206 protein-coding genes, 2 tRNA genes, 3 pseudogenes and 1 riboswitch (1 of these 212 cut by a window edge) are annotated in these 226,446 nt (G+C 68.5%); of the genes and pseudogenes, 96 read left to right on the top strand and 115 right to left on the bottom strand.

Going from position 1 to position 226,446, the window contains the following annotated elements; genetic code table 11:
- Window positions 1–151: 151 nt before the first annotated feature.
- The gene (locus ACH34W_RS30485) at window positions 152–439 is read left to right on the top strand and encodes a hypothetical protein (RefSeq protein ID WP_395964563.1); all 288 of its coding nucleotides are present in this window, start codon (window positions 152–154) and stop codon (window positions 437–439) included.
- A 62-nt stretch (window positions 440–501) separates the two neighbouring features.
- Here the strand turns inward: ACH34W_RS30485 and ACH34W_RS30480 are convergent, their stop codons facing one another.
- From ACH34W_RS30480 to ACH34W_RS30380, 21 genes are all read right to left on the bottom strand, one after another.
- Window positions 502–735 carry a hypothetical protein gene (locus tag ACH34W_RS30480; protein WP_395964561.1) on the bottom strand — a complete coding sequence of 78 codons (234 nt, stop codon included), beginning with the start codon at window positions 733–735 and terminating at the stop codon, window positions 502–504.
- A 57-nt stretch (window positions 736–792) separates the two neighbouring features.
- Complete coding sequence (locus ACH34W_RS30475; protein ID WP_395964560.1) at window positions 793–1,278, bottom strand: hypothetical protein; 486 nt, start codon at window positions 1,276–1,278, stop codon at window positions 793–795.
- A gap of 238 nt (window positions 1,279–1,516) precedes the next feature.
- Window positions 1,517–2,347 (bottom strand): maleylpyruvate isomerase family mycothiol-dependent enzyme, encoded by an 831-nt coding sequence (locus tag ACH34W_RS30470; protein WP_395964559.1) that lies wholly within the window; start codon window positions 2,345–2,347, stop codon window positions 1,517–1,519.
- 521 nt (window positions 2,348–2,868) lie between these two features.
- Complete coding sequence (locus ACH34W_RS30465; RefSeq protein ID WP_395964558.1) at window positions 2,869–3,636, bottom strand: phosphotransferase; 768 nt, start codon at window positions 3,634–3,636, stop codon at window positions 2,869–2,871.
- Window positions 3,637–3,979: 343 nt separating this feature from the next.
- Entirely contained in the window at window positions 3,980–4,519 is a 540-nt protein-coding gene (locus tag ACH34W_RS30460; RefSeq protein ID WP_395964557.1) for a hypothetical protein, read from the bottom strand.
- Between the two features lie 76 nt (window positions 4,520–4,595).
- Entirely contained in the window at window positions 4,596–4,826 is a 231-nt protein-coding gene (locus ACH34W_RS30455; RefSeq protein ID WP_395964556.1) for a hypothetical protein, read from the bottom strand.
- 132 nt (window positions 4,827–4,958) lie between these two features.
- Window positions 4,959–5,150, bottom strand: a complete 192-nt coding sequence (locus ACH34W_RS30450; RefSeq protein ID WP_395964555.1) for a hypothetical protein — start codon at window positions 5,148–5,150, stop codon at window positions 4,959–4,961.
- 179 nt (window positions 5,151–5,329) lie between these two features.
- On the bottom strand, window positions 5,330–5,725 hold the full coding sequence (locus ACH34W_RS30445) for a peptidase inhibitor family I36 protein (protein WP_395964554.1): 396 nt from the start codon (window positions 5,723–5,725) through the stop codon (window positions 5,330–5,332).
- Window positions 5,726–5,936: 211 nt separating this feature from the next.
- Window positions 5,937–6,605: a response regulator gene (locus ACH34W_RS30440; RefSeq protein WP_395964553.1), complete on the bottom strand. Its 669-nt coding sequence runs from the start codon at window positions 6,603–6,605 to the stop codon at window positions 5,937–5,939.
- A gap of 7 nt (window positions 6,606–6,612) precedes the next feature.
- Complete coding sequence (locus tag ACH34W_RS30435; protein ID WP_395964552.1) at window positions 6,613–7,728, bottom strand: sensor histidine kinase; 1,116 nt, start codon at window positions 7,726–7,728, stop codon at window positions 6,613–6,615.
- Window positions 7,725–8,444, bottom strand: coding sequence for a hypothetical protein (locus tag ACH34W_RS30430; RefSeq protein ID WP_395964551.1), 720 nt, complete (start codon window positions 8,442–8,444; stop codon window positions 7,725–7,727). The genes ACH34W_RS30435 and ACH34W_RS30430 overlap by 4 nt, the downstream gene beginning before the upstream one ends.
- The gene (locus tag ACH34W_RS30425; protein ID WP_395964550.1) at window positions 8,441–9,343 is read right to left on the bottom strand and encodes an ABC transporter ATP-binding protein; all 903 of its coding nucleotides are present in this window, start codon (window positions 9,341–9,343) and stop codon (window positions 8,441–8,443) included. Before ACH34W_RS30425 ends, ACH34W_RS30430 begins: the two co-directional genes overlap by 4 nt.
- 223 nt (window positions 9,344–9,566) lie before the next feature.
- The gene (locus ACH34W_RS30420) at window positions 9,567–9,698 is read right to left on the bottom strand and encodes a hypothetical protein (protein ID WP_395964549.1); all 132 of its coding nucleotides are present in this window, start codon (window positions 9,696–9,698) and stop codon (window positions 9,567–9,569) included.
- A 7-nt stretch (window positions 9,699–9,705) separates the two neighbouring features.
- Complete coding sequence (locus ACH34W_RS30415) at window positions 9,706–10,149, bottom strand: tyrosine-type recombinase/integrase (RefSeq protein ID WP_395964601.1); 444 nt, start codon at window positions 10,147–10,149, stop codon at window positions 9,706–9,708.
- Window positions 10,150–10,154: 5 nt separating this feature from the next.
- Window positions 10,155–10,313, bottom strand: a complete 159-nt coding sequence (locus tag ACH34W_RS30410; RefSeq protein WP_395964548.1) for a hypothetical protein — start codon at window positions 10,311–10,313, stop codon at window positions 10,155–10,157.
- A 248-nt stretch (window positions 10,314–10,561) separates the two neighbouring features.
- Window positions 10,562–10,816, bottom strand: coding sequence for a hypothetical protein (locus tag ACH34W_RS30405; protein WP_395964547.1), 255 nt, complete (start codon window positions 10,814–10,816; stop codon window positions 10,562–10,564).
- A gap of 419 nt (window positions 10,817–11,235) precedes the next feature.
- The gene (locus ACH34W_RS30400; RefSeq protein WP_395964546.1) at window positions 11,236–12,120 is read right to left on the bottom strand and encodes a hypothetical protein; all 885 of its coding nucleotides are present in this window, start codon (window positions 12,118–12,120) and stop codon (window positions 11,236–11,238) included.
- 313 nt (window positions 12,121–12,433) lie between these two features.
- Entirely contained in the window at window positions 12,434–13,042 is a 609-nt protein-coding gene (locus tag ACH34W_RS30395) for a hypothetical protein (RefSeq protein ID WP_395964545.1), read from the bottom strand.
- 52 nt (window positions 13,043–13,094) lie between these two features.
- Window positions 13,095–13,727 (bottom strand): hypothetical protein, encoded by a 633-nt coding sequence (locus ACH34W_RS30390; RefSeq protein ID WP_395964544.1) that lies wholly within the window; start codon window positions 13,725–13,727, stop codon window positions 13,095–13,097.
- A 2-nt stretch (window positions 13,728–13,729) separates the two neighbouring features.
- Window positions 13,730–14,290 (bottom strand): RNA polymerase sigma factor, encoded by a 561-nt coding sequence (locus ACH34W_RS30385; protein ID WP_395964543.1) that lies wholly within the window; start codon window positions 14,288–14,290, stop codon window positions 13,730–13,732.
- A 561-nt stretch (window positions 14,291–14,851) separates the two neighbouring features.
- On the bottom strand, window positions 14,852–15,046 hold the full coding sequence (locus ACH34W_RS30380; protein WP_395964542.1) for a hypothetical protein: 195 nt from the start codon (window positions 15,044–15,046) through the stop codon (window positions 14,852–14,854).
- 105 nt (window positions 15,047–15,151) lie between these two features.
- On the opposite strand from ACH34W_RS30380, the gene ACH34W_RS30375 reads away from it, so the two are divergent.
- A complete protein-coding gene (locus tag ACH34W_RS30375; protein WP_395964541.1) occupies window positions 15,152–15,430 on the top strand; it encodes a DUF6924 domain-containing protein in 279 nt (92 codons plus the stop codon).
- 24 nt (window positions 15,431–15,454) lie between these two features.
- Entirely contained in the window at window positions 15,455–16,273 is an 819-nt protein-coding gene (locus ACH34W_RS30370; RefSeq protein WP_395964540.1) for an alpha/beta fold hydrolase, read from the top strand.
- A gap of 47 nt (window positions 16,274–16,320) precedes the next feature.
- Here the strand turns inward: ACH34W_RS30370 and ACH34W_RS30365 are convergent, their stop codons facing one another.
- Window positions 16,321–16,899, bottom strand: a complete 579-nt coding sequence (locus ACH34W_RS30365) for a YceI family protein (protein ID WP_395964539.1) — start codon at window positions 16,897–16,899, stop codon at window positions 16,321–16,323.
- 140 nt (window positions 16,900–17,039) lie between these two features.
- Between ACH34W_RS30365 and ACH34W_RS30360 the strand changes: the two genes are divergently transcribed.
- Both ACH34W_RS30360 and ACH34W_RS30355 read left to right on the top strand, forming a co-directional pair.
- Window positions 17,040–17,411 (top strand): winged helix-turn-helix transcriptional regulator, encoded by a 372-nt coding sequence (locus ACH34W_RS30360; RefSeq protein ID WP_395964538.1) that lies wholly within the window; start codon window positions 17,040–17,042, stop codon window positions 17,409–17,411.
- Between the two features lie 54 nt (window positions 17,412–17,465).
- The gene (locus ACH34W_RS30355; protein WP_395964537.1) at window positions 17,466–17,966 is read left to right on the top strand and encodes a hypothetical protein; all 501 of its coding nucleotides are present in this window, start codon (window positions 17,466–17,468) and stop codon (window positions 17,964–17,966) included.
- Here ACH34W_RS30355 and ACH34W_RS30350 read toward each other — a convergent pair.
- Both ACH34W_RS30350 and ACH34W_RS30345 read right to left on the bottom strand, forming a co-directional pair.
- Window positions 17,963–18,715 carry a tRNA(His) guanylyltransferase Thg1 family protein gene (locus tag ACH34W_RS30350; protein WP_395964536.1) on the bottom strand — a complete coding sequence of 251 codons (753 nt, stop codon included), beginning with the start codon at window positions 18,713–18,715 and terminating at the stop codon, window positions 17,963–17,965. The genes ACH34W_RS30355 and ACH34W_RS30350 overlap by 4 nt on opposite strands.
- Window positions 18,696–19,166 (bottom strand): AAA family ATPase, encoded by a 471-nt coding sequence (locus tag ACH34W_RS30345; RefSeq protein WP_395964535.1) that lies wholly within the window; start codon window positions 19,164–19,166, stop codon window positions 18,696–18,698. The genes ACH34W_RS30350 and ACH34W_RS30345 overlap by 20 nt, the downstream gene beginning before the upstream one ends.
- A gap of 127 nt (window positions 19,167–19,293) precedes the next feature.
- Here ACH34W_RS30345 and ACH34W_RS30340 point away from each other — a divergent pair, with 127 nt between their 5' ends.
- Both ACH34W_RS30340 and alaS read left to right on the top strand, forming a co-directional pair.
- Complete coding sequence (locus tag ACH34W_RS30340) at window positions 19,294–19,425, top strand: hypothetical protein (protein ID WP_264159552.1); 132 nt, start codon at window positions 19,294–19,296, stop codon at window positions 19,423–19,425.
- Complete coding sequence (gene alaS / locus ACH34W_RS30335) at window positions 19,412–22,087, top strand: alanine--tRNA ligase (RefSeq protein ID WP_395964534.1); 2,676 nt, start codon at window positions 19,412–19,414, stop codon at window positions 22,085–22,087. The genes ACH34W_RS30340 and alaS overlap by 14 nt, the downstream gene beginning before the upstream one ends.
- Window positions 22,088–22,121: 34 nt before the next feature.
- Here alaS and ACH34W_RS30330 read toward each other — a convergent pair whose 3' ends face one another.
- Entirely contained in the window at window positions 22,122–23,348 is a 1,227-nt protein-coding gene (locus ACH34W_RS30330) for an MFS transporter (protein ID WP_395964533.1), read from the bottom strand.
- 67 nt (window positions 23,349–23,415) lie between these two features.
- On the opposite strand from ACH34W_RS30330, the gene ACH34W_RS30325 reads away from it, so the two are divergent.
- Entirely contained in the window at window positions 23,416–24,579 is a 1,164-nt protein-coding gene (locus tag ACH34W_RS30325) for an ROK family protein (protein WP_395964599.1), read from the top strand.
- 102 nt (window positions 24,580–24,681) lie between these two features.
- Window positions 24,682–24,756 (top strand) — tRNA-Pro (locus tag ACH34W_RS30320).
- Between the two features lie 93 nt (window positions 24,757–24,849).
- Here the strand turns inward: ACH34W_RS30320 and ACH34W_RS30315 are convergent.
- Window positions 24,850–26,025 carry an NAD(P)/FAD-dependent oxidoreductase gene (locus ACH34W_RS30315; protein WP_395964532.1) on the bottom strand — a complete coding sequence of 392 codons (1,176 nt, stop codon included), beginning with the start codon at window positions 26,023–26,025 and terminating at the stop codon, window positions 24,850–24,852.
- Window positions 26,026–26,205: 180 nt separating this feature from the next.
- Between ACH34W_RS30315 and ACH34W_RS30310 the strand changes: the two genes are divergently transcribed.
- Window positions 26,206–27,114: an AraC family transcriptional regulator gene (locus tag ACH34W_RS30310; RefSeq protein ID WP_395964531.1), complete on the top strand. Its 909-nt coding sequence runs from the start codon at window positions 26,206–26,208 to the stop codon at window positions 27,112–27,114.
- 191 nt (window positions 27,115–27,305) lie between these two features.
- Here the strand turns inward: ACH34W_RS30310 and ACH34W_RS30305 are convergent, their stop codons facing one another.
- Window positions 27,306–28,739: an MFS transporter gene (locus ACH34W_RS30305; protein WP_395964530.1), complete on the bottom strand. Its 1,434-nt coding sequence runs from the start codon at window positions 28,737–28,739 to the stop codon at window positions 27,306–27,308.
- Between the two features lie 75 nt (window positions 28,740–28,814).
- On the opposite strand from ACH34W_RS30305, the gene ACH34W_RS30300 reads away from it, so the two are divergent.
- Window positions 28,815–29,384: a winged helix-turn-helix transcriptional regulator gene (locus ACH34W_RS30300; protein WP_395964529.1), complete on the top strand. Its 570-nt coding sequence runs from the start codon at window positions 28,815–28,817 to the stop codon at window positions 29,382–29,384.
- Window positions 29,385–29,527: 143 nt separating this feature from the next.
- Here the strand turns inward: ACH34W_RS30300 and ACH34W_RS30295 are convergent, their stop codons facing one another.
- The 13 genes from ACH34W_RS30295 to ACH34W_RS30235 form a co-directional block, all read right to left on the bottom strand.
- On the bottom strand, window positions 29,528–30,196 hold the full coding sequence (locus ACH34W_RS30295; RefSeq protein ID WP_395964528.1) for a GTP-binding protein: 669 nt from the start codon (window positions 30,194–30,196) through the stop codon (window positions 29,528–29,530).
- On the bottom strand, window positions 30,177–30,578 hold the full coding sequence (locus ACH34W_RS30290) for a DUF742 domain-containing protein (RefSeq protein WP_395964527.1): 402 nt from the start codon (window positions 30,576–30,578) through the stop codon (window positions 30,177–30,179). Before ACH34W_RS30290 ends, ACH34W_RS30295 begins: the two co-directional genes overlap by 20 nt.
- A gap of 6 nt (window positions 30,579–30,584) precedes the next feature.
- Complete coding sequence (locus tag ACH34W_RS30285) at window positions 30,585–31,004, bottom strand: roadblock/LC7 domain-containing protein (protein WP_395964526.1); 420 nt, start codon at window positions 31,002–31,004, stop codon at window positions 30,585–30,587.
- A complete protein-coding gene (locus ACH34W_RS30280; RefSeq protein WP_395964525.1) occupies window positions 31,001–33,850 on the bottom strand; it encodes a nitrate- and nitrite sensing domain-containing protein in 2,850 nt (949 codons plus the stop codon). Before ACH34W_RS30280 ends, ACH34W_RS30285 begins: the two co-directional genes overlap by 4 nt.
- Window positions 33,851–34,068: 218 nt before the next feature.
- On the bottom strand, window positions 34,069–34,467 hold the full coding sequence (locus tag ACH34W_RS30275; protein ID WP_395964524.1) for a hypothetical protein: 399 nt from the start codon (window positions 34,465–34,467) through the stop codon (window positions 34,069–34,071).
- 171 nt (window positions 34,468–34,638) lie between these two features.
- On the bottom strand, window positions 34,639–35,262 hold the full coding sequence (locus ACH34W_RS30270; RefSeq protein WP_395964523.1) for an ATP-binding protein: 624 nt from the start codon (window positions 35,260–35,262) through the stop codon (window positions 34,639–34,641).
- Between the two features lie 63 nt (window positions 35,263–35,325).
- Entirely contained in the window at window positions 35,326–35,907 is a 582-nt protein-coding gene (locus ACH34W_RS30265; RefSeq protein WP_395964522.1) for a PadR family transcriptional regulator, read from the bottom strand.
- 62 nt (window positions 35,908–35,969) lie between these two features.
- Window positions 35,970–37,991 carry an AMP-binding protein gene (locus ACH34W_RS30260; protein WP_395964521.1) on the bottom strand — a complete coding sequence of 674 codons (2,022 nt, stop codon included), beginning with the start codon at window positions 37,989–37,991 and terminating at the stop codon, window positions 35,970–35,972.
- 6 nt (window positions 37,992–37,997) lie between these two features.
- Window positions 37,998–39,782 carry an acyl-CoA dehydrogenase family protein gene (locus ACH34W_RS30255; protein WP_395964520.1) on the bottom strand — a complete coding sequence of 595 codons (1,785 nt, stop codon included), beginning with the start codon at window positions 39,780–39,782 and terminating at the stop codon, window positions 37,998–38,000.
- Window positions 39,783–39,827: 45 nt separating this feature from the next.
- Window positions 39,828–40,247, bottom strand: a complete 420-nt coding sequence (locus ACH34W_RS30250; RefSeq protein WP_395964519.1) for a nuclear transport factor 2 family protein — start codon at window positions 40,245–40,247, stop codon at window positions 39,828–39,830.
- A gap of 279 nt (window positions 40,248–40,526) precedes the next feature.
- Complete coding sequence (locus ACH34W_RS30245) at window positions 40,527–41,402, bottom strand: SGNH/GDSL hydrolase family protein (protein ID WP_395964518.1); 876 nt, start codon at window positions 41,400–41,402, stop codon at window positions 40,527–40,529.
- Between the two features lie 166 nt (window positions 41,403–41,568).
- A complete protein-coding gene (locus ACH34W_RS30240; protein WP_395964517.1) occupies window positions 41,569–42,201 on the bottom strand; it encodes an SGNH/GDSL hydrolase family protein in 633 nt (210 codons plus the stop codon).
- Window positions 42,198–42,458, bottom strand: a complete 261-nt coding sequence (locus ACH34W_RS30235) for an acyl carrier protein (protein ID WP_395964516.1) — start codon at window positions 42,456–42,458, stop codon at window positions 42,198–42,200. The genes ACH34W_RS30240 and ACH34W_RS30235 overlap by 4 nt, the downstream gene beginning before the upstream one ends.
- Window positions 42,459–43,017: 559 nt before the next feature.
- On the opposite strand from ACH34W_RS30235, the gene ACH34W_RS30230 reads away from it, so the two are divergent.
- Window positions 43,018–44,136, top strand: coding sequence for a glycoside hydrolase family 113 (locus ACH34W_RS30230; protein ID WP_395964515.1), 1,119 nt, complete (start codon window positions 43,018–43,020; stop codon window positions 44,134–44,136).
- A gap of 87 nt (window positions 44,137–44,223) precedes the next feature.
- On the opposite strand, the gene ACH34W_RS30225 is transcribed toward ACH34W_RS30230, so the two are convergent.
- On the bottom strand, window positions 44,224–46,068 hold the full coding sequence (locus ACH34W_RS30225; RefSeq protein ID WP_395964514.1) for a DUF2334 domain-containing protein: 1,845 nt from the start codon (window positions 46,066–46,068) through the stop codon (window positions 44,224–44,226).
- A 295-nt stretch (window positions 46,069–46,363) separates the two neighbouring features.
- On the opposite strand from ACH34W_RS30225, the gene ACH34W_RS30220 reads away from it, so the two are divergent.
- From ACH34W_RS30220 to ACH34W_RS30200, 5 genes are all read left to right on the top strand, one after another.
- Complete coding sequence (locus ACH34W_RS30220; protein WP_395964513.1) at window positions 46,364–46,609, top strand: hypothetical protein; 246 nt, start codon at window positions 46,364–46,366, stop codon at window positions 46,607–46,609.
- Complete coding sequence (locus tag ACH34W_RS30215) at window positions 46,606–47,901, top strand: glycosyltransferase family 2 protein (protein ID WP_395964512.1); 1,296 nt, start codon at window positions 46,606–46,608, stop codon at window positions 47,899–47,901. Before ACH34W_RS30220 ends, ACH34W_RS30215 begins: the two co-directional genes overlap by 4 nt.
- A 94-nt stretch (window positions 47,902–47,995) precedes the next feature.
- The gene (gene wecB / locus ACH34W_RS30210) at window positions 47,996–49,162 is read left to right on the top strand and encodes a non-hydrolyzing UDP-N-acetylglucosamine 2-epimerase (RefSeq protein ID WP_395964511.1); all 1,167 of its coding nucleotides are present in this window, start codon (window positions 47,996–47,998) and stop codon (window positions 49,160–49,162) included.
- Window positions 49,163–49,165: 3 nt separating this feature from the next.
- Window positions 49,166–49,813 (top strand): family 16 glycoside hydrolase, encoded by a 648-nt coding sequence (locus ACH34W_RS30205; RefSeq protein WP_395964510.1) that lies wholly within the window; start codon window positions 49,166–49,168, stop codon window positions 49,811–49,813.
- A 65-nt stretch (window positions 49,814–49,878) separates the two neighbouring features.
- Window positions 49,879–49,952 (top strand) — tRNA-Gly (locus tag ACH34W_RS30200).
- Window positions 49,953–50,630: 678 nt separating this feature from the next.
- Here the strand turns inward: ACH34W_RS30200 and ACH34W_RS30195 are convergent.
- On the bottom strand, window positions 50,631–51,530 hold the full coding sequence (locus ACH34W_RS30195; RefSeq protein ID WP_395964509.1) for a helix-turn-helix domain-containing protein: 900 nt from the start codon (window positions 51,528–51,530) through the stop codon (window positions 50,631–50,633).
- Window positions 51,531–51,888: 358 nt separating this feature from the next.
- On the opposite strand from ACH34W_RS30195, the gene ACH34W_RS30190 reads away from it, so the two are divergent.
- The 3 genes from ACH34W_RS30190 to ACH34W_RS30180 are packed head-to-tail and all read left to right on the top strand — an operon-like array spanning window position 51,889 to window position 55,702.
- Window positions 51,889–52,539: a (2Fe-2S)-binding protein gene (locus ACH34W_RS30190; protein WP_395964508.1), complete on the top strand. Its 651-nt coding sequence runs from the start codon at window positions 51,889–51,891 to the stop codon at window positions 52,537–52,539.
- Window positions 52,539–53,519 carry an FAD binding domain-containing protein gene (locus ACH34W_RS30185; RefSeq protein ID WP_395964507.1) on the top strand — a complete coding sequence of 327 codons (981 nt, stop codon included), beginning with the start codon at window positions 52,539–52,541 and terminating at the stop codon, window positions 53,517–53,519. Before ACH34W_RS30190 ends, ACH34W_RS30185 begins: the two co-directional genes overlap by 1 nt.
- Window positions 53,516–55,702, top strand: a complete 2,187-nt coding sequence (locus ACH34W_RS30180; protein WP_395964506.1) for a xanthine dehydrogenase family protein molybdopterin-binding subunit — start codon at window positions 53,516–53,518, stop codon at window positions 55,700–55,702. The genes ACH34W_RS30185 and ACH34W_RS30180 overlap by 4 nt, the downstream gene beginning before the upstream one ends.
- Window positions 55,703–56,120: 418 nt before the next feature.
- Here the strand turns inward: ACH34W_RS30180 and ACH34W_RS30175 are convergent, their stop codons facing one another.
- The 3 genes and pseudogenes from ACH34W_RS30175 to ACH34W_RS30165 form a co-directional block, all read right to left on the bottom strand.
- The gene (locus ACH34W_RS30175) at window positions 56,121–56,450 is read right to left on the bottom strand and encodes a flavin monoamine oxidase family protein (RefSeq protein ID WP_395964598.1); all 330 of its coding nucleotides are present in this window, start codon (window positions 56,448–56,450) and stop codon (window positions 56,121–56,123) included.
- Window positions 56,451–56,523: 73 nt separating this feature from the next.
- Window positions 56,524–57,381: pseudogene (locus ACH34W_RS30170) on the bottom strand (FAD-dependent oxidoreductase); the annotation flags it as partial.
- Between the two features lie 5 nt (window positions 57,382–57,386).
- A pseudogene (locus ACH34W_RS30165) lies at window positions 57,387–57,485 on the bottom strand (IS5/IS1182 family transposase); the annotation flags it as partial.
- 183 nt (window positions 57,486–57,668) lie between these two features.
- Here ACH34W_RS30165 and ACH34W_RS30160 point away from each other — a divergent pair.
- Together ACH34W_RS30160 and ACH34W_RS30155 are read left to right on the top strand one after the other, a co-directional pair.
- Complete coding sequence (locus tag ACH34W_RS30160) at window positions 57,669–58,580, top strand: alpha/beta hydrolase (RefSeq protein ID WP_395964505.1); 912 nt, start codon at window positions 57,669–57,671, stop codon at window positions 58,578–58,580.
- 552 nt (window positions 58,581–59,132) lie between these two features.
- Complete coding sequence (locus ACH34W_RS30155) at window positions 59,133–59,984, top strand: helix-turn-helix domain-containing protein (protein ID WP_395964504.1); 852 nt, start codon at window positions 59,133–59,135, stop codon at window positions 59,982–59,984.
- On the opposite strand, the gene ACH34W_RS30150 is transcribed toward ACH34W_RS30155, so the two are convergent.
- The 3 genes from ACH34W_RS30150 to ACH34W_RS30140 are packed head-to-tail and all read right to left on the bottom strand — an operon-like array spanning window position 59,977 to window position 61,660.
- A complete protein-coding gene (locus tag ACH34W_RS30150) occupies window positions 59,977–60,120 on the bottom strand; it encodes a hypothetical protein (RefSeq protein WP_395964503.1) in 144 nt (47 codons plus the stop codon). The genes ACH34W_RS30155 and ACH34W_RS30150 overlap by 8 nt on opposite strands.
- A 39-nt stretch (window positions 60,121–60,159) precedes the next feature.
- On the bottom strand, window positions 60,160–61,278 hold the full coding sequence (locus ACH34W_RS30145; RefSeq protein WP_395964502.1) for a low temperature requirement protein A: 1,119 nt from the start codon (window positions 61,276–61,278) through the stop codon (window positions 60,160–60,162).
- Complete coding sequence (locus tag ACH34W_RS30140) at window positions 61,271–61,660, bottom strand: nuclear transport factor 2 family protein (protein WP_395964501.1); 390 nt, start codon at window positions 61,658–61,660, stop codon at window positions 61,271–61,273. Before ACH34W_RS30140 ends, ACH34W_RS30145 begins: the two co-directional genes overlap by 8 nt.
- Window positions 61,661–62,006: 346 nt before the next feature.
- Between ACH34W_RS30140 and ACH34W_RS30135 the strand changes: the two genes are divergently transcribed.
- Window positions 62,007–62,702 carry a type 1 glutamine amidotransferase domain-containing protein gene (locus ACH34W_RS30135; protein WP_395964597.1) on the top strand — a complete coding sequence of 232 codons (696 nt, stop codon included), beginning with the start codon at window positions 62,007–62,009 and terminating at the stop codon, window positions 62,700–62,702.
- Between the two features lie 419 nt (window positions 62,703–63,121).
- Here the strand turns inward: ACH34W_RS30135 and ACH34W_RS30130 are convergent, their stop codons facing one another.
- On the bottom strand, window positions 63,122–63,895 hold the full coding sequence (locus ACH34W_RS30130) for a TetR/AcrR family transcriptional regulator (RefSeq protein WP_395964500.1): 774 nt from the start codon (window positions 63,893–63,895) through the stop codon (window positions 63,122–63,124).
- A 193-nt stretch (window positions 63,896–64,088) separates the two neighbouring features.
- On the opposite strand from ACH34W_RS30130, the gene ACH34W_RS30125 reads away from it, so the two are divergent.
- Window positions 64,089–65,672, top strand: a complete 1,584-nt coding sequence (locus ACH34W_RS30125; RefSeq protein ID WP_395964499.1) for a carboxylesterase/lipase family protein — start codon at window positions 64,089–64,091, stop codon at window positions 65,670–65,672.
- 354 nt (window positions 65,673–66,026) lie between these two features.
- Here ACH34W_RS30125 and ACH34W_RS30120 read toward each other — a convergent pair whose 3' ends face one another.
- Both ACH34W_RS30120 and ACH34W_RS30115 read right to left on the bottom strand, forming a co-directional pair.
- Window positions 66,027–67,457: an MFS transporter gene (locus tag ACH34W_RS30120; RefSeq protein ID WP_395964498.1), complete on the bottom strand. Its 1,431-nt coding sequence runs from the start codon at window positions 67,455–67,457 to the stop codon at window positions 66,027–66,029.
- A gap of 2 nt (window positions 67,458–67,459) precedes the next feature.
- Complete coding sequence (locus ACH34W_RS30115; protein WP_395964497.1) at window positions 67,460–67,846, bottom strand: ester cyclase; 387 nt, start codon at window positions 67,844–67,846, stop codon at window positions 67,460–67,462.
- A 71-nt stretch (window positions 67,847–67,917) separates the two neighbouring features.
- On the opposite strand from ACH34W_RS30115, the gene ACH34W_RS30110 reads away from it, so the two are divergent.
- Window positions 67,918–68,541: a TetR/AcrR family transcriptional regulator gene (locus tag ACH34W_RS30110; protein ID WP_395964496.1), complete on the top strand. Its 624-nt coding sequence runs from the start codon at window positions 67,918–67,920 to the stop codon at window positions 68,539–68,541.
- Between the two features lie 239 nt (window positions 68,542–68,780).
- Here the strand turns inward: ACH34W_RS30110 and ACH34W_RS30105 are convergent, their stop codons facing one another.
- Entirely contained in the window at window positions 68,781–69,302 is a 522-nt protein-coding gene (locus ACH34W_RS30105; RefSeq protein WP_395964495.1) for a TetR-like C-terminal domain-containing protein, read from the bottom strand.
- A 37-nt stretch (window positions 69,303–69,339) separates the two neighbouring features.
- On the opposite strand from ACH34W_RS30105, the gene ACH34W_RS30100 reads away from it, so the two are divergent.
- From ACH34W_RS30100 to ACH34W_RS30085, 4 genes are all read left to right on the top strand, one after another.
- Complete coding sequence (locus tag ACH34W_RS30100; protein ID WP_395964494.1) at window positions 69,340–69,537, top strand: hypothetical protein; 198 nt, start codon at window positions 69,340–69,342, stop codon at window positions 69,535–69,537.
- A 434-nt stretch (window positions 69,538–69,971) separates the two neighbouring features.
- On the top strand, window positions 69,972–70,760 hold the full coding sequence (locus ACH34W_RS30095) for an NYN domain-containing protein (protein WP_395964493.1): 789 nt from the start codon (window positions 69,972–69,974) through the stop codon (window positions 70,758–70,760).
- Between the two features lie 370 nt (window positions 70,761–71,130).
- Window positions 71,131–71,469, top strand: coding sequence for a chorismate mutase (locus ACH34W_RS30090; protein ID WP_395964492.1), 339 nt, complete (start codon window positions 71,131–71,133; stop codon window positions 71,467–71,469).
- Window positions 71,470–71,866: 397 nt separating this feature from the next.
- Window positions 71,867–72,064 (top strand): hypothetical protein, encoded by a 198-nt coding sequence (locus ACH34W_RS30085; protein ID WP_395964491.1) that lies wholly within the window; start codon window positions 71,867–71,869, stop codon window positions 72,062–72,064.
- Between the two features lie 242 nt (window positions 72,065–72,306).
- Here the strand turns inward: ACH34W_RS30085 and ACH34W_RS30080 are convergent, their stop codons facing one another.
- The gene (locus ACH34W_RS30080) at window positions 72,307–73,275 is read right to left on the bottom strand and encodes a bacteriocin fulvocin C-related protein (protein WP_395964490.1); all 969 of its coding nucleotides are present in this window, start codon (window positions 73,273–73,275) and stop codon (window positions 72,307–72,309) included.
- 496 nt (window positions 73,276–73,771) lie between these two features.
- Between ACH34W_RS30080 and ACH34W_RS30075 the strand changes: the two genes are divergently transcribed.
- The 4 genes from ACH34W_RS30075 to ACH34W_RS30060 are packed head-to-tail and all read left to right on the top strand — an operon-like array spanning window position 73,772 to window position 77,077.
- Window positions 73,772–74,305, top strand: coding sequence for a 2,4'-dihydroxyacetophenone dioxygenase family protein (locus tag ACH34W_RS30075; protein WP_395964489.1), 534 nt, complete (start codon window positions 73,772–73,774; stop codon window positions 74,303–74,305).
- A gap of 2 nt (window positions 74,306–74,307) precedes the next feature.
- Window positions 74,308–75,330, top strand: a complete 1,023-nt coding sequence (locus ACH34W_RS30070) for a 2,3-butanediol dehydrogenase (protein ID WP_395964488.1) — start codon at window positions 74,308–74,310, stop codon at window positions 75,328–75,330.
- The gene (locus tag ACH34W_RS30065) at window positions 75,327–76,073 is read left to right on the top strand and encodes an SDR family NAD(P)-dependent oxidoreductase (protein ID WP_395964487.1); all 747 of its coding nucleotides are present in this window, start codon (window positions 75,327–75,329) and stop codon (window positions 76,071–76,073) included. The genes ACH34W_RS30070 and ACH34W_RS30065 overlap by 4 nt, the downstream gene beginning before the upstream one ends.
- A gap of 56 nt (window positions 76,074–76,129) precedes the next feature.
- Window positions 76,130–77,077 carry a helix-turn-helix domain-containing protein gene (locus ACH34W_RS30060; RefSeq protein ID WP_395964486.1) on the top strand — a complete coding sequence of 316 codons (948 nt, stop codon included), beginning with the start codon at window positions 76,130–76,132 and terminating at the stop codon, window positions 77,075–77,077.
- A 70-nt stretch (window positions 77,078–77,147) separates the two neighbouring features.
- On the opposite strand, the gene ACH34W_RS30055 is transcribed toward ACH34W_RS30060, so the two are convergent.
- The 3 genes from ACH34W_RS30055 to ACH34W_RS30045 are packed head-to-tail and all read right to left on the bottom strand — an operon-like array spanning window position 77,148 to window position 80,722.
- Entirely contained in the window at window positions 77,148–78,191 is a 1,044-nt protein-coding gene (locus ACH34W_RS30055) for an ABC transporter ATP-binding protein (protein ID WP_395964485.1), read from the bottom strand.
- Window positions 78,188–79,696 carry an ABC transporter permease gene (locus ACH34W_RS30050; protein ID WP_395964484.1) on the bottom strand — a complete coding sequence of 503 codons (1,509 nt, stop codon included), beginning with the start codon at window positions 79,694–79,696 and terminating at the stop codon, window positions 78,188–78,190. The genes ACH34W_RS30055 and ACH34W_RS30050 overlap by 4 nt, the downstream gene beginning before the upstream one ends.
- 6 nt (window positions 79,697–79,702) lie before the next feature.
- Window positions 79,703–80,722 carry an iron ABC transporter substrate-binding protein gene (locus ACH34W_RS30045; protein WP_395964483.1) on the bottom strand — a complete coding sequence of 340 codons (1,020 nt, stop codon included), beginning with the start codon at window positions 80,720–80,722 and terminating at the stop codon, window positions 79,703–79,705.
- Window positions 80,723–80,789: 67 nt separating this feature from the next.
- Here ACH34W_RS30045 and ACH34W_RS30040 point away from each other — a divergent pair, with 67 nt between their 5' ends.
- Entirely contained in the window at window positions 80,790–83,327 is a 2,538-nt protein-coding gene (locus tag ACH34W_RS30040; RefSeq protein ID WP_395964482.1) for an AMP-binding protein, read from the top strand.
- Here ACH34W_RS30040 and ACH34W_RS30035 read toward each other — a convergent pair.
- On the bottom strand, window positions 83,263–83,811 hold the full coding sequence (locus ACH34W_RS30035; protein WP_395964481.1) for a MarR family winged helix-turn-helix transcriptional regulator: 549 nt from the start codon (window positions 83,809–83,811) through the stop codon (window positions 83,263–83,265). The two genes, ACH34W_RS30040 and ACH34W_RS30035, sit on opposite strands and share 65 nt — an antisense overlap.
- A 213-nt stretch (window positions 83,812–84,024) precedes the next feature.
- On the opposite strand from ACH34W_RS30035, the gene ACH34W_RS30030 reads away from it, so the two are divergent.
- On the top strand, window positions 84,025–85,560 hold the full coding sequence (locus ACH34W_RS30030; RefSeq protein WP_395964480.1) for a GMC family oxidoreductase: 1,536 nt from the start codon (window positions 84,025–84,027) through the stop codon (window positions 85,558–85,560).
- 72 nt (window positions 85,561–85,632) lie between these two features.
- Here ACH34W_RS30030 and ACH34W_RS30025 read toward each other — a convergent pair whose 3' ends face one another.
- The 5 genes from ACH34W_RS30025 to ACH34W_RS30005 form a co-directional block, all read right to left on the bottom strand.
- Window positions 85,633–86,607 carry a helix-turn-helix domain-containing protein gene (locus tag ACH34W_RS30025; RefSeq protein WP_395964479.1) on the bottom strand — a complete coding sequence of 325 codons (975 nt, stop codon included), beginning with the start codon at window positions 86,605–86,607 and terminating at the stop codon, window positions 85,633–85,635.
- A gap of 201 nt (window positions 86,608–86,808) precedes the next feature.
- On the bottom strand, window positions 86,809–87,507 hold the full coding sequence (locus tag ACH34W_RS30020; protein ID WP_395964478.1) for an ABC transporter ATP-binding protein: 699 nt from the start codon (window positions 87,505–87,507) through the stop codon (window positions 86,809–86,811).
- The gene (locus ACH34W_RS30015) at window positions 87,504–89,432 is read right to left on the bottom strand and encodes an ATP-binding cassette domain-containing protein (protein ID WP_395964477.1); all 1,929 of its coding nucleotides are present in this window, start codon (window positions 89,430–89,432) and stop codon (window positions 87,504–87,506) included. The genes ACH34W_RS30020 and ACH34W_RS30015 overlap by 4 nt, the downstream gene beginning before the upstream one ends.
- Window positions 89,419–90,276: a branched-chain amino acid ABC transporter permease gene (locus ACH34W_RS30010; protein WP_395964476.1), complete on the bottom strand. Its 858-nt coding sequence runs from the start codon at window positions 90,274–90,276 to the stop codon at window positions 89,419–89,421. The genes ACH34W_RS30015 and ACH34W_RS30010 overlap by 14 nt, the downstream gene beginning before the upstream one ends.
- Before the next feature lie 12 nt (window positions 90,277–90,288).
- Window positions 90,289–91,464 carry an ABC transporter substrate-binding protein gene (locus ACH34W_RS30005; protein WP_395964475.1) on the bottom strand — a complete coding sequence of 392 codons (1,176 nt, stop codon included), beginning with the start codon at window positions 91,462–91,464 and terminating at the stop codon, window positions 90,289–90,291.
- 247 nt (window positions 91,465–91,711) lie between these two features.
- On the opposite strand from ACH34W_RS30005, the gene ACH34W_RS30000 reads away from it, so the two are divergent.
- The 3 genes from ACH34W_RS30000 to ACH34W_RS29990 all read left to right on the top strand — a co-directional run bounded on the left by ACH34W_RS30000 (window position 91,712) and on the right by ACH34W_RS29990 (window position 95,860).
- Window positions 91,712–92,674 (top strand): MBL fold metallo-hydrolase, encoded by a 963-nt coding sequence (locus ACH34W_RS30000; RefSeq protein WP_395964474.1) that lies wholly within the window; start codon window positions 91,712–91,714, stop codon window positions 92,672–92,674.
- 13 nt (window positions 92,675–92,687) lie between these two features.
- Entirely contained in the window at window positions 92,688–94,286 is a 1,599-nt protein-coding gene (locus tag ACH34W_RS29995) for an FAD-dependent monooxygenase (protein ID WP_395964473.1), read from the top strand.
- 128 nt (window positions 94,287–94,414) lie between these two features.
- Window positions 94,415–95,860, top strand: a complete 1,446-nt coding sequence (locus tag ACH34W_RS29990; protein WP_395964472.1) for an aldehyde dehydrogenase family protein — start codon at window positions 94,415–94,417, stop codon at window positions 95,858–95,860.
- A 76-nt stretch (window positions 95,861–95,936) separates the two neighbouring features.
- Here the strand turns inward: ACH34W_RS29990 and ACH34W_RS29985 are convergent, their stop codons facing one another.
- Together ACH34W_RS29985 and ACH34W_RS29980 are read right to left on the bottom strand one after the other, a co-directional pair.
- Window positions 95,937–96,236, bottom strand: coding sequence for an alpha/beta hydrolase domain-containing protein (locus tag ACH34W_RS29985; protein ID WP_395964471.1), 300 nt, complete (start codon window positions 96,234–96,236; stop codon window positions 95,937–95,939).
- 72 nt (window positions 96,237–96,308) lie between these two features.
- Window positions 96,309–97,049 carry a MerR family transcriptional regulator gene (locus ACH34W_RS29980; RefSeq protein WP_395964470.1) on the bottom strand — a complete coding sequence of 247 codons (741 nt, stop codon included), beginning with the start codon at window positions 97,047–97,049 and terminating at the stop codon, window positions 96,309–96,311.
- Between the two features lie 280 nt (window positions 97,050–97,329).
- On the opposite strand from ACH34W_RS29980, the gene ACH34W_RS29975 reads away from it, so the two are divergent.
- On the top strand, window positions 97,330–98,700 hold the full coding sequence (locus ACH34W_RS29975; protein WP_395964469.1) for a YibE/F family protein: 1,371 nt from the start codon (window positions 97,330–97,332) through the stop codon (window positions 98,698–98,700).
- Window positions 98,701–99,044: 344 nt separating this feature from the next.
- Here ACH34W_RS29975 and chrA read toward each other — a convergent pair whose 3' ends face one another.
- The 5 genes from chrA to ACH34W_RS29950 all read right to left on the bottom strand — a co-directional run bounded on the left by chrA (window position 99,045) and on the right by ACH34W_RS29950 (window position 105,195).
- Entirely contained in the window at window positions 99,045–100,448 is a 1,404-nt protein-coding gene (gene chrA, locus ACH34W_RS29970; protein ID WP_395964468.1) for a chromate efflux transporter, read from the bottom strand.
- Window positions 100,445–100,876 carry a chromate resistance protein ChrB domain-containing protein gene (locus tag ACH34W_RS29965; RefSeq protein ID WP_395964467.1) on the bottom strand — a complete coding sequence of 144 codons (432 nt, stop codon included), beginning with the start codon at window positions 100,874–100,876 and terminating at the stop codon, window positions 100,445–100,447. The genes chrA and ACH34W_RS29965 overlap by 4 nt, the downstream gene beginning before the upstream one ends.
- Window positions 100,873–101,418: a Chromate resistance protein ChrB gene (locus ACH34W_RS29960; RefSeq protein WP_395964466.1), complete on the bottom strand. Its 546-nt coding sequence runs from the start codon at window positions 101,416–101,418 to the stop codon at window positions 100,873–100,875. Before ACH34W_RS29960 ends, ACH34W_RS29965 begins: the two co-directional genes overlap by 4 nt.
- A gap of 229 nt (window positions 101,419–101,647) precedes the next feature.
- Window positions 101,648–104,113 (bottom strand): family 16 glycoside hydrolase, encoded by a 2,466-nt coding sequence (locus ACH34W_RS29955; RefSeq protein WP_395964465.1) that lies wholly within the window; start codon window positions 104,111–104,113, stop codon window positions 101,648–101,650.
- 149 nt (window positions 104,114–104,262) lie between these two features.
- Window positions 104,263–105,195 (bottom strand): alpha/beta fold hydrolase, encoded by a 933-nt coding sequence (locus tag ACH34W_RS29950; RefSeq protein WP_395964464.1) that lies wholly within the window; start codon window positions 105,193–105,195, stop codon window positions 104,263–104,265.
- Window positions 105,196–105,511: 316 nt separating this feature from the next.
- Between ACH34W_RS29950 and ACH34W_RS29945 the strand changes: the two genes are divergently transcribed.
- The 5 genes from ACH34W_RS29945 (at window position 105,512) to ACH34W_RS29925 (ending at window position 109,496) form a co-directional block, all read left to right on the top strand.
- Entirely contained in the window at window positions 105,512–106,066 is a 555-nt protein-coding gene (locus ACH34W_RS29945) for a DUF6153 family protein (RefSeq protein ID WP_395964463.1), read from the top strand.
- Between the two features lie 172 nt (window positions 106,067–106,238).
- Window positions 106,239–106,751 carry a DUF305 domain-containing protein gene (locus ACH34W_RS29940; protein ID WP_395964462.1) on the top strand — a complete coding sequence of 171 codons (513 nt, stop codon included), beginning with the start codon at window positions 106,239–106,241 and terminating at the stop codon, window positions 106,749–106,751.
- Window positions 106,752–107,140: 389 nt separating this feature from the next.
- Complete coding sequence (locus ACH34W_RS29935; protein ID WP_395964461.1) at window positions 107,141–108,064, top strand: F510_1955 family glycosylhydrolase; 924 nt, start codon at window positions 107,141–107,143, stop codon at window positions 108,062–108,064.
- Window positions 108,065–108,174: 110 nt separating this feature from the next.
- Window positions 108,175–108,549: a BlaI/MecI/CopY family transcriptional regulator gene (locus tag ACH34W_RS29930; protein ID WP_395964460.1), complete on the top strand. Its 375-nt coding sequence runs from the start codon at window positions 108,175–108,177 to the stop codon at window positions 108,547–108,549.
- Complete coding sequence (locus ACH34W_RS29925) at window positions 108,546–109,496, top strand: M56 family metallopeptidase (protein ID WP_395964459.1); 951 nt, start codon at window positions 108,546–108,548, stop codon at window positions 109,494–109,496. The genes ACH34W_RS29930 and ACH34W_RS29925 overlap by 4 nt, the downstream gene beginning before the upstream one ends.
- 224 nt (window positions 109,497–109,720) lie before the next feature.
- Here the strand turns inward: ACH34W_RS29925 and ACH34W_RS29920 are convergent, their stop codons facing one another.
- The 3 genes from ACH34W_RS29920 to ACH34W_RS29910 form a co-directional block, all read right to left on the bottom strand.
- Window positions 109,721–110,698 carry a hypothetical protein gene (locus tag ACH34W_RS29920; RefSeq protein ID WP_395964458.1) on the bottom strand — a complete coding sequence of 326 codons (978 nt, stop codon included), beginning with the start codon at window positions 110,696–110,698 and terminating at the stop codon, window positions 109,721–109,723.
- The gene (locus tag ACH34W_RS29915; protein WP_395964457.1) at window positions 110,695–111,414 is read right to left on the bottom strand and encodes a GNAT family N-acetyltransferase; all 720 of its coding nucleotides are present in this window, start codon (window positions 111,412–111,414) and stop codon (window positions 110,695–110,697) included. The genes ACH34W_RS29920 and ACH34W_RS29915 overlap by 4 nt, the downstream gene beginning before the upstream one ends.
- A 173-nt stretch (window positions 111,415–111,587) precedes the next feature.
- The gene (locus ACH34W_RS29910; protein ID WP_395964596.1) at window positions 111,588–111,908 is read right to left on the bottom strand and encodes a BlaI/MecI/CopY family transcriptional regulator; all 321 of its coding nucleotides are present in this window, start codon (window positions 111,906–111,908) and stop codon (window positions 111,588–111,590) included.
- A gap of 197 nt (window positions 111,909–112,105) precedes the next feature.
- Here ACH34W_RS29910 and ACH34W_RS29905 point away from each other — a divergent pair, with 197 nt between their 5' ends.
- The 6 genes from ACH34W_RS29905 (at window position 112,106) to ACH34W_RS29880 (ending at window position 117,239) form a co-directional block, all read left to right on the top strand.
- The gene (locus ACH34W_RS29905) at window positions 112,106–112,408 is read left to right on the top strand and encodes a hypothetical protein (RefSeq protein WP_395964456.1); all 303 of its coding nucleotides are present in this window, start codon (window positions 112,106–112,108) and stop codon (window positions 112,406–112,408) included.
- A gap of 36 nt (window positions 112,409–112,444) precedes the next feature.
- Window positions 112,445–113,035, top strand: a complete 591-nt coding sequence (locus ACH34W_RS29900; RefSeq protein ID WP_395964455.1) for a class I SAM-dependent methyltransferase — start codon at window positions 112,445–112,447, stop codon at window positions 113,033–113,035.
- A 137-nt stretch (window positions 113,036–113,172) separates the two neighbouring features.
- Entirely contained in the window at window positions 113,173–114,153 is a 981-nt protein-coding gene (locus tag ACH34W_RS29895; RefSeq protein ID WP_395964454.1) for a hypothetical protein, read from the top strand.
- A 97-nt stretch (window positions 114,154–114,250) separates the two neighbouring features.
- Window positions 114,251–114,703: a hypothetical protein gene (locus ACH34W_RS29890; RefSeq protein WP_395964453.1), complete on the top strand. Its 453-nt coding sequence runs from the start codon at window positions 114,251–114,253 to the stop codon at window positions 114,701–114,703.
- 113 nt (window positions 114,704–114,816) lie between these two features.
- Entirely contained in the window at window positions 114,817–115,950 is a 1,134-nt protein-coding gene (locus tag ACH34W_RS29885) for a PLP-dependent cysteine synthase family protein (RefSeq protein ID WP_395964452.1), read from the top strand.
- Complete coding sequence (locus ACH34W_RS29880; protein ID WP_395964451.1) at window positions 115,947–117,239, top strand: MFS transporter; 1,293 nt, start codon at window positions 115,947–115,949, stop codon at window positions 117,237–117,239. Before ACH34W_RS29885 ends, ACH34W_RS29880 begins: the two co-directional genes overlap by 4 nt.
- A 72-nt stretch (window positions 117,240–117,311) precedes the next feature.
- On the opposite strand, the gene ACH34W_RS29875 is transcribed toward ACH34W_RS29880, so the two are convergent.
- A complete protein-coding gene (locus ACH34W_RS29875) occupies window positions 117,312–118,298 on the bottom strand; it encodes a CHAP domain-containing protein (protein WP_395964450.1) in 987 nt (328 codons plus the stop codon).
- A riboswitch (cyclic di-AMP (ydaO/yuaA leader) is annotated at window positions 118,299–118,433 on the bottom strand.
- A gap of 293 nt (window positions 118,434–118,726) precedes the next feature.
- Between ACH34W_RS29875 and ACH34W_RS29870 the strand changes: the two genes are divergently transcribed.
- Both ACH34W_RS29870 and ACH34W_RS29865 read left to right on the top strand, forming a co-directional pair.
- Window positions 118,727–119,158 carry a hypothetical protein gene (locus tag ACH34W_RS29870; RefSeq protein WP_395964449.1) on the top strand — a complete coding sequence of 144 codons (432 nt, stop codon included), beginning with the start codon at window positions 118,727–118,729 and terminating at the stop codon, window positions 119,156–119,158.
- Between the two features lie 90 nt (window positions 119,159–119,248).
- A complete protein-coding gene (locus ACH34W_RS29865) occupies window positions 119,249–120,841 on the top strand; it encodes a multicopper oxidase family protein (protein ID WP_395964448.1) in 1,593 nt (530 codons plus the stop codon).
- 58 nt (window positions 120,842–120,899) lie between these two features.
- On the opposite strand, the gene ACH34W_RS29860 is transcribed toward ACH34W_RS29865, so the two are convergent.
- Window positions 120,900–121,694: a M56 family metallopeptidase gene (locus ACH34W_RS29860; RefSeq protein ID WP_395964447.1), complete on the bottom strand. Its 795-nt coding sequence runs from the start codon at window positions 121,692–121,694 to the stop codon at window positions 120,900–120,902.
- Window positions 121,691–122,077: a BlaI/MecI/CopY family transcriptional regulator gene (locus ACH34W_RS29855; RefSeq protein ID WP_395964446.1), complete on the bottom strand. Its 387-nt coding sequence runs from the start codon at window positions 122,075–122,077 to the stop codon at window positions 121,691–121,693. The genes ACH34W_RS29860 and ACH34W_RS29855 overlap by 4 nt, the downstream gene beginning before the upstream one ends.
- Window positions 122,078–122,238: 161 nt before the next feature.
- Here ACH34W_RS29855 and ACH34W_RS29850 point away from each other — a divergent pair, with 161 nt between their 5' ends.
- From ACH34W_RS29850 to ACH34W_RS29840, 3 genes are all read left to right on the top strand, one after another.
- Window positions 122,239–122,880 carry a class I SAM-dependent methyltransferase gene (locus ACH34W_RS29850; RefSeq protein WP_395964445.1) on the top strand — a complete coding sequence of 214 codons (642 nt, stop codon included), beginning with the start codon at window positions 122,239–122,241 and terminating at the stop codon, window positions 122,878–122,880.
- A gap of 359 nt (window positions 122,881–123,239) precedes the next feature.
- Window positions 123,240–124,430, top strand: a complete 1,191-nt coding sequence (locus ACH34W_RS29845) for an NAD(P)/FAD-dependent oxidoreductase (protein WP_395964444.1) — start codon at window positions 123,240–123,242, stop codon at window positions 124,428–124,430.
- Window positions 124,431–124,591: 161 nt separating this feature from the next.
- A complete protein-coding gene (locus tag ACH34W_RS29840) occupies window positions 124,592–125,131 on the top strand; it encodes a DUF4396 domain-containing protein (RefSeq protein WP_395964443.1) in 540 nt (179 codons plus the stop codon).
- A gap of 141 nt (window positions 125,132–125,272) precedes the next feature.
- Here ACH34W_RS29840 and ACH34W_RS29835 read toward each other — a convergent pair whose 3' ends face one another.
- Window positions 125,273–126,274, bottom strand: a complete 1,002-nt coding sequence (locus ACH34W_RS29835; RefSeq protein WP_395964442.1) for a tyrosinase family protein — start codon at window positions 126,272–126,274, stop codon at window positions 125,273–125,275.
- Between the two features lie 5 nt (window positions 126,275–126,279).
- The gene (locus ACH34W_RS29830) at window positions 126,280–126,546 is read right to left on the bottom strand and encodes a hypothetical protein (protein ID WP_395964441.1); all 267 of its coding nucleotides are present in this window, start codon (window positions 126,544–126,546) and stop codon (window positions 126,280–126,282) included.
- A gap of 508 nt (window positions 126,547–127,054) precedes the next feature.
- On the opposite strand from ACH34W_RS29830, the gene ACH34W_RS29825 reads away from it, so the two are divergent.
- The 3 genes from ACH34W_RS29825 to ACH34W_RS29815 all read left to right on the top strand — a co-directional run bounded on the left by ACH34W_RS29825 (window position 127,055) and on the right by ACH34W_RS29815 (window position 129,257).
- A complete protein-coding gene (locus ACH34W_RS29825) occupies window positions 127,055–128,500 on the top strand; it encodes an LVIVD repeat-containing protein (RefSeq protein ID WP_395964440.1) in 1,446 nt (481 codons plus the stop codon).
- Window positions 128,501–128,637: 137 nt separating this feature from the next.
- Window positions 128,638–129,012, top strand: a complete 375-nt coding sequence (locus tag ACH34W_RS29820) for a BlaI/MecI/CopY family transcriptional regulator (RefSeq protein ID WP_395964439.1) — start codon at window positions 128,638–128,640, stop codon at window positions 129,010–129,012.
- Complete coding sequence (locus ACH34W_RS29815) at window positions 129,009–129,257, top strand: hypothetical protein (RefSeq protein WP_395964437.1); 249 nt, start codon at window positions 129,009–129,011, stop codon at window positions 129,255–129,257. Before ACH34W_RS29820 ends, ACH34W_RS29815 begins: the two co-directional genes overlap by 4 nt.
- Window positions 129,258–129,424: 167 nt before the next feature.
- Here the strand turns inward: ACH34W_RS29815 and ACH34W_RS29810 are convergent, their stop codons facing one another.
- A complete protein-coding gene (locus tag ACH34W_RS29810) occupies window positions 129,425–131,095 on the bottom strand; it encodes a VanW family protein (protein ID WP_395964436.1) in 1,671 nt (556 codons plus the stop codon).
- Window positions 131,096–131,201: 106 nt separating this feature from the next.
- Entirely contained in the window at window positions 131,202–131,621 is a 420-nt protein-coding gene (locus tag ACH34W_RS29805; RefSeq protein ID WP_395964435.1) for a hypothetical protein, read from the bottom strand.
- 631 nt (window positions 131,622–132,252) lie between these two features.
- Between ACH34W_RS29805 and ACH34W_RS29800 the strand changes: the two genes are divergently transcribed.
- Window positions 132,253–133,305 carry an Ig-like domain-containing protein gene (locus ACH34W_RS29800; RefSeq protein ID WP_395964434.1) on the top strand — a complete coding sequence of 351 codons (1,053 nt, stop codon included), beginning with the start codon at window positions 132,253–132,255 and terminating at the stop codon, window positions 133,303–133,305.
- Window positions 133,306–133,348: 43 nt separating this feature from the next.
- Here the strand turns inward: ACH34W_RS29800 and ACH34W_RS29795 are convergent, their stop codons facing one another.
- A complete protein-coding gene (locus tag ACH34W_RS29795) occupies window positions 133,349–135,166 on the bottom strand; it encodes an NAD(P)-binding domain-containing protein (protein ID WP_395964433.1) in 1,818 nt (605 codons plus the stop codon).
- 200 nt (window positions 135,167–135,366) lie between these two features.
- Between ACH34W_RS29795 and ACH34W_RS29790 the strand changes: the two genes are divergently transcribed.
- From ACH34W_RS29790 to ACH34W_RS29775, 4 genes are all read left to right on the top strand, one after another.
- A complete protein-coding gene (locus tag ACH34W_RS29790) occupies window positions 135,367–136,656 on the top strand; it encodes a transcriptional regulator (protein ID WP_395964432.1) in 1,290 nt (429 codons plus the stop codon).
- On the top strand, window positions 136,634–137,863 hold the full coding sequence (locus tag ACH34W_RS29785) for a GAF domain-containing protein (protein ID WP_395964431.1): 1,230 nt from the start codon (window positions 136,634–136,636) through the stop codon (window positions 137,861–137,863). Before ACH34W_RS29790 ends, ACH34W_RS29785 begins: the two co-directional genes overlap by 23 nt.
- Window positions 137,864–138,011: 148 nt before the next feature.
- The gene (gene adh, locus ACH34W_RS29780) at window positions 138,012–139,529 is read left to right on the top strand and encodes an aldehyde dehydrogenase (RefSeq protein WP_395964430.1); all 1,518 of its coding nucleotides are present in this window, start codon (window positions 138,012–138,014) and stop codon (window positions 139,527–139,529) included.
- Window positions 139,529–139,924, top strand: coding sequence for a DUF779 domain-containing protein (locus ACH34W_RS29775; RefSeq protein WP_395964429.1), 396 nt, complete (start codon window positions 139,529–139,531; stop codon window positions 139,922–139,924). Before adh ends, ACH34W_RS29775 begins: the two co-directional genes overlap by 1 nt.
- Before the next feature lie 187 nt (window positions 139,925–140,111).
- Here ACH34W_RS29775 and ACH34W_RS29770 read toward each other — a convergent pair whose 3' ends face one another.
- The 6 genes from ACH34W_RS29770 to ACH34W_RS29745 all read right to left on the bottom strand — a co-directional run bounded on the left by ACH34W_RS29770 (window position 140,112) and on the right by ACH34W_RS29745 (window position 145,139).
- A complete protein-coding gene (locus tag ACH34W_RS29770; protein ID WP_395964428.1) occupies window positions 140,112–140,249 on the bottom strand; it encodes a hypothetical protein in 138 nt (45 codons plus the stop codon).
- Window positions 140,250–140,303: 54 nt separating this feature from the next.
- The gene (locus ACH34W_RS29765) at window positions 140,304–140,729 is read right to left on the bottom strand and encodes an RNA polymerase sigma factor (protein WP_395964427.1); all 426 of its coding nucleotides are present in this window, start codon (window positions 140,727–140,729) and stop codon (window positions 140,304–140,306) included.
- Between the two features lie 548 nt (window positions 140,730–141,277).
- The gene (locus ACH34W_RS29760; RefSeq protein ID WP_395964426.1) at window positions 141,278–142,480 is read right to left on the bottom strand and encodes a S1 family peptidase; all 1,203 of its coding nucleotides are present in this window, start codon (window positions 142,478–142,480) and stop codon (window positions 141,278–141,280) included.
- Window positions 142,481–142,610: 130 nt separating this feature from the next.
- Window positions 142,611–143,786 carry a hypothetical protein gene (locus ACH34W_RS29755; RefSeq protein ID WP_395964425.1) on the bottom strand — a complete coding sequence of 392 codons (1,176 nt, stop codon included), beginning with the start codon at window positions 143,784–143,786 and terminating at the stop codon, window positions 142,611–142,613.
- Window positions 143,783–144,301: a SigE family RNA polymerase sigma factor gene (locus ACH34W_RS29750; RefSeq protein ID WP_395964423.1), complete on the bottom strand. Its 519-nt coding sequence runs from the start codon at window positions 144,299–144,301 to the stop codon at window positions 143,783–143,785. Before ACH34W_RS29750 ends, ACH34W_RS29755 begins: the two co-directional genes overlap by 4 nt.
- Window positions 144,302–144,401: 100 nt before the next feature.
- Complete coding sequence (locus ACH34W_RS29745) at window positions 144,402–145,139, bottom strand: SDR family oxidoreductase (RefSeq protein WP_395964422.1); 738 nt, start codon at window positions 145,137–145,139, stop codon at window positions 144,402–144,404.
- A gap of 131 nt (window positions 145,140–145,270) precedes the next feature.
- Between ACH34W_RS29745 and ACH34W_RS29740 the strand changes: the two genes are divergently transcribed.
- The gene (locus ACH34W_RS29740; RefSeq protein WP_395964421.1) at window positions 145,271–145,621 is read left to right on the top strand and encodes a winged helix-turn-helix transcriptional regulator; all 351 of its coding nucleotides are present in this window, start codon (window positions 145,271–145,273) and stop codon (window positions 145,619–145,621) included.
- Window positions 145,622–145,669: 48 nt separating this feature from the next.
- On the opposite strand, the gene ACH34W_RS29735 is transcribed toward ACH34W_RS29740, so the two are convergent.
- Window positions 145,670–146,617 (bottom strand): S1C family serine protease, encoded by a 948-nt coding sequence (locus ACH34W_RS29735; RefSeq protein ID WP_395964419.1) that lies wholly within the window; start codon window positions 146,615–146,617, stop codon window positions 145,670–145,672.
- 285 nt (window positions 146,618–146,902) lie between these two features.
- On the opposite strand from ACH34W_RS29735, the gene ACH34W_RS29730 reads away from it, so the two are divergent.
- From ACH34W_RS29730 to ACH34W_RS29715, 4 genes are all read left to right on the top strand, one after another.
- Window positions 146,903–148,024 (top strand): sensor histidine kinase, encoded by a 1,122-nt coding sequence (locus ACH34W_RS29730; protein ID WP_395964418.1) that lies wholly within the window; start codon window positions 146,903–146,905, stop codon window positions 148,022–148,024.
- Between the two features lie 16 nt (window positions 148,025–148,040).
- Complete coding sequence (locus ACH34W_RS29725) at window positions 148,041–148,712, top strand: response regulator (protein ID WP_395964417.1); 672 nt, start codon at window positions 148,041–148,043, stop codon at window positions 148,710–148,712.
- A gap of 154 nt (window positions 148,713–148,866) precedes the next feature.
- The gene (locus tag ACH34W_RS29720) at window positions 148,867–149,643 is read left to right on the top strand and encodes an ABC transporter ATP-binding protein (RefSeq protein WP_395964416.1); all 777 of its coding nucleotides are present in this window, start codon (window positions 148,867–148,869) and stop codon (window positions 149,641–149,643) included.
- Window positions 149,613–152,066, top strand: coding sequence for an FtsX-like permease family protein (locus tag ACH34W_RS29715; protein ID WP_395964415.1), 2,454 nt, complete (start codon window positions 149,613–149,615; stop codon window positions 152,064–152,066). Before ACH34W_RS29720 ends, ACH34W_RS29715 begins: the two co-directional genes overlap by 31 nt.
- A gap of 16 nt (window positions 152,067–152,082) precedes the next feature.
- Here the strand turns inward: ACH34W_RS29715 and ACH34W_RS29710 are convergent, their stop codons facing one another.
- Together ACH34W_RS29710 and ACH34W_RS29705 are read right to left on the bottom strand one after the other, a co-directional pair.
- On the bottom strand, window positions 152,083–152,631 hold the full coding sequence (locus tag ACH34W_RS29710; RefSeq protein ID WP_395964414.1) for an SMI1/KNR4 family protein: 549 nt from the start codon (window positions 152,629–152,631) through the stop codon (window positions 152,083–152,085).
- 9 nt (window positions 152,632–152,640) lie between these two features.
- On the bottom strand, window positions 152,641–153,450 hold the full coding sequence (locus ACH34W_RS29705; protein ID WP_395964413.1) for a hypothetical protein: 810 nt from the start codon (window positions 153,448–153,450) through the stop codon (window positions 152,641–152,643).
- A gap of 476 nt (window positions 153,451–153,926) precedes the next feature.
- On the opposite strand from ACH34W_RS29705, the gene ACH34W_RS29700 reads away from it, so the two are divergent.
- On the top strand, window positions 153,927–155,273 hold the full coding sequence (locus tag ACH34W_RS29700; RefSeq protein WP_395964412.1) for a GDSL-type esterase/lipase family protein: 1,347 nt from the start codon (window positions 153,927–153,929) through the stop codon (window positions 155,271–155,273).
- Between the two features lie 46 nt (window positions 155,274–155,319).
- On the opposite strand, the gene ACH34W_RS29695 is transcribed toward ACH34W_RS29700, so the two are convergent.
- The 6 genes from ACH34W_RS29695 to ACH34W_RS29670 form a co-directional block, all read right to left on the bottom strand.
- Window positions 155,320–156,369, bottom strand: coding sequence for a zinc-binding dehydrogenase (locus tag ACH34W_RS29695; RefSeq protein WP_395964411.1), 1,050 nt, complete (start codon window positions 156,367–156,369; stop codon window positions 155,320–155,322).
- Between the two features lie 70 nt (window positions 156,370–156,439).
- A complete protein-coding gene (locus ACH34W_RS29690; protein WP_395964410.1) occupies window positions 156,440–157,225 on the bottom strand; it encodes an ATP-binding cassette domain-containing protein in 786 nt (261 codons plus the stop codon).
- Window positions 157,222–158,259: an ABC transporter permease gene (locus ACH34W_RS29685; RefSeq protein WP_395964409.1), complete on the bottom strand. Its 1,038-nt coding sequence runs from the start codon at window positions 158,257–158,259 to the stop codon at window positions 157,222–157,224. Before ACH34W_RS29685 ends, ACH34W_RS29690 begins: the two co-directional genes overlap by 4 nt.
- A gap of 7 nt (window positions 158,260–158,266) precedes the next feature.
- Window positions 158,267–159,409, bottom strand: a complete 1,143-nt coding sequence (locus ACH34W_RS29680; protein ID WP_395964408.1) for a sugar ABC transporter substrate-binding protein — start codon at window positions 159,407–159,409, stop codon at window positions 158,267–158,269.
- Window positions 159,409–160,635 (bottom strand): aldose epimerase family protein, encoded by a 1,227-nt coding sequence (locus ACH34W_RS29675; protein WP_395964407.1) that lies wholly within the window; start codon window positions 160,633–160,635, stop codon window positions 159,409–159,411. Before ACH34W_RS29675 ends, ACH34W_RS29680 begins: the two co-directional genes overlap by 1 nt.
- A 462-nt stretch (window positions 160,636–161,097) precedes the next feature.
- Window positions 161,098–161,994 (bottom strand): U32 family peptidase, encoded by an 897-nt coding sequence (locus ACH34W_RS29670; protein WP_395964406.1) that lies wholly within the window; start codon window positions 161,992–161,994, stop codon window positions 161,098–161,100.
- A 189-nt stretch (window positions 161,995–162,183) separates the two neighbouring features.
- Here ACH34W_RS29670 and ACH34W_RS29665 point away from each other — a divergent pair, with 189 nt between their 5' ends.
- The 8 genes from ACH34W_RS29665 (at window position 162,184) to ACH34W_RS29630 (ending at window position 170,785) form a co-directional block, all read left to right on the top strand.
- Window positions 162,184–163,014, top strand: a complete 831-nt coding sequence (locus ACH34W_RS29665) for an IclR family transcriptional regulator (protein ID WP_395964405.1) — start codon at window positions 162,184–162,186, stop codon at window positions 163,012–163,014.
- A 214-nt stretch (window positions 163,015–163,228) separates the two neighbouring features.
- Entirely contained in the window at window positions 163,229–165,019 is a 1,791-nt protein-coding gene (locus ACH34W_RS29660) for a sensor histidine kinase (RefSeq protein WP_395964404.1), read from the top strand.
- On the top strand, window positions 165,010–165,654 hold the full coding sequence (locus ACH34W_RS29655; protein ID WP_395964403.1) for a response regulator: 645 nt from the start codon (window positions 165,010–165,012) through the stop codon (window positions 165,652–165,654). Before ACH34W_RS29660 ends, ACH34W_RS29655 begins: the two co-directional genes overlap by 10 nt.
- Window positions 165,655–165,796: 142 nt before the next feature.
- Window positions 165,797–166,723, top strand: coding sequence for an ABC transporter ATP-binding protein (locus tag ACH34W_RS29650; protein WP_395964402.1), 927 nt, complete (start codon window positions 165,797–165,799; stop codon window positions 166,721–166,723).
- The gene (locus tag ACH34W_RS29645) at window positions 166,720–167,445 is read left to right on the top strand and encodes a hypothetical protein (protein WP_395964401.1); all 726 of its coding nucleotides are present in this window, start codon (window positions 166,720–166,722) and stop codon (window positions 167,443–167,445) included. Before ACH34W_RS29650 ends, ACH34W_RS29645 begins: the two co-directional genes overlap by 4 nt.
- 33 nt (window positions 167,446–167,478) lie before the next feature.
- Window positions 167,479–168,297: a CPBP family intramembrane glutamic endopeptidase gene (locus tag ACH34W_RS29640; protein WP_395964400.1), complete on the top strand. Its 819-nt coding sequence runs from the start codon at window positions 167,479–167,481 to the stop codon at window positions 168,295–168,297.
- Between the two features lie 64 nt (window positions 168,298–168,361).
- On the top strand, window positions 168,362–170,560 hold the full coding sequence (locus tag ACH34W_RS29635) for an MMPL family transporter (protein ID WP_395964399.1): 2,199 nt from the start codon (window positions 168,362–168,364) through the stop codon (window positions 170,558–170,560).
- 66 nt (window positions 170,561–170,626) lie between these two features.
- Window positions 170,627–170,785, top strand: a complete 159-nt coding sequence (locus ACH34W_RS29630) for a hypothetical protein (protein ID WP_395964398.1) — start codon at window positions 170,627–170,629, stop codon at window positions 170,783–170,785.
- A gap of 417 nt (window positions 170,786–171,202) precedes the next feature.
- Here the strand turns inward: ACH34W_RS29630 and ACH34W_RS29625 are convergent, their stop codons facing one another.
- The 4 genes and pseudogenes from ACH34W_RS29625 to ACH34W_RS29610 form a co-directional block, all read right to left on the bottom strand.
- The gene (locus ACH34W_RS29625; RefSeq protein WP_395964397.1) at window positions 171,203–171,631 is read right to left on the bottom strand and encodes a hypothetical protein; all 429 of its coding nucleotides are present in this window, start codon (window positions 171,629–171,631) and stop codon (window positions 171,203–171,205) included.
- A 16-nt stretch (window positions 171,632–171,647) separates the two neighbouring features.
- Window positions 171,648–171,830: pseudogene (locus tag ACH34W_RS29620) on the bottom strand (NucA/NucB deoxyribonuclease domain-containing protein); the annotation flags it as partial.
- 127 nt (window positions 171,831–171,957) lie between these two features.
- Window positions 171,958–172,227 carry a hypothetical protein gene (locus ACH34W_RS29615; protein ID WP_395964396.1) on the bottom strand — a complete coding sequence of 90 codons (270 nt, stop codon included), beginning with the start codon at window positions 172,225–172,227 and terminating at the stop codon, window positions 171,958–171,960.
- Entirely contained in the window at window positions 172,227–178,559 is a 6,333-nt protein-coding gene (locus tag ACH34W_RS29610; RefSeq protein WP_395964395.1) for a polymorphic toxin-type HINT domain-containing protein, read from the bottom strand. The genes ACH34W_RS29615 and ACH34W_RS29610 overlap by 1 nt, the downstream gene beginning before the upstream one ends.
- Window positions 178,560–179,171: 612 nt before the next feature.
- Between ACH34W_RS29610 and ACH34W_RS29605 the strand changes: the two genes are divergently transcribed.
- Entirely contained in the window at window positions 179,172–179,315 is a 144-nt protein-coding gene (locus tag ACH34W_RS29605) for a hypothetical protein (RefSeq protein ID WP_395964394.1), read from the top strand.
- 169 nt (window positions 179,316–179,484) lie between these two features.
- On the opposite strand, the gene ACH34W_RS29600 is transcribed toward ACH34W_RS29605, so the two are convergent.
- A complete protein-coding gene (locus tag ACH34W_RS29600; RefSeq protein WP_395964393.1) occupies window positions 179,485–183,033 on the bottom strand; it encodes a LamG-like jellyroll fold domain-containing protein in 3,549 nt (1,182 codons plus the stop codon).
- Window positions 183,034–183,365: 332 nt separating this feature from the next.
- On the opposite strand from ACH34W_RS29600, the gene ACH34W_RS29595 reads away from it, so the two are divergent.
- The gene (locus ACH34W_RS29595; RefSeq protein WP_395964392.1) at window positions 183,366–185,099 is read left to right on the top strand and encodes an alpha/beta hydrolase; all 1,734 of its coding nucleotides are present in this window, start codon (window positions 183,366–183,368) and stop codon (window positions 185,097–185,099) included.
- 269 nt (window positions 185,100–185,368) lie between these two features.
- Here ACH34W_RS29595 and ACH34W_RS29590 read toward each other — a convergent pair whose 3' ends face one another.
- Both ACH34W_RS29590 and ACH34W_RS29585 read right to left on the bottom strand, forming a co-directional pair.
- Window positions 185,369–185,953 carry a hypothetical protein gene (locus ACH34W_RS29590; protein WP_395964391.1) on the bottom strand — a complete coding sequence of 195 codons (585 nt, stop codon included), beginning with the start codon at window positions 185,951–185,953 and terminating at the stop codon, window positions 185,369–185,371.
- A gap of 43 nt (window positions 185,954–185,996) precedes the next feature.
- Window positions 185,997–186,764 carry an SGNH/GDSL hydrolase family protein gene (locus ACH34W_RS29585; protein WP_395964390.1) on the bottom strand — a complete coding sequence of 256 codons (768 nt, stop codon included), beginning with the start codon at window positions 186,762–186,764 and terminating at the stop codon, window positions 185,997–185,999.
- A gap of 59 nt (window positions 186,765–186,823) precedes the next feature.
- Between ACH34W_RS29585 and ACH34W_RS29580 the strand changes: the two genes are divergently transcribed.
- Window positions 186,824–187,414, top strand: a complete 591-nt coding sequence (locus ACH34W_RS29580) for a TetR/AcrR family transcriptional regulator (RefSeq protein WP_395964389.1) — start codon at window positions 186,824–186,826, stop codon at window positions 187,412–187,414.
- Between the two features lie 38 nt (window positions 187,415–187,452).
- On the opposite strand, the gene ACH34W_RS29575 is transcribed toward ACH34W_RS29580, so the two are convergent.
- Complete coding sequence (locus tag ACH34W_RS29575; RefSeq protein ID WP_395964388.1) at window positions 187,453–187,857, bottom strand: hypothetical protein; 405 nt, start codon at window positions 187,855–187,857, stop codon at window positions 187,453–187,455.
- Between the two features lie 99 nt (window positions 187,858–187,956).
- Here ACH34W_RS29575 and ACH34W_RS29570 point away from each other — a divergent pair, with 99 nt between their 5' ends.
- Together ACH34W_RS29570 and ACH34W_RS29565 are read left to right on the top strand one after the other, a co-directional pair.
- Window positions 187,957–188,934: a GlxA family transcriptional regulator gene (locus tag ACH34W_RS29570; RefSeq protein WP_395964387.1), complete on the top strand. Its 978-nt coding sequence runs from the start codon at window positions 187,957–187,959 to the stop codon at window positions 188,932–188,934.
- Window positions 188,935–189,074: 140 nt separating this feature from the next.
- On the top strand, window positions 189,075–189,458 hold the full coding sequence (locus tag ACH34W_RS29565) for a nitroreductase family deazaflavin-dependent oxidoreductase (RefSeq protein WP_395964386.1): 384 nt from the start codon (window positions 189,075–189,077) through the stop codon (window positions 189,456–189,458).
- Between the two features lie 4 nt (window positions 189,459–189,462).
- Here the strand turns inward: ACH34W_RS29565 and ACH34W_RS29560 are convergent, their stop codons facing one another.
- Window positions 189,463–190,716 carry an erythromycin esterase family protein gene (locus ACH34W_RS29560; protein WP_395964385.1) on the bottom strand — a complete coding sequence of 418 codons (1,254 nt, stop codon included), beginning with the start codon at window positions 190,714–190,716 and terminating at the stop codon, window positions 189,463–189,465.
- A gap of 200 nt (window positions 190,717–190,916) precedes the next feature.
- Here ACH34W_RS29560 and ACH34W_RS29555 point away from each other — a divergent pair, with 200 nt between their 5' ends.
- The 4 genes from ACH34W_RS29555 (at window position 190,917) to ACH34W_RS29540 (ending at window position 198,553) form a co-directional block, all read left to right on the top strand.
- Window positions 190,917–193,625 (top strand): MGH1-like glycoside hydrolase domain-containing protein, encoded by a 2,709-nt coding sequence (locus tag ACH34W_RS29555; RefSeq protein ID WP_395964384.1) that lies wholly within the window; start codon window positions 190,917–190,919, stop codon window positions 193,623–193,625.
- Window positions 193,622–195,160 carry a hypothetical protein gene (locus tag ACH34W_RS29550; RefSeq protein WP_395964383.1) on the top strand — a complete coding sequence of 513 codons (1,539 nt, stop codon included), beginning with the start codon at window positions 193,622–193,624 and terminating at the stop codon, window positions 195,158–195,160. The genes ACH34W_RS29555 and ACH34W_RS29550 overlap by 4 nt, the downstream gene beginning before the upstream one ends.
- Before the next feature lie 104 nt (window positions 195,161–195,264).
- Window positions 195,265–198,120, top strand: a complete 2,856-nt coding sequence (locus ACH34W_RS29545) for an AAA family ATPase (RefSeq protein ID WP_395964382.1) — start codon at window positions 195,265–195,267, stop codon at window positions 198,118–198,120.
- Between the two features lie 70 nt (window positions 198,121–198,190).
- Window positions 198,191–198,553 carry a phage holin family protein gene (locus ACH34W_RS29540; protein ID WP_395964381.1) on the top strand — a complete coding sequence of 121 codons (363 nt, stop codon included), beginning with the start codon at window positions 198,191–198,193 and terminating at the stop codon, window positions 198,551–198,553.
- Here the strand turns inward: ACH34W_RS29540 and ACH34W_RS29535 are convergent.
- Window positions 198,531–201,302, bottom strand: a complete 2,772-nt coding sequence (locus ACH34W_RS29535; RefSeq protein WP_395964380.1) for a hypothetical protein — start codon at window positions 201,300–201,302, stop codon at window positions 198,531–198,533. The genes ACH34W_RS29540 and ACH34W_RS29535 overlap by 23 nt on opposite strands.
- A gap of 147 nt (window positions 201,303–201,449) precedes the next feature.
- On the opposite strand from ACH34W_RS29535, the gene ACH34W_RS29530 reads away from it, so the two are divergent.
- Window positions 201,450–202,154 carry a ferritin-like domain-containing protein gene (locus ACH34W_RS29530; protein ID WP_395964379.1) on the top strand — a complete coding sequence of 235 codons (705 nt, stop codon included), beginning with the start codon at window positions 201,450–201,452 and terminating at the stop codon, window positions 202,152–202,154.
- Here the strand turns inward: ACH34W_RS29530 and ACH34W_RS29525 are convergent.
- Window positions 202,108–205,209: a BTAD domain-containing putative transcriptional regulator gene (locus ACH34W_RS29525; protein WP_395964378.1), complete on the bottom strand. Its 3,102-nt coding sequence runs from the start codon at window positions 205,207–205,209 to the stop codon at window positions 202,108–202,110. The two genes, ACH34W_RS29530 and ACH34W_RS29525, sit on opposite strands and share 47 nt — an antisense overlap.
- A gap of 109 nt (window positions 205,210–205,318) precedes the next feature.
- On the opposite strand from ACH34W_RS29525, the gene ACH34W_RS29520 reads away from it, so the two are divergent.
- Window positions 205,319–206,188, top strand: coding sequence for an NAD(P)-dependent oxidoreductase (locus ACH34W_RS29520; RefSeq protein WP_395964377.1), 870 nt, complete (start codon window positions 205,319–205,321; stop codon window positions 206,186–206,188).
- A 32-nt stretch (window positions 206,189–206,220) separates the two neighbouring features.
- Here ACH34W_RS29520 and ACH34W_RS29515 read toward each other — a convergent pair whose 3' ends face one another.
- Entirely contained in the window at window positions 206,221–207,039 is an 819-nt protein-coding gene (locus ACH34W_RS29515; protein ID WP_395964376.1) for a hypothetical protein, read from the bottom strand.
- A 250-nt stretch (window positions 207,040–207,289) separates the two neighbouring features.
- On the opposite strand from ACH34W_RS29515, the gene ACH34W_RS29510 reads away from it, so the two are divergent.
- Entirely contained in the window at window positions 207,290–208,780 is a 1,491-nt protein-coding gene (locus ACH34W_RS29510) for a hypothetical protein (protein ID WP_395964374.1), read from the top strand.
- A gap of 57 nt (window positions 208,781–208,837) precedes the next feature.
- Here ACH34W_RS29510 and ACH34W_RS29505 read toward each other — a convergent pair whose 3' ends face one another.
- On the bottom strand, window positions 208,838–209,623 hold the full coding sequence (locus tag ACH34W_RS29505) for an IPT/TIG domain-containing protein (RefSeq protein ID WP_395964373.1): 786 nt from the start codon (window positions 209,621–209,623) through the stop codon (window positions 208,838–208,840).
- Between the two features lie 169 nt (window positions 209,624–209,792).
- Here ACH34W_RS29505 and ACH34W_RS29500 point away from each other — a divergent pair, with 169 nt between their 5' ends.
- The 5 genes from ACH34W_RS29500 (at window position 209,793) to ACH34W_RS29480 (ending at window position 215,866) form a co-directional block, all read left to right on the top strand.
- On the top strand, window positions 209,793–211,487 hold the full coding sequence (locus tag ACH34W_RS29500) for an ExeM/NucH family extracellular endonuclease (RefSeq protein WP_395964372.1): 1,695 nt from the start codon (window positions 209,793–209,795) through the stop codon (window positions 211,485–211,487).
- Between the two features lie 172 nt (window positions 211,488–211,659).
- Window positions 211,660–211,965 (top strand): hypothetical protein, encoded by a 306-nt coding sequence (locus ACH34W_RS29495; protein WP_395964371.1) that lies wholly within the window; start codon window positions 211,660–211,662, stop codon window positions 211,963–211,965.
- Between the two features lie 125 nt (window positions 211,966–212,090).
- A complete protein-coding gene (locus ACH34W_RS29490) occupies window positions 212,091–213,653 on the top strand; it encodes a protein kinase (RefSeq protein WP_395964370.1) in 1,563 nt (520 codons plus the stop codon).
- Window positions 213,654–213,724: 71 nt separating this feature from the next.
- Entirely contained in the window at window positions 213,725–214,732 is a 1,008-nt protein-coding gene (locus tag ACH34W_RS29485) for an LLM class flavin-dependent oxidoreductase (protein WP_395964369.1), read from the top strand.
- Window positions 214,733–214,759: 27 nt separating this feature from the next.
- A complete protein-coding gene (locus ACH34W_RS29480; RefSeq protein ID WP_395964368.1) occupies window positions 214,760–215,866 on the top strand; it encodes a DNA alkylation repair protein in 1,107 nt (368 codons plus the stop codon).
- Between the two features lie 43 nt (window positions 215,867–215,909).
- Here ACH34W_RS29480 and ACH34W_RS29475 read toward each other — a convergent pair whose 3' ends face one another.
- Both ACH34W_RS29475 and gabT read right to left on the bottom strand, forming a co-directional pair.
- On the bottom strand, window positions 215,910–218,165 hold the full coding sequence (locus tag ACH34W_RS29475) for a DUF4132 domain-containing protein (protein WP_395964367.1): 2,256 nt from the start codon (window positions 218,163–218,165) through the stop codon (window positions 215,910–215,912).
- A 93-nt stretch (window positions 218,166–218,258) separates the two neighbouring features.
- Window positions 218,259–219,611 carry a 4-aminobutyrate--2-oxoglutarate transaminase gene (gene gabT, locus ACH34W_RS29470; protein WP_395964366.1) on the bottom strand — a complete coding sequence of 451 codons (1,353 nt, stop codon included), beginning with the start codon at window positions 219,609–219,611 and terminating at the stop codon, window positions 218,259–218,261.
- Window positions 219,612–219,716: 105 nt separating this feature from the next.
- On the opposite strand from gabT, the gene ACH34W_RS29465 reads away from it, so the two are divergent.
- Both ACH34W_RS29465 and ACH34W_RS29460 read left to right on the top strand, forming a co-directional pair.
- On the top strand, window positions 219,717–221,252 hold the full coding sequence (locus ACH34W_RS29465) for a PucR family transcriptional regulator (RefSeq protein WP_395964365.1): 1,536 nt from the start codon (window positions 219,717–219,719) through the stop codon (window positions 221,250–221,252).
- Window positions 221,253–221,256: 4 nt separating this feature from the next.
- The gene (locus ACH34W_RS29460; protein WP_395964364.1) at window positions 221,257–222,684 is read left to right on the top strand and encodes an aldehyde dehydrogenase family protein; all 1,428 of its coding nucleotides are present in this window, start codon (window positions 221,257–221,259) and stop codon (window positions 222,682–222,684) included.
- A 66-nt stretch (window positions 222,685–222,750) separates the two neighbouring features.
- Here the strand turns inward: ACH34W_RS29460 and ACH34W_RS29455 are convergent, their stop codons facing one another.
- The 5 genes in view from ACH34W_RS29455 to ACH34W_RS29435 are tightly spaced (at most 53 nt apart) and all read right to left on the bottom strand, a layout consistent with a single transcriptional unit that may run on beyond the window.
- Complete coding sequence (locus tag ACH34W_RS29455) at window positions 222,751–223,803, bottom strand: alpha/beta hydrolase (RefSeq protein WP_395964363.1); 1,053 nt, start codon at window positions 223,801–223,803, stop codon at window positions 222,751–222,753.
- 53 nt (window positions 223,804–223,856) lie between these two features.
- Entirely contained in the window at window positions 223,857–224,318 is a 462-nt protein-coding gene (locus ACH34W_RS29450; protein WP_395964362.1) for an SRPBCC domain-containing protein, read from the bottom strand.
- Window positions 224,315–224,557: a hypothetical protein gene (locus ACH34W_RS29445; protein ID WP_395964361.1), complete on the bottom strand. Its 243-nt coding sequence runs from the start codon at window positions 224,555–224,557 to the stop codon at window positions 224,315–224,317. The genes ACH34W_RS29450 and ACH34W_RS29445 overlap by 4 nt, the downstream gene beginning before the upstream one ends.
- 39 nt (window positions 224,558–224,596) lie before the next feature.
- Window positions 224,597–225,919, bottom strand: coding sequence for an ABC transporter substrate-binding protein (locus ACH34W_RS29440; RefSeq protein WP_395964360.1), 1,323 nt, complete (start codon window positions 225,917–225,919; stop codon window positions 224,597–224,599).
- On the bottom strand, window positions 225,916–226,446 hold the end of the coding sequence (locus ACH34W_RS29435; RefSeq protein ID WP_395964359.1) for a branched-chain amino acid ABC transporter permease. The gene runs 615 nt beyond the window's last position; only the last 531 of its 1,146 coding nucleotides appear in the window; its start codon lies off the right edge, out of view; the stop codon is at window positions 225,916–225,918. The genes ACH34W_RS29440 and ACH34W_RS29435 overlap by 4 nt, the downstream gene beginning before the upstream one ends.

Raw genomic sequence — 226,446 nt, 5'->3', positions numbered from 1 at the left:
GTGACGGTCGCGGAGCGAGGTCGGTTAACGGTGTGATCGTCATCGTTCCGCTGCGCGTCGGTTCAGGCGTTGATATTTGGCCGGTCCGGGTGAGCGCCGGCGGCCACCGGATAGAACACACGTTCGAGGTCGAGGGCATAGGGTGTCGGCTGTGAGCAGCGACGATATCCCCGACGACCTTCTTGATCTGAAAGTGGCGAACCTTCAGGCCGAGGTGGCCCTCAGCGGGCTGGCCGCGCGGATGCCGCGGGCTGTGGACATCGTGGCCGGCACGGCCGAGGCCGACCCCAAGGACATCCAGGGCTGGGACCAGGCCATGGCCACCGCGCGGGACACCGCCGTGAAAATCAGCCTTCACGCCTGGATGCGGGACGGCGGCGACAAGGCCAAGGCTCACCAGGCGTTGCTGGCGGCGGCGAAAGAACGCATGCAGAACTGAACGACGACACTGCCCGCCCTCGCGACGAGGAAAGGGTGGGCCTTCTGCCGCACATCGAAGATCTAGTTGCGGCGGCGGGTGGTGGCCCAGTCGAGGTTTGGCGCTTGGAACGCGGGGCTGGTGGCGATGCCCCAGGCGGCCAGGTCGCGGCTGCGCCGCAGGAATGAGGAGTCGGGCGCGGGTGAGCCGGCCGCGGTCGCGTCGTGCCGCACGAAACCGCCGCTGCCGCCGCCGCTCAGCGCCTCCGAGCCTGGGGACCAGCGGTCATCGCTATTGCGGCGGTAACAGCGCAACATGCCCTTGACCTGGCCCCGGTGGGTGACCAGCCAGATCTGGCGTCGGCGTCGCCATGGTTAGCTGAGGGTTGCCTCGGTCAGCTCCACGTTCGCGGCTTGAGCCCACCTCTGCAGAGCGTCATTGTGGCCGTGCTTCCAGTACCGGATGCGGATCTGTCCCGCGCGGCTCAGCTGAATGATCTCCGGACGACCGAAGGGTTGGACGAGGCCGGTTGCCAGTTCGGAGGCGGCTGCTATGAGTCCGGGGCCGTCCTCGGCGAGCTCGTCCACGTCGAACACTCCGGTGGACTCGGGAGGTTCGGCCAGTACCTGATCCCCCAATCGGTCGCCTTCTCCCCAGCCGCGGTAGTGGCACAGCGCAGCGGGCTTGTCTGGGGACGCAGGCTGGATCGTAGCCCGGACGGTCGCGGTACCGCCGGTGGCAGCGCGGTCCCGTGCATGCCTTGCCAGGAACCGCAGGCCGCTCCACAGGCCGTTGACGACATGCTCATCGTTGATGTCGGATTCAGCGCTGTCTTGCCGCCGTTGGGCAACGATGGACACAAACGACCCGGCGCCGTTCTCGTGCAACTCACAGGCCAGCCACTTTGCCAGGCCAGCATCCGGGCTAGCTCGCTGGCCCAGTTGTTGCCGCTGATTCTCATCGATATGTCTGGTCTGAGGTCGCCACAAGTGCTGTCCAGACCGACCGACGAACGCTGTTCCTCGACATCGTCAAAATCAGCCGCATTCGGCTCACCCCTGCAGGCCGCAGCCTGGCACACGGCCCCTACGGGGCCGGCTAGGCGACGACCGCGAGCAGGGCTGTGATGGCTGTGGTGAGCTCCGGGTCGCCGCTCGCCGTCGATCGCTGACGAGCCTGCTCCACGGTGATGCCTCTGGTCGCCAGCCGCCAGAAGGTGTCCTGGTCCATCGAGACGCGTGCGGCCGGCTCCCCCTGTGGTTGGGCCATCCGCCATCGTCCGTCCTGCCGGACCACGCCCCATATTCCGCCCGCCGGGCCGAGTACTTCCAGGTGAGCCGTGCTTCCTTCGGGTCGGTCGTGCATCCGCAAGGCGTGCAGCAGGCCGCGCGCGAAGATGTCCAGCACTGGAGCCATGAGGTCTGGTTCGGTGGCGCCTGGAACGAAGGTGGCGTCGCGCACCTGCTGCTGGTGGACCCAGAACTCGGTGTAGTCGCGGCCGATGTCCAGCCAGGCGGGACTGTCGATGTCGGTGGCGGCCCAGGAGACATTAAGGTCGGCGGTGGCTTCGAGGTCTCTTGCTGCCCATACGGCGTCGAGCCGCGGCCCCAGATGATCCAGCAGTTCGATCATCAGTTGCGGGCTGAGCTGCCGGGACGCCCAGACGAACTCCTCGTTGGTGCGCGCCAGATAGGCGGGAAGCGTCTCATCATCGGCGAATATCGCGCCGCCGTACCCGTCGCGGCTGCCCGACAAGCGCCGCATGTAGTCGTTGAGCACATGACCGACGACGTCGTGCACGTCCCAGCCGGGGCACACCGTCGGCGTGGCCCACTCTGCGGGGCTCAGGGCGCTGAGCAGGTCGAGCATGGCCTGCCGTTCGCGCGGGAACAGGGGACGAACGTCGATGGCCGGGCCAAAGATCACCATGACGTGACCCTACCGACCGTCCTTTTGTCCTCCACAGGTTTTCCGGCCGGGCAAGCGGACCTCGACGGCGAAGGGGGTTGTGATGTCCGATCGCCATTTCGAGCTGCCGGCGACGCCGCCATCACCCGGTGTGGCGCAACGAGCTCGGCGTCCTGACCTTCCGCCTCCACGACCGGGGCCGACGGCACCAGATACGTGCGGGCTACGGCCGCTGAACCTCGCGCCGTGACGCTCGTCATCAACCGCGCCGCCACGCGACTAGGGCGTGTCTCAAAGTCGGCGCCCGTAGCGAGCGCCCTGTGCATTTACGCCGCCCGAACCCACCTCGTGCGTGCATCGCGGGGGCGGAGGAGGGAGTCGGCCCGGGTTTGGCCGTCGACCGACGCTTGCCCGGGGTCCCCGCCGAAATTCGGAGCTCTGCGGAGCGTTTTGGTGGGGTGGGGCGACAACTCCGCGAGGTGCGTGCCTGGGCGTCGCGCAGTAGGGCAGCTGACTTTGAGACACGCCCAACTCGTGGCCTGTCAGCGGGTGGCTGTGCGGGTGAGGAGTTCGCGGTGTTCCAAGGTCCACAGTGCGGCGCGGGACTGCCAGGCCAGGGTCCACAGTCCCTCGGTGTGGGCGTGCTGCTGGGTGAAGCCCTGGATGCGTGAGTACCAGCCGTTGTCTTTGATCACGAAGTGCAGGATCCGGTCGATCAGGTCGGTGCGCTGGTGGCGGGGCAGCCCGTAGCCGTCCAGGGAGGCCGCGAACCACTGTGCGCGGGTGGCGGCGTCGGGCAGTCCGATCTGTTCGGCGACGTCATCGTCGAACAGCTGCCCGCAGTAGAAGGCGGTGACGGCGACCTCGTCGATCGAGTCGACCGGCCCGGTGTACTCCCAGCCGATCAGCCCTGTCGGGCGATCGTGGTGGAAGACCACGTGCCAGGGCGCGATGTTGCCGTGGCTGATCAATGCACCTGAGGCGTCGGTGTGCAGAGTCCAAGGCATCCACTGCGCGTCCGGCGGCGGGGTGAAGGTACGGCTGAGCTGATGGAGCCGTCGCAGCAACGCGCCGACCTCGTACATGCTGCGCTCGGCATCGGGCCACACGGATCGGGCGAAGATCGTCCCCTCCAGCCAGGTCAGCGTCTCATCGCCTGCCTTGTCGAATCCCGACCCCGCCACGCGCGGTGCGGCCTCGAAGCCCTCGGCCTCCAGGTGCCGCAGGAAAGCGTGCACGGTGGGTGTCCACGGCTGCGCCGGGATGGGTGACCAGCGCGCCGTGACGCCGCGTGGGATTGGTGTGGTCAAGGTCGGTAACGCGGTCATAGTCGTGTCCCATGAGGCGAACCTAGAGCTGCCTCGCTGCGGCGGCCAAGCGCTTTTCCTCCGTCATCGACCCAGGTCAACGGGGGTTATCGCCCGGGGTGCCCAGCCAGCTGGTGGCCTCGGCGAGAGGCAGAAGGCGCGGCGCACGTTCTCGGTCGTTGCCTGCCCATACGAGAGTCGGGTGCACCTGGTATCGGGGCACACATCTGAGTCAGGTGACCGGCAGGCGCGGGTGGGCACGTTTCGTTTTTACGCTGGTCAGATGCGCGACGTTACTGTTGCAGATGCGAGGCCATCTCTCGTACCACTGCCAGGAAGTTTCCGGTTAGCGGATTGTGGGTCTGTCGATCCCAGACCATCCCGGTTCGCCAGGTCGCGGCGCTCCTCCGCCAGAACTGCCATCGGCCATGAGGCGGCGGCTCCCCACGGTGGCGCGCTTCCAATACAACCCCAGAGGGAGGATCAGCGGTTCCCGGCCCACGGTGGCCGACTCGAAGCCGCGCAAAGTATCGGTGTCGACCCTGAACTCCCCGGCGACATCGGGCACGAGTGTCACCACCACAAAGGCCTGCTCATCGCTGTCCAGCCGACCGGCAAGCTGCTGCTCGTACCGCACCAGGCTGTCGAACCTGTTCGCCAGTGCCGCGAACCGGTTCTGGTAGGCGGCCGCCACCTCGGGCTCGGACAGATAGGTGGTGGTGGCCCCGTTACGGCGGGGAAACCGCAGACCTTCGTTCACGCGCACAGCATGCGGAGCCGCAGCACTGTGAGCCACCGCGATCAGCATGAAGCCATGATCGGGCCGCTGAGGGTCTTCGACCTGCCGCACGTCCAAGGCAGGCAACGGAGCGACCAGATCGGCCACGATCTGGCGCATCCGGCCGACCTCGCCATCACTGAGCGCCACCCCAGGCGCGGCGCAGGCGCGAGCCTGGTCGTCCTCACCAATACCCAGAAACAATCACACCGCCAGCGGTGTTGGCGAGCGCCGCGACATCGCCCGCGAGAGCTCGTCGGTCCTTGTCCGCGCGGCCGTACAACTCGACCTTGAAGTCAAGATCGAAATCCTCGGTTACGGCGTTGGTGACGAGGTCGGCGACTTGGGCGTGCGACACCGCATCCATTCGGGCGCCGAACAGACGCTCAAGCCGGCGGGAACGAAACGTGACCATGGCAACTCATTGTGGTCATCCGCGATCGCCGTGTCGCCTTCATTACCCATCCGGCCGTTGCTGCCGACCGCGCTGCCCCACTGCATGTCAAGGAGATCCTGGACAGCACTGTCCTGAACCTGTGCTGCTGTGTCAGGAGAGCCCTGGGCTGCTGAGCCGCATCCATGCGATCAGGTCGGTCTCCTTGACCTTGGCGCGCACCTGGCGGTAGTCGCCCAAATCCATGTTTTGGATCACGTTTTCGTAGACGAAGGTCGACGCGAGTACCCCCAGCAGCGCGTCGGACTCGGTCATCGCGCGCCGGAGCACGTCCGCGTCCAGCAATCGGGCCGAGTAGATCAGCGGATCGCCGGAGGGTTCGCCGGCGAACGTAGTCAGCGGGCCGACGTGGACGGCGGCGCGTGCCCGGATGCTGACGGGAGGCGCGGCACGACGGTTGTGGGACTTAAGCTTGGTGACGAGCGCATTGAGGGCCTCGATGACTCGGCGTCCTCATCCGTCGCCTAGTTGTTGACGCGGCACGATACGCATGCGTGCTTGAAGCTGTACGCATTGAATCCGAGGTTGCCCTCATGGCCCGCGGTGACGGCCCGCGCCGATCCGGTGCAGTTGTTGTTCGAGTAGAAGTAGCCCTCGAAATTGTCGTAGTTGGCGAACGACCGGTATGGCGGGGCGAGGAATCGGTAGCAGCTTCCGTGCGGGCGATCGCTCAGCACCGCGCGGCCACCTTGGAATCCGGTGTTGACCCAGATGCAGAAGTCTCCCCGATTGCAGGGAGCGGCCATGGATCCGGCCGCGTCCGAGGGCGCCGCGCTGGTGCCGGCATACGCCGGCGCCCCCACCGACATGATGGCCGCCGCGGAAAGAGCGGTGATCGCCGGCCTGACGACAGATTTCATGATTCCTCCAGAAGACGCGGTCGAGGCCCGTGGCGCCCAGTTAAGCGATGAGCGGCTTCAGATCGGCTTCATCGCTCGTATGGCACGGCGATGCGAGGCCCACCGAGCCAGAACGGTGTGGGACCGAAGGCCTTCCGGACCTCGTCGTCCAGCCGAATTATCGGCACGTAACGATCATTTTTCGCGAACGGCGTCGCACGCCCGGCCGAATTCAGCGGGTGCCGGGGGTGACCAGGCCGTGTTCGTATGCGAAGACGACGGCCTGGGCGCGGTCGCGGAGATGGAGCTTGGCGAAGACGCTGCCGACGTGGCTCTTGACCGTCGCCTCGGTGACGACCAGGTGGGCGGCGATCTCGGTGTTGGACAGGCCTCGGGCGACGAGGACAAGGGCCTCGCGTTCGCGGGGGGTGAGAGCCGTCAGGAGGGTTTCCGGGGGGCGGAGCGGGGACGTACGGGAGGCGAAGTCCTCGATGAGTCGGCGGGTGATGGACGGGGACAGCAGGGCGTCGCCCGCGTGGACCACCCGGATGGCCTCGACGAGCCGTTCACGCGAGGCGTCCTTGAGCAGGAAGCCCGCGGCGCCCGCCCGCAGCGCGCCGAAGACGTACTCGTCCAGGTCGAACGTGGTCAGGACCAGCACGCGCGGCGGGGGGTCGAGCGGGGCCGAGGTCAGCCGGGCGGTGGCCTCGACGCCGTCGACGCGAGGCATCCGGACGTCCATGAGGATCACGTCGGGGCGGGTGGCGGCGGCGACGTCCAGGGCCTCGTCGCCGTCGGCCGCTTCGCCGACGACCTCCAGCCCGTCCTGGGTGCCGAGGAACAGCCGCAGGCCGGTACGGATGAGTTCCTGGTCATCAACGAGCAGCAGCCGGATGGTCATGAGCAGGTCACCGATCGTCTCCGACCGGAAGGCGGGCGGTCACGGTGAAGCCGCCGCCCGGCTGCGGTCCGGCGGTCAGGTCGCCGCCGAGGACCGTGACGCGTTCGCGCATGCCGGTCAGCCCGTGACCACCGGAACCGGCCGCCGTACGTGGCGGGCGGCCGTCGTCGTGAACGGTCACGGTCAGCCGGTCGGCGGCGAACGCGAGCAGCACCTCCACCCGCGTCGGCTCGGCATGTTTCAGCACGTTGGTCAGTGCCTCCTCGATGATCCGGTAGACCGACAGCTCGACGCCCCCAGGCAGCGGACGCCGTTCGCCCGACTCGGCCAGGGTCACGGGCATCCCGGCGTCACGGTAGCCGCCGACCAGGCCGTCGAGCTGGGACAGGGACGGCTGGGGCCGCAGGTGGGGCGTCCCGCCGGGGTCGCGCAGCAGCGTGAGCATACGGCGCAGCTCGGCGAGGCTGTCCTCGGCGGTCTCCTCGACGCGCCCCAGCGTGTCGGCCGCGACGTCCGGGGCGGTGGGCAGGACGTCCCGTGCGCCGCGTACGCCCAGCAGCATGACCGTGACGGAGTGGGCGACGATGTCGTGGAGTTCCCGGGCGATGACCGTGCGCTCGTTCTGCGCGGCGATCCGGTCGAGCTGTTCGCGCTCGCGTTCCAGCTGCGCCGCCCGTTCCTCCAGGGCCGCCAGGTACTGCCGGCGGGTCCGTACGTACGCGCCGACCGCCCATGCCCCGACGGTGAGCGGCGGCGAGCAGATGCTGGCCAGCTGCAGGAAGAACGCCGTCGGGATGCCGACCGCCACCGACACGCGCCTGTCCCGTGTCTCGGCGACGGAGGCGAGGGCGACCAGGACGGGTGCGCCGCCCGGGTATTCGCCGACGGCCGCCACGCCCCACACCAGAACGGCTGTGACCACCAGGACCTGCGTCGGGAAGCGCCTGCGCGCCAGCAGTACGGCACCCGCCGCGAACGTGAGGGCGATCGGCAGGATCCGCCGCGTGTCGACCCGGTCGAGCTCCACGGTCGTGGTGACCACGGCCAGCGCGACGTCGAACAGGACGGTGCGGCGTGCCACCACCAGGCGGCGCGCCGAACCGAACGCTTCGGGGATTCTCACGCCAGGTCGCGCCGCTTTTCGCAGACGAGCGCCACCGCCACCAGCAGCGCCGTCCAGGCCAGCAGCACCCAGCCCGCCGAGGCGACCGACAGGGTCGTGTTGTGCGACATGCGGGCCAGCACTCCGGCCGCGCCGAACGGCGTCAGGTTGGTCAGCTCCTCATGCGAGCCCGCGACCAACGGAATCACGGCGAAGTTCACGATCAACAGCAGTACCACCCCCAGCACCGGACTGCGCAACAGGGCCCCGATCGCCGCACCCATGACCGCCGAAAGGACGAAGGCGACGAAATTCCCCGCCGCGACCGCGGTGACATCGGCCGCCCCCAGATCCGGGCCGGGGTGCCCGGCGAGGAGCGGGAGCCCCAGGCCGAGCGACACCGCGACCATCAGCCCGCCCAGGACCAGCGCGGTCAGCGCGTAGGCGACGATCCTCGCGAGCAACGTCACCGCCCTGCCGTGCCCGCCGACCAGCGCCGCCGGCGCGGCCGTACGGTGCTTGTACTCCCCCGCCGCGCCGACCAGCCCCCAAAGCAGCAGCAGGATCGGCAGAGCCGACAGGGCCTCCTCCTTCTCGGGCAGCTCGTCGAGCGATCCCGACGCCTTCGCGACGATCAGCACGTTGAGCACAGTGAACGCGATCCCGCCAAGCGCGAAGCCGTACACCGTACGCGTCGTCATCGTCTTGATGAGCTCACCTTTGAGCAGCCCAATCATGCCCGGCTCCCTTCGGTAAGGTCGAGGAACACGTCCTCCAGCGAAGCCGTACAGGGCGTGAGGCGATGCACCGGGATACGGTCGCGGCCGGCCAGATCGGCGATCCGAGCCTCGTCCAAACCCTCGACGAGCAAGGTCCCATCGGCCTGCCGTTCACTTGTGCCACCCGCCGCGTCGAGCACGGCGGCCAACCGGTCGGGCTCGGGCGACAACACCGACACCCCGCGCCCGGCCGCCCGTTCCAGCTCGTCCAACGGACCGGAGTGTACGAGCCGTCCCCGGTCGATCACCACGACATCGTCCACAGTGCTCGCGGCCTCGCTCAGCAGATGGCTGGACAGCAGGACCGTACGGCCGGACGCGGCCCGTTCCCGTACGAGCGTCCGCAGCCAGCGGATGCCCTGCGGGTCCAAGCCGTTCACCGGTTCGTCCAGGACCAGGATGTCGGGATCGCCGAGCAACGCGGCGGCCAGGCCGAGGCGCTGCCGCATCCCCATCGAGTACGCGCCGACGCGCCGCCGGGCGGCCCCCTCCAACCCCACGATCTCCAGCACCTCCGCGACCCGCCGCATCGGCAGCCCGGCGAGCGCCGCGAGGGACCGCAGATGCGCCCGCCCACTGCGGCCCGGGTGCGCCCCGCACGGTTCGATGGCCACCCCGACCGTCCGCGCGTCGAGACGTCCGGGCGGTGCTCCATTGATCAGTACGCCGCCCGCGTCCGCCCGGGCCAGCCCGACGACCACCTTCAGCGCGGTCGTCTTGCCCGCGCCATTGGGCCCGAAGAACCCCGTCACCGCGCCCGCCCTGGCCGTGAACGACAAGTCGTCGACCACGACCGTCCGTCCGTACCCCTTCGTCATCTTCTCGACCGCGATCGCGGTCGTCACACGTTTCGGCATACCGAAAGCATCAGCCGCCGCCTTCTCTCAGTCCTCAGCCCCCAGTCGAATCCCAACTTCACCCCCCAGTAGGACCCACCCAAGGAGGAGAGGTGCAAATACTGCAACGGCCTCTTGTGACTACTGGATGGTGGGACCATCGACGGCCTCGACCGCGAACCCGATCCGGCCAAGGCGACAGTGCCGCCGCATCTGGTGGTGAGGTCCACCGCCGCGATCACGATCACCGCCTCTGGTCGGGCTCGGGACGGCCCGCGTCGCAGAGCACGTCGTCGACGATCTGGTCGGTCATCGTCTGAAGTTTGGGGTAGTCCTCGACGCGCTTTCCCGCCACGACGCTGATGGACAGGGCCACGCTGCGCCTACCGTCGGCGGAGAAGCCCTCGCGGCTGATGTAGCCGTTGCCCCCGTGAGCCCAGTACACACCGCCGCACGACAGCTTGTTCTTGGTAGATGAGTTCGATCGGGACGCCGGCGTCGATGAGCAGGGTGATGCCGGTGGCGCGCAGGCTGTGCGGGGAGATGCCGTGGACGCCGGCGGTGCGGGCGGCCTGGCGGATGAGTTTGAACACCTGGGAGGCGGCCATCGGCTTGCCGGTCGCGGTGGCGAACAGCGGGCCGGGTTCGGTGCCGCGCTCGGCCAGGTAGGCGTCCAGTGCGGCCTTGGCCCACGGCGGCAGCGGCACCCGGACCGTGCGGCCGCCCTTGACGGTCAGGTCGATGGTGTCGTGCCCGGCGTCGGCGCCCAGGTCCTCCAGGCGCAGCGCCCGCAGGCCGGAGGAGCGCGCCAGCGTCACGATCGCCATCACGATCAACGCCGTGGCTCGGGTGCGGGTGCGGTGGTGCCCGTACCGGGCGGCCGCGCCAGCAGCTGCTCCACCTGCTCGCGCGACAGCGACCGGGCGCCGCCGTCGTCGGCGTCGACGGCGGGCCGGTCCTGTGGTGAGCTTCTCGGCGTCAGGCACGCCACATGGACGCCAGCCCAAAGCCTCGCGCACCGACGTACTGGGCCTGCTTGCCGGTACGCGCCGCCCACGCCTCGGCGACCAGGTGTTGCCCAGCCACAGCGCTAGGTCGGGGTCGTCGGGGCTGTCGTGCAGGAGCGCCAGGATGTCCCCGGACTGGCCGATCGCCGCCTGCGCCAGCGCCGCTGCGCAAGGCCTCCCGGCGCAAAGGGTGCGTCCGCCCCAGGGTCGGTCCTGTCCCGAACGCGGTGCTTCAGCGATCCTGCGCGAGCGTGTCCGCGGCGTGGAGCAGGTCCCCCAGCGCGATCTCCTCGTCCTGGTAGCGGCCGAACACCTCATCGGCAACTCCGCTGCCCAGCATGTAATCGAGCACCAGGATGCTCGCCTCGATACGGCGCCGCTTAGAGGTGTTCAACGCCCGGACGGCCGTGACCGCGTCCTGGACTTCCTGCGACGGCTCTCTGGGGGAGATCGGATATGTGCGCCCTTTGATCTCGATCTGCCGCATGACGCGACCGTATCGCTTCATCACAACCTGGTCTTTGACGAGTTCATCCAGGTCGATGAGAACCGGGAACGGTTCAGATTCGGCCAGGAAGCAGATGGCAGCGCCGCCGCCAGGTGGCGCTGGGAGGACCTGGAGTGATCACAACTGGTCCGGGGACTGCGGGGATGTAGGTCAGCTTGATGGACCGGCCCGAGCGCCGGGCAACGCGCGCCGCCGTGGACGCCCAGCGCAAAGGGTTGGACACGCTGTTGGTGGTGGACGGTTGGAGCGATCATGCACTGTACGAGCCCGGGCAGCCGCTGAGCCACCGTCACCAACCTGGAGAACAGCGCAGGGCGGCAGGCGACAGCCTCCTCCCCGCCTGGTTGAACGCCGCCCGGCGCCGCGGCCGTCAACTTAGGGCCGCGGCGCGGCATCGATCAGCCGGTACCCCGCGCGGCCCGGCGGATCCGTACGAACGCGGCCGGAGGCTCGGACGGTAGCTCGGGCAGCTGGCGACGGCCTGCCAGCAGATCGCCCAGCCGGGGGTAGCGGTTGTGCAACTGGCGCAGGTCTGTCCGTTCTTCACCCAGGGCCCGCATCACGTGCAGACACTCGTACGCCAGGGCCAGAGTGGCGTACGGCATGGCCTCGCCGATATCGCCGAACAGCGCCGGCATCAACGCCTCGTTCCAGTCCGGGAGCAGCATCCACGTGATCAGGTACGGCCCCTTGGCAGTCGATATTGTCGGCATCGACAGCAGCTGTTCCCTGCTGGCCACCGGCAGGATGGTGGGCAGCGTGAACTGGACATCGGTGCGCGCGGCCTCCATCAGCATGGGCGCCTGCGCGATCGTCGGGTCTACCAGCCGGCGGAACGAGTTCGCCCACAACACCACATGGCCATCGGTGGTGCCATCCGGCCGGACGATCGGCGGCCGGTCCCACACCCCGATGTCGGCGTACGTGACGTCCTGGCGGTCACGGTCGCCCACCTGCGCGCACGCCGTCATCACCTCGGCGTCGAACCCCAGGTGCGCCAGTGCCCCGGCGAGCTGGTGGCAGATCGGCACGCACGCGTTGGCGTGGGCACCGCTCATGTCGTCGTGTACCACCGCCAGCGCGGTGTACAGCGGCACGAGCTCCACCGACACCTTCGCCAGCATCCCGAACATCACCGGCTCGAACGCGGGCATGCGCGGCATGCTCTCCGGCTGAGGTGTGGCCGTGGCGCGTTCAGCCGTCGCGGACACCTCACGCACCTTGATGGAGTGCCGGACCGGCGGCCGGCGGTTCCGCCGGGAACTGCGCTTGCGATCGCTCATCGGCGCCCGCCTCTTCCAGTCGGGGGAACTCCCGCGCCCCCGGGTGCTGCCCACCGTAAGCCGTGGCACCGACAATCCGTGGCGCGCCCGCCAGGCGCCGGGCCGAGTTGCGCAGCAGCCGATCGGCGGACGGCGCCGGCGCTTTGCATCCCCGCCCGTTTTCGAAAGTCTGGCGCCGTCAACTAGTCCGATGCCTGCGGCCCACCGCTCGCGCTGGGCGTCGGCATCCGCGCGCGTGAGTCACGGAACCTTGACGAGCCGACCGCGACACAGCTCGATGATCGCGATCGCGAACTGGAGGACGGACTCGGCCTCACTCTGGGTGGGCGTCCTTCTCGCCGCGCCACCATGGCGGTCGGGGTTCGGCCAAATGTGGCGGATCATGCCTTCCAGCGTTTCGCCGTTGCTGCGGGCGCCGTTCGCGGGCAGCCCGAACGACCATTTCGAAGGGGTTCGCCTTGAGCTCGCCCGCAACTCCTCCGAGGTTGGCCTTTTGCTGGTTCAGCACGACGATCGGGATGAGGAGTTCCTCGACCGCCTTGATCGCGTGGTCCCAGCCATCTGATGGGTCGGGGTTGCGTCCGTACACCGCCGCCCACGCTGCGGCGATCTCCGCGCTCGCCATGTCGGCAGGTGCTATAGCACGCAAGAACGCGTCCGTTGTCGTCTCGTCCACCCTGCGTTCGAGGCCCTTGCCTGCGCTGTTCACCGTCCACACCGATCCACCCCTGCTTGCCGAGTCAGTATCGCGGGCGGTGATCGGGTTCGCGTCTTGAAACTCTGCGGGTGGACCAACATCGCCCGGGCCGACCGGCGGCATCTCCAAGATGCCCGCCGCTGCCTCGCCAGCCTCGGCCTCACAACCGGACAGCAAGCCCCATAACGCGAGAATGCCGCAGCCGTGCCCATCCCCTCGAACCACGGTGACGCCCCGCCCGCCCTCGTCGACGTGAGGGCGGGCGGGGCGTCGGAGTTCAGCCGCCTACGCCGTCGGGGCCGTTGGTGGGGCCGCCCGGCACCCGCTGGCAGGGCGGGAAGCCGTCGGTCTTCTTGACCAGCGGGCTGAAGGCGATCGCCGAATCCCGACCGGCGGACGGGTCGTACCAGACGCTCAGCAGGACCTGCTCGCCCGGCCTGAGCTTGTTCGGGTGGACGCGTGCGATGACCGAGCCCCTCATGTCCTGGTCGGCGTGGGGATCGGTGGCGGGGTCGCCGCCGAAGACCCCGTTGTCCGGCCCGTCGAGGTTCCAGAAATCGCTGTCGTGCTCACGGCCTCTGCACTGCGTGCCGAACGGCAAGAAGTCCACCTTGGCGGGGACGCCGAACGAGCGCAGTTTCGCCTCCACGCGCTCGGGATGGGAGAAATCCACAAGGGTGAGCTTGATGGAGCCGTCAGGCTCGCGTACCACCGTGTTGGCCCCGTAGGCACGTTCGCCGTTGAAGGCGGGAATGGCGACCACGCCGGCCGCCGCGGCGGTCACGGCACAGGCCGCCAGCCCCAGGCGGAGCCCCTTCTCCTTCATCTTCGTGCGGCGGGCCGGTACCGGGGTGCGTTCGGCGACGATGGTCCTCAGTTCCGCCAGAAGCCGGTCTTCAAAGGTGCGCATGATTACTCCTTCGCGTAGGCCAGGGCGGGGGCGGGGCTGATCTCTTTAATGAGCTTGCGGGCCCGGTGCAGGCGGACCCGGGCGGTGACGGGTCGGATGCCCAGCGCGGCGGCCGCCTCGGTGACGGTGAGCCCGTCCACCGCGATGAGCTCTAGCACCGCCTGGGTGCCCTTGGGCAGGGCGGAGAGGGCCTCGTAGGTGCGTCGTCCCGCGCTCTCCGCGTCGATGCGTTCTTCGAGGCGCGCGATGTCGTCGGCGTCCAGCAGCCGGCGCCCCGCGACACGCCCCGTCGTGTGGTGCTCGCGGGCGGCGCGGCGGCGTTCGCCGGCCAGGACGTTCCGCGCGACGCCGTAGAGCCAGCCGATCTCGGTGCCCGCGGACGGGCTGTAGGTGTGCGCCGAGTCGATGACCGCCAGGAAGACGTCCGCGGTGAGGTCCGCCGCCGTGTGCGGATCGGCCACGCGCCGCGCCACGAAGCGGCTGACGGCCTCGACGTGCCGTCGATAGAAGTCTTCGAAGGCGTCGGGCTCGTGCCCGATTCGGGCCAGGCCATTCTTGGCCACGCGATCACTCCTTTCGCTGTTCACCTCCTCTTGGCCCCGCGGGCGAAAGACGTTACCGGCGCTGGACATCGCTCCCGGCAAGATCGCCCGGGCCAACCGGCGGCATCTCCAAGATGCCCGCCGCTGCCTCGCCCCCCTCGGCCTCACAACCGGACATCAAGCCACATAACGCGAGAACGCCGGAGCCGTGGTCTACACCGGGCCCGGCGGCCCGGGCATCTGGACACAGGTCAACACAGAATCCGCTGGGTTCACTTCGGCACCGGTTTACCTGACCCCATTGGCCGGAGCCTCAACGCACTGGCAGACCACCGGGACCGGCTGAGCCGTCGCCGACCTAGTCGCGCTCATCGCCCACAGGCCCGAGCAATGCGACCGCACCCGTGCCATCGACCAGCGAAGGGTCCAGACGCTTTGCGCCGGGATCTCCTGTCCGGCCAGCCAACCCGACTCGGCGCGAGCGGATGAGCGCGCGGCGTTCACCTCGGAGATGAGCTGGACCGCGAGGAGGTTGCGTGGGGCCGTTTCGGGTGTCCCTACGTGGGAGGGGTGCCAGTTCGCTCATTTGAGGCGGGCGATGACCTGACCGGGGCGAGGCTTGCCGCCGTTGGTGCCTGCCAGGTTGGTCAGGTTCCACTTGGCGCCGTCCCACTCGTAGGGGCCCGGCTCGTGCGGCTGCTTGACCAGCTGGCTGAGCGCCCAGGCGGCCCTGGGGTCAGTGGTGGGCCAGCAGATGGCCTCTGGCACGTTCTGCATCCACCGGCGGCTCCGTTTGACTTTGTCGAACCGGTGATCGAGTGACCTGTATTCGGCGAGGGCTGTCACGGTCTGCGACCTTCGCTGAGTGGAATGATCGTGTTCATGAGCCTGCCCCAGCCGGATGATCTGACGTCGCTCGTCTTGCGGACCGATTTCAGCGACGACGCTCGGTGGGAGGCGCTGCGGTCGGCGCTTGACGGTCAGAGCGAGTTCGACGCGACGTTCGTCAGCGACCCCAACTTCGCTGATGCGACTGTCCAGGCTCTCGTTGAGGATGCGGCAGCAGCGGAGGAAGAGCAGGTGACTTACCTGTTCCTCGCCGATCTCCTTCTGTGGGAATGTTCGCCGTCCGCGACGGGCTGTTACAGGAAGGACTGGTGATCACGATGAGCGGGCGGCAGATCAGTGGCGGACTGGAAACTCAGCGAGACCTATCAGAGCGCCTCCGGAGAGGTCCGGTGGGATGCCTTCGGTGACGGCGAACCGGTCGTCCTGCTGCACGGCACGCCGTTCTCGTCGTATGTGTGGCGGGCCATAGCAAAGGCCCTCGCCGATGGACGACGGGTGTACGTCTGGGACATGCCGGGCTACGGGGCTTCGGAGATGGCCGCCGGCCAGGACGTCTCACTGGGTGCTCAGGGGCGCGTGTTCGCCGAGCTCCTCGCCCACTGGGGACTCGACGAGCCGCAGGTCGTGGCCCATGACTTCGGCGGTGCCGTGGCGTTGCGCGCGCATCTGCTCCACGGCGCCCGCTACCGCAGGCTCGCGATGATCGACCCGGTGGCCCTGGCGCCGTGGGGTTCGCCGTTCTTCCGGCTCGTCGGAGACAACGCCGCGGTGTTCGAGCAGGTCCCGTCCCATTTGCACCGTGCGCTCGTCCGGGAGTACGTGACGTCGGCGAGCGGTCCGGGATTGCACCCGGCGACGCTCGACGCACTCGTCCAGCCGTGGCTGGGGGAGGGCGGGCAGCCCGCGTTCTACCGCCAGATCGCCCAGGCGGACCAGCGTTTCACGGACGAGGTTCAGGGGCGGTACGGGGAGCTCGACCTGCCGGTGCTCATCTGCTGGGGCACGGACGACTCATGGATCCCCGTCGCCAAGGCCCACGAACTGGCCGCCGCGATCCCAGGCGCCCGGCTCCGCCTCATCGAGGGGGCCGGGCACCTGGTCCAGGAGGACGCGCCGGCCGAGCTCACCGCCGCGCTGCTCGACTTCCTGTCGTGACCGGGGGGCACGGTTCGTGCTTCCGGTCGTGCTTAGTCGGGTCGTGCTCAATCGGTCTGCAGGGCGGCCTGGATCTCCAGGATGAGCTGCAGCTTCAGGCCGAGGCCCAGCCCGCCGCCGGGGATGGTGGCAGTGTCCCCGACACCGAAGTCCGTGCGGTCGAGCTCGCCGGTGGCCGTGAAGCCCGCCCGGGCGCCCTTGAACGGGTCGTCCTGCCGGAACGGGTCGGGCCCGAAACCGTCGATCTCCAGCCGCAGCGGCACCTCCTTGGTGATGCCGCGCAGCGTGAGCTCGCCGTTCAACAGGAACGCGTCGCCGTCCGGGCGCAGGCCCGTGGAACGGTAGGTCATCGTCGGGTACGTCGCGACGTCCAGGAAGTCGGCCGAGCGCACGTGCTCGTCGCGCTGGGTGTTGCCGGTGTCGATCGTGGCCAGGTCGATGGTCGCGGTCACGGTCGACTCCAGTGGGTTCTCCGCGGTCACGATGCGGCCCTCGACGCCGGTGAACTGGCCGCGGACCTTGTTGAGCATCAAGTGCCGGATCTTGAAGCCCACATCCGTGTGGGCCGGATCGATGATCCAGTCACCGGCGACATAACCGGGAATCTCGACAATCTCGACCGTCATGGTGTCTCCTTAGGGCATGAGAAGGAAGAGAGTTCCCTTTGGTGTGTCACTCTCAAAGAGGAACCGTCTTCATCCTGCAGAGATCCCTCACGGGGACACAAGAAGGCACTTGTTTCTGCCATGGGCACACGGAGGGAACCTTGGACGTCAGCGCGTTCCGGCAGCATGAACCCGCTCTCTGCGAGACGCACCGGGTCCTCGACCGCATCGGCGACAAATGGTCGCTCTACACGATCACCGTGCTCGGCACCGGCACCAAGCGCTTCACCGAGCTCAAGCGCGAGGTCGAGGGCGTCAGCCAGCGCATGCTCACCGCCACACTTCGCGGGCTGGAACGCGACGGCATCGTCACCCGCACCGTCTATCCGGTGATCCCGCCCCGCGTCGAATACACGCTCACGCCCCTCGGACACACCCTGGTCGACGCGGTGCACACCCTGCTGACCTGGGCAGAGTCACATATGGAAGAGATCGCGCTCGCCCGTAAGAGCTACGACTCCCGCGAGGGCTGACGTCCGCCCGTCCGCCCCGTATCGTCCGAAGCACGACGGCGGAAGGAGCACACCGTGTTGCGCGTGTTCTGTTTCGGCAGCCTCGGGCTGACGGTCGAGGACGTCTACCTCGTCGATCCCGACCCCGACCGTGGCGGCCACGAACGAGGCGTCCGCGTCGAGCTCCGCGTGGTCGAACCCCAACCCTGGCGGGGCACGGGCAACGCCTCCCAGCGGATCGTCGTCGACCAGGCGCTGTGGCGCGCCGACTTCCTGGAATCGGTCGAGGGCGGCCCCGGCACCAAGGACCGCATGCACCACCACCCCGGCATGCACGACAACGAGCCGGGCCGTCGAGTTTTCGCCCCCGACCTCACCGACGACCCGACGGCGTGGCTGGAGAAGATGCTCCGCGACCTCACGCCGCTCCTGGAGGCAGCAGGGATGCCGGACTCCCCCGAGCACCAGCGCGCCGCGAGCATCCTCCGTGACAACCTGCCCGAGGTCGTCGGCACCGTCACGACCGTCCTCAACGAGGTCAGAGCCGGCACCCTCGCCCAGTCCCCCACGGCCTAAATGTCGCAGATCAGACTGCCGACAAGCTCCCGGTACTCCGCCTTCATCGGCAATTCGCGGTCGACCCGGATCCGCCGCCGCGTGGCGGTGACGTCCACGCCCCGCACGGGATCACGTCCCGCCTTCTCGTACGTCTCCCACCAGAGCCCGACGCCACGGCGCTGCCATGCCGGGACCTCGTTGAAGTTGACGCCGCGGGCGTACAACATCTCGTTCTTGGCCGAAACCCGCGTGCCTTCGAGGGCCCGTGTGGCCTGACGGTGCGACTTGCCCTCCTTGCGGAGCGTCCAGTAACACCAGCCGTTGAGTGGGCAGCGTGCCGCGTCGGCCTGCCGCCAGGACAGGTAGTCGATCACGTCCTCGGCGCCGGTCCCGATCCAGACGCGGCTGTCGAAGCAGGCCGGTTCACCGGCGGCGTGGGTGAACGCGGCGGTCGCGATGCTCGCTGAGAGCGAGACGAGCTTCTCGACCTCGCGCCCGAAGAGGTCGAACGCGGGATCCAGCACGACCGAGATCTCGTCGCTCTCGGTGTAGGCGTAACGCCCGCCGAGCTCGGTCAGCAGCACCTCGGCGGCGCCGACCATGAGATCGGAGAACCGCCGGTCGAACGGCTTCTCGAAACGTTCGGCGGTGTAGGAGGAGAAGCCCCGGCCGTCGACCCGCACGACCGTCCACGCGCCCGGCACGAGGGCGAGCGAGTGGAACCACTCGCGGGCCCGCATCCGGGTCTCAAGATCCTTCAATCGCATCCGTCACCTCGAAACCGCCGGCGCCGTCGAAGCGCACGGCCCAGACCTGGTCGAACCCGTGGGACGGGTCCGGCCGCCGCATGCGACCGAGAGTCGCATAGATCCCGACGTCCGGCACCCGGATATCGGGAGGGCGGAGGGCGTTGCGGGCCATGGAGCCTTCGACGTCCAGCGGGAACCAGTACGCGACGACCCGGGCGCCCTGGGCACGCGCAAGATCGATCAGTGGTGTCCAGTCTTCGGGTGAGGGATTGGTGTTGTCGACGGCCACGCTCCGGCCGGCATCGAGGGCCTCGGCGATCAGCCTGAGCTGGCGGGCCTGCTTGCGGCGGGAGCCCTTCCCGAAGTTGTCCTTGCTGACGTGAACGTGGGTGCCGGCGAGCCGCTGCCGGTAGAAGGTCGTCTTTCCCGACGCCTGCAGGCCGATGAGAATCGCCAGCTCGGTGGTCATGCTGGATGGTACGAGGAAACGGGAAGAAATCCTGGACGGGGGCGCGTTACCGTGGATCTAGGCGGGCCGTGAGGTCCGCGTTCACGAGCGGGAAACGTTCACGAGCGGGAGATCTGGCAGGAATCCGATGGCCTTCCACGAGGTGGGGCGGCGAGCTATCCGCGCCGAGCTGGGGAACGAGCAGTCGTTCTCGGCCCGGCTCGGCGGTGTGCGCCGTCATCCCATCGACCTCGTGAGGCCGTTCCATGCGATCACCTGATATCCGTTCGACCTTTCTCGACTTCTTCTCCGCGCGCGACCACCGGGTCGTGCCGTCCAGCCCGCTGATCCCGAACGATCCGACGCTGCTGCTCACGGCGGCGGGCATGAACCAGTTCAAGCCCTCCATGCTCGGCGAGAGCGTGCCCGAGCACAGGCGGGCGACGTCCGTGCAGAAGTGCGCGCGGATGTCGGACATCGACAACGTCGGCCGGACGACCCGGCACGCGACGTTCTTCGAGATGCTGGGCAACTTCTCGTTCGGCGACTACTTCAAGGAGGAGGCAACCGGTTGGGCCTGGGAGCTGCTCACCGGGCACTTCGGCCTGGATCCCGATCGCCTCTGGATCACCGTCTATCTGGACGATGACGAGGCGGAACGGATGTGGCGGCGCCTGGGCGTGCCAGGCGAGCGCATCCAGCGGCTCGGCATGGCGGACAACTACTGGTCCATGGGCGTTCCCGGGCCGTGCGGGCCTTCGTCGGAGCTGCACTATGACCGGGGGCCGTCGTTCGGGCGGGAGGGCGGGCCCGCGGTGGACGGCGAGCGTTACCAGGAGATCTGGAATCTCGTCTTCATGCAGAACCTGCGCGGCGAGGGCCCGGCGAAGGAGGGCTATCCCATCGTGGGCGAGCTGCCCGCCAAGAACATCGACACCGGGCTGGGCATGGACCGGCTCGCGGCGATCCTGCAGGACGTCGACACCGTGTGCGAGACGGATCTCGTCGCGCCGACGTTCCGGCTGGTGCAGGAGCTGGCGGGACGCGAGTACCCGGGCCGTGACGGGAGCGAGGAGTCGGTCTCGTTCCGGGTCGTCGCGGAGCACGCGCGGTCGGTGGCGTTCCTCATCGCGGACGGGGTGCTGCCCGGCAAGGACGGCCGTGGGTACGTGCTGCGCCGGCTGATGCGGCGCGCGATCCGGCACGCGCGGGTGCTGGGGATCGAGGAGCCGGCGCTGGCGGCGCTGACCTGCAGCGTGATCGACAACCTGGGGCCGGCGTGGCCCGAGCTGGAACGGCGGCGCGATCTGATCGGGCAGGTCGTGGCGGCGGAAGAGGAGGGTTTCGACCGGACGCTGCGGCAGGGTTCGCGGCTGCTGGACGGCGCGATCGAACGTGCGCGGACGAGCGGGTCGGGCCTCTCGGGGCGGACCGCGTTCGAGCTGCACGACACGTACGGCTTCCCGATCGACCTCACCGTGGACGCGGCACGGTCGGCGGGGCTGACCGTGGACGAGGACGCGTTCGGCGAGCTCCTCGAACGGCAGCAGCGCCAGGCGAAGAACGCGGAACGCGACCGCAAGGGCGGCGCGGTGGCCCGCCAGGACGCGTACCGCCGGATCGTCGCGCGGCACGGGCTCACCGATTTCGTCGGGTATGACGCCACGCGGGCGGACGCGCGGGTGCTCGGGCTGCTGGACGGCTCCGACCTGGTGGACGAGGCGGTCGAGGGTCAGGAGGTCGAGCTGATCCTGGACCGGAGCCCGTTCTATGCGGAGGCGGGCGGCCAAGTCGGCGACACCGGCCGCGTCACGACGCCGGCGGGGACGCTGGAGATCCTCGACACCCGGCCCGGTCTCGACGGCCTGCACGTCCACCGTGCGCGGGTGACCGGCGGCGAGGTCCGGACGGGCGTGGAGGCGGAGGCGGTCGTGGACGCGGAACGGCGGGCGGCGACCGCGCGCTCGCACAGCGCGACGCATGTGCTGCACGCGATGTTGCGCCGCGTTCTGGGCGATCATGCGGCGCAGCAGGGTTCGCGGGTCGAGCCTGGGCGGCTGCGGTTCGACTTCGCGCACTTCGGGGCGGTCGGACCGGGCGAGCTCGCCACCGTGCAGACGCTGGTCAACGACTACCTGCTCGACGATCCGGACGTACGGGTCTGGGAGGCGAGCCGGGACGAGGCGGAGGCGGCGGGCGCGATCGCGCTCTTCGGCGAGAAGTACGGCGACCATGTGCGGATCGTCGACATCGGCGACGCGTCCCGGGAGCTGTGCGGCGGCACCCATGTCGGCCACGGTTCACAGGCGGGCCCGGTGCACGTCGTCGGCGAGTCCTCGATCGGGGTCGGCCTGCGCCGGATCGAGGCGCTCACCGGCGCCGACGCGCTGCGCCACCACGATCGGCAGCAGGAGGTGCTGACCGAGCTCGCCGGGCTGCTGAACGTGCCACCGGATCAGGCACCCGAACGCCTGCGCCAGCGGCTGTCGGCGCTGGCGGAGACGCAGCGCGAGCTCGACCGGCTGCGGCAGGCGGAGCGGACGGCGACCGCCGAACGTCTGGCGAGCCGTTCCGAGCGGGTGAACTCCGAACAGATGGACGGCGCGTGGCTCGTCGCCGAGCTCCTCGACGACGTCCCCGCGGAGGAACTGCGACCGCTGGCGATCGAGCTCGCGCGCCGGCCCGGACCGGGGGCGGTGGTCCTCGGCACGGCGAGCGGCGGCACGGCGACGCTGGTCGGCGCGTTCACCCGCGACCTCGCCGACGACGGCCAGCGCGCCCGCGATCTGCTCGCGGGTGCGGCGCAGATCGTGGGCGGCGGCGCGGGCGGCAAGGGCGCGCTCGCGCAGGCGGGCGGCCGGCGGCCGGAGCGGCTGCCCGAGGCGCTCACGCTGGCGGCGGACGCGGCCCGCACTGCGCTACGCGGACCATCCGGCCGGTAGGCGGATCGTCCAGTCGATCGGGTGGGTCGTCCGGTCAGGAGTAGCGCGACACGGTGATGGGCTCGGCGCGGGGCGTCCACCGGTGCCGGGTCAGGGCGGTGAGGGCGCCCGGCCCGGCGAGGGCGACGAAGATCGCCAGGCCGACGGGCAGCACGAGTGCCGTACGCAGCGAGGTGACTTCGGCCAGGTGGCCGATGACGGCCGGGCCTGCGAGCAGACCGCAGTAGCCGAACGTGGTCACCAGGGCCAGCGCGCGCCCGGCCGCCGCCTGGGAGGCGCCGACCGCGCTGAACGCGATGGGCACAACGGTCGCGAGGCCGGTGCCGACCAGTGCCCAGCCCGTCCAGGCGAACACCATCGCGGCCCCGCCCAGCGCGGGTGCCAGCAGGACGACGGCGTACCCTGCGGCGGCCAGGCTTCCGGCCAGCCGCAGGGTGCGGGCGCCGCCCAGCCTGCCGCGCAGCCGGTCGCCGAGAAAGCGCATCGTGGTCATGGCGACCGAGTAGACCGTGAACGCGAGCGCCGCGAGCTCGGGTCCCGCGTCGAGGACCCGGCGGGCGTGCATGGCGGCCCAGTCCACCGCCGCGCCCTCGCTGACCGAGCCGGCGAAGACCACGATGCCCAGCAAGGCGATGGCTCCCTTGATCGGCGGCCGTCGATCAGCCTGCTCGTCGGCCGCGGCCTCCGGCTCTCCGGGCTCGGGCGTGAGGCGGTCGCTCAGGAGAAAACGTCCCGGCAGGAGGAACAGGACAGAGGCCACGAGGGCCGTCGCCGTCAGCAGGGCGGCGACGCCGAGGCCGCCCCGGAGGGCCGCTGCGGTGATCAGGCCGCCGACCGCGCCGCCGAGGCTCCACATGCCGTGGAACGCCGACATGATCGGCCTGACGTAACGTTCCTCCACCTCGACGGCGTGCGTGTTCATGCCGATTTCGAGGAGCCCGAACCCGAGTCCGAAGGCGAACGCCCACACCAGCAGCGCCTCGTACGACCCCGCCAGCGCCGGACCGAGCAGGAGCAGCGCGTGCAGCGGGCCGGAGATCAGGCAGAGTCGGCGGCTCGAAAAGCGGTCGGCCACGCGGCCCGCGCCCTGCATGGAGACCAGGGCCCCGAGTGAGACCAGCAAGAGCACCGTGCCGGTGCGGCCGGTGCCGAGGTCCAGCCGTTCGTCCAGGGCCGGCAGGCTCGCCGCCCACACGCCGATGACCAGGCCGCAGAGCCCGAAGTAGCCGAAAACACCCAACCGGGCACGCTTAATCACCATTCCTCCTAATTTGCTCGCGGCTAAAACATAATCGATGACCCGGGGCTGGCACAATCGCCTCGTGCGGATGACGGGAGCGACGACGAGCGGCGAGCTGCGGCTGCACAACCTGGTGCGGCTGCTCCGCGCGGTGCACGAAGGGGGCGCCGAGGCCACCCGTTCCGAGCTCACCCGGGATCTCGGGTTGTCCCGCGGGACCGCCGCAGTCCTGATGGGCGAGCTGATCAACGGCCGTCTTCTCCGCGAAGAGATCACCCGCCAGGGCACCCGTGGCCGCCCGACCGGCATCCCCGGCCCGCATCCGGACGGCCCGCTGGCACTGGCCGTCGATCTCCGCGAGGACGTGTGGACGATCGCCGCGACGGAGCTGGGCGGGCGGCTGACCGTTCTCGAGCAACAACCGCATCCCGGTACTCCCGCCCCCGACGTGCTCAACGGGCTCGCCACCGCGATCCACCGGCACCGGCAGGTGCTCGCGTCCCGCCCGGTCGGTGTGGCGGTCGCCGCCCCAGGGCCGGTCCGTGACGGCCACCTGCTCGACATCCCGCACCTGGGCTGGCGCGAAGTGGACGTCGTGGAGGCGCTCCAGCCCGCCCTTCTGGACAACGACGCCACCCTCGCGGGCCTGGCCGAGGCGCGGCGCGGCGCGCTCCGCACCCGTGGGCTCGGCCTGCACCTGCACATCGAGTTCGACCTGGGCGGAACGCTCATCCTCAACGGAAACCCCATCCCGGGGTCACGCGGAGCCGCCGGGGAGTTCGGCCACATGCCGTTGATCGGCAGCGACCGGCCCTGCCCCTGCGGCGCGACCGGCTGCTGGGGCCTGGAGGTCGGCGCGAACGCCCTCCTCCGGGCTACCGGCCGCCCGCCCCAGGATCGTCCTCGCGCGCTGGAGATCCTCGGCGACCCCGCCCAGCAGGCCGTCATCGACCAGGCCGCGAGCATCCTCGGCGTCGGCATCAGCGCCCTGGTCAACGCCCTCGACCCGGAGACCGTCACCCTCTCCGGCCTGGGCGTCGACATCCTCGCCCGCTCCGCCGAGGCCCTGGAGACGTCCTACAAGGCCGGGCTGATGGACTTCCGCCGCGAGCAGCCCGCCGCCATCCTCCCCTCCACCCTCGGCGCCGAGGCCACCCTGATCGGCGCCTCTGAGCTGGCATTCGACGCCTTCCTCACCCCGGCAGGCATCGGCGCCTGGCTGTCGGCCCACGAAAAGGGCCCAGCGAACTAACGGCGAACTAACGTCGGACCAACGTTCAAGCGGCTCGAAGATCTCTAGCAGGGTTAACGGACTGCAAGTCGTACTCCGAAGCGGCTAGACTGACGGCCGCTACGGGCTGTAGCGCAGTTTGGCTAGCGCACCGCCTTTGGGTGGCGGGGGTCGCCGGTTCGAATCCGGCCAGCCCGACGCATCCCGGCTAAAAGGCGGAGCCGGTCGAGACAGCAGTCTCGACCGGCTCCGCCTTCGGGTCTCGTCGGCGGCTATCGGTTGCGCCGGTGGCTATCGGTGGCGCTGGTGGAGGCCGAAGATCTCGGCGTACACGTCGGTCATCAGATCCGCTCCCTTGAACTGTGAGGTCGCTTCGGCGTCCAGGATGTCCAGGTGGAGCAGGGAGTTCGGCCGGGCCGCGCTGCGTTGCCTGATCTGCGACACCGCGTCAGCGTCCAGGTAGCCGTGCCAGCCTGGGGCGTAGGTTGCTCCACCCTTCGGGCCGAGAGGGAGGACGATTCCCGCGGGCCCGGGTTGATATGTGGTGAGTTCATCTCCGCCATGCAGGAGTGTGCGGATGTTGGAGGCGACAACGGCGGCGTGTTGTTCGGCCGCGCCGGCCTGCTTGGCTTCTGGGATCGCAGTGATGTCGCCGATGGCGAACACGTTCTGCTGGCCGGCTAGACGCAGGTCGGCGGTGACCTTGAGGTGGCCGTTCTCTTGCCGGGCGGACGCCAGATCGTCGGCCAGATAGCCGGTGACCGGAGCGACACCGAAGCAGCGGAACCAGATATCGACGGTGAGCTGTTGGCCTGAATGCAGGGTGGCGGTGAAGGTCTTGGCCTCACCGGCGTCGGACGGTGGTTGCTCGCGCAGGGATGTACCGAGGATGAGCCTGACGCCCAGCGCGTCGAGCTGGCGGCGCAGCTCCGCTCTGAACTCGTCCGGGTAGTCGCCGGCGACGATGTCGCGGCCCGGGTCGACGATGGTCACTGCCTTGTCCGCCCACGCCGCCTTGATTTCTCCGGCCAGCTCAAGTCCCACAGGTCCCGCACCGAGCAGCAGAACGTTGTCGGCATTGGCCAGGGCGTTGTGGGTGGCGCGGTATTTGTTCTTGGCCGCAGCGCTGTCGTCGACGTCGACCTTTGCCGGGAATGGGAAGGTGGAACCGGTCGCCAGGACGATGTAGTCGGCGGCGATCCGCATCCCTGAGGCAAGCGTGATGGATCTGGTATCCACGCGCACAGCCCGATCCTGGATTACCTGGCCACGGCTCAGGAGGCGATCGTAGGGCAGGAAAAGCCGTTGCTCTGTCCACTGCGGATCGATGAGGCCGCGGAGTGCGGCGGTGTTATGGACGAAGGTGTCTCGCGGCTCGATGAGGACGACATCAGTCACCTCATCCAGTGCCTTGGCGACGGTGATACCGCCGTAACCGCCACCGACGATGGCCACAGTCGTACGCATGAATTCCTCCTTCTACAGCAGGGCGGTCGGGGTCTATGCGGAGCAGCCTAGGAAGGGTCGGAGCGATGATGAATGCGTGAGGGTCGCTGTTTTCTGCGCGATCGTCTCAGGTAGGAGTAGAATGTAGACTCTTGCTTTGGCCGATACGCAGGCCGAGAAGGGGAAGCAGGAGCGTCACCGATGGACATCCTGAGCGACGTGATTTGTGCCCTACGGACCGGCCGACCCGGTGGCGCGCGAGTCGACTGGTACGCGCCGTGGGCGCGACGTTTCCCGGATCAGCCCGGCACCGCGGGAATCCTCGTGGTGCTTCAGGGCTCGAGTTGGCTGATCGATGAGAGTGCCGAGCCCGTTCAACTGGGGCCGGGCGACATACTGTTCTCCCCGCATGGCAGCGGATACGCCATGGCCGACGACCCGGCCACGCCGCTGGCCGCGTGCCGTGAGGCCACCACGGAGGAGGCGGATTCGCAGCCCACGGCTACCAACCCCGCCACCGTGACCCTGTGCGGCGGCTATGAGCTCGATCCGAGCTGGACGCATCCTCTGCTGCGAGAACTCCCCGACGTGATCCATGTGCCCGCGCGCCGGGGACGCCATCCGGAGCTGAGGGCGGCCGTGGACATCCTGGGTGCCGAGATGGAGAGCCCCCACCTGGGCGCGGACGCTCTCATCCCGATCGTTCTCGACATGCTGCTCCTCTACATCCTGCGCTCCTGGTTCGAAGAGCACCCGCGCCGGGCGACGACCACCGGATGGGCGGCGGCGCTTGCGGACGACGCCGTCAGCACCGCCCTCAACGCCATCCACAACGAGCCGGCCCGCCCATGGACGGTGCAGGAACTGGCCGATGAGGCACGGCTGTCACGAGCTGCCTTCTTCCGCCGCTTCGGCGCCCTCACGGGTCAGCCGCCGCTGGCATATCTGACCTGGTGGCGGATGACCATCGCCGCAGGAATGCTGCGCGACTCCGCATCCTCCATCGACACCGTGGCGTCTCGCGTGGGCTATACATCGGAATCCGCCTTCGCCAACGCTTTCAAGCGCCACTTCGGCATCGCTCCCGGAAAGTTCCGCCGCCAGCCCTAGGTGTCTGCCCAGACAGGTTAGGTACGCGGCTGGCAGGTGGGTGGCCGCCGAGTGCGGTGTGGCCGCGGTGATGGTTGTAGGTGTGCAGCCAGGGCCCTGGGGCGTGTCTCAATCTTCCGCCGTGGACGGGAGCGTGTGGGGGGCGGGCTGGACGCCTGCGGGCCAGGGGCTTCACCCGCAGGCGCCTCGGCTCAGGTCAGCTTCGTGGGGCTGGTGACGACGGCCGGTCCTCGGTCGGGCACCCGGTGCCCTCGGGCGACCCGGCGCGGGGTCATGCCGAGGGCGGCGAACGCTGCGACGATCATGAACGCCCCGATGACGAGCCAGGCGTCGACGAAGGACTCGTGCGCGTCCAGGTAGCCGTAGGGGGTGCCGAGCACCGCCACCGCCAGGCTCACGCCCATGACGCTGCCGATCTGCCGGCTCATGTTGACCACCGCGCTGCCGGTCGCGAAGCGGTGCGACGGCAGGTCGGCCGCCGCGGACGACAGGATGGTGGGAAGGGCCACGCCGACGCCCGCCCCGCCGACGAGCCAGCCCGGAAGCAGGTCTGACGCGTACGCCGGGGTCGGGCCGAGACTCGTCACCATGATGCCGATGCCGGCTGCGCAGAGCGCGCAGCCGATGGCCGTGACCACGCCGACCGGGATCCTCGCGCCGATCATCCGACCGGCCACCAGTGCGAAGATCGGTACCATCAGCGGCCCGGGAGCCACGCCGAGCCCGGTCTGGATCGCCGAGTAGTTCCAGACCTCTTGCATCCAGAGGACACCGATCAGCAGGTTGCCGGCGAACGCGACGCAGAAGAGCAGGATCGCCGCGTTCGACGAGGCGAAGGTGCGCACCGCGAGCAACGACGGCTCGATCACCGGTGTGGCGTGCCGCGACGAACGCAGCCAGAACGCACCAAGGGTCAGCATGGACACGGCCAACACGATCGCGGTCCGCTCCCCCGGCCAGTCATTGATCTTCACGAGCCCCAGCGCGAGCAACGCTATGGAGGCCGTCAAGATCACGGCACCCGTGAGGTCGGGGATGCGAGCGGACGCGCCGTCCCGGGAGTCGGGCACGTAGCGCAGCGCGAGCAACGCCGCGACGATCCCGATCGGGACGTTCACCTCGAAGATCCAACGCCACGAGGCTTCAACCAGCACGCCGCCCGCAGCCGGACCCGCCGCGGCCGCCAATGCCGAGGAGGCGGACCAGATCCGTACTGCGGCGGCGCGCCGCTGTGGGGGGAACACGGACAACAACAGCCCGAGGCTGGTGGGGATCAAAGCGGCGGCACCGATGGCCTGCAGGACGCGGAACGCGACCAGCCACCACAGGGAGGGCGCGAGCGCGCAGGCCTGGGAGGCCGCGACGAAGACGAGGAGGCCGATCAGCAGCCCGGCCTTGCGGCTGTAGCGGTCGGCGAGCCTGCCAAGGGGAACCAGCAACGCGGCGAAGACGATCGTGTAGCCGTTGAGGACCCACGAGAGATCGGCCAGGGATTCGCCCGGGTAGTCACGGCCGATGTCGTTGAACGCCACGTTGACGATGAACAGGTCAAGTCCGGCCATGAAGCTGGCCACGGAGAGTACCGCGAGGGCGATTCGCGGACGCACCTGACTTTGATCAGCCATAGTTAGGTAGCGTAGCGATTTCTGCTGACTGCGGTCAATACAAGTCAGCATGTTCTTCGGCGTATAATCGCGTAGGTGACCATCGCACTTCAGGGACACTTCGCCGACCGCACCACCTGGTCGATGCAGAACTGCCCCGTATCCAGGACACTTGCGGCGATCGGCCCGCCGTCGGCCGTGCTGGTGCTGAGCGAGGCGTACCTCGGTACGAGCCGTTTCGGCGACTTCGTACGGAACCTCGGCATGACCGAATCCGCCGTCACCGACCGGCTGCGGCATCTGGTCAACTTCGGCCTGCTCAGCAAGGAGCCGTACCAGGAGCCCGGCCAGCGGACCCGCTACGAGTACCACCTCACCAAGGCGGGCCTCGCCCTGGCACCCACCCTGATCAGCCTCATGGAATGGGGCGACATCTACCTCGAGAGCGAGGAGGGGCGGATGGTCGCCCTCGTCCACGCCGACTGCGGCGAGACGGTCATGGCGGAGGTCCGCTGCGAGGCCGGCCACGACGTCGGCGTGCACGAGGTCATCATGCGTCCGCCGATGGAGCCGCCGGAAGAGAACCAGCAGCTCCCGGGCGTGATCCCGGACCTTCCCGCGATCGATCCGACGGCCGGATCCCCGGTCTCGGAGCCGACCGCCTGACTCTCCGGACGTCCGCCTGACCCGCCGGAAGGGCCGGCACCTGGCCGCGACCTCCACTCGCGCCCAGGCGCTGGCCACAACCGGGCAATTTCGCCAGGTCCCTCGCTCCGCACTCGAACGGATTCGAAAACGAAAGCTGGCCTCTACCGGCCAGCGGGGGCAGCGCTCGCCAGTCGCAGTGCGTGTTCGACCAAACCGACGAGCACCCGCTTGGCCGAGTCGGTCCGCCGCGCGTCGCAGAGGATGACGGGGACGTGCGGATCGATGTCGAGGGCGCCGCGGATCTCGTTCGACTCGTACCGGTCGGCGTCGTCGAAGCAGTTCACCGCGACCACGAACGGCGTGCCCTTCTCCTCGAAATAGTCGATCGAGGCGAAGCTGGCCGTGAGCCGCCGGGTGTCGGCCAGCACCACGGCGCCGAGCGCCCCGCGCGACAGCTCGTTCCACATGAACCAGAAGCGCTCCTGGCCCGGCGTCCCGAACAGGTAGATCGCGACGCCGTCCCGCAGCGTGATGCGGCCGAAGTCCATCGCCACGGTCGTCGTCCGTTTGGCCGCCACGCCCTCGAGGTCGTCGATGCCGACGCTCACATCGGTGAGGGCCTCCTCGGTGCGCAGCGGGCGGATCTCGCTGACCGCGCCGACCATGGTCGTCTTGCCGACCCCGAAGCCGCCGGCCACGAGGATCTTGAGCGCGACACGCGGGCCGTCGTGCTCGTCGCCGGGCTGGCCGTCGTGCTCGTCGCCCGGCCGTCCATCGCCCGGCCGTCCATCGGCCGGATCGTGCAGTTCGTCAGAGCGCGCGGAGTTCATCGAGAACCCTCCTCAGCAGGTTCTGATCGGTCTGGGCGGCCGGTGAGGTCCAGCGCTGGATGCCCACCAGGCCCGAGTCGAGGAGGTCTCCGGCCAGCACCCGGAGAACTCCGAACGGCAGTTCCAGGTCGGAGGCCAGGTCCGCGATCGTGTGCGGGCGGCGGCAGAGCCACAGGATCCGTCGCTGCTCCCGGGTGAGACGGCCGGGCTCGGCGGGGGCACGGCCGATCGCGACGAGGATGGTGACGAGGTCGAGCGGCTCGCCCCGGGGCCGGGTCCGGCCCCGGGTCATCGCGTACGGCCGGACCACGGGCCCGGCGGCCTCGTCGATCCACCGCTCCCTTCCCGGGCCCCGGATGCCACCAGAGACGCTCGGGTCCATCCCGGCTCACCCGGATTCCGTTCCCGGGCCGCGCGATCTCAGCCCCGTGGAGAGCTGCCGGCCGACACGTTTGACCAGCATCGTCATCTCGTACGCGACGAGACCCGCGTTCGCGCCGACGTCGCTCAGCAACGCCAGGCAGCTGTTGGCGCCGGCCGGGACCACGAAGAACAGTCCCTTGTCCATCTCGATGATGGTCTGCCGGATCTCACCGGCGTCCAGCTGCGGCTTGGCGCCGATCGCCAGGCTGTGGAAGCCGGCCGCCAGCGCGGCCAGATATTCGGAGTCCTCGCGGCCGACGTCCCGCGACGATCCCATCACCAGGCCGTCCCGCGACAGCACGACGACCTTGCGCACCTGGGGCACGCGGTCGACGAGGTCGTTGAGCAGCCAATTCAGTTCGGTCCCCACTCCCTGCTGGGTCATGATGTCGGTCCTCCCCTTCCCTCTGCGTAATCGGACGGTCCCTCGTCCTCGTCCCGGCCGCGCATCCAGCCCGCCTGGAGATCGGCGAACAGGTCCCGGGACGCCTCGGCCGAACGTTCCTCCCAGGCGACGAGCGTGTCGTCCGGCTGGTACGCGGCTGACGGCTCGTCGCTGCGCAGTTGCGGCGCCAGGCTGGCTCTCCTGGTCCGCCGCGGCAGCGGGGCACGCGAGCCGGAACCGGGCTGCGCGTGCGGGGTGGCCATCGGTTCACCGAACGACATCGGCGAGGTGAAGGAGGACTCCGGGTCCGCGGGCCCGGCCGCCCACGTCGGTGCCTCAACGCCCCATCTGGGCGTGTCGGGCGCCGACCACGTCGGCGTCTCGGTGCCCCACGCCGGCCTCTCGGTGCCCCACGTAGGCGTGTCGGAGGCCCAGGTCGGGACCTCGGGCGACACGGGTGAACGCGGTTGCGCGGGTGGCACGGACGACGCAGAAGGCGTGGACTGTGCGGGCGGCACGGACGGCGTGGACGGCGCGGACGGATCCGGCGAGGCGGGCGGCCCGGGGGTCCCGAACGACGGTGGTGCGTCCGCCCCCGTCCCCTGAACGGGGGACGCGGGCACGTCGAACGGCGTCGGCGCGTTCAGCATCGCCTTGGACTTGAGAAATGCCTGCCGCTGGCCGTTGCCCTGGTCCGCGGTCGGTTGGGTCGCGGTCGGTTGGGTATGGCCGGAGCCGTTCGGCATCGCGTCCGGCGCCTGCCTCGGGGCGGGCACGCTGTCGCCGGCGGCGCCGACGCCGTTGGAGCCGTTGGTCCCCTTGGTGCCGTTGGCGACGTTGGCGCCGGACTCGCGTTCGTCCTCGGGCTGGTCGATGTCGACCATGAGCTCACGCGGGATCAGCACGACCGCCGAGACTCCGCCGTACACCGACGGCTGCAGCGCGACCCGGATCCCGTGCCGCCCCGCGAGGCGGGCGACGACGAACAGGCCGAGCCGGTCGGTGACGGCCAGGTCGAACTCGGGCGCCCGCGACAACCGCAGGTTGAGGGCGTTCATCTCGGCTTGGTCGAGCCCGATGCCGCGGTCCACGATGTCGACCGCGAAGCCGTTCGCCCCCATCTCGCCGCGGACCAGGACCTCGGTCGGCGCCGGTGAGAACACCGTGGCGTTCTCGATGAGCTCGGCGAGCAGGTGGACGACGTCCGCCACGGCCTCCCCGATCAGCGCGGCCTCGGCGGACAGCACGACGACCTCCACGCGCGTGTAGTCCTCCACCTCGGAGATGGCGGCGCGCATGACGTCCTCGACCGGCACGGGCCTGCTCCAGCCCCGGCCGGGTGAGGCGCCGGAGAGAATGACCAGGCCTTCCGCATGGCGGCGCATACGGGTGGTGAGGTGGTCCAGCCGGAACAGGTCCGCCATCACGTCCGGGTCGGTGGCGCGGCGTTCCATCTCGTCCAGCATGCGCAGCTGCCGGTGGAGCAGGGACTGGCTGCGCCAGGCGACGTTGAGGAAGACGCGGCTGATGCCCTCGCGCAGGTACGACTCGCGTACCGCCGTCTCGATCGCGGTGTGCTGGACGCGGGTGAACGCGTCGCCCACGCGGGAGACCTCCCTGGTCTTGCCGATGATGAGCGGCGGCGCCTCGGCCTCGACGTCCACCTCCTCACCGCGGCGCAACCTGGCGACGACGCTGGGAAGCCGGTCCTCGGCGAGCTGGAGGGCGGCGCGCTGCAACCCGCGAAGCTCACGGGACAGGCTGCGGGCGGCGAAGACCGACAGGAGAACGGACGCCACCACCGCGAACAGCCCGAAGCCGCCCACCAGGACCAGCCGCCGGACGACCCGCTCGCCGATCGGCTTGGCCAACTCGTTCAGCGCGAGGCTGGCCTGGGTGACCTTCTGCTCCCATGCCTGGGACAGCGGCGCGACGGTCGCCGACCACTCGGCGACCTCGGGCGGCAGACGGTCGCCGCGCGAGTTGACCACTGTCTCCTCGATGGCCCGGTAACGCTGGAAGTTCGGGGTCGCGGCGAGCTGCTGCAGGGGGCGTCTGAGGCCGTCGTTCATGTCCACGAGCCCGACCTGGAACTCGCGCCTGCCGATGGCGGACCACTCCGCGAAGGCGAGTTTCTCCTCGTCGCTCAGCCTGCCGCCCTTCGCGAGCGCGGCGGAGATCAGCGCGTCCTGGCGCAGCATGTAGGCGCGCGCGTTGCCCACGCTGATGAGCGCGCGGCCCTGTTCGAAGATGTCGAGGTCATTGACGATGACCAGACCGCTGAAGACCAGGATGACGCGGTCGAGGATGTTGCCATAGGAGTCGATGAGGTCCAGCGTCCCGATCTGCCCCGTGTCGACCTTGGCCCGCAGCGCGGGCAGCCGGTCCAGGGCCTTCATCGCCTCGGCCAGCCGCTGGCCGGTGTCGGCCTTCGCCGCGTCCGTGGCCTCGGGCGAGAACGCCGACTTGCGGAACGCGGCCTGCACGGCGCTCGCGCGGGCACGTTGCGCACCGAGTTTCTGCCGGTCCGCCGGCTTCCGGGTGCTCACCGCGACCACGCTCAGCGAACGTTCCTGCTGGAGCTGGTTGACGAGGAAGAGGCCGGGCAGGCCGACCTTCTCGTATGTGGTGGAGAAGTCGTACTTGTCGATCGCCGGGCCCAGCGTGATGTTGGCGGCGAATCCCCAGAGGGCGACCAGGGACATCAGCGGCACGAGCAGCAGCACCGTGATCCGCAGGCGAATCGGCAGGCCTCGCCTCCTCGTGCCCCCGGGGTTCTCCGGTGCCCTCTGCCTGGCGGCCGCCCCGGGCGGGCCTGGCGGCCGGCTCTTGCTCTTGGTGCCCATCAGATCTCACCCTCATGTCGGATCGGGCCGCAGGGCTCGGCCCGCCCTTCGTCTCGATGTCGGGTATTCGAGGTCGGGTCGTACGTCTTTCAAGCCGGGTCGTACGTCGTCGTACGTCGTTCAAGCCGGGTCGTACGTCGTTCGAGTCGGGTCGTACGTCGTTCGAGTCGGGTCGGGCCGGGTCGTGCGAGGCTGAGCGGTCTCGCCGCCCGGGCGGGTCAGCCGGTGGCGGACCAGCCCTCGTGCCCGCCCGACCAGCCCTCATGCCCGCCCGACCAGGTCTCGCCCGCGTTGGCGCGCGCCACCAGCCGGCGGAGCCGGTCAGTGATCATCACGACCGCCTCCGCGTGCCCGCGGGCCGCCTTCTCCCGCGTCGTGTACTGGCCGATGTCGGCGTGCATCGTGAGATCGGAGGCGATGGTCTGCCACAACAGCGGCCGCCCGTTCGCCGCGAATCCTTGGTCGATCACGGTGAACCAGGTCGACACGACCACCACGACCGGGCCGACGCGGATGACGTCCTGCGCGAGCAGGCGTGATCTCACATCGAGCAGCAGTCGCTGTGCCTCGTCCGATGTCGCGGGTCTTCCATCTGCTCGGTACCAGTCCACAGACATCGCATCCACACCCCTATCGCGGACGGTCAGTGCGTCTGCGGGGGCTTTCGGATGCGGCGTACATCGCCATGTAAACGCGCATGATGCTCTTCCGCTCCAGAACCTGGGCTCCCGTTCAACCGGCAGGGCGGGACCGCTAGCCGGCTTGCGGTGAAGGGCTGACGCGGAGCCTTACGGCCACGCGGGCACTTCACACCAGACCGACTTGCCGGCTGAGGTCTGCTCGATGCCGTGCCGTTCCGTGATGATCGCCACCAGGAACCATCCCCTGCCGGTCTCTTCCAGCAGGTTGATGTGGACGGAGCGCGGAAGGACAGGGCTCGGGTCGTGGACCTCGATCCGGAGCCGGGTGCCGACGCGAAGCATGCGCAGGCACAACGTGGCACCGGACGCCGCGGCGTGCTGCACGGCGTTGGTGACCAGTTCGGAGACGAGCACCTCGGCGTCGTCCCGGACATCCGGGATCTGGCAGCCGGTGGTGATCGAACGGCTGAATCCGCGGGCCAGTGGCACGGACGCGTGCGCCGGCGGCAGGTTCAGCTCGCCCAAGAGCACTTGCTGCGGTTCGAGCAGTTCCATTGGCTGGAGCTCCGGGGGCTCCGCCACCGCGAGCACGGCAGGCGGGGCGGCCGCCGTGACCGTGGGGGACGTGGAGGAAGAGAGGGCCCTGACCGCGGCCGCGGACGGCGCGGTGGGCAGGTGCGCCACGTGGGGCGCAATGGGCGCGGCTTGCGCCTCGGCGGGTCGCTCGGCTGTGTCGCTAGGTCGCTCTATCGTGCGGTGTTCGCCCGTCATGAACGCCTCCTCGGCTGGGGCGTGGCGACCGGTTCCCGCGCGGGCGTGGCGTGGGGCCGGGGGTCACGATGGCTTGCCTTCCTCGGCGTGCGCGATTGCTCGGTCGCGCAGCAGTTGGGCAGTGCTCTCGAACCACTCGCGGTTCTCCTGCTCGAATCGGAGCCCACGCAGACACGTCAGGTAGGGCCCGATTGGAGAACCGGTACGCAGATAGGATTCCTCGTCGAGATCACCACGAAGGTGCTCGAGAGTGCGCTCGAAAATTGCGATCTTGGCGGCGGAGGCCAGAGCGCGGTCTTCGAGCTGGGTGATCACGGCGGACATGGAGATGTGATCCACGGCCTGAACCATGACCAGGAGGTTTTCGCGGATGATCCCCGGCTTGGCCGGTACCGCGGCGAAACGTTCCAACTCGTCGATCCCAGCTTGGGTGACGGTGAACACCCGCTTGTTGGGCCGGTCGTGCTGGATGATCCGCCGTCCGATGATCAATCCCTCGGACTCCAGTTTGGTCAGCTCGGCGTAGAGCTGCTGGGGAACAGCGTGCCAGTAGTTGGAGACGGACAGGTCAAAGATCTTGGCCAGCTGGTAACCGCTGTACTCGCCGTCCAGCAGGGCTGCGAGAACCGCGTGACGTAGCGCCATGGCCCGTCTTCTCTCCACTCTGTGCACCGGGTGATCCGTGACTTTATCAGGCAAAGACATACCTAGTCTCGTTTTTGACTAATTTGTTTTGACACATCCGGTTGAAGATCAGTTGCGAGCGTGTTGATCTTCCCGTCCAGCAGGGCCTGCCGAGTGAGCCCACGCTGGATCTTTCCGCTGGTCGTACGGCGAACCGCGCCTCGTCCGGCGAGCACGACGCTGAGCGCCGGCAGGTCGAACGCGCGGGCGACACGGGCCTTGGTCCGGGCCGCCAACTCGCACAGTGGAGTCTCCCCGCCCGGTGCGGTGCTCACCTCCTGCACGATGACGACCTGCTCCATGCCGGTGTCGATCGAGAACGCGGCGCTGTTGCGCGCCTTCGGATTGGCTGCCTGGGCTGCCTCCTCCAGGTCGTGGGCGTGGATGTTGCGCCCGTTGACGATGATCAGATCCTTGATGCGCCCGGTCACGTACAGCTCCCCGTCCACGACGAAGCCGAGGTCGCCCGTACGGAGGTACGGCCCGGCCCCATCCGCGGTGAACGCGTGGAATGTCTCGCTGGTCTGCGCGGGCCTGTTCCAGTAGCCCTTGGCAACGCTGCCGCCGCGCACCCAGATCTCCCCCACACGCCCCGGCGGCCGCACGACCCCGCTCTCCGGCCCGACGATCTGCACGTCCAGCGTGACCGCGCTCCCGTTGCCGACCAGCCGCCGAACGCCTCGTTCAGCGGGGCTGTCCGCGGTGGGCGGGGCGTCGATCGGACGCCGGACGTCTCGTTCTGGCGCGTCGTCCACAGCGGGCGGGTCGTCCACAGCGGGCGGGTCGTCCGCGCCGGGCGGGGCGTCCGCGCCGGGCGGGGCGTCCGCGCCGGGCGGGGCGTCCGCGCCGGGCGGGGCGTCCGCGCCGGGCGGGGCGTCGATCGGGATCGCCTGGTCGTGGGTCAGGGCGTCGGCGTCGAAGTCGCGGACGACGGCGCCGTTGCCGAACGAGGCGCCGGTGATGAGGAGCGTCGTTTCGGCCATGCCGTAGCAGGGCATCCAGACGTCCGGCCGGAACCCGACGGGGCCGAAGCGTTCGACCATCCGCTGCAGCGTCGCGGCGCGGACCGGCTCAGCGCCGTTCTTGGCCGTCCGCAGCGAGCTCAATTCGAGCCCCTCCAGCTGCCGGTCGGTGATCCGCCGCAGGCACAGCTCGTACCCGAAGTTGGGCGCCAGCATGATCGTCGCGCGGTGGCGGGTGACGAGCTCCAGCCACAGGACGGGCCGCTTGATGAACGTGATCGGCGACGTGAACACGTACCGGCACCCGAGGTAGAGCGGCTGCAGGAACTGACCGACCAGGCCCATGTCGTGGTAGTGCGGCACCCAGCCGGTACCGATCGTGTCGGGACAGCCCCGGATGCGGCGCTTGATCTCTTCGGCGTTGTAGAGCAGGTTGCCGTGGGAGACCATCACGCCCTTGGGTTCGCTGGTCGAGCCCGACGTGTACTGCAGGAACGCCAGCGTGTCGGGGCCGATGTCCGGCGTCGACCAGTCGTCGGGGTGGGCACCCACGTCGGTCTCGGTGTCCAGGCATCCGACGTCGCCCGCCAGGCCCGCCTCCGCGAGCCACTTTTCGAGCGGGCCGCGATGCGCACGGTCGGTGAGGACCCAGTGGATGTCGGCGTCCGCGATGATCCGCCGCGTACGGCCCAAGCGGCCGGCGTCGAGCTCGGGCAGCGGAGCCGGTACGGCGAGGACACGGGCGTACAGGCAGCCCAGGAACGCCGTCACGAACTCCAGGCCCTCCGGATAGAGCAACATGACGGCCTTGTCCTGGAGGTTGTACGCCTGCAGGCGCGCGGCCAGCGCACGGGCGCGGCGGTCGAGCTCGGCGAAACCCAGCTCGGTCTCCCGGTACGTCCGGCCGGGTCCGCGTTCTTCGCTGACGAACGTGAAGCAGCGCCGGTCACCGTAGGACGCCGCGTTCTCCTGGACGACGGACACGAATCCGCCGCTGAAGCCCGCATTGAAGCTCGCGCCGAATCTCCCGCTGAATCCCGCGCTGAATCCCGCGCCCCCGGCGAAGCCGTCGCGTGACCGCACGGCGGATCACACCCCGGCCCGCGGGTCGGGCGCGTCTTCGGCGGCGAGGGAGAGCAGCGAGAACCAGCGGCCCTCACCGAACCCCTTGAACATCGCCGACTCGATCACGGGCAGATGGCCCTCGGTCAGCTCGGTATCGGGCTGGACGCGTTGCAGGAGACGCTGCAGGCAGAGCACGAGCCATCCCCCGTCGGCGAACGCTCCGCCGAAGTCGTCCCGGTTGTGCAGCCAGGTCAGCATGCACGAGACCATCGCGTGGATCTCGCAGTATCGCCGCGCCCTTCCCAGCGCCCCGACCGAGGTGGTGTCGCCCTGGGCTGCCAGGACGCCCTCGTGCATGTCTGCGCGCAGGTCGGCGATGCGGGACACGAGGTCGGCGAGCTCTTCCGCCACTCCCGGTGCCGCGTGCACCTTGGCCTCGGTGAGGACTTCGTACGCAGTCGCCTCGAATCGCTGCCCGATCTCGTCCAGGCCCTCGTTCGTGAGCTGGAGCTGCCGGCCGTCGGGGCGCCACGCGGGCGGTATGCGCGTCCAGCGGAACAAGTCCGCGAGCAGCTCGTCCTCGTCGCCCGTGACCTCGGGTGAGGTGACGAGGTACGGCAGCTGCCCGGCGACGTTCGACAGGTTGACGTGCGTGGTGCCCTCGAAGATGCTCGCGATCGCGTGGTCGCGCTGGAGCTTCTGGAAGACCCCATGGGCGACGCCTTCCCGGAGGTAGCCGCGCGCCGCTAGGACCGTGCCAATACTGGCAACGACCTCTTCTCCCAGGACGGGAACGAAGTACTTGACGATGGACGACCACAGGCTGAGGCGTGCGGGGGCGACGGTCAGACTGCGGGTCACCGGGATCGCGACGCACTCGGCGATGAGCAGATCGAGATGCGCCTTGATCAGATGATCGCGGATCACGGGGATCTGGTAGATGTCGGCGCCGTAGAGCGTGCGCTGGCGCGCGTACTCCATCCCGATCCGTACCACCGCGTCGATGGTGCCGACCGACAGCGCCGCGATCGCCGTCCGCGTGATCTGCAGCGTCTTCAGCGTCTGGACGAGGCCGGAACCCTGCCGCCCGATGACCTGGTCGGCCGAAAGCCGCGCACCCGTGAACACGATGCCGCTGAGGTCGTGCCCGCGCAGACCCACCGTCCTGACCGGCGGGAGCACGAACCAGGTCTCGGGATCGAGCTGGTCCTTGTCGACCAGGATGAGGGAGAAGTCCCGGGAGCCCGTGCGTGCGTACGTGGTGACGAAGCGGCCCCGGGTGGCGTTGCCGACCGGCCATTTGGTGCCGGACAGGATCAGCTCACCCTCCTGCCGCTCGGCCTCCGCCTCGCACGCCATGACATCGCTGCCATGGTCGGCCTCGGAGACGCCGAAGCAGGCGAGGGCGCCGCCGAGGACACCCTCGGCGACGGTCCGCTGCTGGTGTTCGTTGCCCCACAACCACACGGGGTTCACGGCCAGCAGCCCGGACCCGTACATCACCGCGAGCGTGACGCTGCGCCGCGAGATGCCCCGGGTGACGAAGAAGAGCTCCTCCAGCGTCGCCAGGCGCCCGCCGAGATGGCACGGCACCAGGTATGCGGGGAACCCCCAGTCTCGTACCGCCGCGACCGCTCCGGACGGCAGTTCGTCGTGCTCTTCGGCTTCCACGATGGCCTGATATGAGAACGGGGCGGCACCATCGTCCATGGGATCACCGAGGTAGGCGTCCAGATCGGCGGCGATCCGGTGCGCCGGACTCAGCGCCGCACGACCCGATCTCGCGCGGACGGGGACCTGGCTTTCCATCTTTCGACTCCCTCTTGCTGGTCTGAGTCAGGCGGATTCGTGCCGTCAGGCGGATTCGTGTCGCTCCATCCGCCGTCCGACGAGCCGCGCGAGTGTCATCGCCGCGGGCAGCGGCCGGACCATGACGGTCAGGCCGGTGACGAGCCCGGCATCGTTGAACCTGATCAGGTCGAGTCCCTGCACGTGCTTGCCCATGACCCGGGCGCTGAAGATCAGCGCCTGCGCCGGCGGGCCGCCGAACCGGCCCGGCCGGCCGGCCGGGGTGGAACCCACCAGTTCGTCGGTGTAGTGGAAGTCCTCGAAGACCTCGAGGAGAACCTGGATCAGCCCGGTGACCGAGTCCCGGCCCTGGTAGGGCTTCACCATCACGGGACTGTGGAACTCGATGGCGGGGTCCAGCGTCCCGGTGATCGCGGCGAGGTCCTTGGACTCCACCGCAGTACGGAATGTTCCAGGAACGGTCACGTTCGCTGCTCCTTTTGCGTGAAGCGACGCCGTTCGGGTGTGCCGGCACCTCCGTGCCGTGCCGGCACTCGCCAGAGTTCGGACGCCGGCCCCTCCGAGGCACCCGCGCCCTTTCGAGCGCCGGCACTTTCGGGACGCCCGCGTCGTGTGGGCGTGCTGCATCGTTGGGAGACCTGCACATTTGTCGGGGAGCGTCGACGCCGCGGGAAGGCGTCGGCAGTTTGGGGACGTCGGGCAGTTTGAGGAACGTCGGCGCGCCGTTGGGAGCGCCGATGCCTTTCAGCTCGCCGAACGCACTGGATGGACGTGACGTGGAGGCCAAGTGGAACGTTGAGGCCATGGGGCTGGCGGCCATGGAGGGTAGGCCGCGGGCGAGGAAACGGCCAGGGCCAAGTCGCGCGCCCAGACCCGGTAGCCGGCCGGTGACGGATGAAACCCGTCGGAGGCGAAGAGCCGGCGGTCGCGCGCCATTCCTTCGTCCATGGGCACGTGGTAGGCACCGTGCGCGTGCGTGACCTCCCGCATGATCCTGTCCATGGCCCGCGCCTGGGCGCCCAGCATCATGCGCAGCGGTTGCGGGATCGCGGGAAACCGGTGAACGGGCGGCATCCCCGCGACGACCACGCTGGCATGGTGATATCTGCCGCGCAGGGCGGTGATGAGCTCGGACAGGTCGGCGGCCCAGCGTTCCAGGGGGCGGCGCCGGATCAGGTCGTTGATCCCGACGGTGACCACCACAAGGTCCGGACCAAAGCCGTTCGAACCGTTCGAGGCGGAGCCGTTCGAGGAGAAGCCGTTCGAAGTCGGAACCAGATCGGTGATGACCCTGCGGACCGTGGCGCCGTTCTTGCCGTTGACCGACCAGGCGACACTGCGGTGGAGATGATGGCACAGGGCGTCGGCGAGGAAGCCCGGCAACGCTTCGGCATGCGCTGAGGCGCCCACTCCCGCGGCCGTGGACTCACCGATCACGAGAAGGCGGAACGCGGGTGCGGAGCCGGTGGTGACGCCGGTCTCGGCGCCGGTCGCCGGGTCGAGCCGCGGCGTGTTACGGGCCGTCCGGCGAGCCTGCACGAGCAGGATCGGCGCGAGCAGCAGGAACATCATCGACTGCGTGATGCGGGTGACGTGGGCGAAGGAGAATGGTCTCTTCATCTCTAACCCCAGACGGTGACTGTCCCCCGAGGATCAGGTCGTCCGCTCAGCTCGCCGCGCGAAAAGGATCGTGAACACTGATCGTTCGCTCGGATCGTTGTTGAAGATCGGCCAGGCCGGTCATCGATATCGATCGTTCGCGTGGATCGTCGGGTCGATCATCGGTTCAGATCGTTCGCGCGCTGAGCAGGTCTCTGGCGATGTCCGCGATCACCTCCGCGACATAGGCGTGCCCATCAGAATTAAGGTGGATTCCATCTGGACTCCAGAGCGACGGGTGGTCAACTCTGGGCACCGCTTCCGGCGGGAGAAATGTCATCCCGCAGGCCTTCGCACTCCGGCTGAGTGCGTCGTTGAACTCGTGAATTCGTTGCTGCACACGTTTCTTTCTGAAGTCGGACATCAGGCCGCGGTAGAGCAGCGGGGGGTGCGGTACGGGGGCGGCGATGGCCGCTGCGCCCATGCGCGCGGACCAGTCGAAGACCTCCTCGAGGCGGTCCGCGACGTCGGCGTTCTGGAACCCGTTGAGCGCGTCGTTCATGCCGCAGTTGATCACCACCAGGCCGGGCCGGAGGTGCGCGACCGCGGGCAGTTGGTCCCGGACCACATCCGCGATGACCGCGCCCACCCGCGCCGCGTTCGCGATGTGTCCGCGCGGCATGTCCAGGTGAGCCGCGAGGCGGCCGGCCCACCCGATCCAGCCTCCGGACGGGTCTGGGTCGTTCTGCCCCACGGCGACGCTGTCACCGAAGACCACCAGGTGGCGGCGTGCGGTGTAGTCGTCGGGCCAGCCGTTCATCGGCCGATGAGGTCGAGCAGGTAGCCGGTCAGCGAGTCGACCGTCTCCCGGCGGCGCGCCTCGTCCAGATCGACCTCCACCTGGAGGTGGTCTTCGATGTCGCTGATGATGCTGATTGCGTAGACCGAGTCGACGCCGTAGCGGGCCAGCTCGACCGCGGGGTCGATGCTTTCGGCCGGCTTGTCGAGGTAGAAAGCGATCCTGTCAATGAGCCACGTTTGAAGCTCACCGTTGGAAATTGTTGTCGCGTTGCCCACAGCGTTCCTCCTTTACCCGGTACGGGCTTTGAATCGATCGCGGTGGCCACCGGAGGACGAGCACAACGCAACATACAGCCAAACCAATGCCCCGTACACACCCCCAAAGTTAACTACGTGAAACAGCTGTTCTGCCGTCTTGTAAATCGATCCGTCACCGTCGGAATAAAGGGCAGTGGAATATTCCGGGCTCACAGTTCCAATACCTGGCTTGGATCGACCACAGTCAGCTACGAAGCTGGCTAGGCTCGACCACAGTCAGCTACGGACCTCCCGAACGCCACAGAGATCCGGTTGCACACCGGCAGGCCACGTCACCCCACGGACCAGCGATAACCCTCGAATCAAGCGTCCCGATAGATCGGCTCGGAGGGATCTGTAGGCCCCCAAACGGCGTGCCCCACTGGGGGTATTTGGGACACGGTCGACCACGCAAGTGACGGCTACTCCCCGTACCACCGACTGTCTCCACAGTCACAGTCGCCTCGGGCCCTTGGCCGGATCGGGTCGTGTAAGTCTTACGCCTAGGCCATATACGGATGCTGCAATGGGGCGGGTGATGGGGAGAGAACGCGGCCGGGCGGCCGGCCTGTTGATCATCCTGGGGATCGTCGCCGCGTGCTCGACCTCCGGCACCGGATCCGGTAAAAAATCACCGCAACCCGGTCAGCCGGGCGCCGGGAGTCCAGGTGCGTCCAACTCGGGCACGTCCAACTCGGGCGCGGCCGGTGCCGGCGAGGGAGTTGAGGAGCGGCGCGGCATCGTCCTCCCCTCGTGGAACACCGACGACTACGCGAGCCCCGCCGCGCGTTCCTACGTCCAGGCGATCGCGGCGACCGGCGCACGCTGGATCCAGCTCAATCCGACCTGGTATCAGGACTCACCGCAGGCGGCCGACCTGCACACGACGGAGGAGACGGCGAGCGACGCCAGCCTCCGGCACATCATCGGCCTCGCACGGCGAGCCGGGCTCAAGGTGCTGCTGAAGCCGCACGTCAACCTGCCCGGCGACCAAGACCGCTCGGCGATCCGGCCGCGGAAGGGTGACCGCGCCCGCTGGTACGCCGCGTACACCCGGTTCGTCGTGCGCTACGCCGACCTGGCGCGCGAGACCGGCGTCGCCGAGCTGGCGGTGGGGACCGAGCTGGCCGGGATGTCGGGCGACCGTGCCGGCTGGCTCGCGCTGGTGCGGTCGGTGCGGGCGCACTTCCGCGGACCACTGGTGTACGCGGCGAACTACGACGAGTTTGAGAACGTCGCGTTCTGGGACGCCGTCGACCTGATCGGCATCGACGCGTACTGGCCGCTGGCCCCGCGCGCCACCACCGACGTCGCCGCGCTGCGCCGCGCCTGGCGGCCGATCCTCGACAAGGTCGGGCGCTTCGCAGCCGAACGGCGGCGGCCCGTCCTGTTCACCGAGGCGGGGTACGTGAGCCAGCGCGGCACGACGACCGAGCCGTACGCGTGGGATCTGAGCAAGACGAACGGCAACGCCGAGCAGGCGGCGGCCTACGAGGCCCTGCTCGCGAGCTGCGCGGGACGGCCGTGGTGGGCGGGCGTTCATTGGTGGATGTGGGACGACTGGCCGGACGCCGCCGAAACTCCGCCAGACCTCGCGTACAGCCCACATGGAAAGCCCGCCGAACACGTCCTACGCCGCTGGTGGCAGCGCAGTTGAGGTTTGGCGCTTGCTGGTGGCGCGCCAGGTTGTGTTGGTGCGCCACCAGCGGTTGGGCGAGTGGGGTTTACCGGCTCTCGGGTGCGGTCACGGAATCAGGGTTGCGGGATCGACGAATGTGTAGCCGAGGTTGCGGATCCCGCGGACGATCTCGCGTAGCGGTGCCACCGGGTAGTACGGGTGGTAGAAGGTGCTGGCGAAGCCGTCGCGGACGGCCAGGTTGTAGCGGGCCGCGCGGATGATGTCGGCGGGGAATCGGGCCGGATGGTTGTTCTGCGACTCGGGCTCGTAGTTGCCGAGGTTCTCTGGCAGCACGGTCGCGCCGTTGATGTCACGGACGGGGTACGGGAAGAACTGGCCGATGTAGCGCTGACCGTCGATCGGCCCGCCGGAGAGCTGGCCCGAGAAGAAGAGGCTGCGTTCCAGGCGTGCGGCGTAGTGCTGCTTGATGACGCCGTAGTCCAGTGCCGACGCGGCATAGTGCGGAGTCGTCCAGATTGTCGGCACCGGCAGCCCGACCGGCCCGTACTCCGCCTTGCCCGCCGCTAGCCGGCCGTCCACCCAGGTCTCGGAGTCCTCCGGCGCCGGACCGTCGAAGATCACGTAGCCGTCGGCGTTGACGTGCGCCCGGAAGAACTCGAAGTCGTCGCCGCTGACGCCGTTGTAGGGATTGGCCACGTCCTTGTACTGGTGCGTGTAGCCGTGGGCGACGATGCGGCCGCCGTTGGCGAGCATGTATTTCAGCGCGTTCACGACCAGCGGACGTTGCGCCAGCGTGACGGTCTCCGGCACCCCGTCGTTGTACTCGCCGTTCGGGTCGGTGTAGACGGGGATCACCTGGAAGGCGTACGGGATGCGCTGGCCGGCCAGGTAGCGGGCGATGTTCATCAGCTGGTTGGGATCGCTGTTCGGGCTGATGTCCTCCAGCCGGAGGATCGCGCGGTGCCGGGTGGGCGTGCTCGGCGCGAGCGCGTCGAACAGCAGGTCGTGCCAGGCGATGATCCGGTCGGTCTCGTTGACGTAGGAGTACGGGATCTCGCCGAGGTAGGTGAGGTTGGACGACCGCAGCGCCCACGGGAACGTCGTGGCCGGCGTGGTGCTGATGTCGTTGGCGATAGCGAGCGGCGTCACGAGGGACGGGTTGGTGACGTACGGCCGCAGGACGCCGTTGTCGCCGCCGTCCGGAACGGTCCGGGTCAGCGGCTGGGTCTTGTAGTCGACCCGCGTGATGTCTCCGATCGGGTCGAAGTAGGAGTTGGTCGGGTCCCATCCGTACTTGGCCGTGAAATTGGCGGTACCAATCTTGTTGGCCAGCGTCCAGATGTTGTCGTTGATCCAGATGATGGGCTTGGCCGTGGTGGCGACGTCGCTGTAGAAGGCGTCCGGGATGGCGTCGGGGATGGCGCCGCCGTAGTAGGTCGAGCCGATGTAGATCGTCGCGGTGTGCTGTTCGACCTGGCCGGCGGAGTACTGCGAGACCGGCTTGGCGGTGACCTCTCCGAAACGCCCGGCCAGGTTGGCCGTGGCCATCCCGTACAGCTCGCCCAGGAACCCGTACGGCCCGGCCGTGTCGTAAAGGATCAGCGCTGAGGTCGCGTCGGCGGCACGCGCGGTCGGGCTGGCGGCGCGCGCGGTCGGGCTAGCGGCGCGCGCGGTCGGGCCGGCCGCCTTCGAGGTGATCTTCAGACCGGGGATCGGCTTGATCGCCCGGGGATTCCTGCGCCGTTGCTTGTCGGCGCTGATCTGCTGCTTGGCCCAGTCCTTGAGCTTGAGCGCGGGCGACGGCGTCCGCAGCATCTTCTCGCCGTGGCCCCGCTCCCCCCGACGGTCCGCCGCCCCGGCGCCGGAACCGGCCACGATCCCGAACGCGAAGATCATCACCAGGGCCGTCAGCAGCGCCGCTGCTCTCCGGCTTCGCCATCGCATCCTCATGAAGTGCCCCTCCACCCTTGCTGGAACGAGGTAATGAGAAATGTGGTCGGCGGTCCCAACAAGGCATGAAGTTCGGGTTAAACAAAACTCGATCTTGGCTTGCCGAGCCACGCCACCATGTGTTCACTCTCCCCCGACTTTGCACGGACTTTACTTCGGGATACGGTGCCTTCGGAACAGCCAAGAAGCCCCGATTCGGAGCGTAACGGGGAAGTCCTGCATTGGACGTAGACGACCTACGTATTCTGCGGGATTCCAGCTCGATGAAGGGCAGAGGGACCGGGGGAACCGTGCGGTGTACGTCAAGTTGTCGGTCAGTACATTTCTCATCTTCGCGGGAATCGTCGCGCCGCCGGGCGCCACGCCTGCGGCCAAGGTCGCGCGCGTTCTTCTGCAGGTGACCGGGATGGGATTCGGCATCTACTGTGTGGCCGCTATCGGCCTTTTTCTCGCCGGGGTCTGCGTTCGCGTGCGGGGACGGATGACCGGGGATCCGGCGGGGCGCGCGGGCCATGACCGGGCCACGGGGGACCATCCATGACCGGATCCTTGACCCTTACCATCGACAGCCTGACCAGTGTCTTCGAGCCAGTGACGAGCGGGCGGATCGCGGTGGGGGGCAGTCTGGCGATCATCGTCCTCGCCGTCTCGTACAACAGCGGAATGTTTGCGCTGTCGCGCCGCCGCACTGGAAAACCCCTCACCTCGACCGGCTCGCGCACCTATGTTTTCCTGCTCGCCTGCCTGAACGAGGAAAAGGTGATCACCGAAAGTCTGGCACGGATTATCCGTCTTCCGCTGGACGACTGGCTGGTGCTCGTGGTGGACGACGCGTCCGATGACGGAACGGCGGCGGCCGTCCGGGACATGGCGTCACCACACGTACATCTCTACACACGTGAATTTCCGGACGCCCGCAAGGGAAAAGGTGCCGCACTCAATGCGGGTCTGCGCTGGCTCCGTAAATCGGACCTGCTAGACGGCAAAGATCCGAACGATATCATCGTCTGCGTCGTGGACGCGGACGGCCGCCTCGACGGCCATGCGGTGGAACAGGTCGACCCGTTCTTCGACGATCCGAAAATCGGCGCGGTCCAGGTCGGCGTACGCATGTACAACCGTCGCCAGCGCCTGCTGGCCCGCCTCCAGGACATGGAATTCGTCGTCTACGGCGAGATATTCCAGAACGCGCGACGCCATCTCGGCAGCGTCGGGATGGGCGGGAACGGCCAGTTCATGCGGCTCGCCGCGCTGGAGTCGCTGCCGGGCAAGCCGTGGAGCGACTGCCTCACCGAGGATCTCGACCTGGGTGTGCGTCTGCTCGCCGCAGGCTGGGTCAACGGCTTCTGCCCCACGGCAGCCGTTCACCAGCAGGCCGTGCTCACGCTCGGCCGGTTGCTCCGGCAGCGGTCCCGGTGGTTCCAGGGACATCTCCAGGCGTTCCGGCTGGTCCCTTTGATCCTGCGGCGGCTCCCCGCCCGGTCCGCGATCGACCTGATCTACCACCTGTCCAGCCCGGCGCTGCTGCTGCTCACCTCGTTGTTGCCGATCGCATTCATGATCATGCTCGGGGACACGGTCGTCGCGTCGTTCCAGGCAGGGCACAGCCTGCTCTCGCCCTGGTGGCTCCCCTGGTTCTACCTGATGACGTTCAGCATGGCCGCCGCCTATGCGTTCGTCTATCGCAAGCGCGAGCCCGTGAGCTGGGCCTTCGCCCTCATGCTCGGGCACATCTACGTGATCTACGGCTACATCTGGTTCGTCTCCGGCTGGTGGGCCCTGGCACGCGCCCTCACCGGCAAGCACACCTGGCTCAAGACCGCTCGAACGTGAGCGGCCCCTCCCCGGCGCGGCCTCGACCGGCGCCGCGCCCTGACCCCTGCGGTCTTCGCGCTCCCCGCCGCCCTTGTCGAAGAGGAGCCACCTCATGTCCATGATCGAACCTGACCTGAACGTGATCTCCGACGGCCCGATCCGGGCGATGGTCGTCCTCGGCACCCGGCCCGAGGCGATCAAGCTGGCCCCGGTCGTGCGCGCGATGAACGCCTCGTCCGCGTTCGACCCGATCATCGTGAACAGCGGCCAGCACCGCGAGATGCTCCTGCCGATGTTGCGCATCCTCGGCATCGAGGCGGGCACCGACCTCGCCGTCATGCGGGACCGGCAGCGGCTGTCCGAGCTGACCGGCCGCCTGGTGAACGCGCTCGACGCGGCCATCGCCGACCGGCGGCCCGACCTGGTGATCGTGCAGGGCGACACCACCACGGCGCTGTGCGGCGCGCTGGCCGCCGCGTACGAGCGCATCCCCGTCGCGCACGTCGAGGCGGGGCTCCGCACCGGCAACCTCGCCAATCCCTTCCCCGAAGAACTCAACCGCCAGCTGATCGGCCGCATCGCCCGCTGGCATTTCACCCCCACGGCCCGCGCCGCCGGGCATCTGCACGCCGAGGGCATCCCCGAACGCCACGTGATCACAACGGGCAACACGGTCATCGACAACCTGCACTGGATGCTCGCTCAGGACGAGGGCAAGCCCGCCTTCCGCACCGATGGCCTCCGCATCCTCGTCACGCTGCACCGCCGCGAGAGCCAGGGCGCCGGCATGCGCGAACTCGCCGGGGTCCTCCGCAGCCTCGCCGACCGCGGCGACTGCGAGGTGCTCCTGCCGCTCCACAAGAGCCCCGCCGTCCGCGAATCGCTCCTCCCCACCCTCAAAGACCACCCCGGCGTCACCATCTGCGAGCCCCTCGACTATCCCGACTTCGCCGCGACCCTAGCGGCGTGCGATCTGGTTTTGACAGACTCGGGCGGTGTCCAAGAGGAGGCTCCCAGTCTGGGCAAGCCCGTCCTTGTCCTGCGCGCCACCACCGAACGCCCCGAGGCGATCGAAGCGGGAGTCGCCCGCCTCGTCGGCACTGAATCGACCCGCGTCCTGGCCGCCGCCACCCGTCTCCTTGACGACCCCGCCGAACGAGCCGGCATGGCCAGGGCCGTCAACCCGTTCGGCGACGGCAAGGCCTCAAACCGCATCGTCACGACCCTCATCCGCGACTGCCTGCGCCCGGACACCCTTGTCGTCCCGGCCCTCGACTGAGGCATGACGAACCGCCGCTGGCCCCTAGCCCTGGCGCTGACGGCTGCCCTCACCGCCGTGGCCGTCGTCGTCGTGCCCGACTACGGCGACACCGACTTCGTGCAGTGGCGCGACGACACGGTCCACGGTTCCTGGCGAGCCGTCTACGACGGCCACGGCCGCAACGGCATCCGCGACGGCGTGATCACCCTGCGCCCCCAGCCATCGACAACCCCCACCGAGACCCACGCAGGCTTGATCGTCTCCCTGAACTCCTACGAAAACCCCAGCTTCCGCCTCCGCGTCCGCACCGTCGCCCAACTCCGCAACGTCCGCCCCAACCCGTGGGAATCAGCCTGGGTGATCTGGCACTACACCGACGATCACCACTTCTACTACCTGGCCCTCAAGCCCAACGGCTGGGAACTGGGCAAACGCGACCCCGCCTACCCCGGCGGCCAACGCTTCCTGGCCACCGGCCTTCCACCGTTCGCCCTCAAACGCTGGTACGACATCCGCGTAGACCAGAAGAACACGACCATGACCGCCCGCGCCAACGGCCGCACCCTCACAACCTTCACCGACACCGAACGCCCCTACACCAAGGGCTCGGTAGGCCTCTACACCGAAGACGCCGAGGTCGAGTTCCGCAACATCAGGGCCCGCGGCTGACGACACAACCGCCCCGGAAACCCGGTACGCTACGGCATGGTGATCGGGCCCAACACCCGACCCACGCGGGCGTAGCTCAATGGTAGAGCCCCAGTCTTCCAAACTGGCTACGCGGGTTCGATTCCCGTCGCCCGCTCCAGACTCTCTCCAGGTCAGACGCATGATCAGAGCATGAGCGATCTTGCTTCAAGATCAGGAGTCTCGATACCGAGCACGCGGAGCACTCGGGCTCAGGTGGCGGCGTTTGATGGCGCTCGCAACCTGGGCCAACAACTGATTCAGGGAATGCCAGTCTGATTGGCATCCGGTGCACCCGACCTCAGAATCCAGTGTTGGGCAAGCGCGTGTACGCCTCCCCGCCTGCCGACGGCCAGCCGGCGCTGTTTGTGCGGCTCATGGATTGCAACCTGACCTGCGGCCGGGTGACGGCTAATGCAGCTCTTGGACGAGCCGGCGAGGGCGGGAAAGCTGGCCGCGCGCCTGGATCGACTCTTCGATCTTCATTGCGCACGAGGGCAAACCGACAAAGACCGCCCCCTGGACCGCCCCAAGCGCCTTCACCTTCGCCGTCCCGCAAGTCACCACGGCGGACACATCTTCAACGTCGACACTCTGTGAAGTTGCGCCGAACGGCGTGTGCCCTTCTACGGCCGCGCCGTCCGCCGTGCCGCGGTCGGGTAGTCGCGCAGTTCGATGCCGTTGGCCGCTTCCCGGATCGGCCTCGTCGTGGCCTCCATCGTCCGCGCCTGCCCGGCATGTGCGGCGCCATCCGCAGCATGAGGCCTTGGAGGAAGCCACGCCCCTGCCCAGGTCCGGTTCAGCCGACCGGTGTCGTCGCGTCTGTTCCCCAGCTGGCAAGCAGGCGCAGGGCCGCGGCGGACTCTGAGCCCGGTTCCGCGTGGTAAGTGACCAACGTCTGCTCGGGGTTGTCGGCTAGGCGGAACGTCTCGTACGCCAGGGTGAGTTCACCCACCAGCGGATGGTTCAGTCGCAGCACGGCATAGCGCTTGCGACGTACCTCATGGGCGGCCCACAACCGGCGGAACTCCTCGCTCCGCATCGACAGTTCGCCCACCAGCGAGGCGAGCCCTGGATCTTCGGGATGGCTACTGGCGTGCATACGCAGGACCCCGACGATACTGCCCGCCTTGGTCTCCCAGTCGATGAACAGATCACGCATGGTGGGCGAGAGGAAGATCAGCCGTCCCCAGTTGCGCTCCTCGGGCGGCAGCTCTGCCCAGTTGCCGAACAGCGCGGCGGCCATCGCGTTCCAGCCCAGGATGTCCATGCGGAAGCCGTTCACGCACGCGGGCACGTCCGTCATCGTGTCGATAAGCTGCTGAATGGCGGGGCGCAACCGCTGGGGCCGCAGTGACGGCCTGCTCTCCCGCTGCCGTGTGGGCTTTGCCAGGTGCGTCAGGTAGGCATGCTCGGTGTCGGTCAGCCGCAGGGCACGGGCGATGGAGTCCAGCACCTCCACCGACACGTTCGCGCTGTTGCCCTGCTCGAGCTGGGTGTAATACGAGACCGACACGTCGGCTATCTGTGCCAGCTCCTCCCGGCGCAGCCCGGGCACCCGCCGTCGCCGTCCGTAGTCAGCCAAGCCGACGTCGGCGGGCTTGAGCCGGGCCCGGCGGCTGCGCAGGAATTCGCTGAGCTCGGCACGCCGATCGAGGCCGGCCACCGACCGATCGTCGGAGGCACTGAAGCTGGCCATGCCGTTCAGTGTGCCCTACCCGCAACCGCCGTGCCTACCACTGTCAGCAGTAGGAAAACGGGAGGTACCCAAAGCAGCGGATGGCTGATCCCGGGCACGAACGGCAGGCTTGGCGATGTCCCAGCCGGAACGGGAACCGGCGCCGATCAGCGCTGTGCCCGGGTGACCCCAGTCGCGGCCGCATCAGGTCGCCGTCCGCTTGCTTCCGATCAGTGCATCGGGCAGAGCCGCTGTCATGGCCTGTCCGGCCACGCGCCCTTCAGGAGCCTTTCTCGCCGAGCCGGCCCAACGGGCCTCCGTAGAACGGAACAGGCCCTGACACCTGCCCGTGACGTACACCGATCTGAGAGAGCGAATCATGGAAGAACACATACCGGCTGAACTTCCGGACGCGGCCCCCGTACCCACCGCACTACCGCCCGGGCCGACTCGGCGCACGGTCATCGCCGCCATGACCACCGTCGGCGGCGCCGTGGCGGCGGGCGGCTCCGCTGTCGTGACGCCCCTGCTCGGAGCCGAGGAAGCGGTCGCCGCCTCGGCACCGTCGAATGGTCACCTCTCACTGACGGTCAACGGCAAGCGGCACACCGTCATGGTAGACAACCGCACCTCGTTGCTGGACCTGCTGCGTGAACGTCTGGGCCTGACCGGCTCCAAGAAGGGCTGTAACGCCGGTGCCTGCGGGGCGTGCACGGTCCTCGTCGACGGCCGCCGGGTCAACTCCTGCCTGACGCTGGCGGTGCGGCTGGAGGGCGCCGAAGTCACCACCATCGAGGGTCTGGCCGACGGCGACGAACTGCACCCGCTGCAGGAGGCGTTCATCGAGCAGGATGCCTTCCAGTGCGGCTTCTGCACCCCCGGGCAGATCATGTCCGGCGTCGGCTGCATCCAGGAGGGCCACACCGGCTCCAAGGCGGAGATCCAGGAGTGGATGAGCGGCAACCTCTGCCGCTGCGGCTGCTATGTGAAGATCGTGCGCGCGGTCGAGCAGAGCGCGGGGAGGGGCTGATGTATCCCTTCTCCTTCACCAAGGCCACCAGCACCCGTGAGGCGCTCGACGCCGGACTGCGCGGCGGGCGTTACATCGCCGGCGGCACGACGCTCGTCGACCTGATGCGCGAGACCGTCGAACGCCCCGAAACGCTGGTCGACATCAGCGCCCTGCCCCTGCGCCAGGTCTCCGCCACCAAGAGCGGGGGCCTGCGCATCGGCGCCCTGGTGCGAATGGCCGAGGCCGCCGCACACCGCGCGGTCCGTACCGCCTACCCGGTCATCTCGCAGGCGCTGGAGCTGAGCGCGTCGGCCCAGCTGCGGAACATGGCCACCATCGGCGGCAACATCATGCAGCGCACCCGCTGCACATATTTCCGTGACGTGACCGCCGCCTGCAACAAGCGCGAGCCCGGCTCGGGCTGCGCCGCCCTGCACGGCTACAACCGCGGCCACGCGATCCTCGGGACCTCCGACCAGTGCGTGGCCACGCATCCCTCCGATCTCGCGGTCGCCCTCGCCGCCTTGGAGGCCACCGTCCACCTGCTGGGCCCGGACGGCGAACGCACCGTGCCCTTCGCCGGCTTCCTGCTCCAGCCGGGCAGCACCCCCAACCGCGAACAGGCCATCCGCCCGGGCGAATTGATCACTGCCGTGGAGATCCCGGCCCACCCGCGTCCGCTGCGATCCGGCTACCTGAAGGTACGCGACCGGCAGTCCTACGAGTTCGCCCTCACCTCGGCCGCAGTTGCGCTGCACATCCGTGGCGGCGTGATCCGCGGGGCGAAGGTCGCCGCCGGTGGTGTGGGCACCGTGCCGTGGAAGCTGCCCGCCGTCGAGCGCCACCTCATCGGCGAGCGCCCCTCGGACCGTCTGTGGGCCGAGGCTGCCGAGCACGCGGCGGACGGCGCCCGCCCCCTCAGGCACAACGGCTTCAAGGTCGAGCTGCTCAAACGCACCGTCGAACGCCAGCTGAGCACCGTAGGAGGCACCAAATGAGCCGGACACAGGCAGCAGTCGGTGCGGCGGTGCCCCGGGTCGACGCACGGCTGAGGGTGACCGGGAGAGCGAAGTACGCCGCCGACAACAGCCCCGACGGGGTCGTGCACGCGGTCATCGTCGACAGCAGCGTCGGCCGCGGCCGTATCACCGGCATCGACGCCCGCGCCGCCGAAGCCCAGACCGGCGTCCTGAAGGTGATCAGCCACCTCAACGCGCCCAAGCTGCCGCCCATCGGTGGGGGATTCCCGCCGGGTCAACGGCTGCGCCCCTTCCAGGACGACCGGATCCGGTTCTTCGGACAGCCCGTCGCGGTCGTGGTGGCGACCACACTGGAGATCGCACAGCACGCCACGAGCCTGGTGGAGGTCTCCTACGACACCGAGCCCGTCTCGACCGACCTGAGCGTCGCCGACCCCGCCGGCGAACCCGAGACCTATGCGCGCGGCGACGCCGACAGGGTCCTGGACTCCGCCCCTGTCCGGCTGGACTTGACGTTCCGGACGGCCCGCAACCACCACAACCCGATAGAACCGGCTGGCATCGTCGCCCGCTGGGACGGTGACCAGCTGACCGTCTGGGAGAAGACCCAGTTCGTGCGAGGCGCCGTGTTCACCCTGTCCGGCGAGTTCGGCATCCCGCCGAACCGTGTCCGCGTCATCTCGCCATTTGTCGGCGGCGCCTTCGGCAGCGCCGCCCGCACCTGGGTGCACTCCGTCATCGCGGCCCTGGCCGCCCGCGAAGTGAAACGCCCAGTGAAACTCGTTCTCACCCGCAGGCAGTTGTACTTCGGCGTGGGATACCGGCCCGCATACGAGTACGTACTGCGGCTGGGCAGCGACCGGCAGGGCCGTCTGACCGCGTCGGCGCACGACGCCCGCACCGAGGCCTCCCGCTACGAAACGCACCACGAAGAGGTTCTCGATCCCGGCCGGATGCTCTACAGCACGCCCAACGTCCGCCAGGCGTATCGTCACGTCCGGCTGGACGTGAGCACGCCGTGGTTCATGCGCGGCCCCGGTTACTCCAACGGAACCTACTGCGTCGAGTCGGCAATGGACGAACTCGCCCACGAACTGGGCCTGGACCCGATCGAGCTGCGGCTGCGCAACGAACCGGCCGGCGACGAGTCCACCGGGCTGCCGTTCTCCACCCGCCGCCTGCGCGACTGCTATCGTGCGGGCGCCCGCGAGTTCGGCTGGCACCGGCGCAACCCCAAGCCTCGCTCGATGCGTGACGGCGACTGGCTCATCGGTATGGGAATGGCCGCCGGTGTGTACGACACCCAGCGCAGCGAGGCCCAGGCCTCGGTCAGGCTCGATGCCGGCGGCACCGCCGTGGTGCAGTCCTCGACCAGCGACATGGGTCCCGGCACGGCCACGTCCATGACCCAGGTCGCCGCCGACGCTCTCGGCCTGACCATGCGCCAGGTGACCTTCCGGCTCGGCGACTCCCTCATGCCCCCAGCCCCCGTCCACGCCGGCTCGCAGACCATGGCCAGTGTCGGATCCGCCGTCCAGGACGGCTGCGACAAGCTGCGCAAGCAGACGATCACGCTCGCGGTCAACGACGAGGGATCACCGCTGTACGGCGCCGACGCCGCCGACATCCTCGTACGAGGCGGTCGGCTGTATGTGAAGGACGACCCCACACGCGGGGAGACGTACCAGCGGCTCCTGGCCCGCAACGACCGGACCCATGTTGAAGCGCTCGGCTCGTACGCCGGGGCGTCGGAAACGGAGAAGTTCTCTTTCTACGCCTACGCCGCGACGTTCGCCGAGGTGGCCGTCGACGCCCGCCTCGGCCTGGTACGGGTCCGGCGTATGGTCGGCGTGTACGATGCCGCCCGGATCATCAACCCGAGACTCGCCGACAGCCAGGCCATCGGGGCCATGACCGGCGGTATCGGTCAGGCCCTCCTCGAGCACACGGTCACCGACCACCGCGACGGCAGGATCGTCAACGCCAACCTCGCCGACTACCTCGTGCCGACCCACGCCGACATGCCGGAGATGAAGGCGATCTTCATTGACGGGGAGGACTTCGAGGCCGACCCGATCGGGGTCAAGGGACTGGGTGAGATCGTCATCGTCGGCGTGGCGCCCGCCATCGCCAACGCGGTCTTCAACGCCACCGGCCGCCGCGTCCGCGAGTTGCCGATCAAACCCGAAGCCCTGCTCTGAGCTTCCCGGTGATCGGTACGCGGGCCGATCGCCGGGCGCTCCCCAAACGTCCCGGGCTGGGCAGGCCCCTTATCCAGCCCTTTGCGCCCGGCCCTTACCCCGACGCCATGAGACGCGCCGGGCACCGCTCCGCCGACGACCTCTTCACCGCCATCCTGGACAACCGCTCCGGCGTCACCTTCACCCTCGGCCTCGACCTGCCCACCCAACCAGCCACAACACGACCCGATCGCGAACCGCTCAACCGAACAGGCGTGGCGCTCAACGAACTCACCGACTCCCAACGACGCGACCCCTTCTCCGCCACTCCCTGGCACAAACACCTGCCAACGCGCATCGAACGGCTCGACCAGCCCCCACCGCCGCCCAAACACCCACCTAGGACGGGCAGCGGGTGCCGCGCTGATCGTTGGGACGGTCAGGGTGCGACGACCGCGGCTGCGGCTGCTTCGCCTGATCTGATGGCGCCTTCGATATAGCCGTACCAGGCGGTGGCGGTCTCGGCTCCGGCCCAGTGGATGCGGCCGACCGGGGGACGGAGCGCCTGGCCGTACTGGGTCCATGCGCCGGGTGGGAAGACGGCGGAGTAGGCGCCGCGGCTGAAGGGTTCGGCGCCCCAGTCCTGCTCGATGTAGGCGGCCGGGCAGGCGGCCTTCGGGCCGAACAGGCGGTTCAGCTGGGCGATGACCCTCGTCCGGCGGTCCTGGGACGGCAGGGCGGCCATGGTCCGGCAGGCGGCGCCCTCGATGAAGCCGAGCAGGATGCCCCGCTCGTCCGAGCGCGGGCTGGCTGTCGAAAACCGCGCTGATCGGGCCGGCCAGGCTGGTGGCCTGGCCGCTGAGCCCGTCCGGGCGCCAGAACGGCCCCGGATACACGGCCATGCACTTGATCACACTGCCCATCGGCAGCCGCTGCGTCAGGCCGTCGCGGGTCACCGGCAGCGGCGGGTCATACTCGATACGCCCCGCCAGGGTGGGCGGGATCGCCACGACACCGTGTGCCGCCCGCCAGGTACGTTCGCCTTCGGCGGTGACCCGCACGTCGCGGTGGTCGTGGATGATGCGGTGGACCGGCGTGTTGAGGTGCACACCGTCGCCGAGCCGGTGCGCGAGGCGGACGGCCAGCTCGTGGGCTCCGCCGTCAAGGCGGTCCTGCTGCGCGCCGCCGTCGACGGCGATCACGGCCTGCAGGCTCCCTGCGGCGCGGGCGTAGAACAGCGCGTGCAGCAGCGACAGCTCGCTCGGCTGGCAGGACCAGATCGCTTCGCACGCCATGGTGAACAGCCGCCGCCCGGCCCGGGTCCGCGTGGTGCGGCGGTAGTCGCGGGCCAGGCGGCGGTGCAGCATCAGCCAGCCGAAGGTGCGCTCCACCACCCAACGTTGCGGTAGCGGGACGAACCCCTTGGTGGCCGGGTCGCGGCGGATGGTCTCCAGGTCGATGTCCAAGGTGGCTGCATGGTCGACGGCCTTGGTGCGGTAGGCGGTGTCGCCCCAGGCCTTGGTGATGGTCGGGTGCCTGGCGGCTACGTCGGTGAGCAGCTGGCGGCCGACGGCGCCGTCGGACACGCTCGCCGCAGTGACCAGGACGGCCAGCAGCAGCCCGAGCGAGTCAGTGACGATGTTGCGCTTGCGGCCCACGATCTTCTTGCCGACATCGGTGCCCTGGCTGGCCAGCGGCACATCGACCGAGGTCTTGACGCTCTGGGAGTCGATGATGCAGGCGGCACCACCCGCTGAAACAACTCCCACAACTCATCCGGCACCAAACGTTCAACCATCTCCACGACCAGCAGGCTACCGCCGCCCCGCCAAATGAGATGGCGTCTAAAAGCGACCAGACCAGCCTTAAGCAAGATTCAGGCTAGAAAGGGGGGAGAGTTTCCTCCCTGGATAGGTTTCATCCGGCATGAAACCCTTACCTTTATGTGCCCCAGCGGACCGAGGGCCCAGAAAAAGGGAAAGAAGCCATGCTCAGGACCGTTTCATTCAAGAACAGAGAAGTGCAGATTGCGGCACACCTGCACCTGCCGGACAATTTCACAGAAGACAAACAGTACCCGGCTCTCGTTGGCGTTCACCCGGCTGGAGGAGTAAAGGAACAGACCATCGGCCTCTACGCCGAGAGGCTCGCTGCGCATGGATTCGTCACCGTGGTCTATGACTCCTCCTACCAAGGAGAAAGCGGCGGCGAACCTCGGCTCCTGGAAGACCCGCCGACCAGAGTGGAAGACGCCCGCTGCGCGGTGGACTTTCTTACCACTCTTCCGTTCGTCGCCCCCGAGCGCATGGGAGTCTTCGGGATCTGCGCCGGGGGCGGCTACGCCATCAGCGTGGCGCAGACCGAGCATCGCTTCAAGGCGGTGGCCACCGTCAGCGCAGCCCCGATGGGCGAGAGCTCCAGGGCCTTCCTGGGGCATGAAGTCCCGGTGGCCGAGCACATCGCAACGCTGGACATGGTTGCCAAGCAGCGCACGGCGGAAGCATGCGGAGGAGAGCGTCTCTACGCCCCATTTGTCCCGGAAAAATTCGAAGACATCGACGAGAACACACCGGACCTCCTGCGCGAAGGATACGACTACTACAGGACCCCCCGAGGCGGGCATCCCAATTCGAAGGGCCGCTTCCTGCTGACCGGCCTGGACAGAATGCTCGCCTTCTCGGCGTTCGACCGAATTCCAGAGTTCCTGACCCAGCCGATGCTCCTCATTGCCGGGAGCAAGGCGGACACCAAGTTGTGGAGCGACCGAGCCTACGAGTTGTCCAACGCACCGAAAAAGTTGTTCGTCGTTGACGGTGCGACTCATATCGCAATGTACGATGTGCCTGAGTACGTAGATCAAGCGATCGCACAGATGGTGAAGTTCTTCGCCGTCCTTTAGCGGCTCTTCGAACCTGCACCATCGCGCGAACCCGGAAAGGGAAGAACTCCATCCTGGGAAGGACTTATCCGGGGATAAATTCCTCCCCCTCGCGAACACTGAGCCTTCATCCCTTGTTCTGATAACGGGCGCTTCCTCCGGCCTCGGCGCCACGTACGCCCGTCTCCTCGCAGGCAACTCGGACTTTGTCCTGGTAACCCGCCGCGCAGACCGGTTGCAGAACCCGGCCGACGAACTCCCAATAGGAGGTGCCGCCATGGAGGCCCTTCCCGCCGACCTCGCCAGGGCATTGCCACGACGACGGCACGATCGTCGCCGTCGCCTAGCTGCTCGCTCTCTGATCGGCGCTTGCAGCCGCCTCAACGCCGTGACTTCCTCCGCGTCCCTACCGTGGTCCGCCGGCGGCTGGTCAGCCGCCATCACGGCGGGGATCGACCTCAGCTGCTTCGCCCCGGCTGTCTGGGACCTGCGGGGATTAGACTGGGAGGTATCTCTCCCCCTGACGGCGCCGAAATTCATTGCGAGGCTGGGGATATGACCGGAAATCCAAGAATGAACGAACTGGGGGAGTTTCTCAAGGCCCGCCGCGCAGACCTGACCCCTGCGGCAGTGGGTCTGCCGGACCTCGGCCGGCAGCGGCGGGTCCCGGGCCTGCGGCGGGAGGAGGTCGCCCAGCTGGTCGCGATCAGCACCGACTACTACGTGCGGCTGGAGCAAGGCCGCATGCAGGCTTCGGCCGCGGTCCTGGACGAGATCGCCCGGGTGCTCCGCCTGGACGATGATCAGCGCGCCTATCTGTTCGTACTCGCGGGGAAGGAGAGCCCGACGCCCCGCAAGCCGCCTCGGCAGAAGGTGCAGCCGCAGCTGCAGCGGCTGCTGGACGAGCTCGCCACAGCCCCGGCCTTCGTCATCGGACGCCGCACCGACATCCTGGCCTGGAACGCTATGGGCGCCGCCCTGATCACTGATTTTGGCCGTATTCCTGAAAAGGAGCGGATGTTCATCCGGCTGCTGTTCACCGACCCGGCGATGCGTACCCTGTACGCCGACTGGGAAGGGGTCACCCGCGCAGCCCTCGCGCAGCTGCGCATGGAGAGCTCACGCTATCCCGACGACGCGCGGCTGGCGGCGCTCGTCGGCGAGTTGTCGGTGACCGACGCCCAGTTCCGGCAGTGGTGGGCGGCTCACGACGTCGCCACCCGGGGAACAGGCGTCAAGAAGCTCCACCACCCCGTCGTCGGCGATCTCACCCTCGACTGGTCCGCCTTCGCCTGCCCCACCGATCCCGACCAGCAGATCATCATCTGGACCGCCCCGGCGGGCAGCCCCACCCACGACGGCCTGCGGCTGCTGTCGTCCTGGGCCGCAGACGCCCACCACCAGGCGCCCAACAGCGTCACCTGACCGGCGCAACCCCCGCGTACGCGACGCGGACGAGGACCTCGTTGGCCGCCAGCGCCTCAGTCGTGAGCGGCTTCTGCTCGACCGGTTCGAGGACTTCCAGCCCGCCGAACCGTGTCTGGACGATCTTCGTGCTCAATGGGTATGCCTTCCCTGTTCGGTAGAGCTGCGGGGGCCTTTACTGCGCTGTTCGGACCGGTTGCACGACCCGGGCCTCCCACACGTTGAGAGCGACCAGCACGGCGGCGAGCGTCGCCATCGCGGCGAGGGCAGGCGCTAGGCCGGCCAGCGGCAGCAGTGCCAGGCACAGGACGGCGGCGCTCAGCCGGGAAGTGGCGATGGTGCGGAACATCCGCCACCTGGTGTAGCCGAACGTGGCCAGGTAGAGCGCGGCACCGCCGAACAGGAGGGCCGCGACGTCGGTGTGCAGGTGCGCGAGCGGGTGCAGGATCACCTCGCCGGTGGCGGCCGCGATCGCGATGATGCTGCCGATGAACGCGAGATGCCCGTACGGGAGGACCGGCCGGATCACTTCGATGGCGACCTCGGCGGTGCGCACCGCATGCCGGATGGCGTCGGCGGCGAACACGAAGTACACCCACCAGAGCGCGCAGACCAGTGCGAAGGCCATGGCGACCACGGCGAGCCGGGCCGGGGTCGCTGGTTGACCGCCGGCCACCACGCCTATCTCTGCGACGGACTCGCCGAGCGCGATGATGAGGAACAGCCCGAACCGCTCGGGCAGGTGTGACGGCTCGTAGGCGATGCGGGCCATACGCCGACGCGCCAGGAACGGGACGAACAGGTCCACACCGGCTGCGAGTGCCCACAGCGCGACCCGTGCTGTGCCATGCGTCAGGCCGCCGAGCGCGAGAAGCGGACCGCTGACGAAGGCGGCCGTGGAGAAGGGGTTGAACCCGATGCCGCGGTAGCTGCGCCACATCAGCGCGTACAGCACCAGGCGTGCGGCCCAGTAGCTGGCCCCGAACAACAGGCCGAGTGAGCCGTACGCGTCAGGCAGGGCCATGGCCATGAACAGGCCGCACAACCCGACGGTGAACACGCCCAAACGGGTGCGGGTCTGGTCGACGTCGTGCAGGTTGGCGTGCATCGTCATGCCCACCCACGCCCAGTAGATCGGAATGAACACCACCAGCGCCTGCGCGGCACCCGACCAGGAGTGGTCGGCGTGCAAGAGGCCGGTCACCTGCGTGACCGCGACGACGAACACCAGGTCGAAGAACAGTTCGACCCAGGAGACGCGTTTCTCCTGTCCGGGCATCGGGTTGTCAACCATTGAGCGCGCGGTCGACGACAAGGCTGTCGGCGGCCTGTTGCATCCGGGCGAGCTTTCCCTCACGGACGGTCCAGAGATGGATGAACCGCACCTGAACGTTCTTGCCCGTTTTGGTCGATCCCTGGTAGTCCCCGAGGGCGATGACATGGTCGCCGTCGGCGTAGAACTCCTCGGCCACCGGGTAGAAGGTATCGAACCGCCCGAAGAGCGGCCCGAAGAAGTCATTCACGACGCTGTCGAAGCCGTGGTACACGCCGCCATTCGGAAAGCCAGGAGTGATGTCCCAGACAATATCCGGGGCCATGATCTCCTGGCTGACAGCCGGGTCGCCCTTGGAGTCGTACAAGCGGCGGACGACCGCGACACTCGGTGAGTCGGACATCTCATGCTCCTTGACACATTGCGTTGACGTCCCAGCAGCATGGCACCCGAAATCGGTGTTGTGAGGAGGAGAGTTTCCTCCCAGGATGGATCGCTCCCATTTACCGGTTCACTCGGAACACGGAAGGTCGAACGATGCGACTGTTCACGCTCTTGGCTGGGGAGTTCCTTCCCAGGAGAAAACTGTCCCCTTTTAACCTCACGGTCGGCCTGGCAGCGTGGAAAGCGCCGACAACGTCGGTACATCAATGAATCCGGCAGCTCGGTCGATGAGCATCTCCGCATCAAATGATATTCAACAGGTGCGAGGGCTGGCCGGAGAATGCACACCCACCAAAGGAAAAGCGATGCCGAATATTCTGTTCGTGATCACCGCTGCCGACCATTGGACCCTGACCGACGGCACCAAACATCCGGCCGGCTTCTGGGCCGAGGAGGCGATCGGCCCGTATGAGGTGTTCAAGGCGGCCGGCTACGAGATCGCAGCGGCGACCCCGGGCGGCGTGCCGCCCACGCCCGACGCGTTGAGCCTCACCCCCGACTTCAACGGCGGCCACGAAGGCGCGGAGCGGATGAAGACCGCACTGCGCGAGGCCACCGAACTGGCGAACCCGATGCGCATCGAACAGGCTGAACTCGACGACTACGACGCCGTCTTCTACCCGGGCGGCTGGGGGCCCATGGAGGACCTGCCCGACAATGCCGAGTCCGGAAAGCTGCTCACCGAACGGCTCGCCTCCGGCAAGCTGTTGGCCCTGGTCTGCCACGGACCCGCGGCTCTCCTGGCAACAGTCGACGCCGACGGCAGGTCCCCTTTCGCCGGCTACCGCCTGACCGGTCTCTCCAACGCTGAGGAGATCCAGAACGGCCTCGCCGACCGGGCGAAGTGGCTGCTCCAGGACCGGCTGGTCGAACTGGGCGTGGACTACCGTGAGGGCGAGCCGTACCAGCCGCACGTCGAGATCGACCGCACCCTGTTCACCGGCCAGAACCCTGCCTCTGCCGTTCCCCTGGCCCAGGAAATCGTCAAAGCCCTGAGCTGAGACACAGGGACATTGACGCCTCGGCGGCCGTGGGCATATGCCCCCGCGCCGCCGAGCCACTCTCAAGGGCGCGAGAACGTAGTGTGCGGGGCGGCGCAATGCGCCGTTCAACGCGGGCGCACGCCCGACCCTGAGCGCGGCCACCGACCCGCCGGCCAGTACTACGGCCCGGACCGGATGGGAGGGTACCGAGGACACCCGCAGGTCGTCACGTCCAGCCCTGAGTTTTGCGACGTGACAGTCCAGCAACGACTGTGGGCAGTCTCCGAGAACCTCACCCGGCGTGTGGTGCCTAGACCCGGCCGCGGTCTTAGCGCGGAATTGCTGGTGGGTGTTGGGAGGACTAGAGGATCGCCGCCGGTTCACATCCGAAGATCGACTCACCCTCACCGGCGTGGGGGGAAGGGCACCGGCGCTGCTTATACGACGTCAGGTTTGGATGTGGCGGTGTGGTGGTGTTCGTTCTCCGACAGGAGGCCCTCGATGCCATCCAGGATCCGGGTTAGGCCGAAAGTCACATCAGTGTCTTCGATATCGTCTGAATAATCATTGCCCACCATCAAGGCCGCCACAATGGGATATCCGTGCTCGTGCAGCAATGGCAGCAGGAAATCCTGCACAGCGGTCGATTTAACGGAGCCTGCGCTGCTCTGCCTGAGGTCGCGGCGCATGCCGGCGATCCGGCGCGCATACACATCGAGCAGCAACGCGCACTGAATTGCCTCCTTGGGGCTGAGCCCGGCGCCGGTAAAGGATTCCAGAATGACCTCGGTCCAGCGCAGCAGGTTCGGCGTCATCGGCGCACCCCGGACGGGAAGGTCCACCAGCCAGGGATGGACATCGCACCGGTCGATCATCGCCTGGGTCCAGGTTGTCGCTGCGGTTCGCCAGCGGTCGGCGCCGGACACCAGATCCGGTGCGGGACCCCACCCGGTCTCGGCGACCAGCACCAGCAACTCATCCCTGGATCTGACATATCGGTAGATCGCGTTGGCCGTGAGGCCGAGTTTCCTGGCGAGCTTCGGCATCGACAAGGCCGCGAAGCCATCCGCGTCGGCTAGGTCGATAGCCGCCTCGACGACCTGCTCGACGCTTTGAGATGGCGTCCGCCCGAGCTTGCTGGTCTTGGTGGGCAGGCCCCAGGCAAGGGCCAACCCCGGTGGCAGCTCCTGCGGATCAACGCCAGTCGACATCAGTGGATCTTCCTCACACGTCTCGCCGAACGCTTGACTTTGTGCGTCCCTTACACTTTTATTCGTGTGTACCTTACACAAAGAGGATCGGGGATGTGAACACTTGAGACAGCTCGTGCAGGACCCAACATTAGGGCGCGACCGGTCACGGCCCACCATGCCAGGTCACCTGCGGACACTACTCGCCGCAGCGGTGCTCTTCGGCGCCTCGGCATGCGCCGGCGCGGCCGGTGCCGCGTCGGCGAACCATGCCGAGACGAGCCACGATTACTCCACGGTGATTTCAACTGAAGCCGGCGCCGTACGCGGCACGCTCGCCGCGAGCACGCGGCTGTTCCAGGGAGTCCCGTACGCGGCCCCGCCGACCGGGCCGCTGCGCTGGGCATCCCCCCGGCGTACCGCATCATGGTCGGGAATCAGGGACGCGACCAAGCCCGGCAACCGGTGCGCGCAGGCGGAGGGGTTGATCGACAAGGCCAGCAATACTGAGGACTGCCTCTACCTCAACGTCACAACGCCCCGCCACAGCAGCGCTCGCAAACTACCGGTGATGGTGTGGATCCACGGTAACGGCTTCATCAACGGCGCCGGCAGCCTCTATGACGCACAGCGCCTGGCGAGCACGGGCAACGTGATCGTGGTGACACCCAATTACCGTCTGGGCATCTTCGGGTTCCTTGCACATCCCGCCCTCGATCACGGTGCGGCCCGGCATCGTTCGGGCAACTTCGGGCTCGAGGACCAGCAGGCTGCGCTGCGATGGGTCCAGCGTAACGCCTCGGCATTCGGTGGTGATCGGGCAAACGTCACCATATTCGGCGAGTCAGCCGGAGGTACAAGTGCCTGCTCCCATCTGGCGGCCCCCGGCTCGGCAGGGCTCTTCCATAAGGCGATCCTGCAGAGCGCGGAATGCACCGGGAGGAAATGGTCACCGGGTCCGCCGACGTGGTTCCCGCTACCGCGCACGGAGCGTGAACAGCACGGACTTGACGTCGCCTCCAAACTCGGCTGTTCCAATGTCCGTACAGCCGCAGCCTGCCTGCGCGCCAAACCAGTGGAGGAACTCGCCAAGTGGTCCGACGTCGGCCTCGGATCCGGGCCTACAACGGGTGGCGGCGTGCTTCCCCTCAGCCCGCAAAAGGCATTCGCCACAGGCCGTTTCAATCGCGTGCCGATCATCCAAGGAACCACGCGCGATGAACATCGCCTCTTCACCGCCGCCATCGAGGTCGCGACCGGCAAACAGACGACCGATGCCGGCTACCAGGATGAAATGCACACGCTCTTTGGGCCGACCGACGCCGCGCAGATCCTGGCTCGATACCCCAGCGATCATTTTCACTCCGCTGGTGAGGCGTTGTCCACCGTCGTGACGGACTGGGCATGGGCCTGCCCCGTTCTTGATCGAGACCGCGCACTGTCCGCGCGGGTGCCCGTCTACGCTTATGAATTCAGCGATGAGAACGCCCCATGGTTCACCACCCTGCCGAAGCCGAATTTTCCCACCGGCGCATTTCACGGTGGCGAACTGCAGTACCTCTTCGACGACGAACAGCTTCCCGGCCCGGCAACAACAGCGCAACTCCGGCTCGCCAATCAGATGATGCGTTACTGGACCCAATTTGCACATACGAGCAACCCGAATGGTCACAATTTGCCGAAATGGTCGCCATTCAAAGCGGGCGAGCACGTTCAATCGCTGGCGCCGAACGCAATCGGGTCAGCAGATCTCGCCCAGGAACACCGGTGCACATTCTGGGCGTCAATCGGTAACTGATCGCGTGATGCGACCCGCGCACGCCGCAACCGCGACCCGCGCACCGGAAAGTACCGGCCCTTCACGCCCAGCGGCGTGCGGCGGGCGCGCTCCAGGCGGGACAAGATCCGACGCGATCCGGAGCTGAACCCCCAGTGGCACTCTCCCCGGCGCGCCGAGCACTAACCGCGCCCAGCCCATCGCGGGCCGACACAACGCAGCGGCACCTGGCTGGTGCAGTTGAGGCGACACCGACGCCGACCTCACCACCACCCCGGGCCCCGCAACCGAGGGGGCGACCACCGCCGAGCTTGACCTCGAAGCCGCTTTTGAAGCAGGTAGTCGCGGGTTCCTCGCGGGCCGACCGGAAGCGGGCTAGGGCTGTGGCCTGCCCGGACCGGTGATGACGAAGACCGCGAGGGCGGCCAGGCACAGGAACCCGGCCGCCCCCAGGCCGGCCACGTTGAAGCCATGGACGGTGGCCTCGGCGGGCAGGTGATGGTGCCGGGCAGCGGCCGTCGCGGCGATCGTGCTGAGCAGCGCGGTGCCCAGGGAGGCGCCGACCTGCTGCGAGGTCATGACCATGGCTCCGGCTACGGAGCTGTCGGCGCCCGCGCCGAGGGTGGCGGTGCTGTTGGCGGTGACCAGCACCCACCCCGTACCGAGCCCCACCAGCAGGAATACCGGCAGGACGTGCAGCCAGTAGTCGCTGTCGACCCGCAGGAGACCGAGCAGGGCGAGCCCGGCCGCGATCGTCAGGAGCCCGGGGCTCAGCAGCGACCGGACCGGGGCGCGGGCCAGCAGCGGGCTGACCGCTCGCACGCCGACCATGAGGCCGGCGGTGAGGGGAAGGAAGCCCAGGCCCGTCTGGATCGGTGTGTAGCCGAGCACGTTCTGCATGTAGAACGTGAGGAAGAACAGCGCGGCGAACATGCCCGTCGCCAGGCTGAGAACCGCCAGGTACGAGCCGCCGCGGCGGCGGTCCAGGACGACCCGCAGCGGCAGCAGAGGGTTCTTGGCGCGGGTCTGGACCCAGACGAACGCGGCCAGTGCCACCAGTCCGGCGATCAGCGGGCCGAACGTGATCGGCGCGTCCCACCCGTCGGGTTCGGAGCGGGCGAACCCGAAGACCAAGGCCATCAGTCCGGCGGTGGCGAGGACGGCCCCGGTGATGTCGATGCGGACGCCGGCGGTGCGGGGCGCGGGGCGTACGGCGTAGAGCACCCCGGCCGCGGCCAGGGCCGCGACGGGCAGGTTCACGTACATGGACCAGCGCCAGTCGAGGTAGTCGGTGAGCACCCCGCCCAGCAGCACGCCCAGACCGGAGGAACTGCCCATGACGGTGCCGTAGACGCCGAACGCCTTGCCGCGCTCGGCGGGCGAGGGGAAGGCGGCGGCGAGGGTCGCCAGCACGGCCGGGGTGAGCAGCGCGCCGCACACGCCCTGCAGGGCACGGCCGGTGAGCAGCATCGCTGGGCCGGTGGCGGCGCCGCCGAGCGCCGAGGCGGCGGCGAACCCGATCAGCCCGGCGAGCAGGACGCGCCTGCGGCCGATCAGGTCCGACAGCCGCCCGCCGAGCAGCAGCAGGCCGCCGTAGCACAGGGCGAAGAGCGTGATCACCCACTGGCGGTCCGGGTCGGACAGCTGGAGGGAGCGCTGCACGGAGGGCAGCGCGATGTTCATGATCGTCAAGTCGATGCCGACCATGAGCTGGGCGGTGGCGACCGTGGCCAGCGCCCACCAGCGCCGGGGGTCGGGTGGGGCGGCACTGGCGGAGGGGCGCGTGGGGCCGGTTGCGGTGGTCACGGCTAGAACATCCCGTTCTGGTTCTCGGCGGTCTCCGGGATCGGCTGCATGACGTCCCAGTGCTCGACGAGCTTGCTGTGCTCGTCGAGCCGGAAGATGTCGACGATCGCCGTGCCGAGCTGTCCGGGCACGCGTACGCCGTGCACGTGCGCGATGACGAAGTCGCCGTCGGCGAAGAGCTTCTTGACCTCGGCGCGCAGTGCGGGGAAATCCGTCCGCAACTGGCCGAGGAAGGCTTCGAGGCCCTCGATCCCGTCCGCGATGCGGGGGTTGTGTTGGACGTACCGGTCGCCGATGAGCTTGGCGGCGGCGGCGAAGTCCTTCTGGTTCAGGCCTGCCTCGTAGAAGTCCAGGACGGTCCGCTTGTTGCTCTCCAGCCTCGAATCCATGAGATCTCCCTAAGTGAACAGCTGTAGGGCTACGACTGTAGGGCAACGTTTGTTGTCCTACAATACGGATCATGGATTCGACTTCCTCGCCCTCGCCGACGCGGGACCGCAACCCGCGCGGCAAGGGCGAACGGCTTCGCCGCGACATCATCGACGCCACTGTGCGGATGCTGGACGAGCTGAGGGACGATGAGGCGCTGTCCCTGCGCGCCGTCGCGCGCGAGGTCGGCATAGCAGCGACCTCGGTCTACATCCACTTCGCCGACCGGGACGCCCTGGTCTTCGCCGCCCTGGAGCAGTGCACCCGCGACCTCGTACGGGACCTGGACCGGGCCGAGTCGGCCGAGGGCGACCCGGTGGCCCGGCTACGCGCGCGCCTGCTGTTCCTCGGCGCATGGGTCCGCGACCACCCGGGCCTGTACAAGGTGCTGCACGAAAGCACCCTGAACCAGCGGACGCATCTGGCGTTCAAAGAGGGACTGGCGGCGGGCACCACCGCCGCCGTACAGCGGTGCATGGACGCCGGCCTCGCGCCCGCCGATGATGCCGCCACGGTCGCGCTCGACCTGCGTGCGGCCGTGCACGGAGCCGTGTCCATCCGGGTGAACGAACCGGGCCTGGCGCTACCGCCACTGGACGATCAGATCGACCGGTTTCTCGTCAAGCTCGTCGGCGTGCACCTCACCAACAAGTAGAGACACAGCCCCCGGAGCGCGGTAACGATCATGATCGTCCGGCCGGACCGGGATGGCTGCACCGACGGAAGCCGCGCCGCGCGGTCTTCGGGCTCGACCCCAAGACCGCGATCCGCTAGGTCGATAACGCCCGAATCCTCCTGACCACCGCCGAGGAACAGGCCCTGGCCGTTGATCGACGATGCGGCTCGATGACGGCGGCATGCCCGGCCGATCCGCGTCTCTGCCAAAGGCAGAGATCAGGCCTGCCCCAGCAACCGGTCGACCAGCCCGGCGATGTAGTCCGGGGTGAGCGGGCCCGCGCCGAACAGGACGCGGATGTACATCGGGGCCATGATGTGGTCGAGCACGCCCAGCACGTCGGGTGGATGCTCGCCGCGTTCGCCGGCGCGGTCGAGCATGGCCTGCACGAACCGGGTGCGCTCGGCGAGAAAGTCGTCACGCGCCCGCAGACCCCGTTCGCCCCTGTTCGACAGGGCGACGGTCAGGCGCAGCACCGCCAGGCCGTCGGGTCCCGTGATCTCGCGCGCCACCTGGGCCGCGTAGGCGTGCAGGTCACCAGCCAGGCTCCCGGTGTCGGGCATCGGCGACTGCGCGTTCAGGCGCGTGAGCGCCACGTCGGTGAGCAGGGCCTCCAGGGTGCCCCACCGGCGGTAGACGCTGGTATCGGCCACGCCCGCGCGGGCCGCGACGTCACCGACCGTGAATTCGAACCCCGAGTACAGGTTCACTCCCGAGGAACTGCGGACATGGATCGCCAACTATGGATCCTGGGAGGCTGATCCGAACGGTCGACTCATGCGGGTCACGTCCCCTGACACGGCCGATGGCCAGCGTCCCGGAATCGCAGAGATCTTGCGCGACGACGACATGCTCCCGCACGTCGAGTTCGATCTGCCTCTCAACGGAACATGGAGCGACCTGACCGCCATATTCGACATCGGCGAAGACACAGGCCGCTGGGTGCTCATTCTCGATCAAGTACGAGTCATGTAGATGGCGGCTTAGGCCAGCCCCGGGAGCCATGAGGGTCCCCATGACAAAGTCACCAACGGCAGTGCGGTCACTCGCCGACGCGCAACCGCAGGCCCGGAGTCCTCGCGGAACGAGCGATCCCGGTCATGCAGTGTGGGGACGCCCGTTCGCAGGTCAGAGGCTCAAGTCGCTCCCAGGAGTCTTCTGCTGCACGTGGCCTGGGCGATGTTGAGCCTGTACCTGCATCGCTGGCGCCCACACTGGCCTTCACGTCGACTACCAGGGCGCCGGCTCCTGCGTCTGCTGGCCACTCGGATGAGAAGCGCTGATAATGCTGCACGACCACGACGCCAAGGCGTCCCGGGATTTCAACCGAGCGGAGATCGGCTCTGTGGACAGCCGCCGGTGCCGTCCCTGCCAGATCCTGCTGTGACATCCACCTGGAGCGATAGCGCATGACCGCAGAAAGCGCCGGAGAGAACACCGCGAAACTGGCGGTGCTGATCGACGCCGACAACGCCAAGCCGACGGCGGTGGAGGAGCTGCTGGCGGAGGTCGCCAAGTACGGGACCGCCCACGTCAAGCGCGCCTACGGCGATTGGACCGGCACGCAGCTGAAGGGCTGGAAGGACCAGCTGCTCTCCCAGTCGATCCAGCCGATCCAGCAGTTCGCCTACACCATCGGCAAGAACGCCACCGACGCCGCCATGGTCATCGACGCGATGGACCTGCTGTACTCAGAGCGCTTCGACGGGTTCTGCATCGTCTCCAGCGACAGCGACTTCACCCGCCTGGCGGCCCGCATCCGCGAGTCCGGCCTGACCGTGTACGGGTTCGGTGAACGCAAAACCCCCAAGCCGTTCGTCGCGGCGTGCGACAAGTTCATCTACATCGAGAACCTGCAGAGCGCCACCGCCCCCGTGGAGGCCAAGCCCGCCCCGCAGACCTCTACGGCCAAGCTGAAGAGCGACACCGCCCTGGTCAACCTGCTCCGCCACGCCGTCGAGGCGGCCTCCGACGACGACGGCTGGGCCCGCCTGGCATCGGTGGGCCACATCATCACCAAGCAACGCCCCGACTTCGACTCCCGCACCTACGGCCACACCAAGCTCAGCGACCTGTTCGCCGCCACCACCCTGTTCGAACTGGACCGACGCACCCCCGGTGACGGGAAAGCGGCCATCATCTACGCCCGCGACAAGCGCCACGCCGACAGCCCCAAGCAGGCAACGACCAGAGCCTGAAACAGTCGGCGCCGACCGATACCGCTCAGCCGTGCACACCTGCACGGGACATCTTGTGCAGGCGACTTCGGGAAATCGACACAAGGATCCCCCCATGTCAGTGCCCACCAAATAGATCGAGCACTGGGAGTACGAGGTCGTCGACGTCGCCAAGCTGCCGCTACCTCCCGACAGATTGAACTGGGCCGGCGGTTCAGCGCCGGATACGTCGACGGTTTCCCCTCAGCTGCTGTCTTGGGGTGTCACGGTCCGGCTTGAGCAGCCCGCCTGGCCCGGTAGCCAGTGGGGTGACCACTCACGTTCACCGGGTTGAGACAAGCTGGGGGCAGGTACGAGCAGGATCGGCCGGGCGCGATGGAATGATCAGGACATGGCTGATCCGGAATCGCTCTCAGAAGTCCGTGCTCGCATCGACGACATCGATGCCGACCTGATCCGCCTGCTGGCCGACCGGCAGTCCCTGGTACGAGCGGCCGCAGCGTTCAAGGCTGATGAGCAGGCGGTTCGCGCCCCCGCTCGGGTGGAGAAGGTGATCGCGATGGCACGTCAGCGCGCCGTGTCGGCAGGGCTGACCCCCGCGGTCGCCGAGGCGGTATGGCGGGCGATGATCGACGCCTTCATCGAACTGGAAATTGCCGAGCACTCCGGACGTGGCAGCCATGTGGCAGAGGGCGACCGACCCGGTGAACGTTCATGGTCACCCCACTAGCGAGACTGAGGGTTACGCCATGCAGGCAGAAGCCCCGCTGCCTTCCGCCCCTGATAGGAGGGCTGCCTCTGCCGTGCGCAGCGACCACTGTGCCATGTCGGAGGCAACTCGTGATTCCTTCTGGCGTCGGCCTCGCCTCCAGGCAGGAACGGCTGGTGGATGTCGGGCGCGGACCTCTAGGGGCCGCGCAGGCGGCGGAATCAGTCGATCACGCGTTCCAGCATGCAGCGGCGGACGCCCAGATTGGCGTTGTTGCTGGATTCCTCACCGGAACGGGCCGCGGCCCGCCACCTGGAAACCCGCGACGTCCCCGTCATAGCCGCCGCGCTACGTCCTGCCGAGGTGGTCATCCATCACTACGACGCCGCCTACTCCACGTTCGAGGACCGCATCGCCCATGCCGTCTGGCTGGCAACGCGACCTCGACCGCCGCAACCTGCCCACCCGAGTCCTGCCTTCGGCCAACGGCATGCGCCTGGCCCTGACCGATGGTCGCCTTACCGGCCACCACATCGACATCGCCACTGACGCCGGCGCAGCCGTCGCCGACCACCTGCACCGCACTCCCGTCAGGCGCCAGACCGACCACGGGTGAATCCGATCGTGTGCCGACGTACGGCAAAGCGGCATCAACCGTGAGACCGGCAAGGCCAAAGGACCGTCGCGGGACGAGTCACCGACGGCTGGACGAGACTGGTCGGACCGCTTTCGTCGTAGGAGATCCCGCACACCGGAGCTGAAACGCAACCTGCTCGCCTACTCCACCACCCTGGGCATACCTGGCCATGCCACCGACATACGCCCACACCACCAGCTCGTCCCCCCACCCAACCGCCATCACCCGCAGTATCCGTCACATGGCTTAAGCCAAAATGAACCGCAGCCTCTTTCTGAGTATGCGCAGCCCGTCCAGTTTTTGCATCGGTACGGAAATTCGCAATAGTCATCTGTCATGTTGCAGTGGCAATCAGCGGCCGAACTTTTTGCGTTGGAGAGTTTGGCGTTCGGTCCCAGGTCGTCCAGCAGGAGTGCCGCCTCGGTCTCACTGAAGGCGTCGGTGACAGTCTTGCGCAGGTCCGAGGTGTCAGGTTCGGGGCCGGTCAGGTCGAAGACCGAGTCGTGGGCGATGAAGCGCTCGACGTGCTTGAGCGCCTGGTCCTGGGCACCCGTCAGTGACCTGTGCGTGTCGCGGTAGTTTTTGATGTGTTCGCGCCACAGGCTGGCCCGAGTGGGTGCCGGCAGAGCGCGGAAGATCTCGCGTCGGAAATGGATCTGGTATTCCCCGAACGCTTGGTATGTCTGCGGCAGGCGGTCCCTGTTGGCCGTGACCCATGCCTTGGCGGAGGTCTGGCTTTCCTGTGCGAACGCGGGCGTCTTCCCGAGCAGTACACCACCGGCGACCGCTACACCCAGACCGAGAAACTGCTTACGGTTCATTCCCGGGCGTGGCGACTGCGCGCCGGCGACCTTGGGCTGGCCGGCTTGTGCTCGCAGGCGGCCCAGTGCGGTGAGCACGCGCACGGTCGTCCGCAGGCCCAGGTGGCGGATCAGCGGGACGGCCATGCGGTGTGAGGCCCATGCCCGCACGTCGCGCGCCTCGTCGCGGATCCGCAGAAGGGTCGGAGCGAGCGCCGGGTTGTCACCGAAGACGTGTGTGCGCCATTGATGCACGTCCTGGTGGGTCAGGGGGAGGATTTCCAGCCGACCGGCGCAGGCTTCACCCACCGCGTGGGAGATGTCCCGACACGTGCCGCACGACGCGTCGAAAGCGAGCACCCACCGTTCCGTACCGTCCTTTTTCGACATGCTTCACCTTTCCCGATGAATGGACTGTGACGTCTGTTAGGCGTTCGGATTCGTTTCGGTTGTGCGCGCGGGCAAGCGGGCATACGCACCCGTCGCCCATCTGGCATTGCGTCGGCGGCGAGCGTGTGGTGGGCGACCCGACTGACGGACTGTCCTGATCATCACGGATCTGGCATAGCGATACCATCCGATTGGCCGCCACATTTCATCTGATTACTGCCAACGCCGATGCTGAACTCCATGCGCCATGAGGCGGATGGAGTAGGCCTCATAGTGTGATTAGTTTTACTAAAAGTGACGGCGACTCTGGCTGGGTTGGAGCGCCCGTCCCGCACCGCAGACAGGCTGATCAGCCTCCGCGCCGCCAGGCCTCGGACCGCCATGTCCGGAATCTGCAAACCAGAAGGTCTCTCACGGGAAAGACAGCCGTGACCAGGCGAGGTTCACTCTCCGAAACGCGTTCGTGAGGAGAACGCGTTCGTGAGGAGAAGGACACATGCCTGAAGAACCCGGCTCGGAGTTCTGGAAGGACCTCAAGCCGATTGAGAACTCGGCCAAGCCCGACGCGCTGCCCGAGGTGTATCTGTCCAAGGTCGCCACCGACGACGACCGCTACTACGTGCCGTTCACCGAGACGGTCGGGTCCCGGCCGTTGTGGATCAACGTCAAGGACAACAGCTGGTCCGACATCTTGCGGTCAAAGGAGGCCGGGCTCGTCAACCGGCACTACCACCCGCACGAGGTGTTCGCCTACACGATCTCTGGCAAGTGGGGCTACCTGGAGCGGCCGTGGACGGCGACCGCGGGCGACTTCGTCTACGAGGCGCCCGGCGAGGGCCACACCCTGGTCGCCTACGAGAGCGACGAGCCGATGAAAACGCTGTTCATCGTCAAGGGCCCGCTCATCTGGCTCGACGAGGACGGCGACGTCACCGGCTACTTCGACGTCCACGACTACATCGCGATGTGCCGCGAGCACTACGAGAACGTCGGGCTCGGCGCGGACTACGTCGACTCCCTCTTCCGCTGACGATGAGGGCGGCGATCTGGCACGGCGCGCGGGACGTGCGTGTTTCGGACGTTCCGCCGGGCGAGCCGGGCCCCGGGGAGGCGGCGATCGCCGTCGCGTATTGCGGGATCTGCGGGAGCGACCTGCACGAATACGCCGACGGCCCGCACGCGATCCCGGTGGGCGCGCCGCACCCCGAGTCGGGCCGGACGGCGCCGCTGATCCTCGGCCACGAGTTCTGCGGCACGGTCATCGAGGTCGCCCCGGACGTCACCGGCGTCGGGCCCGGCGATCGCGTGGCGGTCGAGCCGCATTACCGTTGCGGCACATGCCCGCGCTGCCTTGCGGGCGAGTACAACCTGTGCCGCCACTTCGGTTTCGCCGGGCTGATGGGCGACGGTGGCCTGGCCGAACGCGCCGTGGTGCCCGCGTACATGCTGCACCGGCTTCCGCCCGAGGTCTCGCTGGAGCAGGCCGCCGTTTTCGAGCCCGCCGCGGTCGCGCTGCACGCGCTGCGCCGGTCCGGGCTCGCGGAGGGCGACACGGTCGCGGTCGCCGGTCTCGGGCCGATCGGGCTGCTCGTCGTCCGGCTCGCCGTCCGGTACGGCGCGCGCCGCGTCGTCGCCGCCGACCCGTCCCCGGCGCGCCGTGAGGTGGCCCTGCGGCTCGGCGCCGACCGCGTGGTGGACGACTCCGCTCTGCTGCGCGAAGGGGAGGGCGCGGACATCGTGTTCGAGGCCGTCGGCGCGGAGCGGACGCTGCACGACAGCCTGGCGGCCACCCGGCGCGGCGGCGGGGTCGTCCTGCTGGGCCTCGGCGGCACTGCCGCGATCGACACCTTCGCGCTGGTCAACGACGAGAAGTCGATCATCGCGAGCGTTGGGTATCGCGACGTGTACCCCGAGCTGATCAGGCTCGTGGCCGAGGAGGGCCTGGACCTCACCGCCATCGTGACCTCGACCATTCCACTTGCCGACGTCGTCCACGACGGCTTCCAGGCGCTGCTGAACGCCAAGAAGGAGATCAAGGTGCTGGTGCGTCCATGACCATGCCTATGAGCGAGGGTTTCGCCGACCGGCTGTTCGAGGGCAGGGCGGTGTTCGTCACCGGCGGCACGTCCGGGATCGGCGCCGCCACTGCGACGCTGTTCGCCGAGCTTGGCGCCGAGGTGACCGCGCTGGGCTTGCGCCCGTCCGACCAAGCCGAACTTCCGGACCACCCGCGGGTGGCGGTCGTCGAGCACGACGTGCTGGACGGCGCCGGCCTCACCCGGCTGATCAACGCCGCCGGCCGGCTGGACGCCCTGGTGAACTGCGCCGGAATCAGCCACGACCGCGACGAGTACGACCTGGACCCTTGGCGGCGGGTCCTGGAGGTCAACCTCACCGCCACCATGGTCGCCTGCCAGGCCGCGCGGCCCGCGCTCGTCCGGGACGGCGGCGCGATCGTGAACGTGTCGTCGATGTTCGCGTTCACCGGCAGCCGGGACCGGCCTGCCTACAGCGCGAGCAAGGGCGGGATCTCCCAGCTCACCCGGTCGCTGGCGGCCGAATACGCCGGGGACGGGATCAGGGTGAACGCGGTCGCCCCCGGCTTCATCGTGACCCCGCTGGCGCGCGGCCTGCTCGACGACCCGCACGCCGCCGCGGCGGTCCTGGCGCGCATCCCGGCCCGCCGCTACGGCAAGCCGCGAGAGATCGCCGCCGTGGTGGCGTTCCTGTGCTCGCCCGCCGCGTCGTACGTGACCGGGGCCGTGCTGCCAGTGGACGGAGGCTATCTGACGGTGTGATCAGCGTCACTGGGCACTAGGCTTCAGGGAATCGCCCAGAACGGGAGGAGCAGCCCATGTCAGCACCCGCTCTGCCCGTGATCTCCCAGGCCTCCACCGAGGCCGTCGACCCCCGCGACCGCATCGACTACTGGGAGGAGTACAACCGCAAGGCCCTGGTCGGCCTGTCGTGCACCTCCTATTCGGAGCGGGGCCTGCTGGCCCGGGAGACCAACTTCCAGCTCGACGATGTGCGCCTCGCTGACATCAGCGGCAACGCGCACGCCATAGAGCGGTCGCCGAAGGTCGCCAGGTCCGCTCCCAAGGACTCGGTGTTCGCCACCCTCCTGCTCAAAGGCGACGCGGTCTTCCTGCACGAGCACGGCTGCCTGGCGGCCACCGCAGGCGACCTCGTCCTGTACGAGACCCGGCTGCCGTACCTGTTCGGCTTCTCGTCGTCGATGCGGCAGTTCCTGGTCGACATACCCCGGGATCTGTTCGTCCGGGAGTGCGTGACCGGCGGCGTTCCCGCGCCGATGCTGTTCGGCCGTGCCACCGCCCACGAGGGCGAGCTGGTCGGGGCGCTCCGTTCCCTGCTGACCGGGGGAAACGGCACCGGGCGGGACGTTCTCGACGTGCTGGGGCTGCTGGCCGCGGAACGGTCCGGCGGCCGTCCCGCGCCGCCCGCCTACCAGACCCAACTGATCATCGCCACGGACCACATCGAGCGGCACCTGCACGACCCGAACCTCACCGTCGGGCAGGTCGCAGGCGTCATGAGCGTCTCGGTCCGGCATCTGGGCCGGATCTTCGAATCGTCCGGCACCACGCCGTCCAAGCACATCCTCGAACGCCGCCTCCAGCGCGCCTATGACGATCTGACCGCTCCCGCCGCCACCGGAACCACCATCGCCGACATCGCCTACCGATGGGGTTTCTCCAGCCAGGCGCATTTCGCCCGCCTCTTCCGCGCCCGGTTCGGCCACACGCCCACGGAGGCGCGCGACCGTACGGATCAGGCGTAGGCGATGAGGCCGCCGCAACGACTGCGGCGACAGGCTGGCCGCGTTCAAGGAGATGGCGGGGTGCGGTGGGTCAGGGGTGGAGGGTGGCCTGGCCGGTGGCGCGAACACCGATGCGGTCGCCGAGGTGCGGGGCGACGTGGTCGGTGATCCGGATGTTGACGGGGACGTCCAGACCGTCGACGGTGACGGTCACCATGGCGTCGTGGCCGAAGTAGCGGACGTCGGTCACCTTGCCGGAGGGCGTGCTCTCGCCGGGATCGGTGAGGCGGAGTTGTTCGGGCCGGAGCAAGACGGTGCCCTGGCGCGGGGTTTCGGCGGTCGCGCCGGTGGGCGTGCGGATCTCCACGGTGCCGAGGGCCGTGGTGGCCGTGCCGTTCACGACGGTGGCGGGGAGCAGGACGGCGTCGCCGACGAAGCCGGCTGTCCAAGGGTCGGCCGGATGGTTGTAGACGTCCTGGGGGGTGCCGCACTGGGCGATGCGTCCGTCGCGGACGACGGCGACGAGGTCGGCGGTGGAGAGGGCTTCCTGCTGGTCGTGGGTGACCAGGAGGGCGGTGGCCCCGATGGCGTGGAGGGCGGCGCGGACGTCGGCGCGCACCCCGGCCCGCAGTGCGCTGTCGAGGGCGTTGAACGGTTCGTCGAGCAGGACCAGTGCAGGTTCGGGGGCCAGAGCGCGGGCCAGGGCAACGCGCTGCTGCTGCCCACCGGACAGTTCGTGGGGCATCCGGTCGCCGTAGCCGGCCAGGCCCACGAGTTCGAGCATCTCCTCGGTGCGCCGACGGCGGGTGGTTCGGTCGGTGACGCCGAACGCCACGTTGGCGGCCACGCTCAGGTGTGGGAAGAGCGCGCCCTCCTGGGGGACGATGCCGATGCGACGGCGTTCGGGGGGAACGTGCGTTCCGGGGCCGGTGAGAGTGCGTCCGCCGACGGTGACGGTCCCGGCGCGGGCGCGCAGGAACCCGGCGATGACGCGGAGCAGGGTGGTCTTGCCGCAGCCCGAGGGGCCGAGCACGGCTGCCAGTGACCCGCTGGGGACGGTGAGGTCGATCCCGTGCAGCACGGTCGTGTCCGGACCGTATCCCATGGTCAGGCCCTCGATCCGCAGGTCGGTCATGTGCGCCTTCCAAGGAGGTACGAGGGGACGGCGGCGAGCAGGATCAGCACGGCGGCGTACGGTGCGGCGTCGGCGTAGGATCCGACGCCGGTCTCCGTCCACAGCCGGGTGGCGAGGGTGTCCATGCCGGTGGGACGCAGCAGCAAGGTCGCCGGCAGTTCCTTCATGCAGACCACGAAGGTCAAGGCGGCACCGCCCGCCACACCGGGGGCGGCCAGCGGCACGGTCACCTCTCGCAGGACCCTCAGCGGACTCCGGCCAAGGGATCGGGCGACGTCCTCCAACACGGGTGGGGCTTGGAGGACGGCGGCGCGGGTGGCGGCCACCGCGACCGGCAGGAACAGCACCGCATAGGCGCACACCAGCAGCGGTAGCTCCTGGTAGAGAGGGTAGGCGTAGCGAACGGCGAAGAAGACCATCGCGAGGGCCACCGTGATCCCAGGGAGGGCGTGCCCGGCATAGGCGGCATGTTCCAGCAGGTCGGCGGTCCGTCCTCGGTAGCGGGCGGCGACCACACCGACGGGCAGCGCGAGCACGGTGGTGAGGGCCGCGCCGAGAGCGGCCACGGTGAGCGTTACGCCCGCTGTGTTCAGCAACCCAGCGGGATCCCAGGTGTCGGAATTCCCGACCGTGAGCCAGTAGCCGAGCGTGGCCAGAGGGAAAACGACCGCGGCGGTGATGACGGCGGCACACCAGGCCAGCGCGGGGATCGCCATTCGCCCGAGCGTCGCGGGGACGATCGGGCGAGCCGTGCCGGTTCCCGTCCTGGAGTGCCCGCGACGCCCTCGGGTGCGCGTCTCCAGGGCGACGAGGACGACGGTCATCACCACCAGGACGATGCTCAGTGCGGCGGCCGGAGTGCGGTCGAAGCTGGCCCGGTAGGAGGTGTAGATGCCACGGGTGAACGTGTCGTAGCGCATCAGCGACACCGCGCCGAAGTCCGACAGTACGTACAGCGCCACCAGCAACGCGCCGCCGGCCGCGGCCGGACGCAACTGCGGCAAAGTGACGCGGAGGAACGTCCGGACCGGCCCGACGCCAAGGGATCTGGACACCTCCTCGTGCGCGGGGTCGGTCCCGCGCAGGGCGGCGGCGACCGGAAGGTAGACGTACGGATAGCTGACCAAGGTCAGCGCGATCGCCGAGCCGGTGAAACCCGCCAGTTCCGGCATCGCCGACAGCCAGGCGAAGGCCGCCACGTAACTGGGCACGGCCAGCGGCACGGTCGCCACCACCGACCAGACACCGGCCCCGGGCAGCGCCGTGCGCATGGTCAGCCAGGCCAGGGAGATGCCCAGGACCAGGCAGGCCGCCACGACCACGACGGCCAGGGCCAGGCTGCGGGCCAGCAGCAGGCCGGTGCCCTCAGTCGCGACCACCCCCCAGGCGAAGCCGGGCCCCCGCTCCAGCGAGCGCACGGCAAGGTAGCCGAGCGGCAGCAGGGCGAAGGCCCCGGCCAGGCACGCCGGTCCGAGCAGCCCCCAAGGGGCACGGGGCGTGCTCATGCCAGGTCAGACCATCCCGGCTTCACGCAGCATCGCCAGAGTCTGCTGCAGAGAGTCGAGCTTGCCGAGGTCGACGGCGGGGGCCTTGAGGGACTCCAGCGGCGGCAGGCCCGGAACCGTGCTCTGGACGCCTGAGGCCAGCGGGTACTCCTTGGTCTTGTCGGAGAAGTAGGTCTGGGCGTCCTTGCCGAGCAGGAAGTCGACGGCCTTGAGCGCCGCCGCGTGGTGCTTGGCGCCCTTGAGCACGCCCACGCCCGCCACGTTGATCAACGCGCCGGGGTCACCGCCGGGCAGGTAGTGGAGCTTGGCGGTGACGTTGTTCGCGCCCTTCTCTGCGACCTTCTCGTACCAGTAGTAGTGGTTGAGCAGGCCGAGCGGGACCTGCCCCTTGTCGACGGCGTCCAGCAGGGCGAGGTTGTCGTCGTAGGCCTTCACCCCGTTGGCCTTGAGGCCCTTGAGCCACTCCCGGGTGGCCTCGTCGCCCTTGAGGACCCGCATGCCGGTGACGAACGCCTGGAAGGAGGCGTTGGTCGGCGCATAGCCGACCTTGCCTTTCCACTCCGGCTTGACCAGGTCGAACACGCTGTTCGGCGGCCGAGTGATCTGCCTGGGGTCATAGGCCAGTACCCGGACGCGGCCGGAGAGGCCGACCCAGTCGCCAGAACTGGAGCGGAACGACGCGGCCACCTTGTCGAGCGACGGCTGGGGCAGCTTGTCCAGCCGTCCCTGCTTGGCCAGGGCTCCGAGCGCTCCGGCGTCCTGGGACAGGAACAGGTCGGCCTTGGTCTTGTCGCCCTCCTCCAGAAGCTGCGCCGACAGCTCAGAGCTGGAGCCGTAGCGGACCTCGACCTTGGTGTCGACGGCCTTCTCCAGCTTCTCCAGCAACGGCTTGACCAATGCCTCGTTACGGCCGGAGTAGATGATCAGACCGGCGTCCGAACCGAAGATGCCGCACGCCGTTCCGAGCGGCAGCAGGACGACCATCAAAACGGATACGGAAGCGAAACGGGCCAGCGGGTATCGCATGATCATCCTAGGGATATGTCCTTCAATCATCTTGGCAGATAGGTTAGCCTTACTTAAGATACGCCGCGTGAGCAACCCCCAGCCGGGCCACAAGGCGGTCCTCTTCGCCTGTGATCTGGCCGATCACGCCGACCGGACCGCGGTCATCACCGCCGGCGGCGCACTGTCCTACCGCGAACTCGCCGCCCGGGTGGCCGAGACCGTCCAGCGCCTGGGATCCGAACGGCGCCTGGTCCTGCTGGCCGGCGCCAACACCGTCGACGCGCTCGTCGTCTACCTGGCGGCGCTGGCGGGCGGGCATCCCCTGCTGCTGGTCCCCCACGACCGTCCCGAATCAGTGCGGTCACTGATCGACAGCTACGACCCCGACATCGTGGCGTCCCCCGATGGCGCCCTCGACGAACGTCGCCAGGTCTCCGCGCACACACTGCATCCAGACCTCGCGCTGCTGCTGAGCACCTCCGGCTCCACCGGCTCGCCGAAACTCGTCCGCCTGTCACACGAGAACCTGCAGGCGAACGCGGCGGCCATCGCCAACTATCTGGGCATCCACGACGGTGACCGCGCCGCCACGACCCTGCCCATGTCCTACTGCTACGGCCTGTCGGTCATCAACAGCCATCTCCTGCGCGGCGCCGGACTGATCCTCACCGAACTGTCGGTGACCGACACCGGACTCTGGGACCTGTTCCGCAAGGCGCGGGGCACGACGTTCGCGGGCGTCCCTTACACCTTCGACCTGCTTGACCGAGCCGGTTTTGCCGACATGCACCTTCCCCACCTGCGGTACGTCACCCAGGCGGGTGGCAGGCTGCCCGCCGACCGCGTGACCCGCTACGCGGCGCTGGGCCGCCGGCTCGGGTGGGACCTGATCGTCATGTACGGCCAGACCGAGGCGACCGCCCGCATGGCCTACCTGCCGCCGGACCTCGCGGTCTCCCATCCCCACGCGGTGGGCATCCCCATTCCCGGCGGTTCCTTCCGGCTCGAACCAGTACCGGACTGGCCAGACCCCGACACCGGCGAACTGGTGTACTCCGGGCCGAACGTCATGCTCGGATACGCCGAGAACCCCTCCTGCCTGGCGCTGGGCCGGACGGTGGAGGAGTTGCGCACCGGCGACGTCGCCCGGCTCAGCCCGGCGGGGCTGTACGAGGTCGTGGGGCGGCTCAGCCGATTCGTGAAGGTCTACGGGCTTCGGATCGATCCCCAGCGCGTCGAGGCGGCGCTCGCGCGCCACGGCCTGACCTCCTGCTGCACCGGCGACGACGAAGGACTGGTCGTGGCGGTCACCGGTGACGTGAAAGCCGGGAGCATCCGACGGCTGGTGGCGTCCGAATGCGGGCTGCCCGCCCGGGCGATCGGCGTTCATGTCGTGACCGAGTTGCCCAGGCTCCGCACGGGCAAGCCCGACTACGAGGCCGTTCGCCGGCTGGCACGGCCCGAGCCGGTGTCGGCCACGGATCTGTGCCGCCTGTACGCCGAGATTCTGGACCGTTCCGACGTCACCGCCGACTGCAGCTTCGTCAGCCTGGGTGGCGACTCGCTGTCCTATGTGGAGATGTCGCTGAAGCTGGAGGAGGCGCTGGGTGTCCTGCCCTCCGACTGGCCCAGCCGGCGCATCCGCGACCTGCGGCCGCCCGTCGGCCGCCCACGATGGCGGACCGTGGAGACGGGCATCATGCTGCGCGCGGCCGGCATCGTCCTCGTCGTCGGTTCGCACATCGGGATCTTCACGATCCGAGGAGGTGCGCATTTGCTGCTGGCGGTCGCCGGCTTCAACTTCGCGCGGTTCCACCTCACCTCGGCCGGTCGGCGCGAACGCCGCCGGCATGTGATGGGCGCGCTCACCCGGATCGCCGTGCCGAGCGTCGCGTGGCTCGTGCTGATCGCGCCCGTCACCGCCGACTACCACCTGTCCGACGCCCTGCTCCTGGACAGCGCGCTCAGCCGCAACAGCAACTACTGGTTCGTCGAAGTCATCGCCTACATCCTGCTCGTCATGATCATCTGGCTGAGCATCCCGGCACTGGACCGGACGGAGCGGCGCCTCCCGTTCGGGTTCGCCCTCGGCTTCCTGCTGCTCGGCCTGGTCGCCCGCTTCGACCTCCTCGGCTTCCGCAGCCTCCTGGACCTGCCATCCGCGATCGTCGCGTTCTGGATGTTCCCGCTCGGCTGGGCCGCGGCGAAGGCCGGCACCCGCTGGCAGCGGCTGCTGGTGACCGCTGCCGCCGTGACCACGATTCCCGGCTACTTCGGTCCCGGAGAACTGGTCCGGGAGACCCTCATCATCACCGGCCTGGCCCTGCTGATATGGCTACCGGCGCTGCCGAGCCCAGGCCTCCTCAACCGCCTCATCGGTCCGCTGGCCGCCAGCTCCCTGTACATCTACCTCGTCCACTGGCAGGTCTATCCGCTGATCGAGAACCATGACCAGCTCCTGGCCCTGATCGTCTCGCTCGCCGTCGGCATCGCCTACGCCGCACTCGCCACGAAGGTCATGCGGCACTACCAGCCCGTCTTGCGGGCGTGGTTGCGGCTCAGCCCCGGCGCCGTACCTCGAGGTGCGGAGCCGAGTCGAGCAGCTTGCCCAGAGCTGAGGTGATGGCAGCGCGCTCTTCGGGTGTCAGGAGCTCCGCCCACATGCGTTCGCGGACGTTGTGCTCGTGGTAGGTGTCCGCGATGGCCTTCTGCCCCGCTGCGGTGAGGGTGAAGGCGACCGCGCGGCCGTCGTGCGGCGACTTGGTACGGCGGAGCAGGCCTTCGCGCTCAAGGGTGTTGGCCTGGCTCGACGCGGCCTGGCGGCTCATGCCCGCGATCCGGGCGGCGTCCTTGGCGTCCATCGTGCCCACGATCCACAGAGCGAACATCAACCGGAAACCGGCCCAGCTCCAGCCACGCGGTCTGTGCACGGACGATTCGAGGTCGTAGACGACGGTGCTCGCCGCACGGTGCAGGGCCAGGACGAGTGCGGCGGCTTCGGTGTCGACCGGGGGCTCCAGCCGGCCGGCGCGGTCGAGGGCGAACCTCACGAACGACTGAAAGTCGAGTTCGTCGATCGGCGGCGGCTCGCTCTTGTCCAGGGTCATGGGCTCAGCCTGCCAGCACCTCGAGGATCGATGTCCACCTCGATTCTCGAAGCGCATGGTCGTCGTCGACTTGGCCCGGCGTGAACGACTCTTGGCGTAGTGCGAACAGTCCGAATGTGGCTCTTCCGGCACCTCCTGGGCGCTCCCAGAATGAGCGCAGGCTCGGTCGAACGACCAGGGCTCAGCCAAACGACCTGACCGGGAGGACTCACCATGACGCTGCAGGCCGATGTGATCGTTGTCGGAGCCGGCTCGGCGGGCGCCATCCTTGCCCGCCGGCTCGTGGACGCGGGACGTGACGTGCTCCTGCTCGAGGCCGGTGGCGAGGATTCCAATCCTGCGATCCACGATGTCCTCCGCCTCGCCGAGCTCTGGTTGAGCCCCCAGGACTGGGGCTACTACACCGTGCCCCAGAAGAATGCGGCGAACCGGTTGCTCCACCTTCCCCGCGGCAAGGTGCTGGGCGGGTCCCATGCGCTGAACGCCGCGATCTGGGTGCGGGGCTGCGCCGAGGACTTCGCGCACTGGGAGAAGCTGGGAGCGAGTGGGTGGGGCTGGGCCGATGTGGCGCCGGTCTACGACCGGATTGAGGCGTACGACGGCCAGTCGGCCGGTGCTCGTGGCACTTCGGGGCTGCTCGACGTGACCGTCGGCTACCAGCTGGATCCCGTCCAGCAGTCGATCATCGACGCCTCGGTGCAGGCGGGCCTCGCGGTCAATCCGGATTACAACTGCGGCACGCTGGACGGCGTCGCGAAGATGCAGTTCAACATCCGGGGGGTCGAGCGCTGGAACACCTACAAGGCGTACCTGAAGTCCGTACGGGACCGGAACAACCTCCACATCGTCACCGATGCCCGCGTCAACCGGCTGATCGTCGAGGACGGGGCCGTTGTCGGCCTCGAGGCCGACGTGGAGGGCATCGCCATGGAGGCGTACGCCGCCGAGACGGTCCTGTGCGCCGGTGCCCTCGACTCCCCGCGCGTTCTGTTGCGCAGCGGAATCGGGCCGGCCGCAGAGCTTCGGGACCTGGGTGTTGACACGATCCTCGACCTGCCGGGCGTCGGACGCAACTTGCAGGACCATCTGCTGTCGCCCGCGATCTTCGAGACGACAACGCGCGACGTCGGTCCTCCGACCCCCGGTCTGGCGGCAGCCCAGACCCATCATTTCTGGCGCAGCCGCGAGGGGCTGGACTCTCCCGACACCCAGCCGATCAACTTCAGCGTGCCGATGTACTCCGAGGAATGGATGAGCGGCCCTGATTCGGGCTTCTCGCTCATGGCCGGCCTCGTCCGGCCGGAGAGCCGCGGCTCGGTCACGCTGACCGGACCCGGCGCCGATGACCCGATCGCCATCGACCTCAACGTGTTCGACGTGGACACAGACCTCCAGACGCTCGTCGCCTCGCTGCGCAAGTGCCGCGAGATCGGTCAGCAGCCCGCTCTGGCCACCGAATGGGGTGCACGGGAGCTCTACCCCGGCCCTGACGTCGAGACCGACGAGGCGCTTGCCGACTATGCGCGCAGAACGGTGATCACCTACCACCACCAAGCCGGCACGTGCGCCATGGGCACCGGACCCGCTGCGGTGGTCGACCCCGCGACCCTGCGGGTCCACGGGTTGCGCGGGCTCCGCGTCGCGGACGCGTCGGTGTTCCCCCGGATCACCAGCGGCAACACCAATGCGCCTGCCTGCCTGGTGGGTGAGCGCGCCGCCGACTTCATCCTGGCCGAGGAAGCCGGCTGAGACCGGCCTGCCCGCCAGAGCCACCTGGCGCTCCCGCCGGAGCCACCTGGCGCTTCGGTCAGGTGGCTTCGGTCAGGTGGCCGGCATTCCCGCCGAACGGAAGTGACGCGGTGAGACGCCGTAGGCGATCTTGAACACGCGGGAGAAGTGCGGAGCGTCGGGCAGGCCCCAGCGCGCTCCGATCTCGGACACCGACCGGCCTGCGTGCAACGGGTCGACAAGCATCCGACGGCAATGCTCCAGGCGCCGCGTGCGGATCCAGGACGACACGCTCATGCCCTCCTCGCTGAACAGCTGGTGCAGCTGCCGCACCGAGATGTAGTGCGCGGCGGCGATCTGAGGTGGCGAGAGCGATTCGTCGTCGAGGTTCGCCTCGATGAAGTTCTTGATCTGGTTCAGCAGCCTTCGCCGGGGCTCGTTCGTCCCTTCCAGCCTGACGTCGAGCTCGTTCGCCAGCAAAGTGGTGACCAGGTCGATCGTGGTGTGTGCGAGCCGCAACGCGGCGCCGCCGTTCAGCGACTCGAAGTTCTTCGCCATGCGGAGCAGGAACGGGCTGATCACCTGGCACATCGCACGGTTCGCCGGCAGTCTGGTCGCGGTCAGCTCGCCCAGGTCCGTGGTGGTCAGGTCGATCGAGGAGCGGGGGAACATCAAGACGATGTGCCGCATGTTGTCGTCCGATACGAGGGTGTACGGCCTCGTCGTGTCGTAGATGGCGATGTCACCGGGGGTGAGCAGCGCTTCCTTGCCGTCCTGGAGCAACAAGCTGCTGCCGCGTAGCTGCATCGAGAGTTTGTAGTAGTCCCGGCCCGAACTCGCCACCAGTTCCGGGGTTCTGATCACCGAGTGCTGGCTGACGCGGACGTCGAACATGGCGAGCCGGTCGATGCGCTTGGCGCGCAGCTGCCCATGGAAGGCGCCGGGCCGGTCGGTCTGCACCTCCAGCGGAACGAAGCTCTCGGAAACGTGCCTTCGCCACTCATGGAAGTCCGAGGTGAGGTAGCTCTCGACTCCATGTCGTGAGCGCGGCGCGGAATCCACCGTCATGGGAACCTCCCGGTCTGATTGCTCGACTCGATGGTGCACCCTCGATGTGACCGGCGACACAATCTGGCGCAATTTGCTCCCTGCGTGCCAAGAATCCTGCACGGTGAGACAAGTTCCCACGATCAAGATACTGTTGTCGGCCCAACGTCAACTACGATAAGTGATCGTTTGTCTACTTTGGGAAATGCGGGTGGCAACCGATCAACGATCCGTCCCCAGATACGTGCGTTGGAGCCGTTCGGGGTCTTCCAGCAGAACTGATGCCGGGCCCTGGTAGGTCAGCCGGCCTCCGGTGATGACGGCCGCCTCGGTCGAGATTCCAAGAGCGAGCTGTGCGAACTGCTCGACCAGCAACACACCCATACCGTCCGCGGCGAAGTCCTTCACGAGCGGCAGGAGCCGTCTGAAGACCGCGGGGGCCAGTCCCAGCGACATCTCGTCGACCAGGAGGAAGCGGGGCCGGGTGACGAGCGCGCGTGCGAGCACGAGCATCTGCTGCTCTCCGCCGGAGAGCAGGGTTGCCGCACTGTCATGACGCTTCCGGAGCTCGGGGAACAGCGTGAAGGCGCGCTCGATGTCTGCGGACGAGCGCGTGGCGACGCGAAGGTTCTCGGTCACCGTCAGTGAGCCGAACACTGTCCGCCCCTGCTCGACGTGCACGATCCCCAGTTTCCGTCGACCGACCTTGCCATGCCGGGTGATCTCCTGGCCGTCGCAGGTGATGGAACCCCGCGCGACATCGACCAGTCCGGACACGGCCTCGAGCAGGGATGTCTTCCCGGCTCCGTTCGGGCCGATGAGGGTCGTCACCTCACCGCGTCGGACAGTGAGGGACACGTCGGTGACGACGCGGCCACCCGCCCGGTCGACGCAGACCTGCTTCAGCGTGAGCTCGCTCATGTTGGATCCTCCCCGAGATAGGCCCGCATCACTTTCGGGTCACTGAGGACCACGTCTTGCGCCCCGGCAGCGATCACGCGTCCGAAGTCGAGGACGACGAGTGACGTGCAGACCGATCGGACCATGTCCAGGTCATGCTCGATCAGGAGGACCGCCGTGCCGAATCGTTCGGGGACCGCCTGGAGGTGGCGCCCGAAGCGGATGTGCTCCTCGTGCGACAGGCCCGCGGCGGGCTCGTCGAGCAGGAGCACCCGAGGACCGCTCAACACGTGCGCGGCCACCTCCACGAGGCGGCGTGTGGCCAGGTCGACGTCGGAAAGGAGGGAATGCGCCGGCGGGCACTCGAAGTGCTCGAGCGTCTCATCGATCGCCGCACGATCAGGACGCCCGTGCGCGACCATGCGCACGTAGGCGCCCACCCGGAGGCCCGGCGGAACGCGATCCTGCTGGAACGTTCGACGCAGACCTGCCCGTGCCCGCGCCGTCGGCCGCAGGCCGGTCACGTCACGGCCACCGAGCTCGACCACTCCGCGCTCGGAATGGGTGAACCCGGTGAGGACATCGACCATGGACGACTTCCCGGCTCCGTTGGGGCCGATCAGCCCGACGATCGTGCCGGTGGGTATGTCGAGGTCGACATCGTCGAGGGCGGTCACCGCACCGAATCGCACGGTGATGCCGCGAGCCGACAAGGCCGGGCCATGCGTCGCCGACCGCCCGGTCGGCATCGCGGGAGCCGGACGAGTCACCTCGGAGTCGGTGGTCTGCGCGGGTGCTGCCGTCTGCGCGGGTGCCGCGGTCGCGGGTGCAGCGGTCACCTCGGAGTCGGTGGTCTGCGCGGGTGCTGCGGTCGCGGATCCTCGTTCGGTCAGGTGCGTTGCCATTGGAGCTCGGCGTCTACGGAGCCGGCTCAGATTGTCCCCGAGGCTGTTGCCCGATGCGACCGCCTGGATGCCGGCGAGCCCGAACACCACCAGGGCCCAGTCCTGCGGAACGCCCCAGGTGCGCAGCAGTTCAGGAATGCCGACCCAGAGCACTCCACCGACCACCGCTGCCACGACGGCCTGCGCGCCCACCACCACCGCCAGGACGTACAGCGCGAGCGATGCGGTCGGTTCGAAGCTGCTCGGGTAGAGGACCCCGACCTGTCCTGCGGTCACGCCGCCACTGATCCCGGCCAAGAGCGCGCTGAGACCGAACGCCGACGTCTTGGCGAAGGGCACGTTGACGCCGGCCGCCGCAGTGCCTCGCTCGGAGTAGGCCACGGCGCGCCAGCTCGAACCGAGGCGCGTTCGCCCGAGATAGGCGACCAGGACCCCTGAGGCAATGAGGAAAGCGGCCGCCAGGACGAAGTAGTCCGGGTCGGATGCCGCCGCGCTCGGCCGACTGATGAAGTGCCCATCGTTGGTCCCCGGGAACTGGGTGAGCCCTAGGGTCTGTCGAACTGCCGCTGCGAAACCGAGAGTGACCACGGCGAGGTTGACACCGCGCAACCGGAGGGCCGGGAGGCCGATGACCACGCCGACGAGCCCCGAGGCCATGCCGCCGATGGCGATCCACACGACGAGCCCGCCGGGTGCCTGCCAGATGCTCAGCTGGGCCACGACGACCGCGCCGACCGCGGCGAACGAGAGCTGGCACAAGGAGATCATTCCGGCCCGTCCCGAGACGACTCCGATGCCGACCAGGGCGATGGCGGCCGCCACCACGGTGATGCCCAGAAAAAGGAGGTACGGCGAGAGTGCACGACTGGCCACGATCGCGAGGAGCAGTGCGACTATTGCGTATGCGGCCGGCATGAGTGGGTGCTGGCCGAAGTCGAAGGTGCCGACGAGCCGCGCCAACGGGTTGCGGCCCGGCTGCGCGTCGCGAGACTCACGTCTCACCTGGACGGCCGCAGCGCGACCGGTATCAACGGGCGACATCCCACGCCTCCTTTCTCTGGCTCCACAGCAGGAGCACGAGGATGACCGCGAACGGAATCCAGAACTTGAGGACCGACAGCTGGTTCGACTGGGCGAGGGCGCCCTGCAGCATGCCGAGCCCGATACCGCCCGCGACTGAGAGCCAGGTCGACCGGAAGGCGCCGACCAGCGCGGCGGCGGCGGACGGCACCACGAGCATCGTCAGTGAGTACTGGTCGTTCGTCTGGGTCGGCGCGACGAGGGCGACCGCCACCGCCGCCACCACGCCGGTGGCCAACCACACCACGACGGTCAGAGACCTGGCGGGGACCCCCAGCAGCTCTGCTGTCGACGGTCGCTCCGACAGCGCCCGGAGCAGCACTCCGGCATTCGTCCTGCGCAGCACCAGGTGCGCAGCACTCGCGGCCGCGACCGCCAGCAGGCACATCACCACGGCGATCCACGTGACCACCGTCCCGCCGAAATCGAACGCCGAACCGTGCACGAGCGGCGCGAAGTTCTTGGGCTTCGTGCCGAAGGCGATGAACGACGCTGACAACGTGAGGAGCAGTGCTGCGATGGAGACCGCGGAGCGGTGCGTGATGTCCGCCTCCGGCATCCAGTGTGCAAGCACCGCACCGAGGATGCCGGAGGCCGCCGTTGCGACGACCACTCCGAGAAGCACGGCCAGGAAGACCGGCATTCCATGGTCCGCCAGCGTGACTGCGGTGTAGGTCCCGAACATGGCCAACGCGAGCTGGGCGAAGTTCACGACCCGGATGAGCTGCGCCATCAAGGTCAGGCAGACGGCGATGGTGGCGTAAAAGCCGCCCAGCGCCAGTCCGCTCAGAGCTCCTGAGATCATCGACTGCTCAACTCAGCCCTGGTCGACAATGAGCCATTTGTCCGCGGCGTTCTTCCACGAGCCCTTGTCGAGGACGATCGGCCAGCCGGCGTGGTTCGGCTGGTGGCTGTTGCCCGGCCCGAACTGGTACGGCGTGCCGACCATGGCGTTCTCGATCGGCGCCATCTTCTTGAGCGCCTCGGTCACCGACGTGCGATCGATGTCGCCTTTGATCGACTTGAGGACGTCGACGAAGTACGTGGCTGCGAGGTACCCGCCCTGCGAGAACGACGTCAGCGCGAGACCTTGCTTGGTCATGAGCTCGCGCCAGTCCTTGTTCGCTGTCGCGGTGGCGTCTGTGAAGGGGAGGAACTCAGCCGGCACGTAGACCTTCTGCCCTGCCGGCGCCGCCTTCGCGAACTGCTCGGAGTACACCGAGGTCAGGAACAGCCAAGTGATCCCGGTGACGTTCTGGGCCACCGCGGCCTTGAGCAGGCCCAGGGCATCCGGTTCGACGAAGTTGGCGAAGACGGCGTCGCAGCCCTTCTCCTTGACCTTCACCGCCTGGGGCGTGTAATCGGCGTTGCCGTAGGGCACGGTGTCGTCGAGGTAGGTCAGCTTCGCGCCACTCGCCTTCGCCCAGGCGTCGATCGCCGCCTGATAGGCGGGCTTGGAGGCTCCGCTGATCGCGAGGAAGGCACAGATCTTCTTAACGTGCAGGTTCTGCGAGCCGAACGTCAGCGTCATCTGCGAGTCGAGGTAGGGCCCGGCGTTGACCGGGGCCATCACCGGGCTGTTGAAGCATCCCGGCCCGACCCCGGTACCGACGACGCTCATGATCTTCTGCTGCTCGTAGAACTTCCCGTTCACATCGCAGTCGACCAGGCTCGCACCACCCACCATGGCAACGGCCTTCTTGCTGGTCACGATGTCTCGCGCCGTCTGAGTTGCGGTCGCCGGGTCCGCCTTGTCGTCAGCGACGACGTACTTGATCTGGCGTCCGTTGATCCCACCCGCGGCGTTGACCCTGTCGAACACCGCCTTCGCCGCCGCAGATGCCTCGGGAAATGTCGCCGGACCGCTGAGCGCGTTGATGGAGCCGACGACGATGGGCCCGTCCGCGGATCCTGAGCCACCGCCACCGCCGCATGCGGCGAGAAGCAAGGCTGACGTCGCAGCAGCGGCAAGGGCGAAGACCTGATTCTTCATGTGGAGCCTCTCGACAGGACGCCGGATCCATCGCGGCCGGCGTCGCCGCAACGTTAGGAACACGGTGCGCTGTCTGGCTTGGCTCAGCGAGCAGGGAACTTGACCCAGCGGGCACGACCTCCCTCTGCATGTCTGCCGTGCTTCCAACGCCGACGACTCGTGGTTAGGGTTCCAACTCATAAAAGGTTTTACGAGTCGGACGGCGGGTGCCGAGGTGCCCGCCGTCACCCGAACAGATGGGATCGGCATGGCCGGCAAACCCTTCGCGTCCTCGGCGGACATCAGTGCGAAGCAGCAGACGCTCGAGGTGCTCGCAGAGGGGGTCTACGCCCTGACTGCGGAGGGCGACCCCAACGTCGGCGCCATCGAGGGCGAGGACTTCCTGGTCTGTTTCGAGGCGCTGGCGACGCCGACCGCAGCACGAGACTGGCTGGCGGAGCTCAGGAAGCACACGGACAAGCCCGTGAAATACCTCGTCCTGTCGCACTACCACGCGGTGCGCGTCCTCGGTGCAAGCGCGTTCGACGCCGAGGTGATCGTGGCGCACGAGAACACCCGCCGGCTGATCGCCGAGCGCGGCGAGCAGGACTGGGCTTCGGAGTTCGGGCGGATGCCTCGCCTGTTCAAGGATCCCGGCTCGATCCCGGGGCTCACCTGGCCGACGGCGACATTCACCGACCGGTTCACCATCGATCTCGGTGGTGATCGCGGTGACCTCGTGTTGCAGTACTGCGGGCTCGGCCACACGGCTGGCGACATCGTCGCGTGGTTGCCCTTGCAGAAGATTCTGTTCGCCGGTGACCTCGTGGAGGCCCAGGCGGCGCTGTACACCGGAGACGCGTTCCACCGCGACTGGGCGGCGGCGACGCTCGACAACGTCGCTTCCTTCGGAGCCGAACAGCTGGTGGGTGGCCGTGGGGCTGTCGCGCGCGGTGCGGAGGCCGTCAGCGCGGCGATCGAGCAGACGCGCGGCTTTCTCACCACCATGATCGAGCACGTCGGGGCCGTCCAGGAGCGTGGCGGCACCCTGAAGGAGGCGTTCGAGGCGACCCACACCGCGTTGGCGCCGAAGTTCGGGCACTGGCCGATTTTCGAGCACTGCCTGCCCTTCGACGTCGCGCGGTTGTGGGACGAGCTGTCCGGCACCGACTGGCCCGTCATTTGGACCGCCGAGCGCGACCGCCAGGTGTGGGACCTCCTCCAAACCTGACGGGACGCACACCATGAATCAGCACCAGCCCGTACTCGTCCTCGGAAACGGGCCCGTCGGTCAGACGGCGGCCCTTCTTCTCGCTCGCTGGGGGATTCCCGTCGTCGTGCTCGACGGCCGCCCCGCTCGCGATCTCATCGGATCCAAGGCGATCTGCCAGCAACGCGACGTCCTCGACATCTGGGAGAGCGTCGGCGCGGGAGCGACCCTTGCGGCCGAAGGCGTGACATGGACCCGGGCGCGCACGTTCTACCGCGATGACGAGCTGTTCACGATCGACTTCGAGGACCCCGGCGCCTCGCCGTTCCCCCCGTTCGTGAACATCTCCCAGTGCCGCACCGAGGAGGTCCTCGACGATCAGATCGATGCCCAGCCACTGATCGAGGTGCGCTGGGGCCACCGCGTCATCGCGATCGCGCAGGACGCCGAGGGCGTGACCGTGACCTGCGAGACGGAAGCGGGAGAGATCGAGGCTCGCGGCAGTTACCTGCTGGCCTGCCCCGGAGCCCGTGGTGATGCCATCCGGGAGATGCTCGGGCTCTCGTTCGAGGGGCACACCTTTGGTGACCAGTTCCTCATCTGTGACCTGCGCACCGACCTTCCGGGGTGGCAGCGCGAGCGGCGGTTCTACTTCGACCCGCAATGGAACCCGGGCCGGCAGGTGCTGATCCATCCATGTCCGGACTCGACCTTCAGAATCGACTGGCAGGTGCCGGAGAACTTCGAGCTCGCGGAGGAGGAGCGCACCGGAGCGCTCGATGCCCGCATTCGCCAGATCATCGGCGACCGCGACTACGACATCGTGTGGAAGTCGGTGTACCGCTTCCACTCGCGCGTGGTGAACCGCATGCGAGTCGGTCGTGCTCTCGTGGTCGGCGACGGAGCACACCTGGTGGCTCCCTTCGGCGCCCGGGGCCTCAACTCGGGCGTGCAGGACGCGGAGAACGCCGCATGGAAACTTGCCTACGTGCTCAACGGGTGGGCGCCTGAGTCACTCCTGGACACCTACCACCACGAGCGACACGCGGCTGCCCTGGAGAATCTGGAGGTCACCGGAGCGACCATGCGCTTCCTGGTTCCGCAGACCGAGGAGCAGTGGGAGGACCGCAGGCGGACTCTCGACGCTGCGCGTCACGACACGGACGCCCGTGCCCAGGTCGATTCGGGCCGGCTGGCCGAGCCGTTCTGGTACGTCGACTCGCCGCTCACCACGCCGGACCCCCGCGGCCCGTTCGCCGGCCGGCCGGCCAAGGGCGCGATGCCCACACCGGCGCCCGGTGTGCTGATGCCGGACTTTCCCGTGCGTGGCGCCGACGGTGGCGAAACGCACCTGCGCCGACTCCTGCGCGACGGAATCACGGTGCTCGTTGGCTCGGAGTGTTCGCCGTCGGTACTCAGCCAGGCCCGCGAAGGCTCCATGGGGCCGGTTCACGCCTATGCGTTCGCCGACCTGTCGCCCGCCTTGGCGGGCGTCGTGGGCGCAGAAGCCGCCGAGGTCTGGGTCGTACGACCCGATGCCCACGTGGCCGCGGTCCTCCGTGACCCATCGCTAGTCGAGCTCACCCGAGCGCTCGACCGCGCACTTGCACGCGGTCTTCCCATCACCGCCTGACCATTCCCGCCTTTGCCCGACACATTGCGGCCATTGCCAACAGGTCGGCACGCAGATCCAAGCCTCCACGTTCGCTGCCTACCGATACTGAGCCGGACATCAGCGGCTGTGGGCGACAGGAGAGCATGATGACCGAGAAGCTGTTCATCGAAGGTGAGTGGGTTTCCGCGTCGGGCGGGTCCTTCGAGACCCTGGATCCTGCCACCGGCGAGACGATCACCGAGCTCGGAGTCGCATCGCGAGGCGACGTCGACGCGGCCGTGGCGGCCGCGCGCGCCGCGCTGGGGCGCGCCGATTGGGCCGGGCTCCTTCCGGTGCAGCGTGCAGCGCTGCTGTTTCGTCTCGCCGCCCTGATCGAGGAGAACGCCGAGGAACTGGCCCAGCTGGAGACGCGGGACCAGGGCCAGCCGATCGGTATCTCCCGATCGGTCTCCGTCGCCGGCGCCGCGGAACACTTCCGCTACTACGCCGGGTGGGTGACCAAGGTGCAGGGGACCGTGAACCCGGTTTCCTTCCCGGAGACCCTGCACTACACCAAGCGCGAGCCCGTCGGAGTCAACGCGCTCATCACGCCCTGGAACTTCCCGCTGATGATCCTGGCTTGGAAGCTGGCTCCGGCCCTCGCCACCGGAAACACCGTGGTGATCAAGCCTAGTGAAGTGACGCCGCTGACCAGCCTCCGGCTTGTCCAGCTCTGCGCCGAGGCGGGCTTCCCCCTGGGGGTGGTCAACATCGTCACCGGCGACGGATCGGTGGGCGAACTGCTGAGCCGGCACCCGGGCGTCGACCACCTGTCCTACACCGGCTCGACGGCGGTCGGCCGGCGGATCACGATCGCCAGCGCGGAATCCAATCTCAAGCGGCTCACGCTCGAGCTCGGCGGAAAGGCGCCGAGCATCATCGCGCGCGACGCGAACATCGACGCGGCTGTCGGGGGGAACCTGCTCGGCGGAACGCTGAACACGGGACAGGTGTGTGCCGCGTACACCCGGTTCTACGTGGACAAATCACGTGAGGGGGAGTTCGTCGACAAGCTCGCCGCGGGCATGGGTTCCCTGCGCCTCGGACCTGGGGCCGACGAGTCCACGGCTCTGGGGCCACTCGTTTCCGGCCGGCACCGCGACCACGTCGACCGTCTCGTGCGCACAGGTGTGGAAGAGGGTGCTGAGTTGGTCACCGGGGGGAACCCGGTCGACGGCGACGGTTACTTCTTCGAGCCGACGCTGTTCTCCGGAGTGCACGACGAGATGACGATCATGCATGAGGAGATCTTCGGCCCAGTGCTCGCGATCACGACGTACGACGACGCCGCCGAACTCGACCACCTGCTCGCCCGCGCGAACGACACCGAATATGGCCTTGCCGCAACGATCTGGACGAACGACATCGCGACCTCGCAGCGGCTCGCCAACGGCATCAAGGCCGGTGCCGTCTTCGTCAACATGCCGCCGATCCCGGACATGGCTGCACCGTGGGGCGGTTACAAGGCCTCGGGATGGGGCCGGGAGATGGGTCCCTGGGCGATCGACGCGTACACCGAGCTCAAGTCCGTCTGGCTGCACTACGGAGGTTGACGCCAGCTGGTGGTTCCGGCCTCGCCACACAGGCCGGCGAGGCCGGACCCGGCTAGCTCCGGCCCCTCTCAGCTCCCTACCGAGGATCGGGCGGCCGATGGCACTCGAGAACGACAGTGGTCCCGGACGGCCCGATGATCGACTGGTCGCGCAGGACCATCCGATCGACGTAGGTTCCGGCGTCCGGTGAGGCGTGGGACGACCCGGCGACCTCCCAATGGCGCACGAACGAGGACTCGCCCATGGCCAGGACGCGCTTCACCGTCCGACCGCCAAGTGGCCGCGCCGGTGCGTTGTTCGCTTTGAGGGAGGCCGCGACCTGCGTCATCACGTCCCAGGACAGGGGGTCGCCATGGGGCAATTCGCCGCGCCGCACACGTCGACGGGACCGTTCGTGGCGGGATCTGTGTTATCGGCAGTCACGTCGAGGTCACCGTATTCGCTGGTGTCACTGGCGTTCGCTGTATCCCACTGCGAACGTCAGCTTGAGGTAGTCCCACGTGTCGGTGTCCAGGATGCCGTTTGTGGCGGCTGCCGGTCCCTTGCCTTCGATCTTTGCGTAGATCGCCGACAGCATGCGCCTGTCGCCCTCGGTCATCTCGTACATCGCCTCGGTCCATTGCCGGGCGAGAGCCTGTGCCGCCGGGTCGGCCGGGTCGGTTTCACGTTGGATCTCGGCTTTGATCGCCTCGGTGAGGTGCGCGCATCGTTCTTGCCAGTCAGTGAATTTCGCGGCGAAGCCGGGCTCCTGGTGGCGCTGCCGTGCCCGCGCCAGTTCTTCGGGTGTGAAGTAGCCAGCCTGCATGATGGCCCCCATCGTGTCGATGAGCTGGTCGATCGACGGTTCTTGCGCGTGGTGGACGGTCTGCCGTAGTGCCAGGAGTCGTCGACGCACCTGGCCCTGTTGCATGATCACCCGATCGACGTGCTCCAGTTGGCCGCGTACGGCTCGTTCGAGATCGTTGACGTCCCCGTCGAGGGTCTGGTCGATCTCCCGCAGCGGTATTCCGAGGTGACGCAGGGCGATGATCTGGTAAAGCCTGCGCACGTCGTCGGCGGTGTAGAGACGATGTCCGGCTTGCGACCGGGTGGGGCGCAAGAGTCCGATCTCGTCAAAGTGGTGCAGCGTGCGAACGGTCAGCCCGGTCGCGTCCGCCAGTTCACCGACCTTCCAATGTCGCTCGTCCATGTCATCACCCACTCCGGACGCTACGGCCTCACGCGGCGTGAGGTGCAAGCCGTGCATGCGAGGTCATGAAGGAGCTTGGGAGGGTTCGGCGTAGGGAGTGCCGGGGGCGGGGCAACCCTGTCCTACCTATGATCAGCAAGAACACGGCCAAAGCACAGAACCACTGGAGGCGAACGCAAGTCGTCATTTCGCGGCCAATGCCTCAGATGGGCAGTAATGTGTGCCGGTGCCGACTCCGCCCTCCAGCCACCTCCCCAACGTCTCGACCAGGTAGACGAGCATGGGTGCCGAACACTCACACGGCCCGACGACCCCGTCCTCCCCCGGCGCCGTCCGCGCGACCCTCGCCGTCCTGATCCCGCTCGCCCTGGCCACACTGGTGGCCCTGGTCTGGCTGTGGCCGGATGACCGCGACCCCGGTCCGGCCAAATCAGGCGCTCAGCAGCAGCACGTCACCGGAACGATCATTTCCGTCACCTTCAAGCAATGTCCTGTGGTGGGCGCCCCGGAGGGTGACACGCCGCCCGGGGCGGAGGGCTCCGGCGACGGCAAGCCCAAGGGCCGTACGCCCGCCCGGTGCGGCGACGCGAAGGTCGAGCTGACCTCCGGCGCACAGTCCGGGCAGGTCGTCACCACCGAACTGCCCAGTGGTCCCGGGTCGAGCAGGTACGGGCCCGGCGACGAGATCGTGCTGATCGCCATGGCGGGCGACGCCGGCGCCGGCACCTACCAGATCTCCGACCACGAACGCTCTGTCCCGCTGTGGATCGTCGGCGCCGCGTTCATCATCACAGTGATCGCGTTCGGCCGCCTGCGGGGACTGACGGCGTTGATCGGCCTGGGCATCACCTTCGCGCTGCTGCTGACCTTCCTGATACCGGCCATCCTGGCCGGCAGCCCGCCACTGCTCGTCGCCATCGTGTGCGCAGCGGCGATCATCCTCGTCGTGCTCTTCCTCACCCACGGCTTCACGGTCCCCACGGCGATCGCCGTCGTGGGGACGATGCTGTGCCTCGCGCTGACGGGCCTGCTCGCCACGGCCGCCATCGACCTGACCCACCTCAGCGGGATCACCGACGACAGCTCGCTCTACCTGGACATCGACTACAACATCAACACCAAGGGCCTGCTACTGGCCAGCATCATCATCGGGTCACTCGGCGTGCTGGACGACGTCACCGTGACCCAGGCGGTCACCGTCACCGAACTCGCCCGCGCCAACCCCTCGTACGGCTTCTTCCAGCTCTATCGCGCCGCCACCCGCGTCGGACGCGCGCACATCGCCTCGGTCATCAACACCATCATCCTGGCCTATGCCGGCGCCTCACTGCCGCTGCTGCTGATGTTCAACATCGGGAACATGCCGCTCGGCCAGGCCCTGACCAGCCCCGTGCTCGCCCAGGAAATCGTCCGCGCCGTCGCCGGAACCCTCGGCCTCATCGCCGCCGTGCCCATCACCACCGCTCTCGCCGCACTGGCGGGCTCCCGCCGCTCCGCCGACGTCTCCGACGCGACGCCAGACGACATACCGGCCTCCGCGCCGTCCCCCACCGCCACCCGCGCCCGCGCGATGGCACTGTACGAGGACCCAGACGAGCCGATGTGGCCAGCACCAACAAGCAGCCCGCCCCCGCCTGATTCGGCTACGTGACCTGTCCGCGTTCGACGCCGCCCCGCCGCCCCGGAACCGCCACGGCGAAGGGGACCTCGGTGTCAGCGACCCCAGCGGCTGCCGCCTGTGCCCGGCGCACCTCCATCGTCCACCGCAGGACGCGACCCGGTTGCGTCCACCGGGGTGGTGCCAGAGATCGGCCTGCACGTGATCCCAACACCGAGATCTACCCGACAGGCCCTAGGTCGGGCGAAGCACTTCGTCCTTCACAACGAGCGGCTGTACGGACTGGCCGACCGGACCCTGCGCCGCACCGCCCGGTGGCGGTCCCGCAGCTGAACGGCTGGTGACCCAGACACGCCACTCCCCCGCCTAACAGACCGTCACCACACAAGTGTGGCGGCCAGGCCGAGGGCGGCGCAGGCGCCGAGGGTGCGCAGGACGCTCCACTGCAGCCGGAAGATCATGATCAAGGCGGCGAGGGTGATGATCAGTGCGGTGGGGCGCCAGGTGCTCAGGTCGGGGATCTGGAGGTGAACGGGTCCCCAGTCGCGGTCGTCGGTCATGCGGAAGAGGGTGTGGACGGCGAAGTAGAGGGCGAGGTTGGCGATGACGCCGACGACGGCGGCGGTGATGCCGGTGAGGGCTGCTGAGATCGAGGTGTTCCCGCGGAGCCGTTCGACCGATGGGGCACCCAGGAAGATGAACACAAAGCAGGGCACGAAGGTGACCCAGGTGGTCAGCAGCGCGCCGAGGAGGGCGGCGATCCAGGGGTTGAGGTCGCCGGGGTCGCGGTAGGCGCCGACGAACGCGACGAACTGCACGACCATGATGAGGGGGCCAGGGGTGGTCTCGGCCAGGGCCAGGCCGCGGACCATTTCGCCCGGGGCGAGCCAGCCGTAGGTGTGCACGGCGCTTTGGGCGACGTAGGCGAGCACGGCGTAGGCGCCGCCGAAGGTGACCAGGGCGGCGCCGGAGAAGTACAGGCCCTGGGTGGTGAACACGCTGCCGGTGCCGGTCGCCGCGGCGACGATGGCCAGCGGGATGCCCCAGGCGGCCAGCCCGATCGTCAGGACCTTGAGGGCTCGGCGCCAGCTGGGCGGTTGGTGGTGCAGGGCGTCGTCGGAGATCAACGGTGCCGGGCCACCGTCACTGCCATGGCCTTTGTTGAGGGTGAAGATGTGCGGGCGGGCGCGGGCCAGCAACCATCCGGCCAGCGCGGCCGCGGCGATGACGATGGGGAACGGAACGGCGAACACCGCGAGCGCGGCGAACGAGGCGACCGCCAGCACGATCAGCGCGGGATGGGTGAGGGAACGGCGCCCGACGCGGATGACGGCCTGGGCGACGATCGCGAGCACGGCCGGGGCCAGACCCGCGAACAGGCCGGTGATCAGAGTGGTGGTGCCCCAGCCGACATAGATCGCCGACAACGCCAGCAGCGCCAGCACACCGGGCAGGACGAAAAGGGTGCCTGCCACCAGGCCGCCGCGGGTGCCGTTGAGCAGCCAGCCGACATAGATGGCCAGTTGCTGGGCCTCAGGGCCGGGCAACAGCATGCAGTACGACAGGGCGTGGTTGAAGCGTTGCTGCCCGATCCAGCGACGCTCCTCCACCAGGGTGCGTTGCATAACGGCGATCTGCCCGGCGGGACCGCCGAAGGTCTGCAGCGAGATGGCGAACCAGGCCCGTACCGCGTGCCGGAAGGGGACCACGTCGACTGCGCCCTCAGGACTGATCGCCGCGTTGGACGCCGTCGATCCGGAGTGTGTGGGCTCGGTTGTCATGCGGGGTCTCGTCCCAGGAGGGTGGCGCGGCGGATGTATTCGTACAGGCCGTCGAACAACGGTTTGGTGAGCTCAACGATGCGGTCGTCGTCGCAGACCATCAACAGCCCGCGCAGCGCGACGTCGAATCCCACCGCCTCAGGAGCGTCGTAGCGTTCGTCGTCCAGGTCGGCCTCGTGCACGATCTCAGCGATCCGCCACAGCACCGGGTCGGCCAGGTCGTAACGCCGCAGGATCGTCTCGAAGCTGCAGTCGGCACCGTGGTGACCGAGGTCGGCTCCGCGCATGTCGAACGGCGTCGCGTCACCAGGCACCTCGGCGGGATCGGTGACGAAGACGAACTCGGCCGACTCGTCGAGGTGACGGCGGATCAACCATGCGCACGCGGCACGGTCGATATGAATCCCGGCACGGGTCGCCCATCTCATGATGGTGGTGTCTCCTGGGACGTGGGGACTGGCGGGGAGAGCTCGGCGGACGCCGCGCCAGCTGGGGTGTCGTTGGCTGGGGTGCCGGTGGCTAGGGTGCCGGTGGTCAAGGCCTCGACCGCGGCACGGGCGTGCTGGCGTTCGGCGGGCGGAAAGTAGTCGCGCCGCGCGATCCGCCGCAGCTCAGCCCGCAGCCGCCGCAGCGCCGCCAGCCGGGCTGCCGAGCCGGGCTCGGCGGCCTCGGCGGCTTGGCCGGCCCGGGCCGCTACGCCGGAGTATTCGGCGGCGCGGGCGGCCGCCATCTGTGTGGCCAGCTCGCGCTCTTGGGCGAGGTTGGCGGGGCGGGCGAACCAGATGGTGGCGTTGCCACCGGCATCGGTCACCTCATCGGCGATCCACTCCAGGTGCTCGCGGGTGCGCGCATCAGCGGGCAGCGCCACCAGCCCGTCGGAGATCTGCGCGACCCCCAGCCGCTTGAGCTTGCGCCACACACTGATCCGCGGCGTCGATGGCTCGCGCGGCAGCCGATAGGACAACAGCACCCAGTCCCCAGGACCGTGCTGCCCGGCCGCGTGCGCGGATGATGGTGGTCACTCGAGTGCGAGCCGCCGTATCCGAGACAAGGACATGTAACCATGGTTTCACACCTCCTCCACCACCTGCGAAACCAGGGCCGTCTTCCCCAGGGTTTCGAAGCCGGTGCCTCAGTGCAACCGTGGTTACATTAGGCGAGACGAGGTCATCGACCGCCCCGGTGCAACGCCTAGAGGCCTAGAGGCCTTTGATGCGGATGTTGCGGAACATGACACGTCCGGTATGGGCCTGTAGGCCGAGGTAGCTGGGTGTTTGCGCGGTGGTCGGCAGTCCGCGGGCGAGGTCGATGTTGGTGTAGGTGGTGCTTTGCTGACCGTTGAGGATCACGGTGTAGCGCTGGCCGCTGACACGGATCTCGTAGTCGTTCCATTCGCCGGGTTGCCTGACCAGTGGCCGGGTGTAGGTCTGACCGTCGACGCCGTAGATGGCGCCGGTGCGGTGCACATCGGCGCCGTCGGGTCGGGCCAGGTCGTCGATCTGGATCTCGAAGCCGAAGTGCACCGCGACCCAGGCGGTGTTGTCGTAACCCTTGCTGGTGGGGTCAGGGAAACGGATGAACACCCCTGCGTTGTCGTCGGGTCGAGTCAGCCGGTACTGCAGCCGCAGGGAGAAATCGGCTGGGGTGGGACGGGTGCACCACAGCAGGCCAAGGCCGTCACCGGGAATGGCCTGCAGCGCTCCGTCCACGATCTGGAACCGGCCTGCCCCGGCCATCTGCCAGGCGCTGATGTCGGTGCCGTCGAACAACACCTGATGATCGTCAGGCGCGGCGAAGCGGCGGGTAGGAGTGAGGTGCCCGGCGAGCCGGCGGGCGAGCGCGACACCGGTGAGCATCGGGTTGGGCGAACCCAGCCGAGGGAACAGTGCCGGGCCCGCCACGTAGGCGTTGTCCACACCGCGCACGCGGCAGTCCGCGTCGGTGATCGAGGTTGCGGGATCGTCGCCCATGCGCAGAGTCCCGCCCTCGTGATGGGTGGTGCCCAGCCCGTCACGGCGGCGGTTGAACGGCACCACATCGGAGGGTGCCTGCCCGGCGGCGGCCGGGCGGAACCTCGCGCCATCCAGGATCTCGAACGCTGCGCCGCCGGTGAAGGCCAGGGCGGCGTCATCGGCGCAGGCGTCCATGTCGTCCCACAGTTGCCGGTCGGCCTGGCTGGCCGCCAGTTGCACCAGCGCGCGGGGAACGCCGTACTCGTCGCGTTCGGGATCCAGACGGATCTGGCTGGCCGGGTTGTCGGGATCCATCTCGCCAATCCCTCGCAGGGTGATCACCACGTGCGTGTCGTCGGCGGAGCGGAATCGGTTGAAAAGATCGATGTCCGGCAGCTTCTTGAACAGTTCGGCCTCGGAGTCCCCGCCCCGGGGCCCGAGCCCGGCGGCGGTGATCTGCAGGTGGAAGAAGCGTTCGGGTCCGTCGGCGACCACCGATCGTCCCTTGAGGAACAAGGCTGCGGCCATCAGTTCCCGCTGAGCGATGCGGCCCAGTGCCTGGCGCGGTATCCGGATGGTCAGGTTGGAGCGCAGGTGCGCCATCAGCCCGCTGCCGATCGGGCCGGTTCCGGGCTGGGCCCCGAAGGCGTCCAGGGCCAGCCGGGTGCTCTCGATCGCGCCCAGCGCGATCACTACCGAGCCGCCGGGCGCCACCGGCACATACCCTTGGCCGGTCTGCACCCCGATGACCTCGCTGCCGCGCGTATCCAGGCCGATCACGTGGCATCGAGGGACGATCATCAACCGCTTGTCGGCGTCGTTGCCGCTCGATTCGGCCCAGGCGGCACGAGCGGCCTGCACCAGCAACGGCCCCGCGCTGTACTTGTTGTTGGGGAAGAAGCCAGACCGCGTGCTGGCCTGCACCGCCAGCGGCGCCTCCAGCTTGAGCAGATCCGCGAGCTCTTGCGCGCTACGTCCGCTGGCGGCCTCACGACTGATCCCCAGAAGGCGGGTCAGCTCCGCCACAGAGGGAAGGCCGCCGCCCGCTGCCGGGTGGTCCGGCAGCGGCCCCAAGTCCAGCGCCCCGGTAATGCCCCCATCGGTCACCGCCTCGTACAGGCGCTCCCGTAGCGCGTTCTGCAGCGCACCGAAGATGAAATCGTTGGTCTGGTCGATCCCCAGCTGCTCGCCGGCGGTATCGAACTGGTCGCCCTGCAGGTCATCCACCACGGTCTTCGGCCACACTGCCGGTGACAGTTCCTCAGGCAGCGGCCGGGGTGCCCAGCCACCCCAGTACAGCGACCGGCCGCCCACGCAGTACGCCAGTCCTGGGAACGGCACCGGGGAATGCCAGGCCAGCCCCCACACCTCGCTGCGCGGCACGGTCGCCTGCCCCACCTGCCGCAGCGCCGCGATGCTGGTCGCACCGGGCACGTTCAGACCCAGCATCGGCAGGTTCTGTACGTGCTCGGGGAGCAGGAACGGGCCGCCCTCCAGGACCAGGACCCGATGCATCCGCGAGGCGTCCACGTTGAACAGGTGGGCGGCCACCGCCGCACCGAAACTGCCACCCCCGACGACGATGACATCGAACGGACGAGCACCCGGTGAGGCCTGCCCGTCGGTGCTGGCCACAGCCTCGGCCAAGGTGTTGCACACATACCGGCCGAGCACATCACGGGAAAAGTCGGTCACTTGCGGCTGCACAGCCATGAGTGACTCCCCTCGCTGACGCCCCGGAACGACCACGCGGGCAGCCAGACGAATCGATACTTTGTGTATCGAAACTAACACTGATAGTGATCATCAACGGACGCGGATCCGGCCAAATTAGGCCAAACCGGACCATCGCCCGCACGTGCTCACCTTCCTGCGCGGTCAAGTGGGTCGAGGAGCCGCTCCGCGAAGGCGGCGGGCTGGGACAGGAAGCCGAGATGACCGCCAGGTAGCTCGGTCAGGTCCCGGTCAAGCCTGGCCGCCAGCTTTGCGGTCGCCTCGTGAGTGGGGCGGCCGTGCGATTCGGCGCCGACGGCCGGGAGGATCCGGTCGGCGTATCGGACGAGGGTTCCCAGGTCGAGGTCCACGGCGGGATATTGACGCAGTTCGCGCTCGAACCAGTAGGTGGTGTTGACCAGGATGGGCTCGCCGTTCCCGGGTGGCGGGGGCAGGCTGGCCCGGTCCGACTCGGTCAAGATCCGCTCGGCGAATTTCTGTTGCGCGACAACGGTCCCCGAACGGCGATACAGGTCGTAGATGGCGAAGAAGAAATCGATCCAGGTGCGGCCGTCTGGCAAAAGCCTCATCGCGGGCGGCTCGTACGGAACGACCGTGCGGATGGGCGACGCGTCGCGGATGAGCGCCTCCAACGCCACCAGCGCGCCGGAGCTGCTTCCCACGACGGTGGCCGGTCCGGTGCCCACCTGCTCGATCAGGCGGAGGGCATCGTCGGCATCGGTCTCGAAACGATGGCGGTAGTCCTGCGCTCCGCGAAGCTGACTGCGGGCGAAGCCACGGCGGTCGTAGACGACGACCGTGTAGCGCGCCGCCAGGTACCCGATCACTTTCCTGAAGGTGTCGGCGGTGCCGCTGGCCCCCGGGATCATGATGAGCACCGGTCCGCTGCCGTGCACTTCGTAGTACAGCGCGGCGCCAGGCACCTCAAGGACATCCGCCTCAGCGGCCGCGGCGCTCGCCGCCGACGAAGCACCACCCATGGAGCCGGCCAGCACCGCGCCGGCTGCGGTCCCGCCGACCGCGCGAAGGAAGCGCCCTCGTGAAATCTCCGCAGCCATCATCGTCCTTCCATGTGGGGAGTGAACGATCAGGACGCTACGACCCGGCCGGACCAAGGCGCGTCCCCACGGAAGCGGAAACCCACCGTCCACATTCAGCGCCGCAAGGTCCCCCCAACAGGGGACGAGAGCCCGTTCGGTTTGGGCTAGGCGATCATGCGGGATCGGTGAACGTGATCCACCAGGCGGATCAGCGTTCCGGACAAGTCTCACCACGCCCGCTGCCGCCGGCCGGTCCACATTCCGGGGCCGTGTCTACTAAGCTGTCTAGTTAACGGATCTTGGTGATGCGCTAACGGCTGGAGGGGCGAGAAGGTCCATGCAGGGGGCACCCGTGCAAAATCGCACGGCCAGGGCTGGCGCGAGGTCCCGTCCGCCAGAGGTGCACGCCCAACTGCCGACCTCGGTCGTCAGTCCACAGCGCGAGTGCCACAGTGGCGCTCCCCCGCTCCGCGAAGGGCGGCTCGGCGTCTCATGGACGGCTCTCCTCGGACTCCTCCTGGTCTCTTGCGTGATGGCCATGCACGGACTTCAAGCATCCAGCAGCCCTGTGGACGCCTCAGGGGTGCCGGGCATCAGCGCCGAGCATGGGCTCGTCGGCCACGCGGACTCCGGTCACGCTGACGCCAGCTATGGCGGGTCCGGCCACGGTGGATCGCACAGCAACGGCTCGCATGATCCTGAGCATCACTCAGGCGGCGAGATCTGCTTGGCCCTGCTGACGTTGGTTTCCTTCGTCGTGCTCCTCCTTGCCGCGTGGCGGACATGGAGGCCTGCGTTCCTCGTTCCCCGGAGCACCGTGCGGCCCCGTCCCCGGGACGCGGGCCGCTCGCCCCCTCCGCTGGCATTCCGATCGGCCGTGTTGCGGCTGTGACGGCGACCGCGCGGCGCCCTGTGGCGACCGCGTCCCCCGTCATCCCTCACAACACGGAAGGTCCATCATGAAACGCACGATCCCGCTCATCATCACGCCCGTCCTGGCCTTCACCCTCGCCGCGTGCGGCGGAGACGACAAGGAATCCGGCAGTTCACAGCCGGGCCACTCGATGTCCACCAGCGCCACGCCGGCCACAGGTCAGCAGCCGGGCCAGCACAACGACCAGGACGTCATGTTCGCCCAGATGATGATCCCGCATCACCAGCAGGCACTGGAGATGGCCAAACCGGCCAAGACCAAGGCCTCCATGCCACAGGTGAAAAAACTGGCCGCCGACATCGAGAAGGCCCAGGACCCAGAAATCAAGCAAATGACCGCCTGGCTCACCAGCTGGGGCGCCTCGATGCCATCACCGGGGGCCAGCATGGACCACAGCGGTCACGGCGGCGCGGAAGGAATGATGTCCGCCCAGGACATGACCAAGCTCAACAAGCTGTCCGGCATGGCCTACGACAAGGCCTTCCTCGACATGATGATCAAACACCACCAAGGCGCCGTCACCATGGCCAAAAAGGAACAAACCTCGGGACAGTTCCCCGCCGCCAAGACCATGGCCGGCGCCATCATCACCTCGCAAACCGCCGAGATCACCACCATGCGCAACCTGCTCAAGAACATGTGATCACCAGCGGCCCGGGGGTCAGCTTGTGATGGCCCCCGGCTTCGCGCCGCGATACCCGGTCGGACCGTGACAGGCCCGGCGTCGCAATCGACGCCGGGCCTGTTGGTTCGTTGAGCGGTGTCGATATCCGGTCTGGCCGCCAACCTCCTTGGTCTCCTCGGAACGAGGACTGAGCGGGGTGGCCATGCGAGAGGCGTCCAGGCACGCATCGGGACGAGGACGTGAGAGCGTCGGGACCCTGCTCCTCGATCTCGGGCGGTAGCACCGGCCCGTCGTGCCGGCCGCGCTCGGGCCCGGCCGACGCGCGCCACCCAACCTCCTCTACTATTCAGCATAGTGAAAAGAACCCGGCCGTCTGGGCCGATAGCGCGCACCCCTGGATGCGTGCCATGAGCGGAGGCACTGCGATGTCCCGGACGACTAGACGTTCCCGGCGGGCAACCCTCGCGGTCTCGCTCACCGCGACGGTGTCACTCGTCCTGGCGGCCTGCGGCGGAGACGACACCACATCGACCACGGCGTCCTCGCCTGCCGGTGCCGACCCGGGGATCGGCCACATTCACGGTCTCGGCGTCGACCCGGCGGACGGCGCGATCTATGTGGCCGCGCACTACGGAGTGTTCCGGATCATCGGCCAGGACCGGGCGGCCCGCGTCGCCGGCCGGTTCCAGGACACCATGGGCTTCACGATCGTCGGCCCGAAGACCTTCCTGGCCAGCGGCCACCCGGCCGCCGCCGAAATGGCCAAGGGGGCCCGGCCGCACCTGGGCCTGCTCCGTTCCGCCGACGCCGGGGCCACCTGGACGGAGGTCTCGGAGGGCGGCAGCGCGGACTTCCACGGCCTGCAACCCGCAGGCACGAAGCTGTACGCCTTCGACAGCCAGACCGGGCAGGTCCGGCGCAGCGACGACGAGGGCCGTAAGTGGATCATCGGGGCGCGGCTGCAGGTGGTAGATCTGGCGGCCCATCGAAACCGGCCGGATCGGGTGCACGCGACGACCCCAGAAGGGGTTCAGGTCAGTGACGACGGCGGCGCGACGTTCACGAAAGCTTCCGGCACGCCCCTGCTCAGCCACCTCGACGCCGTCGACGGCGGGGGCCTGGTCGGCGTCGGCGTGGACGGACAGGTGCACAGCGGCCGTCCCGGTGATGGATCCTGGCAGAGGCTCGGTCGCCTTCCCGGCGGGCAGGCGACCGCGTTCACCGCAGTGGACGCCCGGCGGCTGCTTGCCGCAACCGAGGACGGCAGCGTCCACGAATCCCGGGACGGCGGTCGAAGCTTCACCATGGCCTACCGGCCGGCACCGAACTGATTCACAAGAGCACCTACGAGCTCACCGGCTCACAGACTCACTCCCTTGCTACTAAGACCTGTAGTATCGAGTTGGTTGGCTGCGGGAGTCGACGACGAAGGTGGTGGCGCATGGCCGGGCAGCGCTTCGGCGACCTGGAGGCCGTCGTCATGGAGCGCATGTGGTCGTACGGCCACTCCGCGAACGTCCGCGATGTCCTGGAGGACTTGCAGCAGGAGCGGACCATCGCCTACACGACGGTGATGACCGTGATGGACAATCTCCACAAGAAGGGCTGGTTGCGCCGCAAGCGGGTGGGGCGTGCCTACGTCTATGAGCCGGTCGGCTCCCGCGAGGGCTATACCGCCAAGCTCATGCGTGAGGCCCTGGCTACCAGCGACAACCAGACCGCCGCGCTCGTGCACTTTCTCACGGAGCTCTCCCCTGCCGAGGCGGAGGCCCTGCAGACCGCACTCAAAGTAGTGCCGCCCAAGGGTTCCAAGTGACCGCCACAGCCGCGCTCCTTGTTTACGCCGTCGTTCTCGGCACGCTTGGGCCGAGGTTGCTGCGGTTGGGGAGCTGGGCGGAACGGGCGCCGCGGCTGGGCGTCATCGCCTGGCAGGCGGCCACCGCATCGGTTCTGGGAGCGGTGATCCTCGCGGGCCTCGCCCTCGTCGTACCGATCGCACAGGCGCCGCACGGCTTGGCGGATCTGCTGGCGGCCTGCCGGATGATGATCCGGGCGCACTACGAGAACACGCCTCAGCCGATCGGCGCCTACGGGGGCCTCGCGGTCGCCGGCGGCATCACGCTTTGGATCATTGGCCACGTCCTGGTGATGGTCGTCACCATCGTGGTGCAGCGGCGGCGCCACCTCAGGGTCCTCATGATGGTGGCTCGTCCCCGTCCCGACCTCGATGCCATGGTGATCGAGCATGATGAGCCGCTCGCCTACTGCCTGCCCGGCCGTCACCGGTGCGTGGTGGTGAGCAGCGGCGCCCTGGCCGGACTCGACGCGGACCAACTCTCCGCCGTGCTGGCCCACGAGAGGGCTCATCTTCGTGGCCGCCATGCCATGGCCGTCAACCTCGCCATGGCGGTGAACCGGGCCTTTCCCGCCGTCCCGCTGTTCCGGGCGGCGCGGGCGGAGATCAGCCGGCTCATCGAGCTCCTGGCCGACGACGTGGCCGCCCGGACACATGACCGGACCACCGTGGCCGCGGCGCTGGTCACCGTCGCGAGCGGCCGGACTCCCGCCGCCGCGCTCGGCGCGGGAGGCGGAACGGCGTTGTTGCGCGTCCGCAGGATGCTGGCTCCGTCCAACCCTCTGTCCCGTACCGCACGTCTGACCGGAGCGATCGGCATCGGCCTGCTCGCGGCCCTGCCGCTGACCCTGGCCCTCAACCCTGCCATTACGGCCGTCATCGAGCAGCACTGCCACCTAACCTTCTGACACGGTGCCGATCATCCGCGAGCTGAACGGATGCCGGGCAGCCCCATGTCTCTCACCGCCCGGCGACTCCAGCCGCTGACTCCTCCTTGACGCTGGCCTGCGCATCCACGCGATCAGGGAGCGGCACGGTCTGCTGCGGATCATCAGCCGGGTCCACGTCATCGGGTATGGCCACGAGCTGTCGAGTCATTGCGAGCCCGGTGCGAGACCTCGCGGCGGGCCTGTCAGCGCTTGAAACCGAGATGCAGGTGATCTTGGTGAACCGTGTTGGTGAACGACGTTCCACGGCTGCTTGACACGACCCAGGGCGCGCCGACCTCGGTCGCACCGTTGGCGAGCGCCTGGACCGCGATGAGACGGGCCGGGGCGCCGGTGCCGCGGCGCTGTTCCGCGACGCGGCGGCCGTCGACCGCCCAGATGTCGACCGCTCTTCCTCGTTTGTGGTTGCTCACAGATTCGCTGCCATAGACCTGAAAGGGATGGCCGGTGGAAAGGACGGTGACGGAGATGGTGTGCTTGGCTGCGATTCCGAGCATCAACCGCAGAACGCGCGCATCCAGGCGGCCGGCTTGGATGTCCCAACGGGCAGTGTCGGGCAGCACGATGCGATCATTGGCCAGGACCCGGGCGGCAAGTGGGCTCGGAGCCCGGCCGTCCCCCAGGCGCAGTCCGCCGGTGGAGGCGATTCGCGCGACCACCCAGCCCGCCGCGCTCCTGGCGAGCCTGACGTCGATCGTGCGTATGGACGTCGAGATGTTCGCGCCCTGTCTCGTGGTCAGCCGTACCACGGCCATGATCGACGCCGATGATCGTGTCAGGCCACCGAGCTGTGGATAGACGACCTCCCCGGCTCCGGCCCCTGACGGTGTGAGAAGAACTCCGGCCTGCCCGGCGAGAGCCGGTGACAGGCCGGCCGCGGCGAGGCGTTTCCTGGTCGCCACGGCGAGCCCGCCGCCATCGTCGTAGTTGGTCAGCACCTCGATGAAACGGACGGCGGCGCGCTTCACTTCGGGCGCCGGTTCATCGGCGGCGATGACGTACGGCCTCACTCTCGGCAACTCGGGCAGGGCCGACGCTGTCGCGGGCCCACGAGCCGGTGTGGTCTGACGAGTCCCCGCGGCGGGAGACCCGATCCCGGAGCACGCGGCGACGGAGACCAGCGCCGCCATCGCGGGAAGCCCGCGCAGGTTCTTCACCTTCACAGGTCCAGTCCGTAAGTCAGCCATTCGCCGCCGTCGACGCCGGCGTGCTTGTCCCGCGGAGTCCATCCGAGATCCTCGTAGAACCGCTGGGCCCCGGGATTGTCCTCGCGCGCCTCCAAGGTCAGCCGACTCGTGCCCTGCGTCCGCGCGAGAGTGGCATACCCGTCGACCAGCATCCGCCCGACTCCGCTGCGACGAGCCGTATCGTTCACCGCCATGTGGTGCAGGACTCCCGTGGTCTTGCTCGGCCTGGACTCCGTTCCGGACTGGCGAGCCCTGTCCAGCCCCTGGGCATAGCGGCGCGCACGAGTGCGCACGAACTTGGCCGTCAGCCGGGGACGCAGCGTGAGCGACAGCGCACCGGCCCGCGCCAGCCGTCCCCGATCCAGACGTGCCACATGACGTCGATGGACGCGTTCGTCCACCGTGCCCACCAGAAAGCCGGCGAAGACGCCTTCGCGTTCCGCGACGAGTGTGACCGCCGCCGGGCTGGTGACGAACGTCCGGTAGTAGTGCCCTAGGAAGCGCTCGCCGAGGTCCACGAAGAACCCCTGATGAAGGCAGCGGCGATGGAGCTCAGCTACGAGCGGCACGTCACTCAGTTCCATGACGCGCAACATCACCGTTGTCGCTTCCGGCTTGGGTGCATCGGTCATGCGCCGCAGATCACCGTCCAGGTAGCAGTCCAACTCCCAGAGTTTAATACTACCCAACATAGTAGTTAGTCGAATCAAACCAAGCCTGACCGGCCGTCATCGCCTGAGATTGGGCAAATAGAGCCATAGAGCTACTACTATCGACGATAGGAAGACTTATCGAGCAGGGCCCGCATGACGCCCGTGCTCTGGTGGAATCATCCGGTGTGGGCGGTCACCGCTGTGCCGGGGGGCTACTTCGCGTCCGGAAGGGGCCAGGAGTGGACGAACGCCGCGGCAGTGTGAGCCGGGCCGGCCAAGATTTCGCGGACCAGTCTGGCGACATAGCTCTCGCGAGCGGCGACCACGGTGTACAACCGCGAGTCGCCGGCCGGCTCTGACGCCAACCAGCCCTCCCTCTGCAGCAGATCCATGCGCGTCGCAACGGTGTCGCACTCGACATCCCGGACTTGGGCCAGATCCTCGAAGACCCGCCGCGCGTCCACGGGGCACCCGTACGACCACATTCGCTCCATGATCAAAGCCTCAAGCTCCCCGGAGGGCGGGAGGGGCATGATCACATCACGTCCTTCACAGGCAGGCGGAACGCCCAGCGCCGCACGGACTCACGACCTCTACCGCGAGCCAGTTACTACGAATGATAGTAGATGATGGAGTTGCGAAGGAAGGACTCCGTCGCGGCGGATCCCGACACAGCCGGCCACCGGATGAGCGCGTTCGGACGAGGTCCACAAACGAGAGGAGGCAGACGATGGGAATCCGATTCAGGCCCACCGCCTTGTCCGCGATAGCCGACGTCACGCTGCTGGCGACCGCCTGTGGCGGCGGAGAGTCGAACGACTCGGGCACGGGCACCAAGACGCCGGGCGCAACGACCCAGACCACGGCCACGGCCACGGCTTCACCTCGGACGACCATGACCATCACGGCGACCGAGATGAAACTGTCACTTCCCCATCAATCCATGGCCCCGGATACCTACACCTTCCTTCTCGACAACGCCGAGACAGACTCATCGGCTACTATTAACGATAGTAGTTTGCGCCCGCGGTGATCACCTGGTGCGCGACGACGGACTGGAGGCGACGACATGCCGAATTGGATGCGGAGCCGTACCGCCGACTCGTTGCACGAGCACACGCCCTCGTCCGAGACCGACGAGCTGCGCGAGGAGATCCTCAGACTGGCCGACCCTCGACCGGACGACCAGTGCATCGATCTCGGCGCGGGCGCGGGGCATCTCACTCGGCGCTTGGCAGAACGGACGGAACGGGTGTTCGCCGTCGAGGCCACGGCCGCGATCTCGGAGATCAGCGCGCTCGGCCTGAACAACGTGGTGACGTATCCCAAGGACCTGATGGCGCTGGCCTTGCCGTTCGAGTGCACCGACCTTGCGGTGTCCGGCTATGCCTTTCACCACGTCCACAACGCGGACAAGCGGGTGCTGACGGCTCGCATCCGTCGCTGGCTGCGGCCGGGAGGAAGGCTTGTCATCGGCGACCTGATGTATTCGTCTGGCTCGTTCTCCCTCGGGAGCCTGTTCCGGCCCGGCTCGCTGCCCCGCGGTGGCCAAACGGCGCCTCCGGAGTTCTGGGTGGAGGCGTTGCGGGACGCCTCATTTGAAGATGTGGAGTACGTCGCGGTGTCAGCGAAGACCGGCATCGTGTACGGCCACGCGTAACGAGCGGATCCCAGTGGGTGGCACACCGACCACACCAGCCCCTCCCATGCCCTACTATCGCCAATAGTAGATTTCCCCATGGGTGGAGCCGCGTCCAGCTCCGCTACCCGAAACACCCCCCACAGGAAGGAGACGGCGTGCGGCTGGGCAAGTCGTCGCGCAGGGCTCCCTGGATGGTGCGCGGTCTTCTCTCGGCCCTGACCATCGCCGCGTTGGTCGGCGCCACGCCGTCGTCCACGCTCGGCGCCACTTCCGCGCCGGACAAGGACCCGGAGAAGCAACTCGCCGCGCTGAGCAAGCGGGCCGCCGCGCTGGAGAAGGACTACCGGGGACGGATCGAGATCCTCAGGGACCTGAATGAGAGCGCTGCCCGCGCGACCGCGGACGCCGCGCGGCGCAACGGCGAGTTGGACGCCGCACGCGTGCAGATCCGCGGGCTGGTCGCCGGCTCGTACATGAGCGGAGGTCCCGCCTCCATGCCTGTGGTGCTCAACAGCGATGGCTCATCCCTCCGTGAAGCCGTCGCACTCGAGTATCTGGCCCGCAACAGCGATCGTCGCGTAAGGGACATCGCCACGCTGGCCGTGGCGGCCCAAAAGTCGCGCCGCGCCGCGCAGTCGAAGATTGACTCGGTCCGCCGGGAGATCGCCGCCCTTGAGGGCAAGCGGGGCAAGGTACGAAGGCTGCTCGCCAAGTACAAGGCCGAATCGGCCAAGGCCGGTCGACCGGACGGCGTCGGAGGCAAGACCAAATCCCCGCTGGTGGGAAACTACATGACCCCGCGGATGCGCAAGGTGCTGCTGGAGATCGACGGAAAGTTCGGCCCGTTCCCCACGATCGGCTGCTATCGAGCTGGCGACCCGCAGGACCATGGCTCCGGCAGAGCCTGTGACTTCATGGAGAGCACAGCCGGTCGTATGCCGTCCGCGTCCGCCACCGCGCATGGCGACTCCGTCGCGAAATACGTCGTCGCCAACGCCTCCCGGCTGGGAATCAAGTACATCATCTGGCGGCAGCGCATCTGGGACTCGCGCAGCGGCAGCGGATGGCGGCAAATGGAAAATCGCGGCGGTATCACGCAGAACCACATGGACCACCCGCACGTCTCCGTCCTCTGAGCCGCAAATTACACGTATAGCCGTCATGAAACCGCTGTGGCATACGCAAAGGGCTTTTACCTTGCAAAACCGTGTCCTGCGTGAGCGCGGAGGCATCATGCCGGCGCTGGCCGGGCTGCTGATCACTGTCGCGGCGCTCTACTTCGCTTTCTGCCTGCCGGGACTCCAAGCCAACGAGGCAGATCACGCGGAGGGATTGGTCACTCCGGTCGCCGCGGGCACCGTCGTATCGGCTTTTCACGTCCACGGCGATACGACGCTCATCCATGTGGCGGCCACCGATGGAAACACATCGCCCTTGCACACCGAGAGCGCGCACGGGCTGCCCCATGGGCACCCTGCCGGATGCGACGCCTCGGTCGTGCTTCGAGCGGCCGAGCTCGGTGGCTGGCTCGCCTTCCTCCTCGCCGCTCTTTCCAGACTATTTCTCTGGCGATCTGCCAACACCCCCTTGGCGGTAGTGCGGCACGCCTTCGAACGCGATGGCAGACCCCCCTCCATCATCAGCGGAATCGCTCTGCTGAACCTGCTCTGTCTGGCACGCCTGTAGCCGGTCCGGTCATGCATCGGGGCCCCGCCACCACCGATCATGACCCGCTTTCCGCCATCACCTCACGCCGTTGGGCCATGTCGTCATGAGCCCTGCCACCCCAGGAGCAAACGATGGAAACAACCGGACTGCGCGACCGCGAACTGCTCGACAACACCACCCCCGGCCGCCTGGTGGGGGGAGCCACATGCCAGTCACCGGCCGGAATGGTCGGCAACACCCCCGTCCTGTGGATTCCCGATCTGTTCGGCCAGACTCCCAACGGGTTCTGGGCGAAACTCGAAGGCTGCAATCCCGGCGGCATCAAGGACCGCCCGGGCATGCACATGATCGCTCGCGCGAGGGAACGGGGCGATCTGTCCCCCGGTGAACCGATCATCGAATCCACCAGCGGCACGCTGGGGCTCGGCCTGGCGCTCGCCGGCATCGCGTACGGGCATCCGGTGACGCTGGTGACCGATCCCGGAATGGAGCCGATGATCCGCAATCTCCTGCGCGCCCACGGCGCCAGAGTCGAGGTCGTCGAGGCGCCGCATCCGGTCGGCGGCTGGCAGGAGGCTCGGCGGCAGCGGGTGCGGGAGTTGAGGGCGCGAGAACAGCACTCCTACTGTCCCGACCAGTACCACAACCCCGACAACGTGGCCGCCTACGAAGGCCTCGCACTGGAGTTGGCCGGGCAGTTGGGACGGGTCGACGTCCTGGTCTGCAGTGTCGGCACCGGCGGCCACAGCGCCGGGGTCTCCCGGGTGCTGCGCCGCTTCTATCCGGATCTGCGCCTCGTGGGAGTCGACGCCGCCGGGTCCACCATCTTCGGGCAGCCCGCCCGCCCTCGCCTCATGCGAGGGCTCGGCAGCAGCATCTACCCGAGCAACATCCACTACGACGCGTACGACGAAGTGCACTGGGTCGCGCCGGGCGAGGCCGTCTGGGCATGCCGCGCCATGGCCGGCGGGCGATACGCCAGCGGGGGGTGGAGTGTCGGCGCGGTGGGCCTGGTCGCCTCCTGGCTGGCAAGGGCAGAGCCCGGCCACCACCGGATAGCCGCGATCTTTCCCGACGGTCCCGAGCGCTACTCCGGGACGGTGTACGACGACGCGTACTGCGCCGAGCACGGCCTCCTGGACGTCGTCCCGGCCGAACACCCCGACCAGATATCCCACGCGTCCGAACGCGAAGCCACCCGCTGGACCCGCTGCGGCAACGTGACCGCGCCCGCGGCCACCACGACGGGAGCCACTCCGCGATGAGGGAGACCGTGACCCAGTTCCGGTCGTTCAACCGGCCGATCCGGCTGTTGATGATCAACCAGCTGACCATCAACCTGGGCTTCTACATGCTCATGCCCTACCTGGCCAACCACCTGTCGGGGAATCTGGGCCTGGCAGCCTGGCTGGTCGGCCTCACGCTCGGGGTGCGCAACTTGAGCCAGCAGGGCATGTTCCTGGTCGGCGGCAGCCTGGCCGACCGCCTGGGATACAAACCGATGATCCTGATCGGGCTGGCGCTCCGCACCGTCGGATTCGCTCTGCTCGGGATGGCCAGCAGCCTGCCGGTCATCCTGGTCGCATCCGCGTTCACGGGGCTGGCCGGCGCCTTCTTCAACCCGGCCGTACGCGCGTACCTGGCACAGGAGGCGGGCGACAGGAAGGTCGAGGCCTTCGCCGTCTTCAACGTCTTCTACCAGCTGGGCATCCTGGCCGGACCGCTCATCGGACTGCTCCTGGGCGGCATTGCGTTCCGCGTCACCTGCCTGGTCGCCGCGGGACTCTTCGCGGTGCTGGCCATAGCCCAGGCCAGAGCCCTGCCCGCTCGGCGGGGAAGCCGCGCCGGCGCCACCGAATCGGTGCTCCGAGACTGGCGTACGGCACTGGCCAACCGCGCCTTCGTGCTCTTCTCGCTGGCGATGATCGGCTCGTACGTCCTGAACTTCCAGGTCTACCTGGGCCTGCCGATCGAAGTCCGGCGGGTCACCGGCGGCGAACTCGGGGTGACGCTCCTGTTCGTGGTGTCCGGCGCGCTCGCGGTCGCCGGCCAGGTACGCGTGACCGCATGGGCCAAAGCTCGATGGACCCCGGGCCAGGCACTCGCCCGCGGCCTGGCGTTGATGGGCCTCTCGTTCATCCCGATGGCTCTGGCCGCCTCCTTCGTCCCTGCCACCGCCGTGGGCGCAGAGTTGAACGCGCCGCTGGCGTACGCCGTCGCGCTCGGCCCCATCCTCCTCAGCGCTGCCCTGCTGACCCTCGCCACGATGGTCACCTATCCGTTCGAGATGGCCACCATCGCCGCCCTCGGCGGCGACAAGATGATCGGCACCTATTACGGGCTCTACAACACCCTGTCCGGCATCGGCATCGCCATAGGCAACCTCCTCACCGGCGCCGCCCTCGACGCCGGCCGTGAAACAGGTCTGCCAAGCCTGCCCTGGTGGACGCTGGCCGCCGTGGGAGCGGCCTGTGCTCTGGCCATCCACGCACTGGCCCGCTCCGGAAGCCTCACGGCCGCCCCCGAACGTCCGCGGGAGGCGGTTCCCGCATAAAGGAAACCGCGCCCGGGCATGGCAGGTGGTCACCGTGCCCGGGCGCGGTTCTCGCGCTCGTTCACGCTTCCTTCAGACCAGCTCTCTGGGAGCGACGAATTCAGCGTGCAACGAGTCCCAGAAGGCCAGTTCCTGGTCGTCCTCAAGGTGGGAGACCCGCCCCCAGAACTCGCGATCCTCCACCTCGGCAGCAATAGCCGCGCTGATCACGGGCATCACGGTGGTGGACTCTTCGGCCGCGTGGAGATCGGCCGGGGTGACGTCGGCGGGCAGTGCCACCGGCGTCCGGTGGTGCTTGCCGCGCTTGCGGACACGCACCGGTGCGGCCGTGGGCACCTTCGCCGCCGTGGACTTGCCCACGGCCAGTGCCACCGTGCCCACAAGGACGAGCGCAAGTGTGCCGGTGAGCGCAGCCTCCTGCATCGGAAGCGAAGCCGAAGGCGCGCTCTGACCGGTTTGCCCAGCCTCGGCCGTGGTCGACGGCGGGGCCGTCACCGTACTGACCGCCGGCGGGGGTGCCGCGTGTTTGGGCACGTACTTCGGCGCTGGAGTGGCCTGCGCGGTGACCTCTGTCGGCAGGGACTTACCCTTGACCTCGACCTTTGCGGGGTAGCCGTAGCCGACGACGTCCTTCACATCTCGCGTTTTGCGCTTGAGGTAGACCGCGTCGGTGTTGGCTTCGATCGTGGTGAGCGTGCGGCCGTCGACCTTTTCCACCAGGCCGACGTGGCCAATGGCGTCGATGTCCTTGGACCCCGACCAGGCGAAGAACACCAAGGCGCCGGGCTCAGGCTTGGTCCCCCAGGCATCCTGCTTCTTGAACCACTTGGCGTGCTCGATGGTGGCGGCGAACTCGCCCACCCAATCCTGGACCCCCACCTGGTTGGCAGCCCAGGCGATGAACATGTCACACCACGGCGCTGTCTTGAAGTAGGAGTCGTTGTCCTTGTCGACGTTCTCGGAGTACCAGTCGCCGAACTTGGTGTAGCCGCCGCCCTTCTCGCGATAACCGAGCTGGGGCTTGGCGACGTCGAGCAGCATCTTGCCAACGGGGTCCATGAAGTCTCCACATACGGCCTACCGGGTTAGCTGACGGGTTCGGGCCAGGAGTCGCCCTACCGCGCATGGCGGATTCACCCCGAATGGCAGATGGGTCCCCGGCTCCCGCGGCGCCGGCTGCGGCACGGGACTCGGCGGTCGGTCCGCGACCTCCAGGGCGGAGGTCGGTTGGTCACGAACGAATTACGAAGCAATGTAGTAGCAAATCCGACAGAACGGCAACTGGAACCCAAGAAGACGTATAAACGATCTACCCTCAACGCCGGACGCCCATGATCACGTGGGCCGGGCAAGCCTTCCCGCTCATCCATCCACGGCGTCGGCAGCGAGACGCCGCCGACATCGCCCGCCCGGATGACCTAGTACTATCGTGCATAGTACTTTTGGCCGGTGACCTGAAAGGCCACGATAAGGAAAGGCCTGAGGCGATGACGGCAGGGCAGCGCGCCGCGGAAGCGACTTTCCGATGGCTGCTGCTCATGGCTGTCTTCGTCGGGCTGACCCTGATGCATACGCTGGGCCACACAACTCATCGAGAGCACGTCCCAACACCGTCAGCTGTCGTCGTCAGCCCGATCGCCGGGACTGTCGCCGAACACGCCGCACATGGTCCCGCCGCGTTCTCACCGACTACGCCGGTGATGATGACCGGCGACAGGAACGCTGGGATGCTCGACCCGCTGCCGGTCTGCCTTGCCCTTGTCACTGCAGTCATGTTGCTGCTGCTGGCGGGTTCCCGGTGGTGCGCCCTTTCACTGACGGAGCGGCGCCAGTCCGTTCTGCACCTCGCCCGTTCGAGCAGCCGAAGCCCTCCGCTGTTCGGCGTCCATCTCACTCGCACAGCGATTCTGCGGATGTGAACACGCGTCACCGAGTCCAGTGCTGTCCAGCAGCACCTCCCCTCGGTCACGGTCCGCAATCATCCATGTGAATTTGTGTGAGGTAGTTCGATGACGACTTATTTCGACCGGCGCGCGTTCGACCGCCGCGCGTTCGACCGCCGCGCCCTCCTGCGAGCCGGGCTCTTGGCCGTCGGCGGCGCCGCATTGGCGGGATGCAGCAAGCAGGGCGACAACGGCCAGACCTTCGTCTCGCCCACCGGGCGACAGGTCAGTGACACCGAGGCCCGACGGCGTCCCGGCACCGTGCGCGATTTCCGGCTCCTGGCCGTCGAAGGCCCTGTCGATCTGGGCAGCCGTACGGTCCGGACCTGGACGTACGGCGGCGCGCTGCCAGGTGCCGCGATCAGGGTCAAGGCCGGTGAGGTGGTCCGGGCCCGTCTGATCAACCGCCTGCCGCAGGCCACCACCATCCACTGGCACGGCATGGCACTGCGCAACGACGCGGACGGCGTTCCCGCCGTCACCCAGGACGAGATCAAGGCCGGAGCGGACTACCTCTACCAGTTCACCGCGCCCGATCCGGGCACCTACTGGTTCCACCCGCACTCAGGCACGCAACTCGACCGCGGTCTCTACGCCCCGCTGATCGTCGACGACCCGCACGAGCCACTCTCCTACGACGCCGAATGGATCGTCATCCTCGACGACTGGCTCGACGGCGTCACCGGCAACCCCGACCAGGTCCTCGCGGAGCTACGCCGGGGAATGGGCGGGATGAACATGGACGATGACAGCAGCGGCGGCGGACACGACATGCCCGGAATGGAAGGTATGGGCAGCGGAACGACGCCCTCCCCGGCACCGCGCCCGACTTCCCACATGCTCATGGGCGCCGAGAGCAAACTGCTGGGCGGCGACGCCGGTGACGTCCGCTACCCGCACTACCTCATCAACGGCCGCACCGCCCGCGCACCGCAGACGTTCAAGGCCAAGCCGGGCGACCGCGTTCGCATCAGATTCATCAACGCCAGCGGCGACACCGCATTCCGCGTCGCCCTCGCCGGACACCGGATGACCGTGACTCACACCGACGGCTTCCCCGTGCGTCCCACCCTTACCGACGCACTGCTCATCGGCATGGGAGAACGCTACGACGTCATCGTCACCGCCAAATCCGGCGCCTTCCCGCTGACGGCCCTCGCCGAAGGCAAGAATGCGGCCACGCGTGCGGTGCTCCGAACGAGCACTCCCGCGCCCGCCCCTGCGGCGAACGCACGCCCGAGCGAACTCGACAAGAAGATCGTCACCTACCGGGACCTGCACCCGGCCGACGCCGTACGCCTCCCCACCAAGCAGCCCGACCGGACGATCCGGCTCGAACTGACCGGCAGCATGATGAAGTACGACTGGGCGATCAACGGGCGCAGGTACGACCCGAAGGATCTCCAGCCGATCCGCTCAGGCGAGCGCGTGCGGCTCTCGTTCGTCAACCGCACCACGATGTGGCATCCGATGCACCTGCACGGCCACACCTTCGCACTCACGGCGACAGGCCTGCGCAAGGACACCGCGATCGTCTTGCCGAAGACCACCCTCGAAGCCGACTTCGACGCCGACAACCCCGGCCGCTGGATGATCCACTGTCACAACGTCTACCACCAGGAGTCCGGAATGATGGCCCTGCTCGGCTACCGCACGTGACCTGACCTGTGCACGGACCTCACCGCTCAGGACGGACCTCACCGCTGAGGTACGTGGATCAGGCCAGGCCAATAGTGAGCAGGAAGGCCTGACCAAGGCACATGGACAGGCTCACGACCAATGTCAGGCCACTGGCTGATGCCAAGATCTGAGCCCGGGCCGGGCGGCGCCGGGGAACGTCGTCCCCGAGCAGCTGCGCGGCCCGGGCCTGCGCCGCGCCGTCCCAAGCCGCTGTCGTCTCGGGCAGCCGGCCCCCATCGGCGGACATGAGAGCCACGGCGACCGCCTTGCGGGCCACACGGTCGATCGCGGCGCGGTCGGCGAACAGTTCCGAACGCTCGATCTGACGGTTCCTCCACCAGAACGCGAGCGGCAAGTAGAACAGGACATCAGCGGCGGCTCTGCTCACCAGACGGCGCAGCGGGTCACGGCGACGAGCGTGGGCGGCTTCGTGGGCCAGCACCGCATCGAGCTCCGGGCCGCTCAAAGCCGTGGTCACATAGACCCTCGGACGGACGAGGCCTGCACAGAAACCTGTACGGTCCTCACCTGGGACGCATACGACGTCGCGTGCTCCCGCTCGTTCCGCAGCCTCGGCGACCGTCGGCGGAGTCGGCACGCGACCGAGCGCGGCGACCGCGCCGGCCGTCCGGAGGGCCAGGAAGGTCGCCCGGGCCACGGCCGCCGCCAGACTCGCGGCGGCGACGACGCCGACGGCCACGGCGAGACACTGCGTCATCGACATCATCGGGCAGGGCAGCAGGCCCACGCCCATCGCCCCGTGTGCCGCCCCCAGTCCGCCCAAGGCGCCCAGCGGCACCCAGCGTCGCCCTCGCACAAGGGAGATGATCACCGTGCCAGGTCCTCCAGACGTCGGCGCTGCTCCGGTGTCAGATCGGCCAGCCTGGCGGCGAACGCCGCGAGGGCGGCATCACCGTAGCGCTCGACCACGTCGGCGGCCTCGCGTGCGCTCGCGGTGGCGAGATACTCACCTGGAGCGCCCGCGACCCGATACTCGTGGGCTTTTCGTCCGGGCTGAGCTCTCGACGTGAGCAGCTCCTTCTCCGCGAGCCGCCGCAGTGTGGTCATGACAGTGGTGTAGGCCAGCTCCGGCATCAGCCGGAGAACGTCACGCACCACGAACTCCTCGTCCACCTGGCCGGTCCATACAGCCCGCATGACCCGTCCTTCGAGCGGCCCCAGGAGGGCAACCGCCCGATCAAGCTCGTCGCCCACGTATCCCCCTATCTATTACAGGGCGATAGTAGCAACCCGGAACTTCTACTATCCTCCCTTCGTACTATTCATTGATAGTAGACACGAAGGTGGCCGCGGCAGCCCTGATCAGCCAAGACCTTCTCTACCCGACCTGACCGACATTGACAGGAGGCACCTCCATGAGCGATCTCTCAAAATTCCAACACCCCCGCTTCGCCCGCATGTATGAACGGATCAGCCGCGAAGCCGAGGGCCGGGGCACCGCCGGTCACCGTGACCGGATGCTGGCCGGACTGTCCGGCAGGGTCATCGAGGTCGGCGCGGGCAACGGCATGAACTTCCGCCGATATCCGGCGACCGTCACCGAGGTCGTCGCCGTCGAACCGGAGGACCTGCTCCGCGCCTCCGCCCTGCGGGTGGCCGCGAGCGCGACGGTGCCCGTCAGTGTGGTGCCCGGTCACGCCGGTGCACTCCCTGCTGGCGACGCCAGTTTCGACGCCGCCGTACTGTCTCTTGTCCTGTGTTCCCTGCCGTCTCCCGCCGAAGCGCTCGCGGAAGTGCGGCGGGTCCTGAAGCCGGGCGGCGAGCTGCGCTTCTTCGAACACGTCCGGTCGGAGCGGCCAACATTCGCACTCAGCCAGCGTGTCATCACACCGATTTGGCGACGAGCCACTGGCGGCTGCCACCTGGATCGCGACAGCACCAGAGCCATCCGGGAGGCGGGCTTCGACATCAACGAAATCGACCGGTTCTCTTACGCTCCGCTCCGCTTCGCCCCTCCTCAGGCGCACGTCCTCGGCACCGCGCAAGCGCCTCAATGACCATGCTCGGCAACCCGAGCGGCGCCCCAGGAAAATGGGCGGACCGCGGCTCAAGGTGAGCCGTGGTCCGCCCATTCTCAATACGGGTCAGTGTCCGGCCGGGATCTCGGTGGCGGTGGTGACCGGCTGTCATCGGCGCGCGCCGCCTTGGGCGGCGCCGGCAACTCGGCGGTGTAGCCGGACTTCTCGACCGACGCGATCAGCGACGAGAGCCAGGCCGAAAACGAAGGCCCCCGGCTTGGCTGCGGCGCTCAGACATACCTCTGCAGGGTATTTGAGACGGCGATCACATTCCCGATATACCCTTCGGGGGTAGTGTATGTCGCTCAAGGCCATGTCGACAGTGGAGGAGTGCTGAGATGGGATCGTTCAGCCAGATCGTGGTGGTCGGAGCGTCGCTGGCGGGCCTGCGGGCGGCGCAGACGTTGCGGGAGGAGGGGTACACCGGCGAGCTGAGCCTGGTCGGCGCCGAGCCGCACCTGCCCTACAACCGGCCGCCGCTGTCCAAGAGCGTGCTGACCGGGGACGACGACGTCGCGCTGCCCGGCGCCGATGACGTGGACGTCCACTGGCGCGGCGGCCGCCGCGCCGTGCGGCTGGACACCGGCGGCCGGACGGTCGCACTCGACGACGGCACATCCCTCTCCTATGACGGTCTGGTCATCGCCACCGGGGTACGGCCGCGCCGCCTCCCCGAAGAACAGATGACGCTCCGCGGAGTCCACGTGCTGCGCACCATCGACGATGCCACCACGCTGCGCCGGGCGCTGGCCACGGACCCCGGCCGGGTGGTCATCATCGGCGGCGGCTTCATTGGCGGCGAAGTGGCCTCCACCGTCCGCCACCTTGGCCACCAGGTCACCGTCGTGGACGCCGGCGCGGTGCCCATGGACGACACGATCGGCGAGCGAGCCGGCCGATGGCTGGCCGTCCACCACGGCAAGAACGGCGTCGAGCTCATCTCCGGAGTCCGCGTGGTCGAAGTGACCGGCAAGGACGGCCGAGTGAGCGGCGTGCGGCTGAGCGACGGCCGTACGGTCCCGGCCGACCTGGTGGTCGCCGGCATGGGCGTCGTGCCCAACACCGACTGGCTGAACGGCAGCGGCGTCCACGTCGACGACGGCGTGGTCACCAGCGCGGAACTGTTCGCCGACGGCGTGTCCGACGTCGTCGCAGCCGGAGATGTGGCCCGCTGGCCGCACGGTCTGTTCGGAGGTGAGCTGGTGCGTGTCGAGCACTGGGCCAATGCCAACGAGCAGGGCGCCGTCGCCGCCCGCAACCTGCTGCGCGGCCCCGGGCAGGCCGAGCCGTTCGACGCCGTGCCCGCCTTGGGCACGCGCGTGCACGGAACGCGCATCCAGTGGGCCGGCCTGCCACGCCTGGCTGACGAAAGCAGCATCGTCACCGGTACGCCTGAGGACGACAAGTTCTCTGTCGCCTTCACCCGCGACGGAGTGCTGGTGGGCGCGGTCGCGGTCAACTTCCCCAAGGAGATGATCCGCCTGCGCAAGGCCATCGCCGCCCGCGAGCAGCTAGCGGTCACCATCTGAGCTGTGGAGCACGGCTGTGGGATCTCGACGGAGCCCACAGCCTTCCCACGCTCACTTTTACAGCCCTCAGCGAGTCCGGGGCGACCTGCCCCCCGATTGACCCCAAACCTCCTACAGAACGTAGGATCTCGTCGCCCGTTCCCACGACGCGAAGGCTCGCCATGACGACAGATGAACACCAGACGGCTGCCCACAGCGCAGGCGAGGAGGCCGTTCACCACGACCATCACCATCAGGATCACGGGGCCCATGGCCACAACGCGACGGTGACGTGGGGAATGGCGGCGCAGGCCACGGCACACTGCCTGACCGGCTGCGCCATCGGCGAAGTGCTGGGGATGGTGATCGGCACCGCACTGGGACTGAACAACCTGGCCACCGTGGCGCTCGCCGTCGCTCTGGCCTTCGTGTTCGGGTACGCGCTGACCATGCGCGGAGTGCTTCGTGCCGGCGTCGGCTTCCGCGCGGCGGTCGGCGTCGCCCTGGCCGCGGACACGGTCTCCATTGCCGTAATGGAGATCCTCGACAACGGCGTCATGCTCGCCGTCCCGGGGGCGATGCACGCGGGCCTGGCCAGTCCCCTGTTCTGGGGCGCGCTGGCCTTTGCTCTGCTGGTGGCCTTCGTGCTGACCACGCCGATCAACAAATGGATGATCGGCCGAGGCAAGGGACACGCCGTCGTTCACCAGTACCACCACTGAGCAGTCGGCGCCCGGATACGGCGGCCACGACGGCTGCCGTATCGGGGCGCCGCACCTCGCTCTGAGACCACGGCTGGGGCCGCAAATGGGCGACCTCAGCGCGGGAAGGGCTCAGGCTTTACCGATTCCGCCTGATTCTGATCAGGGCCAGCCCCAGCCGGAGATAGACGCCGGGTAGCCCTTGTCGACGGTTCCGGGTCCGGTGTCGCCCCGGGTCACGCGAATGTACTGATCGCCCTTGAAGAAGTAACACTTGGCCCCGGAGTAAAGCGCAGCATCGATCCCTGTCGCACCGAATGCGAGGGGCTCATCGTCGTAGCGGTAGCCCAGCATGTGGTGATTGAGCACCTTCCGCGGCGTGGGCGGCGAGGACTCTTGTGCCCAGGGCGGCATCGGGTCGTCCAGGCTGTGGCCAGCCACCACGCCAGAGGTACCGCTCGGGGGAACGTACACCCGGGTAGGATGCGCCCGCTGCCAAACCGCCCAGAGCCGGTCGATGTTGCAGTGATGCAGCCAGAAGACCGGGTCGTTGGGCGAGGACATGTTCATCATCGACCCGCCGGTCCACATGTGACCGGGATTATGGATCACGCGTTCCAGATGATTCCGGAAGCTCGTGTTGACATCGCTGTTCCGGTTCCAGGGCGCCAAGTCGTACGGAACAACGCCGATCGCGGTCTGGACGTCCGTGGGTGTGGGCAGTCTGCCCATGACACCGAACTCCCGCCGCAGGTAGTTGCGGGTCTCGCCGGAGTCGAGGACTGTGAGTGTCCACTTCCCCGTCGAGAATGCGAAGGGTCCGGTGGTGACCTGCCCGTTGCCGCCACTGCCGTTGCCGCCCATGAACGCGCTGTCCCACAGTGACGCCGACTGCGAGTTGTCCACCGTCCAGTCCCAGTACGGAAGGGACACGGTGGGGTCTACGGCCTGCAGAGCGCGTTCGAACCTGGCGAGGTATTCGCGGTGCCATGGCAGGAAAGCGGGCCCGCCATGCGCCGGGTCGTTCGGGGAGGACATGAAGGCGGTGAGGTGCTGGTCGACGAAGGTGTCGTAGGCACCGCTGGCTTTGAGCGCTTTGACCGCGGCGACGAAGGCGTTCCGCTCGGCCGCGGTCAATATGGCCTGGTTCTTCCGTATCCCCATGGTCATTACCCCTGTCGCGCCGCTTCGCGGTAGTCGATGATGCGTCGTCCGAGGTCCTTGAGCGAGTTCTGCGGGTCGTAGGCGTAACCAGCCGCGACGTACATCCCCGCGCTGTCACGGACGGTAGAAATGGGCTCCTGGTCGATATAGAGCTCCGCCTCTGCGGCCTCCGCCCCTGCCCGCTCAGTCATCGCCGATTCGCGCGCGGCCCCGGCCGCACGCGGCCTGACAATGATCTCCCGCCCTTTGTAGGTTTGGCGTTCCTCAGCCATGGCGCTACCTCCACATGGGTATCGTCGACATTCGTCACTCCAATCGATTTCACGCGAGTGACGATTTTGGTACATATTCCACTGATGGCCACAAGCGGGCAGGTCATCATCGATAAGATCACCGCCGTTTTGGCGGTGGAACAGGCCCAAGACCCGTTGACCGAATTCCTGCATCAATAACCACCAGAGTCAGGTGGTCTCTGCACTTATCCCATAAGTGCCGCCTTCGATGAGCCGAACCTGGTGGCCGGTGCGGCCGGCAGTCACCGCCGGAGGCCGCGCTCTCCGCATCCGGCTGACCAACGCCTACGGCACCGCTCCGCTGACCGTCACCAGAGAACGTTCTGCTCAGACCCGTCCGTCCAGATTCGGACGCTTTCACGACATTCAAGCGATGCCCGCCTAGCGTGTCCTACGACATGTAGGAGGCAGTGCTGAGCCTGCGTTCCTCTGAGGCTGGTCTCGGCCGCTGCGCCGTGGTGCAGGCCATGCACCCGGAGGTGAAGGTGTGAGAGTCCATCGCCTGCTGGCCATCCCCGTAGTGACGTGCCTCGTCGCCCTGGCGATCCCAGGGGCCGGCGCTGCGCGGGTCGAGCCGCCTCGGCCTCATGTCAACGGCATCGACTCCACCGCGCAAGACGCCGCATCAGCCCGAGCCGCCGTGCAAGGCCAGGACGAACACAGTCCGAACGCAAGGCGCCTTGCCAACATCCCCCGATCCAGTGAGTTCCGTTTCAACGACCCGGCACAGGGCGGCAACTTCCAGTCCGACCTGGCGTTCAAGGGCAACCTCGCGGTCGCGGGCAACTACAACGGGTTCCGCGTCATCGACATCAAGAACCCGGCCAGGCCAAAGGTCGTGCGCGACGTCTGGTGCCCCGGCCCTCAAAACGACGTGTCGATCTGGGGCGACGCGATCGTGCTCTCCGTCGACACTCCGCTGACCGGCACCGGCTGCACGGCCGGACCGGCGGCAGCACCGTTCCAGAACGCATGGGAAGGGCTGCGCATCTTCAGCCTGAAACAGATCCTTGCGGCCAAGCCCAGCTCCGACGGCTTCACCCGGGTCGAGCCCAAGGGCGCCGTCTACACCGACTGCGGCTCGCACACCCACACCGGAATCCCGGCCGGCGACAAGGTGCTCCTCTATGTCGCCTCGTACCCGCTGCGGTCAGGACCGACGTGCGGGCCCCGCACCAGCCCCACCGACCCGTGGGACCCGCTGCACAAAAAGATCTCGATCGTCGAGATGCCGCTCACGAACCCGGCGGGCGCGCGCCTACTGAAGTACGTGCCGGTCAACGTCCCGACCTGGAACCTCCTGCCGGCACCGTTCAACCCGATGCAGGGCTGTCATGACTTCCAGGTCTACCCGGCCAAAAAGCTGGCCGCCGCGGCCTGTTCGAGCGTCGGCCAGCTCTGGGACATCTCCGACCCGCGCAACCCCAGAACACTGAGCTACAAGTGGCAGGTGGACCAACCGCAGGTGGAGTTCTACCACTCGGCGGCGTTCACCTGGGACGGCAAGGTCGTCATCTTCGGCGACGAGTCCATCAACCAGACGTGTGACGACGGCAGCGGCTCCGGGCGCCTGTACTTCCACGACGCCAAGACCGGAAGGCTGCTCGGCACGTTCAACATCCCCCGCAAGCAAGGCACCTACTGCTCGGCGCATCTGTTCCAGGTGCTGAAGACCGCCCGCGGCTACCGTCTGGTCGCCTCCTGGTACACCGGCGGCGTCACCGTCGTGGACTTCACCAATCCCGCCAAGGCGAAGGAGATCGCCTACTACGACCCCGCGCTGCTGTCCGCGACGGACGAGGGCCTGTGGTCCGCCTACCCGTACAACGGCTTCGTCTACAGCAACGGCTACGAACGAGGCTTCGACAGCTACCTCATCGGACCCGCAATCCGCGGAGCCCGCTTCTCCACCCTCAACCCCCAAACCCAGTAACAGGCCAATGAAAGTCGGCGAGGCGGGCCGTATGGCAGCCCGCCTCGCAGGCGCCTTTTGGTCTCGCTCGCGGGTTCCTATGAGCTGTAGTATCGCGGCGGTCCTGAGGCAGTCCGTGCGGTGAAGGTGGGTGGGGCATGGCGGGTCAGCGCTTCGGCGATCTGGAGGCCGTGGTCATGGACCGGATGTGGTCGTACGGTCGCCCCGCCACTGTCCGCGAGGTCCTGGAGGACCTGAAGAGGGAGCGGACGATCGCCTACACGACGGTGATGACCGTCATGGACAACCTTCACAAGAAGGGGTGGCTCCGCCGCAAGAAGACGGGCCGCGCGTTCATCTACGAACCGGTCGGGTCCCGGGAGGGCTACACCGCCAAGCTCATGCGTGAAGCCCTGGCGACCAGCGACAACCAGGCCGCCGCCCTCGTGCACTTCCTTTCCGACCTGTCGCCCGAGGAGGCGGAGGCGTTGCGGACCGCCCTCAAGGTGGTGCCGCCCGAGGGCGGAAAGTGACGGCTCCCGCCGCACTGCTGGCCTATGCGGTCGTCCTCGGTGTCTTCGGCCCTGGGATGCTGCGGGTCCGCGCCTGGACGGAGCGGGCACCCCGTCTTGGCATCCTCGCGTGGCAAGCGGCCACCGCCTCCGCGCTGGGCGCGATGGTCCTGGCGGGCCTGGCACTCCTCGCACCGTTCGCGCGAGCCCCGCACGGACTTGCGGAACGTGCCTCCAGGATCACCCTGGTCAGATTCGCGTCGTAGCCGGTGTGCCATGACAACACCCGGCCCGTGGAACGGCGTCGGCTCCAAGTCGGGTTGGAGCACGCCGAGCCGGGTCTTCACAAGGAGGCGGGCTGAGATCTAGTTCGGTTGTCAGGCCGGCGCGGCTGTCGAGAATGCCTGCCTATCCCTGGTTCGAGAATGCTTGCCTATCCCTGGTTGGTGCAGGTGAGCTTGGGTTCGGGCTGGTAGACCGTGTGGAATTTCTGCCGGCGCACGACCTGGCCGTCTTTCTTGAAGATGCGCCAGACGTCGATCGAGAACCCCTGCGCGCCGGGCATCGGGATGCACTTGGGCCCCGAGTCGGTCGTGGTCTCAAAGCTGCGGACGGCATAGCGAGCCGAGCTCTGGGATTGGATGTCGTACCGCTTGGTGCTCCAGAACGTGACGGTGATCGAGGTACTGGTGTAGGACGTCTTGACCAGCACGCCGTAGGGCGAGTCGTTGCGCCACCGGAAGTCGGGCTCGGGGTAGGAGACGGTCGACTCACGACCCGCCGGATACCGGGAGATGTAGAACTGGTGGGGCGTGTGCTGGACGTCCTGCAGGCCGCCGAAGAACACGGCGTTGAACATGGTGGTGGCGAACTGCGACACCCCGCCGCCCACATCGTCGACGAAACGCCCGTTCAAGATCATCGGCGCGGGTACGAAACCCCGGGCGCGGTCGCGCTTGCCCACCAGCCCGTTCAGCGAGAACGTCTCCCCCGGCTTGACGATGTGCCCGTCCACGATGCGGGCGATGGTCTGGATATTCTTGACGCGCGGAGCGCAGCAGGGATGCCGGCCGGTGAAGCTGCTGATCTTCTGCTTGATCCCCAGTGAACGCGCCTGCTCGGTGCTCACCCGCGGCGGGGTGGTGACGAGCTCCACCGCAACGGTGCGCTCCCCGCCGCTGGAGATGACCTTGTTGACCGCCGGGGCGAGCTTGCCGGGGTCGATCCCCTGGCCGGTCCGAGCCTCCACCAGCCGCAGCCGGCCCTTGACCACTTCGAACGTGGCGTCCCTGGGCGCCTGCGCAGCCTTGACGAACGTCTTCCCGACCTTCCGCGCCACCGGAGCGGCGTCGAATTCGGGACGGAGCGAACCTCGCCCGTCCGCGACGAACGTCAGGTTGCGCGCGATATCAGCGGGCTGGACGGAAATCGTGCGGCCCGCGCGCGTCAACGTGAGAGGACGCTTGACGGCATCTCGCGCCACCGTCTGCACGACCCGCCTGACCTCCGCCGTCGCCACCGTCGGCGCGGTAGGCCGAGGCGACACCGCCACCTGCGGACGCGGATCCAAAAACGCCTCGGTGATCGCCCGCTCGGCCGCCGCACGGTCGATCTCCTTGCCGGGCTTGGGCAGCACCGGCACCGGCCGCGTGCCCGCGTACCGAACGCCCCCTTCCCGCGCGGGCTTGTCGACCTGTCTGGCGATCCCCGCCACCACCGACCTCAGCTTCGCGGCATCGACCCTCACCCGAGGCCGCAGATCCCGACCACCGAAAACAGGCCGGACGAGCTCAGCCGGAGACGGCGTCCCACCTCCCGCATCGGCCACCGTCGACTTGACGTCCACCGCCAACCCGGCTTCAACCGGCACCACGCCGAACCGGCGCTCCCCAACCATCACCGCGATCGGCCGTTCGGCATCGTCAGCAAGTTCACGGCCCAGCTTCGCCTCCGCAGCAGCCGCAGACAGCCCGCCGATGGCGATGCCGGCCACCCGAGTCCCACCCGGCACCTCACCCGCCACCATCACCGCCCGGAAACCGACCGCCATGGCGCCCGCTATCAGCACCCCGACCAGCAGCAGTACTATCCGACGGTTCTTCAAGAGGATGAGCATCTCAACCGCTCACTCACTTCCACACCAGAAGGCACAACAGTCTCCTACGAAACATCGTAGATAACCAGAGCCAGTAATCACTCCGGAACGACGATCAATCTCTTACCGGGTCGCTCCCAGCCGGCCCAGAGGCGCCGGACTCGACGGCGTCAGGCAAAGGCAGCGTCCGCTGCGGATCCACAGCTGGGTCGACCTCGTCGGGGATGGCCACGAACTTCTGCGTCATCTGGGAGCCACGTGCGATGACTCCGCTAGTGAGAACGGTGTTCCGATGCCGGAGCTTCCCGTTCTCTCTCAAGAGGTCGTTGACCTCCGAACGTGCCCTGGTAAGGCGCTTCGCCGTCCGCAGGTGAACCAAGAGGACACCCAGCCCCGTACCCAGAATGAACGCGGCCAGCGGCGGGTGCCACGTCACCGACGCCGTGGCGGCCGCCAGCACGACCACCACCCCGGCCGTGCCCAGATGCCGTGCGACCCAGTCCAGGCTCGCATCGAGACGCTTGGGAATCCGCACTCCGCCCCTCCCAATGAAGGCTTGTCTACTATCTATCTTAGTAGACAAACAGAATAGGCGATCCAGGCATCACCTGTGGGCGGTCTCGTGAATCTGGTCGTGCAGCGGTTGACCGTGCCGCAGCCAGAGGCGGGGCGGGCTTCTGTACGTCGCGTTCACCCGCCGGGTTGTGGCCGCGTGCCGGACTGGGGCAGACCCTGTTGGTCGCAGCCATCACCTACGCCACCCTCCTGGGGAGCCACGCCACCCGCGCCCACCGATGGCCCTCAGGTTGACGAGGACTTGGAGATGCAGAGAGGGATCCCTGGATTCCAGGAAGCTACTACGTTGGGCCGTAGATATCTTCCAGGCGCTCGGAGTGAATAGGCCTAGCTCTTGAGGGGACGGATACCGTCGCACACCCACACGTCTACTAGAAGTAGCAGTAGGCGTGATCGCACCTCTCCCTACTCCTGGGATGGCAAGAATGTGGTTTTCGGCCTACGGAAATCCCTGGATGCGTGCAGTGGCCCCAGCATCGGCAGGGGTCGTCATGGCCGTCCTTGTCGGTGCATGTCAATCCGACGGCGGAGATGGCGGCAACTCGAAAGAAGGCGGGGTCAGGGTCTCCATCGCACCGACCGGAAAAGCGGTGCGGCCCGATCTCCCGATCACAGTCCAGGCGGTCGACGGCAAGATTCGGAACGTCACCGTCACTGCCAAGGGCCGCAGCGTCGAAGGTGTTCTCAGCGAGGACGGAACCGTGTGGCGGTCTCGCTGGACCCTGGCGCCCGGGACCGCCCACCAGGTGGCTGCGACAGTGCAAGGCCGTGACGGCGAACAAACCACCCGGCGCGCCTCGTTCATCACCCTGAAGCCGGCCCAGACCGTTCACGCCGACGCTCAGGCTCCCTCCAGCGGCGAGAAGGTCGGCGTGGGAATGCCGATCATCCTTAACTTCAACCGGCCGGTCTACAACCAGGCCGAGGTGGAGAGGGCCCTCCAGGTCAAAGCGTCCAAGACCACCGAGGGAGCATGGCGCTGGACGAGCCGTCAGGAGATCGTCTACAGGCCGCGCCGCTACTGGACGCCTGGCGAACAGGTCACCGTCAACGCTCGGCTGACCGGCGTGCGCGCCGCCAAGGGCACCTACGGCGACCGTGACCTGAACTTCCAGTTCGCCGTGGGCGACGAGGTGATCAGCACGGTCAACACCAAGGCCTACACCATGACCGTCAAGCGCAACGGCAAGGTCACGCGCAAGGCGCCGATCAGCGCGGGAAGGGCCACCAAGCGCGCCTACACCACCACCAACGGCGTGCACCTGACCATGTCCAAGGAGTACAAGGTCGTCGCCGACTCGGCCACGGTCGGCATCCCCAAAGGAGACCCCGAGTACTACAAGCTGGATCTCTACTGGGCCATCCGGATCTCCAACAGCGGAGAGTACGTCCACAGCGCACCCTGGTCAGTCGGAGACCAAGGCAAACGCAACGTCAGCCACGGCTGCGTCAACGCGAGCCCCAAGAACGCGAAGTGGTTCTACCAGCAGGCCCAGCGGGGAGACGTCGTGATCGTCACGGGCACTGACCGCGAGCTGGAATGGAACAACGGCTGGGGCTTCTGGCAGATGCCATGGGAACGATGGAAGAAGGGCGGCGCAGCCCCGGAGTCCGCAGCTCCTGTGCAGCCGCCAACGGGCTGATCACCGATCGAGAGCCCTCATTGAGGAGTCCCCGGCGATCTCGTTAGGAGAGGTGGTGTACCTCTTGCAGGCCGTAGACGGGGGTGTGGATCTCCTCGTATCTGGCTTTCAGCTGCAGGGCCAGGTAGAGGGAGTAATGGCGCGACTGGTGGAGGTTGCCGCCGTGGAACCACAGTCCTTCCTGTTGGGTGGGCTTCCACATGTTGCGCTGCTCCCCCTCCCAGGGGCCCGGGTCCTTGGTCGTGTCTGATCCGAGGCCCCAGCATTTGCCGACCTTGTCCGCTGTGTCTTGGCCGACGAGGTCGGCCACCCAGCCGTTCATCGAGCCGTAGCCGGTCGCGTAGACGACGAGGTCCGCCTCAAGTTCGGTGCCGTCGGACAGGACGACCGAGCGTGCGGTGAGGCGCTCGACCTGGCCGCTCGCTATTTTGATGTCGCCGTTGGCCACCAGTTCGGACGCGCCGACGTCGATGTAGTAGCCGGAGCCCCTCCGCAGGTACTTCATGAACAGGCCTGAGTTGTCGTCGCCCCAGTCGTGCGCGAAGCCGGCCTTTTCGAGGCGGGCGTAGAAATCGGCGTCGCGTTCCTTGATCTGCTCGTACACCGGGATCTGGAAACGATGCATGATCCGGTATGGCAGCGACGCGAACGTCATGTCGGCCTTCTCCGTGGTCATGCCTGCCTTGACCGCGTTCTCCGAGTAGAGCGGGCCGAGCCCGATCTCCATCAGCGAGTCGGACCGTACGACGTGGGTGGAGGAGCGCTGCACCATCGTGACGTCCGCGCCGTGCTCCCACAGGGCCGCGCAGATGTCGTGCGCGGAGTTGTTGGAACCGATCACCACGGCCTTCTTGCCCGAGTAGGCGTCGGGGCCCGGATGTTGCGACGAGTGATGCTGGTCCCCTTGGAAGTCCTCCATGCCCGGGAACGACGGCATGTTCGGCTTCCCGGACATGCCGGTGGCGAAGACCAGGTGGCGCGGCGTCAGGGTGACCTCCTCGCCGTCGCGATCGACGCGGACGTTCCATCGCCGGGCCGTCTCGTCCCAGGACGCGGCGGTGACGTTGGAGCGGGTCCAGCACGGGATCTCCATCACCCGCACGTACATCTCCAGCCAGTCCGCGATCTTGTCCTTGGGCGAGAAGACCGGCCAGTTGTCGGGGAACGGGAGGTACGGGAGGTGGTCGTACCAGACCGGGTCGTGCAGGCAGAGGCTCTTGTAACGCTTGCGCCACGAGTCTCCGGGCCGTTCGTTGCGTTCGACCACGAGGGCGGGCACGCCGAGCCGGCGGAGGCGGGCGCCGAGTGCGATGCCGCCCTGGCCGGCCCCGATGATCACGACGTACGGCTGCTCATCGACACCGAGCCGCGCTGTCTCCTTCTCGCGTTCCTCGGCCCACGAACTGCGGCCCCGCACGATGCCGTGCTGGACGCCCTTCGGCCGCCGTTCGCCCAGCGGCTCCTCGTGGCCTTTCAACTCGCGCAGAGTGGTGAGCAGCGTCCATGCGCCCTCGTCCGTCAGGCGCAGGTGGCCGACACCGCGCCCGGTCGTCGTTTCGAACGTGATCCACGCCTCTGTCACGCCGTCGGCCTGGACGGGCTCTTCGGTGGTGCGGAACTCCCGTGGATCGGCGCCGGCCAGGCAGGCGCTGAGCAGGTCGGCGATGCCGTCGCGGCCTTCGACGGTCGTGATGTTCCAGGTGAACGAGACCAGGTCGCGCCAGTAACTCTCGGGCGCGAACAGGGCCGCGGCCCGAGGAACGTCGCGGGCGGCCAGAGCGGCCTCGAAGTCGGCCAGCCAGCCCTCCACACGCGCTCGCGGCACGCTGACCTGCGCCGCCGGTGCCGTGCTTTCAGTCATCTGCCTCTTCCCTTCTGGGCCCTGCGGCCTCGGTGAGACGACGAGGTGCAACCCCGATCACATGCCGGGTCTGCACGGGCGGCAAGGGTTGCAGCGGATTGCATGGGTGATGGAACGGTCCGAGGCTGACGTGTGGCCACGGTCACAGGCACGACCTATGCTGCGGTCATCACCCGTTCACGCTGCGGGAAGGTGAGGTCGTGCGCGTGCAGGGAGCCGTCCACCCCGGGACCAGCCTGCCCGACTACGCACGCGAGCTGGTCCGCGTGCACGACGCCGTGATCGGTGGCGAGTCCGCGCCGCCGCTGCGGCCCCGCGCGGTCGTGTCGCGGTCGTGGACGCGGGTGATGCGGCTCGGCCTCGACCCTGACGGCACCAACCTGCGCGACCCGCTCGATGCCGACGAGGTCGCCCGGCGGCGCGGCGCGTCCCCCCTCGGGCAGATGATCGAGGAGCTGCGACTCCTGATCGGGTCCGTCGCCGACGCCTCACACAACCTGATGGTGATCACCGACGCCGACGGGGTCATCCTGTGGCGCCAGGGCGCCTCCGCCGTCCGCCGCCGCGCCGACCGGCTGGGGTTCAGTGAGGGCGCGACGTGGACAGAGGCCAAGGTGGGAACGAACGCCATCGGGACCGCGCTCGCCGAGGCGGCACCGGTGGAGTTGTTCTCGGCCGAGCACTTCGAGCAGGCACAGCATCCCTGGTACTGCACGGCCGCACCGGTGCACGACCCGCGTACCGGCGCCATGCTCAGCATCATCGACGTCAGCGGGCCCGCACTGACCCTGCACCCTGCCATCGGTGCCCTCGTGCAGACCGCCACACGGCTCGCCGAGGCCCGCATCCGCGACCACCACGCGCAGCGCCTGGAACGGCTGCGGCGTTCGGCGGCGGCACTGCTCGCCACGACCACCGAGCCCATGCTCCTGGTCGACGACGACGGCTGGGTCGCCTACAGCTCGGGAGTGGCCGCGACCGCACGGATCGCGGCGCCGGAGGCAGGGCACGCGCTCGCCGTCCCCGGCCTGGGGCTGTGTGTGCCCGAGCGCCTGCCGGACGGGTGGCTCGTCCGGCCCACGTCGTCGCGCGACCGTCCGATGGTGCTCGAACTGGACCTGACCGGCACGCCGGTCCTCGACGTTCACGCGGGCGACTCGCGCTGGCGGTGCCCCTTGACCAATCGACACGCCGAGATCCTGCTGCTCCTGCATATGGCCGCGCCCGGTGGCCTGACGGCGGGGGCGCTGAGCCGCGCGCTGTACGGGGACGCGGAGCACGTCGTGACCGTACGGGCGGAGGTGTCGCGCCTGCGGCGGTCGCTTGGAGCGCTGGTCGTGTCCCAGCCGTACCGTCTGGCCAGCGGGGTGACCCTGCTCCTTCAGCTGCGGCCGGGCGAGGAACTCGCGCGATGCCGCTTCGTTCAAGAGTCCGGCCTCCGGACGATCGCCGGGCGGGAGGAAGCCGATGGCGCCACACGGCCTGCGTGACCGGCGGACGCGGCTGGTCCGCGAATGGGGCCGGCTAGTGGACGGAGGCGGCTCCCCGGTGCGGCCGCCCGACCCGGACCTGCGCGCCGAGATCGCCGCGTCGTGGGACCGGTCGCGGATCGTGGTCGACCCGCACCGCGACAGCGCGCCCGCCGACCCCGGCGCGGTGGACCGCTGGCAGACGTCGGCGCTGGCCGGGCCCGTCGGCGATATGGCCGGCGAGCTGCGCTCCATCGCCGACGACGCGGGGTTCGTCGCGGCTGTGACCGACGCCGAGGGCACGATCCTGTGGACGTACGGCGGGCGGGTCATGCGGCACCGCGCCGAACAGGTCAACTTCGCGCCGGGCGGCCGGTGGGACGAGACCGCCATGGGCACCAACGCCCCCGCGCTCGTGCTGCGCGACCGCCGCCCGGCCACGGTGTTCTCGGCCGAGCACCTGGTCGAGGCGCTGCACGGCTGGGTCTGCTATGCCGCGCCGCTGCGTGCTCCTGACGGACGGCTGCTGGGCGTGCTCGACCTGTCCAGCACCTGGGATCGTTCGCACCCGATGGTGATGCCGACCGTACGGACGCTCGTGGCAGGCATCGAGGACCGGCTGGCCCGGTTGCCGGCCACCGTGCTGTCGCCCGCCTTGTCCGCGCCGCGCGTCGTGCTGGAGTGCCTGGGCGGCGGACGGGCCGTACGGGACGGCGCCGCCCTGCCGCTGCGCCCTCGGCAGTTGGAGATCCTCGCCCTACTGGCGCTGGAGCCGGACGGCTTCACACCCGACCAGCTGCGCGAGGCTCTGCATGGCGACCGGCACGTCTCCGTCTCCTCGTTGAAGGCGCAGGTCTCTCACCTGCGCAGCGCGCTCGGCGGATCCTTGGCCCAGCGGCACTACGTGCTGACCGAACCGGTCCGTTGTGACGCGTCCGCCGTACTGGACGCTCTGGCCCGCGGCGACACCACGATGGCCGTACGGCGTTACACCGGCCCATTGCTGCCCGAGTCCGAGGCCCCCGGCATCGTGCGCTGGCGCGACTACCTGGAGGTCGCGGTCCGCAAGGCGGTCCTGGCCTCGCCCGTACCCGAGCACGCGCTGGAGTACGGCGACCGGCACCGGCACGACCTGGAGATCCACGAGCATGGGCACCGGCTGCTGGCTCCGTCGGACGGCCGCCGTGGGATCACGGCCGCCCGCATTGACGCCGCCCTCCGCGCCTGAGCCGCCCACCGCGCGGCTGACCGGCCGGTCTCCGCGCAGCTGACCCGCCCTCCGCGGCTGACCGGCCGATCTCCGCGGCAACCTTTCGACAACCTCCCCGGCGCATCGTGGCCTTCATCGCATCGGCTCACCCCACCGAGGAGGACCCATGGTCTTTGCCAAGCCGGGCACCGAGGGCAGCGTCGTCTCGTTCGCCGACCACTACGACAACTTCATCGGCGGTGAGTTCGTCCCGCCGGCCAGCGGCGAGTACTTCGACAATCCCAGCCCGGTCGACGGGCAGACGTTCACGCGTGTGGCGCGTTCCGGCGCCGCCGACATCGACCTGGCCCTTGACGCCGCGCACGCCGCCGCCGACAAATGGGGCGCTACGTCCGCGGCGGAACGGTCACTGCTCCTCAACCGCGTCGCGGACCGCATCGAGGAGAACCTCGAGCGCCTCGCGGTCGCCGAGTCGTGGGAGAACGGCAAGCCTGTGCGCGAGACGCTGGCCGCCGACCTGCCGCTGGCCGTCGACCACTTCCGCTACTTCGCGGGAGTGATCCGCGCACAGGAGGGCGGGATCAGCCAGCTCGACGAGGACACCGTCGCCTACCACTTCCACGAGCCGCTCGGCGTGGTCGGGCAGATCATCCCCTGGAACTTCCCGCTGCTGATGGCCACCTGGAAACTGGCCCCCGCGCTCGCGGCCGGGAACTGCGTCGTCATCAAGCCGGCCGAGCAGACCCCGGCCAGCATCATGCTGCTGATGGAGCTGATCGCCGATCTGCTGCCGCCCGGCGTGGTGAACGTGGTCAACGGCTTCGGCGTCGAGGCGGGCAAGCCGCTGGCCGCCAGCCCCCGCATCGCGAAGATCGCCTTCACCGGCGAGACCACGACGGGCCGCCTGATCATGCAGTACGCGTCGCAGAACATCATCCCGGTGACGCTGGAACTGGGCGGCAAGAGCCCCAACATCTTCCTCGCCGACGTGATGGCGGCCGACGACGACTTCCTCGACAAGGCCGTCGAGGGCTTCGTGATGTTCGCGCTCAACCAGGGCGAGGTGTGCACCTGCCCGTCCCGGGCGCTGATCGACGCCTCGATCTACGACGAGTTCATGGCGCGATGCCTGGCCCGCACGGAGGCGATCGTCACCGGAGACCCGCTCGACCCCGCCACGATGATCGGCGCGCAGGCGTCCAACGACCAGTACGAGAAGATCCTCTCCTACATCGACATCGGCCGTAAGGAGGGCGCGGAGGTCCTGACCGGCGGCGGCCCCCGCACCGTGCCCGGCCTGGAGGGCGGCTACTACATCGAGCCGACGATCTTCAAGGGCAGCAACGACATGCGGATCTTCCAGGAGGAGATCTTCGGCCCCGTGGTCTCGGTGACCACGTTCGACTCACCCGACGAGGCCCTCAAGATCGCCAACGAGACCCTCTACGGCCTGGGCGCCGGGGTCTGGTCCCGCGACGCCAACACCGCCTACCGGATGGGCCGCGCCATCAAGGCCGGCCGCGTGTGGACCAACTGCTACCACGCCTACCCCGCGCACGCCGCGTTCGGAGGCTACAAGCAGTCGGGAATCGGCCGCGAGAACCACCGGGCGATGCTCGACCACTACCAGCAGACCAAGAACCTCCTGGTCAGCTACTCCCCCAAGCGCCTCGGCTTCTTCTAATGGTGGAACGCGTCGCGCTCACCCAGGCGGCCGCCGACATGCTCGCCGACCTGGCCGGACGGCACGGGCCGGTGATGTTCCACCAGTCGGGCGGCTGCTGCGACGGCAGCTCCCCGATGTGCTACCCCCGTGGCGAGTTCATGGTGGGCGCGGCCGACGTCCTGCTCGGCGAGCTTCCCGACGGCACCCCGTTCTGGATGAGCGCGTCGCAGTTCGAGTACTGGAAGCACACCCATCTGACGGTCGACGTGGTCCCGGGCCGGGGCAGCGGCTTCTCCCTGGAGGCCCCGGAAGGCGTCCGCTTCCTGATCCGCTCGCGCCTCTTCACCGACGAAGAGGCCGAACACGTCGAATCCGAGCCACCCCTCCATACCGGCGACACCTTCCAGGCCTAGACCGGCCGGTGTTCCAGGTTGGACCTGATGCGGTGCTTCACACCTCTCCCCACAAGTGCACCGCCTTGGACATGGCGGACAGCCAGATCGGAGACCCTAGGCCCTCGGCATGCAGGCAGCGAGCCACCTGCACTTCTCGGCGAGCCGTCTCCCACAGGTCCAGGCTCCGGCCCACACGGACGATCACCTACCCACCGTCCAACCGCAACACCGCCCGGTCACCCACCCGCAGCAATTCCAAGTCCTGGGCCCGCACACCGACCCGGCGAGCCGCCTCGCGAGCAGCCTCCACCGCCACCTCGCCGAACGATGCAGCTCGCCCCATCCAAACACCCCTCCCTCGATCAAACGCCGATCGAGCATGTGTCCGGTGATCGGCCTATGGCCTGGCCAGGCGCTTCGCGGCCTCTTCCGCCGAGTCGGCGGACAGCGAGGTTGCTGGGATCCTGCTTCCCATCTGTTCGAACGGTGTGACCCATTCGGCGTTCACCCGTGCGAGCACCTGATGGCGGCGCCGCTCGGCCCGGCGGTGCTGGCCGATCAGATTGGTCGCGATGCCGTACAGCCACGGCCGCGCGTCCGCACGCGTCAGGTCGTACCGCGCGCGGCCACGGAAGGCCACGGTGAAGACCTCCGCGCTGACGTCCTCGGCGTCCTCCGGGCCCAGCCGCCGATAGACGTAGCGGTGGATCTCCTCCCAATGCCGATGAAAGATCTCGGCGAACCTCTCCGGGGCCGCGACCGACGCACCAATGGCCGCATCGTCGGACACCTCCTCGGCACCGAGCGGGTTCCTCGTCGCCACCGGCGGTTTCTCCCTTCAAGCGGACAATTGACATCCGGTACTTGGTACGGCGACGCCCCGCTGTTCCCTCTTTTTCTCGGGACGGCGACGCTGTGCATGGCCAGCGGCCCGAAGCCGAGCGGGCGGTGGCCCGCTGAGGGGTGTGGCAAACTCGCGGGAATGGCCAAGATGACGTCCAGGCGCGGCGCGGGCTGCCTGCTTGTGGTTCTTGGGGTCTTGGGATGGTCGGTGACAGCCGTTGCGTGTGTTCCGGCTGCGTGGTTTCTCGGGATTTGGCTGTCGGGTTGGGAGGAGCCTGGCCCCGGCATTATCCAAGGGGCCGAAACGAACCCGCTTTATAGCGGCGCCGGATCAGCGATAGCACTCAGCTATGTGGGGCTCTTGGCGCTGAACTCGGTCTTCTGGGGCGTCGCGTTCGAGGTGGCCAGGCGGGCACCCCCTCGGGGCCTCATGTGAGGGCGCGATGGCCCGGTCCTGGCGAATCGCCGAGGACCGGGCCTGCGTTCAGCTGATTTCACTCTGCGTTGTAGGAGGCCGGCTCACCGGTCCTAGTAATTCACGGTGATGTTGAAATCACGCCAGGCCGTACCGAAGTCCTGGTAGACGATAACGGAGCGTCCGCCGCTGGCGCTGTGGATTCCCTTGGCGACCACTCCGTCGCTCCTGAGGCCGAAGATCGGCGCGCCGCTGTCACCGGGTTGGGACGCTTCCCTTCCGTCATTTTGATAGGCGAGCAGCAGGTCGTTCATGCACGTCCAGTCGCCGTCGGAGTCCCAGTCGCAGTAGGCAAATGTATAGCCGTTCCCCTGGATGATGTTGCAGACGACACCGCTGACGGATCCCGAGATGCACAGGTAGTCGCCGGTGTAGACCCAGTCCCAGGCGCGCACGGGCTTGGAGAATTCTCCGGAGCCCACGCCGCCGTCGTAGATTCTGGTTCCGGCGTCAGTTGGAATCATGATGAGGTCATGCCAGTAAGCCTCGTGGCTGGCAGTACCGATGTATCTGCGGGAGTCATACGTGCCGACTTGGTCCGGAGCGGTGTAGCAGTGGGCGGCGGTCAGCATGAACTCGGTTCCGGCGCCGTTCTTGACGCCGAAACCCGACGTGCAATAGCCGCCCTTGGTCAGGTTGCGGAAGCGGGCCCCGCCATAGTACGGGGCACTGTCCTCCAGACGACTGGTCATCTGAGGGGCTTCTTTGCGTACGACCTTGACCGGGATGTTGGACTTAGGGAGATCTGCGGCGACCTTTTGGAGGTCGGCGGTGGCGCTTCCCACCTCGATGCTGCTGCCGTCCTGCTTGATCCCGACGCTGTGGACGGGGCCGCCTGGATGCTTCTTCATGTACTCGTAGATCGGTGTGATGGCGGCTCGCAGATCGGCCTGGGAGTGGGTGGCGGGTACGACACGTACCGGGGCGCCGGCGGTGCTCATGGCCGTCTTCATCGTGGCTGGCACATCGCCCTTCCAGTGCAGCGCGACGCCGTTCCCTTCCAGGGCGATATCGGCGTATCCCGCGTACCCGCTCTTTTCAACCTCCCAGCGGAGCACACTGGCCGCCTTGGTCAACGGCTCCTGCGCGCGCATCTTCTTCAGCACATCCGGATCGATATACCTGAAGAACCCGTCTTCTTCGTTGACGGGCTTGCCGTCTTGAAAGGCGGCCTGTGCGTGAGCGGTTGTAGCCATCATTGTGAACATCAATGCGGCGATCGCCGCTCCTAGCATCCGGAAACTGCGAGACTTCATCGGTCTCCTATTCTGCTCGATGCGGGAGCCGGGGTCAGTCAACAGGTCGGATGGGCCAATTGCCGAGTACCGGTGATCAGATTGGCGGAGTTCCTGCGAAGTTTGGCAGTCCCACTACGCGTCGCCAATCTCAGCGGCGGGTGAACACCGGGACCCATGCGCCGTCCCGGTCGGATCGGCGATATCCGGTGAGAGGCGTGATCTTCCCTTGCAGGGTCACCAGCAGCAGCCGATTGCGGAATTCGCCCTTGCCTTTGCACTTTTTCGGGTCACATCCGATCGCGAACAGCTGGCCGTCATCGGCCCAGGCCTTGGCTTGCTCGATCGGCAGAACCGCCACCTTCTTACCGGTGACCACGTTCGTGACGGTGACGGCGGGGCCGGGTTTCGGCCCGAACTTGGGCAGCAGGGTGCCGTTCGGGGACAGCCCGGCCTCCTCCCTTTCCTCGTAGTCGGCCTCGTGCGCCGGCGCGGGCTGCTGCTCACCGTCCAGGTTGTAGAAGACCTTGGTCGGCATGGTCGCGGTGGGCGCCCAGATCAGCTTGCCGTCCCGGCTCCATCCCATGTCCTGCCGAGGGCCCAGGTTGCTGCGAAGAGCGGGCATGGGGTGGAACGCGCCTCGTTCGCCCATGCTGTTGACAACGTAGTAGCCGGTTCTTGATGAAATCCCGGGGAGCGCCTCCGTGTCAGGGTTCTTGTCGTAGGCCGTCAGGAGCAACCGGCGTCCGTCCGGTGCCCAGGCCATGCCCCCGACGGGCCGGTCGACCGAGATCCAGCGAGTGACTCTCTGCGTCTTCATGTCGAGCACCCCGACCCGGGAGGCGGGCAGGGGGCCCTGCAGCACGGCCGCTTGCTTCATGCCGGGTGCGACGCTGGCATACGCCCAGCGCGTCTGCTCGTACACGCCCGTCGACGGGTTGTACAGGTGCCAGGTGCGCTCGCGCATCCGCTGACCGTTGATCGAGCGCTCGTGGCGGGTGTAGTAGGCGGCCACGGCCATGCGCCCGGCGGCGACGAGGCGGCGCGGGAACGCGCTGTCCGGATCCGTGCGCAGCGTCGTGTCCGACGACAGAGACACAGGTTCGAACGCGGGCTCCACCTGCCGCGGGTGTGCCGAACCACCGCCGGAGACGATGGCCACGGCCGCCGCCCCGACGAGGAGTGCGGTCGACCCTCCAGCCAGCGCGAGCTTGAAGGAACGTCGCCGGGTGCGTCCCCGCAACGCGCGGTCGGCGAGGTCGCCGGGGACCCGCACCTCCGCGGCCCATTCCTCGCACGCGCTCTTGACGATCATTTCCGGCTTCACCGCTGGACCTCCTTGACGGCTTTCAGGTCGTTCAGTTCGGGGGCCAACTCACGGAGACGCGCGAGCGAGCGATGTGTCGTGCTGCGCACCGTGCCGACACTGCAGCCGAGGATCCGCGCGACCTCCGCTTCGGGCAGGTCCTCGAAGAAGCGCAGCACCAGCACCGCCCGCTGCCTGGCAGTGATGCGGGCCAGGGCGCTCCGGACGGTGAGCTTGACGTCCACTGCCGACGTGTCGTCATCCCTGGACTCGTCGGGCAGGACGGGGACCTGCGTCTCGCGCCGTCTCCATTTGAGCCGCCACGTATTGGCCTGCTGGGTGTACATCACGCGCCGGATGTACGGCTCCGGGTTGTCGATGCTCGCCCAGCGCGCGGCCGTCTTGGTGAGCGCGACCTGCAGAATGTCCTCTGCCAGGTGCTGGTCGCCTCCCGCGAGCAGATACGCCAGGCGCATCAGGGCGGCCGACCTCGTCTCCACGAACTCACGGAAATGTCGCTCAGCTGCGGCATCCATCGTCACCTCCGAATTGCTGTCCCCCTCAGACGCCTCCAGACGACCATCGCTATGCCTACGCCGGGAGACTTTCCGTCGGCCCAGACATTGTTGAGGATGCCTACGGCTTCAGTAGCTGGAAGCCGCCGTCGATGGGGATGTGGGCGCCGGAGACGGCGTGGAAGCCATCGTCGGCAAGGGCGGCGATGAGGGCTGCGACGTCGTCCGGTTCGGTCACGCGGCCGAGTACCGAGTTCTTGGTGAGCAGCTTTTGGCGTTCCGGGGTTCGCGCGGCGGCGGACGCCTCGGTGCGGACCATGCCGGGGGCGACGGTGTTGACGGTGATGCCGTGGTGACCGGCCTCGGCCGCGACCTGCCTGGCGAAGGTGTTGAGTGCGGCCTTCGCGGTGGCGTGCGAGACAGCGGCCGGCATGGTCACGTCGGCGATCACGCTGGAGACGTACACGATCCGGCCGGACCGCTGCCGGCCCATCAGCGCGAGTGCCCGCTGGGTGACGTGGAAGACGGCCGCCAGTTCACCCATGACCTTCTCGGAGAAGTCCGCCCAGCTCATCACGCTAGGCGGAGCGAAGGTGGGCGCGATGTTGGCGTTGCAGACCAACAGGTCGAGCCGGGTGCAGGCGGCGACGAGGTCGGCCACCTGGGCGGGATTTCGGATGTCGGCCTGAATGGCCTCGGCCGTGCCTCCGGCCGACGCGATGTCCTGGACCACGGCTCGGGCCGCGGCCTCGTTGCGGTGGTAGTTGACGATCACGTGGTATCCGCGCCTGCCCAGCCGGGCCGCCGTCGCGGCGCCGATCCCGCGGCTCGCGCCGGTGATCAGAGCGACCTGGTTCATGTGCCACCTCCGTGTCGGGGTTCGTCGCCGCCGACCGTACGGAATGTGGCTTACTGTTGGTAAGGACGTACCTTTAGGTAAGCTCCTGAGCTGAAGGCCCGTTTCCAGATGAGGAGAAGGCGGTCAGGGGTATGAGTGACGTATTTCATGTCGACTGCCCGGCCCGTGCGGTCCTTGACCACGTCACCAGCCGGTGGGCCACGCTGATATTGACCGGCCTGCGCGACGGGCCCCTTCGGTTCTCAGAGCTCCGCGCCAAGATCGAGGGCATCAGCGAGAAGATGTTGTCCCAGACGCTGCGCACGCTGGTGGAGGACGGCCTTATCGTGCGGACGGTGCACCCATCCACACCGCCGACGGTCAGCTACGGCCTCACGCAGCTCGGCGAGGGCCTCACGGGGCTTCTGCACGAGCTGATGAGCTGGATCGGTGAGCATGCAGCCGAGGTCCAAGCCGCGCGGGAAGGCCTACGGGCACGTTGACGCGAGGCCAGCGCCGTGCCGACGGGGGGCGTGCTGGTCCAGATGGTGTTACTGGATGATGCGCTGTGCGATGGCGTTCGCGCGTTCCGCCGGAATGGCGAAGCCGATTCCGATCGAGCCCGACCCACCGCCGTCCGCCCCCTGTCCCAGCGTCGCGATGGCCGTGTTGACCCCGATGACCTGTCCGCGGGTGTTGACCAGTGGACCGCCGGAATTGCCGGGGTTGATCGACGCATCGGTCTGCACGGCCGCCTGGCGCCTGCCGTTGCCGAGAGACACCTGACGCTGGGCGGCGCTGACGATCCCGGACGTGACGGTCCCGGCCAGCCCGAGAGGCGAGCCCACCGCGAGCACCTGGTCGCCGACGCGCAGGCTCGAAGAACGGCCCATGACCAGCGGTGGCGGGCTCGCGGTCGTCCCGACCGACAGCACCGCGATGTCGTTGGCCGCGTCGGCTCCGACGAGACGCGCCGGGACGTTCGTGCGGTCCGGCAGCATGACGGCGAACGTCTGTCCGCCCTCCACTACGTGGGCGTTGGTCAGGATGTGGCCTTGACGGTCGATCGCGAAACCCGAGCCGGTCGAACGACCTGAACCGCCGCGTACGTTGATCGAGACCACGCTCTTCTGGACTCTCGCCGCCGCGCTCCGGAGGTCCCCGGTCTGCGTCACCGCGTCTGAGCCCGCCTCCGCCTCGACCGGGCGCCCCGTTCCCAAGAACTCCGCCTGCTTCGTTCCCACCAGGCCTGTGGCGACGGCGCCGCCGACACCCGCCACGGCACCGCTCAAAGCGGAGATCAAGGCAGCGGCGACGAGAATCCCACGAGATCCTTGATTTCGGCGCCGACCGGTCTCGCCCACATACGGGAACTGCGGGACCCGCGGGTCCCCGACCCGCGGGTCCCCCTGCCACGGGGCTTCGAGCGTGCGCGTAGCCGTACGAGCGCGATCACCCCAAGGGTCGTCGTGGTAACGGTAGGCCGGATCCAGGCTCACGTCGGCTCCTCAGCTCGTCGGCGAGAGTCACGCTCACCCAGCACTACGTGCAGGAGCAGCCCCAAGGGTCAACCAACGACAGAAGTCATCGGCTTTCCGGGGGCGATGACGTCACGGGCACCGCACTCGACCACATGTCGAAGAGGCGGCGGGCCGAGCCGCCGATCGGGCCGACCGCGTCTCGGAGGATCCGTGCGTCAGGGAGATGGGCGTTGTCGATTGCCGACACAGCCTGGCTGGCGAGCTCCCTGGATCCGGCCTGCGCGGCACCATAGAATCCCCGCCGTGAACGCCGCTCGCCTCGATGCGATCCTCGTCGCGGGGCTCGGGGGCGCGGCCGTCCTTCAGTTGGTGTCCGAGCACGCCTCACCGGTCGTATGGCTGGTCGCCGCCGCGGTGATCGCCCCGCTGGGCGTGCGGCGCAGGTTTCCCATCGCCGCCTGCCTCGCGGTGCTGGCCGCCGACGTGGGCATGTGGGCACTGGGGTGGCATCTGGTCGGCGACGCCGCAGCCGGCCTCGCCGTCTACAGCGGCGCCCGGTATGCCCGGTGGCCGAAATCGCTGGCCGCGCTCGCCGCCGCGCAACTCTGGGTCGGCGCCGTACTGCTGGCGGGGAACGTCGACGACTGGACCGACGTCCTCGGTGCGGCGCCCGTCATGGCCGGGATCTGGTGGCTCGGGGTCATGGTGCACCGCAACCGCCACCAGACGGCCCTGCTCCGGGCCCTGGCCGACCGGCTCCGGCATGAGCAGGCCGCGAACGCGCGGCGCGCCGTGGTCGAGGAACGTGCGCGCATCGCCCGGGAGCTGCACGACACGGTGAGCCACCACCTCACGGCGATCGCCGTCCAGGCCCACGCGTCGCGGCTGAGCGTGGCCGAGGAGCCGGAGTGGGCGGCGGGCGGGCTGGAGCACATCGCGCGTTCGGCCGGTGCGGCCCTGGACGACATGCGCCTGATGCTGGACCTGCTTCGCCCTGACGAGAACGACGCGCAGGCCCCCACGCTGGCCGATCTGGACGGGCTGTTCGCGGACGCGCGGCGCGCCGGGCTACGGCTCGAGACGGAGACCGGGCCGCCGCCGGCGGACCTGTCCGGCGCGGTACAGACGTCCGTCTACCGGGTCGTCCAGGAGTCCCTGACCAATGTGATCAAGCATGCCGGGGCGGTGGCCGTGCGGATCCGGCTGGCGTACGGCGCGGAGGAGGTCGTCGTGACCGTCGAGAACGATCCGGGCACCCCCGCAGGCGGCCCTGCGGGCGCCGTCCCGGGCGCGGGTGCCGGGCTCGCCGGGATGCGCGCCCGGGTGGCGGCGTTCGGCGGGCGGCTCACCGCCGGGCCCGGCCCGTCCGGCGGATTCCTGGTCAGCGCGGTCATTCCGGTGCGCGGCGGGGAGGCGCACCCGTGACCAGGGAGGCGCACCCGTGACCATCCGGGTGCTGGTAGCTGAGGACCAGGAGCTGGTCCGCGGCGGCCTGTGCCACATCATCGATCGCCAGGACGGGATGCGGGTGGTCGCCGAGGCGGCCGACGGCGAGCAGGCCGTCGCCGCCGCGCTCGGCCACCGGCCCGACGTCGTGCTGATGGACGTGCGCATGCCCGGCGTCGACGGCGTGGCCGCGCTGGAACGGCTGCGCCGCGCGGCGCCGGAGCCCTTCCCCGCAGTGATCATGCTCACCACGTTCGACCTGGATGAATACGTGCTCACCGCGCTGGCCGGCGGCGCGGCCGGCTACCTGCTCAAGTCGATCTCCCCGGAGACGCTCGCCGCGGCGGTCCGGACAGCCGCGGCCGGCGGCTCGGTGCTGTCCCCGGACGTGTCCGCCCGTCTGGCCGCCCGGCTGGCCGCGGCGGTCCCGGCGTCGTCGGGAGTCGCACCCGAACAGCTCGGCGGGCTCACCGACCTGGACCGCGAGGTCCTCGTCCTGGTCGCGCACGGGCTGTCCAACGCCCGGATCGCGGCGCGGCTGGGCTGCACCGAAGTCACCGTGAAGAGCCGTGTCGCCCGCGTACTGGGCAAGCTCGGCGTAGACAACCGGGTCCAGGCCGCGATGGTCGCGTATGAGAGCGGCATGGTGCGCCTCGGCCAGCCGTAGCACGGCACTGCCCCACCCGTAGCCCGGCCCTGCCGGTCGCAGCGCTGCGCAGCGCTGCGCTGCGCTGCGCTGCCCCAAGCCTTAGCACGGCACCTTAAGCGTCGTCGGCGGCGACGCTTTCGCCTCGTCCGATGCCATGCCGGAGGAGGAGGTGGTGATCAACCGGAGTTCCTACCGTTGCCTGGTGCGGCAACGATCTTCAGAACACGTGCTCCAGACGGACGCGCTCACCAAGGCATACGGCAGCGGTCCCGGCGCCGTCCACGCCCTGCGCGGCCTCTCCGTCGTCATCCCCGCCGGGACGTTCACCGCGGTGATGGGACCGTCGGGGTCCGGCAAGAGCACGTTCCTGCATTGCGCGGCGGGGCTCGACCGGCCCACGTCCGGCTCGGTGCTCCTGGGCGGAGTGGACCTGGCGGAGCTCAGCGAGGCCCGGCTCACCAAGCTCCGGCGGGACCGGATCGGGTTCGTCTTCCAGTCCTACAACCTGGTCTCGTCCCTGACCGTCTGGCAGAACGTCGGCCTGCCGCTACGGCTGGCCGGCAGGCGGATCGACCAGGAGTGGACCCGGGAGGTCCTCGCCCACGTCGGCCTGGCGGAACGGCTGGCCCACCGGCCCGACGAGCTCTCCGGCGGCCAGCGGCAGCGCGTCGCGATCGCCCGCACCCTGGTCGCACGGCCCGAGGTGATCTTCGCCGACGAGCCGACCGGCGCGCTCGACTCAGAGACCGGACGGGACGTCCTCGGCCTGCTCCGCACCGCCGTCGACACCTACCAGCAGACCATCGTCATGGTCACGCACGACCCGGTGGCCGCCGCTTACGCCGATCGGGTGCTCTTCCTCGCCGACGGGCGGCTCGCGGACACGCTGGACGCGCCGTCCGCCGAGCAGGTCGCGTCGTGGCTGGGCGGATTGGGGAGCCGATGCTGACCGTCGCGCTGTCCGCCCTGCGCACCCGGCTTCCCGGTCATCTGGGCTCGTGCGCCGCGGTCGCGCTCGCCGTCGCGATCATCGGGGCGTGCGGGCTGCTGTTCACCGCGACCGTGTCCGGCCCTCCGGGCGGCGACCGGTACGCCGCCGCCTCCGTGGTGGTCTCGGAGCGGCAGACCCTCGGTGAGGACCCAGTGGCCTTCCTCATCGGCGCCGACCGGGTGGCGGAGCGCCGCTACCTGCCCGCGTCCTCGGCCGCCCGGCTGGCCGGTGTGCCCGGCGTCCGGCGTGTGGTCGCCGACGTCTCGTTCTCCGCCCAGGTGGTCGGAGCCAGCGAGTCGACCGGACGGTCGTGGGAGGCCGCCACGCTCACCCCGTACACACTGGTCGCGGGCCGTCCGCCGGGACCGGGCGAGGTCGTCGTGGACCGCTCGCTGGCAGGCGGGCTGCGTGTCGGCTCCCAGGTCAGCGTGCTCACCAGCGGCGGCGTACAGCGGCTGCGGCTGGCCGGTCTCGCGATGGCGCCCTCCGGTGCGCGCCTCACCCCGGCGGTCTTCTTTCCCGAACGCGAGGCCGTTCGTCTGGCAGGAGACAGGGTGAGCGCGGTCGGCCTGTTCGCCGCGCCTGGGGTGAGCCCGAAGGACCTCGCCGCGCGAGTGGGCAAGGTGCTCCCCTCGTCCGACGTGCTGTACGGGGATGACCGCCGGGCGGCCGACCCCTCCCCGGTGACGTCCCAGTTCGCCCTGCTCCGGGTGGTGCTCTTCGCGATCGGTGGGAACGCCGCGTTCGTCGCCGTCTTCGTCATCGCGGCCACGTTCGCCTTCTCGGTGTTGCAGCGGCACAGGGACATCGCGCTGCTGCGGGCCATCGGCGCGACTCCCCGGCAGGTACGCACCATGATCGCTCTGGAGGCCACGGTCGTCTCGGTGGTGGGGGCGCTCGCGGGGGTGCCGCTCGCCGTGTGGCTCAGCGGCGTCATGGCGGGCGTCCTGCGGGACCGGGAGGTCGTCCCGGCGGAGTTCCGCGCCGGCACGTCGCCGCTGCCGCTCGTGATCGCCGTCCTGGCCGGTCTGGCGGTCACCCAGCTCGCCGTGTTCGCCGCGGCCCGCCGCGCCGCGCGCACCCGGGCCGTGGAGGCGATGCGGTCGGCCTCCGTGGACCGCCGGCCGGTGCCGCGCGGCAGGATGATCACCGGCCTCGTCGCGCTGGGCCTGGCGGTGCCGCTGGCCGTCGGGTCGGCCTCGGCGGGCGGCGAGACGGCGGCGGGCGCGGCCTTCGGACTCGCCATGATCTCCCTGGTGGGGGCGGCCCTGCTCGCCCCGCTCGCCGTGCGGCCGCTCGCCCGGCTCGCCGGCGCCCCGGTCGCGCGCCTCACCCGGGCCACCGGGCTGCTCGCCCAGGCCAACACCGCCGCAGGCGCGCGCCGGACGGCAGGCGCGGCCGTCCCGCTGATGCTGGCCGTCACGCTCGGCGCCACACTTCTGTCGACCCAAGCGACGAAAAGGGACGCCACACTGTCCGCCACAGCGGCGCGGATCCAAGCCGAAAGCGTCCTGGTCCCTGAGTCTGGGCCCGGTCTGCCGCCGTCCCTGGCCGCAGGGCTGCCCGGCGTGACAGCGGCGTCGCCGACCTTGCCTACGACGGTGTACGCCGGGCCTCCGGCCGAACGCGACCCCGTCCCGGCCTTGGGTGTGGATGCCGCCACCATCGGCCAGGTCATGGCCGTCCGCGCGGACCTGTCCGGCCTGCGCGGCCAGACGGTGGCCGTCAGCGACACCTTCGCAGCCGAGTACGGAATCGGCGGGACCCTCGACCTCACCCTCGGCGACGGCACGGCCTCCCGCCTGCGCGTGGCCGCGGTCTACCCGTCCGGCCTCGGGCTGGCCGACGTCCTGCTGCCCGCCGACCTGGTCACCGCCCACTCGACAGCCCGTCTTGCCGACGCCGTCTATCTGCGTCTCGCGCCGGGGGCGCGCCAGCCTGCCGCCCCGCCCGGGGCGCGCGTGCTGAGCGCGGCCGAGTACGTCCAACGCCTCGACGCCGCCCCCGACATCTCGGCCGTCGCCAACTACCTGCTCGTGGCCGTCATGCTCGCGTACATCGCGATCTCCATCGTCAACACGCTCGTGACGGCCACCCTCGAACGAGCCCCGGAATTCCGCCTGCTCCGCCTGCTGGGCGCGACCAGACGCCAGGTGCTCCGCATGGTCATCTGGGAGACCGTCATCGTGGCCACGCTGGGCGGGCTGATAGCTCTCGTGATCTCCGGTGTCGCCCTGGCCGGTGTGGCCCGGGGTCTGGGGCGCACTCTGCCTGCCGTACCGCTGGCTCCGTCCCTGGGGCTCCTCGTCGGCTGTGCCCTCCTGGCATTGTTGGCGACCACCGTCCCCGCCAATGCGATCCTCCGCCGCCCCATCCACTGAACGGCCGACTTGTGGCTCAGAAGAAGGACGGAGGGCGCTCCTGCGTGACCCATTGGTGCAGTTCCCGTTCTACAAGCTGCAGGAAATCGGGCAGGTCGTCGGCGATGTGGCGGAAGCCCCACGTGTCGGTTTTGTAGAGTCCGTTCGCGGTGTCGGTCAGCGGCGCCCTGAAGACCGGGCCGCCATGAGGGATGCCGAGGACGAACCTGGTGCCGCCACCGTCCCCGCCGAAGGCCAGCACGTCCATGTCGTAGGCGCCGGTTATCCGCCGCGGCACCTCGTCAGCCGTGACGTCAGCCAGCATCCTCGAAGGTGCAGTGATGAACAGCGCGTTCCAGAAGTCCGGGAGATGGACCTCCCCGACGGAAGCGTAAAACCGCCGCAGCGAATCGGGCAGGCGACCATCCAGCGCAACGGCGAGCGCTGCTAGATCGTCGGCTGGGGCAGGCACGCCGAGATGGTTGCCGGACGGCGGATAACCCATCTTGTCCTGGAATCCCCCGAGCAGCGACGCCATCGACGCCTCCACCGACCTGCGCCAGCCAACCAGATCGAGATCGTCCACCCGCGCACTCTAGACCCGCGGTGGTGGGAGGAGATCTGAGGCGTTGTCGCGGCCCGCCGGCCAGAACACCGGCTCGTCGAGACCGGGGTAGCGATGGTTCTGGATCAGTGCCTGGGTGGCAGGCAGGAGGAGATGTTGTTGCAGGGCCAGCGCGCCGGTCACATTGGCGTGGGGGAACCTGGCCGGGTTGACCACAACCGACACCATGATGCGGTGGAACATTTCATCGCCGTAGAGCACCGGGCGCAGCGGCAGCGCGTTGTTGCGCTGCCAGACAAGGAACGGTGTCAGGCCCCACAGGCTGTAGCCCCGCTGTTGGGCGGCTGCGCGCATGGCCGCTTCCGGGGACAGGCCGGTGTCGTCGTACCAGCCGGTCCTGTCCGGGCCGCCTGCGGCGTTCCACAGGATGTCGACGAGGTAGCCCAGTCCCGGCGAGGCGGGGCGGATGAAGGGCGCACGCGCGGCGGCGATGCGGCCGAACGCCGCTACGGGATCGGTAAGCCCCGCCACCCCGGCCGGGTCGCTCTCGTGCATGATGAATGCGCTGGCGTTGAACAACACAGTGCGTGGCCACTGCCCGAGGCCCTCGGTGATGAATGCCTGGGCGTCATCGTGCCCGAGGTGGGAGAAGACCAGGTCGGCCTCGCCGGCGCGGGCCTTCTCATAGACGTCTTCCCCGATGTGCACCTCAACGCGCCGCCTGGTGCGCGCTTGGAACGAAGCAAGCAGCCGGGGCAGGAGGCCTCCGTCCTGGACGGTCTTGACGCTGGCGAGGCGGATGGTCTTCCTAGCCGCAGTGCGCGCGCCCGAGCTCCTCACCGACGCTTCCGCGTTGCCTGTCATGCCCGCTGTGCCCGCCATGGCCAGTGCGAGCAGACCACCGGCTTGTACCGCATCCCGCCGCGAGACTTGTCGCGAGCGATGTTGTCCATCTGCCTCTTCTGGAGTGTGCATCAGCGTCCCCTCGTCGGTCCCGGTCAGTGGCGGGGGGCAGGCGGTAGGTGCGGCGGCAGGATGGCTCTGGTGGCAGGTTGACGTTAATTCCGAAACGCGTAACTGAACAGGCCGCCGCCGCTTTCGGACTTACTGCGGAGCTGGAACCAAGGGTCCTCTGGCCGGGGATTCATGGGACATCTCGGCCGGAAGCGGCCAGGGGTGGGTTTGGACTGGTGGGGGTGATTTATCCCCAAAAGGGAGGTATTGCCAGATGGTTTCGTTGGTGCCATCTTCCGGGTACGACGCTGCCAGTTGACGCTGGCGCAGTTATAGACGTTCCACTCCGCCTGGAGGCCCCCATGCGGACGTCCCGAGCCGCGATCACCATGCTCGTCGTCCTGTGCGGTCTGCTCGTCGTGCCGGACTCCGCGTTCGCCGCGACCGGGTCCGCCGCCTGCACCGAGGGCGGCGTCACCTGGCGCGTCGACTACAACACCGCCGACGGGCCGTACGGCACGGTGGCCACCGTCACCGGGCTGAAGAAGATCGATGCGTCCGGCGAGAGCGACGCCGGCTCGCAGCAGTGGGAGCTGCGCTGGGACAACCTGCCCGGCGAATGGCCCCCGCCCGGGCAGTCCGCCCTGATGGGGCCACACCACACGCTCAAGGGCGATCTCGCCGCGATCGACGATCAGCCGGTCGCCACGTACCTGTCGCCCCGGCTGGTCACGCCGGACGGCGCCTGCCAGGTCTACATCGCCCCGTTCGCCAACCGGCGCGGCACCGCGACCTCGCCGCGGGTGCCGGTGCTCGGCGACAGCCTGCTGCAGTCGCTGAACGACAACTCCTACAACCAGAACGCCCTCCAGGGATACGTCGAGGGCAACCTCAACGACATCGGCATCCGAACCGAAGTCGAGGGGCAGGGAGGACGCCGCTGGACCCCTGCCAAGAACACGGCTGGTCTCGCCAAGGCCGATAGCTATTTGCTGGATGAGTTCCGCGGTCTGCTTGAGCACGATCCCGACGGCTTCGTGGTGGCGCTCGGTGCCAACGACGCGCTCTACATCGCGACCGCCCCGACCGACGCGGAACGCACGGCACGGCTGGAGGAGGTCCGGAACGCCCTGATCGAGGTCGTACGCGAGATGTCCGCGCGTACCGGCTGCCTGGTCGCCGTCACCGCGCCCGAGCACGCCAACACCTACGACCCCGACTACCCGGCCGCCGCGCTGGAGCTCAACAACGTCCTCCGATGGATCGCCGCGTCCAACCCCACAGACTCAATGGAGCTGGTCGACTTCGCCGCCCGCGCCAAGACCCACCGCAAGAACGACCCGGCGCCGTGGTTCGACTCCGACGACCTGCACCTGAACACGGCCGGACGGCTCGTCTACACCGCCACGATGTCCGAGGCCGCCCGCAAGTGCGCTGACAGCTCGGTGCTCTACGGCGCGTCCGGCACGTTCGACGGCGGCGAGGTCTCCTACCGCGCCATCGACCGGGCCGCCGCAGGTGACCAGCAGATCCAGATATCCGTCGACGGCACCGCCCGGGGAACCACCACGATCCCTTCCAACGACGCCCTCCAGACCGTGACAGGCCCGACCCTCGCCCTCACCGAAGGGAGGCACACCATCCGTCTCTCCACCCCCGACGGCCACCACGGCTGGCAGCTCGACTGGACCGCCTTCACCCGCCGCTGACCGGACCATCTTCTGTTCATGCGACCTTCTGTTCATGCGACAGCGTCTACTGGGGGTCGCTTTCTGGGCGTAGAAGCACTTTGCCTACGTCGACGCCGTCGTCATCGTGGCCCTCGGCGACCAGCTTCAGCGCTTCTTCGAAGTCCGCCAGCTCCAGTTCGTGGCTGATCAGCAGGCCCGGCCGCAGCAGCCCGGCGCGGAACATCCGTACGGTGTGCAGCCAGGCGGCCGACGGCGCGCCGAAGACGCTCCCGACGGAGAGCTGCCCCTCGACGATCAGGCTGGGCGGCAGCCCCTCGGAGGGGCCGCCGGGGATGCCGGCGAGCACGAGCCGGCCACCTCGGCGCAGCATCTCCGCGGCTGAACGCGCCGAGCCGCGAACGCCCGCCGTCTCCACGACGACGTCGAACGCAGGGCCCAGGGCGGCCGCCTCTTCCGGCGTGCTCAGGCCGGTCGCGCCGGAGCCCCGCGCGGGTGCGGTCCGGCCCACGCGGGGCTCGACCACCAGCAGCTCCGCCGGGGAGTACGCGGCGAGCACCTGGACGGCGAGCAGGCCGAGCGTGCCGCCGCCGACGACCGCCACCCGCTCCCCCGGCCGGATGGCGGTTCGCAGCACGGCCGCGACGGCCACCGCGGCGGGTTCCAGCAGGGCTGCCGCCCGCAGATCAGTGCCGGGCGGCAGCGGATGGAGCAGCCGGGCAGGCAGAACGAGATGGTCGGCGAAGGCGCCCGGCTGGGTGAAGCCGGTCTCGTCGTATCCCGTTGTGCACAGGTTCGTGTCGCCCTCACGGCAGCGCTCGCAGATCTGGCAGTTGCGATAGCCCTCGCCGACGACGGGCGATCCGGTGAGGTCGGGGTCCGTTCCGGGCCCGGTCGCCTCGACGATCCCGGACCACTCGTGGCCGGGCACGATCGGGTACGACCTGAATCCTTCGGGACGCGTTCCCTCGTACAACTCCCGGTCACTGCCGCAGACCCCGGCGGCCGAGACGCGGACGAGCGCCTCGCCCCGTCCCGGCCGCGGGACCTCTCCCGCGACGAGCCGCATCTGGTGAGGCGTCTCAAGCACGACCGAACGCGACACGGGACGGGTCATGGCACCGGCTCCGGTCCGCATGGCCGACGGTCGGCGAGCCTAGAGACGATCACGGACATGGTGACGTTCACTAGGTGCCGCCGTTGCGCGCCGCGCGGTATTCGGCGACCACGAGGTCGGTGAGCTCCTGCAAGGAGGTGTCGGCGGTCGCCTTGTCGAAGGTGATCTGGCCGTGCTGCAGCAGGTTGATCCGGTCGCACACCTCCAGGACCTGCGCGTAGTTGTGGGCGATGATGATGATCGACACCTCGCCGCGCGCCTTGAGGTCCCGGACGAGGTCGAGGATGAGCGCCCCCTCCTTCGCTCCCATGGCGGCCAGGGGTTCGTCGAGCAGCAGGATCTTGGCGTCGGAGTAGACCGAGCGGGCGACCGCGATGGCCTGGCGCTGGCCTCCGGACAGCTTGGCCACCTCGGCGTCGACGGAGGGGATGCGCACCCCCAGCTCGTCCAGGTGTTGCCGGGCGAGCCGCCGCATGGCGCGGTTGCTGAGCAGCGGCCAGCGCACCACCTCCCGGTTGAGGAACATGTTGTGGTAGACGGTCAGCTCGTCGATCAGGGCCAGATCCTGGTAGACGGTGTCGATGCCGAGCGAGCGCGCGTGGTCCACCGACTTGATCGTCACCTCGTCGCCGTTCACCCTGATCCGGCCCGAGTCCGGCCGGTGGAAGCCGCTGAGGATTTTGATCAGGGTCGACTTGCCCGCCCCGTTGTCGCCGATCAGGCCGAGGACCTCGCCCTTGCCCAGGCGCAGGCTCACGTCGGTCAGCGCCGCCACGGCGCCGAACCGCTTGGCGATGTGGTCGACCTGCAGGGCCGGCGTGCCCGTCGCGTCCTGCAGGTCCGGTGTGTCCGTCACGTTCTGCCCGCCCTCCTCAGCCTGGCGAGGTGCACGTTGAGGATCATCGAGATGATGATCGCCGCGCCGAGGATCAGGTTGAACGGGTTCGCGCTGATCCCGATGAGGTTGAAGCCGTTCTGCAACTCCGCCAGCACCAACGCGCCGAGCAGGGCGCCGATGACCGTTCCCGAGCCCCCGGCCAGCGCGGTGCCGCCGATCACGGCCGCGGACACGGCGAAGAACATGGCGCCGGTGCCGCCCGAGCTGGGATCGATCGTCTGCGTGCGGAACGCCTCGAGGATCCCGGCGAGCGCGGCCAGCCCACCCATGATCATGAAGTTGCCGACCTTGATGCGGCCGGTACGGATGCCGGCCTCGCTGGCCCCGTGCGGGTTGCCGCCGACCGCGATCGTGTGGAGCCCCCACCGGGTGCGGGTCAGCACCACATGGAAGAACGCGACGATCGCCAGGCACCAGATCAGGTCCGCCCAGTCCGCCCGCCCGAACCACGACGCCAGGCTCTCCGCGGCGGCGGGGATCTCCGCCGGGTAGGCGTGCGAGGTGGTGAGGGTGATGCCCTGGATGAGGAAGAGAGACCCGAGCGTCGCGACGAACGACGGCACCCTCAATACCACCACCACGAGCCCGTTGCACAGGCCGATGAACGCACCGGCGAGCAAGGACAGCGCGATGGCGATGATCGGGTACACCCCGTAGAAGTCGATCGCGTAGTGCATCAGGAACGGCGACAGCGTGAAGACCATCCCGGCCGACAGGTCGATCTCGCCGCTGACGAGCAGGAGCACCTCACCGACGGCGAGGATCGCGTACGGCGCCATGCTCTGCGAGATGTTGACCAGGTTGTCGTGGCTGAGGAACACCGACTTGGAGTACTGGAAGTAGACGACCAGACCGAGGGCCACGACGAGGATCGTGGCCTCGCGGCGCATCATGAACCCGTCGAAGGCGACCCGGAGTACCCCGTGCACCCGGCGTCCGGGTGCACGTGGTGCGTCGGCCGTCTCCGTCTTGCTGCCGATCGTGTCGCTCATGGCCGGATCACTTGTGCGGGATCGGGCCGGACCGGTTGAGGAGTTGCTGCTTGGTGCTCGACCCCTCGTACCTGGTCTTGGTCGTCAGGTACGGATCCACGTTGTCCTTGGTCACGAACAGCAGCCCGGTGTTGGTTTCGGGCGGAGCGATCAGACCGCCGGTGAGCTTGTACATCCAGAGGTACAGGACGGGCAGGAAGCCCTGCTGGTAGGGCTGCTGGTCGATGGTGAAGTCCAGGTTCCCCCCCTTGATCGCGGTCAGCGTGGCCGGGTTGAGGTCGAACCCGCCGGCGGCGACGCCCTTGCCCTTGAGCTTGTACTTGGCCACGACCTTGCCGATGGCCTCCGTCGAGCCGGCGTCGACCGCGAACATTCCCTTGAGGTTCTGATGCCCCTGGGCGTAGGCGTCGATGGTGGACAGTTCCTTGGGAAGCTCGGCCCCGCTCGCCACGTCCCTGAAGTTGATCGACTTTCCGGAGGCCTTGATCGCGTCCTTGGCGCCGTCGATGCGGGGCTGGATGTTGAGCGAGCCCGGGGTGGCGATGAAGCCGACCGCGTCCCCGCCCGTCATCAGCCCGGCGATGCGCGTACCGAGCTGGTAGCCGGAGAGGTACAGGTCCTGCCCGATGTAGGCCAGCCGGTTGGTCCCCGGGTCACCGCGCGCTCCGTCGGCGTTGTAGGAGACCACGGGGATGCCCGCGTTCAGGGCGTTGTCCACCGGCTGCTTGAACGCGGTCTTGTCGACGACCGCCACCGCGAGCCCGTCGGCCTTGGCGGAGATCGCCGCGTTGGTCGCGCTGATCATCTCCGGCACCACCGACTCCTTCGAGCCCGTCCACTGGAACTCGCAGCCGAGCAGCGCGCACGCGTCCTGGGCGCCGTATTGCGTCGCGGTGAAGAACGGGTTGGTGGTGACGTGGTTGACGAACACGAACTTCCATTTGGGCGTCTTGGGGAAGTCGCCGGCGCCCGCACCACCGGCCGTGTCATCGCTGGTGGACTTGTTGTCCGACGAGCACGCCGCGAGGAGTGCCGAGGCCGCGGCGGTGGCGCTCACCAGCCCCGCGCCGCTGAGCAGCCGCCGGCGTGCCACGTCGCTCAGGCCGAGCGTCTCGACGGCCTCTTCGACATTGGGATCGATCTTCTTCATCACGAACCTTCCGTGGAGAACGCGTAGACCGTCGCGGTCCGGTAGGTCTGGCCGGGACGCAGGACCGTGGAGGGGAACTGCGGCTGGTTGGGCGAGTCGGGGAAGTGCTGGGTCTCCAGCGCGAAGCCGTCGCCCTGCCGGTACGCCCGGCCGCTGGTCCCGTAGAGGGTGCCGTCGAGGAAGTTGCCCGAGTAGAACTGGATGCCGGGCTGGTCGGAGTACATCGAGAGCACCCGGCCGCTGTCCTGCTCGCTGACCCGCGCGTGGAGCCGGAGCCCGGACCCGTCGACGACGTAGTTGTGGTCGTAGCCCTGCCCGTACACCAGTTGCTGGTGCCCGTCGCGGATCCGCGCGCCGATGGCCGTGGAACGCGTGAAGTCCAGCGGGGTGCCGGCCACAGGAGCGAGCCGGCCGGTCGGGATCAGCGTCGAGTCGACCGGCGTGTAGCGGCTCGCGTTCAGCCGGAGCCGGTGGTCGTAGATGGTGCCCGACCCCTCACCGGCGAGGTTGAAGTACGAATGGTTGGTCAGGTTGACGACCGTCGCCCTGTCAGTGGTCGCCCGGTAGTCGATGCGCAACGCCGAGCCGGAGAGGGAGTAGGTCGCGGTTGTCTTCAGGGTCCCGGGATAGCCCATGTCGAGGTGCGGGCTGGTGAGGTCGAGCCGGAGCGACACGGTGTCCTGGCTCTGCGCCGGGGTGGCCGTCCAGACCTTGGTGTCGAATCCCTTCGTGCCGCCGTGCAGGCTGTTGGGATCGTTGTTGATCGGCAGGCTGTACGTCACGCCGTCGAGGGTGAACGTGCCCCTGGCGATGCGGTTGGCGTACCGGCCGATCAGCGCGCCGAAGTAGGGGCCGGGGTTGTTGTGGGCCACGTAGTCGTCGAGCGTGCGGAAGCCCAGCGCCACATTGGTGGTCCGGCCGCGCCGGTCAGGCGTCTCGAGCGTCTGCACGATCCCGCCGTACGTGATGATCCGGACGCGCACCTTGCCGCTGGTGAGGGTGTAGCGCCAGACCTTGGTGCCGTCAGCGAGGGTGCCGAAGAGATCCTTCTGGATCGTCGGCCGGCCTCCCTTGGTACCGGCGGGCGCGGTATCGGCGGGCGCCGTACCGGTGGGCGCGGCGGAGGCCACCGAGCCGAGCCCAGTGGCCGAGACCGCGAGCACGGCGGCCGCGAAGAGCCGACCGGACGTACGGATGGGCGAGGACCGTGCTGAGCGCCTGAGCATGGGCATTCCCTTCCTGGGAGGACGGTTGCGCTGGCATGCCCCGATGGTGGTGCGGCTAGGGACCCGCGACGCTGGTGCGCCCGGGTCCGCGATCGTGATGCGGTTGGGCCCGCGATCGTGATGCGGTTGGGCCCGCGATCGCGGTGCGGTCAAGGCCCGCAATGGTGTTGCGGCCTAGGGGCTGCAACGGCGGTGCTGATGGGCCCGCGTGGATATGCGGTTGGCTCGCGATCCTGGTGCGGTTAGGGACCGCGATCCTGGTGCGGATAGGGACCGCGATCGTGATGCGGCTTGGTCCGCAACGGTGGTGCGGTTGACGGACTGAGCCGGTGGTGCGGCTGGGTCCCGCTTGGTGGTGCTGTTGGGGGCCGCGTTGGTGGTGCGGCTGGGGTCCGCGGCGGCGGTATGGCCGGGGACCCACGTTGGTGATTCAGGTAGGGACCCGCGATGGGGGTGGTTGGGCTAGGGACTCGGGATGGCCTCCTGGTAGTAGCGGCTCAGCATCGACAGTCCGATCGCCGCCCGGCGTACACGTTCGCGTGCGGTGGAGACGGCGAGCGGGCCGAGGTGATGGCCGGACGGATAGATGCCGGGCGCGTTGCGGACGGTGAACTTCAGGTGGACGGGTGCCGCGACCCGGACCAGGTCGGGCACCTCGTAGTAGCGGACGGCGCCCCCGAAGTCGTCCGCCGCCTCCACGTAGACGTCCAGCGGGACATCGACCGCCCGGCGGATCGCGGCGATCTGCGCGAGCGTGAGGTCGGTGGGCAGGTTGATGGTGGTGACGCCCAGTTCGGCGAGCAGCCGCGCCGTCGCCGGGTTGGACGAGGGGAACGACACCGAGGCCTTGAACTCCAGGTCCGGCGGCAGGTCCCCGGACTCCCGCATCCGGCGGAGCACCCAGAGCTGCCCGACGTCGGCGACAAGGACGCTGCGGACCCCGAGCCTGCAACCCCGGACGACATCCTCGATGCCGTAGACCAGCTGGTCGGCGCCGCGCAGCGTGCCCGCGGCCACCCGTCCCGACGACGACGCGACCTGGATGCCCACGTCCCACGCCGCCCGGGGGCCGACGAACAGGCAGATCTCGACCTTGTGCTCACGGCCGAGCGCGACCATCTCTTTGATCTCGGCATCGGTCAGCAACATCATTCCGCTGCCCTGGCTGATGCGGTGGACGCGGATCTCGTGCTCCTTGGCCGCGTCGAGGACCGCATGGAGCGGCTCGGGCCCCTCGACTGAGGGGATCTCCACGCGGTACTGGGCGCCGTCGGGGAAGCGTTTGGCCGAGGACGGCAAATCCCCGAGATCATGTCCGGGAAGGCCCAATGAGGCCAGAAAGTCCCTGGTCGACTGCATGTGGGTTCCTTGCTCGATATCTCGAACTCAGTTCGAGATATGCGACTGGAACTGAAACGTAAGCTTCCTCGGAGGAGCCGTCAATGCCCTCGTTCATGACCATTAAGCCGGATTTCGTCTTTGACGGGGGTAGGGCGACTCCTTACGCTGAGTTCGATATCCCGTAAGCCGTCCGATGAGGGGAACGATGTGGGCCGTGCCGTACCCGCCGTCACCCGCGCCCTCGACATCCTGGAGCTCTTCCTCGAGAGCGCGCCTCTCTCGGCGGCCGACATCACCCGGCAGCTGGGGTTGCCCCGCACCACGGTGCACGAATTGCTCAGCACGCTGACCGATCGTTCGTATCTCGTGCCGGTCCCCGGCCAGCCCACGCGCTATGTGCTGGGGCTTAGGCTGTTCCAGCTCGGCAGCGTCGTCGCCGACCAGCTCGACCTCGCCCACGAGGCCCGGCGGGAGGCGGAGATGGTGGCCGCGCGCTGCGACGAGACGGTCCAGGTCGCGATCCTCGACGGCACCGACGTCGTCTACATCGCCAAGGCCGACAGCACCCACCCCGTCCGGCTCGTGTCGGCGGTGGGGCGCCGACTGCCCGCGCACTGCACTGGCCTCGGCAAAGTACTGCTGTCGGGGCTCAGCGCCGAGGCGCTCGACGCCCTCTACCCGCGCGATCGCGAGCTTGCGGGCATGACGCCCCGCAGCATCACCTCTCCTGCCCGGCTGCGGATTCACCTGGCCGAGATCCGCGAGCGCGGCATCGCCTACGACGACTGCGAGTCGAACGAGGCGGTCCATTGCGTGGCGGCCCCGGTCTTCGACCACACCGGCGCCATGGTCGCCGCCATGAGCATCTCGGTGCCGTCCCTGCGCTGGAGCAACGAGCGGCAGCGGGAGTGGGGTGCCCTCGTCCGAGAGGGCGCCGCCGTTCTCTCCCGCCGTCTGGGCCACCGGCCGCCGTCGCCGTCCTCGCCGGCGTCCTCATCTGGCCAAGAAATGCCAGAAAAGGCCCGCACCATAACCTAATAAAATGCCGGACCGGCCAGCTCATCTCCCGTACTGCGATTGTCAATCCCGCAGTTCCGGGCCGCTGATGGCGCTCGGCCCGGGCTGTTTCGGAGGCTGCCAGGACCGGTGTCCCTATCTTCTGGGACGATCTCGTGCGAGGTTCACATCAACGGTCACGAGGGAGACCGCTTTCCATGCCTGACGGCTAAAGACCGTGGGAAGGGACGCGCAGGTGTCTTTCGATGACCGGGTGTCCTCCGATGACATGGTGTCCTCGACTGACATGGTGTCCTCCGATGGCGCCGTCGATGGCGGGGCCCGCCCGCCGAGTCCTCGCACGCTGTGGCTGGTCGGCCTGGCGGGAGTGGCGGCCGGGGCGTCCACGGTCGTGCTGGCGCTGTTGAGCGATCACGTGGCACGGCCGGGTACGCAGGCGCTGCTCGCCAACTGGATCATGGTGCCCTATATCGGGGCGGGCGCCGTCGCCTGGTGGCGGCGGCCCGTCAGCCGGCTGGGGCCGTTGATGATCGCGGCGGGTCTCGCGATGTGGCTGGGGTTGCTCCAGTGGGCCAACGATCCGGTGCTCCATCTGATCGGACAGCAGTTCGACATGCTGCCGGCCGTCCTTTTCCTGCACGTCTTCCTCGCCTTCCCTACCGGGCGGCTGGAACGGCGGATCGAACGGGCGCTGGTGCTGACCGGGTATGCCACGGCGGTCGGGTTCCAGGTGGCCAAGATCATGCTCGGGGTCGATCCGGAGAGTCCGCTCGTGATCGCGGATGCTCCCGGCGCCGCCGCCGTTCTGGAGAACGTCCAGCTGTTCGGGCTGAGCGTGATCATGCTGACCGGCGTCGTCGTTCTCGCCCTCGGCCGTCGGCGGTCAGGACGGCCGCGCCGCACGACGATGTTGCTCATCGACTCGTTCGCGCTGGCATTGGTGATGCTCGCGACGCTCTACGTGGCGGGTGCTCTGCAGCTGTCGTGGTTCGAGCTGATCCGGCTGGCCGCGTTCGGTGCCCTGGGACTCGCACCGATCGCGTTCCTGATCGCGCTCCTGGACGCCCGGCTGGTGCGGGTGGGAGTCGGTGATCTGATCGTCCGGCTCCAGGCGGACCCCGCGCCGGATCTGCGCGGGATGCTCGCGCAGGCGCTTCGAGATCCCTCGCTGGCGTTGGTGTACTGGTTGCCCCAGTTCGGTACCTGGTCCGATGAGGACGGCGAGGCGGTCACGCTGCCGGAGGCGGGGCGCGGAAAGGTGATCATCCGTCGTGGCTCCGAGCCCGTGGCGGCCCTGCTGTTCGACCCCGCACTGGAGGACGAGCCCGAACTGCTTGACGCCGTCGGAGCGGCAGCGGCGCTGGCCTTGGAGAACGGCAGGCTCCAGGCCGAGCTCAAGGCCCGCCTCCAGGAGCTGCACGGCTCGCGGATGAGGGTGCTGGAGGCCGGGCTGAAGGAGCGGCGACGGCTGGAACGAGACCTTCACGACGGCGCGCAGCAGCGGTTGGTGGCACTGTCGCTGGAGCTGGCTCTGCTCGGCGAGAGCCTCTCCGTGGACTCCGATGCTCGTCAGCGGGTCGACCGCGCCAAGCAGGAGATCGCGGTGTCGCTCGGGGAACTGCGCGACCTGGCCCGCGGGATCTACCCGGCCGTGCTGAGCGGGCACGGCCTGGTCGTCGCACTCGAATCGCTGACCGCACGTTCGGCGATACCCGTACGGCTGATGATGCGCTTCGAAGGCCGGCTGCCCGAGCCGATCGAGGCGGCCGCCTACTTCGTCGTCTGCGAGAGCCTCGCCAACGCCGGCAAGCACGCGTATGCGAAATCGGTCACCGTGGAGGTCATCCGGATGCCGGAGCAGGTGGTCGTCGAGGTCGTCGACGACGGGGTGGGCGGCGCCGACACCGAGCGCGGCTCGGGGCTTCGCGGGCTCGCCGACCGCGTGGAGGCGCTCGGTGGCCGGCTGCGGGTCTGGTCACCCGCCGAGGGCGGCACCCGTGTGAAGGCGGAGATCCCATGCGGGTAGCGATCGCCGAGGACAGCGTCCTGCTGCGCGAGGGCATCACCCGGATCCTCACCGACACGGGCTTCGAGGTGATCGCCGCGTGCGACAACGCCGACGATCTGATGCTGCGGCTCCGGGGCCGTCCGCCCGACATCACGATCCTGGACATCAGGTTGCCGCCGACGTACAACGACGAGGGGATGCGCGCGGCGCTGCACATCAGAAAGCAGTATCCGGCCGTCGGTGTGCTCGTGCTCTCGCAGTACGTCGAGGTCGGCCTGGCGATGAAGCTGCTCGCGGATTCGGCCGAAGGAGTGGGCTACCTCCTCAAGGACCGCATCAGCGACGTACCGGAGTTCGTCGCCGCGATACGGCGCGTGGCGTCCGGCGGATCGGCCGTTGACCCGACCATCGTCTCGACGCTCCTCAACCGCCACCGCGACAACACCCCGTTCACCTCGCTGACCCCGCGGGAGCGCGAAGTGCTGAAGCTGATGGCCACCGGCGGCTCCAACCAGGGCATCGCCGAACGCCTGGTGATCACGCAGCGCGCAGTGGAGAAGTACGTCTCCAGCATCTTCGGCAAGCTCGGGCTCCCCTCAACCGGAAGCGAGTCCCGTCGCGTTCTGGCCGTGCTGATGTTCCTCCGCTCCTGACTGAGACTCGTTCCTGACCGAGACTCGTTCCTGCCTGAGAAAGGCCAGAAACCCGAACCCCTGCCGACGGGTTTCCCGGCCTCTCACGGCGCTCGGCCGATGACACCGTCAAGGTGTCCAGGCCAGCCTCCCAGGAGCGCCGATGAAGACACGCATCATCCAGGACCAGCCCGCCCACGCAGCGGTCATCGAAGTGTGCGAGCTCACCAAGCACTACGGTCCCGTACGGGCCGTCGACCGGCTGAGTTTCGCGGTCGGGGAAGGCGTCGTCGCCGGTTTCCTCGGGCCGAACGGATCAGGCAAGACCACCACGCTGCGGTCGGTGCTGGGCCTGGTGGAACCCACCTCGGGTCACGCCGTCATCGCCGGCCTGCCGTACCGCCGGCTGCGCGACCCGCTGCGTGAGGTCGGCGCGATGCTGGAACCGGCCGCGCATCCCGGCCGGACCGCGCGCGACCACCTCCGCATGGTGGCGGCCGAGGCGCGCATGCCGCGGTCGCGCGCCGACGAGCTGCTGAACCTGGTGGACTTGCGCGCCGCTGCCGGGCGCCGCGTGGGCGGTTACTCGCTGGGCATGCACCAGCGGCTGGGGCTGGCCGCCGCACTGATCGGCGATCCGCGGATCCTCGTGCTCGACGAACCGGCCAACGGGCTCGATCCCGAGGGCATCCGCTGGCTGCGCGACTTCCTGCGCGCCCTGGCCGCGGAGGGCCGCACTGTCCTGCTGTCCAGCCATGTGCTGTCCGAGGTCGCCCAGACCGTGGACGAGGTCATCGTCATCAACGACGGCCGGCTGGTCGTTCAGGCGCCGCTCGACCGGGTCATCGGCTCGGGCCGGCGGATCCGGGTGCGCTCCCCCCGGCCGGCGGAGCTCGCCGCGGCGTTGCGCGCGGACGGGCTGCGCGCGGTCCAGGACGACACCGGGACGCTGACGGTCAGCGGCGCGGCCCAGGAGACCGTCGGACAGCTCGCCTTTGACCGCGGCTTCCCCATCTATGAGATCTCCGCTGAATCGGCGGGTCTTGAGGAGACCTTCCTGAGCCTCACTGCCAAGGAGGCCCGGACATGACCACGTTGATCCGCTCGTACGCGCTCGGCCTGCGCACGCTGCGCGGCACGTACGGGGTGGCTGCGGCGCTGGTCGCACTCGTCGCCCTCACGGTGGGTGCCGACCTGGCCGCGAACGCCGGGAACGCCAGCTACACCACGCCGGGACAGCTGCGCGAACCCGTGGTCGCGGGCGTCGGCATCCTCGCCGCCGTCGGGCTTTCGTTGCTCGCCGCCGCCCGGGTCGGCGGGGAGTTCAGGCACCGCACCATCACGCTGCGGTTTCTGGCCGGGCCGCGCCGGACCAGCATCCTCGCCGCCGCTCTGATCACGTACGGGGCGTTCTCCCTCCTCGTAGGGGCCGCCTCCCTTGGTGTCGGCATCGGCATCGCCCAACCGATCGTCGCCGCTGAAGGCCTCTCCCTCGGCCTGTCCGCATCGCTCATCGGCGCGGTGCTGCTGGCGGTCGTGCTGTTCACGCTGATCGGCGTGTGCGCCGGCGCGATCTGCCGCAACCAGCCCGCCGCCGTCCTCGTCGTCGCCGGCGCGTTCGTCGGCGAGAAGCTCGCCGGCATGGCGATCGGCGACGCGGCCGCCTACCTGCCGTACGCGCTGCTCACCCCGCTCCTCGGGATGGAGGGCGCCACGATCTCGCGCGGCACCGCGGCGCTGACCCTGGCGGCCGTGACCGGCGGGCTCTGCACGCTCGCGGCGTACCTGGTCGCCCACCGCGACGTCACCTGATCGATCTCCTTCCTCCAGATTGGAACCCCTGACATGTCATCCCTGGTCAAACGCCATCCGCTCGTGACGTTCTTCGCGCTGGCCTTGGCGATCTCATGGTGCGTGCTGCCGTTCGGCGCGTTCCTGCCGTTCGGTCCGCTGGTCGCGGCGTTGGTCGTCATCGCCATCACCGACGGCAAGGCCGGCCTGCGCCGTTTGGGCGGACGCCTGACTCGCTGGCGCCTGGGCTGGCAGTGGTACGCCATGGCCGTCGGCGTGCCGCTGACCGTGCATCTGTTCGCCATCGGCTCCAACGTCGGCCTGGGCGCGGCGGCGCCGTCGCTGGACCAGTTCAGCGCCTGGTACTCGATCTTCATGGTGATCGGGATCACCATGATCAACCCGCTGAACGGGCCGATGGGCGAGGAGCCCGGGTTCCGCGGCTTCGCCCAGCCCTCCCTCCAGGCCCGCCGCTCGCCCCTCCAGGCAACGGCGATCCTCGCCGGGGTGGTCGCGCTCTGGCACCTCCCGCTCTTCTTGATCCCTGAATTCGAACTGGCACCGATCGAACTCCTCGCCACCGTCGCGGTGACCTTCTGGTACGCGTGGCTGTTCAACCGCACCGGCGGCAGCGTCCTCATCACACTGCTCGCCCATGCGACCGAAGGCGGCATCAACACCGACGACCTGTGGCCCGACGGGACCTTCGCGACACGCGAAACCTGGCTCTTTGTCCTGGGCTGGGTCCTGGTGGCCGCTGCCCTGCTCGTCTTCGATCGCAAGACCTGGACCGCCGCGCCGAACACAGCACCGGGCACAGCCGAGCCGTCGCCGGCCGATGAGCCGTCGACCCAGAGCGCGGCCCACCGATAGGCCGTCCGCGTAGCCATACGACTCGCGCTTAGACGGATCTCCCCGTTCTAGAGAAAGGCTCATCATGTCCCGCTTGCTCTACAAGGTCGGACGCTTCTCCGGCCGCCGCCCCTGGTACGTCCTGGCCGTATGGATTCTGATCGCTGCCGCGGCCTTCATGCTCAATAGCTCGATCGGCGGATCGCCCGACGAGTCGTTCCGCTTGCCCGGCGCCGAGTCGCAGCGGGCGGCCGACGCGCTCAAGGAACGTTTCCCGCGGCAGACCGTCTTCACGACCAGCATCGTCGTCCACTCCGACCAGGGCCTGGCACGGTCTGAGGTCAAGACCGCGATGACCGGGGCGCGGACGGAACTGGCCGCGATACCGCATGTCCTGGCCGTCTCTGATCCCTACGACGCACGCGGCCCCACCGTGAGCCCCGACGGCCGGACCGGCTTCCTCACGCTGGCCCTCGACTCCAACGAAAAGATCACCCAGGCCCAGTTCGACGCCGCGCAGAGCGCCACCGCCCCTGTCCGCGCCGCCGGGGTTCAGGTCGAGTACCAAGGCTCCCTCGGCCAGGCCAAGGGAGACGCCGAGCCGGGCAGCGAGAAGCTGGGCGTCGCGATGGCCATCGTGATCCTGGCGATCGCCTTCGGCTCGCTGGTCGCGACGAGCCTGCCGATCGCGGTGGCGCTGACCGCCCTGCTGGTCGGGATGAGCGGCCTCGGCATCATGTCCGGGCTCATCTCGGTGCCGAAGATCGCAACGGTCGTCGCCATGATGCTCGGTCTCGGCGTCGGCATCGACTACGCGCTGTTCGTCCTGGCCCGGCATCGCCAGAACCTGGCCAACGGCATGCCGGTGCCCGAGGCCGCCGGCCGCGCCAACGCGACCGCCGGCCTGTCGGTGCTGGTCGCCGGGGCCACGGTCGTGGTGGCGATCACAGGCCTGCAGGTGTCAGGCATTCCGATGCTGACCGCGATCGGCTGGAGCTCGGCGCTGATGGTCGCGGTGACCATGACCGCCACGCTCACCCTGCTGCCCGCGTTGCTCGGGCTCGCCGGAACGCGGGTCAACAGCCTGCGTCTTCCCTTCGTCAAGATCCGGCCCGCGTACAACCCGCGCTCGAAGTCCAGCCGCTGGTCCGCCAAGGTGGTCGCACGACCGGTCACCTACGGCGTGGCCGCCGCGGTCCTGCTAGCCGTTCTGGCCATCCCGGTGTTCTCGATGCGGCTCGGCTTCCCGGACGCGGGCAACGACGCCCCGTCCACCACCACTCGGAAGTCGTACGATCTGGTCGCGTCGGGCTTCGGCCCGGGGGTCAACGGACCCTTGCAGGTGGTCGTCGAGCTGAACGGAGCCGGCCGGTCCACGCTGGACACCATGGGGGGCGCGCTCAAGGCCACCCCCGGCGTCGCCTCCGTGTCCGCCCCGACGCTCAGTCCCACGGGCGACCTGGCGACGTTCGAGGTCGTCCCGACCACGTCACCGCAGGACGAGAAGACCGACCAGCTCGTCAAGCGCCTCCGCTCGGACGTCCTGCCGGACACCGCCCGCGGCACGGCCGCCACGACGATGGTCACCGGCGAGGCCGCCCTCGTCGGGGATCTCTCCGCCAAGATTCAACAGCGCATGCCGTGGTTCCTGGGCGCCGTGATCGGCCTGTCCTTCCTGGTCCTGATGATCGTCTTCCGCTCGATCCTGGTGCCGCTGAAGGCCGCCGTGCTCAACCTGCTCAGCATCGCCGCGGCCTATGGCGTGGTCGTCGCGGTCTTCCAGTGGGGCTGGGGCGCCGATCTGATCGGCGTGCACGAGAGTGTCCCGATCTTCCCGCTGGCGCCGATGTTGATGTTCGCGATCCTGTTCGGCCTGTCCATGGACTACGAGGTCTTCCTGCTGAGCCGTGTCCGTGAGCAGTTCGACCGGCACGGCGACCCCAAGGCCGCCGTCATCGAGGGCGTCGGATCCACCGCCCGCGTCATCACCAGCGCCGCCCTCATCATGATCGGAGTGTTCGGGGCGTTCGTGCTGTCCTCCGACGGCGTCACCAAGCTGTTCGGCGTCGGCCTCTCCGTCGCCGTCCTCCTGGACGTCACCCTCATCCGCATGGTCCTCGTCCCCTCCGCGATGAGCCTCCTCGGACGCCACGCCTGGTGGCTGCCGGCCCGCCTGGACCGCTACCTGCCAGACCTCCACCCAGAAGGCACCGCCACCGACGTCCTGGTCACCGAACCGGCCATCGACGAACGAACGGACAAGGAGACCGTCACCCTGGCCTGAGGTGACCAGTAATCGGCTTTACTGCTGATCAGAAAGGCGCAGCGGACCCCCGCTGCGCCTTCCTGATTGTCGGGCTCCACAAACGGTGTATTCGGTGCGGCGCCAAAACACGACGCCCAGCATGAGCGGGAACATCGGCGGCTGGCCGCCCTGGTGCGCGGCGAGTGGTCGATCGAGAACCGCGACCACTATGTGAGGGACGTGACGCTGGGCGAGGACCGCTGACGGGTCCGGACCGGCTCGATAGCTTCGGTCCTGGCCGTCATACGCGGCCACGCCATCGGCCCCCTACGCCTGCTCGGCCTCACCAACGTCGCCGAAGCAACTCGCTGGGCACGAGACGACTTCGAACGCCCGCTCATCGTCCTCGGTCTCACAGAATAAGAACGCGGTCAGCCCCGCCGTTCAACACCGAGGCCTTCTACATCCGCGACAATCAGGGCACGGACTGCGGCGCCATCCACGGCGAGCACCTAACTCAAGCGTTAGCCCCTTAAGGCGTGCGATCCAACACCGGCCCCGTAGCATTATTCATATCGCACTGAGGCCTTCTCCAGTTCTACCCAGCGAACATCATCCGCCTGAAGCACTCCTGTGTCGTCAACAAAGAAGGTGCCGTCACGGAAACGATCGATGAAGAAGTTAACCATGATGCTCGAGATCATTGAACGCTGGCCTGGCGTCCTCTTCGGCAATCACCTTGACGACGCTCGACGGACGAGACGCTTCCTCGAAAACTGCTACATAAAGATCTCCACCTCCAGAAGCGAGCAGCGGAAACCACCTATCCCCTAGGAGCGCCTCCGGGAAGGAGTCGTACCTAATAGCCGCGGACTCTTCAACCGACATCGGCATGTAGCCAGGTATCAGGGCAGCATCGTCTTGGGTTTGGCCAGGAAAATGGGATACCCCGTTGGCCCAAGCAAACCAAGTGGCCACATCAGTCGGAACGGGCGCACCAAAAGCGACTTTTACGGCCTCGGCAGGAACGCCAGCACTTCGAGCAGACACCACCGGACGGTCAAGACGATCGGCTTCCAGCCACAGATCCCGAATGCTATCAATCAGCACCAATCCGCCCCTTTCCCTAAGGCATCACTCTCACAACAAACTGGTCGCCGGGACTAAGGCCTGCCGACTTGTAAAATTCCTTGAGATACCATCCGTGGCTTGAGTTTACTCCTCTCGGTGAGAGGGTGAGGAAGGCTCCAGCCCCTCCTTCAACTGACGTGGCAAAAGGATACTCCTCCCACGTACCGTTGCGAGCGAACGGGGTGGGGCTCGGCGCATGGGCCTGCGCTTGCCGCCCGTGTCGACTTCAGCCCTCGCTGAACGAGAAGTCGCTGAAGTCAATTCACATTAACCCAACAATTTCGCCGTGGGATGCGAAGGAAGTGCTACAGACCGGTCTGATTCAGGTCCGACTCGAAATCCGTGAGCCATTCTTCGAAGTCTTGAATACTGTGCAGGTAGACGTTTGGTGCAGATTGCAGATCCGCTCCGGCCAGCCGATCAAGGGCTGTCCAGACCTTGGGGTCACCGACCTCAAGGTCGTCGCGGTTCATTACCTCTATCGCCCAGTCGGCTACATCGGCCGGATCCTCGTCTTGCCGCGCAAGCGCCGCAAGACGAGCTCGGACCTCCTGCTCAAGCCCGCTATCTTCCATCAGAACGTCCCGGTGAAGTAACCGTCGACATCGAACAGATAGTGGATCTTTTTTCCGCCTGTGGCATTGACGTCTGGGCGCACGATACGGACATTGCCAAAGCCGTCAAGGGTTTCATGCCAGATCCTCGTAGCATCAGTCCCAGGATCCCACTCACGGACAAGGCGTCTACCGATCATTTCACCTGGGTTCCGGGCGGGCGTGACGTTTCCGTAGAAACGGATCCGACCACTCTCCAATTCTTTGATGCCACCCTGACCATACTTCTGGGCCTGGGAGTAAAACCTCTTCAGCTTGGCTGCATTCGCAGCGTTGTCGGCACCGGATCCACCACGGCAGTTGTGGACGAGGACTGGTGTAGTGCCTGCCACTACATAGTACGTGGGGTCGGTTTCTACGGTGAGGTTGTAGACCTGCTGATACTTGGTCCAGGTCTTGATCGCGGTGATCTGGACGTGGGTGCCGGCGCTGGTGCGGAGCCACATGCCGGGCTTGAGCTGGCCTGCGTCGAGCCACTGCTTCTTGTCGACAACCCAGAAGGGGTGGTTGTCGGTAGAGATGAGGACGCCGCTCTTCGACTTCTTGGTGGCGCTGCTGTCGATGGTGAGTTGTACGAGGGTCTTGGTGCCTGCGCCGACAATGGTGTCGAGGACGGGGCGGGGTGTGGTCTTGCCGGTTTCGGGGTCGGTGGCGAGGACCTTGTCGCCGATCTTGATGTGGTCGATGGCCTTTCTGGTGCCGTCGGCGAGGACGACTGCGGTGCCGGCGAGGAAGCTGCAGCCCTCGCCCTTACCTGCTGGTTGGCGTCCTGGGGCCTTGCCGCCCTTGGAGCCGGCTCCGGCCGAGCTGCCGGCACGGGGGGTGGCTGAGCTGCCACCGCGGGCTGCGGTGCCTCCGTTGGCGCCGCCGGCGGCCTTGCCGCCGGCCGATGCGCCCGGGGGATCCACCTTTACACGGGGTTTGGGGATCGCGAAACGGCCGCCTCCTAGGCCGACGCGGGCGGCGATGGCCGTGGCGGCTCTGCTGGCAGCGCCAATGCTCATGACCGCCATGGCGATGTCGGGAGCGATGCTGCCGCCGAAGTACATCTTCGAGTTGGGGTCGGCGCCGACCAGGCGGGCGAATTTGTTCTCGACGCCCGGTATGAGGAACGCATATCCCACCGGGCCCGCCAGGCCTGACTTGGAGCCGCCGATCATGGCACCGACGTAGAAGTTCCACCCGTGCTTCACGAGTTTCTTGAGTGGTTGCCAGGGGCTGCCTCCGCCTCCGCCGGTGGAGGCGTTGTTGGTACCGCCGCCCCCGCCGCCGCCTGGGGAGTCGCCGCGGAGTCCCCCCTCTCCGGGGCTGGAGGGGCCTCCGGGAGCCGGGGCGGGCTCCCACACCATGAGGCCGGTGGGGTCGGCGTGGGTGACGGGGTTGTTCTTGGCGTAGGTGTAGCCGTTCATCTGCTGGGGGTCGCCCTGGGTGATGACGGGGTCGACGGAGATGAAGCGGCCGGTGGTGGGGTCGTACTGGCGGGCGCCGAGGTTGGTCAGGTCGGTGGCGGAGTCGATGGTGCCGCCGACGAAGCCCTTTTCGCCCAGCCAGGTGCCCAGCGGTGTGCCTCGGTTCTGGCCGAAGGGAGTGAAGCGGCGCTGGGTGAGGGCACCAGTGGCGGCGTTGATCTCTTGGCTGGCGGTGCCTTGGTGGTCGGAGACCAGGAACGTGACGCCGGAGGCATCGCGCATGGCGATGGTCTCGCCGTCGTGGGAGTAGTAGCGGGTGGCCTTGGGCGTGGTGGTGCCCTTGGGCAGGTGGATCTCGGTGCCGGGCAGATAGAGCGTGGTGCCCTTGGGGTCCCGGCGGATGAGACGTTCACCTTCGGCCGTGTAGGCGTAGGTGGTGTCGCCCTTGGCGGTGTCGGAGACCTTGGTGAGCTCGCCCTCTGCGTCCCACGTGAGGGTCTGCTTGCCGGAGGCGGTGGTGCGACCGGTGGTGTTGCCGGACGCGTCGTAGTCGTAGGTCTCGCTGTGCGCGCCCTCACCGGTCTGGGTGAGGTTGGCGAGCTGGTGGCCCTTGTATTTGGGGTCGACACCCGGGCCGTTGGCGTAGGTGTAGTTGCGGGTGGAGGTGACCTGACCGGTGGCGGTGTAGTTGGTTTCGGACTTGCGGTTGCCGGTCTCGTCGTAGGTGTAGTTCACCCGATAGGGGGCCGGTCCGCCGAGGGAGGCCTGGGACGGGTCGGTGGCGCAGGTCGCGGTGTCATCGGGGGGCACGTTCTGGGTCCAGGCGTCGGTGAGGCGCTGGAAGTGGTCGTACCGGAAGCACTGGTTGTCGGTGCCCGAGCGGGAGACATCAGTGATCTGCTTGACGTTTCCCGCGTCGTGGTAGCTGTAGGTGGCGCTGCGGTCGAAACCCGCCTGCCCGTCGTGGACGGTGGTCGCGGTCTTCAGACGCTTGGTGCCGTGCTCGTAGGTGTAGGAGTGGGAGACCTTTTTGGCGCTGCTACTGGTGCCCAGCAGTTGGCCGATGAGCTTGCCGTCGTTGAGGTAGTCGGTCTTGAGCACATAGTCCGACAGGTTGCTCTTGAGCGTGGTCGAACGGCCGTAATCGTCGTTGGTGTAGACCAGGCTTTCGCCGCCCAGCCCGCCGGCTGCGGGCATCCCGGCCGTGCGGACGGTGCCGTCCAGACCGTAGGTGGTAGTGAAGGTGTAACCATTGGCCGGTGCCAGCGAGCCCTCGGCCGCTGGCAGGCCGGTGAGGGTGGTGGTGGTGCTGGTGGGCCGGTTGAGATTGTCGTAGAAGTTGACCTTCGTGGTGTATGTGGCGGTGCCGTCGTAGCGGGTCGAGGTAGCGGGCAGGCCCTTGCGGACGGTGTCGTACGTCCACTCGGCCAGCTTGGTGCCGGGGGTGGCCGTCGTCTGATCGAACAGGCTGGTCTTGCGGCCCAGGCCGTCGTAGCTGTAGCCGATCTTCTTGCCGCGGGCGTCCTCGACCTGGGTGAGCTGGTCCAGATCGTCGTAGGTGTACTTGGTGACGCCCTTGTCCGGATCGTTGCTTTCGATCTTGCGGCCACGCAAGTCGTAGTCGTGCGTCCAGACCTGACCGCCATGCGCGGTCAACTTGGCCAGCTGTCCAGCGGGCGTGTACTCATACTTCGTCGAGGCGTAGTCGCTGGGACCGGTGCCCTTGTACTGCCGCAACTCGGTGGTCTGTCCGCGGGCATCGACGTAGGTCGTCGAGGGATAGGCGCCCTCGGGCGGGGTGACCGTGGTGTAGTTGCCGCCATAGGCGTAACTGGTATGCCACTTCTCGTTGGCGTCGCTGTTACCGACAAGGAGCCGCTGGGCGGTGGTGCGGCCCACGCCGTCGTACTCATAGACCGCCTGGGTCTCCACATCGCCGACCTTGTCGACGCCGAACAGGGTGGTGGAGGGCACTGCGTCGGCGTAGTAGGTGTCGTAGCTGCGGTCAACCTTGCCCTGGGCGTTATAGAACGTGTCGGTGATCAATCGGCCGCCCGCAGGTCCCGGTTCCTGGGTCTGGCGGGGCCGCAGCCAGCCGTCCAACAGCGCGTACTCGGTCTCCTGACCGCTGGTGTTGGTCAGCCGCTTGGTGGTGACCGCCACGATCTCATTCAGTTTGATCTTGTACGCGAACTCGCGATCGGGAGTCTGACCGGTGGTGCGGTTGGGGCCCCACACCTTGGTGACCCGGCCCAGCGCGTCGTACTGGTACTTGGTCTGCTTGCTGCCCGCGTCGCTCTCGACCAGCGGGCTGGCCCATGCCGGGTCGAACTCGGTACTGGTCTCCAGGAAGCTGTTGGGATCCTGGGGGTTCGCCAGTGGGGTGGTGTTGGCGACCTTGGTGGTCAGGCCCTGAGGGTCGGTGTAGTCGGTCTTGACGATCTTTCCGGCGGAGTCGGTGGACTCGATCGAGCGTCCGTAGGAGTCGAACTTGGTCTTGGCGGCCGTGATGTAGGTGACCGCGGAAGCGGTGGCCGACTTGGGCTTCTCGACCAGCGTCGCGTTGCCGCGCGTGGGGGCGGCGTCGAGCGCGCCGTTGTCGTAGAACGTGCGCTGGTCGGAGAGCAGGTCCTTGGACAGGTCCGCGTTGTCCTTGTCGGCGCACTTGCGGGCAATGGTGCGGACATGGCTGGGGAGCGCCACGATCCAGTCGGTGGTGTTCGCAGTGGCCAGGTTCGTGGTCGTGCACCGGTCGTCATCGGACTTGGCGACATCGCCGAAGTCGTCCACCTCCAGCGGAGTGCCGGTGGTGGTGTTGAAGCTGTTGGTGGTGGTCTTGGTCTCCCGCCAGTCACCGCCGTTGTCGATGGAAGTGATGGCGCGGGAGCTCTTCACACCGGTCAGGTTGGCCGTGACGGTGCCCCACGAACGAGTTCGCGACGCTGTCTGGTCGTGCCACGGATAGTTGATGGTCTTGGTCAGGACGCTGCCGCCGGGCTTGGAGTAGGTGACGGACCGCACCTCGAAGCCCTGCAACGACTCGTGGTCGGGGTAGACCGGCTCGTTCGCCTCACCGTTGGAGACGCCGACGCTCTTTTTGGCGTCGCTGTCGGGGCTGGCACGGTCGCCGTGCATGCCCTGCATGTACCAGTGGTCGGACTGCGACGCCGTGCCGGTCGGGTTTCGGACGGTGACGCGGGCTTTGGAGAAGCCGCGCCACTGCGACCACGTCTTGTACTTCTCCGGCGTCAAGCCGTCGTCGTCATCGAAATGCCAGGCCGGCTGCCCGATCGAGTAGTCGTAGTCGGTGACGACGTCGGGCGCCTTGCCGGTCAGGTCTGTCTGCACGGACTGGGTCACGGCGTACTTGTGGAACCAGTCCAGCGCCGGTTTGTCGGCGTTGGTGCCATTCACCCAGTAGACGGGGAAACATCGCCGATGATTGTCTGCCGGGTTCGGAAGACTCGAGGTAGTGCAGTCCTCGGCGGAGTAGCTGACATCCAGCACACCACCGGTCTCGTTGTAGACAGTGGCGAGCCGGTTCTTCACGAACGGACCCAGATTGTCACCGAGTTCGTCGACCCGGTTGACCAGCTGCTTGTAGACGAAGGACACCGGCGGCATCTCCACCCGATCGCCGCCAGCCTCGCCCGAATGCACCACCGACTCCAGAAGCATCTGCCGGTCCACGTCGGCCATGCCCCACGCATGCTTGAGCTTCCAGGAGTCCACCGGCCGGTAGCCTGACCCGTCAGGCTTGATGATGCTGGTGGTGACGTTGGTTAGGCGCTTGCGCGACCAGAACGTCGGCGACGCAGACCCGTTGGGGTGCTTGCACTCCTTGTCCGCCTCACAGTTCAGGTCCCACGGCACGTCCCACCAATAGTCGGGGTGTTCCTTGATGTTGCCTTCGGCGCAGTCGGCGGAGTTCTCGCGGATGCAGCGCTCGGAGACCTCGAAGTCGACCCGGGCGGGAGCCTTGGCGTAAGGATTGGCTTCCTTCAGCCCGTACTCGGTGCGCAGCAGGTAACCGCCCCGCACGTATGGCGTCTCGTCCTTCTCCTTGAGGTTACGGGCGTAGTGATTGGTCTCGGTGCCGTAGTAGTAGACGACGGCGTTGCCATCGGTGTCGACGACGAAGTCCAGGTTCCAGCGGTAGGCCTGCGGGCACCATGAGTCGGCGAAGCCCGATGCCTCGTTGCACGGCTCTTTATCGTTGTTACCGAAGACCGGTGCGGTCCACGTGGAATTGGTCTCCGGCTTCCCGGACGCCCAGCCCTTGTCCCAACGGTTCTTACCGAAGTAGTACTGCGTACCGTCGGTCGTGGTGACCTTCCAGTACTCGTTGTCGTTGTCACCATTATCGGTGTTGGCCTCAGTGCCGTTGACGCGCTCGATCCGCGTACCATCGTCGTTCTTCAGCTTCCACTTGCCGCCACCGGCAGGAATCAGCTCCCCGCCCTTGCCGCCCAGCGACATGACGGCGTTGTCGTATCCCCAGCACTGGTCACCTGGATAGGTGCCGTACGTCGGGTCCTTCGGCGCGCCGTCGTCCTTGCACGCCTTGTACGAACGCTGGATGTAGCCCGGCCACAAGTCGAAGCCATCGCCTACCCAGGAGGGCTGTCCGCTGGTGTTCGACGTCCGACCATCGATGGTCGAGGAGGAGTAGCCCAACGCCAACTGCGGCTGCAAACCACCCGGCACCTGCGGCGTCCGCAACGGATACGACCAGTTGAAATCACCCGACTGCGGACTGATCTGCCACGACGAGGACGGTGACAACGACGTCGCCTTGTAGTCACCCTTGTCACTGGAGTCACCAGCCACCGCAGCCAGGACCGTCGCATGGCCGCCCTCTGGCGCCGCCGATGCGTCCGGCATCGCCCGTCCCTGCGCCGTGCTCGTCGCCGAAGGGCCCGGGTCCGGTTCTGAGGTAACCGCGACCGGCGCCGCGTCCACGTCCGCGGACAGAGTCTTGTTCTCGGTGTTGTTGGCCGAAGCCAACGGCGCAGGCGTCTGGCAACCGGGCTTGTCCGGAGTCGTCAACACACAGGCCGGCAGTTGCACCAGCCGCAACCGCGACCCATATGACCCGCCGAAGGCCTGACCGAAGCTCGAATAATCCAATCGAACACCGACCTTGCCCGCCTCCGCGGCAGTCCGGCCCCCGTCCGCTGGTACATCCGTACGGCCAACGGTGAGCAACAACCCATCGATGCCAGCACGCTGAGCCGCTGTGCGATCCAGCAATCGCACCTGAACCTTGCCCGCCACCTGAGCACCCGGGTTGGCCGAACGTCCGGCGGCCGTGCTGTGACCTGGGGCCGTCACCCAAACCGGCAGTTGTCCCACCCGCGCCGACTTTCCGGCGGACCGCTGCTGTGCGACGGGAACTGTGACATCGGCCGTGCCCGGTCTCGGCCAGGACACCTTCGCAGCCGGAGCGGGATTGGTCACCGAGGCATCGCGCTTGCGCGGTTTGGCCTTGAGTTCATGACCGTCGACCACCCTCTCGGGCGGACGCGGTTTGGAGGAGCCAGCCGCGAACGCCTGGTCGGGAGGCACACCGAGTACCCCGCCACCGACCGCGAAGGCGATCGTGACCGCCAGGAACCGCACGCCGCGACCAGCACCTAGCCGGATCAGTCCACTGCTACGCACAACATCCTCCAGCACGTCCACCTGCGAGTTCCTCCGCTCGCCACTTCCCAGTGGCAAGCGGAGCAGGCAGGTGAGAGGGTTCGATCAAGAGCTCGTCGGGTGAACGGTGTGCCCTGCTCGCAGCTGGGCAGGGGCGCGCACGGCGTTAGTTCCAGTCGTCCTTCTGGGTGGCGTCAAGCAGGGCCGGGATCTCGTGTTCCTCGAGTGCACCTCGTAGCGCCCAAACCTCGTCGAGCTGGCCAGCCCAGTTCTGGCCGACCGGGTAGGCGCGGCTGCTGCCGAGCTGCAGCGTCGAGATCGGCGCGAAGACCCGCGTTGCGTCGCGGTAGGAAACCGTCTCGTCAGCCAGGTCGCTGTCTTCCTTGTAGCCGTTCACATACAAGGTGATCGTTGACTCATAGCCGTCGTAGACGACCGCGATGTGGTCCCAGTTGCCGAATGACCCTTGCTGGAAGCTGGAGTGCTCGACGACGGCCTTGGCCGCATTCGCCTTGTCGCCGTCGGCGATTTCAAGCACGTAGCGGCCGCCGTCCTGCTTGGACGCGTCAAAGCGAACCGCGATCGCGCTGTTGTTCGCCCCGTCAAGGGCGAAGACTGTTCGCGATGACGTCGGCTTCTTGTCGGTCAGGACCCATGCGGACACCGTGAAGCTCTCACCCGTGTTGATCACAGGCGCCTGAACGCTGGCGAAATCGGCGTCGTCGCCTGGCAGGTCCAGGACACCCGATATGCCATCGGCAGGCTTCACCGCGGCGTCGGAGTTCACGACAACTGCGGCTTTGCCCGCCAAACTCAGGTGGTTCTTGGCTTGAACCGGCGACTCGTCCGGACTGGTCGTGCCGGACTGGATGTTGAGGTGCCAGAGCCCCGCAAGCTGTGATTTGACCTTGGCCATCGTGTTGACCTCATCGGCGGTGAGTACACGGTCAAAGGCCTTGAGATCATCGATCACGCCAATGAAGTAGTGCTGCTTGTCATAAGCACCCTTCCAGTGGAACCGGCCGATCTGAACTGGCCCCTCAGCGCTGTAGGTGTTCGGCTGGGAGGTGGTGGCCTGCCAGGTCCCGTTGACATACAGGTGGATCTGCTTGGTCACATGGTCATAGACCCCCGCCAGATGAACCCATTGTCCCAGGATCGGAGCAGCCCGTGAAACGGCGGTGATCAGGGCCGGGTTGTCAGACGCCGGGTCTTGCATGTTGAACACCCACCGGTCGGCGCTCGCCGAGTAGTACAGCGCGAACGAGCTGCCCCGGGTGCCGTCCTGAGCGATCACGACGGAAGTGTTGGCCTTGCTCGTCAGGCGGGCCCAGGCGGACACCGCAAAGCTCTTGGTGGTGTCCAGCACCTTCTGTGGGGTGGCCGCGTGGCTGGAACCGCCGAACCCAACGGCCTTACCGACCGCCCCTTCGGCTTGGTAGGTGATGGATCCCTGTGTCGTGGCAGGGGCGCCTGGCTCCGAGGCGCTGTCGGCGAGTGGATTGGCCCCTTCCGCGTCATCCATCTTCCAGTGCGCCTTGGGGCCGGCGCCTTCGGTCACCCAGAACTGGTACACCTCGGTGGAGGTGTTGTTGAAGTCATCCCAGACCTGGACGATGAGCTGGTTCAGCAACGAGTGCGTCGGTGCTGCCGACACAACGGCCGTAGCACCGGGCTTGGCCTTTGCAGTGGATGCCAAGGGACTTGTGTTGACGGCGTAGGCGTATTTGGTCACCCGTGTGTCGAAGGCGAGAGAGAAGGCGCCGTAGCGTCCCACCCCCGGTGTGGCTTGTGCGTCCGGGTCGTCGGGTTGCGCCGCCGGGTAGTCCGTTGAAGTAATGACCGGCGCAGGCAGAGCCCGTGGGTCATACACGAAGTAGCATTGGGACGGGTTTCCGGTAGAGGCCCAGTTGCTCCACACAGCGCCGTCATGAACACGTACGTCCCAGCCGAGTAGAACGTTCTGCGGGATAGCGGTAGACGGGATCTGCACCGAGAAGGACGATCTTTTTGATCCCCGAGCCGCCGATTTCTTGATGGCTCCACCCGGCGGCCGCCACTCTCTCGCTGCCTGAGTGGCCGGGTCAGTCCACCTGACCACGATCTCCGCGGTGAGCTGCTCGCCTTCCACTCCTGCGGCGTCCGGGTCGGTCAGGTTGTTGGCATACAGCATCGGCGCCCGATTGATCTTCGCCTCCGAACCCCACTGATGCGCTGAGCAGTTCCCGCCGGGGCTCATGGACATCTGGCTGGGCTTGGGTTGCGGGGGCTTGGTGTTGTAGTAGACCTGAAGGTAGCCGTTACTCCAGAATTTCTTCCACGCGTACTGATCGTCCTCGTTCATCGCTTTGAGCCCGAACGTCGTGTACGCGCGGCGTTGCGCGGCGCCGTCCCTGACTTCGTTCGTGACGTTGAACCGCACCTTGCCACTCGGGCAGCTGCTGTCGTGCCCCAGGGCGACGTCCCGATAACCGAGTTTCTCTTCCCAGTTGTCTTTGGTGGAGTTCCATGTCGATGACTGCCCGAACCCGCTCGTCCGCCAGATCTCCACGGCGCGGCCATAGCAAGAGGGCGCCGAGGTCTCAGTAATCTCAAACTCGGCCTGGAGGATTTGCTTGCCGATGAACGCGCTCGTCGGGATCCGGAAGAACAACCGCTTCACGTGATTCTCGTTGCAATACGAGCCCGCAGGTGGGAGATCGATGGGGCACCGCCCCATCCCCATCGACCCGGTGAAGTTGTACTCGCGCCACCCGTTGCTGGCCACCATCAGGTTGGTTGAGGACTTCGGCGTGTACCACCTGGGGTCGATGTACACAGGGAATCTGGTCTCCGGAGCCGACAGCATGGCCTGGTCAGGCAGCAGCGTCACGGCCCCGCCGCCTACTTCGAGCTTCATTCGCGCTACCCGCGAACTGTTGCCTGGTTCCTTCGCCAGGGCTGCGCTCACCGGCCGAGGCGACTTCTGCGCCGGCGCCGCCTGGGAACCGCCCGCGGCCTGAGCGGCCAGATCTTCAGGCTCGGAGGAGTCCCACATCTTGGGTAGCGATGCTTCAAACACCGTGCCGCCACTCACCGGATCCAACAACGCTTGCTGCCCCTCAGCATCGACCTGAGTCCTCAAGCCCGGCGCGGCCAAGGCCATTTTCAGCTTGGCAAGCTGCGGGTTCTCGGCCGCCTGGGCGGTCTTGACCACTAGGACATGGGCAAACCCGCCGGCATCGGCACGCAAGCGCAAGTCGACATCGGGCAAGACCGACTTGTAGATCGCGGTGTCACCTTCGAGAACCGGCTCGGGAAGCGCTCCTGGCCATGTCAGCGCCACTGACTTGCCTGCTCGGGTCATCGACGCCATCGGTCCCGACCCGCCAGCAGAAAACCGCACGTCCACAGTGGAGGCCTTGGGTTTAACCCCCGTCGGCGTCTTGGCCAAGTCGGTGTCAATCTTGACCCATTCGCCGTCCTTGAGAGTCCGGACCGGCTCCAGGTGTTCCCGCGCCATGAACCGGCCGTCCGGCAACGCGAACACTTCGCGGGTCTCACCGCGCCGGGATAGCACCTCCACTTGTGTCCCCGACTTGCGCGCAGTCGCGAGCGCGTCTGTCTCTGTCAACTTTGGAGTCACGGCCGCCGCATCGGCATTCGATATCACGGGCGAACCGGTCACCTGCAGCAGACTCCCGAGCAGGACCAGCGCCGAGATCACGGCAATCACAGACCGAGGAGATGACACAAAGCCCCAACCACGAGTAAACGTCAGCGAAAGTCGGCTTAACGTAACGTGATCAAGATCGAAGGGGAAGATCGGCAGCCCTTTCCAGCGACTGTGATTTACGTCTCACAGAGCCCTGTACTCCGAAAGCTTCAGATAGGCGTCTTAACCACTTGACCTGCGGCTGCTCTGGAAGCGTCGAGACAAGAAACCGGCGAGTTCACATTCACCGGACCTGACAAGCGGTGATTACAGACCGTGAAAAGCTAGAGGGAACAGCGTGACGGCCGTCGAGGTCTCGACACCCGATACTGATCAGAAAGGTTTATTGGTTAATGCGCAGGTCGTGGCAGGTGGCCGTACTCGGAGTAGCACTGGCCGGCGCAAGCGTGGTCGTTCCCATGACCCTGTCGGAGGCGGCGGTCAAGCACGCCGCAACCTACTCCTACGGCTCACATGTGCGGCAGAAACTGGATGCCTACTGGAACGACCCCAAGCCGGGCACCACGCAACCGGGTCTGGTCATCGTTCACGGCGGCTACTGGAACAGCGGCGCGCGCGGCGACTGGAAGACCGCTGCACAGTGGTACGCCAACCGGGGATTCGCGGTCTTCGCGATCGACCACCGGTTCAACACCGACGCAGCCTGGCCTGCGCAACGCGACGACGCCACCGCCGCGATCAGGTGGATCAAAAGCCGGGCCAAGACCTTCAAGGTGCATCCAGACCGGATCGCCGTGCTGGGCTCACAAGCCGGCGGTCAACTGGCAACCCACGTGGGCGGCCAAGTACGAGGCGTGATCGGGTTGTCGCCGATCGCCGATCCCGCGCTGGCGTACGAGGCGGCACAGACCACTGCGGCCAGCACCCACTGGCGCAAGATCCGTGACCAGACGGTCGTTCTGGCTAACTGCGCACCGAGTTTCACCGAAGCGCGATGCGCCGGGCGACTCCAGGACATGGCAGCTGCCTGGGCCGTCCCGCACTACCTCATCCACTCTGCAGGGGACACCGTGCCAGTGGCGCACAGCGAACGGCTACGCGACACCCTCGCGCACAAGGGGATGCTCGACGTAAAGGTCCAGACCGTGCCCGGCTCGGGCAGCGGCGGCACACTGTGGACCAACCAGATCAAGACACAGACCCTCTCCTGGCTGCGGGCCACGACGGCAGCACGAGCAACCCCGTCATCGGCTGCGGACCTGCCCACCGCACCCGGTCAACGCACACCGGCCCTGCGCACCAGCGACGACGACGGCACGGTGACACAGCGGGCCGCAGCCCAGGCGGCACGGATCGAGCAGAACGGACTGGCGTACGGCCGCCACCCGCGGCAGACGATCGACACCTACTTCTACAAACGCACCTGGAAACAGCCCGCGATCCTGATGATCCACGGCGGCTACTGGTACGAGGGAGACAGGTCCAACTGGGCCATGCACGCCCGCTGGTTCGCCGACCGCGGCTACGCCGTCTTCTCCCTCAACTACCGGTTCAACACCCAAGCCCCCTGGCCGGCGCAACGCTCCGACGTACTGACAGCGATCAACTGGATCAAGGCCCGCGCCGCCACCTACACCCTCAACCCCAGCCGGATCGTCCTGCTCGGCACCTCCGCCGGCGGCCACCTGGCCACCAACACCGGTACCTACGGCGACGGACGCAAGACCGTCAAAGCGGTCGCCGCGCTCTCCCCCGCCGCCAGCCCGTACCACGCCTACTGGGACGGACAGACCGCGACCGCCGACAACGCCCGGCACAGACTCCGCGACACCTCGATGCTGCTCCTGCGCTGCACACCCGACAAAGCCAACACCACCTGCTGGAACCGCTGGGTCGACGCGGTCAGCTTCAACCGCGCCAGCACCTACGACCCGCCCATGTACCTGATCCACTCCCAAGACGACTTCGTACCGCCCCACCACTCGACGAGGCTCTGCGAACGCCTCCGGGCCAAGCGCGTACCCTGCACCGCCCGCACCGTCGCAGGAAACGCCCACGGCATGGGACTACTTGTACTCCCCGGCGAACGCGACACACTCCTCAAATGGATCAACGCCAACGACTGATGGGAGCTACCGGGTCAGCTTCGCTGGCAGGCTCGGTGCCCGCTAGCCGCCGGCATGGCTCTCCAATGTCGGGGCCATCACACGCCGATGTTGATTCGGCGTTGGCCAGCCGCAGGTGAGCGCCTTCATTTCTGGGACAGCCACCTGTCGGGCGATCCTGCTGCGCCCGTATCTGCCTCCCCGGCCAGCGCCCAGTCAGCGTGCAACACAGGCGGACCAGGCTGCGACTGCTCCTACGGACCGCTCAAGCTGTCGCCCTGCCCCCTCTCTCAGTCTCGGTAGCGGGTCGCGTCGCGGACGAGTTCGGGGATGCCGCGCTTACGGAGGTGCTGCCCGCACTTGGGGCACCACACGGTGCTCGGGACCACCGTGACGGTCGCGCAGTGGTTGCACGCTATGTGCATGCCCTGGCCGACCGACATGTCCTGCTCTGAGATGGGGAACTTGGCATCGCAACCTTGGCAGTCGATGTCGAGATAAAGGGCCGGTCTTGGAGGGTTTGGCCGCGAGACGTGTTTGCCGCAGCCGACGCACGGTGCGTCGGCAGGGTCGCCAGGGCCGACGCGGGCGAATCGTGCACGCAGCCTGTCGTTGACGTCCGGGTACAGCTGCTCACAGGTCGGGCATGCCATGTCTGGCTCGACGACGATCGTCACCAGCTCGCATGACTCGCATGCCCTGGCCTGCGGCCCCTCATTCAACGTCCCGTAGGCGATGGCGGTCGCAACTATGGCGGAGTCGGCTCCGCAGCCCGGACACGTCAGGACGGGATTGGGATCGTCCGGTCTCCTTGCGCACGAGCTGCAGCCGGGGAGCTCTGCGTCGCGCCTGCGCAACGCTCGTCTAAACCACATCAGGTCTCCGTGCGGTGGCGGGGGATAACATGCCCATCCTCCATCACAGACTCGGTACCCACGGGGAGAGGTCGGGGCGTTTGGGGCGGATGCCGTCGCCTGAGGAGCGACCCCGCGCATGACGGTGCAGCCAGGGGCCCAGATGGGTTCCCGCCCAGCGGAGGTCGGCAGCGCGTCGGGTGTGCCAGGGGGTATGCGGGCGGGGCGTGGTGGGGGTGGGCAGGCTCGCCAGGCCCAGCGTTGCCAGGACGTGGTCGGCGACGCGCCGGTGACCGGGGGCATTCAAGTGGAGGCGGTCGTGGCTCCACATGTCCGGGTCTTGCAGCGCGACGTCGGCGAACAGGTCGACCAGGTGAGCACCGTGCCGTGCGGCGACCTCGGTGTAGGCCTGGTTCATCGCGACGATGCGCGGCTTGAGGATCCCAGGGAGCGGTAGCCGCACACTCATGTCCGGAAACAGGAACAGCACCACATCCGCACCAGAGGTTCGCAGCCGGCCGACCACACGATCCATGCGTTCGATCAGGAGTTGCGGGGTGAAACGCGGGCGGAGTGCGTCGTTGCCTCCGGCGGCGAAGCTCACCAGGTCGGGCTTCATCCGTACTGCCTCGGGGAGTTGCTCGGCGACCACCTCGCCGAACTTCCTGCCCCGCACGGCCAGGTTCGCATAGCGGAATCCCGGCTGGAGCCGAGCCAGGTCGGCGGCGACCAGGTCTGCCCAGCCAGCGAACGTGCCGTCGGGGCGCGGGTCGCCGACGCCCTCGGTGAAGCTGTCGCCGATCGCGGCGTAGCTGGTCCAGGCATGCGCCATCAGGGGCTCCTCTCGAACCATACGGTGGCGTATGGAATCCCATACGGTAGCGTATGGTCATGGCGGAAGCGGAGGCGACCCGCAAGAAGCGGCTAAATCGGGACGACTGGGCAGAAGCAGCCCTCGCCGCGATGGCTGAAGGGGGGCTCACCGCAGTGGCCGTCGAGCCGCTGGCCGTCCGGCTGGGCACCACCAAGGGCAGCTTCTACTGGCATTTCGACAATCGGGAAGCGCTGCTGGAGGCCGCCCTGGCCCGCTGGGAGGAGGTGCACACCACCGCGGTCAACGCCGAGATCGAGTCAGCCTCGACGGACCCGGTGGAACGCCTCCGCCTCCTCATCAAGCGAGCGATCGGCATGGCCGAGCGCGATCGAATCGGCGTCGTGCTCCACGCCGCCGCCGACCATCCCGCCATCGGGCCGGTCCTGCACCGGGTCACCCAGAGCCGACTCGACCTGCTCAATTCCCTGTTCGTCCAGCTCGGCATGCCCGCCGAACGCGCCGAGCACCGGGCCCTGCTCACCTATTCGGCCTACCTGGGCCACGGCCAGCTCGCCCACTCCGCCCGCGCCTTTCTTCCTGCGGACCCATCAGCCCAGCGTGGTTACCTCGACCACGTCATCGCCACCCTGACCTCACCCGACAGCTGAGCGGGGCGTCGGCGGATCGCGCTGATCATTGCTGATTGTCAGGCTGCGCAGCCGAGGTATTCGGTGCGGCGCCAGAACATGATGCCCAGCATGAGCGGGAACATGGCCACGTGCGCGACGAGCATCACGGTCTCGCCGTCGATGACGTTCAACCACAGCAATGGGAAGAGCGGCAGCACGGGGGCGAACATGGCTCCGCACATCTCCAACGTGGCGGGCCAGCCGTGGCGGCGGAAGCGCATGATGACGGCCATGCCCACGGACATGTTGAACGCCATGAGGAGGTAGGCCAGTTCGGGGTCGCGTTCGAACGAGAGGTCGAGCCCGGCGACGGCGAAGAGCACCCCCAGGACCCCCATTCCCACGAACATCGCAATGATCATTTCGATGTAGTGCCAGGTGAAGCGGAGCCAGGGACGGCGGGTTGGGGCGATCTGTGTCATGGATTCACTGTCGTGCCCTCACCGGGGGTGAGCCAAGGAGGCGGTGTTGGATTCGTCCGGAAACTTGGGGAGTGTGTCCTGCCACCGTAGGCTCGCCCCATGACCGAACGGCGTGTGGTGGTCGTCGGATACGACGCGGCAGAGTTGCTCGACATCGCCAGCATCACCACAAGCCTGGGGATCGCGAATCTGCATGGTGTCACGCCTGCCTACCACGTCCGGCTGGCGACCCCGGGAGGCCACCCGATCACGTGCGGCACCGGCCTCACGCTCCTCGCCCAGGAGACGCTCGAACGAGTCGCCGGGCCGCTCGACACGCTCATCGTGTCGGGAGGTATCGGGCACCTGGCGGCGGCCGACAACGGGGGGATCGTCGCTCATGTCCGCCGGCTGGCCCTGGAGAGCCGCCGTATCGCCTCGGTGTGCACGGGCGCGAGCATCCTGGCGGCCTCCGGCCTGCTGGACGGCCGGCGTGCGACCACCCACTGGCGATGGGCGCCGAGCCTGGCCTCCCGCTATCCCAAGGTCGCCTTCGACCCGGAACCGATCTTCATCCGGGACGGCGACGTGTGCACCGCGGCCGGTGTCACCAGCGCTCTGGATCTCACCCTGGCCTTCGTCGAGGAGGACCACGGAGCCGGCGTGGCGCGGAGCGTGGCCCGGGAATTGGTGACCTACCTGCAGCGGCCCGGTAACCAGGCGCAGATGAGCATGTTCACCAGTGCTCCGCCGCCGGCCAACGAGCTGGTCAAACAGGTGGTCGACCATATCTCGGGCCATCTGGACGCCGACCTCACCGCGGCCACGCTCGCAACGCAGGCGGGTGTCAGCGAACGGCATCTGACCCGGCTCTTCCTCAAGCACCTCGGCCAGTCGCCCGGCCGGTTCGTACGGCAGGCCCGTACCGAGGCCGCCGCTCACCTGCTGACTTCCACCACGTTGCCCATGGCCGCCGTCGCGACGCGCTGCGGATTCGGAACGGTCGAGACGCTGCGCCAAGCGTTCGCCGCCCGGTACGGCATCCCGCCATCCCAATATCGCGCCACCCAGTCCTCCACAGGTGTGCGACTGGGCTGAGGTCGCAGACCAGGCAGGCTCCCGTCAATCTTGTGTGAACGTGTGCACAGGGCGGACCATGGACCAAGCGACGAAGGTGAGGGCCCATCGTGGCGCGGACTTATAGGTCGACATTCTTAGGGCGTCTTCGCGACCGCGTTATGACGTTCATGCTGAACAAGGGCGTGGCGCCGCCCGGGATCTACCTGCTCACCGTTCCGGGGCGCAAGACGGGGATCCCCCGGACGACGCCGGTCGCTCCGCTTGAAGATGCCGGCGGCCGCTGGCTCATCGCCCCGTACGGCCCGGACGGCTGGGCGCGGAACGCCCGCGCGGCGGGACGTGTGACGCTGAGCAAGGGCAAGAAGACCGAGTCGTACGCCGTCACCGAACTCGGGCCGGCGGAGTCCGCGCCGATCCTCAAGCGTTATCTGGCCGAGCATCCGCGGACCGTCGGCCCCTACTTCGACGTGGACAAGGACGCCCCGGAGGAGGACTTCGCGGCCGAAGCGCCCCGCCATCCGGTCTTCAAGCTGCAGTCGTAGCGCTTCAGACACCGGTGGGAAGGGTCTCCAGTTCGCCTTGCTGGGCGGCTTCCAGATGGAGTGGTTGGAGGGCCGTTGTGCGGTGGAACCAGCAGAGGGCGTCGTAGCGGTCGCCAAGTCTGGTGGGGACAGAGTTGCGGTAGTCCCGGGCAGGGTCGTAGACCACGCCGATGGCCCGGTGCCCGAGCGTGGACGTCAGCCAGCCGGCATTCGGGTCGTCCGCGAAGATGTAGAGAGAGTGATGGGGAGCCTCCCCGCACAACAGCGCCTCCAGCGAGCCCGGCCGGGGCGCCGGGACGGGCATGATCTCCATCGGCTCGCCCCAGCGGGGAGCGGCGATCACCTCTCCGGTGCCGCCTGCGAATCCGACGATGACCGTTCGGTCGCGGCCGTGGCGTTCGCGGACGAGCTGGCCGAGATTGACCATCCCGGCGTCGGCCATGGTCGTCGCGCGGGCGTCGCCGACATGGGTGTTGTGCGCCCACACGATGGCACGGGAATCGTCGCCGTGGTGTTCCAGCAGGCGATCCAGGGTGTCGGCCATGTGGATGTCGCGGATGTTCCACGACTGCGGGCCGCCGCCGAGCATGGCGCGGTAATAGCGGTCGGCCCCTGCGGCGACCTCCGTGTTCTGCAGGGCGTTCAGATCGTCCGCGGACGTCGTACGGCGCAGGGCGTTCAGATCGTCCGCGGACGTCGTCCGGCGTAGGCGGGTCAGGAGGGCGAGCACCTCGTCGGTGCAGTCGTCGGGAGCGAACGCGTACGACTGCGGATCTTGGTAGTGGGGCTCGTAGCACTGGTAGGCGGCCATGGCCGTCTCCAGATACTCGGGCCGGTGGACCGCCAGGTGGTCGATGACCGCACGGAGGGACTCCCACAGGCTGTAGACGTCCAGGCCGTAGAAGCCGACACCGCCCGGTCGCCCGGCGTTGTGGTCGCGGAGCCAGCGGCAGAAATTCACCGTTTCCTGGTTGGCCCACATCCAGGTCGGCCAGCGCCGGTAGCCGTCGAGCACCTCGCGCGGATCCCGGACGCCCGTCGTCACGCTGCGGTTGACCTCCCAGCAGTCCGGCCAGTCTCCCTCGACCGCGACGAACGAGAAGCCGTGCTCGGCGATGAGGCGCCGGCTCAACGCGGCGCGCCAGGCGTAGTACTCGTGGGTGCCGTGGCTGGCCTCGCCGATCAGAACGCAGCGGGCGTCACCGATCCGATTCAGCAGTGGCTTGAGATCGGACTCCTCCTCCAGCGGAAGGGCCATCTCACGCACCATAGTTCCCTCACCTCCCCGGCGAGGTGAGACCTACCCCTCACCACCAGGCAAAACACCTATTCGGAAGGCGGGCGGCGCCAGCTGATCCGCTGGCCAGACCAAGGGCCGAAGATCGGACATCTAGGAGTAGGACGGCCGGTTTCGGACGTGGGCGGGTGCTCGGGGGCTGCCGGGCGGAGGCTGAGACCATGGACGCTGAACGAGAACGGCTGCGCGAGTCGGCGGCCCCGGACGCGCCATGGCGGCGGTGGGGCCCGTACCTGAGCGAACGCCAGTGGGGCACGGTCCGTGAGGACTACAGCGACAACGGCGACGCGTGGAGCTACTTCCCGCACGACCACGCCCGTTCGCGCGCCTACCGGTGGGGCGAGGACGGTCTCGGCGGCATCAGTGACGACCAGCAGCGGCTGTGCCTGTCGGTGGCGCTGTGGAACGAACGGGACCCCATCCTCAAGGAACGGCCGTTCGGGCTCACCAACGGGGAGGGCAATCACGGCGAGGACGTCAAAGAGCTCTACTTCTACCTGGACAGCACGCCGACCCACTCCTACATGCGGCACCTCTACAAGTACCCGCAGGCCGCGTACCCCTACGAGAAGCTGATCCGCGTCAACCGTGAGCGCGACAAGCTCTCCTTCGAGTACGAACTCCTCGACACCGGGGTCTTCGACGACGACCGGTACTTCGACGTCTTCACCGAGTACGGCAAGGCAAGCCCGGACGATCTGGTCGTACGCGTGACGGTGGCCAATCGGGGATCTGAAGAGGCGGTGCTCCACGTTCTACCGACGTTGTGGTTCCGCAACACATGGTCGTGGGGCGGCGACTCCTACAAGCCGACGTTGCGGCAGGACGGGGCTGGGGTCGTCAGAGCGGAGCATCGCGAGCTCGGTACCTACCGTCTTCACTGCGAGGGACAGCCGGAGCTGCTCTTCACTGAGAACGAGACCAACCACAGACGTGTCTTCGGCTCCCAGAACACCTCGCCCTACGTCAAGGACGCGTTCGACCGGTACGTCATCCACGGTGAAGAGGACGCGGTCAATCCGGCTCGTACGGGCACCAAGGCGGCCGCGCACTACCGGCTGGTCGTCCCGGGCGGCCAGCAGACGACCATCGACCTACGGCTCAGCAACGAAAACCCACCCGCCAACGAAAACGAAAGCCTGCCCACCTCCGAAAGCCTGCCCGCCACCGAAAGCCTGCCCACCGCCGAAAGCCTTCTTGGCGACGTCGGCCAAGTGCTCGGCGAGCGGCGGGCTGAGGCGGACGCGTTCTACGCCGAGCTCTCCCGCGACCTCAATGCGGACGAGGCTCTGGTGATGCGGCAGGCCATGTCGGGGCTGCTGTGGAGCAAGCAGTACTACCTCTACGACGTGGAGACCTGGCTGGCCGAACACCATCTCGATCCGTGGACGCCGTCGGACCGCCGCAACCACAGCTGGTTCGACATGGTGGCCGGCGACATCATCCTGATGCCGGACAAGTGGGAGTACCCCTGGTTCGCCGCCTGGGATCTCGCGTTCCACGCGGTGGCGCTGGCCCCGGTGGACCTCGATCTGGCCAAGCACCAGGTCGAACTGCTGCTCAGCGATCGCTACCTGCACCCGAACGGCCAGATTCCCGCGTACGAGTGGAACTTCAGCGACGTCAACCCACCCGTCCACGCGTGGGCTGCGCGCTACATCTACAGCGAGGAACTGCGGCGGACAGGCCACGCCGACCGCGACTTCCTGGAGCGCGTGTTCCAGAAGCTCCTGCTCAACTTCACCTGGTGGGTCAACCGCAAGGACCCCGACGGCAACAACGCCTTCCAGGGCGGTTTCCTCGGCCTGGACAACATCGGCGTCTTCGACCGCAGCGCTCCGCTCCCGACCGGCGGGCAGCTCGACCAGGCCGACGGCACCGCGTGGATGGCCTTCTACGCGCAGACGATGGTGCAGATCGCGATGGAACTGTCGGACGGCAATCCGATCTACGAGGACATGGCGGTCAAGTTCGCCGAGCACTTCCTGTGGATCTCCGCGTCCATCGACCGCATAGGCAACGTCAAGGAGGAGATGTGGGACGAGGACGACGGGTTCTTCTACGACGTTCTCCGGCTCCCGTACGGCGACGCCATGCGGCTGCGCGTGCGGTCGCTCGTCGGGCTGCTGCCGCTGTGCGCCTCGACCGTCTTCCTGCCGCGCCCGGAGGGTGAACGCCGCGACCTGCTCAACAAGATCCGTGAGTTCGCCGAGCGCCATCCGCAGCTGGCCGACCGGATGTCCGCCGCCGGGACCCCGGGAGCGGGTGGGCACCGGCTGCTGTCGCTGCTGGACGAGCACAAGCTCCGGCGGGTGCTGGCGCGGATGCTCGACGAACGGGAGTTCCTGAGCCCGTACGGCGTCCGGTCACTCTCCCGCCACCATGCCGAACACCCCTACGAGTTCCCGGTGAACGGGCGGATGTTCCGGGTGGCCTACCTCCCGGCCGAGTCCGACAGCGGCTTGTTCGGCGGCAACAGCAACTGGCGCGGGCCGGTCTGGGTGCCGATGAACGCGCTCATCATCCGCGCTCTCCTGAATCTCCACGCGTACTACGGCGACGACTTCACCGTCGAGTGCCCCACCGGCTCGGGCCGCCGGATGACGCTCTTCGAGGTGAGCGAGGAACTTTCCCGCCGCCTCACCGCGATCTTCCTGCGCGGGCCGGACGGCCGCCGACCGGTGTACGGCGGGCAGCACGTGTTCCAGTCCGACCCGCACTGGAAGGATCTCGTTCTCTTCCACGAGTACTTCCACGGCGACAACGGCGCGGGCATAGGGGCGAGCCACCAGACGGGCTGGACCGCCCTGGTCGCCGCCTTCATGCTGCTCTACGACCGTTCCACAGCCGGGGAGGCGCGGACATCATGAGCGCCGCGCCGGTCGTTCACGAGGTGAACACACTGGTCTGGCTGAACGACATCGAACGGCGCTTCGGCGAAGGACGGCACCTCGGCGAAGGAGGGCAACCTGCCGAGGGACGGCGCGCCGGCGAGGCTGCGCGGCTGGATCTGCGTGATCTGCCCAAAGAGGCCTGGGATGAGCTGGCCATCCCCAGCGCGGACGTGGTGTGGCTGATGGGCGTATGGGAACGCAGTCCAGCCGGTCGCAGTATCGCGTTGACCGACCCCGGTCTGCTCGCGTCCTTCCAGACGGCGCTTCCTGACCTCGGCGACGACGACATCACGGGATCCCCGTACTGCGTGCGCCGGTACGTCGCCGACGAGCGCCTGGGCGGGCCGGACGGGCTCGCCGTCGCCAGGGCCGAGCTCGACCGGCGCGGGCTCGGCCTCTACCTCGACTACGTGCCCAATCATGTCGCGCCGGACCACCCGTGGTTGCTCGACCATCCCGACTACTTCCTGCACGGTGACCGAGCCGACCAGGACCGGGATCCGGAGGCCTACCTCGCAGTCGGCGGGATGGTGTACGCGCGTGGCCGCGATCCGTCCTTCCCGCCTTGGCCTGACGTCGTCCAGCTGAACGCGTTCGCGCCGCAGCTCCGGGAGGCCACCGCCGGCGTGCTGGCGGAGATCGGCGACCAGTGCGACGGCGTCCGCTGCGACATGGCCATGCTCATGATGAACGAGGTCTTCGCGCGGACCTGGGGAGCACAGGCGGGCGCGCCGCCGCCGGACGAGTTCTGGCCGACCGTCCTCACCGAGGTCAGGAGCCGTCATCCGCACATGACCTTCCTGGCCGAGGCCTACTGGGATCTCGAGTTCCAGTTGCAGAGGCAGGGGTTCGACTTCTGTTGCGACAAGGGGCTCTACGACCGGCTGGTGGCCGGGGATCCCGGCGGTGTACGCGATCACCTGCGCGCCGATTTGGGCTACCAGCGCGGACTCTGCCGTTTCCTGGAGAACCATGACGAGCCGCGCGCAGCCGCCGCGTTCGGCCAGGAGCAGGAACGTGCCGCCGCCGTGACGATCGCGACGCTGCCAGGAGCCCAGCTCTGGCACGAGGGCCAGCTGGACGGCCGCCGCATCAGGGTGCCGGTCTTTCTGGGGCGGCGCCCGGACGAGCCGCTGGACACCGAGCTCCATGCGTTCCACATGCGCCTCCTGGGCGCCGTCCGCGACAGCGGCCTGCGCACCGGGGACTGGCGGCTGCTGGAGACCACCGGATGGCCGGACAACGACTCTCACCTGGGCGTACTGGCGTGGACCTGGACCACCGGCAGATCGCGGCACCTCGTGGTCGTGAACCTGACCTCCGCACCCGTCCAGGCCCGCATTCCGCTGGCATGGACGGACCTGGGCGACGGTACGTGGCGGCTGCGGAGCCTCATGACGGACGTGTCGTACGACCGTGCGGGGAGTGACCTGATGGGGCCCGGCCTCTATGTGGCGCTGGACGAGTGGGCCGCCGACATCTTCACCGTCACCCCCGCCGTGCCCCCGTAGGCCCTCCGCGCCTCCGTCAGACCCGCCGAGCCCTGACCACGACTTCGGACGATCACCATGATGGGCGTCGTACGGGTTGTCCGCTTCGGTGGCATATTTGAGGAGTGAGCGTCAGTGTGGTGAGCCCGGTGCTGGTCGGGCGGGGTCCGGAGCTCGGCGAACTCGACGCCGCGTTCACCGAGGTGCGAGCCGGGCATGCCCGTGCCCTTCTGGTCGGGGGCGAGGCCGGCGTCGGCAAGACGCGGCTGATGCGGGAGTTCGGGCGGCGGGCCGGTGCCCAGGGCGCCCGCCTCCTCACCGGCGGCTGCCTGGAGCTCGGCGTCGACGGATTCCCGTTCGCCCCGTTCACGGCCATCCTGCGGCAGCTCGTCCGGGAGATCGGCGCGGACGGCGTCGCGGAGCTCGTCGGCGGCCGGACGGCGGAGCTGGCGCGGCTGTTGCCGGAGTTCGGGGAGCCGGGCGACGACGGGTCCGGGCAGTTCCAGGCGCGGCTGTTCGAGCTGGTGCTGACCCTGATGGACCGGCTGGCGGAGCGCGGCCCGGTGGTGCTGATCATCGAGGACGCGCACTGGGCTGACCGGTCGTCCCGGGATCTGCTGGCCTTCCTCGTGCGCAACCTGGGCGCCGTCGCCGCGCTGATGATCGTGGTGACGTACCGGTCGGACGAGCTGCACCGCACGCACCCGCTCCGGCCGATGCTGGCGGAGCTGGACCGGATCGACCGGGTCGGGCGGCACGAGCTCGGCCGGCTGTCGCGGCGCGAGGTCGGCGAGCTGATGGCACGGCTGCGGGGCGGTGAGCCGGCCGGTGAGCAGGTCGAGGCCTTCTACGCTCGCAGCGAGGGCAACCCGCTGTTCGTCGAGGCGCTCATGGAGGCGGACGGGCAGATCGCCTGCGAACTGCCCGAGTCGCTGCGCGACCTGCTGCTGGCGGGCGTCCAGCGCCTGCCGGACGAGACCCAGGAGCTGCTGCGGATCGCCAGCGCCGGCGGTGCTCACATCGAGCACCGGCTGCTCGCCGCCGTCAGCGGCCTCGGCGAGGACGGCATGACCCGGGATCTGCGGCCTGCCGTCGCGGGCAACGTGCTCGCCGTCGACGGCGACGGGTATGCGTTCCGGCACGCGCTGATCCGCGAGGCGCTGCACGACGACCTGCTCCCCGGCGAACGCACCAGGCTGCACACGCGGTACGCCGAGGCACTCGAAGATGACCCGTCGCTGGTACCGCCCGGCCGTGCCGCCGCAGAGCTGGCCTATCACTGGCACGCGGCCCACAACGTGGAGTGGGCGCTGATCAGCGCCTGGCGAGCGGCGAAGGAGGCCGACCGGGCCGCCGCGTACGCCGAGGATCTACGCATGCTGGAGCGCGTCCTGGAGCTGTGGGAACGGGTCCCGGACGCGACCGCCAAGATCGGTGAGCCGTACGACAAGGTGCTGGAGTACGCCGTCATCGCCGCCGATTCGGCGGGCGACAGCGAACGGGGGATCAAGCTCGCGACCGCCGCTCTCCGCGAGATCGACGACCCGCACCGGCGGGCGTTCATCCTCGAACGGCGCGGCCAGATGAAGCACCGGGCGGGCCATGGCGACTGGCTGGCCGACCTGCGCGCGGCGATCGCACTGATCCCGGTCGAGCCGCCCACCGTCGCGCGGGCCCGCGCGCTCGCGGGATTCGCGCAGTACGTGTTCATGGGCCGGGCGAACGACGACGCCCGCACAGCCGCCGAGGAGGCGCTGGCCGTCGCGGCGGAGGTCGGCGACCCGCTCGCCGAAGCCAGCGCGCTGCAGACCCTCGCCTGCATGGACGACCGCCGCGCCTACGCCCCTCAGGATTTCGAGCTGCTGGACCGGGCCGAGCAGATCGCGGTCGAGCACGGCCTGGAGGAGCAGCGGCTTCGCGCGGCCATCAACCGTGCGCACTTCCTCGAAGGCGCCGGGCGGCACGCCGAGGCCGTCGAGACGGCACGCCGTGGCATGAGCCTGGCCCGCGAGTGGGGCCGGTTCCGGACCCAGGGCTCGTTCCTGTCGATCAACTACGCCGAGTCCCTCTTCTCGCTGGGCCGCTGGGACGAGGCGCTCGCCGGCATCGAACGGGCCCTGGAGATCGATCCGCCGCGCCCTCACCGCGCCTGCCTGTTCGAGCTCTCCGGCGACATCCTGCTCGCCTGCGGCGATGTGGAGGGCGCCGCCCGGCGCCTGGCGCTGTGCCAGGAGACGAGGGCATGGGAGATCGACCGGCGGCTCCAGGAGTTCCTGCCGATGGTGCGGCTCCAAGCCGAGCTGCTGGTGGCCCAGGGCAAGCCCGACGAGGCCCTGGCCCACCTGTCGGAGCTGCTGAAGCACACCGGCCGCCCCGACGACGCCCGCTACGTCTGGCCCGGTCTGATCGTCGCGGTCAGGGCGGCCGAGTCCGCCGACGCCCTCGCCCCGTTCATTGAACGCGCTGCGGCCACCGTCGTGCACGGCCCGCTCCAGCAGGTCCAGCACGACACGTTCTACGCCGAACTAGCCCGTCTGCAGAAGGAAGTCCCTCACTGGGAGCCCGTCATCGACGGCTGGCGGCGCCTGAACCAGCCGTACTCCATCGCCCGTGCCCTGGTGAGCGCGGCCGAGTCCGACGCCGCCCACGGCGACCGCGAACGCGCCGCCACCCGCCTCGACGAGGCCGTCGCCCTGGCGACCGACCTCGGCGCCATAACGCTGCGCGACGCCGCCAAGGACCTGTCCGACCGGATCGGTTCGGGCGCCCGGCCCCCGTCCCACGGCCTGACCGCCCGCGAGCTGGAGGTTCTGCGCCACCTGAGCCTCGGCCACTCCAACCGCGACATCGCTGAACGGCTCTTCATCTCGGCCAAGACAGCCAGCGTCCACGTCAGCAACATCCTGGCCAAACTCGGCGCCGCCAATCGCACCGAAGCCGCCGCCACCGCCAGACGCCTGGGCATCAACCTCGATAACTGATCATCAGCCCTGTCGCGCCAGAGATGGGCCGGAATGCGTGTTCGAATGGAATCGCGGGTACAGCACGACCATGAGCAAGTCACGTCAGGCAAGGGAGGCCGGTGACAGGTTCGAGCTCGCCCACTATGTGGTCGGCGCAGCCCAGCGGGAGATGGCGGAGAAGGCCCGGGAACACGTACCCGCGTTGAGTCTTGGCGCCGTCGCGGGCGGTCTCGGCTTGGTGTCGGCCGCGGCGTCCTATCGGCTGGGTGTGCTGCTGCTGGAGAAACGGCTGCCGCCCGAGGCAGCGGCGTTCGTCACGGCCGCCACGTTCGGCGGCGGAGCCGCCTTGGCGGGGTTGGCGGCCCGGCGCAAATGGCGGGGCACCCAGGCGCCCCTGCCGACCGAGACCGCGCGGCAGGTCGCCGAGGTCATCGCCGACGCGGCGAAGTAGCGCCGGCCCACAACGCTGGCCAGCCGCCCGAGCCCAGCCAGCGGGTGGGGATGCGGAGACCATGCTCGGCGATCTCTTCCCAGAAGACCGAGGTGTCAGCGCCGAGTTCGCGAGCTGCTGGAAGGGCGGATTGCCAGGGCTCGTCGTTGAGAGCCGTTGCGGGGAATCCGGGGACCGTGACGGTGCGGGGCGGAGCGATCGAGGTCAGGTCGATCACCGGTGCCCGGCACGTCACCGCGACGACGAGCGCGCAGAGCATCGGGGCGGGGGTTCGCCGGGGCAGGGCCAGTTCGTTCTGGCATGCGAGTTCGCCCATGGCGGCACGGATGCGGCGGGAAACGAGGCTGAGCGAGTAGGCGGGCGCGACGTCGGGCAGCCGGACCAATTGGCGGAACGCCCTTGGGAGCGGCTCGTTCTCCAGGAGCAGGCCGAGCTGGTCGAAGTGCTCGGTGACGACCGTGTCGAGGGGGCGGACCGAGGTCGCCGTCCAGAGGCCGACGGCGTCGGCGCGCCGGCAGGCCGCCTGGAGTTGCGCGTCCGACATGCGGCGCAGTTGGGTGAGCGCCGCTTCGGGAGGGGTGTCGGCGACGGCCGCCAGGGTGGCCAAGGTGGCCGGGGTGACCTGGTCTGCCCAGGCCTGGGTGGCCAGCTCGCCGAGGCGGGGGCCGACGTCCTGGGCGAGGCGGGGACGGACGCGGCGACGAGCCGGCGGTGCCCAGTCGGGAGACGGCGGCTCGGGCTCGTGCCGGGTTATGCCGGGAAGGGTCGACACCCAGCGGCGAAAGCGCTTTTCGAGGGCCGCGTCGGGTGAGTCGTTGAAGCGCGCCGCGACCTCACGGACGTGCCAGCCGGAGCGCGTGGGGGCGAGCTCCGCGTTGACGAGGACGCGGTCGTTCTTGTCGGAGAGCGCGAGGAGGACGCTCTTGCCTCTCGTAGCGTCCTCGACATAGCCCGGGCCGGCGATGCAGTTGCCCATGTAGTCGGACCACTCAGCCAGTGTCCGGGCGGTACGCGCTATGCGGACGCGCGCTCCGGTGCCCGGGACGATCGTGCCGTCCACGGCGTCGATGGGCGGCGGAACGGTGAAGTCGCCGCTGAGGGCCTCCGCGATCGTGGTGTCTGAACGCAGGCCGTCGACCAGGGCCGACCACGTCTTCGCACCGTGGGCGGCGGCGCCGAGCGCCACCAGCTGGGCGGCACCGGAGGCCGCGAGCGTGATCGAATCGAGGCGCGGGGTCAGCGGCTCCGGTTCAGGGGGCGGCGGGTCGTGATCGAACCATGGGTGGTAGTCGGGATTGATCGTGGCGGCGTCGTGCCCGTGCAGGCGGGCGAGCTCGTCGATCAGGTCGGCGTACCAGAGGAAGTCGCCGATGACCTCCTTGGCCGCCGGGTCCTCGGCGAGGCGGGCGGCGAGCGGGTCGCCTCGCCCCGGCACGTGGGTCGCCCAGGGCTGCGGTCCGCCCCACTCGGCCGGCGGCCGTGCGAACCCGGCCTTCTCCCGCCAGGTGCCCAGGTCGAACGTGACCCACTTGGCCAGCACGTCATCGGGCACCGGGAGCTCCCGGTCCAGCACGTCCCTGATCGCTTCGCTGGTCACTTCCGCGTAGTCCCGGGCACGGGCCAGGCGTTGCTTCGCGTACTGCGCGAGCCGGTCGTCCGAACGTGGAGGCTGCTTGAGCAGCTCGCGTTGGATGTCGCGTACGTAGCGGACCGGGCGGGGAGGCAGGCCGGTGGACTTTCGCGTCTCCAGTTGCTCGTCGGCGAAGCTCGATGCGGCGGCGTCGAGGATCGTCCGGGAGCGGGCGAGGCCCTCCGCCATGCCGTGGTCCCCGACCGCCGAGGCCGTACGCAGCAGTGCCGTGGCGGCGAACGCGTCGTTCAGCAGACGGTTGAGCACGAGGTACCAGTAGTGGTGGGTCGGCGCCCAGCGTGCGACGTCCGCCATCGACGGGTTCATGTCGTTCAACGAGTACCGGACCTGCCGGAGGATCTGCTCGTCCTCGTACTCCCGCCGCCGCTTCCGGAGATCATCTAGCCGATCCCGGCGTGCCTGCGTCGCGAGCCGCCGCTCGCGCCGGAGGCGCGCGGCGTGACGCTCCATCAGGTGTGCCGAGACCGCGCCCCACAGGTCGAGCAGCAGCTGCAGGCGGCGGGGGCCGGGCATCGGCTCCAGCACGGGACGGAGGTTGGCGGCGAGCATCGAAGGCAGACCGCCCGGGATGAGCCCGCCGCACTCCGGCTCGGTCAGGGCGAGAATCTGCTCCAGCTGCTCCGGGCCGAGCACGTCGCTCGCGGCCGACGCGAGGTGGAGCGCCGCCCAGCGACCCTCCGCGATCGCCCGTGTCGCGGCCGCGCCGACCCGCTTGGTCGCGTCGGGCCCGAACAGGGCGACCAGGACGCCGGCTCGCGGGCCCAACCGCCCGCCCCCCTCGACTCCGAGGACCCTGAGCGCGGCCAGCACGGCGTCACGCTGATCGCCACGGGCCCCGTCAAGGCAGGCGGATCGGAATCCCTCGCCAAGATCGACCCCGGCGCCCGCCGCGACGGTGCCACCGGCCCGCACGAGCTCGGCCAGCCCGGTGACCGCGTGCCGCACCGCCTCCGCCGGGGCGTCGGCGGGCCCCAGGGCGATGGCCGCGCCCGGCGGCGCCTCGGCCTCCGCCGGGATCCTTGCAGGACCGGACGGCCGGGGCACCCAGGCATCAAGGCCCGCCCCGGCTACCACGCCGCCCGCAAGTCGAAGTTTCATTCTCGCCATCATGACCGACTTCGCTAATCGAACAGAAACGAATTTCTGCACAGTCCCTCCACGATTCGGCGGCGAGCGCTCCACATATGGCCTCTTGAGTAGAACCGGCAACGGCTCATCGGGAATCGAACTCATCGGGAGGACACCATGCCGGTTTCCACAAAGCTCACGAACTCACGGAAAGTGCTCGGCTGGCGTCAGCGGTTCGAGGACGAGGCGGCGGCCCGCAAGCTGACCCCCGACCCCGACTGGACCCGCGGTGCCCGGCTGGACGCGACGCTCGTCCGCAGCCTCCAGCGCCTCCAGGTCGGCGAGGCCGGGGACGGCGCGAACCTGATCCGCAAGGCGGACCAGGCAGGGGACGCCGACTATTCGGCGGCGGTCAGGCTCTTCATCGTGGAGGAAAAGAACCATGCGCGCCTGCTGGGCCTGCTCCTGCACGCCGCTGGGGCGCCGACCATCTCCCATCACTGGAGCGATGTGATCTTCGTGAAGCTGCGGCGGGCCATGGGCCTGCGGGTCGAACTCCTCGTGCTGATGGTCGCCGAGCTCGTCGCGCTGCGCTATTACCAAGCTCTCCGGGACGGTACGGACGACCCGCTGACGGCCGAGGTCGCGCGGCGGCTTTCCGCGGACGAAGAACGGCACATCCCGTTCCATTGCGACCGCTTGCGAAAGACCAATCGAGCCGTCATCGCCCTTTGGCGGGTGTTGCTGTTCGGCGCCGCAATCGTCGTCGCGGTCGACCACGGCCGTGCACTCGGAACGCTGGGCGTGACACGGCGCCGCTTCGTCGCCGACGTCGTCAAGGAGTCACGGAAGGCGTCCGCCTTGATTCAAAGCCGTTGGTGAAAGCGGAGTCGAATTCCTCCTCGCTGAGGACGCCCCGTACGGCAGCGGTGATCCGGTCGACGTCACCGCGTTCTGCCGGAGGAAGCGGAGCACCGGCCGCGGCGCGGGCGGCGGCGGCTTCGCCGAGAAGGCGCGCAGCCTCACCCGCCTTTCCGTCGAGCGCGGCGGCTCCGGCCAGGCCTTCGAATGCGAGCGCGACCGCGCGGGGATTGCCGGTCGAACGGGCGGCGGCGAGCCCCTCGGAGTGGAGCTCCGCCGCCATCCGCGCGTCGCCGCGTTGCTCGGCGACAAAGCCGAGCTCAGCGAGCACGAGCGCCAGGCCTGGAGCGCCGTCCACATCCCGGATCCAGTCGACCCACGTGCGCAGATACCGTTCGGCGGCGTCCAGATCGCCGCGCCGCCGGGCCACCAGGGCCAAGCCGATCTCGGCGAACTGCTCCATCCGCTTGTGCGACTGCTCGGCCGCGATCCGTCTGCCGCGTTCGTGCAGCTCCGCGGCCTCGGCGTGGTCGCCGGTCAGGAGCGCGATCCGGCCGAGCCTGGAGAGCTTGTACGAGACCTCGGCGTACGACCCGAGCTCCTCGGCCATGGCCAGCCCGTCGCGATGCAGCCGCGCGGCCCGTTCATAGTCGCCGACGGCCTCCGCCAGCACGCCGAGCACCTCGGTGGCCTGGAGGAGCCCCCAGCGGTCACCGGCATCCCGGAACAACGCCATGGCCTGTTCGCCGTCACGCGACACCGCGGCGAGCTCACCGCGGGCCATGGCCTGGCCCGCCCGCGTGACCAGCACGGCGGCCTGTCCCCAGCGGTCGCCCTCACCCCGGAAACCCGCCAGTGCGCGCGTGAGCAGCTCGTCGATCGCCGGCACGTCGCCGAAGCCGGTCCGGGCGAAGCCCAAGAACCATTCCGCTTCGGCACGCCCTTCCCGCAGGCCGTCGAGGGCTCGTTCGGTCAGGGCCGCGCGGTCGGCGCCCTCGCCTTCCAGCATCGTGAAACCGGCCAGCCACGCGGACGCCCTCGCACGGGCGGAAGCAGGGCCGCCCTCCATGGACAGCACCGAGGCCAGCGCCCGGCGCGCCTCGTCCAGGCGCCCGCACAGGAACCAGTGCCAGGTCAGCGCGTTCACCGATCGCAGCGCCAGATCCGGCCCGCTCTCCCGGATGACCGCACGCAGATTGGCGGTCTCGGCATTGAGCCGGTCCAGCCACCGCCGCTGGTCACGTCCCCGCAGATGCGGCTCCGCTCGTTCAGCCAGCTCGGTGTAGTAGCGGTCGCGCCGCCGCAGCACCGCCGTCCGCTCGCCCGCCTCGTCCAGCCGTTCGGCGCAGTACGCGGCGACGGACTCCAGCAGGCGGTACCGGCCCTCCGCCCAGACCACCAGTGACCGGTCGACGAGCCGCGCGAGCAGGTCGAGGACCTCCCCCGGCTCGATCCCGTCTCCCGCGCAGACCTGCTCGGCGGCCTCCAGCGTGCAACCGTCCACGTGCACAGCCAGGCGGCGCAGGACGGCCCGTTCGGGCCCGGCCAGCGGCTCCCAGCTCCAGTCGATCATGGCGCGGAGCGTGCGCTGACGGGCCGGGGCGTCGCGCCGTCCCGCCGACAACAGGCGGAACCGGTCGTGCAAGCGGCCGGCCAGCTCGGTCACGTCCATGGCACGGACGCGGGTGGCGGCGAGCTCCAAGGCCAGCGGGAGGCCGTCGAGGCGGCGGCAAATGGCGGCTACGGCTTCGGCATCGCCGGGGCCCAGCCCGAAACCCGGAGCGGCAGCCGCAGCCCGCGTCACGAAGAGCTCGACCGCCGACGGCGTCTCCAGGGGCGGAACGGACCACACCTGCTCGCCGGAGATGCCCAGCGGCTCCTGGCTCGTGGCCAGCAGGCGCACCTCCGGCGCGGCGGGCAACACCCGTGCGGCCAGCGCGGCGACCGGCTCGATCACGTGCTCGCAGTTGTCAAAGATCAGCAACATCCGCCGCCCAGCGAGGGCGTCGAGGAGCCGATCGGCGGGGGCTGAGCGTACGGCGTCGTCGTCCCGCAACCCGAGACTCGCGGTCACAGCCGACGCAGCGTCCTCCACGGACGGGTTAGCGAGGGCCGTCAACTCGATCAACCGGACGCCGTCCTCATACTCCCCCTCCAACCCCCGCGCGCTCTCCACAGCCAGGCGAGTCTTGCCCACGCCACCCGGACCGGTGAGCGTGACGAGGCGTCCCTTGCCGAGCAGCGCCCGAACGTCGCGTACGGCCTCGGCCCTGCCCACGAGCTCGCTGACCGCCGCCGGCAAGTTGGTCCTGGCGCGTGTGTTGTGGTTGAGGATCGACCGCTGGAGGGCGACGAGCTCCGGGCCGGGGTCGAGGCCGAGCTCGTCACGCAGCCGCTCCCGGAAGTCCTGGAAGCTCGCGAGCGCCTCACTCTGACGGCCCGTACGGTAGAGGGCTCGCATGTACGCGGCGCGCAGCCGTTCACGCAGCGGATGGGTGGCAACCAGCGCACCGAGCTCGGCCGCTCCGAAGGCCGCCGCCCCGGAATCCGCCCCCGAACTGGTCACGGAACCGCTCTCGAACGCGGTCTCGGACCACTCTTCGATCGCGGTCAACCGCAGCTCTTCAAGCCGGTCGATCTCGGTGCGCGCGAACTCCGCGTCACCGAAGTCGGCGTACGCATCGCCCCGCCAGAGCGCGAGGGCCTGCTCCCAAGCCCGTAGGTCCCTTGTCTTGCGCGCCCGCTCAACAAGCTCCTCGAACCGTTCCGCGTCCACGGCCCCGGCCTCGATCCGCAAGGCATACCCCGGCGGCCGTGACACGACCAGCGCCCGACCTCCGTCCTCGGCTCCCGCCAAGACCTTGCGCAGCTGCGACACCCGCGCCTGCAACGTCGCCGCCGGGTTGGCCGGAAGCCGGTCTCCCCACAGGTCGTCGATCAGCCGGTCCGCCGGCACCGCACGTCCCCGGTGCACCAGCAGATCGGCGAGCAGGGCGCGGACCTTGAGATCCGGCACACGCACCCGCTCGCCGCCGTCCGTCCACACCTCCAGCGGACCGAGCACCCCGAAGCGCATGTCACTCACCGTATGGCAGCCGAAGGCCACCCGAATCCCACCCGAAGCGCGCTCGCCCAAGGTGGATCCGGTGGCGAACGAACGCCACCTGATCAAAGGAGATTTCAGAATGGCGAACACCGTGACGGTCATGGGCCTGGGGCTGATGGGCACGGCGCTGGCAGAGGCGTTCCTCAAGGACGGCCACACCACCACCGTCTGGAACCGGTCGGCGCACAAGGCCGAGCCCCTCGTCGCCAAGGGGGCGAGCCGGGCGGCCACGGCGAACGACGCGATCGCCGCCGGGCCGCTGGTCGTCCTCTGCCTCTCAGTAAACGAGAACGTGCGGGAGGTCCTGACGGCCGCCGGTGACAGGCTGGCTGGCCGCGTCATCGTCAACCTCACCAACGGCACGCCCCGCCAGGCACGCGAGCTGGCGGAACTGGTGACGGCACGCGGCGGCGAGTACGTGGACGGCGGCATCATGGCCATCCCGCCGATGATCTCGCAGCCGGAGGCGCTGATCCTCTACAGCGGGTCCCGGCGCGCGTTCGACACGTACAAGGACCAGCTCGGCAGCCTGGGCGCGGCACAGTACGTCGGCACGGACGCTGGCCTGGCAGCGCTCTACGACCTAGGCCTGCTGACCGCGATGTACGGCATGTTCGCGGGCTACTACCATGCGGTCGCGCTCCTGCGTACGGAAGGCGTCAAGGCGTCGGAGTTCACGCCCATGGTGCACTCCTGGGTGACCGCCATGATGGCGAGCCTGCCAAGGCAGGCGGAGCACATCGACTCCGGCGACTACGTGACGGACGTCTCCAGCCTCACCAACAACGCGGCGGGCTTCCCCAACCTCACCGAGGCAAGCAGGGAGCAGGGCGTCAGTCCCGAACTCCTCACCCCGCTCCAGGCATTGCTCGACCGTGCGGTGGCCGAGGGGCATGGTGCGGACAGCCCCGCCCGCCTGGTCGAACTCCTCAGCGCCCAGGCCCGCTGACGCCGATCAGTCCGTTCGGGGAAAGGAGCGATTCAACCGCGGCGGCGGGTGGGCTGGTCGGGGTCGTCGGGCTTGCGCGGCCCGTCCGGACTCCGGGGGACATCCGGCTTACGGGGAGCCTCCGCCTCGCGGCGGCGACGGCGGTCGGCGGCGGACTCGGGTGACCGGGCGGGCCGGCGGGAGGGTTCGTCGGCCCGGGCGACCGCGGCTGCCGTCGTCGTCGACGCTGTCGCCGTCGTCGCCGTCGCCGTGTCGCGCCGGACGTCGCCCGCCGGGGACTCGTCGAGCAGGCCCGCGGTCTCCAGGTATTCGCGTCCGCGCGGGGTGATGTCCCAGCAGTTGCGCCGCCACTCCTTGCGCTTCCACACGACGCCGGCCGACAGGAGGCGGCGGCCCACCCGGCTGACCTCGGTCTCGTCCGCGCCCAGGCGGGACGCGAGGTCCTGGTTGGACAGGCCCGGGTCGGTGGCCACGGCGACGAGGAACCTGGCGGCGTGACTCCCGGGCTGGAGCCCGAGCTGCAGGCCCGATGGCAACCGCCGAAGCGCCCAGTGCACACAGTCAATGAGCCCGAGGATGCGGCCGCGCTGCTCGCGGCGTTCACCGTCGAACGCGGGCACGTCGAGATAGTGGCTGCGGTGGAGCCACTGCAGCCCGTCCTTGACCTCGACCAGCGCGGCCTCGTCGGCGCACAGGGAGGCGTCGGTGATGAGCATGCCGAGGGCGCTGAAATGCCCGTCGGTGATGGCCTTGGACTGCTCCATCGAGTCGAGGATGCGCCGTGCCTCGGCGCGGCGGCTCCTGTCCAGCCGCTGCCCGCGCTCGCGGGTCACGCTCAGGTCGTCGTCCACGGCTCACCTCTGGCGGGTCGACTGAAGCCGGACAATTTCCAGAGTGCGGCCATGCCAAGTGAATGTCAAGTGATGGCATACTGATCCTTGCGGCATTTCTCGACATCCCTGTGACCAGGATCGGCAACTTCCGGCGGCCGTTCTGCATCACATGACACTGAGGACCCTCGTCGAGGGGAGTTACCATCGAGACACCAACGGTGACCTCCGCTCCCCTCCCCTCCCCTCCCGATCCCCCGGATGCACCACCATGACGGACCCGCTGACGGCACTCGCCGTCGCGCCCTACCCGGCAGACCCCGCAGACCTCTTCGTCGTCCTCTACGACGAGCTGCCCGACTCGCTGTTCCGCGGCTGGCGGGTCATGGAGTGGTACGGCAGCCCCGCCGTGCAGAACCTCGCCACCAAGATCTCCGACGCGGTGCTGGAGTACGGCGAGCTGGCCCCCGAGGACGTCGGCCGGATCATCGCCCGCGACGGCGACCGCGGCCGCTTCACGATCCTGCTCGGCCTCGACATCGCGCTCTCCCACGTCAACCCGTACGGCCCGTACCACCAGGACAACGCGATGAGCTGGCTCGCCTACCGGGCCGAATACGAGCGCGACCATCTCCTCAACAACCCGGAGGAGACGGCGGGCGCGCTGCTGCCGCGCTGCGCCTACCCTGGCCGCCCCATTGGGCTGCGCCGCAAGGATGAGTTCTTCGGCGTGCACCGCGTGCTGCCCGAGCAGTGGGAGTTGGTCGAGCACCGCGTACTCCCGCCCGCGAAGGACGCCTACGTCAACCGCGACCGGCCGGTGCCCGTCGCCTGCGCCCCGGTTCTGGAGTCATACGAGGACGTCCAGGTCGACTTCGAGGAACGCCACGGGATGACCGTCTACCGGCTGCGCCCGCGCGGGTCCGACGCTCTCCGCAACCGGATCAAGCAGATCCTCGACCGGCTGGACGAATCAGGCGCGCGGCTGGCCGTGCTGCCCGAGGCGACGCTGGACGACGACCTGCTGGAGCACTGGCGGGACCTGATCTGGCAGACCGCCGACCGCACCAGCCCGCTGCGCTACCTGCTGCTCGGCTCCGGTCCGCTCGGCGGCGGCGATCCACCGCCCAACCGCGCGGTGTTCCTCGACCGCTGGACCGGCGAGGAGATCCTCGTCCAGGACAAGCTGGCCTGCTTCATCCTGGACTCCCGTCAGATCAAGCTGTGGCGGCTGCCGAACGCGCCGGCGGACGTCCCGGCGGAGGAGTACATGAGCCCGGGTTCGAAGGTGAGCCTGGTGGACGCCGATCTGGGCCGTCTCGCGGTGCTCGTCTGCGAGGACCTGGGCCGCTCGATGGACTGGGAACGCGAGCTGCGCGCCTGCGGGGTGTCGCACCTGCTCGTGCCGATCTTCTCCAAGCCCATCATGGAGTACCGCTGGGAGCACAAGGCCGCCGAGCGCGAGGTGACCATGCTGGGCAGCTGGGTCGTCGTCTCCAACAGCCTTGCGGTCGGGCATGCGATCCCGGCGGAGGTCATGAAGGGTGAACGCTTCACCTGCCTGGTCGCGGGGCCCGACGACCTGCGCCGCGCCACGTACGAGACCAGCGTCCAGCTCGGCGCGGCCAAGGCCGCCGACGAGCTCGGCCTGGTCGAGGTGAAGAGGGAGGACGGCCGCATCGCGCACGAGCTGCCGAGGGTGCTGCCGGGCGCCGTCCAGGACATGTGGCACGAGCACTGGCCCGCCCCAGGCGACCGCTGAAACTGACGGCCCGCTGAGCTGACGGCCGCTGACCTTGTGCCCGCCGCACCACCGGCGTCACTCGACGGTGAACTCCATCGGGCTGACCGCCGATCCCGCCGGGGTGACCACCACGGGACGGCCGCTGGCGGCGCCCGGCGGGACGGTGACCCGCACGATCTCGTCGGACACGTCGGTGGCCGGGGCGTCCGCCGTCCCGAACCGCACCGACGTGGCCGACCGGAGCCCGACGCCGTGCAGGGTGACCATGCCGCCCACCGGCCCGGCGGCCGGCTCGATCGACCGGACCTGCGGCGGCAACGCCTGGTCCCGGCCGGCCTGCGCGGGCGCGAACAGCGTCGCGAAGACCGCGCGCAGCTTCTCGGCGGTCTCCTGGGAGAACAGCCCGACCAGCGCCGCGATCGCGGTGATCCCGTACGGGTTGATCTCGGCGGAGCCGCCCGCGGGCGAGGTCAGACCGCCGCGCAACACCAGGTAGACGATGAGGCCGAGCGCCGCGCCGATGAACGGCAGGAAGAGGTACATCATCAGCCAGCTGCGCTTGAGCGTCCGGTTGCCGACGTACCAGTAGAGCGAGCGCAGGGCGTGCACGGTCCCGCCGATCGCCCCGGCCGCCAGCACGATGACGAACAGGCTCGTCTCCCGCGAGACGCGCGGCGACCAGCCGAAGAGCCGCACGACCTTGTGCTCGGGTGGTTCCTGGCCGATCCGCGTGGCGCCGGGCGGCCAGGCCTGGATGAGCACGACCACCAGCCCGGCGGAGAACAACAACATGAGCGCCGCGATGACGACGATGTCCCGGGTACGCGCGAACTCCGTGCCGACCGGTGACTCCTGGCCCAAGCCCACCCACCTCCGCCCAGGTATCGCCCGGAACGACGCTCGCGTTTCCCCACGGCCAGAACACGACAAACCCCACCACTGCCCATGATCTCGTCAATCAATGACAAATTGGTGACATCTTCACCAACCGTCCTTCGTCCCGCTCGATGCCCGCCCTAATGTCCGGCGCATGCGCCGAACAGCAGCAGCACTCACGACCGCAGTGGCGGCCGGCCTCGTCACCACCGCCGGTCTCCACGCGGCCCAGGCGGAGGAGCCCGGCACGTGCTCCACCCCCGCCACCCACCAGATCGCCCAGGTCCAGGGCGCCGGTGACACCAGTCCGGTGAGCGGCCAGACCGTCCGGGTGGAGGGTGTGGTCACGGGCGACTTCCAGGCGGCCGATCAGCTCAAGGGCTTCTTCATCCAGGATGCGACCCCTGACCGGGACCCCAAGACCTCCGACGGCCTGTTCGTCTACTCGACGAAGGACGTCAAGGTCGGCGACCGCGTGCTCGCCACCGGCAAGGCCATCGAGTTCAACGGCCTCACCGAGCTCTCCCCGGTGACCGTCGTGGACGTGTGCGGCACCGGCAGGGTGAAGCCCGCCCAGGCACGCCTCCCGCTGTCCGCCGGCGCGAGCCTGGAGGCGTACGAGGGAGTGCTGGTCCGCTTCCAGCAGAAGCTCACCGCGACCGAGACCTACCGGCTCGGCCAGTACGGCGAGGTGTCGCTGGCCGCCAAGGGCCGCCTGTTCCAGCCGACTGACGGCCACGGCTCGACGCAGGCGGGCAACAACGCCCGCCGCCTGCTGCTCGACGACGGCTCGACCGTGCAGAACCCCAAGAACGTCCCGTTCACCAGCCCGCGCGTGCTGCGCATCGGCGACTCGACCAGCAACCTCACCGGCGTCCTGAGCTACGGCTTCAACACCTACCGGCTGCAGCCGACCCAGGCCGTGCGCTTCGCCCGTACGAACCCGCGTCCCGCCAAGCCCGAGAACGTCGGCGGCGACGTGAAGGTGGCGAGCTTCAACACGCTCAACTGGTTCACGACGCTCGACAAGCGCGGCGCCGACACCGCCGCCGAACAGGAACGCCAGATCACCAAGCTGGTCGCCGCCCTCAAGGGGTTGAACGCCGACGCGGTCGGCCTCATGGAGGTCGAGAACAACGGCGACACCGCCATCAAGGCACTCGTGGACAGGCTCAACGCGGCCGTAGGCGCGAACACCTACTCGTGGATCAAGCACCCGAACCCGGGCACCGACGAGATCCACGTCGCGCTCATCTACAAGCCCGCGAAGCTCAAGCCCGCCGGCGCGCCCCGTTCATCCACCGCCCCGATCTTCGAGCGCCCGCCCCTCGTGCAGACCTTCCAGCGCACCTCCGGCGGCACCGCGTTCACCATGATCATCAACCACTTCAAGTCGAAGGGCTGCGGCGGCGCCACCGGCCCGGACCAGGACCAGGGCGACGGGCAGAGCTGCTTCAACGCCCGCCGCGTCACCCAGGCCAAGGCGATCGCCGAACTGGCGAAGGCCGAGACCAACCCGCTCGTCCTCGGCGACCTCAACGCCTACGCCGCCGAAGACCCGATCAAGGCGCTCACCGCAAGCGGCATGGTCAGCCTGACCGAACGCCACGTCAAGGCGGCCCAGCGCTACAGCTACGTCTTCGACGGCCAGTCCGGCGAACTCGACCACGCCCTGGCCGGCAAGGGCCTGGCCCGGCGCGTGTCCGACGCCACGATCTGGCACATCAACAGCGACGAGCCGACGATCCTCGACTACAACACCGAGTACAACCCGCCGTCGCTCTACAAGCCGGACGCGTTCCGCTCCTCCGACCACGACCCCGTCCTGATCGGCCTGCGCCTGCGCTGACACTGTCTGACAGCCACGTCGGCGTGACAGCCACGCCGGCCTGACAGCACACCGGACTGACCAAGCCGGGCGATCTTCCGGATCGCCCGGCTTGGCCGTCTCCGGGGGCTTTCCCGAACGTGATTCGAAAGCATATGATCACGCTCTGATCCCTATGTGAGCGAGGTCACAGATGGACGCGGCAGCCCCCACCGCATCTTCACCCGCCAGCCTCGGACTCGGCATCGGCCCCGACGGCAGCTACACGCGCGGCGGCCAGGTCGTCGCGTTCCTCCTCGGACTGTGGACGATGGTGCTCTTCTTCCCGCTCCTCGTCGTCGGCGCCATGCTCTACGCGCGGGCAGAAGAGGTATTCGAGGCCAACCCCGGGAAGGCCAAGAAGATGGTCCTGTGGTCATGGCTGAGCATCTCGGTCCTTCCCCTGATCCCCGCCGTCGTGATCGGCGGCGCCATGATCGCGCTGAACGCCTCCAATTAGGAGCGAATCACCGCGAACCAGGCCACCTGTCCCGCGCATCGAAAGAAGGGAAGCCGGGCAGGCCGTCTGTTCGCTGGCATCGTCCAGCGGCGGCCTGAGAAGCCCGGCGGGACGGGGCACACCGAATGGCGGCTCTCCGCGCGAACGATCCCACCCGGCTGGGCGGTTACGACCTGATCCGCAGGCTTGGTGAGGGCGGCCAGGGTGCCGTATTCCTGGGCCGCGACCCGGCCACCGGTGAGCAGGTCGCGATCAAGCTGCTGCACGCGGAGCTGAACGAGAACGAGCGGGCCCGGTCCCGGTTCCTCCGCGAGTTCGAGGTGGCGATGCGGGTCGCGCCATTCTGCACGGCGCAGGTCCTGGACGTGAACGTGCAGGACGGGCGGCCGTACATCGTCAGCGAGTATGTGCCCGGTCCGTCGCTGCACCAGCAGGTCTCGACACAGGGCCCGCTGACCGGCGGCTCGCTGCAGCGGGTGGCGGTCGGAACGATCACGGCGCTGGTGGCGATCCACCAGGTCGGGGTCGTGCACCGTGACTTCAAGCCCGGCAACGTGCTGCTGGGCTCGGCCGGGGCCCGCGTGATCGACTTCGGCATCGCCCGGGCGCTCGACGCCACCACCAACACCGCGGGCATGGTCGGCACCCCGGTCTACATGGCGCCCGAGCAGATCCGTGGCGAACGCGCCGGGCCCTTGATCGATGTCTTCGCGTGGGGCGCCACCATCGCGTACGCCGCCACCGGCAGGACGCCGTTCGGCGCCGACACCCTGCCCGCGGTGATCCACCGGGTTCTGACCGGAGAGCCCGATCTGGGCGATCTCGCCGGACCTCTGCGCGGCATCGTCGAGCGCTGCCTCATCAAGGACCCGGCCCACCGCCCCGACGCGCGCGACGTCCTGATGTTGCTGCTCGGTCATGACGCGGCTCCGGCCACAGGACCGGCGCCTGCCCAGACCCGGGCTCCGCAGGCGCACCACGCCGCTCCGCCGCCCGTTCCGGTCGCTCCGTACGACGCCGAACGTCAGGCGACCATGACCGGGATGCTCCAGGCCGGGCACGACCTCGCGGCGCAACGTACCCCCGAGCCCACGCTCGCGCACAACGCGCCACCACCTCCGGCGCCGGCACCCGCGCCGGGACACGCACACGGACACGCACCGCCGCCTGGTCCGGCACCGGCGTACGCACCGCAGCCTGAGCCTGCTCCGGCCGCGTTCCACCAGGTGCCGATTCCTCACCAGGTCACGATCGACCCGCTGCACGCCGCCCCGGCCAAGAAGCGGCGCCGGACTGCTCTGTGGGCCGTGTCGGCGACCGTCCTGGCGGCCCTGCTGACCAGCCTGGTGCTCCTGGCCCCTCAGTTCGAGCGGGACGCCAAGGGCAAGCAGACCAACGACCAGACGCCGCTTCCCACGGAGACGACGTCCCAATACGCGGAGCCTACGCAGACCACGGAGACGACGAGGTCAGCGACGCCCACCCCGACCGAAACAGGCGGCGGCTACCTCCCCACGACCGAGCCCACGCACACTCCGACCTGGAAACCCACGCGGACATACGAGCCGACGCCCACGCACACCCCGACCTACGAACCGACCCACGAGCCAACCAACGACCCGACACCTACCCCTTCCCCGGCCTCCACCGGCGCCGGCGCCGGCGAAGGTGAGGGCAGCGGCTACTGACCTCGTGTGAGGATCCGCTCTCTTCCCGTCCTCCGGGAAGAGAGCGGATCATCGGACGGTTGTCATCGTTCATGAGCGTCCCCTTCTCCGTCCTGGACCTGTCCCCCGTCGTGAGCGGCTCCACCTCGGGCCAAGCCCTGCGCAACACCCTCGATCTGGCGCGGCACACCGAGAACCTCGGTTTTCATCGGTACTGGCTGGCCGAACACCACGCGATGCCCGGGATCGCCAGCTCCGCGACGGCCGTGCTCATCGGCCAGGTCGCGGCGGCCACCGAACGGCTGCGGGTCGGCTCCGGCGGGATCATGCTGCCCAACCACGCGCCGATGGTGGTGGCCGAGCAGTTCGGCACGCTCGAAGCGCTCTTTCCCGGCCGCATCGACCTCGGCCTCGGCCGGGCGCCCGGCACCGACCAGGCCACCGCCCGCGCCCTGCGGCGTTCGCCGGACGCTCTGTCGGCGGACGACTTCCCCGAGCAGGTCCACGAGCTCCGTGCCTACTTCGGCGAGCAGAGCAAGGTCACCCCGGCCGCGGGCAACGAGCCGCCGGTCTGGCTGCTGGGATCCAGCGGCTACAGCGCCCGGCTCGCCGGGATGCTGGGTCTGCCGTTCGCGTTCGCGCACCACTTCAGCGCCGAGAACACGCTGCCCGCCCTGCAGATCTACCGCGAGTCGTTCCGGCCGAGCGTGCTCGCAGAGCCGTACGCACTGATCGCCGTGTCGGTCACCGCCGCCGAGACCGACGTGGAGGCCCGCGAGCTCGCCCGCCCGCAGGCCCTGTCGTTCCTGCGGCTGCGCCAGGGCCGTCCGGGCCTCCTGCCGAGCCCGGAGGAGGCGGCCGCCCACCCGTACACCCCGCTCGAGAGCGAGATCATCCAGGCGCGTCTCGACTCCCAGGTCGTCGGCGGCCGCGAGTCCGTCCGCAGCCAGATGGACGCCCTGCTGGAGAGCACCAAGGCCGACGAGGTCATGGTCACCACCATGGTCTACGACCAGGCCGACCGCCTGCGCTCGTACGACATCCTCGCCGACCTCTACGATCTCAGCGCCGCCGGCTCACCGGTCGCGTCGGGCGTCTAAGGGTCGGGCGTCAAGAGACTGTCAGGGGTGTCTGGCACCCTGGCGACCGTGGCTCAACCGCTCAAAGAGATGGTCAACCGCGGTTCCGTCGGCCTCCTCGCCGACGGGGTCGCGGCGGCCCACGCCCCGTTTCCCCGCGAGCGCTTCATCACCACCGCGCTCGCGGGCCTCAGCACGCTGGAGCTCAAGGACCGCATCAGGCAGGTGTCGCTGGCGTTGCACGAGACGCTGGCGCTGCCCTTCCCCAGCGCCGCCGCCGTGCTGCGCGAGGCGACGACCCGCGTCCGGCTCGACATGTGGAGCGGCTGGCCCGCCACCGACTTCGTGGGCGCGTACGGCCACGATCATCTCGACGAGGCCATGACGACCCTGGCGGTGCTGACGCCCTACTCCACCGGGGAGTTCGCGGTACGCCCCTATCTCGACCGCTACCAGGACGCCGCGCTCAAGGTCATGATCGGCTGGGCCGAGTCGGACGACGAGCACCTGCGCAGACTCGCCTCCGAGGGCTCCCGGCCACGGCTTCCCTGGGCCACCCGCGTGCGCTGGCTGATGGAGCCCGGCCCCACCCTGCCCATCCTCGACCGGCTCCGCGATGACCCGAGCGAGTACGTCCGCCGGTCCGTCGCCAACCACGTCAACGACATCGCCAAGGACCATCCCGACGTCGCCCTCGCCCTCCTCGGCCGGTGGGCCTCCGAGGGCGGCTCGCACGTCGAACGCGTCGTCCGGCATGCCGTTCGCGGCCTCATCCGTGCCGGCCACCCCGAGGCCCTCGTCCTGCTCGGCGCCGCGCCGGGCAACGGCACGGTCGAGTCGCTCAGCCTCGCGAGCGACGAGGTCGCCGTCGGCGACCGGCTCCCGTTCACCGTCGTCGTCAGCGCCGCCTCGCCCGGCCCGCTCCTCCTCAAGTACGCGGTCCGCCGCGACGGCTCCCGCCGGATCTTCCACCTGGCCGAACGCGAGGCCGCCGTCCCAGGCCAGACGTTCACGGTGACCAAGTCCCACTCGTTCCGCCCCGTCACCACGAGGGCCGAGCCTCCCGGCCCCCGCGAGCTGGACGTCATCGTCAACGGCGAGACCCGCGCCACCGCGTCCTTCACGCTGGTCGACGCGGATCCCGTCGGCAGTTGAGCCTGGGCCCGTCAACGGGACGTCAACGGGCCATCAGTGGGCGTCAGGGGGCTTTGCTGATTTCGGTGAGGGTGGCGAGGTCGGCGAGCGTCTCCGAGAGCGTCACGGGGTCCAGCTCTCCGAACGGATGGGCCTGACGGGAGTAGCGCGCAGTCAAGAGCACCACCTGCTCGATCCGCTGAACGGGATGTTCGTCGGGCGTGAGCACCCGGATCCCCGGGTCGATGTCCACGACCACGCTGCGTTCCTCCGAGAGCTTGAGAGAGATTGAGCGCTGGTAGCCGCCGGTCTCCTTCTCGCTGAGGACCCATCCGCGCCTGGTCAGGCCCAGGATCGTCCCAAAGTGCACGTCGCGGCCGTCGAAGCGGCGCAGGCGGCCGTCCTGGCCCTCCCCTTCGGCCAGCGTGTGCACCACGCGGCCCAATTGGGGGAACGGCTGGAGGATCTCGTAGTCGGCGAAGAGTTCCGTCCAGGCCGCCAGTTCCTCACCGAGGAGCAGCGGGTGCGGGAGCCCGATCCGGGCCGTGGCGGAGACCGTGAACACCTCGTCGTCGGCGTCGGCCAGCGTCCGGTCCTCGGCCACACGGAACGTGGTGGTCTTCCCGTCCCCTTCCTCGGCGGACCACACGAGCCGCCGGGCGATGTGCCAGAGCAGCGGGTGTTCGAGGAAGGTGCTGCGAAACTCCTCCGGCGTCCACCGGCGCGCCGCCACCATCGCCTTCTCCAGGCGCTTGATCTGGTCGCCGGCGACGGTCCGCGCCTCCTTCTTGAGATCCCCGAAACGTTTGAACGCGGCGGGCGCCAGCACCTCGTCGTCCTTGGCCCCCGGCTTGGGGAGCGACTTGCGGCGCTTGCCGTCCTCGTCGGCCACGTACGGCTTGAGCTGCTCGTCGAACCCGACCGTGAAGCGACGCGGGCCGTAGTCGAGGACCATGCTGCCGTCGGAATCCAGCCCGAGGCCGGGGACCAGCCGGTCGGCCAGTTGCTCTGCGGTCAGCCCGCGCTCCTCCGCCGCGCGCTTCAGCTTCCCTGCCGCCCACGGCCGGATCCGTTTGACGTCCTGGGCCTTCGTTGCGAGCTGGTGCAGCTGCCGCAGCGCCTCGTCGGTGCCGACCGCGCTGAAAACGTCCAGCGCCGTGAGGCCGCGGCCGGTCCAGGCCCGTTGCTTCGACCAGCGCATGACCACCGGTGCGAGGCGGCGGACGGTCTCGTCGTCGGCCAGCCGCAGCAACGCGAACTCGACCCAGGGCGAGGCCCACCTCGGATAGGCCTGGTCGGCCCGGTACACCGCCCAGGCGAACTCGGCCAGCGATTCCGGATCGCACACGTCGACGACCGCGTCCACACCCGCGTACGGGGCGCCTGGCTCAGAGATCGACAACATCGTGAGGAAGTGCCGGGTCGCGGCGGCGGGCAGGGCCTGCTTCCGGCCGCGCAACAGGATCTGCGGCAGCCGCGCAGGATCATGGTCCTCGGAGAGCACCGGGAGCGGGTCCGGGTAGAGATCCAGCGGATCGACCTTCATCTGCGCGATCGCGTCAGCCGCCTCATCACCGTAGACCCGCACGGCCTCCACAACGGCGTCGTGCCCGTGCTTCTGGGCGACCAGGCGGACGGCCTCCTCCGCCATCTCGCGCTTGGGGCCTGGCCTGCGCACCACATCGGGCATGATCAGCACGATCCCGTCCGGGCCGTGCCTCTCGAACCAGGCTCGGGCGTCTTTGGCGTTGTAGTGATCGTCCATCTGCTTGAGCACCAGCTGGGCGATCTCCGCGTCCCGGAACGGCATGAACTGGGCGACCCAGCCGAAGCTCCGCCTCCCCAGCCGCTTGAGCATCGGGAGCGCGGCGAGCTCGTAACGCGCGGCGAGACCCTTCGCCACCCAGATCGCCTCGAAGTCGGCCGAGTAGCGCTCGTCGTCGAGCAGCTGACGGCCGTACTCCTCCGGCCCCTGCAGCAGCAGCTCGATCACCCTCAGCCGACGGGCGTGGTCATCGAACTCCGACAGCGCCTTCCCGCTGAGGAACGACTCGGCCAGGGCGCCCCAGTCGGTGACGTCCGACTGCCGCGTGAGCTGGGGAAGGTAGCGACCCGCCTTGTCCTCCCTGTAGGGAGACTCCAGCCATTCCTCGCGCTCGCCCGGCTGCCAGGTCAGAACCGGCGGCTGCTTGGGAAGCTTGAGCCCTTTGAGGACGATCGGCTCGGCCGGCTCGTTCACCGTCCACGGCGGTGCGAGCAGCAACTGCGGCAGAACGTCTGCGGGGGCTTCTTCGACTGGGGCTGCGGGGGACTTCGTCATGACCTCGTAGACGAACGATCACCGCGCCGCGTTCCGCCCGGTCCTCCGTCCGTTCAGTCTTCCCCGTTCAGTCCTCCCGTTCAGCCCTCCCGTTCAGTCCTCGAAGGCGCTCTCCAGGATGCCGAGGCCCTCCACCAGGAGGTGCTCGGGGATGACGAGCGGCGGCAGGAAGCGCACCACGTTGCCGTACGTGCCGGCGGTCAGGACCAGCAGCCCGGCCGCGTGGCAGCGGCGTGCGATCTCCGCCGTCAGCTCCGGGTTCGGCTCCTTCGAGGCACCGCGGACCAGCTCGATCGCGGTCATGGCGCCGCGCCCGCGCACGTCGCCGATCACGTCGTGCTTCTCGGCGAGGGCCTGCAGCCTCGGCACCATGGTCTGGCCGATCCACCGGGCGCGCTCGACGAGCCCCCCGGCCTCGATCTCCTCCAGGACCCCGAGCGCCGCCTCGCACGCGAGCGGGTTGCCGCCGTACGTGCCGCCAAGGCCTCCGCCGTGCACCTTGTCCATGAGGTCGGCGCGGCCGGTCACGGCGCCGAGCGGGAGCCCGCCCGCGATGCCCTTGGCCATCGCGATGATGTCCGGCACGATCCCCTCGTGGTCGCAGGCGAACATGTCGCCGGTCCGCGCGAACCCGGTCTGCACCTCGTCCGCGACGAGCATGATGCCGTTCGCCTGGCAGAACTCGGCGATCGCCGGAAGGAACCCGGGAGCGTGGTCGATGAAGCCGCCCTCGCCCTGGATGGGCTCGATGACCACGGCCGCCACGTTCCGCGGGCCGATCTGCTTGGTGATCTGGTCGATGGCCTGCGCGGCTGCCTCCGGCCCGCAGTTGCCGGGCCCCGTCGGCCAGCGGTAGGCGTAGGCCGGCGGCATCCGGTAGACCTCCGGCGCGTACGGGCCGAACCCGTGCTTGTACGGCATGCTCTTGGCGGTCAGCGTCATCGTGAGCAGGGTCCGGCCGTGGAAGCCGTGGTCGAACGCGACGACCGCCTGCCGCCCGGTCGCGTACCGCGCGATCTTGACGGCGTTCTCCACCGCCTCGGCGCCGCTGTTGACCAGGAACGACCGCTTCTCGTGGTCGCCGGGCGTGATCTGGTTGAGGGCCTCGCACACCGCGACGTACGACTCGTACGGCGCGACCATGAAACAGGTGTGCGTGAACCGTTCCACCTGCTCTTTCACCCGCTCGACGACGCGCGGGCTGGCGTTGCCGACGCCTGTGACCGCGATGCCGGAGCCGAAGTCGATCAGCGAGTTGCCGTCGACGTCCACGACCACGCCGCCGCCCGCATCCGTCACGTACACCGGCAGCACACTGCCGACGCCCGGCGGTACGGCGCCGAGGCGGCGCTCCTGCAACTCCCGTGATTTCGGCCCCGGGATCTCGGTGACGACACGGCGTTCCTGTCGCAGGCGCTCGGGCCTGCCGGTGATCTGGCTGGTCATGGCGCGAACATAAGCCGGGACTCCCCGTAGGCTGAACTGTACGGAGCGGCGAATCATCACCGCTCGACTGGACAGCCTGCACAACGAGATTCTCCAGGGGCCACCATGCCGCCCACGCTTTCCGCCGTCGCGGCGCTCCCCCAGCTGGGCCTGCGCGCGCTGACCGAGGTGCGCACTGACCTGCCCGTACGCTGGGTGGCCGTCAGCGAGCTGGAGGACCCGACGCCGTTCCTGGAGGGCGGCGAGCTGGTGCTGACCACCGGGATGCGGCTCACTCCGGACAACGTCGTGCCGTACGTGTCGCGGCTGGTCGAACGCGGCGTCGCGGGGCTCGGTTTTGCGGCCGGGGTCATCCATCCCGTCACCCTTCCCGAGCTGGTCGACGCGGCCCGCGATCAGGGGCTCACACTGCTGGAAGTCCCCCAGCCGGTCCCGTTCATCGCGATCGGCAAGGCCGTCTCCCGGCTGCTCGCGGCCGAGTGGTACGAGGACGACACCCGGGCCTTCCAGGCGCAGCGGGAGCTGACCCGCGCGGCGCTGCGCGGGCCGGGACCGCTGATCGCCCGGCTCGCCCGTGAGCTGGGCGGCTGGGCGCTGCTGCTCGATCCGTCCGGCGAGGTCCGGCACGCCGCAGCCGCAGGAGACCACGCAGGAAGGCACGCAGGAGACCACGCGACCGAGCACGCCGGGGAGCATGCCGCAGACCTCGCGCGTGCCCGCAGGCGCGCCGCCGAGCTCGCCCCGGACCTCGCTCGCCTCGCCCAGGAGACCCGCACGGCCAGCATCACCCTCGCCGACAAAGACGATCACGTGGTCGTCCAGGGCGTCGGCGTCTCCGGCCGCCCGCGCGCCTTCCTGGCGGTCGGGACCGCCGAGCGGCTGCCGCGCGTCGCGCACACCATCGTCGGCTCCGCCGTGGCGCTCCTCACCCTGCAGTCGGAGTCACCACGGACGACCCGCGACCTTCGTTCGGCGCTGGCGGGCCTCCTCCTCGGCCTGCCACCCGGCGGCCCCGCGTTCCCCGCCGCACCGGTCCGCGTCCTGGCCTGCGCGGGCGGCGCCGCGGTGCTGGACGCCTTCGGCGACGACGATCACTGCCTCCCCGTGCCGCTCCAGGACGGCACCGTCGCCGTGATCATCCCCGCGGGGGCGACCGAGCGGCTCATGGCGCTGGCCCACCAGAGGGGCCCGGTCGGCGCCAGCGACGCGGCCGACCTTGACTCACTCGGCCACGCCCTGCGCCAGGCCCGCCAGGCACTGGCCGCCGCCCGCCGGCACCGCGCCGCGCTCCGCTACTCCGACCTCCCCGGCCAGGGCCTCCTCGGCATCCTCGACCCGGCGCTCGCCCAGGGCTTCGCCGAGACGCTGCTGGCGCCCCTCACCGCGGACGAGACGTTGATCACCACGCTGCGCGCCTACATCGCCGCCAACGGCCAGGGCGAGACGGCCGCGCGTGCCCTGGGCGTGCACCGCCACACGCTGCGAGCCCGGATCCAGAAGGCCGCCCGGCTCCTCGGCCGTGATCTCGACGAGCCGGCAGTACGGGCCGAGCTCTGGATCGCGCTCGCCGTGACGGCCAACGGGACGGAGCCGATTGGACACCCTGGCCACTGGAAACGGCCAGATCCAGAGATAGCGTGAAGGCATGAACGTGACCCCTTTCTGGCTGGCCGGGCGCGCCGCGACCGGTGACGGCGAGCTGACCGTTGAACACCCCTATGACGGCCGCGTGGTCGGCACGGTCTCCGTACCGACCCCGGACCAGGTGGACGAGGCGCTGGCGGCGGCCGACGCGGTGCGCGCCGAGGCGGCGGCCCTGCCGGTCCATGTGCGCGCGGAGGCCCTCGCCCATGTGTCACGCCGGCTGGCGGAACGGTCCGAGGAGATCGCCAAGCTGATCACCGCCGAGAACGGCAAGCCGCTGATGTGGGCACGGATCGAGGTGAAGCGGGCGATCTCGACGTTCCGGTTCGCCGCCGAGGAGGCCCGGCGCTGGAGCCCCACGACGCAGCGGCTGGACACCGAGGAGGGCGGCGTGGGCCGGATGGCCTACGTCTCCCGGGTGCCCAAGGGCCCGGTGCTCGGCATCTCGCCGTTCAACTTCCCGCTCAACCTGACCGCGCACAAGGTCGCGCCGGCGATCGCGGTCGGCGCCCCGATCGTCGTGAAGCCCGCCCCCGCGACGCCGCTCTCGGCGCTGCTCCTGGGTGAGCTCCTGGCCGAGACCGACCTGCCCGCGGGGATGTTCTCGGTGCTGCCGGTCCCCAACGACCGAGCGGCCGCGCTGGTCGAGGACCCACGGCTCCCGATCGTCTCGTTCACCGGCTCGGTCCCGGTCGGCTGGTCGATCAACGACCAGGTGCCGCGCAAGCACGTCACGCTGGAGCTGGGCGGCAACGGCGCCGCGGTCGTGCTGCCGGACGCCGACCTCGACTGGGCCGCGTCGCGCATCGGCCTGTTCAGCAACTACCAGGCGGGCCAGAGCTGCATCGCGGTGCAGCGGGTCTATGTGGACCGCGCGGTGTACGACGAGTTCGTGCCCAAGCTGGTCGAGACCGTGAACAGCCTGGTCACCGGTGACCCGTGGGACGACAAGACCCAGGTCGGCCCGCTGGTCAGCCAGGGCGCCGCCGAACGGGTCGAGTCCTGGGTCGGCGAGGCCGTCGATTCGGGCGCGAAGGTCCTGGCCGGGGGCACCCGCGAGGGCGCCGCGTACGCCCCGACCGTCCTGGCCGACGTGCCCGCCGACGCCAAGGTCGTCCGCGAGGAGGTGTTCGGCCCGGTGCTGCTCGTCCAGCCGGTGGACGGTGTGGACGAGGCGTTCGAGCGGGTGAACGACTCCAAGTTCGGCCTGCAGGCGGGCGTCTTCACCCGCAATCTCGACATCGCCTTCCGCGCCCACCGCGAGCTCCAGGTCGGCGGCGTCATCATCGGCGACGTCCCGTCCTACCGCGCCGACCAGATGCCGTACGGCGGCGTGAAGGACTCCGGCGTCGGCCGCGAAGGTCTCCGTTCGGCGATGGCCGACTACACCGAAGAGAAGATCATGGTCCTCACCGGCCTGCCCCTCTGACGTCCTCTCCGGCTCTCCGGCATCGCATCACCCGGCGGGACCGCCCCTCACGGTGGTCCCGCCGTGTCATTCGCGGCGCGCGATGGCGAGGCCCATGCGGAGGGCTCCCGCGGCTTCGGAGACCGCCTCGGCGAAACGCCCGCCGAGGCCACCCATGTTCGCGAAGCCGTGGATGAGGTCCTCATGCCGGCGGAGGACGACCGGCACGCCCGCGTCGGCGAGCCTGTGCGCGAACTCCTCGCCCTCGTCGCGAAGGGGGTCGAAGCCCGCGGTGGCGAGATAGGTGGGCGGGAAGCCGCTGACGTCGTCGGCCAGCAGGGGTGAGGCCTTGACCTCCGTCCGCCGTTCCACCGGGATGTACTGGTCGGAGAACCAGATCATGTCGGGATCGGTCAGGTAGAAGCCCTCCGCGAACAGATCCCGCGAGCGCCGGCGGCCTGACAGGTCGGTGACCGGGTAGAAGAGCAGGGCGAACGCGGGCTTCCGCTCGGCGTGATGGCTGACGACGGCCGCGAGGTTGCCGCCCGCGCTGTCGCCGCCGACGGCCACCGTGTGCGGGTCGGCGCCGAACGACTCGGCGTTCTTGACGGCGTGCTCGTACGCGGCGAGCGCGTCGTCGACCGCCGCCGGGAACGGATGCTCGGGCGCCAGCCGGTAGCCGACCGACAACACACGGACGGCGGCGTTCGCGGCCAGGTGGCGGCAGAGGGAGTCGTGGGTGTCCAGGCTGCCGAGCAGGAATCCGCCGCCGTGGTAATAGACCAGCAGGGGCGAGCCGGAGGGCAGGCCGGCCGGGGTGTAGAGCCGCGCCGGGATGCCGTGATCGCCGTTCGGAAGGGTCAGAGCGCGGGTGCCGACGCCCTCGACGGGCCTGCCCTCGATGAGCCTCTGGCTGCGTTCAAGGCGGCGCCGGGCGACGTTCACCCGCCTGTCGCTGAGTCCCGCACCCTCCACCTTGGCCAGGGCGAGCAGGAGTTGCGCCTCAAGGGCGAGCCGCTGGCCGTCCCGCCTGACCTGGCGCCCCGCGATCAACCGGCGGACCGGGGCGGGCAGCGCGTAGACGGTGCGGACGGCGAGGTTCACGGCCTGGGGCGGGATCAGATCGGTCGGAAGCGGCATTGGACCTCCAGTCGAATATCCGCCGATCGTAAACCAACGCGGCGGAGCGGACATCAGCCGAGGGCGCCGATCGCCTTCTCCCAGGACCGCAGGAACTCCGGGTACCCGGCGGCGAACGCCCGCAACTCACGTTCGCCATCGGGCGAGAGGGCGGTGAGCTCGTACGTGACCCGCACGGAGGTGCCACCCTCCCGTTCGGCGAGCTCGACGGTGACCGTGCCGGCGCGCGAGCCGGGAGTGACGCGGGCGTACGAGACGCGACGGCCGACCTCACGGTCGAGCACGATCCAGGTCGTCGTCTCGCCATCGGACGTGGTCTCGAAGACCGTGCCCGGCATGGTGTCGTCGGGCACGGGCACCGGGAAGCGCGGGCGCCAGCCCGCCACCCACCGCTCCTCGCCGCGCGGCGTGAAGAGCTCGAACGCGTCGGCCGGACGCAGCGTGACGCCAAGGTCGCCGGTCAGCGTGACGGAGGCGCCGCTCAGCTTGTCCCGGCTCATTTTGTCCTGGCTCATTTCTCCTCCAGCAGGTGCGCGTCGGCCGCGGTGAGCGTCAGGCCGTACACCTCCTTGAGCTGCTCGATCTTGCCTAGCGTCTCGGGCGAGAAGGGTGCCTTGCCCTCGAAGGCGTGCAGCGCGATGCCCTCGACGAGATCACCCAGGGACATGTCCAGATACTCGGCCAGCCCCTTGAGGACCTTGAGCACGTTCCGCTCGATCCGCAGTCCGGTCTGCTGCCGTTCGTCTGTTACCACGGTAACATGGTAACAGACGAACGGCAGCGGCTTACTGAGCTATGACCCTGCGGGGACCTCGTACGACTTGGCCATGTCCGACTCGGTGGCCTGACGCTGGATCACCAGGCCGCCGAGCGCCTTGGCGTCGGTCCGCAAGATGTAGGTCTTGCGCGTGGCGGGCTGGTCGGACTTGCTGAAGTCCATCGGCGTGCCGAAGCCGTCGTCGTAGGTGCTGCTGGAGCGGTGCGCCTTGATGATCCCGGCGCGGCTCAGGTCCTTGGCCGTGCAGGCCTTCTTCAGCGCGTCGGTGAAGAAGGCGGCCGAGGTGTAACCGTTGACGACCGCGTTGTCACGCGGCTGGCCCGGGTACTTCTTGCCGTACGCGTCGGCCAGCTTCTTCTGGGCGGGCAGGTCCGCACCGATCGGCGCACCGGCACTGGCCATGTAGAAGTCCTTGAGCAACGCGGGCGCCGCCGGGGTCTGCAGCAGCTGCGGTGCGAAGCCGGAGTTGCTGGTCACGATCGGAACCATCATGCCCTTGGCGCGGGCGACACCGGCGAGCGAGGCCGACTGCTTGGGCCCGGCACTCATCAGGATCGCCGTCACCCCGGCCTTCTTGAGCGCGGCGACCTGGGCGCTCATGTCGTTGTCGGTCGCCTTGATCTTCTGCTCGATCAAGGTGAGGCCGAGCTTGCCCGCGGCGTGCTTGGCGCCGTGCAGCGCGCTCTCGCCGTAGTCGCCCTCGAAGTAGACGTGCCCGATCTTGTCGCCCTTCTTGACGCCCTTCTCCTTGGTGAGGAAGTCCAGGGCGTTGATCATGTCGATGTCGTACGTGGTGCCGCTGACCTGGATGGACTCGCTGCCCAGCAACGTGGTCGACCAGGCCATGGGGACCACGAACATCTTGTCGGTGGTGATCCGGCCCTTGAGCGCGGTCACCATGGGCGAGCCGATGAACTGCGGGATCCCGGCCACGTCGGCCTGGAGCTCGCTGTAGGCCGACATCGCCCGCTGCACGTCGTAGCCGTGGTCGCGGACCACGGCCTCCACCTTGCGGCCGCACACCCCGCCGGCCGCGTTGACCTCCTCGAAGTACAACTGCTGCGCCTGCGTCAGGCTCTTGCCCAGCGGGGCGTAGACGCCGGTGAGATCGCTGACGATGCCGACCTTGATCTTGTCTGCGGTCACACCGGGGCCGAGCTTGACGCCGTCCGCGCCGGTGCCGCCGGACCCGCCGGTGGCCTTGTTGCTGCACCCGGTGGCGGCGGCGAGCACGATCGCCAGCGCCGCCGTCGTCGTCCGCAGCGCAGTTGAGCTGAGCCCTGCTGATCTGAGCCCTGTTGATCTGAACCCTGTTGATCCAAGCCCTGTGCGCTTCATGCTGGTTGTTCCTCTTTTTCGAGTCGGGGCAGGGTACGCGGGGCCCTGCGGGCGGCGAAGACCATGCGGAGCCGGGTCCACAGGCCGAGCAGTCCGCCGGGCAGGAAGAGGACGACGGCGACGACGGCGGCGCCGTACAGGATGCGAGAGGCCTCGGCAGGCGAGACGCCGCCGGAGCCGGGTGCGGCGACCAGCGGGAGGCCGTCGCTGTAACGGGTGAGCACCTGGGGCAGCAACGACACGAAGACCGCGCCGATCACCGCACCGGCCGCGGTGCCCAGACCACCGATGACGATCATGGCCAGGTAGTCGAGGGACAGGAACATCCCGAAGTACTCGGGCACGGTCCGGCGGAAGATGAGGGCCAGCAGCGCCCCCGCCGTTCCCGCGTACATCGACGACAGCACGAAGACGCCGGCCCGGTAGCGCGCCACTGGCACGCCCATCACCGACGCGGCGACCTCGTGGTCGCGGATGGTGTTGAGCGCCCGGCCCGGCCGGCCGCGCAGCACGCCGCGCGCGAGCCA

Origin of the sequence: Actinomadura sp. 6N118, assembly GCF_044326415.1 — a bacterium.
In the GTDB taxonomy this organism is placed as follows: Bacteria; Actinomycetota; Actinomycetes; order Streptosporangiales; family Streptosporangiaceae; genus Spirillospora.
The sequence above is the reverse complement of the archived record's forward strand: the minus strand, read 5'-3'. Positions and strand labels throughout refer to the sequence as shown.

What these genes read in the sequence shown, in the direction of transcription:
- ACH34W_RS29950 (WP_395964464.1), bottom strand. Translation starts at nt 105,195, where the DNA reads ATGATGGCTGCGGAGATTTCACGAGGGCGCTTCCTTCGCGCGGTCGGC.
- ACH34W_RS29450 (WP_395964362.1), bottom strand. Translation starts at nt 224,318, where the DNA reads ATGAGCCAGGACAAAATGAGCCGGGACAAGCTGAGCGGCGCCTCCGTC.
- ACH34W_RS30440 (WP_395964553.1), bottom strand. Translation starts at nt 6,605, where the DNA reads ATGACCATCCGGCTGCTGCTCGTTGATGACCAGGAACTCATCCGTACC.
- ACH34W_RS30255 (WP_395964520.1), bottom strand. Translation starts at nt 39,782, where the DNA reads ATGGAAAGCCAGGTCCCCGTCCGCGCGAGATCGGGTCGTGCGGCGCTG.
- ACH34W_RS29495 (WP_395964371.1), top strand. Translation starts at nt 211,660, where the DNA reads ATGGACGCGGCAGCCCCCACCGCATCTTCACCCGCCAGCCTCGGACTC.
- ACH34W_RS30205 (WP_395964510.1), top strand. Translation starts at nt 49,166, where the DNA reads ATGACGAACCGCCGCTGGCCCCTAGCCCTGGCGCTGACGGCTGCCCTC.
- ACH34W_RS30090 (WP_395964492.1), top strand. Translation starts at nt 71,131, where the DNA reads ATGGCTGATCCGGAATCGCTCTCAGAAGTCCGTGCTCGCATCGACGAC.
- ACH34W_RS29640 (WP_395964400.1), top strand. Translation starts at nt 167,479, where the DNA reads ATGTCATCCCTGGTCAAACGCCATCCGCTCGTGACGTTCTTCGCGCTG.
- ACH34W_RS29750 (WP_395964423.1), bottom strand. Translation starts at nt 144,301, where the DNA reads ATGGATGCCGCAGCTGAGCGACATTTCCGTGAGTTCGTGGAGACGAGG.
- ACH34W_RS29590 (WP_395964391.1), bottom strand. Translation starts at nt 185,953, where the DNA reads ATGTGGTTTAGACGAGCGTTGCGCAGGCGCGACGCAGAGCTCCCCGGC.
- ACH34W_RS29525 (WP_395964378.1), bottom strand. Translation starts at nt 205,209, where the DNA reads ATGCGCTTCGGGGTGCTCGGTCCGCTGGAGGTGTGGACGGACGGCGGC.
- ACH34W_RS29840 (WP_395964443.1), top strand. Translation starts at nt 124,592, where the DNA reads ATGACGACAGATGAACACCAGACGGCTGCCCACAGCGCAGGCGAGGAG.
- ACH34W_RS29555 (WP_395964384.1), top strand. Translation starts at nt 190,917, where the DNA reads ATGGACGCTGAACGAGAACGGCTGCGCGAGTCGGCGGCCCCGGACGCG.
- ACH34W_RS30245 (WP_395964518.1), bottom strand. Translation starts at nt 41,402, where the DNA reads ATGAAGAGACCATTCTCCTTCGCCCACGTCACCCGCATCACGCAGTCG.
- ACH34W_RS30075 (WP_395964489.1), top strand. Translation starts at nt 73,772, where the DNA reads ATGCCTGAAGAACCCGGCTCGGAGTTCTGGAAGGACCTCAAGCCGATT.
- ACH34W_RS29830 (WP_395964441.1), bottom strand. Translation starts at nt 126,546, where the DNA reads ATGGCTGAGGAACGCCAAACCTACAAAGGGCGGGAGATCATTGTCAGG.
- ACH34W_RS30025 (WP_395964479.1), bottom strand. Translation starts at nt 86,607, where the DNA reads ATGACGGTGGATTCCGCGCCGCGCTCACGACATGGAGTCGAGAGCTAC.
- ACH34W_RS30190 (WP_395964508.1), top strand. Translation starts at nt 51,889, where the DNA reads ATGGAAGAACACATACCGGCTGAACTTCCGGACGCGGCCCCCGTACCC.
- ACH34W_RS29930 (WP_395964460.1), top strand. Translation starts at nt 108,175, where the DNA reads ATGGCCGGGCAGCGCTTCGGCGACCTGGAGGCCGTCGTCATGGAGCGC.
- ACH34W_RS30135 (WP_395964597.1), top strand. Translation starts at nt 62,007, where the DNA reads ATGCCGAATATTCTGTTCGTGATCACCGCTGCCGACCATTGGACCCTG.
- ACH34W_RS29770 (WP_395964428.1), bottom strand. Translation starts at nt 140,249, where the DNA reads ATGGGGCGAGCTGCATCGTTCGGCGAGGTGGCGGTGGAGGCTGCTCGC.
- ACH34W_RS30270 (WP_395964523.1), bottom strand. Translation starts at nt 35,262, where the DNA reads ATGACGGGCGAACACCGCACGATAGAGCGACCTAGCGACACAGCCGAG.
- ACH34W_RS29955 (WP_395964465.1), bottom strand. Translation starts at nt 104,113, where the DNA reads ATGGCTGTGCAGCCGCAAGTGACCGACTTTTCCCGTGATGTGCTCGGC.
- ACH34W_RS30375 (WP_395964541.1), top strand. Translation starts at nt 15,152, where the DNA reads ATGAGCCTGCCCCAGCCGGATGATCTGACGTCGCTCGTCTTGCGGACC.
- ACH34W_RS29875 (WP_395964450.1), bottom strand. Translation starts at nt 118,298, where the DNA reads ATGGACCCCGTTGGCAAGATGCTGCTCGACGTCGCCAAGCCCCAGCTC.
- wecB (WP_395964511.1), top strand. Translation starts at nt 47,996, where the DNA reads ATGTCCATGATCGAACCTGACCTGAACGTGATCTCCGACGGCCCGATC.
- ACH34W_RS30045 (WP_395964483.1), bottom strand. Translation starts at nt 80,722, where the DNA reads ATGCGATACCCGCTGGCCCGTTTCGCTTCCGTATCCGTTTTGATGGTC.
- ACH34W_RS29615 (WP_395964396.1), bottom strand. Translation starts at nt 172,227, where the DNA reads ATGGAAGATAGCGGGCTTGAGCAGGAGGTCCGAGCTCGTCTTGCGGCG.
- ACH34W_RS29485 (WP_395964369.1), top strand. Translation starts at nt 213,725, where the DNA reads ATGAGCGTCCCCTTCTCCGTCCTGGACCTGTCCCCCGTCGTGAGCGGC.
- ACH34W_RS30020 (WP_395964478.1), bottom strand. Translation starts at nt 87,507, where the DNA reads ATGAGCGAGCTCACGCTGAAGCAGGTCTGCGTCGACCGGGCGGGTGGC.
- ACH34W_RS30155 (WP_395964504.1), top strand. Translation starts at nt 59,133, where the DNA reads ATGAACGAACTGGGGGAGTTTCTCAAGGCCCGCCGCGCAGACCTGACC.
- alaS (WP_395964534.1), top strand. Translation starts at nt 19,412, where the DNA reads ATGCGATCACCTGATATCCGTTCGACCTTTCTCGACTTCTTCTCCGCG.
- ACH34W_RS29945 (WP_395964463.1), top strand. Translation starts at nt 105,512, where the DNA reads ATGCAGGGGGCACCCGTGCAAAATCGCACGGCCAGGGCTGGCGCGAGG.
- ACH34W_RS30085 (WP_395964491.1), top strand. Translation starts at nt 71,867, where the DNA reads ATGCCGTCTGGCTGGCAACGCGACCTCGACCGCCGCAACCTGCCCACC.
- ACH34W_RS29635 (WP_395964399.1), top strand. Translation starts at nt 168,362, where the DNA reads ATGTCCCGCTTGCTCTACAAGGTCGGACGCTTCTCCGGCCGCCGCCCC.
- ACH34W_RS30445 (WP_395964554.1), bottom strand. Translation starts at nt 5,725, where the DNA reads ATGAAATCTGTCGTCAGGCCGGCGATCACCGCTCTTTCCGCGGCGGCC.
- ACH34W_RS30130 (WP_395964500.1), bottom strand. Translation starts at nt 63,895, where the DNA reads ATGTCGACTGGCGTTGATCCGCAGGAGCTGCCACCGGGGTTGGCCCTT.
- ACH34W_RS29795 (WP_395964433.1), bottom strand. Translation starts at nt 135,166, where the DNA reads ATGACTGAAAGCACGGCACCGGCGGCGCAGGTCAGCGTGCCGCGAGCG.
- ACH34W_RS30185 (WP_395964507.1), top strand. Translation starts at nt 52,539, where the DNA reads ATGTATCCCTTCTCCTTCACCAAGGCCACCAGCACCCGTGAGGCGCTC.
- ACH34W_RS30470 (WP_395964559.1), bottom strand. Translation starts at nt 2,347, where the DNA reads ATGGTGATCTTTGGCCCGGCCATCGACGTTCGTCCCCTGTTCCCGCGC.
- ACH34W_RS30180 (WP_395964506.1), top strand. Translation starts at nt 53,516, where the DNA reads ATGAGCCGGACACAGGCAGCAGTCGGTGCGGCGGTGCCCCGGGTCGAC.
- ACH34W_RS30145 (WP_395964502.1), bottom strand. Translation starts at nt 61,278, where the DNA reads ATGGTTGACAACCCGATGCCCGGACAGGAGAAACGCGTCTCCTGGGTC.
- ACH34W_RS30140 (WP_395964501.1), bottom strand. Translation starts at nt 61,660, where the DNA reads ATGTCCGACTCACCGAGTGTCGCGGTCGTCCGCCGCTTGTACGACTCC.
- ACH34W_RS30035 (WP_395964481.1), bottom strand. Translation starts at nt 83,811, where the DNA reads ATGACCCTGGACAAGAGCGAGCCGCCGCCGATCGACGAACTCGACTTT.
- ACH34W_RS29900 (WP_395964455.1), top strand. Translation starts at nt 112,445, where the DNA reads ATGCCGAATTGGATGCGGAGCCGTACCGCCGACTCGTTGCACGAGCAC.
- ACH34W_RS29975 (WP_395964469.1), top strand. Translation starts at nt 97,330, where the DNA reads ATGGGTGCCGAACACTCACACGGCCCGACGACCCCGTCCTCCCCCGGC.
- ACH34W_RS30225 (WP_395964514.1), bottom strand. Translation starts at nt 46,068, where the DNA reads ATGAGGATGCGATGGCGAAGCCGGAGAGCAGCGGCGCTGCTGACGGCC.
- ACH34W_RS29670 (WP_395964406.1), bottom strand. Translation starts at nt 161,994, where the DNA reads ATGCAGTCGACCAGGGACTTTCTGGCCTCATTGGGCCTTCCCGGACAT.
- ACH34W_RS30280 (WP_395964525.1), bottom strand. Translation starts at nt 33,850, where the DNA reads ATGGGCACCAAGAGCAAGAGCCGGCCGCCAGGCCCGCCCGGGGCGGCC.
- ACH34W_RS30405 (WP_395964547.1), bottom strand. Translation starts at nt 10,816, where the DNA reads ATGCGGCAGATCGAGATCAAAGGGCGCACATATCCGATCTCCCCCAGA.
- ACH34W_RS29490 (WP_395964370.1), top strand. Translation starts at nt 212,091, where the DNA reads ATGGCGGCTCTCCGCGCGAACGATCCCACCCGGCTGGGCGGTTACGAC.
- ACH34W_RS29540 (WP_395964381.1), top strand. Translation starts at nt 198,191, where the DNA reads ATGAGCAAGTCACGTCAGGCAAGGGAGGCCGGTGACAGGTTCGAGCTC.
- ACH34W_RS29500 (WP_395964372.1), top strand. Translation starts at nt 209,793, where the DNA reads ATGCGCCGAACAGCAGCAGCACTCACGACCGCAGTGGCGGCCGGCCTC.
- ACH34W_RS30240 (WP_395964517.1), bottom strand. Translation starts at nt 42,201, where the DNA reads ATGAACGGCTGGCCCGACGACTACACCGCACGCCGCCACCTGGTGGTC.
- chrA (WP_395964468.1), bottom strand. Translation starts at nt 100,448, where the DNA reads ATGACAACCGAGCCCACACACTCCGGATCGACGGCGTCCAACGCGGCG.
- ACH34W_RS29595 (WP_395964392.1), top strand. Translation starts at nt 183,366, where the DNA reads ATGCGCAGGTCGTGGCAGGTGGCCGTACTCGGAGTAGCACTGGCCGGC.
- ACH34W_RS30230 (WP_395964515.1), top strand. Translation starts at nt 43,018, where the DNA reads ATGGGGAGAGAACGCGGCCGGGCGGCCGGCCTGTTGATCATCCTGGGG.
- adh (WP_395964430.1), top strand. Translation starts at nt 138,012, where the DNA reads ATGGTCTTTGCCAAGCCGGGCACCGAGGGCAGCGTCGTCTCGTTCGCC.
- ACH34W_RS29820 (WP_395964439.1), top strand. Translation starts at nt 128,638, where the DNA reads ATGGCGGGTCAGCGCTTCGGCGATCTGGAGGCCGTGGTCATGGACCGG.
- ACH34W_RS30070 (WP_395964488.1), top strand. Translation starts at nt 74,308, where the DNA reads ATGAGGGCGGCGATCTGGCACGGCGCGCGGGACGTGCGTGTTTCGGAC.
- gabT (WP_395964366.1), bottom strand. Translation starts at nt 219,611, where the DNA reads ATGACCAGCCAGATCACCGGCAGGCCCGAGCGCCTGCGACAGGAACGC.
- ACH34W_RS29850 (WP_395964445.1), top strand. Translation starts at nt 122,239, where the DNA reads ATGAGCGATCTCTCAAAATTCCAACACCCCCGCTTCGCCCGCATGTAT.
- ACH34W_RS30290 (WP_395964527.1), bottom strand. Translation starts at nt 30,578, where the DNA reads ATGGACCCGAGCGTCTCTGGTGGCATCCGGGGCCCGGGAAGGGAGCGG.
- ACH34W_RS30455 (WP_395964556.1), bottom strand. Translation starts at nt 4,826, where the DNA reads ATGGTCACGTTTCGTTCCCGCCGGCTTGAGCGTCTGTTCGGCGCCCGA.
- ACH34W_RS30325 (WP_395964599.1), top strand. Translation starts at nt 23,416, where the DNA reads ATGACGGGAGCGACGACGAGCGGCGAGCTGCGGCTGCACAACCTGGTG.
- ACH34W_RS29965 (WP_395964467.1), bottom strand. Translation starts at nt 100,876, where the DNA reads ATGAGATGGGCGACCCGTGCCGGGATTCATATCGACCGTGCCGCGTGC.
- ACH34W_RS29785 (WP_395964431.1), top strand. Translation starts at nt 136,634, where the DNA reads ATGGCGCCACACGGCCTGCGTGACCGGCGGACGCGGCTGGTCCGCGAA.
- ACH34W_RS30110 (WP_395964496.1), top strand. Translation starts at nt 67,918, where the DNA reads ATGGATTCGACTTCCTCGCCCTCGCCGACGCGGGACCGCAACCCGCGC.
- ACH34W_RS30350 (WP_395964536.1), bottom strand. Translation starts at nt 18,715, where the DNA reads ATGCGATTGAAGGATCTTGAGACCCGGATGCGGGCCCGCGAGTGGTTC.
- ACH34W_RS29775 (WP_395964429.1), top strand. Translation starts at nt 139,529, where the DNA reads ATGGTGGAACGCGTCGCGCTCACCCAGGCGGCCGCCGACATGCTCGCC.
- ACH34W_RS29570 (WP_395964387.1), top strand. Translation starts at nt 187,957, where the DNA reads ATGACCGAACGGCGTGTGGTGGTCGTCGGATACGACGCGGCAGAGTTG.
- ACH34W_RS29700 (WP_395964412.1), top strand. Translation starts at nt 153,927, where the DNA reads ATGCGGACGTCCCGAGCCGCGATCACCATGCTCGTCGTCCTGTGCGGT.
- ACH34W_RS30015 (WP_395964477.1), bottom strand. Translation starts at nt 89,432, where the DNA reads ATGTCGCCCGTTGATACCGGTCGCGCTGCGGCCGTCCAGGTGAGACGT.
- ACH34W_RS30055 (WP_395964485.1), bottom strand. Translation starts at nt 78,191, where the DNA reads ATGACCGACCTGCGGATCGAGGGCCTGACCATGGGATACGGTCCGGAC.
- ACH34W_RS29980 (WP_395964470.1), bottom strand. Translation starts at nt 97,049, where the DNA reads ATGGACGAGCGACATTGGAAGGTCGGTGAACTGGCGGACGCGACCGGG.
- ACH34W_RS29935 (WP_395964461.1), top strand. Translation starts at nt 107,141, where the DNA reads ATGAGCGGAGGCACTGCGATGTCCCGGACGACTAGACGTTCCCGGCGG.
- ACH34W_RS29465 (WP_395964365.1), top strand. Translation starts at nt 219,717, where the DNA reads ATGCCGCCCACGCTTTCCGCCGTCGCGGCGCTCCCCCAGCTGGGCCTG.
- ACH34W_RS29865 (WP_395964448.1), top strand. Translation starts at nt 119,249, where the DNA reads ATGACGACTTATTTCGACCGGCGCGCGTTCGACCGCCGCGCGTTCGAC.
- ACH34W_RS30065 (WP_395964487.1), top strand. Translation starts at nt 75,327, where the DNA reads ATGACCATGCCTATGAGCGAGGGTTTCGCCGACCGGCTGTTCGAGGGC.
- ACH34W_RS29905 (WP_395964456.1), top strand. Translation starts at nt 112,106, where the DNA reads ATGGGAATCCGATTCAGGCCCACCGCCTTGTCCGCGATAGCCGACGTC.
- ACH34W_RS29940 (WP_395964462.1), top strand. Translation starts at nt 106,239, where the DNA reads ATGTCCACCAGCGCCACGCCGGCCACAGGTCAGCAGCCGGGCCAGCAC.
- ACH34W_RS30030 (WP_395964480.1), top strand. Translation starts at nt 84,025, where the DNA reads ATGACGCTGCAGGCCGATGTGATCGTTGTCGGAGCCGGCTCGGCGGGC.
- ACH34W_RS30390 (WP_395964544.1), bottom strand. Translation starts at nt 13,727, where the DNA reads ATGCGCACCTTTGAAGACCGGCTTCTGGCGGAACTGAGGACCATCGTC.
- ACH34W_RS29530 (WP_395964379.1), top strand. Translation starts at nt 201,450, where the DNA reads ATGCCGGTTTCCACAAAGCTCACGAACTCACGGAAAGTGCTCGGCTGG.
- ACH34W_RS29610 (WP_395964395.1), bottom strand. Translation starts at nt 178,559, where the DNA reads ATGCCGGACGCATCGGCGGCGCCAGAGGGCGGCCATGCGACGGTCCTG.
- ACH34W_RS29915 (WP_395964457.1), bottom strand. Translation starts at nt 111,414, where the DNA reads ATGTTGGGTAGTATTAAACTCTGGGAGTTGGACTGCTACCTGGACGGT.
- ACH34W_RS30305 (WP_395964530.1), bottom strand. Translation starts at nt 28,739, where the DNA reads ATGGCTGATCAAAGTCAGGTGCGTCCGCGAATCGCCCTCGCGGTACTC.
- ACH34W_RS29520 (WP_395964377.1), top strand. Translation starts at nt 205,319, where the DNA reads ATGGCGAACACCGTGACGGTCATGGGCCTGGGGCTGATGGGCACGGCG.
- ACH34W_RS29760 (WP_395964426.1), bottom strand. Translation starts at nt 142,480, where the DNA reads ATGAAGTCTCGCAGTTTCCGGATGCTAGGAGCGGCGATCGCCGCATTG.
- ACH34W_RS30215 (WP_395964512.1), top strand. Translation starts at nt 46,606, where the DNA reads ATGACCGGATCCTTGACCCTTACCATCGACAGCCTGACCAGTGTCTTC.
- ACH34W_RS30100 (WP_395964494.1), top strand. Translation starts at nt 69,340, where the DNA reads ATGCGGGTCACGTCCCCTGACACGGCCGATGGCCAGCGTCCCGGAATC.
- ACH34W_RS30415 (WP_395964601.1), bottom strand. Translation starts at nt 10,149, where the DNA reads ATGGCGATCGTGACGCTGGCGCGCTCCTCCGGCCTGCGGGCGCTGCGC.
- ACH34W_RS29695 (WP_395964411.1), bottom strand. Translation starts at nt 156,369, where the DNA reads ATGACCCGTCCCGTGTCGCGTTCGGTCGTGCTTGAGACGCCTCACCAG.
- ACH34W_RS29835 (WP_395964442.1), bottom strand. Translation starts at nt 126,274, where the DNA reads ATGGGGATACGGAAGAACCAGGCCATATTGACCGCGGCCGAGCGGAAC.
- ACH34W_RS30315 (WP_395964532.1), bottom strand. Translation starts at nt 26,025, where the DNA reads ATGCGTACGACTGTGGCCATCGTCGGTGGCGGTTACGGCGGTATCACC.
- ACH34W_RS29745 (WP_395964422.1), bottom strand. Translation starts at nt 145,139, where the DNA reads ATGAACCAGGTCGCTCTGATCACCGGCGCGAGCCGCGGGATCGGCGCC.
- ACH34W_RS30330 (WP_395964533.1), bottom strand. Translation starts at nt 23,348, where the DNA reads ATGGTGATTAAGCGTGCCCGGTTGGGTGTTTTCGGCTACTTCGGGCTC.
- ACH34W_RS30285 (WP_395964526.1), bottom strand. Translation starts at nt 31,004, where the DNA reads ATGACCCAGCAGGGAGTGGGGACCGAACTGAATTGGCTGCTCAACGAC.
- ACH34W_RS29990 (WP_395964472.1), top strand. Translation starts at nt 94,415, where the DNA reads ATGACCGAGAAGCTGTTCATCGAAGGTGAGTGGGTTTCCGCGTCGGGC.
- ACH34W_RS30160 (WP_395964505.1), top strand. Translation starts at nt 57,669, where the DNA reads ATGCTCAGGACCGTTTCATTCAAGAACAGAGAAGTGCAGATTGCGGCA.
- ACH34W_RS29440 (WP_395964360.1), bottom strand. Translation starts at nt 225,919, where the DNA reads ATGAAGCGCACAGGGCTTGGATCAACAGGGTTCAGATCAACAGGGCTC.
- ACH34W_RS29645 (WP_395964401.1), top strand. Translation starts at nt 166,720, where the DNA reads ATGACCACGTTGATCCGCTCGTACGCGCTCGGCCTGCGCACGCTGCGC.
- ACH34W_RS29510 (WP_395964374.1), top strand. Translation starts at nt 207,290, where the DNA reads ATGACGGACCCGCTGACGGCACTCGCCGTCGCGCCCTACCCGGCAGAC.
- ACH34W_RS30400 (WP_395964546.1), bottom strand. Translation starts at nt 12,120, where the DNA reads ATGAGCGATCGCAAGCGCAGTTCCCGGCGGAACCGCCGGCCGCCGGTC.
- ACH34W_RS29885 (WP_395964452.1), top strand. Translation starts at nt 114,817, where the DNA reads ATGGAAACAACCGGACTGCGCGACCGCGAACTGCTCGACAACACCACC.
- ACH34W_RS29535 (WP_395964380.1), bottom strand. Translation starts at nt 201,302, where the DNA reads ATGAAACTTCGACTTGCGGGCGGCGTGGTAGCCGGGGCGGGCCTTGAT.
- ACH34W_RS29550 (WP_395964383.1), top strand. Translation starts at nt 193,622, where the DNA reads ATGAGCGCCGCGCCGGTCGTTCACGAGGTGAACACACTGGTCTGGCTG.
- ACH34W_RS30115 (WP_395964497.1), bottom strand. Translation starts at nt 67,846, where the DNA reads ATGGATTCGAGGCTGGAGAGCAACAAGCGGACCGTCCTGGACTTCTAC.
- ACH34W_RS29680 (WP_395964408.1), bottom strand. Translation starts at nt 159,409, where the DNA reads ATGAAGAAGATCGATCCCAATGTCGAAGAGGCCGTCGAGACGCTCGGC.
- ACH34W_RS30345 (WP_395964535.1), bottom strand. Translation starts at nt 19,166, where the DNA reads ATGACCACCGAGCTGGCGATTCTCATCGGCCTGCAGGCGTCGGGAAAG.
- ACH34W_RS30340 (WP_264159552.1), top strand. Translation starts at nt 19,294, where the DNA reads ATGGCCTTCCACGAGGTGGGGCGGCGAGCTATCCGCGCCGAGCTGGGG.
- ACH34W_RS29455 (WP_395964363.1), bottom strand. Translation starts at nt 223,803, where the DNA reads ATGCCGCTTCCGACCGATCTGATCCCGCCCCAGGCCGTGAACCTCGCC.
- ACH34W_RS29910 (WP_395964596.1), bottom strand. Translation starts at nt 111,908, where the DNA reads ATGCCCCTCCCGCCCTCCGGGGAGCTTGAGGCTTTGATCATGGAGCGA.
- ACH34W_RS30005 (WP_395964475.1), bottom strand. Translation starts at nt 91,464, where the DNA reads ATGAAGAATCAGGTCTTCGCCCTTGCCGCTGCTGCGACGTCAGCCTTG.
- ACH34W_RS29605 (WP_395964394.1), top strand. Translation starts at nt 179,172, where the DNA reads ATGACCGTCGACCACCCTCTCGGGCGGACGCGGTTTGGAGGAGCCAGC.
- ACH34W_RS29880 (WP_395964451.1), top strand. Translation starts at nt 115,947, where the DNA reads ATGAGGGAGACCGTGACCCAGTTCCGGTCGTTCAACCGGCCGATCCGG.
- ACH34W_RS30195 (WP_395964509.1), bottom strand. Translation starts at nt 51,530, where the DNA reads ATGGCCAGCTTCAGTGCCTCCGACGATCGGTCGGTGGCCGGCCTCGAT.
- ACH34W_RS30365 (WP_395964539.1), bottom strand. Translation starts at nt 16,899, where the DNA reads ATGACGGTCGAGATTGTCGAGATTCCCGGTTATGTCGCCGGTGACTGG.
- ACH34W_RS29870 (WP_395964449.1), top strand. Translation starts at nt 118,727, where the DNA reads ATGACGGCAGGGCAGCGCGCCGCGGAAGCGACTTTCCGATGGCTGCTG.
- ACH34W_RS30060 (WP_395964486.1), top strand. Translation starts at nt 76,130, where the DNA reads ATGTCAGCACCCGCTCTGCCCGTGATCTCCCAGGCCTCCACCGAGGCC.
- ACH34W_RS29890 (WP_395964453.1), top strand. Translation starts at nt 114,251, where the DNA reads ATGCCGGCGCTGGCCGGGCTGCTGATCACTGTCGCGGCGCTCTACTTC.
- ACH34W_RS30265 (WP_395964522.1), bottom strand. Translation starts at nt 35,907, where the DNA reads ATGGCGCTACGTCACGCGGTTCTCGCAGCCCTGCTGGACGGCGAGTAC.
- ACH34W_RS29580 (WP_395964389.1), top strand. Translation starts at nt 186,824, where the DNA reads ATGGCGGAAGCGGAGGCGACCCGCAAGAAGCGGCTAAATCGGGACGAC.
- ACH34W_RS29560 (WP_395964385.1), bottom strand. Translation starts at nt 190,716, where the DNA reads ATGGCCCTTCCGCTGGAGGAGGAGTCCGATCTCAAGCCACTGCTGAAT.
- ACH34W_RS29995 (WP_395964473.1), top strand. Translation starts at nt 92,688, where the DNA reads ATGAATCAGCACCAGCCCGTACTCGTCCTCGGAAACGGGCCCGTCGGT.
- ACH34W_RS29565 (WP_395964386.1), top strand. Translation starts at nt 189,075, where the DNA reads ATGACGTTCATGCTGAACAAGGGCGTGGCGCCGCCCGGGATCTACCTG.
- ACH34W_RS29650 (WP_395964402.1), top strand. Translation starts at nt 165,797, where the DNA reads ATGAAGACACGCATCATCCAGGACCAGCCCGCCCACGCAGCGGTCATC.
- ACH34W_RS30310 (WP_395964531.1), top strand. Translation starts at nt 26,206, where the DNA reads ATGGACATCCTGAGCGACGTGATTTGTGCCCTACGGACCGGCCGACCC.
- ACH34W_RS30295 (WP_395964528.1), bottom strand. Translation starts at nt 30,196, where the DNA reads ATGAACTCCGCGCGCTCTGACGAACTGCACGATCCGGCCGATGGACGG.
- ACH34W_RS30430 (WP_395964551.1), bottom strand. Translation starts at nt 8,444, where the DNA reads ATGATTGGGCTGCTCAAAGGTGAGCTCATCAAGACGATGACGACGCGT.
- ACH34W_RS30000 (WP_395964474.1), top strand. Translation starts at nt 91,712, where the DNA reads ATGGCCGGCAAACCCTTCGCGTCCTCGGCGGACATCAGTGCGAAGCAG.
- ACH34W_RS30275 (WP_395964524.1), bottom strand. Translation starts at nt 34,467, where the DNA reads ATGTCTGTGGACTGGTACCGAGCAGATGGAAGACCCGCGACATCGGAC.
- ACH34W_RS30010 (WP_395964476.1), bottom strand. Translation starts at nt 90,276, where the DNA reads ATGATCTCAGGAGCTCTGAGCGGACTGGCGCTGGGCGGCTTTTACGCC.
- ACH34W_RS30480 (WP_395964561.1), bottom strand. Translation starts at nt 735, where the DNA reads ATGTTGCGCTGTTACCGCCGCAATAGCGATGACCGCTGGTCCCCAGGC.
- ACH34W_RS29475 (WP_395964367.1), bottom strand. Translation starts at nt 218,165, where the DNA reads ATGACGAAGTCCCCCGCAGCCCCAGTCGAAGAAGCCCCCGCAGACGTT.
- ACH34W_RS30380 (WP_395964542.1), bottom strand. Translation starts at nt 15,046, where the DNA reads ATGCAGAACGTGCCAGAGGCCATCTGCTGGCCCACCACTGACCCCAGG.
- ACH34W_RS29685 (WP_395964409.1), bottom strand. Translation starts at nt 158,259, where the DNA reads ATGAGCGACACGATCGGCAGCAAGACGGAGACGGCCGACGCACCACGT.
- ACH34W_RS29675 (WP_395964407.1), bottom strand. Translation starts at nt 160,635, where the DNA reads ATGCTCAGGCGCTCAGCACGGTCCTCGCCCATCCGTACGTCCGGTCGG.
- ACH34W_RS30080 (WP_395964490.1), bottom strand. Translation starts at nt 73,275, where the DNA reads ATGTCGAAAAAGGACGGTACGGAACGGTGGGTGCTCGCTTTCGACGCG.
- ACH34W_RS29575 (WP_395964388.1), bottom strand. Translation starts at nt 187,857, where the DNA reads ATGACACAGATCGCCCCAACCCGCCGTCCCTGGCTCCGCTTCACCTGG.
- ACH34W_RS30425 (WP_395964550.1), bottom strand. Translation starts at nt 9,343, where the DNA reads ATGCCGAAACGTGTGACGACCGCGATCGCGGTCGAGAAGATGACGAAG.
- ACH34W_RS29460 (WP_395964364.1), top strand. Translation starts at nt 221,257, where the DNA reads ATGAACGTGACCCCTTTCTGGCTGGCCGGGCGCGCCGCGACCGGTGAC.
- ACH34W_RS29740 (WP_395964421.1), top strand. Translation starts at nt 145,271, where the DNA reads ATGAGTGACGTATTTCATGTCGACTGCCCGGCCCGTGCGGTCCTTGAC.
- ACH34W_RS29655 (WP_395964403.1), top strand. Translation starts at nt 165,010, where the DNA reads ATGCGGGTAGCGATCGCCGAGGACAGCGTCCTGCTGCGCGAGGGCATC.
- ACH34W_RS30050 (WP_395964484.1), bottom strand. Translation starts at nt 79,696, where the DNA reads ATGAGCACGCCCCGTGCCCCTTGGGGGCTGCTCGGACCGGCGTGCCTG.
- ACH34W_RS29845 (WP_395964444.1), top strand. Translation starts at nt 123,240, where the DNA reads ATGGGATCGTTCAGCCAGATCGTGGTGGTCGGAGCGTCGCTGGCGGGC.
- ACH34W_RS29585 (WP_395964390.1), bottom strand. Translation starts at nt 186,764, where the DNA reads ATGGCGCATGCCTGGACCAGCTACGCCGCGATCGGCGACAGCTTCACC.
- ACH34W_RS30095 (WP_395964493.1), top strand. Translation starts at nt 69,972, where the DNA reads ATGACCGCAGAAAGCGCCGGAGAGAACACCGCGAAACTGGCGGTGCTG.